We start from the raw sequence: 230,686 nt of genomic DNA on the forward strand, positions 1-230,686 counted from the left end.
ATCCCCCAACTGGACGCCTACGCCGCCGTCACCGCGGTCCTGGGCGACTCCGGGACGTCCTCCGGCGCCGAGCGTGCCGCGGATCCCGTGACGGTCCGCGACACCTCGGCCACCGACCGCGCGACCGGCCGCGCCACGCTCTTCGTCCTGATCGGCTCCGCCGGCGTCCTCGCCGCCCTCTGGGCCGGCTTCGCCCTCTCCCGGGCCCGCGCCCGGGGCTGGCGTCCGGCAGGAACGGGAGCGGCGGCGACGGGAACGGAATGAGCTGACGTACGGCAACGGCCCCCTCCCCCGGAAGTCCGGGTGAGGGGGCCGTTCCCGTGTTCGCTCAGTCCTGCTGCCCCTGGACCTCCTCGACCAGCGCCGTCTGCATCAGCCGCGGCTTGCGGCGGGCGATGTGGAGGGCACGGCCCGGCGGGAGGTTGAGGGGCTTGGCGTTGCCGAAGAGACGGCCCTCCGTGGGCGGGCAGGAGAGCAGGACGGCGGGGTTGTTGGCCTCGTCGAGGCGGCGGATGAGAGCGTCGCTCAGGCCGCGGCCCGCGCCCATGGCGCTGCGGGCGACGATGAGGTGCAGGCCCATCTCGAATCCGAGGGTCAGATTCTCGAAGAGCGGCTCGAAGGGGCTCTGGAAGGAGTTGCCGGAGACCATGTCGTAGTCGTCGACCAGGACGAAGAGACGCGGGCCGGTCCACCAGTCGCACCGGCGCATGCGGGACGGTGCGATGTCCGCTCCGGGGACGCGGGTCTTCATGGCGCGGGCCGCGCCCTCGATGGTGTCCTTCAGGTTGTCCAGCGAGATCACGTGCCCGAGGCGGTACTCCTCGGGGATCGCGTCCACCAGGGTGCGGCGGTAGTCCACCGCGATGATCTTCGCCTCCTCCGGGGCGTACCGGGCGGTGATCCCCTTGGTGATGCTGCGCAGCAGGTTGGTCTTGCCGCTCTCCGTGTCGCCGACCACGATCAGGTGCGGAGTCCGGCTGAAGTCGTGCCAGACCGGTTCCAGGGCGTCCTGGTCGATGCCGAGCGCGAGGCGCATGCCGCCGCCCTCGGTGGGTTCCGGCGCGGGGAGTTCCGCGAGCGGGAGCCGGTGCGGCAGCATCCGGACCTGAGGGGCGGGTGTGCCCTGCCAGTGCCGGGCGACCTCGGCGACCAGATGGGCGACGCCGTCGCCGAGGTCTTCGAGCGAACCGCTGCCGTCCAGCCGGGGGAGACCGGCGAGGAAGTGCATCTTGCTGTCGGCGGTGATGCCCCGGCCGCCGCTGCGCGGCACCGAACGCGCCTTGCGGGTGTCGATCTCGGAGTCCATCGGGTCACCCATCCGCAGTTCGAGGCGGGTGGCCGCCTGGTCACGGACCTGGGCGGACAGCTCCACCCACCGTGTGGTGGTGATGATGAGGTGGATGCCGTAGTTGAGGCCCCGGGCGGCGAGCTCGTTGAACTTCGGGATCAGGTCGTCGTAGTCCTGCCGGACCGTGGACCAGCCGTCGACCACCATGAACACGTCGCCGAAGGGCTCGTCGGGGAACTCCCCGGCGGCCCGGCGGCGCCGGTAGGACTGCATCGAGTCGAGGGTGTGGTCCACGAAGAACTGTTCGCGGCGGGCGAGCAGCGTCATCACCTCGGCGACGGCCCGGTGCACCCGCTCCGGGTTGAGCCGCGCCGCGACGCCGCCGACGTGCGGAAGGGCGGCGAGCTGCGAGAGGCCGCCGCCGCCGAAGTCGAGGCAGTAGAACTGGATCTCGGCCGGGGTGTGGGTGAGGGCGAGGGCGGCGATCAGGGTGCGGGCGAGGGTGGACTTGCCACTCTGCGAACCGCCCGCGACGGCGACGTGGCCACCGGCTCCGGAGAGGTCCACGACCAGGGGGTCGCGGCGCTGGTCGAAGGGCTTGTCCACGAGGCCCACCGGGACCCGCAGCCTGCCGGTGCCGGACCAGCCCGATGCGATGAGGCCGCGCTCCGGGTCGGGAGCGATACCGGGCAGCAGGGCGTCCAGCGGCGAAGGCTCGTCCAGCGGCGGCAGCCACACCTGGTGGGCGGCGGGGCCGGAGTCGCGCAGCCGGTCGAGGGCCACGTCGAGCAGGGCCTCCTCGTCGCCGGCCTCCTCGGGCTCCGGCTCGGGAGCGGGTTCCAGGGTGCGCGGAACCACCCATCCACTGGTCCACGGCACCACCTGGCTGGCCACCCGGGCGCGCACCACGGCGCCGGTACGGCGGCGGTAGGTGCCCGACGAGTAGGCGGCGCGGAACCGGGTCAGGGCCTCCACGCCGGACTTCAGGTAGCCGCTGCCGGGCTGGGCCGGCAGCTCGTAGGCGTCCGGGACGCCGAGCACGCCGCGGCTCTCCATGGCGGAGAAGGTGCGCAGGCCGATGCGGTACGAGAGGTGGCTCTCCAGCTGGTGCATACGGCCCTCGTCCAGGCGCTGCGAGGCGAGCAGCAGGTGCACCCCGAGGGAGCGGCCGAGCCGGCCGATCATCACGAACAGGTCCATGAACTCCCGGTGTGCGGACAGCAGCTCGCTGAACTCGTCGACCACCACGAACAGGCTGGGCAGCGGGGCGAGCTCCGCCCCGGCGGCACGGGCCCGCTCGTACTCCAGGGCGGAGGTGTAGTTGCCGGCGGAACGCAGCAGTTCCTGGCGGCGGATGAGTTCACCGTGCAGGGCGTCCTGCATACGTTCGACCAGGGCGACCTCGTCGGCGAGGTTGGTGATGACGGCCGAGGTGTGCGGGAGCTCCTCCAGGCCGAGGAAGGTGGCGCCGCCCTTGAAGTCGACCAGGATGAAGTTGAGGGTCTCGGAGGAGTTGGTCAGGGCGAGGCCGAGGACGAGGGTGCGCAGGAGCTCGCTCTTGCCGGAGCCGGTGGCGCCGATGAGCATGCCGTGCGGGCCCATGCCGCCCTGCGCGGACTCCTTGATGTCCAGGTCCACCGGCCGGCCGTCCACGCCGACGGCGATCGGCACCCGCAGCCGGGTGGAGCCGGTGTGCCGGTTGAAGAGGGTGTGCGGGTCGTGCCGGTGCAGGTCGGGGATGCCTAGCAGCGTGGTCAGCTCGACGTCGTTGTCCAGCGGCTGCGCGATGTCGGTGCCCAGACTCATCCGGCGGGAGGTGAGCAGCCGGGCCAGGGACTCCGCGCCGAGGGGCCCGAGCCGGTCCGGCCGGCCCAGCGGTACGGTGCGCTCCTTGCGGCTGCGGTCGGTGCGCACCAGGTTCACCCGGTCCGGCCCGACGGTCAGCCGCAGGGTGTTGCGGCCGGGCCGCCAGCGCAGCGCACCGGACACGTCGAGGGTCAGGGCGTTGCGGTAGCCGTGCCCCTCCCAGCGGTGGCCCTCGGGAACGGTGACGCCGTCCAGGACGACGATCGTGTACGGCTCGTCACGGCCGGGGCGGGCGTCCGGATCGAAGCCGGGGCGCTCGGCGAACTCCGCACCGAGCAGGTCGTCGAGCTCGGTGAGGTCGGAGGTGATCCGGCGGGCCTGGCCGGCGCCGTCCTCCTCGTGCGGGTCCAGCGAGTGCGGCAGCCACTTGACCCACTCCCAGTCGGGCCGCCGCTCGTCGCTGACGCAGAGGGCTATCCACAGCTCCTCGGGCGCGTGGAACACCGCGAGCTGCCCGATCACGGCACGCACCAGGGCGCGCACCGATTCGGTGCCGGGGCCCTCGACCGGATTCTCGCCGGCCTCCCCGGACTCGGCACCCTCCCCTTCGGATGCCTCCTCCGGGCGCAGCATGATCCGGGCCGAGGAGCGCAGGTACAGGCCGAGGGGCTGGTCGGGGATGGTGGAGTAGGCGCGGACGAAGCGGCGCAGGGCGTGCGCGCAGAGGGGCTCGAGGTCTTCCACCGGGCGGGTGGAGACCGGGTTCAGGGTGAGGGCGAGCTGCTGCTCGCCCACCGCGATGCGGACCTCGCCGAAGTCCTCGTCGGCCGGGCGGCGCTCCCACAGCCGTGAGGTGCGGGCCAGCGAGCGGAGCGACGAGGGCTCCGGGTGGCGCCAGGCGAGCGCCCGCTGCTGTTCCGTGATGGTGGAGCGCACCCGCTTGCGGGTCTGCGCCAGGTAGCGCAGGTAGTCGCGGCGTTCACCCTTCAGGCGCTGCTTGCGCTCGCTGGAGCGACGCATGAGCTGGCCCAGCAGCATGGCACCGGCGGAGAGCGCCATGACGCCCATCGCCAGGTACATGAAGACGCCGTTCCCGCCTCCGGGGCGCAGGAACATCAGCATCATCGACACCGACATCAGTGCCATCGGCAGGTAGGTCCAGATCGCCGAGGTGTCGGGCACCGCCTCGGCGAGGACCGGCGGCTCCTGGAGGGTCAATTGCCCCTCGGGCATCTCCGGCCCGCGCCTGCGGGCCGGGCGGCGAAAAAGCACGACACTCAAGGAACAGAACCTCCGGTTCACTGACGTTGCGGCCCGCGCCGAATTTCCGGCGCACCCGGTGGTGGGGAAAGGCCGCATCGCGCTCATTCTCCCGCGTCCCGCGTGATGCGGTGAACGCCGGATGAATGTTTCGAGCGGATAGCGGGCGACGGCCAACTTCCGTGCTGACCAACCACATACCGGATATATGGAGCCCGGTCCCGCAGCACGACCCGGTGGCCGTAGGCAGTAGTGTGCATTCACGGAACGCGGCCTGTCCACGCGGGAGGGGTGGCCGCCGGGCCGGCGGAGACAATTCCCCCGCCCGGCCCCCCGGTTCATGGCCGGGCGGACTTTCCGTACTGTTCGCACATCCCCTCTCGCGGGGGAAGTCTCCTGTCAAAGCCTCCACGGAAGACGAGAGTTCTGCTGATGACCGACAGTGCCGTGGCCGAATCGTGCCGCCTGACCGTACGTGCGCCGAGCGTCAGCGTCGATCTGGCCGTGCCCGCCGACGTACCGGTCGCCGACCTCCTGCCCACGCTGCTGCGCTATGTCGGCGAGGACGCGGAGGAAGCCGGCCTGGACCACGCCGGATGGGTGCTCCAGCGGCTCGGTGACGCCCCGCTCGACGAGGAGACCACCCTGGCCCGCGCGGGGCTGGCCGACGGTGCCGTGCTCTACCTGCGCCCGCACACCGAGGCGCTGCCCGAGGCGCGGCTCGACGACCTGGTCGACGGGATAGCCGAGACCGTGGGCCGGCGGCTGCACACGTGGTCCCCCGCGGCGGCCCGCGGTCTGCTGGTCGGCACCGCGGTGGCCACCGTGGTGACCGCCCTCGTGCTCGTCTTCTGGCCGGGTGTGACCACCGGCTCCGGCGGTTCCCGGGCGGCCCTGGCGGCCGTGGTCGGGCTGCTCCTGCTCGCGGGCGCGGGCTCCGCCAGCCGCGCGGTCGGCGACCGCGTCTCCGCGACCGCGCTCGGCCTGCTGGTCGCACCGTGCCTGGCGGTCGTCGGGTGGGTGCTGCCCGGCGGAGACCTGACCGGCCCCGACGCGGCCCAGGTCGTGGGCGCGCGACTCCTGGCAGCGGGCGCCGCGGGCGCGGGCGGCGCGATCCTCGCGCTCGCCGCCACCGCGGTCGGCGCTCCGGCCCTGCTGGCCACCGCGATGGTGTCGGTGGCCACCGCCATCACCGGAACCCTCATGGGGTACTCGGACCTGAGCGTGCCGGCCGCGGTCGCGGTCGTGGCCACGGTGATCGTCCTGGCAGCCGGTGCGGTGGCACCGTTCGCCTTCAAGCTCGCCGGAATGCGCATGCCGTCGCTGCCGTCCTCCGCGGCCCAGCTCCAGGAGGGCATCGACCCCTACGCGGGCGACGAGGTCGCCGCCCGCACCGAACTGGCCGGGCGCTGGGTCACCGCGCTGTTCGCCGCCACCGGCGCCATCGTCGCGGCAGCCCTGGTCGTCCTCGCCGAGAACGCGGACCTGCCCGAGGTGCTGACCGGGCTCGCTCTGAGCCTGCTGCTGCTCCTGCACAGCCGGGGCCTGGTGCACATCGGGCAGCGGCTGACCCTGGCGGTGCCTGGGGTCCTTGGACTGCTGCTGATGGCCCGTGCCTGGGCGATGGACAGCGACGCGGACGGCCGTGTGGTGGTCTTCGGGGTGCTGCTCGCCGCGGCGGCGGGACTCGTGACCGCCTCCTGGACGGTGCCCGGCCGCCGGGTGCTGCCGTACTGGGGCCGTGCGGCGGAGCTGCTGCACACCGCCCTCGCCGTCGCACTGCTGCCGCTCAGCCTGTGGGTGGCGGGTCTCTTCGGCTGGCTGCGCGGCCTGTTCGGCTGAGAGCAGCCGTACGCCGTTCCATGCACAACGAGTTGAGGAGAGGCAGTGCAGTCCAAGCGCGACCAGGTACAGGCCCACGGTTTCATGATGGGCAGGCTCAGCTCGGGCCTGCTGACGGCCGACCCGGACGCCCCGGAGAGCCCGCTGGGACGCACCACCCGAGGCGTGGTCTTCGGTGTGCTGGTGACCGTCCTGATCGGTGCGTGCGCGACCGTGTACGGGTTGCTCCGCCCCGGCGGCAACGACGGCTGGCGTGACGGGAGGCACCTGGTGGTCAACCGCGACACCGGTGCCCGGTATCTGTGGACCGGCACCGACGGCGTGCTGCACCCGGTACGCAACTACGCCTCGGCACGGCTGATCGGCGGCGCCGACCTCAAGACCGTGGACGTCGCCACCGGCTCGCTGCAGGACGTCCCCGTGGGGTCGCCGGCCGGCATCCCCGGCGCACCGGACTCCCTGCCCGGGGCCGGTCAGCTCGACGACGGTGCCTGGCACATGTGCGTCACCGGGCCGGAGGGGGCGGTGCCCAGCACGACCGGTGTCGTGGCGGGCACCGGAGTGGAGGAGCCGGGGGCCACCACCGTGGTCGTCGGGGCGAAGCTGGACTCCCGCGGCGTCGGCGGTGACCGGGGCGTGCTCGTGCGCGGCCCGGACCGTTCCGAATACCTCGTGTGGAGGGGCAGCAGGCTGGCGCTGGACCGCGCCTCCGACGCCCGCAACGCTCTCGGGTACGGCTCCGAGCAGCCGATGCCGGTCTCGGCGGCCTTCCTCGACGCACTGGCCCCCGGACCCGCCCTCGCACCACCCGAGGTCCCGGGGCGCGGCGGGGAGGGCCCGGTGCTCGGCGGTGAAGCCAGCACGATCGGTCAGCTGTTCACGGTCAGCGTGCCCGGTGGCGGCAGCACCTACCACCTGCTGCGCAAGGACGGCCTGGTGCCGGTGACCCGGCTCGGTGCCGCGCTGGTGCTGGGCGACCCGGCCACCCAGAAGGACGCCTACCAGGGGAAGTCGCCCGAGGCGCGTGCGGTCGGCGCCGACGCGCTGCGCACGCACCGGGCGGAGAAGGCGGACCCGGCAGGGTCCGCGGAACTGCCGGAGACGCCGCCGGTCCCGCAGTCGGTGCCGCGCGGTACCGCGCTCTGCGCGCAGGTGGACGGCGGCGACGGCGGCGCCCGGATCGGGTCGGTGCTCGTCCCGCTGACCGGGCTCGGCCCGGTAGCGGTGTCCGAGGGAACCGCCCGGCCCCTGACTCCGGCGTGCGTCCGGACGGACGCCACGGTGGTACGGCCCGGACACGGTGCCCTCGTCAGGGCCCTCAACGCGAGCGGCGCCGCGCACGCGGGGACCACGTATCTCGTGGCGGAGAACGGCGTGAAGTACCGGGTTTCGGCCAAGGACTCCCTGTCGGCGCTGGGTTATGCCGAGGGAGACATCGGCTCGGTCCCCGCGCCGCTGCTGGCGGCCCTCCCGACCGGCGCCGACCTGGACCCGGCCGCCGCCTCGGGCGCCGCGGAGCCCAAGGTCACGGCCCCGCAGTGCGGTTCCGGTGAGCGGTCGGGAGAGGCCGGCGAGAAGGCCGGGGAGAAGGGCGAGGGGAAGGAGAAGCCCGACGAGGAGGCCGACGGGGACACGGCGGACGGTGCGGCCACGGAGGGCGCGGCCGATACGGCCGGCTCCACCCTCTGATTCCGGCAAAAACCGCATACGGCGCCAAGCAAAGTGAAGACGGACCCGGGCGTGACTTTATGCTGAACTCTCGTAGCGCTGAGCTCGATTCAGCATGCATCGAGCGCGCCGGGAAAGCTCAGAATTAGCTCAAATCTTTTGGCTGACCGCCTTCGCGGGGCCCGGCCCACGGGCGTGCCCGTTTCATCGGAAACGGACCGCCCCGGTGACCGTTTTCGCTGGATGGCCGCCCGTTTGCTGACCGCATCGCGTCGTGGCGGGGAGCGGTGCCCCGTGGCTCCGGCCGACTGGGTGGGCAGCATTCATTTCGCGGAAACATTGGGACAACTCCATTGCTGCGCAGGGGTTCCGGTGAGCTGACCTATGCTCAAATCTTTCCTGCATACGTTGCGCCGGGCAGTGGATTCTCTTTAGCCTCAGCGGGCAACGGTGCGAGGAGACTCGCGTGATCGAAGGGAGCGTGACGTGGCGGACACTGGCGCAAGGAAAGCGGACTATGCCAAGGGCTTGGGAGGTGTCTCCTCCCTGGAGTCGGCCCGGGCCGCGGTCGAGAAGATCCAGAACAACGTGGCCGAGGTCGCGGCGCGTTCGGGCGTCGGCGGTGACGAGGGCCAGGCTCTGCTGAAGCTCTTCCGCAGCTGGAACTCCGAGGCGCAGAAGGTCGTCGTCCAGATCAGCAAGATGATCGACGCGCTCCAGGAGAACGTGACCTCGGCAGACCGCCTGGCGAAGGAGAACCAGGACCTGACCGAGGTGCTCAACAGCAAGACCAGTCAGGGCGTCTTCGAAGCGCTGCGCTGACCCACCCCCTGCGGCACCCCGGCCCCCTCAGGGGAGGCCGGAGTCCGTGAGCTTCCCGGGCCACGGCGCCCGGCCCCCCGAGAGGAGATGTCATGGCTGACGGCATCATCGATGTGCAGTACTCCACGGTCCGCAACGCGATCGAGGAGCTGAAGGGCCAGACCCAGCAGATCATCACCACCCTCAACAACCTCGAGGACGAGCTGAAGCCGCTCGTGCTGTCCTGGGAGGGTGACGACCAGGCGATGTACCGCGGCGTCCAGGCGGAGTGGGACCAGGCCACCAAGAACATGGCCCTGCTCCTCGGCGACAGCGGTGAGCTGGTCCAGAGCATCCACGACAACCACTCCCGTGACGAGCGCCGAAGCGCTGACAACTGGGGCAATGTGCGGGCTCGCTGAGGTCTTCCGTCCGGATCGTGCCGGGGCACCGCGCCCCCGGCACGATCCGAGCGGCAGTTCCCCCGGGCCGGCCGGACTCCTCTTCGTCCGGCCGGCCCGTGTTCCGTCCGGTACCGAGCGGCAGGAGGACGTCCCATGGCTGGTGAGAAGGCCGACGTCAAGCATTTCGACCTCAAGCAGATGGAGAACTTCCGGGACAACGAAGTGCAGCCGGTGTACACGAAGGCGAAGAAGCACCGGGAGGACGGCGACGCGCCCCACAGCCGGCCGCTGGGCGACCTCATCGACGGGCACACCAGCGCGGACAACCTCATCCAGGGTCAGCAACTCCTGCGCATCGGCAAGATGACCACCGAGACCCTGGTCTCCGGACCCAAGCTGATCGAGGGCGTCCGCACCGCGGCCGAGGCCATCGACAAGCTGCTGGGTGACCAGATGGAACTCTTCAAAGAGCTGAAGGAAGCGCTCACCGACACCATCGAAGAGGCCAACAAGACCAAGGACAAGAACCTCAACGCCATCGACGCGCAGACGCTGCTGCAGACCTTCGACGAGGTCGACACGCTGACCAGCGGATCCACGGAGACGACAGGTACCTGATCCTGTGCCGTGTGCGACGGCGGCGCCCCGGCCGCCCCGCACACACATGTGAGAGACACCCGGCCGCACGTCCACGGGAAGGGGCGGTGCGCCGGCGCGGACGACAACCGACCAGAAAGGGTGCCCGGTGCCCGATCAGTACGATCCCAACTCCGTCGCCAACGTCGACAAGTACGAGAAGGTCGGCGGAGCGTCGGCCGACACCTGGGCCGCCCTGGTCACCCACATCACCGGCTACCCGGTGCCGGACCGCGCCACCATCTTCGACAAGCTCCGCTCCGACCACGGCGGCAAGCTCTTCCGGATGGACATCAAGGAGCGCAGCCTCAGCCTGCTCGTCAAGGACTCCGGCTTCCTGCAGAACAAGGGCCAGGACTACGACATCTGGTTCTTCGACAGCGGCAAGAAGCGCTCCATCATGCAGGCCCGCATCGTCTTCGAGGGGCGGGTGAAGGCCGGTGAGGAGATCATCTTCGCCGGTACCGACTCCGACGACGTGAAGAACGTGGACGTCCGGGAAGGCAACGAGTTCACGGACTACAACAAAGACAAGATGAGCACCATCCCGCTCGCCCAGTACATGAACGGGCCGCGGGCGGCGCTCCTCGAGCTGCTGACGGGCGGCACGCAGAACGCACGCTTCAGCAACCTCGGTGTGGCCGAGGAAGCCGTGGTGGACCTGAACTCCTTCAACCAGACCGGCGACTCCTTCGACTTCGCGGCCAAGTTCTTCAAGGACCAGGCACCGGTGCTCAAGGACTGGGAGGACCGCTTCGGCCGGGAGGACGCCAGCTGGAAGGGTGAGGCTGCTGAGGTCTTCCGCAGCCTGCTGAAGAAGGTCCGCGAGAACTACGACGCCTATGTCGAGACCTTCAACTCCTCGGCCGGCACGGGGAACGAGACCGCGACGGGCAACACGGTGTACTCGCGCGCGCTGTCCCTGGGCCGCTCGTACCTCGTGGACGCAGCCAACACACTGCTGGCGGCATGGCTGGAGTGGGCCAAGTCCCCGTACTACGACCCGCACCGGGTGCTGCGCTACGTCCTGGACGACCTCGCCCAGTGGGTGGACACGGAGAACGTGGCCAAGACGGACATCAAGTCCTACACGAGCCGGTACATGACGACCGTCTCCCACAGCCCGCAGGGCGGCTTCTCCCAGGTGCACCCCGAGTACGGGGACCTCACCGACATCGCCAACTGGGCGAAGGTCGGCGACAAGGCGGTCGAGATCTGGAGCAAGGGCGTCGACGAACTCCTGGTCACCCCCGCCCGCGGGGTGCAGTCGACGCTGAACAACCACTTCCTGGACCTGGGCAAGGACTTCGCCGACAACGTACCCAAGCCGAAGTCGACCGGCACGGCCTCGGAGGAGTACGAGAAGAAGAAGCTCGAGGAGGAGAAGGAGGAGATCAAGCGGCAGAACGAGGAGAACAAGAAGTACCAGGACGAGCTGCGCGAGGAACAGAGAAAGCAGCGCGAAGAGGACAAGAAGTACCAGGACGAGCTGCGCGAGGAGCAGGAGCGGCAGCGCGAGGAAGACAAGAAGTACGCGGACGAGCTGCGCGAGGAACAGAACAAGCAGCGCGAAGAGGACAAGAAGTACCAGGACGAGCTGCGAGAGGAACAGCGGCGCGAACAGGAGGAGGCCAAGAACCTCCAGGACGAGCTGCGGAACGAGCAGAACCAGCAGCGCGACGAGGACAAGAAGTACGCGGACGAGCTGCGCGAGGAACAGCGACGGGAGCAGGAGGAGGCCAAGCGCGAGGCCGAGGAGCAGCAGAAGTCCATCGAGGAGAGCCTCGGCGGCATCAACGATCCCAACGCGCTCAACGAGCAGAACCTCAACGACCTGCTGAACATCCCGGTCACCGAGAGCAACGGCGACCTCGGCAACCTCAACAACCCGGGCGGCAACGGCGACCTGGACAACGTGATCACCGAGGAGCTCGGCAACCTCGGCGACGTGAACAACCAGCAGTCGTCCGCGGCATTCCCGCCCCCCGTCAGCCAGAACCTCGGCAACCTCGGCGGCCTGAACAACGGCCCGGGCGGCACGAAGAACGCCACCGACGCGGCCAACGAGGCGATCACCCAGGAGCTGGGCAACCTCGGTGGCCTGAACAGTGGCGAGCGGCCGAGCCTGGAGACCCCGACCGGGGGCAGTACGCAGCTCGGCGGCGGCGAGCTCACCACCGACTTCCCGGACGGCAGCAGCACGTCCTTCGACCCGGACAGCGGACTGCTCACCACCACGCACCCGGACGGCAGTGTCACGACGCAGGACCTGGGCGAGGGCATCCGCGTCACCAACCCGGACGGGTCGGTGACCTCGCTCGGCGACGACGGCAAGCTGACCACCACCTTCCCGGACGGCACCACCCAGGTCGTCGACCCGACGACCGGTCAGGCCGTCACCACCGACCCCGACGGCACCGTCACGACCGAGAACCTCGGCAACCTCGGCGGTCTCAACACGGGCAACGGCGGCCTCGGAGACCTCGGGGACCTCAACTCCCAGCTGCCCACCGACTCGATCGGTGACCTGGGCAACCTCGGTGACCTGAACAGTGGCGAGCGGCCGAGCCTGGAGACCCCGACCGGGGGCAGTACGCAGCTCGGCGGCGGCGAGCTCACCACCGACTTCCCGGACGGCAGCAGCACGTCCTTCGACCCGGACAGCGGACTGCTCACCACCACGAGCCCGGACGGCAGTGTCACGACGCAGGACCTGGGTGAAGGCATCCGCGTCACCAACCCGGACGGGTCGGTGACCTCGCTCGGCGACGACGGCAAGCTGACCACCACCTTCCCGGACGGTACGAAGCAGGTCGTCGACCCGGCGACCGGTCAGGCCGTCACCACCGACCCCGACGGCACCGTCACGACCGAGAACCTCGGCAACCTCGGCGATCTGAACACGGGCAACGGCGGTCTGGGCGACCTGGGCGACCTCTCGAGCCTGGACGGTCTGGAGACCCCGACGGGCGGGCAGACCGGGCTCGTCGACGGTGACTTCGCCACCATGTTCGCGGACGGTGGCTCGACCTCCTTCGATCCGGAGAGCGGGATGTTCACCAGTACCGCCGCGGACGGCTCCACCGTCGAGACAGACCTCACCCACGGGGCGAGGGTGAACAACCCCGACGGCTCCACGACGTTCCTGGACAACGGCAAGCTGACCACCACCTTCCCGGACGGCTCCACCCAGGTCATCGACCCGGACACCGGCGTCGCCACGGTCACCGACCCGCAGGGCAGGACCGAGACGGTGGACCTGAAGGACCTCAACCTGCCCGTCAGGACGGACAGCTCGGGCATCCTCGACGGGCTGGGCAGCCTCGGCGATCTCGGTGGCCTCGGCGGGGGTGGCGGCGGCGACGGCACCACCAGCCGCGACGTACCGTTCTCCGAGCTGGGCCTCGGCGGTGGCCAGGCGACCGCCGGTGCGTCCGGCGGCGGCATCCCGGGTGGCTCCGTGTCCCTGGACGGCATCGGCGCGAACGGAGTCGCCCCCCTCTCCGACAGTGTCACCGCGGGCGCGGGAAGCCCGCTCACCGCCGCCACGGGCGGCTCCGGGGGCACCCCCGGAGCGCCGGGAATGCCCGGCAGCCCCGGCATGCCGATGGGCGGCGGCATGGGCGGTATGGGCGGGGGCGGCGAGAAGGGGAACGGCGAGCGGGTGCGTTCCGTCCTGGTCGACGCGGCCGAGGAGAGCGAGCGCCGCAACCGTCGCCGGCGCAGCCCGTGGAACAGGCAGGAGGACAGCGACACCTTCCTGTCCCCGGCCTCCCGGGTGACGACCACCGGAGGCGACGCCCCCCAGGAGGAGGCGGATCAGAGCGGCAGGCCCGTCACGTCCGCCGACTACCTCGAGGAGGACGCGGACGTGTGGGGTACCGAGGAGGGCGGCACCCCGGCCGTCATCGGCCGGTGATCCGCGGCCGGTCGCGCCGCGCCGACGCGTGGAGACGCACACGACCCACCCCGGCTTCCGCAGCGGTGTCCACACCAGGCAAGATCATCGGAGTAGTCGACGGACCGGAGACCGTGACCGGACACACTGTCCGGACGCACGGGCGGCCGGATGTGCGGGAAGACCGACGGAGAAGGAGGGAGTGGGCGTGACGGAACCACTGGAGAAGCGCCTGGAGAAGGCCATGGTCGAACTGCAGGCGGCCCAGGAAGCGGTCGCGCGCACCGAGCGCGAGCTGCGGACCGCGTCGTTCACGGCGCTCTCCTCCGACCGCGCGGTCCGTGCCACCGCGGGCCCGCAGGGCGAGCTGAGCGGCATCGAGTTCCTGGAGAACAAGTACCGCGACATGTCTCCCCAGGAGCTGGCCGCCAGCGTCCTGGAGGCGGCCGGTGCGGCGCGCCTGAAGATGAACCGGCACGTGATGAAGGCGATGGCGCCCTTCACCGAGCCCAGCAGCAACGTTCCGGAGCTGAAGGGCTTCGAGATGGACTGGGAGCGCATCTTCGGCCCCGAGGTGCTGCGCGACGACGCCGAGGACACGGCACGCGGTGGCCAGGCCACTCCCGGCTGGCGGGACGCGATCGGCGAAGAGGGAGAGGACTGACGATGGGACAGCGGTACTACGTAGACCCGAATCGCATCGAGGCCCTGGCCAAGCAGCTGGAGGAGATCGGCACCCTGACCAGGAGCATGACCGAGGAGTTCCTCGACGAGCTGGCACCCACCGTGAGCTGGCCGGGCACGGAGGGCGAGTTCGCGGAGAAGGCCAAGCCGCAGGAGCAGAAGGAGCGGCAGACCACCAAGGACACCATGCTGTCCATCCGCGACGCGCTGGTGGGCATCACCGACGCCACGGTCGGGCAGGTCCGCATGATGAAGGACACCCGCGACCGCAACATCGAGAGCGTCGAGCAGGGCACCAACCGCATCAACACCGATGGACTCGACGGCCCGGGCGGGCATGGCCGCCGCTGACCTCCGCGCCGCAGGCCGCTCCCGCACCACGCCGGGAGCGGCCGCTCCGTCCTGCCCGCGCGGGCTCCGGGGCGGCACCCGATGAGCATCCAGGTCTCGCCCGAGGTCAACGCGATGATCTTCATCCTCACCGGGGAGAGGCTCATGGACGCCGACGAGGATCTCGCTTTCGAGAGCCGTCGGCCCTACTCCGGCCTGGGGCGAAAGCTGGACAGGCTGTCCTCGCTCATCGACAAGTCGGTCCACGACATCGGCGAGTCCATGCCGGACGACCTCGCCAAGTCGTACGGCAGGGCGATGGGCATGCTCATCGACGACGGCGGCAAGAACTACCTGCGCGACTTCGCCGAGCAGCTCGACAAGATCGCCGAAGGCCGGCGCAAGACCTCCATGGACATCATGGAGTCCAAGTGGCAGGTCATCGCCGAGATCATCCGGCTGCTCATCGAGATCGCCATCTACCTGGCGATGTCCTTCTTCACCGGTGGCGCCTCGGCCAGCCAGATCATGCTGGCCAAGATGCGCAGCCGGTTCTTCATCCTCACCACGCTCAGCCACCTGCTCCAGCGGCTGCATCTGGCACCCTCGCTGACCGAGGCGTTCGCCGAGGCGTTCACCACCTTCGCGGTGCGGCTGGCGATGATGAACTTCGCCCCGGACGGCCGCCGTCCCGACGGCATCGACTGGAGCGACATCGGCAAGGCCGCCGCGTTCGGCGCGGCGGCGGGGTTCCTCACCAGCGTCTTCGACCAGTTCGCGCGGAGCATCGTCAAGAGCTTCGACAACAACTTCCTGAAGAACGCCCCCGATCTCGACTTCAAGAACAACCCCAACCTCAAGAACAACCCGAACCTCGATCTCAACAACGGTCCCCAGCCCAAGCCGACCCCCGGACCGAATCCGAAGCCCGACCGCGACAACCTGCTCAACGACCGCCCCGACCCCACTCCGTACGGGAACGGGCCCAACCCCTCCAACAACCTGCCGGTCACGTTCCGGAACAACCCGCTCTCCTTCCGGAACAACACCGAGTTGTGGCGGAACAACCAGATCCTGCGCTTCAACGCCGACCGGCCCGGTGCGCTGGCCGGGCACTACGGGCTCAAGGGCGTCACCGACTTCCTCGCCGCCGGCTCCGGCGAGGCGCTCGCGGAGATCCTGATCAAGGGCGCGTTCGACGGTGACTGGTCCACCAGCTGGTCCACCTTCGTCGGGGCGGGCATCAGCAGCCAGGTCGAGGCCACGCTCAGCGACACCGCTGTGAACAGTGCCGCCGAACTGCGCCACGCCATCGACAAGCTGCGCCACCAGCCGCCCACCGTGTCCGGCGGCGCGGGCGCCGGTGACTCGGACGGCTCCTCGCGCTCCGGCGACGGTCCGGGGCGCGCCGACGGGCCCTCGGGCAGGGACACCACGGGCGGTGACGGCCCCGCGCTCTCCTCGCCCCCGCCGGTCGCGCAGACCGTCGGGCAGGGGAACGCCAGCGGCAGCCAGTCGGCCCCGCCCCACCTCTCCGAGAGCCCGCCGCCGTACCTCTCCGAGAACCCGCCGCCGTACACGAGCCTGGACCCGCCGCCGTACTCACCGGGCCCGCTGCCCGCGACCGCCGCCGAGAACGCGCTGTGGCAGCAGGTCCACCAGGGCTCTGGCGAGGTCCGTGAGCAGGCGCTGCGTGACCTTGCCGCCCTGCGCGGAGCCCAGCCGCCCGGCAGCGCCGAGATCGGTGTCCGCGACAGCCTGCACAGCAACCTGTCGCAGGTGCCCGAGGTCCGTGTGGTGCCCGCCGGGAACAGCCCCGCGACCCAGGTCGACACGGACGAGGTCCGCCGCGCCCTCGACGCCTTCGGCACCCAGGTCACGGTGGACGCCCCGATCGCGGTGGGCGCCGCCGGGACGGGGGGCGGCCCGGTCACGGTGGACGCCTCGAACACGGGGGGCAGTCCGGTCGCGGAGGGCGCCTCGAACACCGGGGGCAGCCCGGCCACGGGAGGCAGTCCGGCCACGGGGGGCAGTCCGGCCACGGGAGGCACGGGCACCTCCGGCAACAGCCACGCCTCGACCACGGGCAACCCCGCCGCCGGCCCCACCGGAAACGACGCCGATCCGGTGGTGGAAGACGGCCCGGACGCACCGGTGCAGGATGCGGTCGGTGGGCAGGGTGCCGCGCCCGTGACGACCCCCGAGAGCGGTGCCGCAGGTGGACCGGCCGACTCCGCTGCGGTGTCCCCGGAGAGCAACGTCCAGGGGGCTCCGGAGGGCACTGCCCAGGGTTCCCCGGAGAGCAACGCCGATGGCGCTCCGGAGAGCAACGTCCAGGGATCTCCGCAGAACAACGTCCAGGGATCTCCGGAGGAAGCGAGCGGGCAGGACGACCGTGCGACTGCGGTGCCGGGCCAGGGGAACGGTGCTCCCGTCGCCACGGGCGGCAGCTCTGCCACCTCCGCCGCGCCCGGCACGGGGAGCGGAGCCCGGCCGGGTGGCGTCCCCACCGCCGGAGGTGCCCAGGCGGCCCCCTCCAGCACCACCTCCCCCCAGGGCACCCGTGCCCCGGAGGGCTCGGCTCCGGTGGACGGCTCCTCCACCGTCACGGACGGCCCCGCGCAGACCACCCTCACTCCGGAGGCCGTGGACGCGTCCGGGACCGACGTCACCCCGGACTCGGGAGGCGGCGTCCGGGCCCCGGTCATCGACACCACCGTCGACATACCCACGGTCGACACCACCACTGCTCCGACCACCGGCCCCGTTACCGGTCCGGCCGTCGACACCGCCGCCGCTCCGCCGAAGGTGAGCACCACCGGTTCGTTCGCCGGCACGGACGACGGACGTGTTGTCGGCGGCCCGACCGATGTGAAGTCCGAGTCCGCGCCCTTCGGGAACCCCGAGTCCACCCCTGCGCAGCCCCTGACGATCGTGGTGTCGGAGCTGCCGCCGCCGGGGGAGGGGTCGCGCGAGGCGGCCGAGCTGCTGGACGGGGCCGGGACCGACCGGGCCGTGGTGCTCGGACCGGCGGTCACGCCGGACGGGGCAGGACGCCCGGTACGTGCCGCGGTCGAGCTGACCCGCGAGGGGCCGGGCGCCCCGGTCCAGGTCCGCCCGCTCACCGGACCGGCGCCCGCCGCGACGGCTGACGGCACCACCGGTACCACCACGGACACCGCGTTCCCCGGCGCGGACGTGCTGCTGCCGCTCGCGGACGCCCTCGGCCCGATGTCCCGGCCCGCCACGCAGAGCACCGCGACGGCCGACAGCGACCCGTTCACCACCTCCAAGGACACACCTCCGTCGGCGGCGCTCCCGGAGAAGCCGGCTCCCGTACGCAGCACTGGAGCCGGTCCGGACTCCACCGCAACCGCCGTATTCGCCCCGGACAAGCTCGCGACCCTGTCGCGCCCCTGGACCGAGACGGCCGCCGACGTGTACCTGGAGTCGGACAAGGGGGACAGGAGCGACGACGGGACCGGCGGGCAGGTCCCCGGCCCCGGCGCGGGACACGGCTCCGGAACCGGAGGCATCACTCCGCCCCCGCCCGCGCCGGACAGCTCTCCCACGACGCCGTCCGTGCCCCTTCCCACGCCGTCCGCCCGGATCGTCATACGCCCCGCCGACGGCGGTGCCACCGACGGCTCCCGGCGGCTGTGGGCCGAGCCTGTCGTCCTCACCCTGGACGGCCTCACGGTGCCCCTCAGCCAGGTGCGGCGCCTGGTGCCGGATGCGACGGTGCAGCCCCCGCCGGGCCGCGCCGTCCACACGCTGACCATCTCGCAGGACCCGGCGGAGGACGGTACGGCCCGTGAAGCGGGGCGTCGGGCGTTGATCGGTCTGGACACCTTCCGCGGCGTACGCACCGTGTCCACGCCCGGCTCACCCGCCCTGTCGCCGTCGGCGAAGCCGGTCGCTGGTACCGAAGGGACGCCCAGCACCACCCGCACGGTCTTCACCGGCCCGGCGGCCCCGCTCCCCGGCGCAGACACCGACCGTGGTGCCGACTACGTGGTGGCACACGCCACCGAGCGCACCGTCACGCTCGGCACCGACGACGCGGCGCGGCCCAGCGTGAAGGTCAGCGGTGTGCAGCTCGGCGAGATCCTCAAGTCATGGGCGGTGGAAGGCGATCAGGACCGTCCCCTGGTGCTGTACTCCTGCAAGACCGGACGGCAGCCGCAGATCGCGGGCCTGTCGGTCGCGCAGCATGTGGCGAACCGCACCGGGCGCCCGGTGTACGCGCCGACCACCGAGGTGGGAACGGCCCGCGACCGGGACGGCAACGTCCGCGCGGTGCTCACCGAGGGTGCGGACGGCCCGGGGCGGTGGCAGCTGTTCACCCCGGAGCCCAGTGGCGGGGACCTGGACCAGTCGGCGCGCGATGCCGGTCTGCACGCGGGTCCCGGCCCCGCCGACGTGTTCGCCCGCGCCCGCACCCTCCAGCAGATCCGCACGCTGCGCGGCGCTCTCGGCCCGGACGCGGAGCAGCGCCCGGAGAACCGGGAGCTGCTCGCCGGGCTCGCCCATGTGGACGGTCTGCGCTGGCTGAGCACGGACAGCGCAGCCCGGTACGGCGACGGCCGCATGACCCCGGACCTGCTGCGCCGGATGACCACCGACTGGCTCTCCGCCACCGGCGCCACGGCGGCCGACCCGTCCGTGGATCCCACCCCGGAGCAGTACACGGCGTTCCTGCGCGCGGCGGCCGCGCTGCGGGCCGGTGCCGGCCCCGACACCACGCTCGACGAACTGCTGCCCCCGCCGCCCCCCGTGCTGTCCCCGACCACCCCGGTCACTCGGGACGACGTGCGCGGACTCGCGTACGCGCCGGCGGCGGGCATCGCCTGGTCGTTGTCGAGTGCGCCGCTGCCGCTGTCCGAGCTGGCCCTCAGCCCCGAGGACACCGCCGAGCTGGCCCGCCGCCTGCACGACCCGGCGCCCACGACCACCGGACACGAGGTACAGCCGACGCCCGAGCCGCTCGGGGTCGGTGAGGTCGATTCGTACTCGGCGCGTCATACGTACGGGATGCGGGAGAAGTCTTTCAAGGAGTTCCGCGATCTGGCGTGGGACAGCAATACGGTCATTGATGTGCGTCCGACGAATCCGCTGGCTCCGAAGTGGATCGAGGCGGGGGCGGTGCCCAAGCCGCCGGAGATCAAGGCGAAGACGGTCAACGAGGTTGATGTCTTTCTGGGTGCTGATCCGGCGAACGTCGGGTTGGTCGGTTATTTCAAGCCGGTGCTCGTTGATGTGGACAGTGTTCCGGTGGGTGAGCGGGACAGGGTTCTGTCGCGTTTCAATCAGCGGTTGACGGAGTTTCACGAGCTGGCCGGGAAGATGGCCGGGTTCGAGGCGGACAATCGTTTTGTCGTCCGTGACGGTGTGGTGTTCGAGGTGGGTGAGGGCGGTGGGCGGCGTCCGCTCACCGGTGACAATGACGTGTTCGACATCACCACGCCTGACGGGACGCGGGTCGAGCCTTCGGCGCATGATGCGTTGATCAGCAGGATGCGGGCGAAGGACATGGCCGTGACGCACGGCGCGCACATGTTCTGGAATCCGCCGACGGCTTTCGACAAGTCGATTTTCGACAAGATCGTCGGTTCTCATCGGGGCCCCGACGGTGAGCCGTTGCTCCGCTTCCGTCGCGAGAGCAACAACGCCGAGCTCACCTGGACCGAGCCGCTCGGGGTCGGTGAGGTCGATTCGTACGCGGCGCGTCATACGTACGGGATGCGGGAGAAGTCTTTCAAGGAGTTCCGCGATCTGGCGTGGGACAGCAATACGGTCATTGATGTGCGTCCGACGAATCCGCTGGCTCCGAAGTGGATCGAGGCGGGGGCGTTGCCCAAGCCGCCGGAGATCAAGGCGAAGACGGTCAACGAGGTTGATGTCTTTCTGGGTGCTGATCCGGCGAACGTCGGGTTGGTCGGTTATTTCAAGCCGGTGCTTGCTGATGTGGACGGTATTCCGGTGGGTGAGCGGGACAGGGTTCTGTCGCGTTTCAATCAGCGGTTGACGGAGTTTCACGAGCTGGCCGGGAAGATGGCCGGGTTCGAGGCGGACAATCGTTTTGTCGTCCGTGACGGTGTGGTGTTCGAGGTGGGTGAGGGCGGTGGGCGGCGTCCGCTCACCGGTGACAATGACGTGTTCGACATCACCACGCCTGACGGGACGCGGGTCGAGCCTTCGGCGCATGATGCGTTGATCAGCAGGATGCGGGCGAAGGACATGGCCGTGACGCACGGCGCACACATGTTCTGGAATCCGCCGACGGCTTTCGACAAGTCGATTTTCGACAAGATCGTCGGTTCTCATCGGGGCCCCGACGGTGAGCCGTTGCTCCGTTTCCGTCGCGAGAGCAAGAACGCCCTGCTCACCTGGACCGGGCCGTCCGCACCACCTCCCGGCCTGCCCGCGACCGCGTTGGTCTCGCAGGAGGACGTGCGCGGACTCTCCTACGCGCCGTCCGCGGAAGTGGCCTGGTCGTTGTCGAGTGCGCCGCTGCCGCTGTCCGAGCTGGCCCTCAGCCCCGAGGACACCGCCGAACTGGCCCGCCGCAGGCCCGATCTGGTCCCGTCCGTGCAGAGCCGGCCGGAAAGCCTCGCCGAGAGCATGGTCCTGCTCAGCAAGGGCAAGGGCCCAGTGACGGTGCCCGACCCGACGGACCTCGTCCGGGCGGACGGTCTCACTTTCCGCCGGATAGCTGCCCGCGGCGACGGGAACTGCCTCTTCCGGGCGATTCTCGACAGCGCGCGCGGCCGGGACGTGCCGCCCGCCTGGGCCGCGCGGAACATCGCCGGGCTGCGCGGTCTGGTGCGGGACCGCGTCACCGGTACGGAGCTGGGGGCCGTCGCCGACACCGCCGTACCGGACCCGGTGTTCAGCGTGGTGGACGACCTGCGTATGCGCGCCCTGGCGGGCGTGGACAGCGTGGACAACGAGGAGGAACACCAGAGGATCACCGAGGAGTGGAACCGCGTCGCACGGGAGGTCGTCACCGAAGGCAATGCCGACCGGTGGCAGCAGATCATCGCCGACAGCGACTATCCGCAGCTCGCCCAGGTGGCGCCCACCCCCGCCGACGCCCGGCGGCTCGGCGGGCGCGGCCTGCTCGCCGCCGCCGCGGAACGCCCCGGTCTGTGGTCGTCCCCCTTCGCCGACCTGCTCCCGGACGTGCTGGCGCACACCCTCGACCTCGATCTGCGCCTCGTGCGACCCCACCCGCAGTCGGCGGACGCGCTCCTCGTCAACCAGTTGCATCCGGGCGGCACCAGCGGCACCCTGCACCTGGCCTACAACGGAACCGACCACTACGACGCACTGGTGCCCACCACGGAGCCGGTCCCGGACCCCACCACCGGGCCGCCGCCCGTCTCCCAGGACCCGGAGGAATCCGACCCCTTCGGGGAATGGCTGCGCGGCATGGGCGGCATCAGCGACGTGTACGGGCCCGATGCCGCCGACGAGACCCCCGACCGGGGTGACCCGGTACCGCTGGAGACCCAGCTCGAACGGCACCGCCCGGCACGGCTGCTGACCGGCCAGGACGCCCGCCCGCCCGGCCCCGTGCCACGCACGGTCACCTTCGAGGACGGCAGCCGGCTGCCCACCGTCCTGATCGACCCGGGCGCCGATCCGGACGACGGAGCGCCGGGCGGCCGGGCGGACCTGACCCCGCGGACCGGGCGGACCGGACTCTTCACGGGCCCCGGCCTCCTCACGCTGCGCTCGCCCGAGCAGGTGGCCCAGGAGATCATCGGCAAGCTGCCCAAGAAGCTGCGCGCCCAGTTCGACGAGGCGGAGCTGCTGCGCCTGCTGACCCATCAGCCCGCCGCCTTCACCGCCCCGCGCGGCGCCCGCCTCGTGGGCCGGGAGAAGTCCGGGGTCGGCCATGAGATGACGGTCGAGGCCGTCCCGTACCACCGCTGGGAGCGCTTCTCCGACGTCAACGGCGGTACCACCCGCCTGGACACCATGCGGCGTGGCCAGGCGGGTACCGGCGGTGGGCGCAGTGTCGGCTTCGGGCGCCGGATCGCCGCCGGGCTGAGCATGGGCCCACCGCTGAACTGGCTGTTGAAGATCGGGCTCTCGCTCGGCTGGACCCGCAGGACCGACTACACCCAGGGCACCCAGGCGTACAACCAGTCCGAGTACCGGGCCGTGGAGGGCTCGCACCTGCACCTGGACGACGTCTTCTACCGGGTACGCGTGGAGCGGGTCACCGAGGCGCCGAAGACCGACGGCCGGGGCACGGAGCCCGGCACACCCGCGCCGGGTCTCCGCTGGCAGCGCACGGCGGTGCACAACGACGAGTTCGCCATGCGGGACGGGCTGAGCTGGCGGCTGCCGTCCGACTTCACCCTGCCCTTCAAGGGGCCCCGGCGGGCGCCGCAGACGCTCACCTTCCCGGACGGGGTCGAGCCGCGGGCCACCGATGTCACCGGGCTGCACCTCCTGGACCCACCGGAGGACCTGGCACTCGCCCTCTCCGGCGCGCGGCCCGGCAGCTCGGCGCACCGCACCCTGGTCTCGTATGTCCGGCCGGGCCGGGTCCTGGCCCTGTTCGGGCGGCTCTCCGGTCCGGTCAGCGGGCCTGAACTGACCCGGGGCAGCGGCCAGCACCCGCTGGGGCACCTGGTCGTGGAGCGGTCGACCCCGCACCGGGCCACCCTGGTCACCGAGTCCGTCAAGGCGGAGATACGCGACCTCACCCAGACCACGTACCAGAACGAGCGGGGCCACGTCCGCGACACCCGCTTCGGCATCCAGGTCACCTCCGGGCCGAACTACACCGTCCCCGGCCTGGAGACGGACATACGCATCCAGGGCGGCCCCTTGGTCCGCGCGGACTTCAGTGCCGGACGGGGGCACTACCTCGGTACGGATGCCGCCCGCAAGACCACCGGCCGCGTTCGCAACCACCCGGTCGCGCTCTACCGGGTGGAGCGCACCCTGATGGTGCGCATGGCCGGCGAGCCGCGGTCCGCGGTCCGTCCGGTCCGCGTGGTGAGCCTGGACTGGATCTCGACCCAGGACGCGCGCCGGCTCGCCGGCTGGGACAGCCGCACCCCCGGACAGGCGGGTCCGAATCCGGACGCCGAACCGCCGGTGCCGTGGTACCTCACGCAGGAGGACCCGGTCCACCTGAGCGGCCAGGTCCGTGCCGAGGGCTTCCTCCCGGAACGCCCGCAGAACCCGGTCACGACCGGGAGCCAGGACCAGAGCCGGATCCAGCCCCTGCCTCAGCCCCAGGACCAGCCGAAGGACCAGAGCCGGGACCAGGTCCAGGACGGCGGGCCCGCCCTCCAGGGTCCCGCTCCCGGTCCCGCTCCCCAGGACCCCATGCGGGCCTTCGCGGACAGCGTCCTGGACACCCTCCACCACTCGTACCCGTCGTTGTTCGTCCCGCCGTTGATGCTGCGGCACCCCCGGCTGGCCAAGTTCTGGTACGGCGACGGGCGGATGCGGACCGCGCTGCACAACGACCGTCAGGTCCGCGAGGCGCTGAACCGGCCGAGCCTGGCCCAGAGCCTGGACGACCTGACCACCACCGGGGTGCCCGTCACCCTCACCGAGGACGGCAAGGTGCGCCGCGGCCACCACACCCTGATCCTCCGGGCACGGCTCACCGACCGCCGGTTCGAGACCACCATGAGCGAGCGTTCGCTGCGCAACGCGGTGATCGGTACCGAGATCTCAGGGCAGGGCCAGCAGGCGTCCAGCACCCTCTCCGCAGGTGTCGAGCTGGGCATCTCGCCGCGTGACCACGACAAGGTGCCCGAGGTCGGGCTGCCGCGCCGTGCCGGCAACGTGTCCGTCGGCGCGCGTTACGCGCTCACCGACCAGAAGGCCACCCGCAGCACGGTCGCGGTCGCCCACGACAACCTGACGTTCCAGAACGGCGCCGACCTCTACAGCTACCGGGTGGAGCTCGGCGCGACCTTCGAGGGCCACCGCCGCCCGCGCGGCTGGGCCCGGCTCGCCACGGTCGGCCTGCTCGGTGCGGGCATGTTCGTCAGCAAGGTCGAGGAACGCCCGCTGTTCGCCCGCGGGAGCGAGACGGTGGGCCGGGTGGAACTGGCCGTACCCGCGGCACACGGATCCGACCGGCACGCCCCCGCCGACCCGCCGCCCACCGGGCCGGCACCCGTACCTGCGCCCGCCACACAGCTGCTCACCGCGACCGTCGCGGACCAGCTCCTGGACGGCACGACGCCGTCGCCGAGGACGGGCCCGGCAGACCGGCTCCTCACCAAGAAGCTGCTGAGCTCCCCCCACGTGGTGCTCAGCACCGAGGGCGGCCGGGAGCGCCAGCAGCTCATGCAGGACACGGCGGACCGTGCCTCGGGTACCTCCTGGCACGTCAGCGCGCCCGGCGCCCCGGTACGCACCGCCATACGCCGTGCGATGGCGAACCTCGGTGTGGCCGGGCAACTCGGCCAGTACCTAGGCCCGTTCGGCTCCCGGGTCACCGGACTCAACGGCGCGGGGCCTCTCCGGACCCACTACCTGAAGGCCGCGATCCGCGGCGAACTGCAGAACCTGCGGGTCAAGAGCGACCCGAAGCCGGCCAGCTTCGAGGCCACCATCGGCAACGAGCACCGGATCGCCGGCAGCGCGAGCACCGTCTCGCGCAGCACTCTCGGTCTCCAGGGTGCCTACATGCCGCTCCAGCAGGCCCCGGGCGGGCAGGACCCGAACCAGCAGGCGGTCGTCGGCACCTACTCGAACGCCCTGCAGTACGCCTGGGGCAAGGGCCGCGGTGTCTCGCAGACCCTCACCCGGGGGCGCAACACCACCCTCACCTTCGCCGGGCGCATGTATCTCGTGGTCGCCGACGCCGCCGAGACGATCGCGGTGCGGGACCGCTGGACGGCCGCGATGGGCACGGTGGGCACCCGTGCCGGCACCCGGGTCAGCTCCGCGGCCGGGCGGCTCTCCGAAGGTCTCGGCCGCCGTCTCGCCCCGCGCGGGGCCGCCGCCTCACTGCAGCGGATCCGCGACGCGGTGATGTTCCACCTGCCCATGCAGGACGTCATCGAGGCCGGCCTCGCCCCGGACGGCCTGGCCACCACCACCCCGCGCAACCTCGGCGGAGGCTACCGTGTGCCCCCCTTCCTGCGAGGCCGCCGCTTCCCCACCCACCCCAGCGGCCAGCTCGACGCGAGCCCGGCAGTGCCCCAACTGATGGAGCGGATGCGGAAGATCGGGGTGCCCTCCCACGACCGGGAGCAGGTCCTCCAGCGGCTGTCCCCGGACTTCCTCCGCTCCCACGTGCACGAGCTGACGACCGGTGGGATGACTCTCCCGGTCCACTACCGCACCTGGCGCAGCCCGCACCGTCTGCCGGTCGGGGGCAGCCCCGGACAGGTCCTGTTCAAGCTGACCCCGATCACCACCACCGTGGAGCGGGTGCGCACCGGATTCGAGCTGGAGGACTACCGCAACACCGCCCGCGACGACTCCGGCACCGTCTCCCAGGACCGCGGCGCCGACCTGACGTTCAGCGCCGGCCAGCGCGCGGCGGACAGCGGTGTCCTGATCGCCAATCCCTCCCTCCAGGGCACTGCGGCGAAACTGCGTGCGAGCAACCGGACCGAGACCGCCGGCAGTACCGCGATGCCGAACATCGCCACCACCCAGACGCACGCCGAGATCGTCACCGGGTACACGCTGACCGTCACCATGACGGACGCGTCCGGCGACCCGCTCGCCCCCCGCGCCGTCACGCCGGTCGGCAGCCTCAACGAGATCCTCCCGACCAACCTGCTCACCCCGGACGGCGACGGCGCCGACCACGCGCTCACCGAGCAGGACGTGCCGGAACCCCGACGCGCGGTGCAGATGCTGACAGCCGACCAGGCCCGCCCGGAGGGCATCGCCGCCTGGCGTGCCTCCACTACCGGCGGTGCCAGCACCGGCACAGGTGCCCCGGACGTGCTGCCCTTCGACGACCGGATCGGCTCCGGCATCCTCGCCGTGGACATCCGCGGCGCGGCCAACGTGCAGGACGCCCTGACCCTCGCCACCGCGCGCGCCGACGGCCTCGGCGACGGTGACCTCGGCCAGCGGCACACGGGGACCACACTCGCCGCACGCGTACGCATGGCCCGCCACACCCCGCTCACCCGCCTCGGCACCGCCCCCGGCCAGGCCCAGCAGGAGGCCACCAGCCAGGTCGGCCTGACCTCCGGCTTCCTCGAGGCCCTCGGCGCGAACGGCTCACCGCTGCCGACGCAGGCCTCCGCCCGCCTCTTCGGACAGTTCCACACCGCCGACTCCCGCCTCTACGCGAAGATGCACCGCAACGGGGCCCGCCTGCTCGCCGTGGAGAACAAGCCGCGCATGGAGGCCATGCAGCGGTCGAAGACCTCCGACGCGTCGGAGGCGGGCATCACCGACAACGTCGAAGGGGCCGCGGGTACGGCGCCGCTGGCGGGCAACAGCAACGCCGGTATGACCAATCCGGGTGCCACGGTCCCGATCGCGGGCTCCAACGACGGCATCACGGCCAAGAGCACCGCCGACACCACTCTGGGAACCCACCTCAAGGTGGTCACCGACCGCAGCATGCTCTTCGCGCTTCCGGTGAGCTGGCTGTCGGTGGCCGAGGTGGACCACCGGCTCACCGACAGCCGTCCGCTGCGCGCGCTCGGCAACGCCGCACGCGGCCCGCGTGCCGTCGAGGCCGAGACCACCGCCCTCGTCTGGCTGCGCGAGGACATCGCCCGCGAGTACGGCCTCCTGGACGACTCCACCTTCCCCGCCGAGGCCGTCAAGGCCTGGGACGACCTCGCCAAGGCGGTGGGCGACCTCGCCAAGGCCGAGAGCGGCTACTACGACGCCCGCGCGCGTGCCCGGGAGACATGGCTCGACCTGAGCGCGGAGGAACAGGCCGCGCTCGGCGACGGCGACCCCGACCGGGCGAAGCCGCCGCAGGGGGACGCCGCCCCGTCCCCGTCCGTGGTCGCCTGGCAGGCCGCCCGTGACGAGGTCGACCGCTGGAAGCAGCGCACCGACGCCGCGGCCTCCGACCACCACCGGCTGCACCTCGCCGCTGCCCGCCTCACCGCCCACCACCAGGGTTCCGCCTCGGTCACGGTGCCGGACCGGCCGCAGGAGTACACGACGCCGGAATGGCGGTCCGAGGCGCCCGCGCCGTACACGATCAGCGACGGCACCCCCACTGCCCCGCGCACCCTCACCTCGCCGGACGGCGCCACGGTGCGCGAGGTGCACGACATGCCGCACGACGGTGCGTCGTTCTTCCACGCGCTGCTCGCCGCCGCCCAGGACCGGGGCCGGCTGTCCTACCTGCTCGGCACCGACCTCGCCGACCGCTTCATGGGTGACCCGGCCGACCCCGCGGTCACCGCCGAGGCCATCGACGCCGCCCGCGAACGCCTCGCCTGGGCGCTCGGGGAGGACAGCAACAAGGACCTGCTCGACGCCCTCGCCATGGATGCCGCGGACACCTTCACCCAGGACGAACTCGACGAGGCGGGAGTGAAGCTCAGTCCGGCCCAGCAGGCCGAGTTCGACGCGTTCGGCCGCCTCCCGCAGAACTTCTGGCCGGCCTCCGGGCAGCGGGTGGCACTCGCCCTGGTGGCCCTGTCCCGCCCGTTCGCGAGCGAGCCGCGGCCGGACGGCACACCGGTCCCGGACGGCGAACCGGCCCCGCCCGAGCGCCGCGCCGGCGACCACGGCGGCGCCGACCTGCTGCCCGCCCTCGCCGCGCGGGTCCTCGGTACCCCGCTCACCGTGGTGACCGGTGAGGGACGCGAGCAGCTCTTCCTCCCGCACGGCAGCGACCCGGCCGCCGTCGACCCCGTGGGCGATCCGGTCCTCTTCGCCGCCGACGGCTTCTTCCACGCCGCTCTTCCGCCCGGCACCCCGCCTCCGGTCGCCACCCCGCTGCCGGCCCCGGCCATCGCGGCCGCATCCGGCACGGACACCGGGACCTCCGGCGACACCACGCGCACGGCGCAGCAGCCGCCCGCGCACCGCAGTCACACCAACCCGCCCTGGATGCCGCCCACCGACAGCACCGGACCGCGCTACCGCCTCGACCGCGACGGTGTCCTCACCGCACCCGACCGCGCCACCTACACCCAGGGCACCCCCACTGGCCGAGGCAACGGCTTCTTCGGTGCGCTCTCCACGGTCCTGAACCAGGCCGCCGAGCAGCCCGGACTCGCCGGCGCCGAGGCCGCACGGCTGCGCATGCGCGCCGCAGCCACGCCCGCCCAGCTGATGCGCCTGAACGGACTTCCCGGCGACCCGTCCGAGCGCGGCTCCCTCTTCACGCCTCCGCCTCTCCGCCACCGCCCCGGCGCGCCCGCGCCGACCGCGGACGCCCGCGAAAGCCACCTGCGCCGCCACCTCACCGAGGCCCCGTGGGGGCCCGGGGCCGACCGTGCGGTGGCCGAGTGGGCAGCCGCCGCGACCGGTGCCACCGTCACCCTGATCGAGGAGAACGGCACCGCCCACACCTATCCCGGTCCGTCGGCCGACTCCGCCCACCTCCGGCTCCGCCGTCGCGGCGGCGACTTCGTCCCACTGACCCAGCGCACTCCGGCCCCCGAGGCGGTGGCGCCGCAGAGGCGGGACACTCCTCCGCCTCCGCCCGCGCCGGAGCAGGACGCGGCTGTGGTGCTTCCGCCTCCGCCCGCGCCGGAGCAGGACGCGGCCGTGGTGCTTCCGCCTCCGCCTGCTCCGGAGTTGGGCGTGGAGGACGCGGCTGTGGTGCTTCCGCCTCCGCCCGCGCCGGAGCAGGACGCGGCCGTGGTGCTTCCGCCTCCGCCTGCTCCGGAGTTGGATGTGGAGGACGCGGCCGCCGTACCGCTGCCCGCGTCCCCGACGGGCAGCGACCTCCCGGGGCTCGAGGGCGAGGAAGAGGCGTACGAACTCAGCACGCTGTCCGGTGCCGATGCCGAGGGGATCAAGGCGACGGACACGGCAGAGGCCGGACCGCTCCTCCTGCCGCCGTCCGCGCGATCCCGGCGCTCCGAGGCCGAGGCGCTGGCGCAGTTCCGCTTCACCGACGACACGAGCGACACCGACAGTGACGGCGAGAGTGAGGACGGCGCACCGGACACCGCACACGAGGCCTGGCTCGACCTCCTCTTCGGGCCCGCGGCCAGGCACGACTACTCGCACGAGACGCTCGTCGACACGGCTTCGTCGCTGCGGGACCTCGCGCGGGACCACGCGGATCCGTCGTTCGTGGCCACCGGCGTGCTCGACGAACTGCACGACCTGACCAGGCAGGTGCTGGGCCTCGGCCCGGACACCGAGGTGCACGCGCGGCACCTGCTGCTCCTCGGCTCCCTGGCCCTGAGCGCATCGCCCGACGAACTGGCCGACGCCCGCGCCCTCACGTCGTACCTGACGCGCCACGACGCGGCCCTGGGCCGGGGCACCCGGCTGGTGGCGGAGGACGGTACCGGGCGCAACTGGACCGGCACCGGGGGCCAGGCGCCGCCGCTGAACTCCTACGCGATGCAGAGCGAGGACGGCGGCCTGGTCACCTGGACCGCGCCCTGGTCGGATCCCTACGTCGTCCTCGCCCAGGAGAGCGCGGACTCCGTCCAGCTGGTCACGCCCCGGGGCAGGCTCACCCTGGACGACCCCGGTGAGTTCGCCCGGCTCCTCGCGCGGGACCCGGCGCGGCACCCGGGAGCCGATGTCGTCCTGGCCTTCCCCCATGACGACATCGCGTTCCTGGCGCGGCACGTCGCCGACCTGACCGGCTCCAGGGTCTGGTACTCGGAGCACGGCCCCCGCCCGTCCACGGACTGGCGTTCCGGCACCGACCACATCACCGTGGGGTCCGTCCCCGGCGGGCCCGGCACGGCGTGGACGTCCGTCGGGCCGCACCAGGACGACGACAGCGAAGGGGACGTCGCCGACATCGTCGACCTGTACGAGGACGGCTCCGAGCACGCCGAAGGGGCCGACGCACGCCGGCCCAAGCACCTGACCACGACGGACTACGGCGTCGTGGACCACCGCGGCGACGGTGTGCTCTTCCGGAAGCCCGGAGCGATCCGGGGCGCCTGGCAGACCCCGAGGATCCTGGAGGTCACGGAGGACGCCCCCGAACTCGCCATGTCCGTCCAGGACCACCGCGAGACGCCGGCCACCGAGCGGCCCGCCCTGCGGATCTCGTCGGACCGCACACTCGCGGTCGAGGACGGTGCGTACGGGCAGCAGGTCTTCGCGACGGCCGAGGCGGTCGCCCGCGCCTCCGCCGACCTGGCGCGTTCGGGCCTCGCCGTGCGGCTGCGGACCGACGAGGACCTGAGCATCCTCCTGCCCACCCCCGACGGGAACAGCAAGCAGCTGTTCCGTGTGACACCCGTCTTCCTGACCCGGTCGGGCCAGTCCACCGAGGAGGTCTGCAGGGACTTCGCCGACATGCTGGCCGACAACTCCCGCACGTCGCACATGGTCTTCCGCAACCCCCGCAGCGGCCTGGTGGTCACCGCACCGGTCAACGCCTCCGACGGGGTGGAGGTCACCGGGACGCACCACCTCGCCGACGCCCTGAGCCAGGTCGCGGACGGCGACGTGTCACCGGACACGGCGGATCCGGCGTGGGCGGCCTCCTTCGTCCGCCGGGACGACCGGCCCACCGGCGGCGACGACGGTCCGCTGCCCGGCCGCGCGTACGGCAGCGCGCTCAGCCTCGCCCAGCAGGTCGACCCGCGCCGTGACGTCCTGTCGGACGCCGCGAGCCGGATCGGCGTCAACGAGCACGCCTGGGCCGGTGTCGGCGAGGGCTACGTCGTCCAGTCCGTCGCGGCGGCCGGCGCCCAGGGGCAGCCGAGCCTGGAGCACAACTACGCCAAGCCGCAGACCGCCGCCAGCCGCGCGCACTTCGGCTACCACTTCGCCACCGTGGTCCTGGCCAGCGAGGACGGCAGCCACCAGATCTCCCTGGAGAACCACGCCCGGGCCTCGCAGCGCAACCAGCGGCACCGCAGGGCGGTCACGGCGAACCTGAGCGAGCACGGCCTGGACGATCTGCGGGAGATCGTGTCGCAACTGCGCGAGGAGATCGAGCGACGGCAGGGAACCGACACCGACGAGCACCTCACCGAGCTGCGCGGACACCTCGACCTCGCCCTGGCCCTGGTGAGGGCGAAGCAGGCCCAGGCGGAGATGCGCGCGGCCGCCCCCGGCTCACCCGAGCGCGCCGCGGCCGAGCGGACGCTGGAGGGCGCCACCCGCGCCGCCGCGTCCCGCGTCGGACAGCTCGAACGCGTCATTCAGGGCAAGCACCAGTGGTACATGCGGATGTACTCGCAGCGGCCGGGCGAATCGGCCCACGACACCAACGCGGAACTGCTGGACGACAAGCCCTCGGCCGAAGCCAATCCGCTCACCGCGGTCGTGCTCCGCGGCCAGCACGCCCCGCCGGCGTCCATCTCCTTCCCCAAGGGCGCCCAGCAGACGCCCGACAGTGCGACGCACTCCCTGCGGCACCTGGCCAAGGTGGTGGCCAGGACGGCGATGTGGAACGCCGGTAACGGGTTGCCGCTGCCGGACGTCAAGGTGACCGGCCTGCGCAGCGGGCGCCTGACCGGCCGGGACCTCGCGAAGACGCGGGCCGAGGCGGTCACGGCCTCGTTCCGGCAGGAGCTGGCCGACGCGCTCGCGGCGCTCCAGGACGGCACCCCGCAGCCGCACGTCACCGCCGACCTGGTGACGGTCGTGCCGGTCTCGGTACGCGGCCGACAGCCTTCCGACGGGGACACGGGCGCCTCCACCGTGACCATCACGGTCGACGACCACCGCGGTGGTCCGCGGCACATAGCCACCCGCGGCCGTCTGCGCGGCGGCTCACGCCACGGCGGTCTCGACCCGATGGCGGAGCAGTGGCCGATAGGAATGTCGATCACTGTCATGCGGCCCCGCTTCGGCGCTGTCGACCCGGCCTTCGTCGTGCCCGCCTCCGAGGCCCCCGCGACGGACCTCCCCACGCCGGCCGGGTCTGCGCCGGACGGGTCCGCGGACAGGGTGACTGCCGGGACCGGGAAGGGCAAGGCCCCGGACACAGCGACCGCGGACGACACGCCGCCGACCGCCGACCCGAGGCAGTGGTTCGCGTACACGCGTGCCGCCGAGTACCGCTCCGAGCCGTTGCGCTACGAGGTGGCCGACACCGGGCACATCAGGCTTCCCGACGGGGAGGAGATCCCGCCGACGGGCTGGACGCGGTACGGCCACGACTTCGTCCACGGGACGACGGGGGCGATCCTGCGGGGCGACAGCGGCTGGATCGGTCACGTGGCCAACCTGGACACCCTCTGGCCCGCCATGGCGGACCTGGACCCCGACACCGCGCCCTACCGGATCGTGGCGGACCCCTCCGCCCTGTACCTGGTGCCGGAATACGGCGACATGGCCCTGCGCATCCCGCTGCGGGAGTACGCCGGCTTCGCCGTGCCCGGCGACACGTCCCTCACCGCGACGCAGCCCACACCCGTGGCGCCCGCGGACGGCACCTCCGCCCCGGCCACCGGGCCCGCGCAGCCGCCCCGGGCCCGCCTCGACGACCGGCCGCGGTACGTCGTGCGATCGGCCTTCGACGTCCGGCGCTTCACCCACGGCGGCGAGAACGTCACCGACCTGACCGTGCGTCTCGCCGTCCGCGCGGGGGACGGGCAGGCCGACACCGACGCCGTCATGGCGCGGGTGATCGATGGCGTCGAGGAGTTCTACAACCGGCCGGGGCACCAACTGCCCAACGGCGACCGGCTGCACGTCACCGTCGAGCAGGCCGGACCGGACGAGAACCCCCACCTGACGGTCGACCTCGTCGACCGGGACCAGCAGATGAACCAGCGGGCGTGGTGGGCCGACGCCGATCCGGTGGAGTTCGCGCACGAACTGGCGCACCAGCTGTTCCTGCGGGACGAGACGCGCGACGCGAGCAACCCCGGCCGGCTCCACGCGCCGGGCAGCCTGCTCGGCCCGTTCCGCGACCAGGCGCCCGAAGGCCTCGCGCAGAGCGGCCTGCGCCCGCGCCACCTCCAGCTGTGGGCCGCGGTGACCGGGGACATCGAGCTGCACACCGCGCCCGACGGGTCGAGCTGGGCCGACGCACGGACGAACGCGCCCGCGGAGATCCGGGAGCAAGCCTGGGTCGACCCGGTGTCGCTCCCCGCCGCCTCCCCGCAGACCGGTCCGGACGGCGCGGTGCCGCCCCCGCTGCCTCCCGGTAACCCCCTGTCCACGCTGGCGGAGGCGTCCGACGAGTCGGAGCCGGAGTCCGAATCGGACTCCGACGACGAGGACGAGCGCCCGCTCTGGGCCGACTCCGGCTGGCTGAACATGCTGTTCGGCCCTCACCTGGGCAGCGTTCCGCGGCTCCGGCTCCGGGAGACCTCGGAGGCGCTGTACGACCTCGTCCGGGAGGAGGCCGGGGGACAGGAGACGTCGCAGGCGCTGCGCACCGGCCTGAACCGCGTCACCCGGCGGGTTCTCCACATGAGGAGCGGGCCGGGCGCCCCGGACTTCCTGCTCCTCGGCTCGCTGGCGCTCGACGCCTCTTCCGACGACCTCGCGAGCACCGACGACCTCGCCCTGTACTTCATCGAGCGTCAGATCGAGACCGGGCGGGGCGCCCTGGACGAGGGCACGCTGCTGCGCGACGACGAGGGTAGCGCCGTCGGGCGCGACTTCACCGGGCCGGGGCAGCCCACCCCCGAGCTGGAGTCCTACCCCGTGCGGGGCCGGGGCCGGGTCGTCCCGCGGCCGGCCCCGTGGCAGAACCCGTACCTGGTCGTGGCCCGGGCGGCCGGCCGCGCCGTCGAGATCTCCATGCCGGGGCGGACCTTCCTGGTGGACAGCGCCGAAGAGCTGGCCATGCTGATCTCGTACGACTCCGGGCGGCCCCGCGGGGCGGACATCGTCCTGGCGCTCCCACCGGCGTACGCCGCCACCGTCGCGACCCTCGTCGCCGGGACGACGGGCCGCCGCGTCTGGTACCCCGAGGCGCCGGTCACCGTGACCACGCACCCGACGACCGGGACCCGCCACCTCATGATGGACCTGGGCGACGGCGACACCGGTGCGGGCTGGGCCGCGTACGCCCCGCCGGCGGACGGCGGCCTGACCGGAGCCCGCGACCCCGGCAGCGCGGGCGACACCCACAGCCTGTCCGACCCGGACAGCGACGACGGCTCGTCCAGCGACGGGGACGCAGAGTTCGACCGCCTGGTCGAACAGGCCGTCCTGGAACGGCAGATCGAGGGACGCCGTCCCCGGCCCCTGACGACCCGCGACTACGGCGTGATCGACAAGCGCGGTACCGGTGTCCTGTTCACCCGGCCGCTCCCGCAGACCGTCGGGGACGTCCGGGCCGGTGACGGCACCGGGCCCGACACACCCGCACTGGCCCTGCCGTACCAGGGCCAGGAAGACATCCGCATGGCCGACCGGCCGCCGCTGCACATCTCCGAGGACCGCACGCTGGCCATGCTCGCGGCCGACGGCGACGGCACGGCCGGCCGCAGCCGGCAGGTGTACGCCACGCGCGCGGCGATCGAGCGCTCCTCCGCGCGGCTCACCCGGGCCGGGGCGGGAGTACGGCTGAGGACCGACGAGTCGGTGGGCGTGCTGCTGCCGAAGGAGGACGGTTCGTACGGCGAGCCCCTCTTCCGGGTGGAGCCGGAGTTCCTGACCGGATCCGGTGGTCCGGAGCACGCCTTCACGCGGGACTTCGCCCGGATGGTGGCCGGTGAGGCGGTCGCGCCCCTCTCCCACATCGCCTTCCGGGGCCCCACCGGCGACGTCGTGTCGACGGCACCGGTGAACGGGCAGCACGGACGGGAGGTCACCGGGACCCACCACCTGGCCCTGGCACTGACGGAGGTCGCCGAGGGCACCCGCTCCGCCCGCGACGTCACTCCCCGCTGGGCCGCCCGCCAGGCGGGCCGGGACAACCGCTTCGCCGGCGGTGTGGTGGGCGCCCCCACGCCGGGTGAGCGCTACGGCAGCGCCCTGAGCTACGAGCCGCAGGACAACCCGCTGCGCACCCCGCTGGGCACCGCCGCGCGGCGCATCGGCGTCAACGAGTACGCGTGGGCGGGGGTCGGCGAGGGATACCTGATCCAGTCGATCAGCACCACGAACGACAGCGGCGCCCAGTTGTTCACCCACAACCACGCCAAGCCCGGCGACCGGGTGGGCCCCCACGCCCCGTACCACTTCGCGCAGGTGGTGCTGGCCGCCGAGGACGGCACCCACCAGATCACGCTGGAGAACGAGACCCACTCCCGGACCGGGATCCCCGCCGCGGCCCTCGACGACGTCATCGACGAGAACCTCGACCGCTACGGCGAGGACGAGCTCCTGCGGCTGGCCGACGAGGCCGGGCAGCGCGCCACCGAGGCGCGGCGCAGCGGTGCCGGCGAGGCGGAGACCGCCCGCCTCGACGACTTCGCGCGGGCGGCCCGGGCCCTGGCCGACGTCCACCGGGCGGAGCAACTGCCGGGTTACTTCGACGAGGACCGTCCCGAGCACGCACTCGCGCTGCGGGAGGTGGCCGAGGCCCGCTCCCGCGCCAGGGAGCTGATCACGGCCGCCGCGCCGGTGCTCGAGAGCAAGGACCAGTGGTTCTTTCGGGCGTACAGCAAGCGGCCGGGGGAGTCGGCGCACGAGGCCAACGCGGCCCTGCTCTCGGACACCTCGCCCGCGGTGGCCAACCCGCTGACGACGGTGGTGCTGCACGGCCACACGCCGCGCATGCACCAGCGGACCGTCCGCTTCGAGGAGGGGAGGCGCGGCACCCCCGTCGACGCGGATGCCACGATCGACGGCCTGGCCCTCTCACTGGCACGCGCGGGGCTGTGGAACCGGGCCCACGGCCTGCCGATGCCGGCGGTGACCCTCACCGGGCACGGCAACCGCTCGCTGGCCAGCGGCCAGGAGCGGGCGGACGCCGTCGCCAAGGCGCTCGCGGCCAGGCTGGCCCAGGTCCTGGACACCTTCCAGGCCGGCCACGACGGGCCGCGCGTCGGCGTACGGGACTTCGCGCTCACCAAGGCCGCCAAGCGGGTGCGCAGCGCCACCGACCCGGCCCAGGGGCGCGTGGTGACGATCGACATCGACGACCGGCGCCTGGTCGCGCCGGGACAGTCGGGCACCGCCACGCCCGTCGGTGAACCGGCCCGGTCCGACGAGCCCGCGGTGACGCGGCCGACGGCGGACGAGGTGACGACGATCGACGAGCCGGCGGTCGCACCGCCCGCGACCGGCGGGCCGGTGACCACGCGGTCCGCGTCCCCCGAGCCCGCGACCACCACCCGGCGCGCCGGGTCCCGCTCGCCGGGACGTTCCGCGCAGCCGAGCCCCGAGCGCAGGAACAGCGACGCGCCCCCGTGGGTCATGGCGCGCATCCGCTACGCCGAGGAGTCCGTCGCCTTCGACAAGCGGCTGGGCGAGTACCTGGCGGAACACGAGGCGGTGACCGCCGAGTACCGCAAGATGGCGAGTGCCGCGTGGGCGGCGGCGCGCCAGAAGTACCCGCGCGCGCTGGCGACGTTCGGAGACACCAGCAAGTTCAAGGCGGGTGTCGTCGGCACGTCGCGTGAGGCGCTCCAGCGGGTCATCAGGAGCGGCAACCTGCGGGAGCTCGTGGCGTTCCTGTACGAGGGGATCTCCAAGGACCTCGTGCCGGAGATGCTCGGCGGCCCCGAGGAGCAGCACCCGGAGATCGCCGCGGAGCGGCCGAGCCGGCGGCAGCGGGAGGCCTACGCCGCGTACATGCGGAGCGCCATTGAGATCCAGGAGTCGGCCATGTCGCCCGCGGAGAAGCAGGCCGCGGTCAAGGCGCTGCCGCAGCCCGTGGCAGACCCGGCCCACCCGGACACCGCTCGTCCGCCGCTCAGCGAGGCGGAGCGCCGGTTCGCCCTGGACGAGGCCGGACTGACCTGGATGCCCGCGACGTCGGTGTACGACATCGCGATGGGCGCCGACTTCCAGGGGCTCTCCGAGGACTCCGGCGGTCTGGTGGCGACCGGCACCGCCGGATCCACGTACCGCTTCATGCTGCACGCCGCCCGCATGCGGGAGCAGTGGGGCCTCGACCTGGACCTCGGCCTGATCCGGGCCGGGATGCTTGCCATCTCGCTGACCGTGGGCCACCACACCGCCCACGAGGTGATGCGCGGTGCCCAACTGGCACTGAACGACGTGCCCGGCCACGACCCCGCCCTGGACTACGCGGACAACTGGGGCCGGTACTGGAACATCCACCCGTTCGACGAGCAGGACCTGCGGGAGAACGTCGCGCGGGACGGGCTCTTCCCCGACGAGCACGCCCAGGCCCTCCTCGACGAGCTGGAGCCGAAGCCGGGCACCGTGACGCGTCAGGACGGCCCCGGCTCCCGCACCGCTCTCCCGCACCGCCAGGGACGGGCCCCCCGCCCCATCCACACCAGGCCCGTCGCCACCGAGCCGAACCACCCGGCGCCCCAGATGCCGCATCCGCCCGCCACGCACCGGGGCACCGCCGCCACGCCCCCGGAGGCGTCGCCCCACGAGGCGGAGGACCACCGCACGGCCGTCCTGGACGCGCTGTACGGCCTGGGCGCCCTGACCAACGTCGACCGGGACCGGGCCGCCGCGGGGCTGGAACGACTGGACGGGCTGCGCGCGGCGGACCCGGAGCTGCGCGGCGGCTTCCTGGACCTGGACGCGCTGGTCCGCAGGGTGCTGCTGCTCGATCCCTCCGACACGGTGAACGCCGCGGCGCGTGGAGCCCTGGTGCGGCTGGTGACGGCCCCCCTCACCACGGGCGCCACCACTCTGGCCGCGCTGTCCGCCGCCTACCTCGCCCAACGCGGTGCGTTCCATGCGGACTTCCGGCTCACCGACGCCCAGGGCCGCCCGCGCGGCTGGAACTGGCTCGGCCGGCCCCTGCCCGCCGACTTCGATCCGGGCAGCACCGGCCGGGTCTCCCGCGCCCCTGACGGATCGACCCGCCACAGCGGGCTCGAGACCGCCCCGTGGCTTTCCACGCCCGGCCACCCCGACCCGTACCTCGTGCTGATGGGCGCCCGGTCCGACGGTGTCGTGGTGCGCGGGCTCGGCGGGTTCGCGCGTCCCGTACCGCCCGAGGTCCTCCACGAGCTGATGGCCCTCGACCGGAACCTGGCGGACCGCCCCGGGCCGCTGCTGCTCCACGTCGCCCGTCCCACCGCCGCGTCCCTGGACCTGCCGCGCGGCCTCGCCGACCGGCTCGGCCGAGAGGTGTGGGCCACCACCGGCCGGTCGGCGATCGGGCGCCTCCCCGAGGCCCCGGACCGCTCGGTGGTCCTGCTGCTGGACGAGGAGTCGCAGGCGCCCAGGGGCCAGTGGTTCGCCAACACGCCCGCCATGACGTCCACCCCGCCCGCAGACACGGGGGACGACCAGATCAGCGCCCTCTCCGTCGCCCACCACGGCAACCGGTCCACGGGCTACATCTCGATGGACCTCGCCGGGTCGGACGACGGCGGCTGGTCGCGGACGCTGACGCACAGCCGGCTCGGGAGGGTCACCTCCTACACGTTCCAGCGCACCTCCTACGACCCCAAGGGCCCGACCTCCCCCGTCCCCTGGGTCGAACTCAACCTGCCGGCACCGTACTTCCCCAACAACCACGGTCTGCCTGGCTCCGTCACCTGGCACACCCCGGAGGGGGAGCGGACCGACGACGGGCCGCAGTTCGCCCGCAGGCTCGCCCGCCGCCGCAGCCTGGCCTCGCTCGCCCCCGAGCACCCCGTGGCGCTGCTCGTCTGCTACGCGGCGGCCGCCCCCGGCATCGGAGAGATGCACGGGCTGCACATCGACGGTCCGCTGCCGTTCGTGCCGGACCCGCTCGCGGCCGTCGCGGTCGGCCAGCACACGGCCAACGAGACCGGCCGCACGGTGTTCGCGACCACCCTGATGAACGCCGCCGTCCAGTCACGGACCGACGACCAGGACACCTACCTCAGCCTGCACACCGACGCCCGGGGCCAGGCCCACCCGTGGGTGATGTTCCGGCCGGAGCCCGCCGGGGACGCGCTGGACCGGCGGGCCCGCGACGCCGGGCTGCACCAGGGTCCCGGGCCCGTCCCCGAGGCGGCACGCGAGCGGACCCTGAGGCTGGTCCGGGCACTGCGCCAGGCCTTCGGCCCCACGGTCGACGAGAGCCCGGAGTACCCGGTGCTGCTGCGTGGCATCGGCGCGCTCGACCTGATGCGCGAGGCCGATCCGAACCTGGACCGCGACGGTGCGCGCGCGTTCACCCTGGAGCTGTACGAGCAGCTCCTGACCGGCTTCCACACGGGCGGGCTCCCGCAGGGGCGGGCCCCGCAGTTCACGCCCGACGGCCACCGGGCCCTCCTGGCGGAGGCGGCCCGCCGGTGGGACGCGGGGCTGCGCGGTCCCCTCACCGACTGGATCGCGCTGCCGCACCTGGTCCACATGCTGTCGGACCTCGCCTCCACGCCGCACCGCGAGGACGTCGCCCGGCACGTCCTGGGGCTCGACGTCTCGGCCCAGGTGGGCGAGGCCGAGTGGTCGCGGCTGCTGTGGGCGTCGTACAAGGTCGCCATGGTGACCGGGCACGTGGATCCGGGCGCGTTCGCCGCCGCGGTGCTGCACCTGCCCGCCCCCGACCCGGCGCGGTTCGGGGAAGCGGTCGTCGTCGCACGGCGGGCGGCGGCCGTCGGCCGCGACCCGTGGCAGCTGAGCGAGGTGGCCGCACACCACCTGGAGCAGCAGGGCGCGCTGGAGTCCGACCGGCTCCTCACGGACGACGACGGCGAGGCGTGGGGCCGGGCGCTGGACGGCGTATCCCGGCCGCACGGCACGTTCGACCCGGGCGTCGTGACCCTGCTCGGATACGCGCCCGACGGCTCGCTCGCGCCCGTCGGCACCGAGCCCGCGCCCTGGACGGCCGACCCGCACCGCCCGAGGCCCTTCGTGTACGTCGCCGACGGTGACGCGAACGGGCTGTGGATGCAGGGAGCGGTGCCGCCCCAGGAGTTCGGCGAACTCGTCTTCCGTGACCCGGAGCTGCTCGCCGAGGACGGGTACGCCGAGGTCATCGCCGTGGTTCCGCACGGCCGGCCGGCGGGTGCGCAGCCGGCCGAGGGCAGTGTCCCGGGCGAGGGCGCCCGGAACTCGGCCCGGAACTGGTGGGCCACCCACAGCCCCACCACGCTCCATCACGACCCGGCGACCGGGACGTACACCGTCGCCCTGCTGCCGGGCCCGGACGGGCAGCCGGCCACCGCAGGCACCTGGGGACGGATCACGCCGTCCGGCGGAGACGGCTCCACCACCACGGGCACGGCGGTGGCGACCAACGCGCGGTCGCCCCGTACGGCCGTGGTCGCCGGAGCCGGCACGGACCTGGACGATGCCTGGGACGCGCACGCGCGGGCGCTGACCGCGCTCGGCGGAGCCGCCGCCGCGGCCGCGACGACGGAGCGGATCAGCGGCGACGAGACGGCGGTGGCGGACGCCTGGGCCGGGGTCGACGAGGCACGCCGCGCACTGGAGGACGCCGAGGCGCGGCTGTGGACCCTGGGTGTCGCTCCGGAAGACCTCGGCGCGGCACGGGAGGCCGGCCGCGACGACACCACCGACGCCGGTGACGCGGCCCCGGCCGTCCCGAGGGACGCCGGTGAACGCCGTTGGATCGCGGGGCAGCTGACCGAGGCCGACCTGCCGTCCACCCCGTCGCTGCCCACCGGGGAGGAGACCGTCGGTCCGCGGGAACTGGAGGCCGGGGGCATCACGCTCTCCGTGGGCCAGCGGACGGAGATGGCGCTCCGCGGCGACGACCGGCTGCCCGCGAGCGCGCTCGCGCCGCTGGACCTGGTCCGGGTGCGGATGGCGGGGCACGGCGCCTGGACGGCCACGGCGGACAGGGCCGCCGCGAACGCGTCGCGCCGGCTGTGGACGCGGGCGCACGCCGACTTCGCGGACGCGGCACCCGAGGGCACCACCGCCGCCGACACCACCCGCGCCTGGGACGCTGCCGTCTCCCTGGTGCTGCCGGCGGAGCCGCACGACGTCCTCGCCGACTCCCGGTACGCCGGTGACGGCTTCCGCGAAGCGGTGGGCCGGGTCGCCGGCCACCTCCTGGAGGCGGGGACCGGCACCGGGCCCGCCCCGGCGTCCGCCACGGAGCTCGCCGACACGCTCCGACTCGGCCTGGGCCTGCGGCAGCGCTGGACCGCGCCCCCCACGGACAGCGGGGAACCCGGGGAACCGGAACAGGTGCCGGTGGCGCAGTCGGGGGCCGACGCCGACATGCCCGACTTCGACATGTCGGTGCCGGCCGACCCCGGCCCGGACTCCATCGACTTCGGTGACTTCGACCTGTCGGCCTGGGACGGCCTCGACGTCGGCGACTTCGATTTCGACTTCGACTTCGACCTGCCAGGAACGGACCTCGCCGGCCCGACCGGTCCGGACGCGGCCGACGTCGACATGACCGATCCGGAGCCGACCGGCCCGGACATGACCGAGCTGGACACGGACGGCGGACAGCCGGTGTTCGTCGCGCCGACGGCCACCGCGGCGGCGGCCCGGCCGCTCGCCCCCCTGCCCCGGCTGAGCCTCGTGCCGTACGCCATGGGCGAGACGCGCCCCTCGGCCGACGCACAGGAGAGCGTCGGACGAGTGGCGTTCCAGGTCGCGAAGGCCGGTCTGCGCAACCTGCGCACGCGGGTACCGCTGCCGAGGATCGACATCGCCGGGTACGGCGCCGATGCCCGCGGGGCCGGCACCGCCCAGGAGCGGGAACAGGCCGCCCGGCAGACGGGCGACCGGCGTGCGCGGACCGCGCACGAGCTCTTCGTCCGGGAGCTCGACGACGCGCTGAGCGCCCTCCAGAAGAACCTGCCGGCCGGGCGCACCCGGCTGACCGCGAAGGACTTCAAGATCACTTCGCGCGGCCGGGCACGCGTGCCCGGCCAGGGCGTCACCGTGGGCTCGTCCGAGCCGGTGAGCCGCACGGATCTGGGCCGGCAGGCCACCATCGCCCTCACCTCGCCCGGGCACGCGGTGGCGGTCGACACCTTGGACGCGCTGCGCCGCGACGACCGCGCGCTGCGCGCCGGCGCGTTCGATGTGGACGCGGTCGCCCGGCGCATCCTCCACCTCGACCCCCACGTCCTCGTCGACCCGGAGATGCGCAGGGACCTGTACACCATGGTCGAGCGGGCGCTCGCGGCCGGGCGGGCCACCGGTCTGGCCGCACTCACGGCGTTCCACCTCGAGGAGGAGGGCGTGCTCGCGGCGGACCGCGCCCGGTACGTCGCCGTCGGCGGGAACCGGGTGCCGGGCCTGAACTGGTCCGGGCCCGACACCGTCGAGCTGGACACCATGCTCATCGAGAGCCTCACGCCCGATCAGGCGGGCGGCTTCGCCCCCACGGGCGGCTCGGACTTCGCCCCGTGGATGTGGGACGCCGTGAACCCGTACGCCGTCCTGGCCGACGGACGCCACGACATGGTGACGGCACGGCTGCCCGACGGGACGACCCGGGACCTCGACGTGGACGAGTTCGTCGAGCTGGTCGCGGCCGACCTGGCCCGGCAGGGCCTGCCGACCACGACCCCCATCGTCCTGGCGGTCCCCTTCGCCGGTGACCGCTACCTTGAACTGCCGAGGAAGCTCGCCGGGCGCACCGGTCACACCGTGTGGGTGCACAGCGGCCTGGCACGGCGCAACCCCGATCCGGCCGCGGTGAACACCATCGCCGTGATCCAGCGGGACGGGATGCCGCACGGCTCATGGATCCCGGTCCGGCCCGGCCTGGCACCCGACGCGGAGGACGGCGCCCCGGACTGGCACCGCGACGTGCTGACCCAGCCCATCGTGAGCGCGCTGACCGGGCAGCAGATCGGCCGCAGTCTGCACGAGCCCGGCGAGCTCACCGAGTCGTCGCGCGAGGACAACTTCGCCCGTCTCGACCAGATGAAGGTGTTCGTCCACTACAGCCCCGCCACCGGTGCGTATTCCGCCAAGCTTCCGCTGGCGGACCCCGGCCCGAAGGAGAAGGCGTACCACCTGGCCGGCCACGGTCTGCCGGGCCGGCTGATGCTGCCCCTGGCCGGCGGCGGGTCGAAGTCGGCCGACCGGCACGAGGCCGGCCAGTGGCTGCGGCGGCGCAAGAGCCTCTCGAGCCTGCCCGAGGACCACTGGATCGACATGGTGGTCTGCTACTCCTCGATTCCGCAGGACGGCGCCACGCAGGACCTCTCCCAGGTCAGCACCGCCGTCCCCGTCCCGTTCGCAGCCGATCCGCTGTCGGACGACGCCCTCTCCATGGGGCAGCACCTGGCGAACGAGACGCGGCGCACCGTGCGCATGTCGTACGCCGTGCAGGGCACGTTCACGTACCAGGGCGACCCCGTGCGGGTGCTGTTCACCGACGCGAGCGGACGCCAGTGGTGGTGGGAGACCAGCCGCCCGGAGCCCGACGAGGCCGAGCTGGACCGGCTGGCGGGGCTTGCCGGTCTCCCGGGCGAGCCGTCGCAGCGGAGCCGCACCGAACTGCTGCGCGTGGTGCGGGCCCTGCGGCTGGTCCTCGGCCACGACGTGGAGGACGCCGACGACTTCGCGACCCTCATCAGCGGGGCCGCCGCGGTCGTCGACATGTGGTACGCCGACCAGGGCCTCGGCCCGGCCGGACCGTTCTCCGTGGACCTGCTGCGCCGGGTGATCGCCGCCCACCCGGAGGCCGCGGCCGGGGTGGACCGGCAGTCCACCCGCCGTGTGCTGGCCGCGGCGGCACAGGCGCGGCAGCCCGGATCCGCCCTGCCCGTGACCGGCTTCGTGGACCTTCCGGTGCTGGACTCGGCCGCCAGGTGGCTCACGGACACGACGGCGGTGGACGCGACGGCCGTCGCCGCGCTGAAGCTCGCCGACACCGGTCAGGTGGGTGCGGCCGAGCGGGCGCGGATGTTCTGGGCGCGGGTCAAGGCCGAGGAGACGCTGCTCGCCGCCGGCCCGGACGCGGACGCGCTCACCACGAAGGTGCTGCACTTCGACCCCGCCGTCGACGTGGACGACGGGATGCGCGGCGCGGCCTTGACCCTCCTCACCCGCGGGTTCGCGGCCGGCCGGAACATGTCCGACCCGGACGTGGCGGCCGCGTACGACCTGGAGGCGCGCGGCGCCTTCGACGAGCCCTCGACGTTCACGATGATGGGTTCCCACACGGGCGAGGGCCGCGACTGGAAGGACGGCTCGGCGGCGTTCCCCGAGCTGGGCCGGTTCCGGGCGCCGAGCGGTCTCGCCGACGCACCGTGGGCCGGGCAGGACGTGTACGGGAAGGACAAGCCCGTCCCCTACCTGGTGCGGGCGTACGTGGACCTGCAGGACAACGACCACCTCGAGGTGGGCTTCGGCGGCGGGTCGTACCGGGTGCGGGCCGCCGAGTTCGCCGAACTGCTCGCCGCGGACCCCGATCTGCGACGCAAGGACCTGAACACCCCCGTCCTCCTGGTGCTCGAAGGGCTCGACGGGCCCGCGTCCGGCCTCGCGGACCTGATCGCCCAACGGCTGGGCCGGAGCGTGTGGTGGAGTCCGTTCCCGGCGGACCTGTCCGGGACGGACGACGCAGGCACCCCGGTGCCCACCCTCGTCGACTCCCTGATCACCCTGACCAGCCCGACGGCCGCCGACTGGCAGGAAGCACGGCCCGTCGCCCCGGCCGGTACCCAGGAGGGCCTGCGCCCCGTCGCACCGCCGCTGCCCGCCGGGCAGCTGCCCGGCACGGCGGGCCCGGCCGAGGACGGCGCGGTGGCCGGTGACCCCACGGCCGCGCGCGACCTGCCGACCGGAGCCGATGCGACGGTGGCCCCGCCCGCGAAGGCCCGCTCCTCGGCCGGAGACCCCATGCAGGGCGTGGAGATGACCTCGGCGCCGACGCTCACCCCGCCGGTGCGCACGGCCCCGGCCGCTCCGCCGCTGCCCGCCCTGCCGACGCGCAGCCTGGTGGCGTACGGGCACGGGGCGACGACCCCGTCGACGAACGGTGCGGACGGGCTGCGCAGGCTGGCGGCCCAGGTGGCCGCCACCGGGCTGCGCAACCGGAAGGCGGGTGCGTCGCTGCCGCGCGTGGCCGTCACCGGCTACGGCGCCGACGCGCGCCGGGGCGAGCCCACCGAGCAGGCCGCGACGGGGACGCGGCGCGCGCAGGCCGCGCGCAACCTGTTCCGGCGTCTGCTGGCCCGCGCGCTGGACGACCTCCAGCAGGACCGCCCCGTCGGCGAACCCAGGCTTGCCGTCGAGGACTTCACGGTCGGCGCACGGGGCGCGGCACGCGTCCCCGCCGACTGGGTGGGCACGGGCGCGCTCGACGGCGTGACCCGTGCCGAGCTGGGGCGGCAGGCCACGATCGGCATCTCCCAGCAGCCGGACGCTTCAGCGGTGCAGACGCTGGACTCCCTGCGCCGACACGACCCGTCACTGCGCGACCGCCCGCTGGACATCGACGCCCTCGCCCGCCGCATCCTGCACCTGGACTCCGGCGCGAGCGTCGGACAGGACCTGCGCGAGGAGCTGTTCGCCCTGGTGGAACGGTCCAGGGCGGCCGGAGCGGCGACGAGCCTCGCGGCGCTGGGAGCCTTCCACCTCACCGAGCTGGGCGTGAGGGCGCCGGGCCGCGCACGCCACTTCACCGTCGGGGGCGGCCGTGTACCCGGCCTCAACTGGGACGAGGACGCCGTCGCGGAGCTGGACACCGCCAACAGCGACGTACTGGAGGACAACCCGTCCGGCACGTACGACATCCTCGACACCGTGCGGACCCCCTGGGCGCCGGGCGTGACCCCGTACGTCGTGGCCGCCGACGGGCAGCACGACCGGGTGGAGGCCCGGCTGCCGGACGGCTCGACGCGCGACCTGGGCGTCGACGAGTTCGTGGAGCTGGTGGCGGCGGACGTGGCAGGGGAGGGGATCGCGCAGGGCACCCCGATCGTGCTGGCGATCCCCTTCGCCGGGGACCGCTACCTCGATCTGCCGCGCAAGCTCGCGGACCGCACCGGACTGACGGTGTGGGCGCACAGCGGCGATGTGACGCTCAGCTCGGCGCCCGGCGCGGCGAGCACCCTCGACACCGTCCGGCGCCCCGGCGTCCCGCAGGGCGACTGGATCGCGAGCGAGCCCGGCCTGGCGCCCGACCCCGACGACGACGCACCGGACTGGCACCGCGACGTGGTCACCCGTCCCCTCGTCAGCGCGCTCAGCGGGAAGCAGATCGGCCGTGCCTCGCACCACCCCGCCGAGTACGCGAAGCACTTCGAGGACGACGGCCGCCATCTCGACCGGATGACGACGTTCGTGCACCACTACCCGGCCACGAACGAGATCTCCCAGGAGCACGACCTGCCGCGCCCGGGCCCCGAGGACACCGCCTACCGCCTGGACATACACGGTGAACCCGGCCTCCTCCAGCTGGCGCTGCAGGACGGCACCGTCCGACTGGCCGACGAGCGGGAGGCCGGGGCGTGGCTCAAGCGCCGCAAGAGCCTGGCGAGCCTGCCCGCGGACCACTGGATCGACCTGGTGGTCTGCTGGAGCGGAGCTCCCAGGGGCAGCGCGGTACCGGCCCCCGACACCGTGGGCGACGCCTTCCCCGGCCCGTTCGTCCCCGACCCGCTGCGCGACGTGTCCATGGGGCAGCACCTGGCGAACAGCACGGGGCGCACCGTCCGCCTGGCGTACAGCTCGCAGGGAACGCGGTCGGCCAACGGCCGCTACACGCGCACCCTGTACGCCGACGCGCAGGGACGCCACCGGGCGTGGGACCTCTTCCGGCCGGAGCCCGCGGGCCCCGCACTGGACCGCCTGGCCGAGATCGCCGGATTCACCCCGCGCGACGGACACCCGACGGAGGCGAGCCGCGAGAGGACGCTGCGCCTGGTGCGGGCGCTGCGGCTCACGTTCGGCCACGAGGTGGACGCCGCGCCCGACTTCGGTGATCTGCTGCGCGGTGCCGCGGCGGTGGACCACATGTGGCGCAGCGACTCCGACTTCGACACGGCCGGTCCGTTCACGCTGGACCTGCTGCGCCGCGTCGTCGAGGCGCACCCCGGGGCGGCGTCCGGCGTGAACCACGAGAGCACCCGCCGCGTGCTGAAGGCCGCCGCCGAGCAGTGGACGATGTGGCCCGGGGACGTACTGGTCGGCTTCGTGGACCTGCCGGCCGTGGAGGCCGCCGCCCAGTGGATGCGGGACGGCGACCCCGTGGCCGAGGCCGCCGACGCCCTGGACATCGATCCCGACGCGGTCGGCGAGACCGAGCGGTCGCGCATCTTCTGGGCCCGGGGCAAGGCCGAGGAGACACTGCTCGCGCTCGGCGCGGACCAGGACGCGTTCATCGCACAGGTCCTCCACCTGCCCCCCGGCTCACGGACGGGCCACGCGGAGCGCGGGGACGCGACGGACCTGCTCACCCGCGCCTTCGCCGCGGGCCGCCAGGCGTCCGATCCGGACGTCGCGGCGGCGTACGACCTGGAGGAGTCCGGGGTGTTCACCACCACCGGACTGCGCACGGTCCAGGGCGGTGCCCGCGGGGGCCGCGACTTCACCGGTGGACAGCCGCCGTCGAGCGTGGACCTGGCACAGTTCCGCACGCCCGCCGCGTTGGTGGACGCGCCGTGGGAGCAGGGGCCGGGCGTGCCGGCCCCGTACCTGGTGCGGGTCGCCCCGGACGCGCACGACCCGGACCTCCTCCAGCTGTCCTACGACGGTGAGACGGCCGGCGTTCCCACCGGCGAGCTCCTGGACCTGCTCGCGAACGACCTCCCGCTGATGCGCAGGGACCTGACCACCCCCGTCGTCCTGGCGTTCTCGGGACCGCCCGCGGACGCCGGGGACGTCGCCCACCGGATCGCCCAGGGGCTGGGCCGCACCGTGTGGTGGACCGACTTCCCCGCGGACCTGTCCGGGGCCGGCGACTCCGGACAGCCGGTGCTGACCCTGCGCGACTCGGCCGTCGTCGGGAGCATGCAGGGGACCGACGTCTGGCACGACGCACGCCCGGTCCAGCACACCGCGCCCGGGGACGCGCCCCGCACGCTCCCCGCGCCGGTGCCCCGCTCCACCGGACGGGGAACCGTCACCCCGGACCCGGCCCCGGAACCCGTTACGGTCCCGGCCCCGGCCACGGATTCCGGGACGAGGGGCGCCCTCCCGTCGGGCACCCGGGCGGTACCGGCCGGACGGTCCGCCACTCCGGAGCCGGCCGCCCGCACGCTGCCGTCCGACCCGGACTGGGCCTTCGCCCCCGCTTCCGACACGGCGTCCGCCCCGGCCTCGCCCGTGTCCTCCTCGGGGACCTCCGATGCGCGGTCCATCAGCCCGCTTCCGTCCACCGGCGCCGTGGACGCCGCCTCGGACCCGCTGCTGTCCGGCGCCACGCTGATGACCGACGCCCACGGCGCCCCCCGCGGGCGCGACTGGACCGGCTCCGGGACGAGGAGCGTCGACGTCTCACGCATACAGCTCCACGAGCTGCGGGACGGAGAGCTGCACAGGGTCTCCGACGAGCCCGCCCCATGGGGTACCGAGGCGTACGTGGTGGCGACCGAGGGCGGCTGGGACGAGTCCCTGATCGCCGACGGCCGGGAGCTGGATCCGCAGGCGGCGGCCGCCCTCCTCGCGGCCGATCCCGTGCTGGCGTCCCTGCCGCGCGACGTCCCGGTGGTGCTGGTGAGCCCTTACGCGGGCTCCCAGTACGGGCAGTTGGCGCGAGCCGTGGCGGAGCGGCTGGGACGCAGGGTCTGGGCGCCCAGCGGCGACGGACGCCTCCTGGCCCCCGTGAGCGGGACCACGGCCGACGGGACGCCCGCCGCGGCGGGCGCGCACGTGCCGTCGCTCGTCGACGCGGATCCCGACGACGCGTACGGCGACTGGGTGCCGTTCGATCCGTCGCCGGACGGGACCGGCCCCGCGGTGGACCGCGAGTGGGTCACGGCGGACGGCATCCGGTTCCGGGACAGTGATGTGGAGACCCGCCCGCTGGTCGGCGCGGACCACCGCTTCGAGGGCCGCGAGTCGATGCCGGACGACGGGCGCAGGCGGCTGCGCGAGCGGCGGCTGCGGCTGTACCGCGGCATGCGGGAACGCGCGCACGTGCTCCGTCTCGGCGACGCCTACCACCAGGTCGACTCGGAGGAGACCACCCCGGACCCGGAGGCGTCGGTCCACACCTTCCACGCCCACGGCGTCCCCGGCGGGCTGAAGCTCGTGCACAAGGACGGCCGGGTGCTGCTGCTGGGCGCCGAGGACGGCGGACGCTACATCGGCGGGCTGCCGGAGCTGGTCGCGCGGGCGGCCGGGGACGAGCTGCACGTCGCGAGCTGCTACGGCGCCGTGGCGGGCGACCCGCTGCGCGAACAGTCCCTCATCAGGCCCGCGCCGCCGGTCGAGGACCCCCTGGAGGAGGTCGCGCTTGCGCAGCACGCCGCCAACCACAGTGGGCGCACCACCACCGCCGCCACCGGCAGGACCGGCTACAACGACACCGTGCGGCTGCTCGCGGCGACGCCCGACGGCACCCTGTCGCGCATGGAGACCTTCCTGCCCGAGCCGGTGAACCTGACGGCCGAGGTGACCGGACAGGCCGGGCTGCGGCCCCTCCCGCATGCCACGGGTGTCCCCGCCTGGGACGACGAGGGGCCGCGCGCCCTGAGGCTCGTACGGGCACTGCGCATGGTCTTCGGCAACGAGGCCGAGGCCGACCGCGGTGTGCCGGGCGGCCGGTACGAGCGGCTGCTGCGCGGGATCGGCGCACTGGAGACGCTGCGGGCGAACGACCCGGCGCTGAGCCCGCTCACCCCGCTGCGCATGGAGTTGTGGGAGCTCCTGGCGTCGTCGCCGGACGGGCCCGCCCCGGTACCGGCCGACTTCGAAGCCGTGCTCGACCGCGCCCTGGCGGCGGCGCCGGACGCCGCGCTCACCGCCGTATGGGACGCGCCCGCGCTGCGGGCCGCGCTGGACCGGCTCGCCTCGGGCGGCGACGGAGCCGCACGCGCCGTGCTCAGGATGCCCACCGGCCCGCTCACGCCGCGTGCCCGTGCCCGTGCCCTGTGGGCGATGACCGGTGCTTCGCGCCTGCTGGACGCCAAGTCCCCGTCAGAGCTGCGGGAGTTGGGGCGCGCCGTGCTTCACCTGCCCGCAGGGTCCCCCTGGGACGCGCCGGCGGAGACCCGGCTGCGCGAACTCACCGAACAGGCCGCCGCCGCAGGACGGGACATCGGCCGCCCCGGCGAACTGTCCGTGTTCCACCTGGAGACGCTGGGGGCGTTCGCCGGCGAGAGCCGTATCCGCACCCCCGACGGGACGCTCCAGGGCCGCAACTGGGGCTCCACACCGCTCCCCGGCGGGCTGGAGCCGTCACGCCTGAACGTGGTCGGGACCGGCCCCGGCGAGAACGCCACGACGCTCGAATTCGCCCCCTGGGCGCAGGAGGGCGCCACCGCCCCGTACTTCGTGCACGCGGAGACGAATGCCGCCGGCGCGGTGATCCTGCGGCTGCCGGAGGGCACCGTACAGATCACCGCGGAGGAGTTCTACGAGCTGCTGGAGGCCGACCCGGAGCTGCCGCTGATCGGCCGGCACCGCCCCCTGGCCCTGCTGGTGCCCGGGCTCGGGACCGGAAAGGGGCACGCGCAGCAGTACTTCGCGGTCAGGAACGACCGGACCGTGTGGAGCTACGGCGGCACGCTCGTGCTGTCCGAGGGCAGCGCCACGGAGCCGGGCCTCGTGACGGCCCTTCCGCAGCCGCGGCGCGAGGCGCAGCCGGGGACACCGGGGACCACGGCCCCGGGCCGGCAGCGGCCCGGCGTCTGGCGCCGCACCGTGCCGCGCCTCCCCTCCGCCGAACCGGCCGCCGACGCGGACACGTCGGACGCCGTGGGGACCGCCGAGTGGCACGCGGGTGCCGACGGTGAGCCGCCGGCGGCCCAGCCCCTGCCCTACTCGGCGGACGGGCAGTTCGACCTGCGGTTCGCGGAGACGCTGGAGGCCTTCCCGGTGGCCGACTCCACCGACCGGCACACGGTGTGGGGCTTCGGCCAGGACGATCCGGACTTCCACGTCTTCGCGGCCGAGATACCGGCACTGGGACTGCGGGGCGAGTACAGGTCCGAGGGCCCGTCCGCCGGCGGCGTCACCGACATGTCCGGACGGGTGTACACCGAGGGCCCGGCCTGGGACTGGTACATGCCCGGCCGCGGGCTCGTCGCCTCCTCCCGCCTGCTGACGGTGCCACACACCCCGGCCCCGGACGGCCCCCCGCCGGTGCCGGCCGGCTGGCCCGCCACCGGGCCGGTGAGCCCGACCCCGCCCGTCGACCCGGCCACCGTCGCCGCCGACCCGGCCGCACTGGCCGGCAGCACGCTCCCCGAGGCCCTGTGGCGCGACCACGACGCCCCGCTGTACCGCTTCAGCCCCGACGGGCCCGAGCGGGTCTTCCGCGAAGGGCTCAAGCCGTACGGCCCGGAGATGGTGCACCTCATCGACCACGTCTACGGCGGCAGCGCCCTGGTCCCGCACACCGTCTTCGCGAGCACGACCGCGAGCCGCACCTACGTGCGCGACAGCGCCCGCTCGAACCCGATGGGCGCCCCCGCCCTGTACCGCCGTTACCGCTGGCGCTACGACATCCAGGCACCCGGCGGCATCGACGTGAACGCCACCCTGGGCCTGGCCTCTCCCTTCCCCGACCAGGAGGAGGTGCTCTTCCCCGGAGGCATCGGCCGCGGCTTCATCCGCGGCGCGCAGCCGATGGAGTACGGCGTCCCGGTGGGGCCGTACGTCGCCAATCCGCACTTCGCACCGGTCGCTCCGGGCGCCGTCGTCGGCCGGACCTCCGTCGTGGACGCGGACTTCGCGGGCCCGGGAGAGCCGGCCGCCCAGGTGCTCGAATCGTTCCCCGCCCTGTCCCTGGACTCGGACGCCGACGACTCGGATGTGGACGACGATCCGAGGCCGTTGCTGTCGCGTGACGACGACTCGGATGTGGACGATGACCCGCGGCCGTTGCTGTCGCGTGACGACGAGTCCGACTCGGACGACGAACCGGCGCCGCGGCCGTCGCAGGGCCGGGAGCCGTCCACGGACCGCGAGGCCACCCCGGTGCCGGGGGGTGCCCGACGGGGCGCCGAGCCTGCGCAGACGCCGGAGTCCGAGGAGCGGACCGAGCAACTCGCCGCACCTCCCTGGGTCCTGGCACGCGTCCGCTACGCGCAGGAGGCCCTGTACTTCGAGCAGAGCCTCGCCGCGTACCTGGGCGAGAACGCCCGGGTCAACGACGAGTTCGGCAAGGTCGTGCGGGCGTTCTGGGCGATCGCACTGCACAACCGCACGGACTACCGGCAGTTCGGCAGCAGGAGCGGCGAGGACGCCGGATCCGTCGGGACCTCGTACGAGAAACTCGCGCGGGTGGTGGAGTCCGGCAACCTGCGTGAGCGGGTGACGTTCCTGTTCAACGGTGTGGCGAGGGACCTCGTCCCGTACCTCATGGGAGGCGTCGAGCCCCAGCACCCGGTGATCGGACTGGAGCGCCGCGACCGGCACCGGACCGAACAGCTCCGGCGGTACGAGCGGGAGCGGGCCGAACTCCTCGCGGCGGGTCTGGACCCCGAGGACGAGGAACAGGAGATGGAGGAGCTGGACGCGATGCTGCGGACACCGCTGCAGCCCCACGAGGTCTGGCCCGCGCTGAGCCCGGCCGAACGCCGTCTCGCGGTCCGGGACGGAGTCCTGCTCTGGTCGCCGGCCGGGCTGACGCACACGCTGCCGATGGCCGCCGACTTCCAAGCGCGTTCCGAGGACTCCGGTGGTCTGGTGCTGACCGGCACCTCGGGCAGCGCCTACCGCATCATGACGCACGTGGCCCGGCTCACCCGGCTCGCGGGCGTGCCCGTGGACCTCGGCCTGATCAGGACCGGACTGGTGAGCGTGCTGGTGGGCGTGGGCCACCACAGCTTCCACGAGGTGATGACCGGCGCCCAGCACGCCCTGGACGAGAGCGACCGCACTGCGGCCTCGGTCTATGAGAACAACTGGGGCCGGTACTGGGACGTCCACCCGCTGACCGAGGAGGAACTGCGGACCTTCGTCGCCCGGGAGGGACTCTTCCCGGACGAGCACGCACGGGCTCTGCTCGCCGCGTTGGAGGCCGCGAAGGCCGAGGGCGCCGGGCGTGCCGACGGAACGGGGGCGGGGGACGACGACCGCGCACCCCGGTGATGAGATGTCATCGTCGTCTTCCTCCGCGAGCCGGGCATCCGCCCGGCGTGAATGACAGGAGTGCCCCCTGTGCCGACCTCTGGCGGACAGCCGGAAGGCTCCGTCGCGCCGATACCCGCCACCGTCGCCCGGGGCATGCCGGACTTCCCCGTGCCGCCCGAGGACATCGTCGCGGCGGCCCGTACCGCGCCCGACCACTGGCTGTCGATGACCGACCGGCACTGGCTCGGCCAGACGGACGAGGAGCCCCCGCCGCCCTGGGCCGTACTCGGCCGCTGGCGCAGTGACGTGCACGGCGAGATCGTCGAATGGGAGACCAACCCGGACTACCGGCCCTCACCCGCGGCGCTCGGCTGGGCTCCGCCGGTCAGCGACGCCGACGCGGCCGTGCACCTGGCCGCCACCGGTTACGGCCCGGACGCGGACGTCACCGAGGCACTGGCGGAGGCCGGCCTCGTGGCCGTGTGCGTGGACGGGGGAGGGGAGCCGGCGTGGACGCGGGCACCGGGCGGCGCGCACGTGGTGCCCGTCTTCCCGGTGCCGCCGCAGGAAGCGGTGGACACCCTTCCCGCGCATGTGATGATGACGCTTCCCGACCTCCTGGACCGGCTCCCGCCCGGCCGGGACGTGATGTTCCTCAGCTCGTCCGCCCCCGCTGCCCTGCTCGTCCCGGTGGACGATCTGCGGGCGCGGTGGGAGGAGACGAGGGGCGAACCCGCCCCCGGCGCCCCGGCACCGGCCGTCGGGCTCCCCCGTACCTACCCGGATACCCCCAGCAAGCGAGGCCAAGATGAGTGAGTCCGGCGCCGGAACCCCTGCCGTCACCCCCATGGACCCCGCGCCACCCGAGGAGTTCGTCCGGGCCGCCAGGCTGGCACCCGACCACTGGCTCTACCTGTCCGATCCCGCCTGGCAGGGGGAGGGCCCGCCGCCGGAGTGGGCGGTGGTCGGCCAGTGGCGCTCCGACTCGGAGGGCGAGATCGTCGAGTGGGAGGACAACGAGGACTACAGGCCCTCACCCGAGGCGATGGGCTGGCCCGAGCCGGCCGACGACGTGGACCGTGCCATCCAGCTCGCCACCACCGGATACGGCCCGGTGGAGGACGTCACCGCCGCGCTGGCCAGGGCCGAGGTCGCGGTGCTGGTCACGGCGGGCGGCGAGCCGGTGAGCGCCTCCGCACCCGACGGCACGGCGGTGGTCCCCGTCTTCACCTCCCCTCGCCATCTCCAGGGCGTCGGGCGGCTGGGGTTCGAACAGCTGCCGGTGGTGGACCTGCTCGGCCGTATCCCCCCGGACCACAGCCTGTGTCTCAACAGCTCGGCCCCGGTCAGCATGGTGCTGACCACGGAAGGGCTCGCGGAGGTGCTGCAGGAGGCGGCGAAGGACGTGACGGCGGAGGACGCGTCGGGCGCGGGCGGGGTCTGAGAGGCCCGAGACCGGGAACGGGCCCGCGCCGCACCCTCGGATCCACTGGCGGACAGCCGACAGCGCGGTCGACTCCGCCGACTTCATCGCAGGGATCGAGATCGGCTTCGGCCAGAGCCTCGACAAACTCACGGCAGCCCTCGCCGCGGGCCCGCACGACACGGACAGTGCTGATACGAGGAGCGCGACATGACCGACTCGACCGGCCGCAGGGTGACCGCCAACCTGGCCCTCAGCCTCGACGGGCGTTACCACGGTCCCGCCGGGGCCCATGATTTCGGTGCGTTCGCCCCGTACGTGACCACCGAGGTGGCGCGAAACCACCTCACCCGTATCTGGGAGGGCGCCACGACGGCGCTGCTCGGCAGGGTCAACGCTGAGGGATTCCTGGGGTACTGGCCGTCGGTCGCCGCGGACGAGAACGCCGATCCGCGTGATCGTGGATATGCGAAGTGGCTGGTCCACACGGAGAAGGTGGTGTTCTCGACCACCTTGGCCGAGGCTCCGTGGGCACACGCCCGCGTGGTGAACGCCCCCGCCGCGGACGTCGTCGCCGACCTCAGGACCACGGGTGAGGGCGACATCCTCGTCAACAGCAGCGCCAGCGTCATCAAACCGCTCCTCGCGGCAGACCTGCTGGACAGGCTGTACCTCATGATCTGCCCCGAGATCGTCGGCGGCGGACAGCGGCTGTTCGACGACGGCCTGCCGCACTCGAAATGGAAGATCGTCCGTCAGGAGACCGGCGATCTCGGTGAGATGGCCGTGGTCTACGACCGACTGCGCTGATCCAACCGCTCGGTGCACCGAGCGGGCGGCGCGACCGGCGGTCCGGCGGGCTGAGGGGAGTGGCATCGCGACGCTCCTCCACCAGCCCGACTGGCCTCCGCCGCCGGCCACTCGGTCGGACAGCCCGCGACCGTCAATGGCCGTTGTCCCAGGGCCTCATGCATCTGCCTGCGGTGGTGCTCGGACTCTGCGGCTGGTGCCCGGGCCAGGTCGCCGGGGCGCCGCGTCGGTCACGCGGTACCCGTCCTGCCGACTGGCTGTTTTCAGTCACCCCTCTGTCATTTGGCTCAATCTGGTGCAATGCTGAGCTCGCGCGGGCCCGGACGCCCCCGAGACCGGGGACCCCGCACGGCCCCGCCTTCATGCTTCGGCAGGGGCGGGGCCCGCCGCTTTTCCGGCCATGGGCGGGCAGGGCCCACGAGTGGCCGTCGGTGCCGGCGTGCGGGGATGCGTATGCGGTCCCCGTGCACCTCTTCGGGGCGGTGGCGGCCGGGGCGCCTCCTCCGTGGAGCATCGCCCGCTGGGGCCTGTCCGGCGGACCATGCTGGAGGACATGGTGCCCGGTACAGCGCACCCGGGGCCCCACACCGAGCCGGCCGCAAGGCCCCCTCGACGCGACACGACCCACCGGGCCCGGTGGGCATCCCCCGGGCTTCACCGGGGGCCGGCCGGGGGGCCGAGGGGAGGACAGCTGGATGGGCGTGGGCCTCCGGTGGTGGTGGGATGGGAGAAACGGAAGGGGAAACACCATGCGCGTCCCTGTTTCACGCCGGGCTGTCCTGACCGTCGGCATGGCCTCGGCCCTGGTGGGCTTCACCGGGGGGCCGACGGCGGCGTCAGCACCCGCCTCCAGGGGCCCGGCCGCACCACCCGCAGCCGCCGCGACGAACGGCGATCTCCGCCGGCAGGTGAACGCGATCCTGGCCACCGGCGTCGCGGGAGTCGGCGCGGAGGTGGTGTCGCCGTACGGCCGGCGCCACGCGTTCGCCGGGACGCCGCGCGAAGGCCGGTTCCGGATGGGGAGCCTCACCAAGACGTTCACGGCGGTGGTCGCACTCCAGCTTGCCGACCTGAAACTGGATACCCCCGTACGGTACTGGCTGCCGGAGGTTGCGCGGGACATCACCGTGCGCGACCTGCTGCGCCACACCAGCCGTCTGCTCGACCCCGAGATCCCGGCGCTGACCAGCGCAGAGGGCTACCGGGCGGAGCGGCTGCGGAGTTACACGCCGGAGGAGCTGGCAGGAGCGGCGTTGCGGCTCGGGAGGGCACCCGAGAAGTGGTCGTACGCCAACACCAACTACCTGCTCACCGCGATGATCATCGAGCGGATCACCGGCCGGAGCTGGGCCGTGGAGATCACCGACCGGATCATCCGCCCCTTGGGCCTCGAGGCCACCAGCGCCCCCGACGAGTCACCGTTCGTCCCCGGCCCACACGCGCGCGGCTGGGCATCGTTCGGCACCGAGACACCGCTCGACGTCACGCTTCTCAACCCCAGCATGGCTGTTGGCTCCGGTGCCCTCATCAGCAGTGTCCGCGACCTCAGCGTCTTCTACGCCGCGCTGCTCGGCGGGGAGCTGCTTCCCCCGCCGCGGCTCGCCGAGATGACCGCCACCGTCCCAGCGTCCGGGATCGGCATCGAGGGTGCGCGGTACGGCCTCGGCCTCGCTGAACTGCCGCTCCCCGGCGGCGGCAGCTTCTTCTCCCACTTCGGCGAACTGCTCGGCTACCACGCGTGGGCCGGTGTCACGGCGGACGGCTCGCGCACGGCGGTCGTGTACGTCACCGGGGATGTCACCGGGGCGACCATGGGCGCGATGTCCGCACTCATCGAGGGCGGCGTCGGCGGCACGCGCTGAGCCCTGATGGGGGCACGGTCGCCCCCATCAGGGCCCCTCCCGGGCGGTGCAGCTGCTGAACTTGATCAGGTGATGTCGGGCTGTTCGCCGGATGGCGTGCGGGTGGCTCCAGGAGTCCTGGGCGAGAGAGTGAACCGTCTTCCAGCTCCCGAAGCAGGGAGGCGGGTCCCGCCAGGGAAGGCCGGTCCGTTGACGGGAGAGAATGCCGTTGATCACTCGACGGTGACACTGCCGGCGCCCGCCCCGCCCGTGATCCGTCGGCACGTGCGGCTCCAGCCGAGCCCACTCCTCATCCGAAAGATCTCCCCACCCCATGTCCCGCGGAACGGGTTCCCCGAAGGGGCGTCGCACGACCCATCGGACAGCCCCTGGGCCGGATGGCCACCAGGGCACTGGGCCGCAGCGTCCCCGGAGTACACGCAGGTGGCGAGCTCTCCCCGGGTCGGGCGGAGGGACGGCAGGGCCATCGGTCCTCGGCAACCGGCAGCAGGACGCGAAGGGTTGTCGGGTCGAAGCAATCATTCCGCATGCCGCACGAGCCTTGTCAGCCCGACGGAAGCGGCTCTATTGTCGCGGACAGAAAGCGCTTTCCCCGTTCTTGAGCCCCGCTCCGGCGGGTGCGGCCGCCGCCGCGCCTGCCGCAGCTTCCGCATGGGCCGATGTCGGTCTCGTGCGGGTTGCGCTCCGGAAGCCGACCGCCATGACCGAAGGGTGCACGCCGTGCCGAAGACGCAGTGCGCCACCCGCCGGGGCTTTCAGGGCGACGGCCTGCAGTGTCCGGCGGCCGCTCGCGCCGCCGGCTCCGGTGCCGGTCGTCGTCCGAGGCATCGCGGTCCGGCGGAAAGTGGGAGCGCGACCACGGACGGCGCGCCGGGACACGCAGGCCGGGTCACGACGGGACGGCAGGCTCGGTCGCGCCCGGGAGCAACGCCGTAACCGGCCGACCGGCCCGGCTCGGTGCAGCTCGGCGGACGCCCGGATTCGCCGTATTGGAATGACATGTACATGGCATTCATTTCTGCTCGACATTCGCAACGAACAGGGAGAAATGAGCATGAGGAAACCAGTCGCGCTGCGACTCTGTGCGGCACTGGCCACGACGGCCCTGGCGGCCGCGACCGGTGTGCTGGTGTCGATGCCCTCGGCCTCGGCGGCAGTGACCGGTAGTGCCACCGGTTACGCGACCCAGAACGGCGGGACCACCGGCGGCGCCGGCGGGCAGACGGTGCGGGCCACCACGGGGACCGCGATCCACGCGGCCCTGTGCGGCCGGGCCAGCAGCAGTACCCCGATCACCATCGAGGTCGAGGGCACCATCAACCACGGCAACACCACCAAGGTGTCGGGCAGCAGTTGCAACACCGCTGCGGGCGTGATCGAGCTCAAGCAGATCAGCAACGTCACGCTCGTCGGTGTCGGCAGCGGTGCCGTATTCGACCAACTGGGCATCCACATCCGCGAGTCCAGCAACATCATCATCCAGAACGTGACCGTCCGGAACGTCAAGAAGTCCGGCTCGCCCACGTCCAACGGCGGTGACGCCATCGGCATGGAGAGCGACGTCCGCAACGTCTGGGTCGACCACACCACACTCGAAGCGTCGGGCGGCGAGTCGGAGGGCTACGACGGCCTCTTCGACATGAAGGACAACACCCAGTACGTGACGCTGTCCTACAGCACCCTGCGCAACTCCGGTCGCGGTGGCCTCGTCGGGTCGAGCGAGACCGAGCTTTCGAACGGCTTCATCACGTACCACCACAACCTGTACGAGAACATCGACTCCCGCGCACCCCTGCTGCGTGGCGGCATAGCGCACATCTACAACAACCACTACGTGAAGCTCAACGAGTCCGGGATCAACTCCCGTGCCGGGGCGCGCGCGAAGGTGGACAACAACTACTTCAAGGACTCCAAGGACGTCCTGGGCACCTTCTACACCGACGCGGCCGGCTACTGGCAGGTCAGTGGCAACACGTTCGACAACGTGACCTGGTCCAGCCGCAGCAGCGAGAACAACCCCGCCGGGCCCAACCCGCAGTCCAACACGACCGTCAGCATCCCGTACTCCTTCAGCCTGGACGCGGCGGCCTGCGTGCCGGACGTCGTGGCCCAGACGGCAGGTGCCAACAAGGGCCTGAAGGTGTCGAACGGCAACTGCACGCCGCAGAATCCGACCCCGACCCCGACCCCGACTCCGACCACGCCCACTCCGGGTCCCACCACGCCGACGCCGGACCCGACCCAGCCCAGCGGGACCAACCTCAGCCTCGGTGCCGGCGCCGACGGTTCGAGCAAGGCCGCCGGGACGAGCTACGGCAACGTGCGGGACGGCAACCTGAGCACCCACTGGTCGCCGGCCGGCTCGACGGGTTCCGTCTCGGTCAAGTGGTCCTCCGCCACCGCCGTGTCCAGCGTCAACATCCGTGAGGCAACGGGTTCCGTGGGCGCCATCGGATCCTGGAGGGTCCTCAACGGCGACAACGGCACGGTCCTGAAGTCCGGCAGCGGTGCGGGAGTCATCGCGGTTCCCAAGACCTCGCTGAGCAAGATCACGTTCGAGATCACCAGCTCGACCGGCACTCCGAAGATCGCCGAGTTCGAGACGTACGCCGGCTAGCGGTCCGGTCCCGGCGTCAGGCCGGGACCGGCACCGATCGAATGCGCCGACCCGGAAGCAGTGCGCGTGGCGACGACACCGCCACCTGCTTCTGACGGCGGGCCGGTGAGGGGCCGTCGTTCGCGACGGCCCCTCACCGGCTCTGCGTGCGCCGACTACGCGCCCGGAGCCTTGCGCCAGGTCTCCGGCTGCCAGATCGCGGAGCGCTGGAGCGACTGCGGGCAGTGCTTGAAGACCTCGTCTATCTCGATCAGGATCGCGAGGTCCGGGAGGCGGCCCTTCACCGTCATCGCGTCGAAGAACGGTGCGGCCGTGAGGATGCGTGCCCGGCCGTTGAGCCGGAGGACTTCCTTGCTGCCGGGGATCAGGTGCAGCAGGCCGACGTGCGGGTTCTCCAGGATGTTCAGGAGGCTGTCGCCCCGGCGATTGCCCTGACGTTCGGGCAGGGCGATCGTCGACCCGTCCACGACATGGACGAAACCGGGTGCGCCACCGCGCGGCGACGCGTCGCAGTCGCCCGCGCTGTTCGAGGTGGACAGGATGCAGAACGGGGAGTCCGCCAGTACGGCGAGGTCCTCGGCGTCGAGCTCCTGCCTGACCTTCTCGATGACGATCGGGTGCGGAGTGCCGAGCAGCTCGCGGAGTTCCGTGCCGGAGCCGAGCTCGACGTAACCCTCGCGGGTGACGGGAGCCGTGGCGAGGGCGGGCGAGGGGCCGTGCGACATGCGTACTCCGAGGTCGAGGGAGGGCGAAAGGCCCGCTGGGGGACCGGTCCCGGGCCGGACGGGCCCGAACGGGGCCGGGGCCGGATCCGGTCCGCGTCTGGTTCCAGTGGCTGTTTCTGTGATATTAGGGTCACCTTACTTGAAGCTTTGACGACGTCGCCGCGGGGGTCTCGACGGGTGACGGGCGCGCGCAAGATATTGACATGTCCTGGACTAGTCAGGATCCTGAGGGGGACTGCTTCCATCGATGTAAATCCCTATCGCCGTCATTCCCCCGCCGGCTCGGCATCGCAGCGGAGGCCAACCATGGGACGGGACCATGAAGTTCTCTCGCCTGCTTTCCGGCGCCGCCGCCGTCGCGCTGTCCGGCATCCTCGCTGCCGTCATGTCCCTGTCGTCCGCCGAGCCGGCTCAGGCGGAACAGACCATCCGGGCCGCGGACCCGAGTGTGATCCGGGTGGGCAGCACCTATGTGTCGGTGCAGTCGACCGGTGGGGGCATCGCTGTGCGGAAGGCGTCGTCGACGGCCGCCCTGGCGTCGGCGCCCGCCCGGCAGGTGTGGTCGGACGCCGCCGGCCGCGGTGAGGTCTGGGCTCCGGAGATCGTGACGGACGGCGGCCGCTACTACATCTACTTCACGGCCGGCCGCGGCTCGGCCCATCGCATGTACGTCATCAGCTCGGCCGCCGCGGACAGCGGATACACCGGCGAGACCCGGCTGGCACTGCCGGACGACAAGTGGGCCATCGACGGGACACTGTTCACCTTCAACGGGCAGCGCTGGTTCGTCTGGTCCGGCTGGGCCGGCGACACCAACGTCGAGCAGAACCTCTACATCGCCCGGATGAGCAGCCCCACCACGCCCACCGGTGCGCGGCACGTGATCTCGCAACCGCGGGAGAGCTGGGAGCGGGTGGTCGGCAACCCGTTCATCAACGAGAGTCCCGAGGCGGTCAAGGACCCCAACGGCCGGCTGCACATCGTGTACTCCGCCAACGGCAGCTGGAGCGACCAGTACTGCCTGGCCGACCTGCGGCTGCGGGCCGGCGGCGACCCGACGTACGTCTGGGACTGGTACAAGTCGAACGGCTGCCTGTTCGGCTCCCACCGCGCGACCATGATGTCGGGCTGGGACCCGACGCTGTACGTCAACGGTCCCGGCCACCACAGCTTCGTGCTGCTGAACGGTGACATCAACACCAGCCCGCCCGCGGGCCCGAGGTTCCCCCTGATGTTCCACGCGGTCCCGAAGGGCACGCCGTACGCGTGGGAGAACCGCTACTGGTACACCGGGACGTTCGCCTGGTGGGGCAACACCACCTACAGCCGCGCCAACGTCCCCGGCCCGACCGCCGACACCGGCTGGAGCCTCAAGTTCTTCGAGTAGGGACGGCGGGAGCGGTGCGGTGTTCCCCCGCACCGGAGCAGGCCGCGGCAGGCTGCCCGGCACCCGGTCCGGGCAGCCCCGCACTTCCGTGGGAGTCGTCGCGACGACCGTGGACGGGTGGCCCGCGAGCCGCACGGGCAAGGACGGCCAGGCCCGTGCGGGGCCATGGCCGGGGATGACGGGACGCATCCGTCCGGCCCGATATTCGGCTGCGTCGGTCCGCGGGATGCTCCCATACTGAGCGGGCTCGATCTTCCGCGTCCCGAAGGAACACCTCCGCGTGCAGGCTGCCGTCACGGTCACCCCCGCCCAGATCCCCGACCTGCTGCTCGGGCTCGCCACCGTGCGGCCCGTCTTCCTCTGGGGAGCGCCCGGCATCGGCAAGTCGTCGCTCGTACGCGGCTTCGCGGAGTCGCTGGGCCTGGAGTGCGTCAGTCTCCTCGGGACGCAGCTGGCACCGGAGGACCTGATCGGCGTGCCGCAGATCCGCGACGGGCGGTCCGTCTTCTGCCCGCCGGAGAGCATCGCGCGCGACGAACCGTACTGCCTCTTCCTCGACGAGCTGAACGCCGCCACCCCCGATGTCCAGAAGGCCTTCTACTCGCTGATCCTGGACCGGCGGATCGGCTCGTACGAGCTCCCCGCCGGCTCGATCGTCATCGGGGCCGGCAACCGCGCCACGGACAACGCGCTGGCGAGGCCCATCGCGTCCGCGCTGGTCAACCGGCTGACCCACGTGCACCTCCGGGCGTCGGCCGCGGACTGGCTGGTGTGGGCGGGGGAGAACGGCATGCACCCCTGGGTGACTGACTACGTCACCGACCGCCCGGACCACCTGTGGTCGCAGCCGCCGAAGACCGAGGAACCGTTCTCCACGCCCCGTTCCTGGCACATGCTGTCCGACGCCCTGCACTCGTTCGGGCTGGGCATCGACGAGGACACGCTGAAGGTGATCGTGCACGGCACACTGACCCCCGCACACGCCGTCTCCTTCTGCGGGTACGCGAAGATCGTGCGCCACACCTTCGGCATCGAGGCGATCCTCAAGGGCGAGGCCTCCTGGCCGGGCCGGATCGAGGACCGTGACCTCCTCTACTACCTGGCCGAAGCGTTCCGCGGCCGGCTGGTGAAGGAACTGCCGCGGCAGAAGGAGCACGTCTCCGAGTCGATGCGGCAGACCTCCTACCGGGCCAAGTCGCTGCTCGTGCGGCTCGCCGAGATCTCGGTCGAGGTCGCGCAGACCGTCATCGCGGACGACGCCGAAGGCCGGCCCGTCCTGCCCGCGTGGTTCCTCGTCGAGGCGGCCCGTGACATGCCCCGGCTGGTCGAGGCCCGGCGGTGACCGCCACGTCCCGTCGAGGCGGGAAGAACAGGGACGACGAGACCGACCGGGCCACCGAAGCGTTCGCGGCAGGCCTCGCGCTCCTCAACCGGAACCCGGCCTTCGCCGCCGTCCCGCTGTCCTGCTGCCGCAAGACCCGGTGCGCGCTCACCCCGGCCGGGGGACTGGCCGTCGTCACCTCCGGCGGCTTCGTCCACGCACACCCCACGAAGCGGGCGGAGCCTGCCGAGTGGGCGTGGGTCCTCGCCCACTGCGTGCTGCATCTGGGCTTCGGCCATCTGCCCGCCTCGGCGGACGACCCGCGCGTACAGCCCGACCGGTACGAGGTCGCGGCCCGGTGCACGGTCGTCAACCGCTTCCTGCTCACCTTCCCGGTGAGCCGTCCCCCCGACGACCTGCCGGCCGCGTACCCGGCGGGCGACGAGGAGCAGCTCGCCGCCCGCTGGCGGCGCGACGGCATCCCCGCCGCCTACGAACGGTGCGGGACCGCAGGAAGCCACCCGGACCAGATCCTCACGACGTGGAACACGTGGAACACCGCCGTTCCCGACTGGGAGAACGCCTTCGCCCGAGCTCTGACCCGCAGCGTCTCCACCGCCATGGACACGGCGGGCGGGCGCATCGACCGGGAGACCGGAGCGCGCACGCCGCAGCAGCCCTGGGACCGCGCCCTGAACTGGTTCGTCTCCTCCTACCCGCTGCTCGGCGGGCTCGCCGCGGGGCTCACCGTCGTGGCCGACGCGGAACTGGCCCGGGCCCAGGGCATCGCGATCGCCGCCGTGAGCTCCGCCGCGGGCGAGATCTACGTCAATCCGCTGTGCGCGTTCACCGACGAGGAATGGCGCTTCGTCCTCGCCCACGAGATGCTGCACGCCGCCCTCCGCCACGGCGAACGCCGAGGTGGCCGTGACCCGTTCCTCTTCAACGTCGCGGCCGACTACGTCGTCAACGACTGGCTCGTGCAGATGCGCGTCGGCGACATGCCCGAGGGTCTGCTGTACGACCCGGAGCTGCGGGGACTGTCGGCGGAGGAGGTGTACGACCGGATCACGGGCGACCTGCGCCGACGGCGGAGGCTCGCCACGCTGCGGGGGAAGGGCGTCGGAGACATCCTCGGAGAGCCGCTCGCGCACGCCGGCGCCCGCCCGTACACCGACCTCGACGACTTCTACCGGCGTGGCCTGGTCCAGGGCTTCGATCTGCACCAGTACGGCGAGCGCGGGCTGCTGCCCGCGGGCCTCGTCGAGGAGATCCGGGCGCTGGCCCATCCGCCCGTGCCGTGGGACGCGCGACTGGCCCGCTGGTTCGACGAGTACGTACCCCGGCCGGAGCCGGTGCGTTCCTACGCCCGCAGCGCCCGGCGGCAGGCGTCGACGCCGGACATCCCGCGCGCGGGCCGGTACTACCCGCCGGAGGAGACGGCCCGTTGCACGTTCGGAGTCGTACTCGACACCTCGGGCTCGATGAGCGGCATCCTGCTCGGCAAGGCCCTCGGCGCCATCGCCTCGTACGCGGAGGCACGTGACGTACCGGCGGCCCGTGTGGTGTTCTGCGACGCGGCGGCGTACGACGCGGGATATCTGCCGCCTGCCGAGATCGCCGGGCGGGTACGGGTGCGCGGCCGAGGCGGCACCGAACTGCAGCCGGGCATCGATCTGTTGCGGAGGGCGGAGGACTTCCCCCCGGCGGCCCCGGTCCTCGTCATCACCGACGGCTGGTGCGACACCCTGCGGATCCGTCGCGAGCACGCGTTCCTGATCCCGCAGGGTGCCTCGCTGCCGTTCACCCCACGCGGCCCGGTGTTCCGGCTGGGCTGAGGACGCGGGTGTCCCGGGCAGCCGCCCGGGGCCCTGCGGCCCGCCGGGCTACGGCTTGCGTCCCACCGCCACGTAGCCCGCGCTGATGATGTCCTCCTGGCCGGGGATCGGGTCACCGAGTTCGGGATGCCATGCCTCGGCCGCCACGATGCCGGGCTCGACCACGTCCAGCCCCTCGAAGAACGCGGCGAACTGGGCGCGGTTGCGGGGCGCCAGCGTCAGCGTGTTCTTCCTGTACATCTCGTCCACCTTGCGGGCCTCCTCCGGGTGGAAGTCGGCGGTGAGGTGGGATATCACCACATGACTGCCCGGCGCCAGCACACCGGTGAGCCGGTCCACCAGCTCGTAGGCGCCGTCCTCGTCGCTCACGAAGTGCAGCAGCGAGATCAGCGACAGCGCCACCGGCTTGCCGAAGTCCAGGGTCCTGCTGGCGTGTTCGAGGATCGCGTCCACGTCGCGGGCGTCGGCCTGCACGTAGTCGATGGCGCCCTCCGGAGTGCCGCTCAGCAGCGCTTCGGCGTGGGCCAGCACGATCGGGTCGTTGTCGCAGTAGACGACGCGGGTCGTGGGTTCCGCCTTCTGGGCCACCTGGTGCAGGTTGGGTTCGGTGGGTATCCCCGTCCCGATGTCGAGGAACTGCCGGACGCCCTGGCCGGCCAGCCAGCGGGTGGCACGGTGCATGAAGGCACGGTTCACCTTCGCCATCACCGGGACACCTGGTTCGACGGCGAGCATCTGGCGGCCCATCGCCTCGTCCACCGGGTAGTTGTCCTTGCCGCCGAGGAACCAGTCGTACATCCGGGCGGGATGGGGTTTGCTGGTGTCGATGTGCAGCGCGGCGGCGTCGTTGCCCGGTCGGGACATGGCGAACTCCAGGGTGCGTGAAGACGGAGTGGATGATCGGCTCGCCCCAAGAATAGGCAACGCGGGTTCTGTGGAGCACGTGTTCGTCCGTGCGGCCCGGACCGGATGGGTCGAAAGCGCGTCGTCGGCACGGTTCCCCTCCTGATCCGTACGCCGACCCGCTCACGAGGTCACCGGGATATCCGCACGCGAGGGGTCTCCTGCGGGCAGCGGGCAGCGGGCAGGTCCTCGGACTCGCGGGCGCCCTCCGGTCAGTCCGCGGAGGCCCGAGCCGTGCGGCCCGCGGAATCAGGACGGAGGACGGTTCGCGTTCACTTTCCGCCCCGGAAGCCCTCGCTCCGGCAAGGCGGCCGGGCGTACCGCCCCGAAACCTTCACAGTGTCTCCATGGTGTCACGGGGGTCCAATACGGCCCTAAGTGCGCGGTAGGTATAAGGAATTACCCAAACTCGCAATGATAAGATCATCCGACTTCCAGTTGGGCTGACGGTGTGGGGGGCACCCCTGAGGGGTGCATTCCGTAGTTCCACTTTTGGAGTGGCCTTCCCGGCCGTGTCCGCACCGTGGTACTTCCAGCCCCGGTCTGTGCGGCATGCCGAGCGGGTACCAAGACGTATCCATAGCCATGGCACTTGAAGTGAGTCTCATGACATTTCCCAACGGCCCCACGACTTGGGCACTGGCTGCCGTAGCGCTGGTCGCACTCGTCGCTGTGGGCGCCGTCCTGCGGGCTCGCAAGACCAATATCGGGCTGCGCAGACAGAACGCCCAACTGCTGCGGGAGCGCGAGACGCTGCTGCAGCACCGGGAACAGCTCCAGGCGGTGAACGCCGACCTTTCCCGTCGCCATGACGCCGAGCTGTCCGAGGTCCGTAAGGACGCCGAGGAGGAGACGAAGACAGTCCTCAAAGCCGCGGTACGCACCCTGCAGGGTCTCGCGGACGAACAGCAGCTGGTCATCGAGAAGGCGCAGACCAAGTACGGCGACGATCCCCGGATCCTCGCCGACCTGATGGCCATCGACCACACGAACAGCCAGTTCGGGCGGCGGGCGCAGGGCATCGCGGTGCTCTGCGGCGGCTGGCTCGGACGACGGGAGACCGTCGCCTCGGCCTACGACGTGGCCCGCAGCGCCCAGGGCCGTATCCGGCAGTTCGACCGGGTGCGGATCAACGGGCAGGTGAACTTCTCCGTGGTCAGCCGGGCGGTGGAGCCCGTCGCGGTGGTACTGGCCGAGCTGCTGGCCAACGCGACCAATTACTCCGCGCCCGGTACCCCGGTCGAGATCAACATCCAGGCGGTCCCGAGAGGCGTCTGCATCATCGTGGACGACGCCGGCCTCGGCATGGCGCAGGAGGAGAAGGACCGCGCTGCGGCACTGCTCGCTCCGCAGGCCGCGATCAGCGTCTCCAGCCTCGGCATCCCCCCGCAGTTCGGGTTCGCCGTCTCCGGTCTGCTGGCCGCCCGTTACGGATTCAAGGTCTCGGTCGACTCGGTATCCCCCTATGGAGGCGTGCGCGCAGTGGTTCTCCTGCCCGATGAGCTGCTGAGCGGTGATGTGCCCCCGCCCCCCGTCGCCCGAGAGGCGTACCGGGAGGAGGCGCCGGTGCCCCCGCTGCAGGAGGCCCCCGCGCCGGCCCCCACCCCGCTGTTCCCCTCCGCCGTACCGCACGCAGCCGCACGGCCGGTCAGCCAGGCCACCACCGCGGGCGGCCTCCCCAAGCGCCGCCGTCAGAGCCCCGTCTCCGTGGTGCCCCCGGCCGGCTCCGAGCCCGAGCCGGTGTCCGGCAACGAGGCCACGGCGTCCCGACTGGGTGCGTTCCAGCGCGGAACCCGGTCCGGGCGTGACATGACGACCATGGAAGGACCTGAGAACCTGTGAACCCCGATCTGTCCTGGGTGCTCAACGACGTACTTCAGGTACCCGGCGCCCAGCACGCGATCCTCGTCTCCGCCGACGGTCTGCTGCTCGCCAGTTCCGACGAGATCGGCAGGGACGACGCGGAGACCGTCGCCGCGGCGATGAGCTCGATGCAGTCGCTGAGCCGGGCCGTCGCCCCGTTCGTCGGACGGCAGTCGCCCGGCAGATGGCGGCAGACGCTCCTCGAGTACGAGGGCGGCTGGATCTTCCTCATCGCGGCGGGCAGCGGCGCCTACCTCGCGGCCGCAGCCGTGGCGGACGTGGACATGGAGGCGATGTCCTTCCGCATGCAGCAGCTGGTCAGCGCACTGGGGAAGGCGATGTCCACACCCCCGCGCCAGAGTGCGGGAAGCGGCACGTGACGTCGCCGGGCGAGGAACAGCAGGTCAGCAGCGGTTTCGTCCGGTCCTATGTCATCACCGGCGGACGCGGGCTGCCGGAAGCGGACGAGCTGACCCTCGTCACGCTGGTCACCATCGCTCCGGACCGGGAGCCGTACCGGAATCCGAGCCCCGAGATCCAGGCGATCTGGGACCTCTGCTCCGGCGGCTACCTGTCGGTCGCCGAGGTGGCGGGCCGCCTGGAACTCCCGGTCGGCGTGGTGCGCCTCCTGCTGAAGGACCTGACGGACCAGGGGCATTTACTGCGCCGTAAGGTGCCGCCCCCCGCTCAGCTCGTTGACAAGAAGATCCTCGAGGAGGTGTTGCATGGACTCCAGGCCCGCTTCGGCTGAGAACATCTATGTGTCGGACGCGGTACAGCGCGCGGTGAAGATCCTGGTGATCGGGCACTTCGCCGTGGGCAAGACGACGATCATCGGCACTCTCTCCGAGATCAAGCCGCTGCGCACCGAGGAACGGATGACGCAGGCCGCCGCCGACATCGACGACCTGAGAGGCGCTCCGGGCAAGGAGACCACCACGGTCGCCCTCGACTTCGGCCGTCTGACACTCAGCGACGAGCTGGTGCTGTACCTCTTCGGTACACCCGGCCAGCAGCGCTTCGTCGAGCTGTGGGAGGACATGGCGCGCGGCTCGCTCGGCGCCCTGCTCCTCGTCGACCCCGCCCGGCTCGCCGACACGTTCCCGGTCATCGACCTGGTCGAGAAGTACGGGCTGGAGTACGCCGTCGCGGTCAACAGCTTCGACCCCCACACCCGGCACGAGGAGGAGGAGCTGCGTGAGGCCCTCGACCTGCTGCCGGACACCCCGGTCGTGTACTGCGACGCCCGGGACCGGGACTCGTCCGCGAGGACGCTGATCACGCTGGTCCGGCATCTCCTCGCCCGGGCGGCCTGACACCGTTCCCTTCCGCCGTCCACCGCCGTGCCCGTCACGGCCCGCGCATCTTGCAGAGGAAGCACACATGGACTCTCGTCCGAGAGCCACTGACGACAACCCGCCCCCCGAGTGCCCGATGCACCGGGGGCGGCAGACCTCCCTGTACGGGGAGGATTTCGCGGCGGACCCGCAGCGCGTCTACGACGCGTTCCGGGCGCACGGCCCCGTGGCGCCGATCGAGCTGGCGCCCGGTGTCGAGGCGAACCTGGTCGTGGAGCACGAAGCGGCTCTGCGCGTGCTGCAGAACCCGGCCCTCTTCGCCCGCGACTCCCGGCGCTGGAACGCACTGCAGGAGGGCAGGATCGCGCTCGACAGCCCGGTGCTGCCGATGATGGCCTACCGGCCCAACTGCCTGTTCACCGACGGCACCGAGCACCTGCGTCTGCGCAAGGCGGTCACGGAGAGCCTCGGCCGCCTCAACGCGAGCCGGCTGAGCCGGGACGTCGAGCGCATCGCCGACTACCTCATCGACCAGTTCATCGAACGCGGCAGCGCCGACCTGCTCAACGACTACGCCAAGCTCCTGCCGCTGCTGCTCTTCAACCAGCTCTTCGGGTGCCCCAGCGACATCGGCGACCGGCTGACCCGCAACATGTCGGCGATCTTCGACGGCGAGGACGTGCTGCGGGCCAACGCCGAGCTGACGGCCTGCCTGATGGAGCTCGTCGCGCTGAAGCGGCGCGTGCCCGGCGAGGACATCACGTCCTGGCTCATCCAGCACCCGGCGGGCCTGCGGGACGAGGAGCTCAAGGACCAGCTGGTCATGCTGATGGGCGCGGGCGTCGAGCCGGAGCGCAACCTCATCGGCAACGCGCTGCTCCTCATGCTGTCCGGTGACACCCCCGGGTCGGACCGGGCCGGCACCGGGATGCTCGTCGAGGACGCGCTCAACGAGGTGCTCTGGGACAACGCGCCCATCGCCAACTACGCGACGCACTTCCCGGTGCGGGACGTCGATCTGGGCGGGACGATCCTCCAGGCGGGCACTCCCGTACTGATCAGCTTCGCCGCGGCGAACAGCGACCCCGCGCTCACCGACGCGCGTCGGACCCTGAGCAAGGGCGCCCACCTCGCCTGGGGGGCCGGCCCCCACGTCTGCCCGGCGAAGTCCCCGGCGCAGCTGATCGCCCTGACCGCGATCGAGAAGATCCTCAACGTCCTGCCGGACGTGACGCTCGCTCGTCCCGCGGCGGAAGCGGAATGGCGCCCGGGTCCGTTCCACCGGGCCCTGGTCTCCCTGCCGGTCCGGTTCACGCCTGGCGCCGTGCGGCACACCACCACGAACGGACAGGCCCAGTCCGCTTCGCTGACGGTCGACCATGTCGGTCCCGCGCCGACGTACCGCGAGGCCTCGGAGCCCCAGAAGAAGACCAAGGGCTGGTGGAGCTCCTTCCTGGACGTCTTCCGGGTGTGAGTCCCTGTTGCCACCGCGTCACGTGCTTCACGCAATCACCACGTGTCGCGGTGGCAACAACGGCCCCGACTGTGACATGGGTAACACCCATTGATGCATGGTGCTGATAAGTGGAGGGGAGAGTCCTGGCGGTAACCAAGCGTCAAGGCAAGGATCTCTGCGTGAGCACCGTCCGCGAAACCGCCAGACCCCCCGTTGATCGCCGCACCCTTGTCCCACTCCTCCGACGCCTGAACTCCCCCGGCGGCCAGGCCGATCCCTATCCTCTCCTCGGAGAGCTGAGATCCATGGGAGACGTCGTACCCGCCCCCTGGGGCGGCGCGTACTTCGTCACCGGATTCGATGCGTGCAACCACGTCCTCCGCGGCCGCGAATGGCTCGCGCCGGACTTCGCCTGGCAGGAGCGGCAGGCGCACAGCGAACGCTGGGAGGCGCCCGCCACCCAGGAGATGACGAAGACCCTCTCGCGCCTCAACGCCCCCGAGCACACCTGCCAGCGGCGCAGCCTGGGCAACCTCTTCGACCGCGCGACCATCGAGCGGATGACCCCGAACGTCGACCGGGAAGTCACCCGCCTCCTCGACACCCTGGCGGAGCAACTGCGCTCCGGAGGAGCCGATTTCGCGCAGACGGTCAGTGAACAGCTGCCGATCGGCACCATCGGCTCGTGGCTGTCCCTTCCCTCCGAGGACTACCCACACCTTCTGGAGATCACCCACAACCAGGTGTACGCGCAGGAGCTGCTGCCCACCAGGAGCCAGCTCGCCGTCTCCGCGGGGGCGACGAAACAGCTGCGGACGTACTTCACCGAGCTGATCAGGCAACGGCGCGCGGCTCCCGGGGACGACGTGCTGAGCGGCTGGATACGCACCTGGGACGAGCTCGAACCCGACCGTGACGCGGCGGACGAGGCGCTCTACCGGCTGACCATGTTCATCACGATCGCCTCACTGGAGACCACCGCGACGCTGCTCTCGTCCGCGGTGTGGCACCTGCTCGACGAACCGAGCCGGTGGACATGGCTGAGGGAGAACCCCGAACACGTCGAGGCGGCCATCGACGAGGCCCTTCGGTACGATCCGCCCATCCACATCAACACGCGTGTCGCCGCCGCCGATACGGTGCTGGCAGGGGTCCCGGTGGCGAAGGACAGCATGGTGCACGTGATGTACGGTGCCGCCAACCACGATCCACGCCGTAACCCGGATCCCCACATCTTCGACCTGCTCCGTGCCGGCAGCCACCTCAGCTTCGGAGGCGGTGCGCACTACTGTCTGGGCGCCTCCCTCGCCCGACTGGAGACCCGCTCCATGCTCACCCAGCTCCTGAGCCGTTTCCCCACGCTGCGCGTGGTTTCGCCCCCGGTGTTCGCCTCCCGCATGGTCTTCAGGCGAGTCACCTCGCTGGGCGTGGCGATATGAAGCTCTCGATGCCCGGCTTCCTCCAGTCCCAGGGTCCGTCCGCCGGCCCGGTGAGCAGCCTGCGCGAGGGACCGGTCCTGCGCGTGCAACTGAACGACCCCGAGAGCGGGAACGTCGTCAGCGGCGCGATGCTGGACGCTCTGCTGGACGTCCTGGCCGTGCCGGACCCCGAGGTGCGCGTGCTCGTCCTGAGCGCCGCCGGGGAGGACTTCTGCCTCGGAGGGGACCGCGCCGAGTTCGCCGACTGGCTGGACGACGACCCCACGGGCCGTGGCATCCGCATCGCCGGCGACAAGGCGCGCCGGGTCTGCGAGGCCCTCTCCACGAGCCGGGCGGTGACCATCGCCGCCGTGCACGGCAAGGTCATCGGCGCGGGGCTCGCTCTCGCGCTCTCCTGCGACCTCCGGGTCGGTGCCGATACCGCGAGCTTCAGACTGCCGGAGCTGGCCCTCGGGCTGCCCACCGCCTGGGGCGGGGTGCTTCCCCGGCTGATCCACGAGGTGGGTGCGGCTCGCACCCGCGAACTCATCCTCACGGGACGGGCCTTCGACGCGGCGGAGGCGTACGGATTGTCCGTTCTGCAGCGCGTGGTGCCCCGGGACGCGCTCGACGAGGCGGTCACCGCGTGGACCAAGCCCATAGTCCGCCGCCCCGAAGCCGCCCTGCGGGTGACCAAGGCCGTGCTCAACTCCTACTCGGCGCCGACCCGGCTGGGCGACCCGTCCCTGCTCGACGCCGAGCTGCTGGCCTCCGTCGCCGCCGCGACCAGGCGGCAACGCGGCACGGGCGGCACGGAGCCCGTCCCGATCCGGTAGGGACGCGCCCGCAGCGAGGGTGCCACCGCCCGTCCCGGGGGACGGCAGGGAGGGCAGGCGGCTGTCGAGCACCCCGCCTCCGTGCGCGCGGAGCGTCCGGAGCCGGCTTGCGGCCGGGGACGGGGGACGGCAGGGTTCGGAGGCGTGGCCACTCTGCTGATCGTCCATCACACTCCCTCGCCCAACTGCCAGGCGCTCTTCGAGGCCGTCGTCTCCGGCGCGACGACGGACGGGATCGAGGGCGTCCAGGTCGTACGGCGTGCGGCGCTCGCCGCCACGGCGTCCGACGTGCTGGCCGCCGACGGCTACGTCCTCGGCACTCCGGCCAACCTCGGCTACCTGTCCGGTGCGATGAAGCACTTCTTCGACCAGGTGTACTACCCCTGCCTGGACGCGACGCAGGGCAGGCCCTTCGGCTCCTACGTGCACGGCGGCAACGACGTCACCGGAGCGGTACGGGCCATGGACTCGATCACGAAGGGCCTGGGATGGCGCCGCGCGGCGGACGCCGTGACGGTGACGGGGGAGCCCGGCAAGGCCGCCATCGAGGCGTGCTGGGAGCTGGGCGCGACGATCGCCGCCGGGCTGATGGACTGACGACCGCCGCCGTGCCCGTGGGCCGGCCCGCCCGTCAGAGGTTGCCGGGCTCGGCCACCAGGTCCGCGTCGCGCATACCCGGCAGGAGATAGCCCTCGCCGTCGTCCCACGGGACGTCCAGGTCGTCCATGTGCACCCGCCACTCGGCCCCCGCGACGGCACGGCGCAGCTCCGTCAGGGAGTCCAGCACATGGGCGATCACGGGCAGCAGACGGCCCGGTTCGAACGGCATCTTGGTGGAGCCCGCGAGGACCTCACCGCTCTCGCCGTCGGACCGGTCGTACAGGTACAGGCCCTCCTCCTCGTCGTACGGGAAGGAAGCCGCGCAGGCGGTGACGATGCGCGAGACCGCAGCCGTCTCGGACGCGGTCAGCGGTTCCGCGCGAAGGGCGGTGTAGTAGAGGGAGACGCTCATGCCGTGAGCGTAGGACAAGGGTCCGACAGTGCCGGTTCACCGCGTTCCGCGTGGGCCGCGGGGCGGTCCCGTGCCGGTCCGGGGCGCGGCGCCGACGGGGAGGGTCAGGTGCGGTCGATGTGCACGCTGGTCGACTTCACACGGGCCGTCGCCTGCATGCCGACCTCGAGGCCCAGCTCCTCCACCGCCTCCCGGGTCAGGAGCGAGACGAGCCGGTGCGGGCCCGCCTGGATCTCGACCTGGGCCGCGACATCGCCCAGTTTCACGGCGGTGACGATGCCCGGGAACGCGTTGCGCGCGGAGGTGTACGAGACCTCCTCCTCGCCGGTGCCCGCCTGGGCCACCTCGACGGAGAACGCGGCCAGGTCGCGCCCGTCGACCAGCCGGCGTCCGCCCTCGTCGCGATGGGTGGCGACCCGGCCGGCGTCGGCCCAGCGGCGGGCGGTGTCGGGGCTGACGCCGAGGAGTCGAGCCGCCTGCCCGATCGTGTAGGACTGCATGTGCCACACCCTAGGCGCCGAGGGTCCGGCCCCGCGGATCGGCCGCCCGTCGGCCGCACGAGTGGTCCTGGCACGGGTCCGTCCGGCGGGACCCCGCCTGGCCCGGTCGTACGGAGCGGCCGTACGCCTGCTCCCGGACCCCACCGCGCTGCGCGTCCCGGGCCGGCCGGTGTGATGTTCGCAGCCCGCCGTTCGCTGGGCCTGTGGGAGGAACGGGTCCTCCCACAGGACAGGCGGGGAGTCGCAGATGTGGGGACGGAGCGTGAGCGTCCGGAGCCCGGCGCACGGACGCGCGTTACGAGGCGTACGCGTGCGGGGGGCCGGCCGGTGACCGGATGGCCCATCGAGGCGCTGGAGCGCCTGCTGCCGACGACGTACGGCATCGACGAGCAGGTCGACTGGGCCGTGGCCGAGGCACGGTGGGGCGCCTGTTTCCCCGCCGACTACAAGGCCTTCATGAGTGCCTACGGGGAGGGGTCCGTGGACGACGTGATCGTCGTGCACCGGCCGATGCCCGCGGACACGCCGGACGGGTGCCACGCCGCGGATGCCATGGCCGACGGGACCGGTGCCGTCCGCGAGGTGTGGCGCGTGGAGGCCGACGAGATATGGGCCGATCCGGCGGGACCCGACATGGTGCTCGACCCCGGCGCGCTGCTCGCCTGGGGTACGACCACCGAGGCGGACATCCTGTGCTGGCTGACGACGGACGAGGACCCCGACCGCTGGCCCGTGGTGGTCTGCGGCCGTCACACCGTGCCGACGTTCGCGCTGTACCGGTTCGGTATGGCCGAGTTCCTCCGCAGGCTGCTGGCCGGCTGCTTCGATTCCGTACCCCTCAGCGTGGAGGGGGTGATGGCCCGTCGGTCGCACGCCTTCGTGAGCCGGGCCGTTCAGCGGGCCCGCCGCCGCGCGGGCCTCGACCCCTGGACCGGGGAACCGCAGGGCAGCTGAGCGGGCGGCGCGGAGTGTTCGGTGCGGTGGGCGGTCCCGGGGGCCGTCGCGGCGTACGGGGGCGGGGTGCGGGTCCTGGGGACCCGGTAGGGGCGGCTTCCCCCAGCAGGGCCCGGTGAGGTTCGTACCGGGCCGGGCAGGGCCGGTGGGGTGCGCGCAGGGTCAGTGCTGCGTCCAGGTGAGCTTGTCACCGCCCACCTACCGCACCGCGTCGGGGTCGTCGAGGTCGTGGACCGTGATGCCGGCGGCCTGCGCGGCGTACAGCACGTCCGTCATCGAGGTCACCCTGCCGACCATCTCCCCGTCGGCCTCCAGGATCCGGAAGGGCGGATCGCCGGGCTGTACGGGCAGAACGGTGAGCCTCGGATGTGTGGGGCCGGGGTGCGCCCTGTCGGTCATGCGCTGATCGGTTCCACGCGTGCTCCTCCGGTACGCCCGGAACCCTCCGCGTGAGCCGTATGCCCGGTTTAGGATGCTATATGCAATTCATCCAGTAATTCATATAGGGCTATTTCGTGCGACCCGTGGAGCTTCGGAAGGGTGCAAATCACCCTTTTCGGTCTTGGTGACCAGGGTCACCCCACCGCCTCCCGGACGCATCGACATGTCGACCGGTTCCCTTGTGCGCCAACAAGGTTGGCACCCCGGCTGTGGGCTTGCTTACATGAATTCACTTGGATCGATCTTGCAAGTGAATTGTGATCACCAATTCCGGGCTTGTTCCTTTCGCTATTTCTCGCCTACGGTCACCCTCACTCCGGATGGAACGCCGAATCCTGCCGCCGTCCGGGAACCCGACCACATCTCGTACGGCAGGAGCGGGGGACCCAGGTAAGCGCCGATCCGGTATCCGGAGCGGCTCGGGGTGAAGTCGCATTCGTATGCGACCGGGCATCTCCAGCCCGAACCCGACAGCTCACTTCGCAGGCGGCGGAGAGGAAATCACCATGCCCGAAATGGGTAAGCACCTTCGTTTCAGGACCAGTTCGCTGACCCGCGGCATCATCGCCGTGAGCACGGGTGGAGCCGCTCTGGCCCTTCCCGTGATCGGCGCGACCGGAGCCTTCGCGGCGCCGGCGCAGCCGGTCGCCGTCGAAAAGGCGGCCACGTCGACTGCCGTGTCCGGCAAGGCGATTGCCGCACAGAAGTCGACGCCCGTCACCTATTCCGTGATCATTGGCGATTCCCTTTCCAAGATCGCGCGTGAGCATTCCGTCGACGGCGGCTGGAAGGCGCTGTACGACGACAACCGAAAGGCCGTCGGCGCAAACCCCGACCTCATTCACGCCGGTCTGAAGCTGACGATCGGCGCGAAGGCGGCGGACAAGGCCGGAACGGCGGACAAGGCCGAATCCAAGGCGTCCGGCTCCGCCGACCGTGCGGAGCAGAGCGCCGACCGTGCCGACCGCTCGGACCGTACGGACACCGCGCTCGCCGCGCAGGGCGCACCCGCGGCAGCGCCTGCCGCCGCTCCCGCCGCCGAGCCGGCCGCGTACACCGACGACCTCGACGGCTGGATCAAGGAGTCGCTGGCGGTCATGGCCGAACACGGCATCCCCGGCAGCTACGACGGGATCCACCGCAACATCATGCGTGAGTCCTCGGGCAACCCGATGGCCATCAACAACTGGGACTCGAACGCCGCCGCCGGCATCCCGTCCAAGGGCCTGCTGCAGGTCATCGACCCGACCTTCCAGGCCTACCACGTGCCCGGCACGTCGACGGACAGCTACGACCCGGTCGCCAACATCACGGCCGCGTGCAACTACGCCGCCGACCGGTACGGCTCGATCGACAACGTGTTCGGCGCCTACTGAGGCCTGACCGTGTGACAGCAGTGCACGGCCGACGGGTGGTGCGGGTTCGCGAGAGCCCGCACCACCCGTCTTTCCGTGCGGGGCCGCGCCCCGGAGCGGTGGTGTCCAGGCGCCGACGTGCGGCACGAGCGTGCCGCGGGTGCGGTCCGACCCGCTGCGGCGACGGGCATCCGCCGCCTTCTCCGGAGGGAAGACCTCCACGACCTCCACCGTCATGGGCCCACGTGCGGATGCCGGCGTTCACGCCCGGGCCGTTGGCCGGGACCGCCCTCGCCGTCCTCGGCGAGGCCCGCTCCGCCGGACGGCGGACCAGCCCCCGCGATCGGGTGGATGACCGGCCGCGCGCCGGGTGCCCGCGCCGGTCGGCCCCGGCGCGAAGCCGCCGCGTACCGGTGACTTCCGCGGCCGTTGCGCCCCGTCGGACCCCTGGCGACTGGTCACGTACAGGTTCGTCGACCATACTGCCCGCCGTGGAGCAGCGTATAGATTCCAACACGAAACCCGAGTTCGCCGCGGGCACGGACCCGGCGTACATCCCCGGCCTGACGGCCCCTGCCCCCGCGCGGACGGAGGGGGAAGCGGAGAAGGCGCCGGAAGGGCCCGAGGCGCCCGGTGCGTCCGGTGCGTCCGCCGAGGACGAAGCGACGGCTGTCGCCGAAGGGGCCGAGACGGCGGACGCGTCCCCGGACGCCGTGCGGGACGCCACCCCGGAGGCGAGTGAGGACGCTGACGAGGGGGGCGGCGCCCCGGCCGAGGGGCCCGTCTTCGCCGTCAGCGACCGGCGCGGATCCATCACGGTGGACCGGGACGGCGTCCGGTTCACGCTGGACGACCAGGAGGCTGAGTTCGACTGGGCCGAGATCGGCGCGGTCGAGGTCAAGACCGCCCGCTTCGGGCGCCGGTTCACCGTCACGGTGCACGTGTCGAGCCGTCGGTGGTTCAACGCCGAGGTCGAGGCGGAGTCCCGGAGCAGCCTCAAGGAGTGGACGGCGGAGCTCGACGCGGCGCTGGACGCCTACTTCGAAGAGAACTGATCACGGTACGGCCCGTGGAAGCGGCGTGCCGGGCGGGCGAACCGCCCGGCACGCCGTCCGCCGTGCCGTGGATCAGCCCGCCGCGGCCCCGTCGAGCACCACCGACCGGGTGAGGTGACGGGGAAGGTCCGGGTCGAGGCCGCGGGCCGCCGCGCGGGCCACGGCCAGCCGCTGCACCCGGACCAGTTCGGCCAGCGGGTCCAGGCCGCTCTCCACCCAGCGGGCACCGGTCGCCCGTACCTGCTCCGCGAGGCCCTCCGGTGCGGGGCCGAACATCCAGGTCGCCGTCCCGGCCGTGGCGATGCTGATGGGCCCGTGGCGGTACTCCATCGCCGGATACGACTCCGTCCAGGACAGGGACGCCTCCTTCATCTTGAGCGCCGCCTCGTTGGCGAGCCCGACCGTCCATCCCTGGCCCAGGAAGCTGAACTGGGAGCACTCCAGCAGCCCTTCGGGCAGCGGATCCGCCAGCGCCGCCTCCGCGTCCCGTACGACGTCCTCGGTGTGCAGTCCGAGGTGGGCGCGGAACAGGGTGAGCGCGGTGGTGGCGAACCGGGTCTGGACGACGGACCGTTCGTCCGCGAAGTCCAGCACGACCACCTCGTCGGCGGCCGTCATCACCGCGGTCCGCGGGTCCGCCGTCACCGCGACCGTGCGGGTGGTGCCGCGCAGCCGGGTCAGCAGGTCGAGCACCTCGGTCGTGGTTCCCGAGCGGGTCAGGGCCACGACGCGGTCGTACGAGCGGCCGAGAGGGAACTCGGACGCGGCGAAGGCGTCGGACTCCCCCTGCCCGGAGTCCTCGCGCAGCGAGGCGTAGGCCTGTGCCATGTAGTACGACGTGCCGCAGCCGACGACGGCGACGCGCTCACCGGTGGCGGGCAGGACCGCCGCCCGGTCCGCCGCGACCTCCTCGGCACGCCGCCAGCACTCGGGCTGGCCGGCTGTCTCGGTTTCGACATGGGACATGTCCGCACTCCGCTTCCGCTGCTGTTCGCACTGGGATGGCTGGATGGAATCGTTGCCTGTCTGCTCAATTTTGCATATTACATGGCCCAATCGAGCAAGAACAAGCAAAGGAGGCGTGATTCGAGCGGTAACGCGACAGCTGTTTTCAGCCATGCTCGGTGGGTAGTCGGCGCGATGAGGTTCCGCCGTTCCTGTGTGGGTATCTGCGCCGTTGTTCGGTATCCATGGGCGATATCACCGAAATGCTCAGAATTTCTCGCCCGTGTCCGCACCCCCGTAACCCCGGACGGTCACCCTCATGGGGTGATCATTCGAGCCGAAGGGCGATTTTGCGTCAACGGGTCCACGAGTTGGCTGACTTCGAACGCGCGGCCGGATCGAGGTCGGCATAATCACCCCATGTCGATCACGGGTGGGGACATCGTCGACCTCGGCACGGGTCTGTACGCCTGGCTGCCGCCCAGGCGGGGCTGGGGGCTGGCCAACTGCGGACTCCTGGTGTCGCCGCGCGGCGCGCTCTGGATCGACGCCCCGTACGACCCGGTGATGGCCGGGCAGTTCCTGGCGGAGAGCGAGAAGCGACTGCCCACCGGGGTGAGCGTCGACCGGGTGATCGTCACCCATGCCAACGGGGACCACTTCTGGGGTGCCGGGGTGCTCCCGGGCGCGGAGATCATCGCGACCCGGGACGCCGAGGAGCACATCCACTACGAGCCCACCCCGCAGCAGCAGCACGCCCTCGTGGCAGGGAGCGATCCGGCCACCCCCCTCGGCGCGTACCTGGGCCGTCACTTCGGGGTCTTCGACTGGTCCACCACCGAGCCGGTGCTGCCGGACACCTACGTCACGGGAGAGCTCGAACTGACCCTGGGGGACTGTGCGGTCCAGGTGTCGGCCCTGCCGCCCGCGCACACCACGGGCGACCTCATCGTGTACCTGCCGACGCAGCGCACGGTGTTCAGCGGAGACGTCGTCTTCTCCTCCACCCCGCAGCAGCCGGGGGACCACCCGGTGCACTGGGCCGGCCCTCTGAGCAATGTGATCGACGCCTGCGAGCGGGTACTGGCCACCGGCGCCGAGGTGATCGTGCCCGGCCACGGGCCGGTGCTCGACCCGGCCGGGGTGCGGGAGCACATCCGCTACCTCGCGTACGTGCGCGAGCGCGCCCACACCTTCCACGCGGCGGGCGTGCCCGCGTTCGAGGCGGCGCGCCGGGTGATCCGGGAGGGGCGGTACCCCGCACTCGGGCTGCCGGAACGGCTGGTGGTCACCATCGGGAGCGAGTACCGGCACCTCGACGGCTCGGCGCTCCCCGGAGTCCTGCAGGTGATGTCCGAGGTCGCGGCGCTGGCGCAGGAGACCGAGGCGTCGCGCACGAGCGGCGGACCGGAGTGACGCCGGCCCGGAGCGAAAGACGGATACCCCGCCGCCCCGCGGCGTGTTCACCGTGCCCTACAACAGAGACGCGGTGACGCCGTGCTGGGATGGATCGTCGCACTGGTCGCCTTCGTGGCGGCGATATGGGCCACCGTGCAGACGGACCGGGCCCGCAAGGACGCCTACGGCGCGGCGGCCCGCGCCGAACTGACCGACCGGCAGCTGAAGGCCGCCGAGGCCCGCACCCTGGCGCTCACCGAGGAGATACGCCAGCTCGGCCAGAAGCGGATCCCCGCGGCGGCCACCGCCCTCTCCCACCGGACCGCACCCGTGCCCGGACTGCGGGAGGCGGCCGGCATCGAGGGCGACGCCGCCCGTCTGCTGACCGAGGCCGTACAGGCCGCGGGCACCGCCGTCCTGGAGGAGCGCCGACGGGTCGACGCGGCGGCCCGGTCGGCCATGCGCGGCACCTCCGCCAAGATCCAGTCGCTGCTCAACCAGTCACAGCACCTGCTGCACGAGCTCCAGCACGAGTACGACGACCCGCGGATCCTGCAGCTCGACTTCCGCAACGAACTGGCCCTGCGCCGCACGCAGGCCACCGCCGTGCTCTGTGACGCCTGGCCCGGCCTCGCCCGGCAGAACTCCTCGCTCGTCGAGGTGGTGCTCGGCGCCCAGTCCCGGGTCGCGGGGTACGAGCGGATCAAGGTCGCCAACCACCTGCGCCAGGAGCGGCTCGCCCTGGCCGCCCGGGCCGCCGAGCCCTTCGCGATCGCGCTCGCCGAACTGCTGGCCAACGCGACGGCGTACTCGCACCCCGACACCGAAGTGCCCGTGACCGTCCAGCAGACCGCGGGCCGCGGCGCCCTGGTCCTGGTCGACGACGCCGGGATCGGCATGGACGACGACGCCCTGAAGCGGGCCCGTGCGCTGCTGGCCGGACCCGACGAGGTGCTGCTCACCGAGCTGGGGGACCCGCCGCAGACCGGGTTCGCCGTGGTGGGCCGGCTCGTCGCACGGTACGGCTTCAGCTGCCACATCGAGTCGTCCCCGTACGGCGGCATGCGCGCGATGCTGCGCATCCCCGCCCATCTGCTGACCGTGATGGACGACGACCGCACCCTGTCCGTGCTCGCGCCGAAGCCCATGCACGCGCGCACCGGGGTGCCGGCCGCTGCCGGGGCGGGCGCGAAGGTCCCGGGGGACGACGCGACAGTGATTCCCACGCCCGGCCGGGCCGCCGACCCCGACCCCGCCGGGGCCGGGACGGGCAGCCCCGCCGCGCCCGCGGCCGAGCTGCCCAGCCGGCGCCGCAGGACACGCAGGGCACCCGCCGCCCCGGCCGCCTCACGCGAGGAGGCCGAGGAGCTCGTGGCCCGCACCCCCGAACAGGCCGGAAACTCCTGGGCGGCACTCCAGGAAGGCACCCTCAGCGGCAGGAAGGCACCGGGCGGGGACGCGCCCGGCGGAGGCGTCCCGACGCCCCCGGCAGCCTCATCGGACGACCAAGGAGACGAGACGTGAGCACCACCCCCACCACCGGTGACCTCGCCTGGGTGCTGACCCCGCTGCTGGAACTCCCCGGCGTGCAGCACGCCGTGGTGGCCACCGGAGACGGGCTCGTCGAGGGCGCCTCTCCCGGGCTGGACCGCGCGTCCGCGGAGCGCGTCGCCGCGATGACGGCCACGCTGCACGCGTCGGCCCGCGCCTTCACCACCGCGTTCACCGACGCCGAGTCGCCCCGCCTGGCCCAGACGGTCGTGGAGTCGGAACTGGGCTTCGCCATCGTCGTACCCGCGGGCAGGAACACCACCCTGGCCCTGTTCGCGGCTCCCGACGCGCACCTGGGGAACATCGCGTACCAGATGCAGGTGCAGGTCACCGCGCTGACGCGGGCCATGCACGCCCCCACCCGCCAACCGGACGCTGCCTCGCGGCCATGACCCCCGGCCCAGGGCGCCGCCTGATTCCCGCGTACCTCGTCACCGGTGGCCGCTCCACGCCCACCGGTCCCGCGCTCGACCGGCTCGCCGTCCTCATCCGTACGGATGCGGCACTCCCGCCGGACACCGGTTCGGAGCACCGCCGGCTGTGTGAGCTCCTGGAGCCGGGAGCCCTCACCGTCGTCGAGTGCGCCGCGCATCTGGACCTGCCGGTCAGCGCGACCGTCTTCCTGGTCACGGACCTCGTGGCCGCAGGTCGTCTGCACGCTCGACCACCGATCCCCAGTGCCGGTGAGCTCGACCGGTCGCTCGTCGAGAGGCTGCTCGTTGGACTCCGTTCCCTCCACTGACCGGGGCGGCATCGGCTACCTGCCGAGTGCCGCCGAGACCCTGATGAAACTCGTCGTCACGGGTCCCTTCGGCGTGGGCAAGACGACCCTGATCCGTACCCTGTCGGAGATTCCGACCCTGCACACGGAAGAGGTGATGACGCAGTCCAGTACGGGACTCGACGACACCGCCGGCCTTCCGGAGAAGAGCACGACCACGGTCGCCATCGACTTCGGCCGGCTGACCGTCCAGGACGACCTGGTGCTGTACATGTTCGGCACCCCCGGGCAGGAACGCTTCTTCCCGCTCTGGGAGGACATCGCACGAGGTGCGCTCGGCGCCCTCGTCATGGTCGACACCCGCCGTCTCGAGGACTCCTTCGCCGTCATGGACATGGTCGAGGAGCAGGGGCTGCCGTACGCCGTCGCCGTCAACCGCTTCCCCGACGCCCCCGCACACACGGACGAGGTGCTGCGCAAGCACCTCGACCTCGACCCACGGACCCCGCTGGTGCAGTGCGACGCCCGCGAGCGACGCGGCAGCATCGATGCCCTGATCGCCCTCGCCGAGCACGCCCTGACCCGCCTGCCCCCGTCCCAGGAACCGTCATGAGCCTGTCCGCGCCCTCGCCCCACGAGCCGCTCGCCCTGTACGGCCCTGACTTCGCCGCCGACCCGCACGGCCACTACCGCCGGCTGCGGGCCCAGGGGCCGGTGGCCCGGGTCCGCATCGCCCCGGGGACCGACGCCATGCTCGTCACGGACTACCAGGCGGCCGTCGACCTGCTGCGCGACACCGACACCTTCACCAAGGACCCGCGTGCATGGCAGGAAGGGGTGCCCGCCGACTCACCGGTCCTGCCGGTGCTCGGCTACCGGCCCACCGCGATGTTCACCGACGGCGCCGTCCACGCCCGCTACCGCGACGCCATCAACGACACCCTCGGCCTGATCGAACCGCACCTGCTGCGGGCCGAGGTCTCCCGGGTCGCCCAGCAGCTCATCGGGGAGTTCTCGGCCACCGGAACCGGCGATCTCATCGCCCAGTACGCACGCCGGCTCCCCCTGCACGTCTTCACGGCGTCCTTCGGGGTGGCACCCCGGGACCGCCGGCGGATCGTCCTGGGCGTCGCGGGCATGATGGACTCGGCCGCGGGCGCGGCAGACGCGTACGCCGACCTGGTCGGCGTCGTGGCCGACCTCGTCGCTGACCGGCGGGCCAGGCCGGGCCGCGACCTCACCACCTACCTGCTCGGACACCCTGCGGGCCTCGACGACGACGAGGCAGTGCGCCAGATCACACTCATCATGAGCGCGGGTCACGACCCGACGACGAATCTCATCGGCAACGCACTGCTGCGCATGCTCGGTGACGCCCGGCACGGGGTCTCCCTGCACGGCGGAGCGACGACCGCGCAGGACGCGATCGCCGACGTGCTCTGGCGGGACCCGCCGATCGCCAACCTGGGGGCGCACTACCCGCGGCACGACACGGAGTTCCACGGGGTTCCGCTGCGGGCAGGGCAGTTGGTCCTGGTCTCCTTCGCCGCCGCCAACACGCAGTCGCCCCCCGCCGGTTCGGACGCCGCCGCGCGTTCGGGCGACGGCGCCCATCTCGCCTGGTCCACCGGCCCGCACCGGTGCCCGGCGAAGCAGCCCGCCCTGCTGATGGCGATCACCGCGATCGAGCAGATAACCAGCCAACTCTGCGACCTGGAACTCGCCGTCGACGCCGCTGAACTGATCTGGCGTCCGGGCCCCTTCCACCGCGCTCCGGCCCATCTTCCGGTCCGTTTCACCCCGCTCGACACGCTCCCCGAACAGGACATCCGTCGCGCTTCGGAGGGCGCCGATCACGTTCCGGCCCGTGTCGGTGGTACGCCGAACGGGTGAGGGACGAGACAATTGCGGCATGGACAGCGAGCGCAGCCGGCGCACAGCCAACCGGCATACGGACGGGGTGGTTCTGTGAGCAGGTACGACAGGTACGACAGGTACGACGCCACCGACGAACAGTGGGAGGGGCTCGCCCAGGTCGTACCCCTGAGGGGGCGCAACGAATGGCCGTCCCGGGTCGACCACCGTGCGGTCCCCGCGGAGGAGACCGCCGAGCAGCGGCGCATGGTCGTCCTGCGGGTCCAGGTCTTCGCGGACGCCCGCGAGGTGGCCGAGTACCTGGTGGCCCAGATCCCGGTACTGCTCGACCTGACCGGGGCCGAGAACGACGTGGCCAAGAGGATCCTGGACTTCAGCAGCGGCGTGGTCTTCGGGCTCGGCAGCGGGATGCACAGGGTCGACCGCAACGTCTTCCTGCTCGCTCCGGTGGGCATGGAGGTCGAGGGGGTCACGGCGGCGGGCGTACCTCAATCGTAGGAAGGTTGAACGGGCGGAACGGTTCGCCGGTCGCGGGCGTGCGTACGGTCCGCTCATGACTGTGATCTCCACGGGGAGTTCCACGCCCACGTCGTCGTACGGTCGTGCGGCCGGCCCCGGCCGCCCCGCACGGCCCGCCCGCCCCGCCGTCAGCGAACTCCGGCTCGCCGCCTTCGCCTCGCACCGCCGCGCCGTCATCCCGCTCGGTCCGCTCACCCTGCTCGCAGGGAGCAGTGGCACCGGCAAGTCGACGGCCCTGCGGGCGTACGAGGCGCTGGCGCGGCTGGCCGCGGGAGACCCGCTGGAGGACGTGTTCCCCGATCCGTCGGCCTGGGTGCCGGAACGGGCCGGCGCGGATGCGCAGGGCCGGCGGGGCTTCCGGCTCGGCTGCACCGTGCAGGGGCCGGCGGGTCCGGTGAGGCTGGACCTGGCCGTCCAGGCGGAGCCCACCCTCCGCGTCGTCGGTGAGCGCCTGTCGGACGGCGGCGAGACCCTGCTGAGCACGGCGCTGCGGGATCCGGGCCGGTCGGCCGTCCAGGCGGCCTGGTACACCGCCGGGGCGGTCCCGGTGACGCGGGCCCCGTTCCCCGACGACCGGCTCGGCACCGCGCTGCTGCCGCTGCGGGTCGCGGGCACGACGGACGGGGAGCTGCGGGTGCTGGCCGCCGCCGAGCAGGTGGTGGTGGCGCTCCGGTCGGCCTTCGTCTGCGATCCGCAGCCGCGGAGGATGCGGGCGACGGTGCCGGTCGGTGAGGGGCGGCTGACGTCCAGCTGCGACAACCTCGCCGAGGTGCTGTACCGCACCCGCAGCCAGTGCGCACAGCGGCACGCACGGCTGGTCGCCAGCGCGCACACGGGGTGCGCGGGGGAGGTGACCGGACTGACCGCCGAACTGCTGGGGGACGGTACGGTACAGGCCCGGACGGAGCGCGGGCCCGGGTACAGCACACCCCTGGGGCGCCTCGGTGACGGTGAGCTCCGGTATCTGGCCTTCGCCCTGGTCCTGCAGGCCGGCCCCCACGTCCTCGTGGTGGACCCGGCGGCCGAGGTGCCCTCGGCCATGCAGTCCCTCACGCTGCTGGCCGACGGGCTCGACCGGAGTCTGGACACACGGCAGACGGGGGAGCTGCTCGCCCTGGCCGCGTCGATCTGCGCGGCCGGTCACATGCGGCTGCTGGCGACCGTCACGGAGGCGACCGCGGAAGCGGCCCGAGGGGCCGGGGGCGTGACAGTGGTAGACCTGGCACCGTGACGGAATTCGATGTGGCGGGACTGCAGCGACGGCTGGCCGACTTCGCGGCGGCGCGGGACTGGGAGCGCTACCACACCCCCAAGAACCTCGCGGCCGCGCTGAGCGTGGAGGCGTCCGAACTCCTGGAGATCTTCCAGTGGCTGACGCCGGAACAGTCGGCACGGGTGATGGAGGACCCCGGGACGGCGCACCGCGTCGCGGACGAGGCCGCGGACGTCCTGGCCTATCTCCTGCAGTTCTGCGAGGTGTTGGGCGTCGACGTGCTGGCCGCACTGGATGCCAAGATCGAGCGGAACGAGACGCGGTTTCCGGTGCCCGACCGCCCAGATTCACCGAATCGTCACTCTTCGGAGTGATCGACTTATTCACAATCGACTTCCTGTCCACAGATTTCCGATTTCCTCTGGCTTTACGGTGGGGCTCACCTCACTGTGGGTAATGGAAGAGGTGAGCGGGTTTCGCTCGCACGGTCTCGGCGACGGGGGAATCGCATGGAAGCGGAGCGACTGATCGAGGCGGGCCGGCAGGCGCTGGCGTCGAGCCGGGGGGCGCCGGCCGTCATGGCGGAGGCCTGGCAGGCGCAGGCTCTCGCCCGCGCGGTGGGCGGGCAGCTCCTGCGCTGCGGGCCGGCCGAGCTGAGGACCGAGGCGCGCGGCCTCGGGGACATCGGCGGGCCCGGTGCCGCGGTGCTCTACCACCCGCTGGTGCCGGCGGGGAGCGTGCGGGCGTCCCAGCTCTCCGAAGTGGCGGTGGTGCCCCAGGCGTTGGAGGCGCTCGGCCGGCTGCTGGGTGATGTGGGGATCGCACTCGTCGGCGTTGCCTGCGACACCGAGGAGGAACAGCTCTACTGGCAGTGCATCGAGGCGATAGACGCCGTGGACGAGTCGGTGGACCGGGTGCACGGCATGCTGAGACGGCTGGCGGAGCAGGAGCGCGAGCGGGCCCTCGAGCAGGAGCGCGACGGCCCCTACGGGGTGATCCGCGGACCTGCGGGCTTCGTGTCCGGTCCGTCATGAGCGGACGGGCCGGCGGATCCGAAGGTGCAGGATGGAGGCATGGATCTTCGAATCTTCACCGAGCCCCAGCAAGGGGCGAGCTACGACACCCTGCTCACCGTCGCCAAGGCCACCGAGGACCTCGGCTTCGACGCCTTCTACCGGTCGGACCACTATCTGCGCATGGGCGCCGGGGACGGGCTGCCCGGCCCGACCGACGCGTGGATCACCCTGGCGGGACTCGCCCGCGAGACCAAGCGGATCCGGCTCGGCACGCTCATGACCGCGGGCACCTTCCGGCTGCCCGGTGTGCTGGCCATCCAGGTGGCCCAGGTCGACCAGATGTCCGGCGGCCGGGTCGAGCTGGGCCTGGGCGCCGGCTGGTTCGAGGAGGAGCACAAGGCGTACGGCATTCCGTTCCCGAAGGAGAAGTTCGGCCGGCTGGAGGAGCAGCTGGCGATCGTCACCGGCCTCTGGGGCACCGAGACCGGCAAGACCTTCAGCTACGAGGGCACGTACTACCAGCTCACCGACTCGCCCGCACTGCCCAAGCCGGCCCAGGCCAAGGTCCCGGTCCTGATCGGCGGACACGGCGCGGTGCGCACCCCGCGACTGGCCGCCCAGTACGCGGACGAGTTCAACATCCCCTTCGCGTCGATCGAGGACAGCGAGAAGCAGTTCGGCCGGGTCCAGGATGCGGCGAAGGCGGCCGGACGGGCGCCGGACGACCTGGTGTACTCCAACGCCCTGGTGGTCTGCGTCGGCCGGACCGACGCGGAGGTCGCGCGTCGGGCGTCCGCCATCGGCCGGGACGTCGAGGACCTGAAGGCGAACGGGCTGGCGGGCTCGCCCGGCGAGGTCGTCGACAAGATCGGCCGGTACGCCGCCATCGGCTCGTCCCGGATCTACCTCCAGGTCCTGGACCTGCACGACCTGGAACACCTGGAGCTCATCTCGGCGCAGGTCCAGTCGCAGTTGAGCTGAGCCGTGCGGGCCCAGCAGAGTGGAGGGGCCGAGCCGTTCCGGGCCCGGCCGTGACGGAGACAGGAGCAGCTGTGCATTCCCTTCGAACCCCCGGCGTTCCGCCCGGTCGTCTTCTCGGCGACGCGCTTGCCGAAGGGACCGTGGTGCTGGACGGTGGTCTTTCCAACCAGCTCAGGGCCCAAGGATGCGATCTGTCCGACGCCCTGTGGTCGGCCCGGCTCCTGGCCGACGCGCCGGAGCAGATCGAGGCCGCTCACGCGGCGTATGTGCGGGCGGGTGCGCAGGTGCTCATCACTGCCAGCTATCAGGCGACGTTCGAGGGCTTCGGGCGGCGCGGCATCGGGCGGGACCGGGCCGCGGAGCTGATCGCCGGCAGCGTGGGGTCGGCCCGTCGGGCCGGCGCGGTGGCCGGCCGGGAGGTCTGGGTCGCCGCCTCGGTCGGGCCGTACGGGGCGATGCTCGCGGACGGCAGCGAATACCGCGGCCGCTACGGGCTGACCGGCCGGGAGCTGGAGCGCTTCCACCGGCCCAGGGTGGAGGCCCTGGCCTCGGCGGATCCCGATGTGCTCGCCCTGGAGACGGTGCCCGACATCGACGAGGCCGAGGCGCTGTTGCGGGTGGTCGCGGAGTTCAGGGTGCCCGTCTGGCTCTCGTACACGGTGGCGGGGGACCGGACCCGGGCGGGACAGCCGCTGGAGGAGGCGTTCGCCGTGGCAGCGGGTATCGACCAGGTCGTGGCCGTCGGGGTCAACTGCTGCGATCCCGCCGACGCGGACCGTGCGGTGGAGGTGGCGGCGGCCGCGACGGGGAAGCCCGTCGTCGTCTATCCGAACAGCGGCGAGGAGTGGGACGCGGCCGGGCGGCGGTGGACCGGGGAAGGCGCCTTCGACCCCGGGCGGGTGCGGGACTGGCAGCGGGCCGGTGCCCGGCTGGTCGGGGGATGCTGCCGGGTCGGCCCGTCCGAGATCGCCGAACTGGCCTCGCTGCAGGGGCGGACCGGGCCATGAAAATGCCTGGTGGGAGGTGGAGCACGGGACCATACTCGGACGGGTGTTCCTGACTATCAGCACGACCGGCACCCCTGAGCGCCCCGCCACCGATCTGGGCTTCCTGCTGCACAAGCATCCCGAGAAGGCGCAGACGTTCTCCACAGCGCACGGCACCGCGCACGTCTTCTACCCCGAGGCGTCCGCGGACCGCTGCACGGCCGCGCTGCTGCTGGAGGTGGATCCGGTGGCCCTGGTGCGGCGAGGCAAGGGAAAGGGCAGGGGCGGCGCCCCCGACGCGGCGCTCGCGCAGTACGTCAACGACCGGCCCTACGCGGCTTCGTCCCTGCTCTCGGTCGCGATGACGACGGTGTTCAAGTCGGCGCTGAACGGGGTCTGCCGGGCCATGCCCGAGCGGGCGCAGGAACCGCTGCCGCTGCGTATCGAGGTGCCCGTCCTGCCCGCACGCGGCGGCGCGGAGCTGGTCCGCAAGCTCTTCGGGCCGCTCGGCTGGACACGGGTGGACGCCGTGGCCGTACCTCTGGACGAGCAGTTCCCCGAGTGGGGCGACTCGCGCTACGTACGGCTCGTGCTGGAGGGGGAGCTGAGGCTCGCCGACGCGCTGCGCCAGCTGTATGTGCTGCTGCCGGTGCTCGACGACGCCAAGCACTACTGGGTGGCGCCCGACGAGGTCGACAAGCTGCTCCGCGCCGGGGAGGGCTGGCTGGCCGACCATCCCGAGCAGAGGCTGATCACCAGCCGTTACCTCTCCCGCCGTTGGGGGCTGACCCGGCTGGCGATGGAGCGGCTGGAGCTGGTGCGGCTGGCCGAGTCGGACGACCTGGAGGTGGAGAGCGTCGACAACGCGGTCGACGAGACCACCGACACCGAGGAGAAGCCGGTCCCGCTCGCCGAGCAGCGCCGTGCGGCGATCCTGGAGGCACTGCGCGCCGCCGGCGCAAGCCGGGTGCTGGACCTGGGCTGCGGACAGGGCCAGTTGGTGCAGGCACTGCTGAAGGACGTCCGCTTCACCGAGATCGTCGGCGTCGACGTGTCGATGCGGGCCCTCACCCTCGCCTCGCGACGGCTGAAGCTGGACCGGATGGGCGAGCGGCAGGCCGGCCGGGTCACCCTCCGGCAGGGCGCCCTCACCTACACGGACAAGAAGCTGAAGGGGTACGACGCCGCGGTGCTGAGCGAGGTGATCGAGCACCTCGACCTGCCACGGCTCCCGGCCCTGGAGTACGCGGTGTTCGGCTCGGCACGGCCGCAGACCGTGCTCGTGACCACGCCGAACGTCGAGTACAACGTCCGCTGGGAGACGCTCCCGGCCGGGCACGTGCGGCACGGCGACCACCGTTTCGAGTGGACCAGGGCGGAATTCGGGGACTGGGCGGAGCACGTGGCCGGGCGACACGGCTACACGGTGACGTTCGTGCCCGTGGGGCCGGACGACCCCGAGGTGGGGCCGCCCACACAGATGGCCGTGTTCACGATGACCACGGCGGACACACACCCCGGCCGGGCCGGCGACACGACGAAGGAGACGAAGGCCGCATGACCAGTACCTCTCGCACCCTGCCGGTGACCGACCTGTCCCTCGTGGTGCTCATCGGCGCCAGCGGATCCGGCAAGTCCACCTTCGCCCGCAAGCACTTCAAGCCCACCGAGATCGTCTCCTCGGACTTCTGCCGCGGTCTCGTCGCCGACGACGAGAACGACCAGAGTGCCAGCCGTGACGCCTTCGACGTCCTGCACTACATCGCGGGCAAGAGGCTCGCCGCCGGACGGCTCACCGTCGTCGACGCCACCAACGTGCAGGCGGAGAGCCGCAAGCAGCTCGTGCAGCTGGCCCGCGAGCACGACGTACTGCCCATCGCCATCGTGCTGGACCTCCCGGAGGAGGTCTGCCTCGCGCGCAACGCCGTACGCCCCGACCGCGCGGACATGCCCCGGCACGTCGTCCAGCGCCACCGCCGCGAGCTCCGGCGCTCGCTGCGCGGTCTGGAGCGCGAGGGATTCCGCAAGGTGCACGTCCTGCGGACCGAGGAGGAGGCGGGCAGCGCCGAAGTCGTCCTGGAGCGCCGCTACAACGACCTCCGGCACCTCACCGGCCCCTTCGACATCATCGGCGACATCCACGGCTGCAGCTCCGAGCTGGAGTCCCTGCTCGGCGAGCTCGGCTACGCCGACGGCGCGCACCCCGACGGGCGCACCGCGGTCTTCGTCGGCGACCTCGTCGACCGCGGTCCCGACAGCCCCGGCGTGCTGCGTCGCGTGATGTCCATGGTGGCCGCGGGCAACGCCCTGTGCGTCCCCGGCAACCACGAGAACAAGCTCGGCCGATATCTCAAGGGGAGACAGGTACAGGTCAGGTACGGCCTCGCCGAGACCATCGAGCAGCTGGAGCGGGTGGACGCCGAGGACCCGGAGTTCCGCGAGCGGGTGAAGGAGTTCATCGACGGGCTGGTCAGCCACTACGTCCTGGACGGGGGCAAGCTGGTCGTCTGCCACGCCGGTCTGCCCGAGAAGTACCACGGGCGCACGTCCGGCCGGGTCCGTTCGCACGCGCTGTACGGGGACACCACCGGCGAGACCGACGAGTTCGGGCTGCCCGTGCGCTACCCGTGGGCGGAGGACTACCGCGGCCGTGCGGCCGTGGTGTACGGCCACACCCCGGTACCCACCACCTCCTGGGTCAACAACACCCTCTGCCTGGACACCGGAGCGGTCTTCGGCGGCCGGATGACCGCGCTGCGCTGGCCCGAGCGCGAGATCGTCGACGTACCGGCCGAAAAGGTCTGGTACGACCCGGTGAAGCCGCTGACCACCGAGGCGCCCGGCGGCCGGGAGGGACGTCCGCTCGACCTCGCCGACGTGCAGGGCCGCCGGATCGTCGAGACCCGGCAGATGGGCCGCATCGCGGTGCGTGAGGAGAACGCGGCGGCCGCGCTCGAGGTCATGAGCCGCTTCGCCGTGGACCCGCGACTGCTGGCCTACCTCCCGCCGACCATGGCCCCGACCTCCACCTCCCACGAGGACGGCTTCCTGGAGCACCCGGCCGAGGCCTTCGCCCAGTACCGGGCGGACGGTGTCACCAAGGTCGTGTGCGAGGAGAAGCACATGGGCTCGCGTGCGGTCGCCCTGGTCTGCCGCGACGCGGAAACGGCCCGCGAGCGCTTCGGGGCCGACGGTCCCACCGGCGCCCTTCACACCCGCACCGGGAGGCCCTTCCTGGACGACACGGCGCTGACCGAGGTGATCCTCGGCAGGCTGCGCACGGCCGTCACCGCCGCGGGCCTCTGGGAGGAGTGGGACACCGACTGGGTGCTGCTGGACGCCGAGCTGATGCCCTGGTCGCTGAAGGCGGCCGGGCTGCTGCGCTCGCAGTACGCGGCGGTGGGTGCCGCATCGGGTGCGGTGCTGCCCGCGGCCGGTGCGGCCCTGGCCGCGGCGGAGGCCCGTGGTGTGGACGTCGGTGCCCTCGCCGGCCGTCAGCGGGAGCGGGCTGCGGACGCTGCCGCGTTCACCGAGGCGTACCGCCGCTACTGCTGGAGCACCGAGGGGCTCGACGGGGTCCGGCTCGCGCCGTTCCAGATCCTCGCGGTGCAGGGGCGTTCGCTCGCCCCCGTACCGCACGACGAGCAGCTGGCCTGGCTGGACCGCCTCGTGGAGCACGACCCGACCGGGCTGCTCCAGGTCACCCGGCGCCTCGTCGTCGACACCGGCGACGAGGACTCCGTGCGGGCCGGTGTCGACTGGTGGCTGGAGATGACCGGGCGCGGCGGCGAGGGCATGGTCGTCAAACCGCTCGGCGCCCTGGTCCGGGACGCGAAGGGCAGGCTCGTCCAGCCGGGCGTCAAGGTGCGCGGCCGTGAGTACCTGCGGATCATCTACGGCCCCGAGTACACCCGGCCGGACCATCTGGAGCGCCTGCGTTCGCGCTTCCTCGGCCACAAGCGGTCGCTGGCCCTGCGGGAGTACGCCCTCGGACTGGAGGCGCTCGACCGGCTGGCCGACGGGGAGCCGCTGTGGCGGATCCACGAGGCGGTCTTCGCGGTGCTCGCCCTGGAGTCGGAGCCGGTCGACCCCCGGCTCTAGCCGGCGGCTCTCTCGTTCGGATCGGGCCGGGCTCGCCTGCCACGGGTCCGGCCCGACCGGCCGGCCCGATCGGACCCGACCCGACCCGCCGGGCTCGACCCGATCCGGCCCGATCCGAACGAATGACACCGGTTCCCGGCCCCGTCCGGGAACCGGTGGGCGGTTCGCAGGGTGAACGGTGCTCCACGCGGTGAGGATGGATACATGGGATTCCATGTCGATTCCGAGGCCGGGCGGCTGCGCCGCGTCATCCTGCACCGCCCCGATCTGGAGCTGAAGCGGCTCACCCCCAGCAACAAGGACGCGCTCCTGTTCGACGACGTGCTGTGGGTGCGCCGGGCCAGGGAGGAGCACGACGGCTTCGCCGATGTGCTCCGCGACCGGGGTGTGGAGGTCCATCTCTTCGGTGACCTGCTCCGGGAGTCGCTCGACATCCCGGTGGCCCGGCGGCTGGTCCTCGACCGGGTCTTCGACGAGAAGGAGTACGGACCGCTCGCCACGGAGCATCTGCGCGCCGCCTTCGAGGAACTGCCCGCCGCCGAGCTGACCGAGGCGCTGGTCGGAGGGATGACCAAGCGGGAGTTCCTGGAGCGGCACGCGGAGCCGACCTCCGTCCGCTTCCACGTCATGGATCTGGACGACTTCCTCCTCAACCCGCTGCCCAACCACCTCTTCACGCGGGACACCTCGGCGTGGATCTACGACGGGGTGTCGATCAACGCGATGCGCTGGCCGGCCCGGCAGCGCGAGACCGTGCACTTCGAGGCGATCTACCGGCACCACCCGCTGTTCACCGGTCCGGAGGCGGGCGCCTTCCACCACTGGTCGGAAGGGCAGCACGACTATCCGTCCACCATCGAGGGCGGCGACGTCCTCGTGATCGGACGGGGCGCCGTCCTGATCGGGATGAGCGAACGCACCACCCCGCAGGCGGTGGAGATGCTGGCCAGGGGTCTCTTCGACGCCGGCTCGGCTCGGACGATCGTGGCGCTCGACATGCCCAAGCGCCGTGCGTTCATGCACCTCGACACGGTCATGACGATGATCGACGGCGACACGTTCACGCAGTACGCCGGACTCGGGATGCTCCGTTCCTACACGATCGAGCCGGGCAGCGGTCCCCGCGAGCTGAAGGTCACCGACCATCCGCCCGAGCACATGCGCCGGGCCGTCGCCGCGGCACTCGGACTGGACGCGATCCGGGTCCTCACCGCCACCCAGGACGTCCACGCCGCCGAGCGCGAGCAGTGGGACGACGGCTGCAACGTGCTGGCCGTGGAACCGGGCGTCGTGGTCGCCTACGAGCGCAATGCCACCACCAACACCCATCTGCGCAGGCAGGGGATCGAGGTCATAGAGATCCGCGGCAGCGAACTGGGCCGGGGCCGGGGCGGTCCGCGCTGCATGAGCTGTCCCGTGGTGCGCGATCCGGTGTGAACCCGCTCGGCGACGCACCGGTGGCAGCCGCGCGTCGCCCACACCAGGGGCCTGTATAGCAATGCAGTGCCTCGTATAGACTTCCAGGGTCAATGTATGCATGCCCGCAGCCCGACCCAGGAGCAGTCACCATGGCCATAGACCTCGCAGGCCGCCACTTCCTCAAGGAGCTGGACTTCACGGCCGAGGAGTTCCGCGGCCTGATCGCCCTGGCCGCCGAGCTCAAGGCTGCGAAGAAGGCGGGCCGGGAGGTGCGGCGGCTGACCGGCAAGAACATCGCGCTGATCTTCGAGAAGACCTCGACCCGGACCCGTTGCGCCTTCGAGGTGGCCGCCGCCGACCAGGGTGCGTCCACGACGTATCTGGATCCCTCCGGCTCCCAGATGGGACACAAGGAGTCGGTGAAGGACACGGCGCGGGTGCTCGGCCGGATGTACGACGGCATCGAGTACAGGGGGGACAGCCAGCAGGCCGTCGAGGAGCTGGCCGCGTACGGCGGGGTCCCCGTCTTCAACGGCCTCACCGACGACTGGCACCCCACCCAGATGCTCGCCGACGTCCTCACCATGACCGAGCACAGCGAGAAGCCGCTGGAGGAGATCGCCTTCGCCTACCTCGGTGACGCCCGGTTCAACATGGGCAACTCCTACCTGATCACGGGCGCCCTGCTCGGCATGGACGTCCGGATCGTCGCGCCCACGGCCTACTGGCCGGCTCCGGAGATCGTGGACCGCGCCCGCGGGCTCGCCGAGTCGAGCGGTGCGCGCATCACCCTCACCGAGGACATCGCCGAGGGCGTCCTGGGGGCCGACTTCGTCGCCACCGACGTCTGGGTTTCCATGGGGGAGCCCAAGGAGGTGTGGGACGAGCGCATCACCGCCCTCGCGGGCTACGCCGTGACCATGGACGTCCTGCGCGCCACCGGCAACGACGCCGTGAAGTTCCTGCACTGCCTCCCCGCCTTCCACGACCTCGGCACGAAGGTGGGCCTCGACATCTACGCGCGGCACGGGCTGACGGCGCTGGAGGTCACGGACGAGGTCTTCGAGTCCTCGCACGCGGTGGTCTTCGACGAGGCGGAGAACCGCATGCACACCATCAAGGCCGTCCTCGTGGCGACCATGGCCGGTCCGGGGCAGGACGTATGACCATGCGCCCTACAGGCTGACCATGCGTGTGGGTGGCTACGATGGTGGCACTCGGTGGGGTTCGGGCTCGCACGCTCGAACCCCATTTCCGTGCCCGCGGACCCTCTGCCCGCGCAGGCCGGCCCCTCCCGCCCACAAGCCCTCACCCCCACAAACAGGCCCCCACAAGCAGGCCCCCACAAGCAGGCCCCCACAAGCAGGCCCCGACCTGCGAGCCCCTCCCGCACGCAAGCCCATTCACGAGCCCCTCCCATCCGCGAGCCCCCGCGTCGAGGCCCCCGCGACACGACCCCCACCCCGTGGACCCCCACGGGAGAGCCCTCACACGGCCGAGCCCCCCACAGGCTCCCCGCACGCGCCACCAGAGAAGAGAACGTCCCCCCATGAGCCCCGCCCCCCACACCCCGACGAGCCCTTCGCGCGCGACCCGGGCTCGCATCAAGAGCCCCGATCTGCTGGTCGCCGAGTCCGGCGCCGACCTGGAAGGGCACGGCCTGCGGCGCACCATGGGGCTGTTCCAGCTGGTCTGCTTCGGCGTCGGCGCGATCGTCGGCACCGGCATCTTCGTCGGCCTGTCCGACAGCGTCGCCGAGGCCGGGCCCGCCGTGGTGCTCTCCTTCGTCCTGGCCGCGATCACCTGCATCTTCACCGCCTTCTCCTTCGCCGAGCTGGGGGGCGCCATTCCGGTGTCGGGCAGCTCGTACTCCTTCGCCTACGCCACGCTGGGCGAGCGCGTCGCGTTCCTCGTGGGCTGGTGCCTGCTGCTGGAGTACGGCGTGTCGGTCTCCGCGGTCGCGGTCGGCTGGAGCCAGTACGTCAACGAGCTGCTGAACAGCGTCGTCGGCTGGGAGCTGCCCGCGGCGGTCTCGTCCGGGCCCGCCGACGGAGGTGTGATCAACCTCCCCGCCGTCGTCGTGATCATGATGGCCGCCACCCTGCTGGTGCGCGGGATCAGGGAGAGCGCGGGAGCCACGGCGGCCATGGCCGTGCTCAAGATCGGTATCCTCGTCGCGTTCTGCGCGATCGCCTTCACGGCGTTCGAGGACGGCAACCTCTCTCCGTTCGCCTCCCACGGCATGGCCGGGGTCACCGCCGGTGCGTCGGTGGCGTTCTTCTCGTACATCGGCTTCGACGCCATCACCACCGCGGGCGAGGAGGTCAGGAACCCCCGGCGGAACATCCCCCTCGCGATCATGATCTGCATCGGCATCGTCACGCTGCTCTACTGTGCGGTCGCCCTCGGGGCCATCGGCGCGCTGGGTGCGGACGCCGTGTCCGACAAGCCGGCCGCGCTCTCGCTGGTCGTCAACCAGGTCACCGGCTCGACCGTGGGCGGCGGGATCGTCGCCTTCGGCGCGGTCGTGGCGATCGCGTCCGTGGTGCTCGCGGTGATGTACGGCCAGACCCGGATCCTGATGTCGATGTCCCGCGACGGCCTGATTCCGCGGGTCTTCGAGCGCGTCTCGCCGCGGACCCGCACCCCCGTGGCCAACACCTGGATCGTGGCCGCCCTCTTCGCGCTTCCCGCCGCGTTCGCGTCTCTCGACGTCGTCGTGAACCTGACGACCATCGGGACCCTCGCGGTCATGGCGGTCGTGAACATCGCGGTGATCGCGCTGCGGCGCCGCAACCCGGAGCTGAAGCGTTCCTTCCGGGTGCCGCTCTACCCTCTCAGTCCGGTGCTGGGCGTCGCGTTCTGCCTGTATCTGATGTACGGGACCGGCTGGACGACCTGGGTGCAGTTCGTGGTCTTCCTGACCGCCGGTGCGCTCGTCTACGCCGGTTACGGCCGCGGCAGGTCGCGGCTGGTCAGCTCCGCGGGGACGGGCCCGGCTGCTCCGGGATCGACGGCAGGGTGAACCACACGGCCTTGCCGCGCTCCGTGGTGCGGTGACCGCACGCGGAGCTGAGGGTGCGGATCAGGAGGAGACCGCGGCCGTGCTCCTGCCAGGGGTCCGTCTCGCTGCCGGGGCCGGGGCGGGACAGATCGCCGGGCGGGTCCGGGTCGTGGTCGTGGACCTCCACCTGGCAGCCGGCCGCCATCAGCTCCACCACCAGCTCGATCGGCCCGGAGCCGTCCGTGTGCTCCACGGCGTTCGCGACCAGTTCGGCGGTGAGCAGCTCGGCCGTGTCGCTGTCCGCCGGCGCCTCGATGTCCGCCAGCGCCGTCCGGACGAGGGCGCGGGCGATCGGCACCGCGGCCGTGGAGTGCGGCAGGGCGATGCGCCAGGAGGCGGGTGCGGGCGGGGGAGTGGGGGCGTCGGGCGGCACGGGCGGGTTTCCGTTCGGGAGCGGGACTTCCTGTACGTGACTGCTGTTCCGGGGCCCCAGGTTCCCGGCCTGTTGTTCCAGACCGGTGTTCCGGGACCGCGATAACGGGGGGACGGCTGCGTCAGAAGTTCCGTATCAGTACTTCCTGCGTTCAACCATACGAAGAGCGGCGCCGGAGACATAGAGGCGACCGACCGGCGCAAAGGGGACCTTCGCCACATCGGCCCCGCCGATCGCTTATCGCGCTCTCATGACGGAAGTCACGTATGAGTGATAACTTCGAAGCGGATCAGTAGCAGCCCGACGGCTGGAGGGGACCCTTCCATGAGCCCGTTCACCGGCTCCGCCCCGCGCGCGGAGCGCTGGGAGCACCTGCGCCTCACGCTGGACGACGGGGTGGCGACCGTCACCCTCGCCCGCCCCGACAAGCTCAACGCACTCACCTTCGGCGCCTACGCCGACCTGCGCGACCTCTTGGCGGAGCTGTCCCGCGAAGGCCGCGTGCGCGCGCTCGTGCTCGCCGGTGAAGGCCGTGGATTCTGCTCCGGCGGTGACGTCGACGAGATCATCGGCGCCACGCTCGCGATGGACGCCGCGCAGCTCCTGGACTTCAACCGGATGACCGGCCTGGTCGTCCGGGCGCTGCGGGAGTGCCCCTTCCCCGTCGTCGCCGCCGTGCACGGGGTCGCCGCGGGGGCCGGAGCCGTGCTCGCCCTCGCCGCGGACTTCCGCGTCGCGGATCCGTCCGCCCGTTTCGCCTTCCTCTTCACCCGGGTCGGCCTCTCCGGCGGCGACATGGGGGCCGCCTATCTGCTGCCCCGTGTCGTCGGCTTCGGCCACGCCACCCGGCTCCTGATGCTCGGCGAACCCGTCCGCGCCCCCGAGGCGGAACGCATCGGGCTGATCAGCGAGCTCGTCGACGAGGGCCGGGCCGACGCGCAGGCCGCGGCGCTCGCCCGCCGGCTGGCCGACGGCCCCGCCCTCGCCCTCGCCCGGACGAAGGCGCTGCTCACCGCCGAGCTCGACATGCCGCTGGCCGCCTCCGTGGAGATGGACGCCGCCACCCAGGCCCACCTGATGACCGGCGAGGACTACGCCGAGTTCCACGCCGCCTTCACCGAGAAGCGGCCGCCGAAGTGGCAAGGCCGGTAGCGCGGTGTCTCCTTCGGGGCCGGGACCGGACACCGGGCGGATCGCGGTCATAGGCGGCGGGCCCGGCGGGCTCTACGCCGCGGCCCTCCTGAAGCGGCTCGACCCCCGCCGCGAGGTCACCGTCTGGGAGCGCAACGCACCCGAGGACACGTTCGGCTTCGGGGTGGTCCTCTCCGACGAGACGCTGGGCGGCATCGAGCACGCCGACCCCGTCGTGTACCGGGCGCTGCGGGACGAGTTCGTCCGCTGGGACACCATCGACGTCGTCCACCGGGGCGCCGTCCACACCTCGGGCGGCCACGGCTTCGCGGCCCTGGGACGGCGCCGGCTGCTGCAGATCCTGCACGAGCGCTGCGAGTCCCTCGGCGTACGTCTCCGCTTCCGGACCGCGGCCCCGCCCGCCGCCGAGCTCGCCGCCCGCCACGACCTGGTGATCGCCGCCGACGGGGTGCACAGCGCCACCCGCGAGGCCCACGCCGCCGCATTCGGCCCCCGGATCACCACCCACCGCAACCGCTACATCTGGCTCGCCGCGGACTTCGCCCTCGACGCCTTCCGCTTCGAGACCGCCGAGACGGGGCACGGCGTGATGCAGCTGCACGCCTACCCCTTCTCCCGCCCGTCGCCCGGACCCCGCACCCCGTCGACGCGCTCGGGCGCGCCGGACGGGTGCGGAGCCTCCACCGTCATCGTCGAGATGCGCGAAGAGGTCTGGCGGGCGGCCGGACTCGACACCTGCGACACCGCCGGGTCGGCCGAGCACTGCGCCGAGGTCTTCGCGGACGCCCTCGGCGGCCGGCCGCTGCGCTCCAACAACTCCTCCTGGCTCACCTTCGCCACCGTCACCAACTCCCGCTGGTCGGACGGGAACACGGTCCTCATCGGCGACGCCGCCCACACCGCCCACTTCTCCATCGGGTCCGGCACCAAGCTCGCCGTCGAGGACGCCCTCGCGCTGGCCGCCTGCATCGAGGAACAGCCCGGCCTGCCCGCCGCGCTCGCCGCGTACGAGGCGGAGCGCCGCCCGGTCGTCCTGTCCACCCAGCGCGCCGCGGCGGCGAGCCTGCGCTGGTTCGAGGAACTCCCGCAGTACGTCGACCAGCCGCCCCGGCGGTTCGCGTTCAACCTCCTCACCCGCAGCCGCCGCGTCACCCACGGCAACCTCCGGCTTCGCGACCCGGGCTTCACCGGTGCCGTCGAGCGGGATTTCGGATGCCCGCCGGGCACGCCGCCGATGTTCACCCCGCTGCGGCTGCGCGGCCTCGAACTGCGCAACCGCGTCGTCGTCTCCCCCATGGACATGTACTCCGCCGCCGACGGGATGCCCGGCGACTTCCACCTCGTCCACCTCGGGGCCCGGGCACTCGGGGGTGCCGGTCTCACCATGACCGAGATGGTGTGCGTGAGCCCCACAGGCCGCATCACCCCCGGCTGCACCGGACTGTGGACCGACGGGCAGGAGGCGGCCTGGACCAGGATCACGCGCTTCGTCCACGACTCCGCTCCCGGCGCCGCGATCGGCGTCCAGCTCGGGCACTCCGGTCGCAAGGGCTCCACGAAACTGATGTGGGACGGCATCGACCAGCCGCTGGACGAGGGCAACTGGCCCGTGGGCGCCGCCTCCCCGATCCCGTACGCGCCGGGCGTCAGCCAGATCCCGTACGCCCTGGACCGGACCGGGCTCGACACCGTCCGCGCCCAGTTCACCGACGCCGCCCGGCGGGCCGCCCGCTGCGGATTCGACCTCCTCGAACTGCACTGCGCGCACGGCTACCTGCTCTCCGGCTTCCTCTCCCCGCTCACCAACCGGCGCACCGACGCCTACGGCGGGCCGCTGGAGAACCGCCTCCGCTTCCCCCTCGAAGTGTTCGACGCGGTCCGCGAGGTGTGGCCCGAGGACCGGCCGATGACCGTCCGGATCTCCGCCACCGACTGGGCCGAGGGCGGCACGAGCGCCGAGGACGCCGTCGGCGTCGCCCGTGCCTTCGCCGGACACGGCGCCGACGCCATCGACGTCTCCACCGGCCAGGTCGTCCCCGACGAACGGCCCGAGTACGGCCGCTCCTACCAGACCCCGTACGCCGACCGGATCCGCAACGCCCTGGACGTCCCGGTCATCGCGGTCGGCGCCATCTCCTCCTGGGACGACGTCAACTCGCTGCTCCTCGCGGGCCGCGCCGACCTCTGCGCCCTGGCGCGCCCGCACCTGTACGACCCGCACTGGACCCTGCACGCGGCCGCCGAACAGGGCTACGAGGGTCCGGGTGCGCCCTGGCCCCTCCCGTACCGCGCGGGCAGCCGCACCCCTCCGACGGGCCGCACCGACGCACCCCGGCCCCGGCTCACCCTGGGCTGAGCGTCAGGCACTCGTGGCAGCGACAGGGCGTGGGGTGGGGGAGGCCCTCCCAGCGGGCGAGGCGTTCCCCGGCCGCCTGCCGCTCGAACCGGGCGGCCCGTTCCGCGGTGTGCTCCCGGCCGTCCCAGCCCCGGCCGGCGTCGTTCTCGGCATCACGCCGGAGAATCGCGGGGCTGCGGACCAACTCGGCCCGGAAGGTGTGCAGGTGCCGTGTCGCCAGATCGAGTGTGATGTACGTGCCGGTGCGGCGCCCTCGCCCGATGGCCGTCAGCACGTCCGCGCCACCGGGGCGGTGGCCGATCACGTACACCTTCGAGCCGCCACGACAGGACTTCGTCCCCGGACGCAGCTCCTGACCACCCTCCCCGTACCGCCGCCAGCGCACCACGTTCGCCGCTATCAGCCACCGCGGCTCCGGCGCCTCTTCCCCGTTCACACCGCCACCACGCCGGCCGGCGACCGGTCAGGGTCGGCCCAGGGGCCGCGCTGGCACGCACCGTCGCCCGTCGGATGCGCGAGGCCCGTGCGCGACAGCACCTCCCGCCGAGCCACCCGCGCCGCCCCCGTCGCCTCCCCGTCCGTCCCGCGCCCTCGGTCCGGCATCCCCTCGCCGCGGGCGGGCCGCCCGCCCTGCCGCAGGGACGCCGGGACCGTGAGGCGCGGGGTGCCCGCGGAGGGCCGGACGGCCGGCGGCGCCCCGGCCGTGTCCGGGAAGACATCGACGTCATCGGTGGAGGTCCAGGTCATGCCTCATCGTGCCTGGTCGGCGGACCGGCGGTCACCCGTGTTCCATCAGGTGGTCCCCGTGCGGACGAACGGCGCCCCGGCGTCCCGCAGCCGGGCGTGCAGCAGACCGAACACCTCCGCCGAACGGGCTCCCGGCCAGTCCTTCGGCAGCAGTTCCTCGGGCAGGCCGGGGTCCGCGTACGGCAGCCGCCGCCAGGAGTCCAGCGCCGGCAGGTAGTGCCGGTACGCCTCCTCCGGATCCGGAGGTGTCCCCGCGGGCCGCTCCTCCCAGGACCGCAGCACGGGCTCCTGCCGCTCCAGGAAGTCCAGATGGAGCCGGGCGACCGCGTCCAGGTCCCACCAGCGCGCCACGGACTCCCTCGTCGCGGCGAAGCCGAGGTGCTCCCCGCGGAACAGCTCGACGTACGGGGCGAGTTCCAGCCGCTCCAGGGTGTGACGGGTCTCCTCGTACAGCCCGGCGGGAGCGATCCACACCCCGGGCGCCGCCGTGCCGAAGCCGAGGCGGCCGAGCCGTGAGCGCAGCAGGTGCCGCTTGTGGCGTTCGGCCTCCGGCACGGAGAAGACGGCGAGCACCCAGCCCTCCCGGAGCCGGGGCGCCGGATGCCGGTAGATCCGCCGGTCGCCGTCGTCCAGGAGCTGACGGGCGTCGGGCGACAGCGCGTACCCGGCCGCCCCGTCGGCCGTCCGGGCGGGGACGAGCAGCCCGCGGCGCTTGAGCCGGGAGACGGAGGAGCGCACGGACGGGGCGTCGACACCGACGGTGTGCAACAGCCGGATCAGCTCGGACACCGCCAGCGGGGCGTTCCCGGGGGAACGCCCGTACGCGCCGTAGAGGGTGACGATCAGGGAACGGGGGGTGTGCTCGGCCACGCGGTCACTCTAGAGCGCCCGTGCCGCGCAGCCGGAAGCGCTGCAGCTTTCCGGTCGCGGTCCTGGGGAGCGCGGGCAGGAACACGAAGTCGCGCGGGCACTTGTGCGGAGCGAGCTGGGACTTCATGTGACCGCGCAGGGCGTCGGCGGACCGCTCCGCACCCGGGCGCAGCACCACGTACGCCGCTACGATCTGGCCGCGCAGCTCGTCCTGCCTGCCCACCACCGCCGCCTCCACCACCTCGGGGTGGCGCAGGAGCGCCTCCTCGACCTCGGGGCCCGCGATGTTGTACCCGGACGAGATGATCATGTCGTCGGCGCGGGCGACATAGCGGAAGTACCCGTCGGCCTCCCGGACGTACGTGTCGCCGGTGATGTTCCACCCGTGGCGCACATAGGCGCGCTGGCGGTCGTCGGCGAGGTACCGGCAGCCGACCGGACCGCGCACCGCCAGCAGGCCGGGCTCGCCGTCGGGCAGCTCCCGGCCGTCGTCGTCCACCACCCGCGCCCGCCAGCCGGGTACGGGCACGCCGGTGGTGCCCGGGCGGACGGCCTCGTCGGACGCGGAGATGAAGATGTGCAGCAGCTCGGTGGCACCGATGCCGTTGATGATGCGCAGACCCGTCCGCTCGTACCAGGAGTGCCAGGTCGCGGCCGGCAGGTTCTCCCCGGCCGAGACGCAGCGCCGCAGTGCGGACAGGTCGTGGCCGTCGAGCGCGTCGAGCATCAGGCGGTACGCGGTCGGCGCGGTGAACAGCACCGACACCCGGTGGGCCGCGAGTGCGGGCAGCAGCTGCCCCGGGCCGGCCTGTTCCAGCAGCAGCGCCGAGGCGCCGGCCCGCAGCGGGAAGATCACCAGCCCGCCGAGTCCGAACGTGAAGCCGAGCGGCGGGCTCCCCGCGAACACGTCGTCCGGGCCCGGCCGCAGGACGTGGCGGGCGAAGGTGTCCGCGACGGCCAGCACGTCGCGGTGGACGTGCATACAGCCCTTGGGCCGCCCGGTGGTGCCCGAGGTGAACGCGATGAGCGCGACATCGTCGGCGGCGGTGTCCACCGCCCGGTAGGCCCCCGGCCGGGCCGCCATGAGCGTTGTCAGGTCGTCGGGCGAGTCGCCGCCGTACGAGGTGATCCGCAGCCCGGGTACCCGCGCCTCCACCAGGTCGTCGACCGACCTGACGTCGCACAGCGCGTGGCCGACCCGGGCGAGCGAGCAGACCGTGGCGAGCTCCGCCGGGCGCTGCTGGGCCAGGACGGTCACGGCGACCGCGCCCGCCTTCATCACCGCGAGCCAGCAGGCGGCGAGCCAGGGGGTGGTGGGCCCGCGCAGCAGCACCCGGTTGCCGGGGACGACACCCAGGTCGGCGGTCAGTACACGGGCGATCCGGTCCACCCGGTCCCGCAGCTCCCCGTAGCTCCAGACGGCGCCGTCCGCGGTGCGGAACGCGGGACGGTCGGGGCCGAAGTGGTCGGCGGTCCGGTCGAGGAGCTCGTGTCCGCAGTTCAGACGGGCCGGGTACCGCAGCTCGGGCAGGTCGAAGACCAGCTCGGGCCACTGGCCGGCGGGCGGGAGGTGGTCGCGCGCGAACGTGTCGGTGTGCGCACTCGCGGTATCCGACGGCTTCATGAAGCATCGCCCCCTAGTCGCCCTTGGAGCGTATCGTTTGGGTGACGGTAGTCAACGGTCCGCGATAAGTCCGCGACGAGTCAGCGACACGGCGCGGCAGGAGAGGCGCCGGTATGACGGCATTCTCGCTCGAACCCGGGCAGACCGCCTGGGGTGACGAGCTGTACGACCTCGCCCGGGCGCACCTGCGCCCGCTCGCAGAGAAGGGGGACCCCGGCCGGGTCAACCGCCCGCTGCTCGCCGCGCTCGGCGAGCGGGGACTGCTGGACCGGATGCTGCGCTCCGGTGCACTGGACCTCTGCCTGCTGCGTGAATCGCTGGCGCGCGGCTGTACCGAGGCCGAGACGGCTCTCGCCCTGCAGGGCCTGGGCACGTACCCCGTCGTCCAGGCGGGCACCCCGGCCCAGCGCGGGCGCTGGCTCCCCGAGGTGCGCGCGGGCCGCGCCGTCGCCGCGTTCGCGCTGAGCGAGCCGGGCGCCGGATCCGACGCGGCGTCCCTCGCGCTCGCCGCCCGGCGCACCTCGGACGGCTGGCGGCTGACCGGTGAGAAGTGCTGGATCTCCAACGCCCCGGAGGCCGACTTCTACACCGTCTTCGCCCGCACCACCGAAGGCGCCGGAGCCCGCGGCGTCACCGCGTTCCTCGTCCCCGCCGACCGTCCGGGGCTCAGCGGCACGCCCCTGGACATGCTCTCCCCGCACCCCATCGGCGCCCTGGACTTCGACGGCGTACCCGTCACCGCCGAGGACGTGCTCGGGGAGCCGGACCGGGGGTTCCGGGTCGCCATGGACACCCTGAACCTCTTCCGGCCCAGTGTCGGCGCGTTCGCCGTCGGCATGGCGCGCGCCGCGCTCGACGCCACCCTGGAGCACACGGCGCACCGCACCGCGTTCGGCGGCCCGCTCAAGGACCTGCAGGCCGTCTCCCACCAGGTCGCCGAGATGGCCACGCGCACCGAGGCCGCCCGGCTCCTGGTGTACGCCGCCGCGGCGGCCCACGACGCGGGTGAGCCCGGCGTACCCCGGCGCGCCGCCATGGCCAAGCTGTACGCCACCGAGACCGCGCAGTACGTCGTCGACGCTGCGGTGCAACTGCACGGCGCACGCGCCCTGCGCCGCGGTCATCTGCTCGAGCACCTCTACCGGGAGGTCCGCGCGCCCCGGATCTACGAGGGCGCCACCGAGGTGCAGCGCACCATCATCGCCAAGGAGCTGTACGCGACCCAGGAGACGCACGCATGAACCCCCTCACCCGGATCAACCCCACCGAGCTCGCCCCGCCCACGGGCTTCTCGCACGCCGTGGCGGCCACCGGCGGCCGGCTGGTCTTCCTGGCCGGCCAGACCGCCCTGGACGGGGACGGCAAGGTCGTCGGCGCCACCCTGCCCGAGCAGTTCGAGACGGCGCTGGGCAACCTGCTCACCGCCCTGCGGGCGGCGGGCGGATCCCCGGCGGCCCTGGCCAGGGTCACCGTGTACGCCACCGATGTGGCCGACTACCGCTCCCACGCTCCCGAACTGGGCAGGATCTGGCATCGGCTCGCGGGGCGCGAGTACCCGGCGATGGCGGTGATCGGGGCGGTCAGGCTCTGGGACGAGCAGGCCCTGGTCGAGCTGGACGGCATCGCGGTGCTGGACTGAGCCCCCCGGGCCGGGGGGACGTTCCGGCACCGCGGGTGCCCGTCACGGAGCTCGGCCACCTCGACGGTGTGGCCGCTCCGGGCGAGCGCGACGGCGAGGGCCGGTCCGCCGGTACCGCCGCCCGGTACCAGTACACGCAGGGGTGTTGCCGTCCCAGGTCGTCCCAGGGGGCGTCACACCCGCTGCCGGTACCGAAGGCGTCGAAATCCCTGCGCACGGGCGCGGTGAGCTGCGGCCGACCGTGCGACGACGGCCCGGCCGTTCCCCCGAGTAGCGGCGCACCTGCTCCGGGGTGAGCCTGGAGTGGCAGGCATCCATCCCCCGCGCAGGGAGGGAGAGCGGTGACAGGCGAACCGCCCCCGCGCCCCGCGACCGTGTCGCACGAGGGTGACGGCATCACCGTGGGCTACGACGCGCACCCCTGCCCGCACGCGGCGGAACGCCTCCACGGGATGCCCGACGTCTTCCAGGAGGGCCGCGGCCCGTGGATCACGCCCCGGCGCACCCCGGCCGGCGACGTGGCCGACGCCGTCCACCGCCGCCCGAGCGGGGCGCCGCGCTGCCACCGCACCGACGGCATGCCCGACGAGGTCCCCGATGTGCCCACCCACGTCTGTCCGCACGGTGACGCCGTCGTCCAGGTGCGCGGGGACCCGTAGGCGGCCGCACGGGGGTCCCGGGCAGGAGACCCGGATGAGGGTGTGTGGTTGCGGGCATACGGGGCATGCGCCGTTCTGTGATCACAGTGGAGCGTGCGCCCGCCACGTCCGGGCGGGCTGGACAGCGATGCCCGGGCGTCCTTCGGGCCCGGACCGGCGGGAAACAGTGGCCGGGGGGCCGCGCGGCGCGCCGGACGGGTGAACGGGGCCGGGCGATATATCTGTATTCGGTGCCCTATGCCCCGGACGCCTCCTCGTGATCGCACTCATCGTCTGCCACTTCGTCCTGGCGGCCTGCGCGCGTCCGCTGGTGCGGCGGCTCGGCAGGCGCGCCTTCGTCGTGCTCGCGCTGCCCCCCGCGGCCGCCACCGCATGGGCGGCGACCGAGTGGAGCACCGCGGCGGCCGGCCGGGCGGTCACCTGGACGTGGGAGTGGATCCCGGCCTACGACGTCTCCCTGGGCCTGCGCCTGGACGCGCTCGCCGAACTGATGGTGCTGCTCGCGGCCGGGGTCGGCACGCTCGTCCTGCTGTACTGCGCCTCCTACTTCACGGACGACTCCCCGCAACTGGCCTCGTTCGCCGGAAACCTGCTGGCCTTCGCGGGGGCGATGCTCGCCCTGGTCCTCGCGGACGACCTCATCACCCTCTACGTGTTCTGGGAACTGACCACGGTCTTCTCCTACCTCCTGATCGGCCACGGCAGCGAACGCAAACAGAACCGCCGCTCCGCCCTCCAGGCCCTCGTCGTCACCACGCTCGGCGGACTCGCCATGCTGGTCGGCTTCCTGATCCTCGGCCAGGCGGCCGGCACCTACCAGATCTCCGCGATCGTCGCGAACCCCCCGGAAGCGACCCTCGCGGTGTCCGTGGCCGTCGTCCTGGTCCTGTGCGGGGCGCTGTCGAAATCCGCGATCTGGCCGTTCAGCCTCTGGCTGCCGAACGCCATGGCCGCGCCCACCCCCGTCAGCGCCTATCTGCACGCCGCGGCCATGGTCAAGGCCGGTGTCTACCTGGTGGCGCGGCTCGCCCCCGCCTTCGCCGACGTGCCCGTCTGGCGGCCCGTCGTCCTCGTCCTCGGCGCCGCGACGATGCTGCTCGGAGGATGGCGCGCACTGCGCCTCAACGACCTGAAGCTCGTCCTCGCCTACGGCACGGTCAGCCAGCTCGGCTTCCTGATCGTCCTCGCCGGGGCCGGCACCCGGGACGCCGCACTCGCCGCCGCCGCGATGATCCTCGGCCACGCACTGTTCAAGGCCGCGCTGTTCCTCGTCATCGGCATCGTCGACCACGCGACCGGCACCCGCGATCTGCGCAGACTCTCCGGCGTCGGCCGCGCGCTGCCCCACGTCACCACGGTCGCCGTGCTCGCCGCCGCTTCCATGGCCGCACTGCCGCCGCTCCTCGGCTTCGCCGCCAAGGAGGCCGCGTTCCACGCGCTGCAGCACGGCGACACCTCGGACCGCTGGGTGCTGGCCGTCACCGTCGTCGGATCCGTGCTCACCGTCGCGTACACCCTCCGTTTCGTATGGGGCGCGTTCTTCCGCAAGCCGGGCGTCGCGGACACCTCCGTACGCCGGGTGAGCGCCGCCTTCCTGGCCCCGCCCGCGCTGCTCGCCGTGGCCGGACTGGTCCTCGGCCCCGGAGTCGCGTGGACGGACCGGCTGTTCGCCGCGTACGCCGACACCTTCCCCGCGCCCGCCCACCCCTACCACCTGGCGCTCTGGCACGGCTTCGGAACGGCCCTGCTCCTGTCCGTCCTCGCCTGGGCGGGCGGCGCCCTGCTCTTCGCGGGGCGGACGACCGTCACCCGGGTCTCCCGCCGGATCGCCTGGCCCACCGCCGACAGCGTCTTCGGCCACCTCCTGCTCGGCCTCGAACGCTTCGCCCTGCAGGTCACCGGATTCGTCCAGCGCGGCTCCCTGTCCGTGTACCTGGCCACCACCCTGCTGGTGATGCTGGCCGGACAGCTGGCGGTGCTGATCACCGACCGCCCCTGGGAGGGAGCGGTCGCCCCCCGGGTGTGGGACACCCCGCTCCAGGGTGCCGTGGCCGTGCTGACCTGTGCGGCGGCCCTGCTCTGCCTGACCGTCAGCCGCCGGATGAAGGCCGTCGTCCTGGCCGGGCTCACCGGGTACGGGGCCGCGCTGCTCTTCGTCGTCCAGGGCGCGCCCGACCTGGCGCTCACCCAGTTCTGCGTCGAGACCGTGTCGATGATCGTGTTCGTCCTGGTGCTGCGCCGGATGCCCGTGCACTTCCAGGAGTCGGTCAGCTCCTGGCGGCGTGCGGTGCGCGTACCCGTGGCGCTCGGCGCCGCGGCGACCCTCGGCGTGGTCGTGTGGGTCTCGGGCGCCGCGCGCACCGCGGAACCGGCGGGCGCCGCGATGGTCGAGGAGGTCGCCCACCACGGGCTCAAGGACGTGGTGGCCACCATCCTCGTCGACCTGCGCGCCTGGGACACGATGGGGGAGTCGGCCGTGCTCGCCGCCGCGGCCATCGGCGTGACCAGCCTCATCTATCTGCACCGCCGCAGCGAAGGGCCCATGACCCGGGAGGAACTGCACGGCGCCACCGCCTGGACGCTGACGGGCCGCCGGCTGACCGGGCTGCCGCAGGGGGACGACACCGCCCCCGAACGTGACTGGCTGGCCGCCGGCTCGACCCTCGCGCCCGAACACCGTTCCGTGGTCTTCGAGGTGGTGGGCCGCCTGGTCTTCCACCCCATCCTGGTGCTCTCCCTCTATCTGCTGTTCTGCGCGGAGAACATGCCGGGCGGCGGCTTCGTCGGCGGACTCGTCGCGGGACTCGCCTTCATCACCCGCTACCTGGCCGGCGGACGCTTCGAGCTCGCCGAGGCGGCACCGCTGCAGCCCGGCCTCTTCACCGGCCTCGGCCTCTTCCTGTCCACCGGGGTCGCCCTCCTCGGCCTCCTGGAGGGCACGGTGCTCCACGCGTGGACGTACAAGGGCCACCTCCCCCTCTTCGGCGACTACCACCTGGCGACGCCGGTCGTCTTCGACTTCGGGGTGTACCTGCTGGTCCTCGGCGTGGTCCTGGACATCGTCCGGGCGCTGGGAGCCAAGGTCGACCGGCAGATCGAACGGGCGGCGGGCGCACTCGCCCCCGCGCCCGGCACCGGAGCGGGGGGTACGGCCCGATGACCGTCAGCGTCTCGCTCCTCGCCACCGCCGTGGTCCTCTGCGCGGTCGGCGGCATCCTCATGCTCACCCGGCCGCTCACGCGCATCCTGCTCGGCGTGGTCATCGCCGGCAACGGCATCAACCTGCTGGTCCTCTCCTCGACCGGATCCGCGGGAGCGGCGCCCCTGCTCTACGGCGTACCGCTGCGGCGGGTCACCGACCCGCTGCCGCAGGCCATCGCGCTGACCGCCCTCGTCATCACCCTCGCCACCACGGCCTTCCTGCTGGCCATGGCCTACCGCAGTCACCAGCTGACCGGCACCGACGAGGTCCATGACGACCTGGAGGACAGGCGCATCGTGCTCCGGACCGAGGTACGGGGGGAGTGGGCCGAACTGCGCGAGGAGTACCGGGCGGAGCCCGGCCGTACGCCGGACGAACGGACCCGCTACCGCGAGGAGCGCCACCGCCTGCGCGCCCGGCTGCGCGCCGACCGCGCACTCCAGGCCCGCGGCCGGGACGCGAACGGCGACCTGTGGCACGACGTGCTGGGAGCCGACCCGGAGGACTACCCGGGCGGTGCCACCACACCCGGCGCCACCGGAACACATGGCCAGGACCCCGACCGAGGAGCCGCCGGATGAACGCGCTCGTTCCGCTGCCGGTGCTGCTGCCGCTCTGCGCCACCGGCCTGAGCCTCGCCTTCGGCACCCGGCTCGCCCGCTTCCAGCGCATCATCAGCGTCGCCGTGCTCACCGCCGTGCTCGGGCTCTCCGTCACCCTCATGATCGCGTCCGACCGCGAGGGCCCGCTGTCCGTGCACCTCGGCGACTTCGCCCCGCCGCTCGGAATCACCCTGGTCGCCGACCGGCTGTCCGGCCTCATGCTGACCGTGTCCTCGGCCGTCACCCTCGCCGTGCTGGTCTACTCGCTCGGCCAGGGCATGGCCGACCGGGACAAGGAGACACCCGTCGCGGTGTTCCACCCCGCCTACCTCATCCTGGTGGCCGGGGTGTCGTGCACCTTCCTCGCGGGCGACCTCGTGAACCTCTACGTCGGTTTCGAGATCATGCTGGTCGCCAGCTTCGTCCTGCTCACGCTCGGCGGCACCGGCCCCCGGATCCGGGCCGGCTCCACCTACGTGATCATCTCGCTGCTCTCCTCCATGCTGTTCCTGACGGCCATCGCCATGACGTACGCCGCCACCGGCACCGCCAACTTCGCCCAGCTCGCAGTCCGGCTGCCCGACCTCCCGATCGGCGTCCAGACCCTGATCCAGGCGATGCTCCTCACGGTCTTCGCCATCAAGGCCGCCGTCTTCCCCCTGGCCGCCTGGCTCCCCGACTCCTATCCGACCGCGCCCGCGCCCGTCACCGCCGTCTTCGCCGGCCTGCTGACGAAGGTCGGCATCTACTGCATGCTGCGCACCGAGACCCTGCTCTTCCCCGGCAACCGGCTCGGTGACCTGCTGATGGCCGCCGCGCTCGCCTCGATGGTCGTCGGCATCCTCGGCGCGGTCGCGCAGACCGACCTGAAACGGCTGCTGTCCTTCACCCTCATCAGCCACATCGGCTACATGGTCTTCGGCATCGGCCTCGCCACCCGGGACGCGTACGGCGGCGCGATCTTCTACGTCGCCCACCACATCACCGTCCAGACCACGCTCTTCCTCGTCGCCGGACTCATGGAGCGCCGGGGAGGCACCAACGAGCTCACCCGCCTCGGCGGACTGGCCAGGAGCGCCCCGCTGCTCGCGGTCCTCTTCTTCGTCCCCGCGATGAACCTCGCGGGGATCCCCCCGCTGTCCGGCTTCATCGGGAAACTCGGCCTCATGCGGGCCGGTGTCGCCGACGGCGGGGTCTGGGCCTGGATCCTGGTCACGGGAGCGACCGTGACCAGCCTGCTGACGCTGTACGTCATGGCCAAGGTCTGGAATCTGGCCTTCTGGCGCGCCGAACCACCGGACCTGGCGGCCTTCGGCACGGTCCTGGAGTCCGCGGACGAGACAGAGGACGACACCGACCTGGGTCCCGACCGCATCCCCGGCACCGGCGACGAGGGGGTGACCGGTGCGCCCGGGCCGGCCGGACAGGTCGTCGCGGCGACCCTGCACGGGCAGTCCGTCACCACCACGACCCGGCCGCCCCGTGCGATGACCGCGGCCACCGCGGGCGCCGTCGCGTTCGGCCTCGCCTTCACCGTGCTGGCCGGACCACTGGCCGCGTACACCGACCGTTCGGCCGCCGAGCTCATCGCGCGGACCCCCTACGTCGAGGAGGTGCTCGGCCGGTGAAGCGCTTCGTCACCCTGTCCTACCGCGACCCCGACCTGCCACCCTTCAGCTGCGCGTTCCCCGGCCGCCGGGGCCGCGTGCTGGACCTGCCGCTGATCGCCTGGCTCACCCTGATCTGGGTGCTGCTGTGGTCCACCCTGACCTGGGCCAACGTCGTCACCGGGGTGGTCGTCGCCGTGGCCGTCTGCCTGGCCTTCCCGCTGCCGAAGGTCGACCTCGGGCTGCGGCTCCACCCGTGGGGCATCCTCGTCCTCGCCGGATACCTGCTCTACGACATGTACACCTCGGGCGTGCAGGTCACCCGGCAGATCTTCGCCGGACGCCCGCACCGGCCCGCCGTCATCGGCGTACCGCTGCGCTGCCGCAGCGACCTGATGCTCGCCGCCACCGCCGTCGCCGTGTCCAACGTGCCCGGCGGATCCGTCATCGAGGTGCGCCGAGCCACCGGCACGCTCTTCCTGCACGTACTCGACGCGGACCGGCCGGAGGCGCTGGAGGCCGCCCGGCGCTCCGTCTGGCGGCTGGAGGCCCTGACGGTACGGGCGTTCGGGACCCGGGACGAGATCGACCGGGTGTCCGCGCCGCCGCCCCCGACCGAACCGCCCGGCGAAGGGGAGGCGCGGTCATGAGCGGACCCGAGACCGTCGACCGTGTGCTGCTGACCGCCGCCGTGGTGGTCCTCGTCGTCGCGGGGATGCTGCTGCTCGTCCGCATCTGGCGCGGCCCGTCCATGCTGGACCGGGCGATCGCCCTCGATGTCTGCGCCGCCCTGATCATCGCGGGTCTCGGCGCGAGGTCGGCGGCGGCCCTGGACTCGTTCTACTTCCCGATCATGCTGGTCCTGGCCTTCCTCGGCTTCACCGGATCGGTGGGCATCGCCCGCTTCATCGCCGTACGCGACCGGCCGCCGGCCCATCGGCGACCCGCCGGGAAGGAGGGCAAGGGATGAACGTCCTGCTGCAGATCATGGACACGGCCGGTGCCGCCCTGGTGTTCGTCGGGGCGGTGATCTGCCTGCTCGGCGCGATCGGCATGCTGCGGCTCCCCGACGTCCTGTCGCGCAGCCACGCCGCGACCAAGCCGCAGACCCTCGGCCTGCTGCTGGTGCTGGCCGGGGTCGCGCTGCGCCTGCGCGGCGGAATGGACCTGGCCACGCTGGCCCTCATCGGCTTCTTCCAGCTGCTGACCAGCCCGGTGGCGTCCCACCTGGTGGCACGGTCGGCCTACCGGACCGGCCAGGTCGGGCACAGCGAACTGCTCTTCGACGACCTCGACGAACAGCTCACCGTGGCCGAGGAGGAGCCGGAGCCCGGGCCCGGCCCGAAGCCGGGCCCGGAGCGGGACTGAGTCCGTTCAGGCGCCCGGCAGCCGGTCCAGGAAGCCGCTGACCGAGCTGATCCGGCCGTCCCCGGCCAGAGTGATCACATCGAACCCGGCCACCGGGGCCGAGCCGTCGGCCCGGGAGACCAGGTCCCAGGTGAACCGGACCAGGTCGTGGTGCGCGTCGGGCGTCCCGGAGGGTACGAAGTCGAAGCCGGGGAACTGTTCCCGCGCCCCGCCGATCACCGCGGCCAGGCCGTCGTGCCCCCGTACCCCGGCCAGCGGGTCCGTGTAGGTGGCGTCCTCGGTGAAGGCGACCGCCACCGCCTTCGCCCGCTCCTCGGCGGTGTCCGCGTTCCAGGCGGCGAAGTAGCGCTGGACGGCGTCCTCGTGAACGGTCATGGCCGGTTCCTTCCAGGGTGTCCGTGTCCCGCCGCCGCGGTGGTCCGCGGCGACGGGAACAGCCTGTCCCGGCGACCGCGGCGCGTCGATTACCTGCCAGGTCATGCGGCCGGACGTCCGCCACCGCCCTCGCCCCTCCCCGTATGTCTGCCATGATGCAGCGGACAGTTCGGCCGGGCGCTGGGGGGCGTATGGAAAGCACGGGTACGGTGCTGCGCGCATTGCGCGGTGCGCAGAAGTCGTCCAAGGGCGTCTCGCTCTACTCGCGGTACGTGAACAGGCCGGCCGGACGCCTGCTGGCGGCAGTCGCCCACCGGGCCGGTCTGGCGCCCAACCAGGTCACCCTGATCAGCGCGGCCTTCACCTTCGCCGCCCTCGCCGCCGTGGCGCTCGTGGAGCCGTCCTGGTGGCTGGGGGGCGCCGTGTACGCCGGTCTGGCCATCGGCTTCGCCTTCGACTCGGCGGACGGGCAGCTCGCCCGGCTCACGGGGCGGGGCGGCCCGGACGGTGAGTGGCTGGACCATGTCGTGGACTGCGCCAAGATGATCCTCGTCCACACGGCCGTACTGATCTCCTTCTACCGCTTCGGCGAACTCCCCTCCGAGGGATGGCTGTTGCTGCCCCTGGGATTCCTGTTCACCGCCGTGCTCACCTTCTGCGCGGGCCTCCTGCGGGAACAGCTCGGCAAGGCTGCGGCCCGGACCGCGCCGGCGTCCGGTGGCGCCACGGCCCCGGTGTCCCGGATACGGGCCGTGGCGCTGCTGCCCGCGGACTACGGGGTGTTCTGCCTGGTCTTCGCGCTGCTCGGCGCACCCGCCGCCTTCCGGGCCGGGTACGCCCTGCTCGCCGCGGTGCACGCCCTGTTCCTCGTGGCCTTCCTGGCCAAGTGGTTCAGGGAGCTGAAAGCGCTCCGGGCCGGCTGACGAGCACGTCCAGCGCCCGGCGCAGCTGGGTGCTGGACGTGTGCACCGTGTACGGGAAGTAGACGACCTCCACTCCCACCTCGGCGAAGTCGCGCTCCAGCCGTTTCCCCCTCTCGGTGCCCCGCCAGTCGTCGCCCTTGAAGATGACGTCGAAGCGCACCTGCTGCCATGTCTCGACCTTGTCCGGCACGGTCTCCACGAACGCGGCGTCCACGAAGCGCACGCTGCGGACGATCTCCAGGCGCTCGGTCAGCGGAATCACCGGCTTGTGGCCCTTCGCGAGCGAGGCCATCTCGTCGGAGACGATCCCGGCCACCAGGTAGTCGCACTGGCTGCGGGCATGCCGCAGGATGTTCAGGTGGCCGACGTGGAACAGGTCGTACACCCCCGGTGCGTATCCGACCCTGTGCTGCACCATCCGTTCTCTCCCCCCACGGTGGAACTGGTCCAACGACCTTACTGTGAAGAACACTTGTGCAACGCGTGAACGGATAAGCTCAAGGGGAGGCTGTTCCGGGGGGAAGGCGATCGTCCGATGTCCGCTGTTGAGCGTCACCGACTGTTCGAGAACCGCAGAGTTCTCGTCGTCTCCACCAACTACGCCCCCGAGCTGACGGGCATCGGCCCGTACGCCACCCAGCTCGCCGAGCACTGGGCGGCGTCGGGTGTCCGGACCCAGGTCCTGACCGGAATGCCGCACTACCCCGCCTGGCGCGTCGACGAGGAGTACCGGGGCGTGTGGCGCAGGCACGAGGTCCGGGAGGGTGTGAGCGTGCACCGGCGGCGCCACTACGTGCCGCCCCGGCAGAGCGCCCTGCGCAGGGCCGCCTTCGAGGCGTCGGTGCTCGCCCACGGGATGCTGGCCCCGCCACCGGGGCGCCCCGACGCGGTGGTCTCCCAGATGCCGAGCCTCGCCGGCGGCGTCATCGCCGCCCGCGTCGCCCGCCGCCACCGCGTCCCCCACATACCCGTCGTCCAGGACCTGATGGGGGCCGCCGCAGCGCAGAGCGGCATCCGCGGCGGGGACAGGGCGGCGGCGGTCGCCGCGGCGGCCGAGCGGTACGCCCTGCGGGGCGCCGCCCTCGTCGGCGTCATCCACGAGAGCTTCGTGCCGGGAGTCACCGCCCTGGGCGTGGACCCCGGGCGCATCCGGCTGGTCCCCAACTGGACTCATGTGCAACGCCCTTCGGGCGACCGGACCGCCACCCGGGCCCGGCTCGGGTGGCGCGAGGGCACGCCCGTGCTGCTCCACTCCGGGAACATGGGCCTCAAACAAGGGCTCGACGTGCTGGTCGGGCTGGCCCGGCTGGCACCGGACATCCGGGTGGTGCTGATGGGCGACGGCAACCAGCGCGCCGGGCTGCGCGAGCTCGCAGCGGGACTGCCCAACATCGACTTCCTGCCGCCCGCCGGCGCCGACGAGTTCACCGATGTGCTCGCCGCGGCCGATGTGCTCGCGGTGACCCAGCGGGCCTCCGTGCTCGACATGAGCGTGCCGTCCAAGCTCACCTCGTACTTCGTCTCGGGCCGCCCCGTCGTCGCCTCGGTGGCCGACGAGGGCGGCACCGCCGACGAGGTGCGCCGCTCCGGTGCCGGGGTCCTCGTCGCCCCCGAGGACCCGGCCGCGCTCCTCGCCGCCGTACGGAAGCTCGCCGACGACCCGGAGGCGGCGGACGCCCTGGGTGCGCAGGGGCCCCGGTACGTCGCACACCACCTGAGCCGGGAGGCGGGCCTCGCCCGGTTCGACGCCCTGCTCACCGAGGTCCTCGGGGACGCACAAGGGAGAGCAGGCCGATGACGCATCCGATCCGCACCGTGGAGGACCAGGACGAACCGGCCCTGCTGCGGGACCAGTTCCGCCAGCTCCTGCGCTACCGCGCGCTCCTCGCCGGGGGCGTCGTCGTCGGCCTGCTGGGCGGCGGCTTCCTGGCCCTGAGCGGCGAGGACACCTACACCGCCACCGGCGAGGTACAGGTCCGCTCCGCGACCGCCGACCCCTTCGCCACCGGTGCGTCGGCGGACAAGGGCATCAACATCGGGTCCGAGCGGCAGACCGCCGTCAGCGACACCGTGGGCACCCTGGCCGCCCGCTCCCTGACCGCGAAGGGCGACCGGGTCGGCGCGCGCAAGCTGCTCGCCGGCCTCCAGGTCACCAACCCGCCCAACACCCTGACCCTGCGCTTCTCCTACACCGCCGGCACCCCCGCCCTGGCGAAGGACCGGGCCGGGGCCCTCGCCAACGCCTACCTCCAGATCCGCAGGCAGCGCACCGAGGGCAGCATCGAGAACATGGCCGAGGGCTACCGCGCCCAGCTCAAACCCCTGGTGGAGCAGCGGGACCAGCTGGAGGAGCAGACGGGCGGGACCACCGCGGAGGACACGGACAGCGCCCGCGCCAACCTCGTCGTCGCCATCTCCGAACTCAACCGGAAGATCGTGGAGCTGAAGGCGCTCGACACCACCCCCGGCTATCTGAACAAGAAGCCCGTCGAGCCCACCGCGCCCACCGGCGCGGGCCTGCCGCTGCTGCTGGGACTCGGCGGAGTGGTGGGACTGGCCCTCGGGCTGCTGCTGTCCTGGGTGCGGCTCGTCTTCGACCCGGCCGTACGCTCCACCCGCGAGCTCGTCCGCTCACTCGGTGCCCCGCTGCTCGGCACGCTGCCCCGGGAGCGCGGATCCGCGCGGGAGTTCCTCGCCATCGGACGGAGCGGCAGCCGGCTCGCCGAGGAGTACCGTGCGGTCGCCTTCCGGCTCGCGTACGACCCGGCGTTCGCCCGCAGCCGCAGGCTGCTCGTCACCGCGCCGCGCGGCGACAACGCCGCCGCGGCCGCCGCGGCCGCCAATCTGGCCGCCGCCTTCGCCGAGATGGGCCGCGAGGTCCTGCTCGTCGAGGCCGACCTGCGGACACCTTCGCTGGCCTCCGAGCTGGGTACGGCGGCGAAGGACGCCCGGCCCCGCTGGGCCACCACCGAGGACGAGGACGGCAGCTGGCCGTCGGGCAGCCGCTCCACGGTCGACGTACCGGGTTCCGGCGCCTTCACCCTGATCGCCGGCCGCCCCGTCGACAACGTGCCCCGTGCGCTGACCTCGGCGCCCGTCGGCCGGATCGTCGCCGAGGGCGACCGGCCGGGAACCGTCGTCATCGTGCTGGCCCCGCCCGTCCTGTCGTACGCGGACGCCGTGGCCCTGGTCGACCGGGTGGAGGGGGTCGTGATCGTCTGCGACCCGCGCGAGGTGCACCGCAGCGACCTGGAACGCATCCGCGAGATCATCGGCGCGTCCGGCGGTTCGGTCCTCGGAGCCCTCCTGCAGCCGGGCCGCAGCCGGCTCGCGTTCAAGGAGGGTCGCCGGGCGCACCGGAAGTCCGGGGGCAGGCGGCGCGGCGGCCCGGGACCGGGGGCGCCCGCCGCCACCGACGGCTCCGGATCCGATGCCGCCTCCCCGGCCGACGGCACGGACGGTCCGGAGACCACCGGCGACCCCACCGAGACACTCGGACTGCGCTTCCCGTTCGGCACCCCCGCCGGGCGCCGGTGAGGGCACGTACCGCGATCGTCTGCTCGGTCGCCGACCAGGGCGTCGCCGCGCTGACCAACATCCTTGTGCTGGTGGCGGCGGCCCGGCTCTCCACCGTGTCCGACTTCGCGCGCTTCTCGGCCGTCTACCTCGTCTTCACCGTGCTGCTCGGCATCTCCGGCGCGTACACCGGGCAGCCGCTGGTACTGCGGCGCGGCGGGGACGCGGAGACCGCTGGGGCGTGCAGGTCGGCCGTCCTGTTCACCCTGCTGGCCGCCACGGCCGCGGGCCTCCCGCTCGCCGCCGTGTGCCTGCTCCTGCCGGGTGACACGGCCCGTGCCCTGATGATGCTGGGCCTCGTGCTGCCCGTGGTCCTCGGCCAGGACGCCATGCGCTACGCCTTCTCCACACTCCGGCTGCCGCACGCCGCGCTCGCGGGCGACACCCTGCGGCTGGCCTGCGTCGTGGGCGCGCTCGCCGTGCAGCCCCACGGGACGGAGGCGGCCCGGCTCGTCCTCGTCTGGGGGCTGTCCGCGCTGCCCGCCCTGCTCCTGTCCGGCTTCCTGCTGCACCGCCCGGCGGCCGGAACACCGCTGCGCATGCGGGCCCTGCTGCGGCGCGGGCACCTCGGCCGCCGCTTCGTGGTGGAGTTCGGCGTGGGCAACGCCACCAGCCAGCTGTCCGTGCTGGGGCTGGGCGCCGTCGGCAACCCCCTGGTGGTCGGCGCCCTGCGGGGGGCGACCACGCTCTTCGGACCCCTCAACGTGCTCTACACCTCCGCCACCGGCTTCGGCCCCCCGCTCCTCGGCCGGCTCGACGGCGAACGCCGCCAGGTGCGCGCCACCGCCGTCCTCGCCGCCGTGCTGGCCGCGACCGCCGCGGCCTGGGCCACCGTGCTTGCGCTGCTGCCCGACGCGGCGGGCCGGCAGCTGCTCGGCGACACCTGGCCGACGGCGGCGGCGCTGCTGCCCGCGACCGGCAGCCAGTACGCGGCGATGGCCGTCGGCACCTGCGGGCTGCTGGCCCTGCGGATGCTGGACCCCCGCACGACCCTGTCCGTCCAGGTGGTCTTCTCGCTCCTCGCCGTCGTCCTCCTGGCCGGCGGTTACGCGCTCGCCGGTGTGCCGGGGGCCGCCTGGGGCCTGTGCCTCGGCTCCGTCTGCAAGGCCGTCGCCACCTGGACCCGGGTGGCCCGGCTGCGCCGCCGGAAGGACGCGCGGCCGGACCCGGTCACCGCGGACGCGGCCGGTTCCGTCTGAAGCTCGTCACCAGCAGCAGGCACAGCGCGGCGATGGCCAGCTTTCCCGCGGACTGCAGCAGCGGGCCGCGCAGCAGGATGAAGGTGTAGCCGGCGATCAGCGGCGCGGCGACGGCCAGCACACTGCCCGGCCCGTCCCGGAGCACCGCGAGCGCGTACCGCCGGTCGGTGCGGGCCGCCCCGTAGCCGATCAGCGCGAGGCCGCCGACCATGCCCGCCGGGCCGAAGTCCACCCAGAACTCGGTCCACAGCGGAGCCGAGAGGTTGGTCATGTTCATACCCATCCACTGGCCCACCCGGACGCCGGTGTCCTCCGGCTTCCCGCTCCACACCGCTCGCGGCACGAAGAACAGTCCGGTGCCGGCGAGTTGCCGGCCGTAGGTGTGGCCCCTGGTGTCGACCCAGGAGATGGTGTTCGCGAACATCACCGTCTGGTCGTAGTCCTTGGTGGCCAGCGGCTCGAAGGCGGACGCGGACTGCACCGGCCGGTACCCCTCGTCGTCGTACCGGAAGCGGTCCGCGTACGGGAACAGCACCAGTGCCCCCACCACGCCCATGGCCAGCACCGAGCGGTACATCGCCGAGCTGCTCGGGAACGCGGTGAACAGGAGCGAGACGAGGACCGTCAGGAACCAGTAACGGGCGTTGGAGATCGGGTTGTTGACGACCAGATTGAGGGCCATGAGCGCCGTCCAGACCAGGACGGCCGAGGGGGAGCGCCGCGCCCGGTGCGAGGTCACCAGGCGCCGGGTGTAGAAGAGCAGGGCCAGCAGCGCGGGCACCGTGCCGAAGCCCTTCAGAAAGGCCGATCCCACGTTCGACTCGGTGGCCGCCACCCCGCTGACCGCGACCGACGCGCTGATCTCCTGCCGGCTCGAGAAGAAGATGGCGGGCCCGCCCAGCTTCACCACGTAGTACCCGCTCGCCGCGAACGCCAGCAGCACCAGCAGCCGCAGCCTGATCCGGTGCGCGGTCGCGGGGCCCTTCCCGTCCGCGGTGCCCGGCCGGCGGGTCAGCGGTCGGCGGGACGCCAGCAGCGCCCCGAGGTCGAACGCGGCGCAGCCCACCAGGATCAGCGAGACCGCGGTCACCAGGTCCGACCGGGGCCCGACCACCGGGGTCGGCGTCTGCCCGATGACGGCCTGCGCGAACGGCGCGACCCCCATCGCGATGTACACGAACATCCAGAACACGCCCTGCAGCAGCCGCCGCCGCGTGGACAGGATCATCGTGGCGAGCCGGGCCCCCGCATAACAGGTCAGGACCAGCTGCAGCCAGTACGCGTTGTCGCGGACGCCCGAACCGGGCTGGGCGGCGATCACCGCGGGCAGGAAGCAGACCAGGCCCAGGATGAGCGGCACCGACAGCGCCCGGGACAGCATCGTCCACGCCATGGGTTTCGCCGGGGGCAGCAGCACCGGTGGGCGGGGGCCGGCCCCCGGGTCCGGTACGGACGCAGCCGCGGGTGCCTCGTGCACGGACGTCATGGCCCCCCGATCGCCCGACCTCATGGTCGATGAACACTCTAACGAATCAACCCACTTGGGGTGATGTGATGACTAGTCTGTGAACGGTCGGCCTAGGTTGAGGGGAACCCTGGTGAAGGTCCTGCACATCGTCACACTGCACACTCCGGACCACGCGTTCGGAGGTCCGACGAGGGTCGCGCTCAACCTGTCGAAGGTGCAGCGCGCCCACGGCGACGACGCCCGCATCATGGCGCTCGGTGACGGCTTCGGCGGCGTACTGCCCCGCGAGGTCGAAGGAGTGCCCGTGCACCTCTTCCAGGCCCGCCACCTGCTCCCGGTGTTCGAGGTCAGCGGCATCACCTCGGGCGCCCTGCTGCGCACCGCGCGCCGCATGATGCGGGGTGCCGACCTCGTCCACGTCCACCTGATGCGCGACCTGGTGACCCTGCCCGCCGCGCTGATGGCCCTGGCCACCCGTACGCCCCTGGTCGTCCAGACGCACGGCATGGTCGACCCGACCGAGAAGCGGGTCGCCCAGCTGACCGACCTGCTGGGCGTCCGCACCGTGCTGCGCCGCGCCGACGCCGTCCTGCACCTGACGGAGACGGAACGCGTGGACGTGAACGCCGTCGCCGCACCGGTCGCCCTCACCAACACCGTACGGCTGGTCAACGGTGTCCGTCCGCAGGAACGCAAGCCCGCCCGTGAGCCGGGCCGGCCGCCGACGGTCCTCTTCCTCGCCCGGATCCAGGAGCGCAAGCGCCCGGAGGACTTCGTCGGCGCGATGCCGGCCGTCCTGGCGAAGTACCCCGACGCGCGGTTCGTGCTGGCGGGCCCGGACACCGGTGCCCTGCCCGGTACCCTCGCGCTGGCCCGCCGTCTCGGTGTGCTGGACTCGCTGGACCACGTGGGGCCCCTCGGTCACGAGGAGGTGCTGGCCGCCGGGCGGCGGGCCGACGTGTACGTCCTCCCGTCGATCGAGGAGCCGCTCGGTGTCTCGGTCCTGGAGGCGATGTCCGTCGGCACCCCCGCCGTCATCACCCGCACCTGCGGTCTCGGCCCCGACGTGGCCGCGGCCGGTGCGGGCCGGGTGATCGACAGCCGGGTCGGGGAGGACGCCGCCAACGCGGAGAAGGTCGCCCGGGCCGTGCTGGAACTCCTGGAACCGGAGGCCGGCGAGCAGGCGGGCAGGGCCGCGTGGGACCTGGTCAACAAGCACTTCACCATCGAGGCCGTCACCCGCACCCTCCGGCAGACCTACGAGGACGTGGTCCGCCGGAGGGGGTGACGGTTCAGCCGGTCCTGCCCTCGCGGGACTTGAGGGCGATCTGCCAGCGGTAGAAGCTCATCGCCAGCGCGAAGTCCAGGCCGGCCCGGCCGTCCAGGAAGCCCCGCCGGTAGACGTACATGTAGGCGAACGACACCAGCGGCTTGAACGGCGCCTTGTGGAAGAGCTGCCCCTGACGGGACTTCACCTTCCGCACCTGCTCCTTGACCTCGGGGTGGTGCTCCAGCCACGCCTCCCAGTCCGAATAGCGGTTGTGCCGCTCGAACCAGGCGGTGACGGGGTCCAGGTCCTGGTGCTCGATGGGGTTCTTCAGGGAGCCGGCCGTGGCCGCCACCGGCTGGTAGTGCCCCTCCACCTCACCGATCCCGGGCGCGGCGAGGTCGCCGACCTCCGGGTAGTGGCAGCGGGTGCGGTCGGTCAGCGACCGCTTGCGGATCGTGTAACCGTGCCGCAGCCGCTTGCCCGAGAACCAGTAGCCCAGCGGGATGTCGTACGCGGCCGGCCGGGCGCCGGCCGGGTCTGCGAAGACCTGGCGGAGCTCGGCCAGCAGCCCCGGGCCGAGCCGCTCGTCGCCGTCCAGCAGCAGGATCCAGTCCAGGTCCGTGCGGACGTTCTCCAGGCACCACTGCTTCTTGCGCGGATGGCCCCCGTCCCAGGTGTACGTGACCACCTCGGCCCCGCACTCCTCGGCGATCTTCACCGTGTCGTCCGTGCTGTGGGAGTCCACCACGACGACCGCCTCGAAGTGGCCGAGCACCGACTTCACCGCCTCGGCGATGTTCAGGCCCTCGTTCTTCGTGGGGATCGCCACGGCGATGGGGAGCTTGCTCAACTTGTCTCTCCTTCGGGCAGCCAGGCGTAGCAGCCTGTGGAGGTGAACGTGCGGGCGGCCTCCGGGACCGTGAGCTCCACCCGCTCGCCGGTGGCGGAGGATCCCGACCCCAGCGCCTTACCCTTCGCTCCCGTCACCTGCCAGCTGCAGTCCTTGGTGGGGGAGGGCGCGTGGTAGCGGCCCGGCCGGAGCCTCGCACCGGTGTGCGTACCGTCGGCGTAGCCCAGCGCTGCCTCGTCCACCAGGTCCTGGTACCGGGGGCAGAGGTGGGTCACGGCCGGTTTCGCGTCGGCGACCTCTCCGGTGAGGACCGCCCCCACGGCGATGTCCCGGTCGGCCCTGACCAGATAGCGGAGCCGGTCGCACGTCTCCTGGCCGGTCTGGAGCACGGCGGCCGGGTCCATCCCCTTCGGGACGCGGTCGGTCAGGTACTCCTTCTGCTTCTCGGTGAAGGAGCCCGTGGCCGGGGTGATCCCCGAGGCGGGCTCCTTCGGCGGGGCGCTCGTCGTCCCGGTGTCCGGGCCGGACGGGCCGGAGGAGCCGGACGGCTCGGCCGCCGGCCCGGCGACGGCGGGCGCGGAGACGGCCGCGGCGGACGGTGTGCCGTCCGCGGCGGCCTCCTTGCCCCCGTCGGCGGACGAGCCGCAGGCGGCCAGCGCCGCCGTCGCGAGTGCGACGACGGCGCAGGCCAGGAACGGATGCCTCATCAGCCCGTCCTCAGGGCGTAGTGCGCGCTGATCTGGGAAGAGGTCAGCGCGGTCGGGTAGACGGCGGTCTCGTCGATCTGCCCCGCGAAGAAGTTGCTGGTCGGACGGTTGGCCCAGTTGGTCAGGTTGTCCCCGCCGACCCGCCAGTAGCCGGGGTAGTTCTCGTTGGCGGTGTAGAGGAAGTTGGAGGCGCGCAGCTGTCCGTCGACGTACAGCGCGATACCGCCGGTGCCCTGGGTGGCGACGACGTGGTGCCAGTTGCCGTCGTTGTAGGCGCCCGACGTGGTGATGGTGCGACGGCCGCCGCTGTAGACCCCGAAGACCAGTCGGCCGTCGTTGGCCATGTACACGTGCTTGTCGAAGCGGGTGCTGTTCTGCATGGTCAGGTTCCCGAACCCGATGATCTTGCCGCCCCGGTTGGTGGTGGTCTTGATCCAGGTCTCCACGGAGAACCGGGTGGGCTGCGGGTGCTGCCGGTTGCTGTAGGCGTACTCGGCGGCTCCGTCGAAGCCGATCGCGGTCGAGTCCCCCGCGACGGCGGCCGGGGTCTGCTGGTAGGCGGGCGCGTTGCGCAGGAAACCGTTGTTCAGCCCGCCCGTGGTGTCGGACGCGAAGGTCGAGGTGCCCTCGTCGTAGCGCCAGTAGAGCGAGGCGCCGTCGGACAGCACCCTGGCCGGGTAGCGCTCCGTGGCCCCCGCGACGGTCGCCGACTGGGCGGCCGACTTGGCACTGGTGTTGGTCCCGTCGCTCACGCTGATGCGGTACGAGTGGGTCTCGCCCACCGCCACATCGGTGTCGGTCCACTTCAGCTGGGGCCGGTCCCAGAAGAGGGAGTACCCGGTGGTGGTGTGGACGGGGGTGCTCGCCCCGTCCTTGTAGATCCGGTAGGTCAGCTCCCCGTCGTCCGTGTCGAAGCTGGTCTGCCAGTTGACGTCGATCCGCCCCGGGGCGACCGTGGAGAGGCTGACGTTGGGCACCCACGGGGCCCCCGTGTCCGGGCCGTCGGCGAACCGGGTCAGGCCCTGTTGCCCGGAGCCGTTGACGGTGGTGAACTCGCCGCCGACCCAGAGGTAGTGCCGGCCTCCCTTGTCGGTCTGGGCCATCACCCGGGGGCCGACGGGTTCGCCGATGCCGTCGTTCGTGTCCGGGAACCAGGGCAGCAGCGTCGGGTCGTCGACGGACTGGGCCAGCAGGTGCTTGCGCGGCTGGTCCGGGAACCCGCCCATGCTGGAGCAGTCATGGGCGTGGCTCCCGCTGTACAGCACGCCCGAGTGGACCAGGACGGCCTGGGTGGCTCCCAGGCAGGTGTCCCGCCAGCGCTGCTGGTAGTCGTCGAGGTCGATGGCGATGCGGCCGTCGAAGACCCCGCCGCCGGTGCCCTCGTTGGCGGTGTACAGGCCGGTCGCGTCGGTCGTGAGGTCCTGCACGGTGGAGGTGTTGGGGATGAAGCCGGGGTAGCTCCTGGTCAGCGCCCCCGTGGTGGCGTCGACCACGGCCAGCGCGTGCGAGGTGGTGCCGTTGACGGTGAAGAAGTCGCCGCCGAGCGCCACGTGCTGCCCGTCGGGCGTCACCTGCACCGCCCGGGCGACCTCGTCGGCGTTGGCCGTCCAGGGGAGCAGACCGGCGCCCGCCGCGGTGACGGCGGCGAACTTGTTCCTGGTCTGACCGCCCACACTGTTGAAGTCACCGCCCAGGTAGACGGTGTCCGCGGTGGCGTCCAGGGCCCGTACCGTGGCCGAGACGGAGATCTTGAAGTCCTGGCGGGGGGTGCAGGTCGCCGTGTCGATGGCCGCGACATTGCTGACGCCCTCCCCGTTCACCGCCCCGAACTGTCCGCCCGCGTACAGCGTCCCTCCGTCGGGCGACAGCACCAGGGCCCGGACGGTGGCCGTCCCCGAGGCCATGGTGAACGACAGGCTGCATCCCGTCGGGGCGCCGGTCGCCGCGTCGAACGCGGCGAAGTTCACGGCAGGCTGCTCGGACGTGCCGGCCGCCGCCTCCGGCGGCCGGACGGTGGAGAAGGTGCCGCCTGCGTACACGACGCCGTTGTCCGCGGCGGCCAACGACCAGACGATGCCGTTGGTCTGCCAGGTGGTGAGGTCGTCCGCGGTGATCGACACCGGAGAGGTCAGCGCAGCCGCCGGGGAGGCCCCGGCGGCGGTCGCGGTCAGGGCTCCGGCGAACAGGCAGAGCGCGGCGGAGGCGGCCCGCACACGGCCGCGTCCCCCGAGTCTCCGCCCCGTACTTCCGTTCATCATTCAGCTCCGAAGGTGAGAACGAGCTGCGGCCGGTAGGCCGCGGTTGCCTCGCTCGACCAGATGCGGAGACTGTCCGTCCCGCTGCTGGTCAGGGCGAGTGGGAAGAGGGAGCCCAGGGCCCCCTCCAGAGCGGACGCGTCCAGGTCCACCGAGTGGTCGGTGGAGGCCCGGGACGCGCCGGTGATGGTCCCCAGCGCGGACGCGGCAAGCGTCGGCCGGGTGTTGTAGGTGACCGCCGATTCGGTCCACGCGCCGGTGACCGGCACGATGCTGTGGCTCTCGGCCGAGCCCGCCGTCGGGTCCGACGACGTCCGGAAGGCGAACCGGGCGCCCTTGAGCACCTGGCCCGCGGGTGCCTCGGGCAGGGCGAAGCGCAGGTAGCTCTGATACGCCGTGGTGCCGCGCGAGGCGAGCTGACCGTCGTTGTAGTTGGTGTTCGGCGCGACGCCGTTGACGTACGCGTCCTCGGACGGGGTGAGGGTCACGGTGCTGTCGCCGGGGCCCGCCGGGGTGTCCGCCAGGCCGTGGTGCGCGGCCACCTGCGCGGCGGTCAGCGCCGAGGGGTAGACGGCCGTCTCGTCGACCTGCCCGGCGAAGTAGGTGCTGGCGGGCAGATTGGGCCAGGCATTGCTCATCGCGTCACCGCCGACCCGCCAGTACCCGTTGTACGAGCGGTTGCCGGTGGCCGGATTCGTGCCGGCGGCGGCCCCGTCCACGTACAGCACCATGCCGGACGGTCCCTGGGTGGCGACGACGTGGTGCCAGTCGCCGTCGTTGTAGGTGTCCGTCGTGGTGACGGTGGGACGGGCGCTGCTGCTGCCGGTCTGGACGCCGAACGTGAGCCGGCCGTTCGACGTCAGGTAGACCAGCTTGTCGGAGACGGAGCTCGTGTGGCCGCGCGCGGTGCCGATGTTGTTGCCGAATCCGACGATCCGTCCGCCGGCCGTCGACGTCGTGCGGAACCACGTCTCGACCGAGTAGGGCGTGGGCGAGGTGTAGTGGTGCAGCCGGTCGCTGTACACGTACTCGTCGGTGCCGTTGAGGGAGAGCGCCGCCGAGCCGGCCACGGCGGACGGGGTGGCGCGGTACGAGGGCGCGTTGGCGTACACCCCGCCGTTCCCGCTGTCCGAGGCGTCCGCGGCGAAGGCGCCGCCCGACTCGTCGTAGCGCCAGTACAGGTCCGCCCCGTCGGCGAGCACCTTCTCCTGGTACGGGGAGGCCGAGGAAGCGGCGGTCACGGACGCGGTCGCGGAGAGCCCGCTGGTGTTCGTGCCGTCGCTCGCCGTGATCCGGTACGTGTACGTCCGGCCCGCCACCACGTTCCTGTCGGTGAAGGTGAGCTGCGGCCTGCTGAAGAACAGCGAGGAGCCGGTCGTGGTGTGGACGGGGGCCGAGCCGCCGTCGCGGTAGACCCGGTAGGTCAGCAGGCTGTCGTCCAGGTCCAGGCTGCTGCGCCAGCCGACCCGCACCTCACCGGCCCTCGGCGCGGACGCGCTCACCACCGGTGCGGCGGGCGCACCCGTGTCCGGGGTGTCGGCGAACCGGGTCAGCGCCTGCTGGGCGACACCGTTCACCGTGGTGAACTCGCCGCCCACCCACAGGAAGTCACGGCCGCTGCGCGAGGACACGGTCAGGGCCCGCGGCCCGACCGGCTCGCCGATGCCGTCGTTGGTGTCCGGGAGCCAGCCCAGCAGCGCCGGATCGTCGACGGACTGGGCGGTCAGGTGCTTGCGCACCTGGTTGGGGAAGCCGCCCATGGAGGAGCAGTCGTGGACGTGGCTGCCCGCGTACAGGACACCGCGGTGGACCCGCAGGGCCTGGGTGGCGCCCTGGCAGGTGTCCCGCCAGCGCTGGTCGAAGTCGTCCAGCCCCATGGCGAGCCGGCCGTCGAAGGACGCGCCCCCGGCGCCCTCGCCCGCGACGTACCAGCCGTCCGAGGCGGTGTCCGTGACGATGTCCTTGACCACCGCGGACGACGGGATGAAGTTGCCGGTGTAGGCGCGGGTCAGCGCGCCCGTGGACGCGCTGGTGACCGCGAGCGCGTGCGAGGCGGAGCCGCCGACGGTGAAGAAGTCACCGCCGATCAGCACGTTCGCCCCGTCCGGGGTCACCTTCAGCGTGCGTCCGGGATCGTCCGCGTCCGGGTTCCAGCCGGTCAGGGCGCCGGTGGGGGTGACCGCACCGAAGAAATTCCGGTTCTGGCCGTTGACCGACCGGAAGTCGCCGCCCGCGTAGACCGTGCCGTTCCCGGCGACGTCCAGGGCGCGCACGGTCGCGCCGAAGTCCGGCGAGAAGCCGGGACGCAGCCGGCAGGTGGCGGTGTCCATCGCGACGAGGCCGTTGGCGGCCGTTCCGTTGACGGCGTTGAAGTAACCGCCCGCGTACAGCGTGGACCGGTCGGGGGACACGGCGAGCGCGCGCACGGTGGCCGTGCCGCTGCTCCGGGTGAAGGAGAGCGAACAGCCGGTGGGCGCCCCGGTGGCCGCGTCGAACGCGGCGAAGTTCACCGCGGGCGTCGTGTTGCTTCCCGCGGGGGAGCCGGCCGGCCGGACGGTCGAGAAGGTTCCGCCCGCGTAGACCACACCGTTCGCCTCGGCGAGCGACCAGACGATGCCGTTGGTCTGGTAGGTGGAGAGGTGGTCGGCGGTGAAGCCGACCGGAGGGGTGAGTGCGGCGGCCGGGGGAGCGGCGACGGCGCTCAGCGCGCCCGCCGCGAGGCCGAGGACCGCGGCGAACACGCCACCCGTACGTCTGAGACGTCCGGGTCCCCTCATCGGTCCGTCCGTACGACAGCTCCGGTGAGCTGGTCGGCCAGCAGCCGGACGTCCGCGTCGACCATGATCCGGGCCAGCTCCCGCGACTTCACGTCGGGCTTCCAGCCGAGCAGCTCCTCCGCCTTGGAGGCGTCACCGATCAGTGCGTCGACCTCGCTGGGACGCTCGTACTTCGGGTCGTAGCGGACGTGCTCCGTCCAGTCCAGGCCCGCGTGCTCGAAGGCGTACTCGAGGAACTGCCGGACGCTGACCCCCTCGCCGGTGGCCACCACGTAGTCGTCGGGGGTGTCGCACTGGAGCATCCGCCACATCGCCTCCACGTACTCGGGGGCGTACCCCCAGTCCCGTACGGCGTCCAGGTTCCCCAGGTGCAGGCGGTCCTGGAGTCCCGCCTTGATCCGGGCCACGCCGCGGGTGATCTTGCGGGTCACGAACGTCTCCCCGCGCCGCGGCGACTCGTGGTTGAACAGGATCCCGTTGACGGCGAACATGCCGTACGCCTCACGGTAGTTGACCGTCGCCCAGTACGAGTAGACCTTGGCCACGCTGTACGGGCTGCGCGGATGGAACGGCGTTCTCTCGTTCTGCGGAGGCGGGTTGGCACCGAACATCTCGGAGGACGAGGCCTGGTAGACCCGGGTCTCGATGCCGCTGGCGCGGACCGCCTCCAGAAGCCTGATGGTGCCGAGACCGGTGACGTCGCCGGTGTAGAGGGGTGCGTCGAAGGAGACCCGGACGTGCGACTGCGCACCCAGGTTGTAGACCTCGTCGGGGCGTGTGTCACGCAGCAGGTTCACGAGCGCCACGCCGTCGGAGAGGTCGGCGTGGTGGAGCACGAAGGAACGATTCGCTTCCTCCGGCCCCTGGTAGATGTGGTCGATGCGCTCCGTGTTGAAGCTCGACGAGCGGCGTATCAGTCCGTGGACCGTGTACCCCTTCTCGAGCAGCAGCTCCGCCAGGTACGAACCGTCCTGACCCGTCACGCCCGTGATGAACGCGGTTTTTGCCATGACTCCCCCCTTCTGTGTTCGCCCGATGGGCGGTTGGTTCACCGAAATATCTTGATCTGAGCGCATTGCGGCAAAAGGTCACCTACGTGCGGTACTGCTGGCACAATCCGAGCCATGACGACTGATCTCCCCGGCACTTCCCAGGAATCCGTCCGCCCCCTCCTGCGTCCCGGTGCCCGCATATTCGTCGCGGGCCACCGCGGTCTCGTCGGCTCGGCGCTGGTGCGCCGCTTCACCGCCGACGGGCACGAGGTGATCACCCGCGGCCGCCAGGACCTCGATCTGTGCGACGCGGCGGCGACCGGGGCGTTCCTGCGGGACGCCCGCCCGGACGCCGTGGTCGTGGCCGCCGCCAAGGTGGGCGGGATCATGGCCAACAGCACCTACCCGGTGCAGTTCCTGGAGGAGAACCTGCGCATCCAGCTCAGCCTGATCTCGGGTGCGCACGCCGCCGGGACCGAGCGGCTGCTCTTCCTCGGCTCGTCCTGCATCTATCCCAAGCACGCCCCGCAGCCGATCCGCGAGGACTCGCTGCTCACCGGCCCCCTGGAACCCACGAACGAGGCCTACGCGCTGGCCAAGATCGCCGGGATCGTGCAGATCCAGTCGTACCGCCGGCAGTACGGTGCCTCGTACATCAGCGCCATGCCCACCAATCTCTACGGCCCCGGGGACAACTTCGACCTGGAGTCCTCGCACGTGCTGCCCGCCCTCATCCGCCGCTTCCACGAGGCGAAGCGGGACGGGGCGCCCGAGGTCACCCTGTGGGGGTCCGGGAGCCCGCGCCGCGAATTCCTGCACGTCGACGACCTCGCCACCGCGTGCGCACGCCTGCTGGAGGCCTACGACGGGGACGAGCCGGTCAATATCGGCTGCGGCGACGACCTCACCATCAGGGAACTCGCCGAGACCGTAAGCGAGGTGACGGAGTATCAGGGCCGCATCGCCTGGGACACCTCGAAGCCCGACGGCACCCCGCGCAAGCTCCTCGACGTGTCCCGCCTCTCCTCCCTCGGCTTCAAGCCGCAGATCCCCCTGCGGGACGGCATCGCCCGCACGTACGCCTGGTGGCTGGGCCGGTCGGCCCCGCGCGGCTGACCGGCCGGCCCGGTGGCCGCGGTCCCCCTGGACTCCCCGCACGCGTTCCCCCGCCGCCTCAGTACGCCCCGCGGCCGTCGGTGACGGCGCGCACCGTACGGGCCAGGAGTCCCATGTCCGTGGCCACCGACCAGTTGTCGACGTACCAGAGGTCCAGCGAGACCGTCTCCTGCCAGGAGAGGTCGGAGCGACCGCTGACCTGCCACAGACCGGTCAGCCCCGGCCGGACCACCAGGCGCCGCAGCTCCCGTTCGTCGTAGCGCGAGACCTCCTCGGGCAGCGGAGGACGCGGACCTACCAGGGACATGTCACCCCGTAGCACGTTGAGGAGCTGCGGGAGTTCGTCGACGGAGGTGCGGCGCAGCGCGTGGCCGATCCGGGTCACGCGTGGATCGCGACGCATCTTGAACATCGGTCCCTCGCTCTCGTTCGCCGACGAGAGCTGTTCCCTACGTGCTTCCGCGTCGGCCACCATGGTGCGGAACTTCCACATGGTGAAGGGCCTGTTGTGGCGCCCGTGGCGGGTCTGCCGGTGGAAGACGGGACCCGGAGAGGTGAGCCGTACCGCCAGCGCGACGCCGAAGAACAGCGGTGCGAGCACCAGGAGTCCGAGAGCCGCGCCGCCCCGGTCCACGAAGGCCTTGACCGCCGCCTGCGGGCCGCGCCGCAGTGGCGGGGCGACATGCAGCAGGGTCAGTCCGGCGGCGGAGGCCGGGCGCACCCGGTCCGCGGCGATCCCCGACAGCCCCGAGAGCACGCAGAGCGCGATCCCGCTGTCGTGCAGGCCCCACGACAGCCGGCGGAGCCGGTCGTCGTCCAACTGCGGGCCGGGCGCGACGAGCACCAGGTCCGCATCGTGGGTGAAGGCCCCTCCGAGCACCGTGGACACGTCGTCGTCGGCCCGCTCGGGAGCGAGCCGCCCCGGCACGGGTGTCTCGAAGCTCGGTGCCCCCGGGCCCACCGGAACCGCCGCGACCACCGCATACGGGTGGTCCGCACGGGAGTTCAGCAGCCCCACCGTGCGGTCGAGGCCCGCGGCCCCGCCGACCACCAGCACCCGCCGGGCCGTCCGCCGCCGGGCGGACAGCCACCGGGCCGCCCCCGCGGCGAGCGCCGCCACGACAAGGCCGGGCACCAGGGCGGTGACGGTGGTCGCCGGGTCGTAGGACCCGCCCGTCACGGCCAGGAGCACGACGAGCAGTCCGACGAGCACCAGCCAGTCGCCGAGGGCGTTCCCCCGGACCCGGCCGGCGTCGCGCGCCGTCGCGTACCGGTCGCGCGCCGCTCGCACGCCCGCCCACGCCAGCGCGGCCACCGTGGCGGCGATCAGTGGTCTCGGCTGATCGCCGGCGCGGAGCACCAGCCAGGCGGGAACTCCCAGGCCCAGCAGGTCCGTCAGGGCCAGGAGCGGCAGGTGCCGCCCCGGCTTCCACTTCGTCCTCGGCCGGTCCGCGCGGTCACGCGGGACGGCCGGGGCCCTCCACAACTCCTCCGGAGTCGCCGTACGGTTTCGGGCCGCAGCGGTACGCGGTCGCGGTGCGCCCGCGAACCCAACGGACCCGGATATATCCGATTCAGGTATTTCGACATGCCCCATGAACCCCCCAGTCACAGTTGCATCCCCGCAAACGGGGCGCATCCGTCGATCCCAGGGATGACGGATGCGCCCTCGCTCGGTGCACGATATCCACACACGTGCCATTTCGCTGGAGTTCTCGTGAAGTTCAGACAGGCCGGATCGCCGGGCTCGTGCAGCATTCCGCATGTGATCTCGGAGCCTGTGCGCAGTTGTTCGAATCTGATGGTTTCGGGCAAGCGCTTCCACCGGGTGCTCCCGGGACCCGCACCCCGCCGGGGTCTTCCTATGCGCCTCGCGGACGGCCTATGCGCATGACCCTCCCAGGCATGGCCCCGCCCCGAGGGCGGCGGTTCAACTGGTCCCCGAAAACCCGGAACCGGTCGATTGCCACATCACCCACACGGGAGGCGCCCGATGACAACACCTCTGGCCGACTACGCGCAGTTCGCCGGGAAGCGGATCGCGATCGTCGAGCACATGCAGAACCATCCGTTCGTCCTGGGTCTGCGGCAGGCGCAGGAACACGGTCTGGAGGTGTGGCTGCTGACCGGCGACCGGTCCTGGTACACCCACGGCCACGACTGGGACAGCCACCCCCTCGCCCGGGTGGACCGGGTGATCGACGTCGACACCACCGACCTCGAAGCGGTGCTGTCCGTGGTCACCGGTGAGGACGGGAACTCCCTGGTCGACGGGCTGACCTCGTTCTCGGACTACCACACCGAGCTCGCCGCGCACGCGGCACGGCGCCTCGGCCTGCCCGGCCCCGACCCGGCCGCCGTACGGACCGCCAACATCAAGGACCAGCTGCGGATCGCGCTGGGCGACGAGCCGTTCAACATTCCGCACGTGCTGGTGAGCCACAAGGCCCAGCTCGACGAGGCGGCCCGCCGCCTCGGCTTCCCGATGATCGCCAAACCCCCGGCCGAGGCGATCAGTTACGGGGTCCGCAGGGTCGACGACATGGAGCAGCTCACCGAGGCGTGGGAGGAGCTCTCCGCCGTGCGGCACAGCCTGCGCGGCCAGCCCAGGAGCGGGGACGTCCTCCTGGAGCAGTACGTCGAAGGGGTCGAGGTCAGCGTCGAGACGATGACGGTCGACGGGTACACCCACGTCTTCGGTGTCACGTCCAAGGACCTCTTCGGGGACCCCGCCTACATCGAGTGCGGGCACACCTTCCCCGTGCCGCTGGAGGACGAGGAGCGCGACGAGCTCTACTCCGTGGTCCGCGGCACCCTGGAGATGATCGGCTACCGGCACGGCCCCTGCCACACCGAGGTCCGCCGCACCGAGTCCGGCTGGCGGATCATCGAGGCCAACCCGCGCACCCCGTCGAGCTGCATGACCATGCTCGTCACCGACGTCACGGGCCGCAGCCCCATCCTGGACGCCTGGCTGCTCACCATCGGGGTGACCCCGGCGATCGAGCCCGTGGTGCACTCCGGGGGCGCCGCCGTGCGCATGATCTACCCGACCCGGCGTGGCGTGCTCACCCGGATCGACGGACTGGAAGCGGCGGCGGCGGTGGAGAACGTGCAGGTGCTGCTGCACGTCGAGAAGGGCGACGCGCTGCTCCAGCGGATGGACAACTCCTCCTGTGTCGGATTCACGTACTGCAACGGCCCCGACCGGCTGACCGCGCAGGCGCTGGCCGACAAGGCAGCGGCGCTGCTCGACTTCGTCGTCGAGGAAGAGCTCCGGTGAGCCCGGACACGGCACCCGGCCCCCTACCCGACGCGGAGCCCGCCGCGACGTCGGGCGCGGCAGCCGGCGCGACGCCCGGCGTCCGGCCGGTCGCGGACGCGGCCGGTCTGGAGGCGGCGGGCTGGAACGGGCTCCTCGGCGTCGAGGACTTCTTCCAGACACCCCGCTGGCTCACCGTCCAGGAGCGCAACTCCGGTACCACGATGGACTTCCTGGTCCGTGACCGCGGCGGCGCCCCCGTCGCCGGCCTCGTGACCGCCTGGGCCGACACCTCGGTGGCCTGGCTGCTCGCACGGCCCGACGCCATGCTGAAGCGGGCCGTGGAGCAGGAGGTACCCGAGGCGCGGGAGCTGCTGCACGATCTCGCGGACGGCGACCCGGCCACCCTGCTGCCGTCCCTGGTCTGCGGCGGCCGCCACCTGGGACGCACCCGGACGCTCGCCACCCCCGACGCCACGGAAGCCGATGTGGAGGCCCTGCTGGAAGGGGCCGAGGGGCTCGCCGCGGAGCGGGGGGCGGCCTCCGTGTGCTTCCCGCACGTGGACCTGCGCGACACCGGACTCGTGGCCCTGCTGGAGAGCCGCGGGTACCGCCACCACACCTCCGACCACTACGCCTGGCTGGACATCCCGCCCGGCGGGTACGACGAGTTCGTCGAGGAGATGAGCGCCCACCGGCGCCGCCGCGTCCGCCTGGAACGCCGGGCGCTGGACGAGGCGGGCGTCGAGGTGCACGTCGAACCGCTCACCCGGGCCCTCGCGCCCCGGCTCGGTGAGCTCGACGCCAACCTGCTGCTCAAGTACGGCAATCCGGCCAGTGCCGAGGGCTCCGCCGGAATGATCGGCCGCATCGCCGACGTGATGGGCGACGACGTCCTGGTCTCCGTCGCCCGGCAGCACGGAAGCATCATCGGCTTCGGCATGGTGCTCCGGTCGAAGGCGCGCGGCGACGAGCAGTGGTTCGGTCACCGGGCCGGATTCGACTACGAGGCCCAGGGCAAGCTGCCGCTCTACTACGACGTCCTCTACTACCGGGTGCTCGACGCCGCCGCCAAGGAGGGCGCCACCGTCCTGCACGCCGGTATCGGCAGCATCAAGGCCAAACTGGCCCGCGGCTGCCGGTCCAGTGAACAGCGCTCGTACCTGCTGCGGCTGCCCCGTACCGGCGCCCCCGCCGGCCCACGCGGCGCACGAGAACGGGAGACCCCCACACGATGAGTGCCGGTACCGACCCCGCCCCGACGCACGGCGCACCCGCCCCGGCCCCCGGAGACGCGCACGACCCGGGGCCCGGCGGCTGGAACGCGGCCGTCGGGGCGATGGTGAACCCCTCGGAGCAGCGCGGCGGAACCCTGCGCCTGGTCTCCTCCGCCGACGTCGACTCGCTGGACCCCGCCCGGACCTACTACGTCTGGGTGTGGCTGCTCCAGCGGATGCTCAACCGCACCCTGATGGCGTATCCGACCGAGCCGGGCACGGCGGGCCTCACGCCCGTCCCCGACCTGGCCGAGGGCCCCGGGGTGCCCGGCGACGGCAACCGCACCTGGACCTACCGGCTCCGCGAGGGCCTCCGCTTCGACGACGGCACCCCGGTGACCTCCGCCGACGTGCGGTACGCCGTCCAGCGGATCTTCGCCCAGGACGTGCTCCCCGGCGGGCCGACCTATCTGGTGCCGCTGCTCGACGACCCGGCACGCCCGTACGCCGGGCCCTACCGGGACGGCGACCCCGAGGCGCTGCCCGCCGTGCTGACCCCGGACGACCGCACGATCGTCTTCCGGCTGCGCACACCCTTCTCCGACTTCGACCACCTGATGGCCCAGCCGTGCGTCGCCCCCGTGCCCCGGCACGCCGACACCGGCGCCCGCTACGGTGACGCCCCGCGCTCCACCGGCCCCTACCGGGTCGCGGACCACCGTCCCGGCTCGCACCTCCACCTGGAACGCAACCCGCACTGGGACCGGGCCACCGACCCCGTGCGGCCCGCGCTGCCGGACCGGGTCGAGCTGACCATCGGGCTCGGCCTCGACGAGATGGACGAACGGCTGACCGCCGGTGAGTTCGACATCAACCTCGAAGGACGGGGTCTCCAGCACGCGGCCCAGGACCGCCTCGCCGGCGACCCGGTGCTCCGCTCCCGCACCGACAACCCCAAGACGAGCTTCCTGCACTTCGTCTCGCTCCAGCCGCACGTCCCGCCGTTCGACAACCCCCACGTGCGGCGCGCGGTGCACTACGCGGCCGACAAGATCCTCCTCCAGGAGGCGCGCGGCGGACCGGTCACCGGCGGCGACCTGACCACCGCGCTCTTCCCGCCGCGCCTCGCCGCGCACCAGGCGCTGGACCGTTATCCGACCGGCCCGGACCTGCGCGGCGACCTCGACGCGGCACACGCCGAACTGGCCGCCGCCGGACTGCCGGACGGCTTCGACGCGGTCATCGGCACCCAGCGCGGCAAGTTCCGCCTGGTCGCCGACGCCGTCGTCGAGTCGGTCGCCCGGGTCGGTATCCGGCTCACCGTCAAGGAACTCGACGTGGCCACCTACTTCAGCCAGGGGGCGGGCTCGCCCGAGACGATCCGCAAGCACGGCCTGGGCCTGATCGTCACCGACTGGGGCGCCGACTTCCCCACCGAGTACGGCTTCCTCGCCCCGCTGGTGGACGGCCGGCTGATCCGGCCCGGCGGCGGCAACTGGAACATCGCCGAGCTCGACGACCCGGAGGTCAACGCCCTGATCGACGAGAGTCTGCACACCGAGGACCCGGCCGCACGCGCCGAGCTGTGGCGCGACGTGGAGCGCCGGGTGATGGACCACGCGGTCATCCTGCCGCTGGTCCACGACAAGACCCTCCACTACCGAAGCCCGCGGGTCACCAACGTCTACGTCCACCCGGCCTTCGGGCTGTACGACGTGCAGGCGATGGGGGTCGCGGGGACACGCACCGACCGGGAGACCGACACCGTATGAATGACATCGCCCACGAGCTCCGCTTCGTCCCGTTAACCGCGGACGACGCGCCCGTGCTCGCCGCCTGGCTCAGGCTGACCACCGAGTCCGCCGACGACGTCCCGCTGTCCGCCGCACCGCCCTGCGCGGCGGACCTGGCCGGTTCGGTGCGCTTCGCGCCGCCCGGCACCGCCCTGGTGGGCGAGGCCGCCTACCGGGACGGGGAGCTGATCGGCGCGACACGCCTCGTGCTGCCCGACGGGGCGCCCGTCGCCGTCGTCGACCAGCTGCTGGTCGATCCGGCGCTCCGCCGGCAGGGCGTGGGCAGGGCCCTGGCCGTGCGGGCCCGGGAGCTCGCGGCCGCCCACGGCCGCACCGCCCTGGTCGCCGACCTCGTGCAGGCACTGCCGGGGGGACCGGACCGGGACGGGGGGCCGGCGGCGTTCGCCGCGGCCGTGGGCGGCGCGCCCGCGGCCGGTCCGGAGGGCATCCACCAGTGGCTCGACCTGGACCGGCACGACCCACTGGCCGGCGGGGTGCCCGAAGTCCCGGCGGGCTACCGGCTGGTGACCTGGGGCACCATCACCCCGGACCGGTTCGCCGTCGCCGTCTCGGAGCTGGGCCAGACGCTCGGCAGCAGCGATCCGCAGAGCTGGGACACGAGCCCGGAGGCGATCCGCACCAGCCACGTCCGCCGCTACGAACGCATGCGGGTCGGCCGGGGACGCCGGGCCTACCACGCGGGCGTCGTCCACGAGGAGACCGGCGAGCTGGCCGGCTTCACCAGCGTCTCGAAGACCACCGGCAATCCGGAGCACGCGCTCCAGGGCATGACCGTCGTGGGCCGGGACCACCGGGGGCACCGCCTGGGACGGCTGCTGAAGCTCGCCAACCTCGCCCACGTGCGCGAGTACGAGCCGTCGGTGCGGCTGATCGAGACGGCCAACGCCGACGACAACCACCCGATGATCGCCCTCAACGAGGCCATGGGCTTCGTACCTCAGGAGCGCTTGGTCTCCTGGGAGGCACCCGTCTCCTGAGACGTGCCCGGCTCCCGGGAGCCGGCCGCCGGCTGCGGCCCCTCGCCCTCCGTCACGGGGCGGGGGGCCGCAGCCGTACCCGGGGAGCGGTCGCGCAGGAAGCCCGGCAGCCAGCCCGTGCCGATCAGGACACCGCCGACGACCGCGACCCCGCCGGCCACCGCCCAGCCGGTCGGCCGCTCGTCCAGCGCCAGCCAGGCGCCCGCCATGCCCACCACCGGCACCAGCATCGAGAACGGTGCCACCACCCCGGCCGGATAGCGCTTCAGCAGCGCCGTCCAGATCCCCGAGCCGACGACGCTGCCCAGCACCGCGATGTAGACGAGCGCAGCGAGGCTGGGCCAGCCCTCCGCGCTGAACGAGGTCCCCAGCGCGCGCCAGCCCGTGCCCGGCCCCTCCATCACCGCGGACAGGGCGAGCAGCGGAAGCGGCGGGACCACCGCCATCCACAGGGCGAAGCGCAGCGGGAACTCCGGCCTGGCCTGCCTGCTGGACAGATTGCCGCACGCCCAGCCCAGCGCCGCCAGTACGGTCAGGACGACCGGCAGCAGCGGCGCGGTCCGCGCCCGGTCCACGGCGATCACCGCCATGCCCAGCACCGCGAGCCCGATCCCGGCCATCTGCCGCCCGGAGACCCGCTCCTTCAGCAGCAGCGCCCCCAGCAGCACCGTGAACGGCGCCGCGGCCTGCACCACCACGGAGGCCAGCCCCGACGGCATGCCCCGGTCGATCGCCAGGAACAGCAGCCCGAACTGCACCGTACCGAAACCCAGTCCGTACCCCAGGAGCCAGCGCAGCGGCACTCCGGGGCGCGGGACGAAGAGGACCACCGGCACCGCGAGGACGAGGTAGCGCAGGGCCGCGAGGAAGAACGGCGGGAAGTGGTCGAGCCCGACCCGCACGGCGAGGAAGTTCAGCCCCCACAGCACGGCCACCAGCACGGCCAGGAGTTTGTCGCGGGCGGTCACCGCTGCGGACCGGCGAGCAGTCCGGACTCGATGACCCGTCCGCCCATGCCCCGGAGGAACTGGCCGTCGCCGATGAGCTTCTGGTCGTCGGCGGCCTGCTGGAGCACCAGGACGTACCGGACGCCCTCGGGGTCCTCCAGCAGCCAGCAGAACATCATCACCCCGGGGCAGGAACCGCCCTTGAACACCGCCCTGGGCCAGCGGGCGGCGTCGATCGGAACACCGGGGTAGGCGGTGAGGATCGACTCGACGGCCCCGCTCGTGTCCGCGGCCCCGTCGTCCGCGAGTGCCAGCAGGACCCGCATCACGTCGTACGCGCTCATGTGCCAGTCCAGGCCCAGCCGGTGCACGGTGGGTCCGAGGTCCGAGCCCCGGACGGTCATCGGACCCGCGATCGCCTCCACGAGGCGCCGGCGTCCCGCCTCGTCCGCTGCGGACCACTCCTCGCGCAGTTCCGGCGCACCCCAGCCGAGCTCGAAGACCTCGTGGCTGGTCAGGAAGGGCCGCAGCAGCGACGGGTCGCTGTGCCCGGCCGCCTCCACGGCGCGCTCCACCGCGTCCCGGCCCACCAGGTCCTGGATCAGGTCGGCCGCCGTGTTGTCGCTCATCGCGATCATCTTGTACGCGGTCTCGCGGACCGGGACCCGGGTGCCGTCGGGCAGCTCCTGCATGTCCCCGGTGGGCAGACTGCGCAGCTCGGGCGTGACGGTCACCTCGTCGTCCCAGCGGACGGTGCCCGCGGCGACGGCGGCCACCAGGGCGCGCATCAGATACAGCTTGTACGAGGACCCGTTGGGCATCGGCCGGTCCGCGTCCTTCGCGTACAGGGTCTCGACCGTCCCCCGCTCCACCCGTGCGGCCAGTGCGGACCAGGTGACGCCCGGCTGCTCCAGCGCCCCGGCCAGTGACGCCCAGTCGTGGACCTCGGGCGTCACGACCTCGGGCCCGAGGTGGAGGACCCGGATGAGCCCGGAGGAGTCCAGGGTGAGGGACAGGGTGGAGCGGACGCCGGTGGGTCCGGCCAGCGTCACCCACGACTTGTGGGCGACCGGCTGGTAGTCGACGACGGTGAACGGCCCGTTCTCGCGCCACTGTTCGAGGGTGGCGACGAAGCCCCGCGGGTGGCGGGCGAGGAACACGGGCACGAAGTGCCCGGTCGGATCCTCGTCCGGGAGGCCGGGGGCGGTGAGCAGCCCCGCCGCCCACCGGGTCCGGACGCCGAGGGGGGTGTCGTCCCCGGCGAGTGCCGCCGCGGCCCCCGTCCGGGGGGCGCGGGCGGACGCGGCGGAACCGGGCAGATCGATCATCATCGCTCCTTGTCGGCCGTTCCCGACCGCTGATCAGTTCTCGGTGACAGTGATGGCGGCGCAGGGACAGAGCTCGGCGCAGAGCCGGACCGTCTCGTGCAGTGCGGACGGGGGTTCGGCCAGCAGCAGGACCACCGTGCCGCTGTCCGGGTCCTGGTCGAAGACCTCGGGGGCGGTCGCCGCGCACCGGCCCATCGCGCAGCAGGCGTCGGTGTCGACGGCCACGCGCAGCCCGGCGCTCACCAGGTCACCGGCAGCGCGCCGAGCCCGTAACTGGACACCTCGTGCCGGAAGTCCAGCTCGTCGAACGGGACCGCGAGCCGGGCGCCGGGCATCCACCGCAGCACCGCGGAGAGCATCTCCTCGATCTCGACCTTGGCGAGCCACTGGCCCAGGCACTGGTGGATGCCGTGGCCGAACGCCAGATGGCGGCGGGCGTCCCGGTGCGGGTCGAGGGTGTCGGGCGAGGCGAACACCGCCTCGTCGCGGTTGCCCGCGGAGAGCGACACCACGACGCCCTCGCCGGCCCGGATCGTGACGTCGTCCAGCTCCACGTCCTCCAGCGCGGCGCGGGCCAGCCCGTTCTGCACGATGGAGTGGAACCGCAGGAGCTCCTCCACGGCCTTGGGCAGCAGCTCTCCGCCGTCGGCCAGGGAGGCGGCCAGCGAGTCGGCCAGCCCCTGGTCGGTCACCAGGCTCAGCAGGCTGAGGCTCGCCTGGCTCGTCGTCGTGCCGTGCCCGGCGACCAGCAGCAGCCGGCACATCGGGACCAGTTCCTCCACGGTCAGATTCCCCGGGCGCACCTGGTCCAGGACCAGCCGGCTCACCAGGTCGTCGCCCGGTTCGCGCATCCGCTCCTCGACCACGTCGCGCAGCAGCCCGTCCAGTTCGTCGCGGGCCGCCGCGACCTGGGCGGGAGCGTATCCGCGGTCGATGAGGACGGCGGCCCGGTTCTCGATCAGCTCACGGCTCTCGGCCGATACCCCGAACAGCAGGGCGATCACCCGGGACGGCACGGGAATCGTCAGGCCGCGGACCAGGTCCACCGGGCGTTCCCGGGCCACCAGATCGGCCATGATCCCGTCCAGCGACTCCCGCAGCACGGGGCGCATCGCCTCGGCCCTGCCGTGCAGGAACTCCCGGGTGAGCATGGACCGCAGCCGGGAGTGGTCGGGGTCGTCCATGCGGATGAAGGAGGCGGTGTGCGGCTGGTCCCGCACCAGGACGGACGTACGCGTCATCATCGGGAAGCCGGGGGCGCTGGTCACCGCGGTGAACCTGCGGTCGGCGAGCACCGCGCGGACGTGCGGGTGGGCGGTCACCAGCCATACCTGGCTGCCGTCCCACATGGTGATCCGGCTCGCGGCCCGGCCCGATCTCAGCTTGGCGAGCTGCGGCGGCGGATCGACCGGGGAGACGCGCTCCATCGGATAGGACGGCGGTGCCGCCCCTTCACGGATCGCTGCGTCGTACGTCATTGTGTCCCACCTATCACTGCACGGGCGTGCCGACGTGAAGTAGCGGTCACAATCTGCCCTGCCCGGCCGGGCTCGTCCGGTTCCGGCGAACGGTCGCGCATAACCGGTCCGGGACGCACATAACCAGAGGCCCCGGCAGCGATTCACCCGGCGCCGACACGGCTGGTACGGTCGCCCCGCCGCACCGTCGGACGTTTCCAGCCACCGGACCACCCATCCGGGTCCGACCACTCCAACCGCCAAGAGAACGGGGCACGATGACATCGTCGCTGCAGGGGAAAGTCGCGCTCGTCACGGGAGCCAGCTCAGGAATCGGCGAGGCCACCGCACGGGCCCTGGCCGGTGCCGGAGCCGCTGTCGCACTCGCCGCCCGCCGCACCGAACGGCTGCACGCACTGCGTGACGAACTGGAGGCGGCCGGCGCCCGCGTGCACGTCCTGCCGCTGGACGTCACCGACGAACAGGCCGTCGCCGACGCCGTACGGTCCACCGTCGACGCGCTCGGCAGGATCGACATCCTGGTGAACAACGCCGGGCTGATGCTGCTCGGACCGGTCGAGGGGGCCGACACCACCGACTGGACCCGGATGATGGACACCAACGTCATGGGCCTGATGTACATGACGCACGCGGCCCTTCCGCACCTGCTGGAGAACGCCGGCACGGTCGTGCAGATCTCGTCGATCGCCGCCCGTGTCGTCGGCCGCGGCAGCGCCGTGTACAACGCCAGCAAGTTCGCCGTGAACGGCTTCAGCGAGGGGCTGCGCCAGGAGGTCACCGAGCGGGGCGTCCGCGTGGTGGTCATCGAGCCCGGCACCGTCGAGACCGAACTGCGCGACCACATCACCCACGCCCCGTCCAAGGCCGCGATCACCGAACGGGTGGCGAAGATCCGGCAGTTGCAGGGCGAGGACATCGCCGCCGCGGTCCTCTACGCGGTCACGGCGCCCGCGCACGCGACGGTCAACGAGATCTTCATCCGTCCCACCGACCAGGCCTGACACCCCCGGCACCGCACACGCACGGCGGGTCCCGCGTTCGCGGGGCCCGCCGTGCTGCTGTCCGCGGCCCCCGCCCACCGCGTGAGGAGAGAGAGGAGAGAACGCCTGCCTAACGTGAGCCGGAACAGGCCGTCACAGGTGAAGAAGAGGCGTCATTCTCCGGTTCCAACCGATAAGGAAACCGTCAGTGTCTTCTGCGATGCGATTGACTTCTGTTCCCGACCGGTTGACCCAGCTGCCGTTCGCGCGGCCGGATCTCCTGCTGCTGGACGCGGTCGGACAGTACGGAGACCTCGCCGAAGCCGCCCGCCGGGCAGGGATGAGACCGGGCGCCGCCGAGCGGCAGCTCGACCGGCTGGACCGGGCCACCGGTCTGCGGCTGACGCTGCGCGGCCACCACACCGCGCGGCTGACTTCGGCGGGCTCCCGGATGCTGGTCGCCGGACGCCGGTTCTTCCGGCAGGTCGACCAGGCCGTCCAGACCGACATCTACGGGCGGGGCACGGAGGCCCTGAACGCCCCGAGGATCCTGAACATCGCCTCCGCCGAACCCCTCATGGAGGACCTCGTCGAGGATGCCGCGGACGGTCTGGGCATCCTCCTCTCGGTCAGCCACGACGCACCGCACCAGGTGCTCCAGCAGCTCTCCGGCTATCGCGTCGACGCCGCGCACACCTGGAGCCTCGACTCCCTGCGCCACTCGGTCGACCGCACCGTCCGCTCGTACGACGTCCTGGACGACCCGCTCTGGGTGACCCTGCCCGTCGGCCACCCGCTGGCCGCCCGGGAGACGGTCTCGCTCGCCGATCTGCGGGACGAGAGCTGGGTCTCCGAGATCGGCCCGAACGCCGAGGTCCTGGTGACCCGCGTGTACCAGGGCGCGGGGCTCACCCCGCCCGCCCGCATCCAGGTCACCGGGGCGTCCGTGGCCCGGGGGATGCTGCGGCGCGGCGACGCGGTCGGGCTCGGCTCCCCGGCGTGCCCCGCCGTCTTCGCGCCCTCGCTGGTACGCCGGTCCGTCGTCGAACGCCCGCGCCGCACCGCCGGGCTGCTGGTCGACCCGTCCGTCGTCCCCCACGCCCTGGGCGGGCAGCTGGCCGCCCTGCTCACCGGGCGCTATCTGAGCAGGTTCGCCGAGCACCACGGGGACATGCTGCGCGATCCGTGGTGGGCCGACTGGTTCCGCCGGCAGACCGCCGAGTGCGAGGCGCGCACCGACGCGGCCGCCCGCAGCAGCGAGACGCCGCCCGCGCTGCCCGCCGAGTCGGCCGAGGTCGACGTCGAGGACCTCCACCTGCTGCGGGCGGTGGCCGAGCACGGCAGCATCAACCGGGCCGCGGCCGTGCTGTCCATCAGCCAGTCGGCCCTCACCCGCCGCATCCACCGGCTCGAACTCCGGCTCGGCGCACGGCTGCTGCTGCGCAGCTCGCGGGGGACCGACCTGACCGGGCCCACACGGCAGTTCCTGACCCGGCTGGCCGGCTTCGAGGCCGAGCTGTACGAGGCGGGCGTCGCCTGCTGGAGCGTCAGCCGGCCGGGAGCACTCGTGGGCGAGGCGGACGACAGCGGCCCGCACCGCGTGTACCGCGGACTGCGGGCCGGGACCGGGCGGGCCCGGCGGGGGGCCGAGCCGGGCCTCGGCACCGCACGCCCCACCGTCGCCGGCCGGGGCTGAGCGGCGCCGGGTGCGGCCGGGGACCTGCGGTCCCCGGCCGGCCGGTGCGCGTCAGCGCGCGCCGAGCGCCACGTAGTCGTACATCCCGAAAGATCCGGTGACCTGCACGTTGCGGGCGTCCGGGTGCCGGTACAGCAGGGACCGCGGGTACAGGTACGGGACGATCACCGCGTGGTCCATGGTCAGCCGGTCGATCCGGTGCCAGATGGCCGCCCGCTCGGCCGGGTCGCCGCTGACGGCGCCCTGGTCGAGCAGCGCGTTGATCTCCGGATCGTCCAGCTCGCCCATGTTCTGGTTGCCGCGCTCCTTGATCGCCCGGCCGTCCACGATCTGCTGGAAGAAGCCGTATCCGTCGGGGAAGTCGGCACCCCAGCCGAACATGATGATCCCGATGCCGTTCTCGCGCAGGTACTCAGGGCTGCCGCCGTACCGGTCGAAGTAGTCGCCCGACGGGAAGTCCAGCACCTCGGCCTCGATGCCGACCCTGGCCAGCCCCGCGGCCAGCGCCTCGGCCGCCCGGTACTCCTTGAGCCGGTCCTTGCGGGCCGCGATCTTCGTGACGAAGCCGTCCGGCATCCCCGCCAGCACCAGCTCGGCGCGGGCCGCCTCGAGGTCCCCGGTGCCGGCGTCACCGACCGGGTAGCGGTCGAAGGGCGCGTACCCGTCGATCGTGGGCGGCAGGATGGTGGTGGCGATGTCACCGCCGACCGGGCCGCCGTACGCCGCCTGCATGGCCGCCTTGTCCGTGGCGAACTGCACCGCCCGGCGGCAGTGCACGTTGTCGAACGGCGTGATGCGGCTCGACAGGCAGTAGATCCAGGTGAAACCCGTCAGCGGGTTGTCGGCGTTGGCCCGCAGCTCGGGGTCGGCCAGGATCCGCTCCTGCGCGGCCGGCTGGACACCGAAGCCCGCGAGGTCGATGTGGGCCTCGCCGGAGATCAGCATCCGGTCCACCTCGTGCGGCTCCACACCGAGGTGGACCTCGATGCGCCGGGCACGCTGCTTGCGCACCGGGTCGGTCTCCGGGTCCCAGTGGGGATTGTGCTCCAGCACGGCGAGCCTGCCGCGCTCGTAGGAGACCACGCGGTACGGACCGGTGGCCACGGGGCCGAGCCGGTAGCCGATCCCGGTGTCCCGGTCCTTGGGGACCGGGGTGGTGCTCGGCATCGTGGCCAGCAGGTCCATGCCCGCGAACGGCTCGGTCAGCCGGAAGACCAGCGTGCGCTCGTCGGGGGTCTCCAGGGTGACGGGACCGTCGGCCTCCGGCTCGCGCCACGGGCCGCCGTACTCGGTGCCCAGCAGGTGGCGGAAGTACGTCGGGCCGACGCCCAGCACGTCCGTCCCGTAGTTGCTCCGGGCTATCGCGTACTTGACGTCCGCCGAGGTGACCGGAGTGCCGTCCTCGAACAGCAGGCCCGGACGCAGCCGGTAGGTCCAGGTACGCCCGCCGTCGGACGACTCGCCGAGCGACTCGGCCAGGTCCGGCACCAGCCGCTGCCCGGCCTTGCCGGGGGCGGTGTCGAAGGTGACCAGGGTCCGGCCGATCAGGCGGAGGAAGTTCCAGGTGTACGCGTAGTACGTGTTGCCGGGGTCGAGCGAGTCGAAGTCGTCGGTGCGCACGAGGCGCAGGGTGCCGCCCAGGGCGTCGGTCGGCGCGACCACGCCGTCGACGGCGGCGTCGAAGCCGGTGTTCGTGGGGTCCGACTGTTCGGTCTCCATGTACCTGCAGCCCTTCTCGCGGTGATTTCAGCGCCATTCTGCGGTCGGGGCGGGTGCCGTGGAGGAGGCCGGCGGCCGGGCGCATAGCGGACCGCCGGTCGGTATAGCGACGGGAGATCCGGCGGAGAGGCGGGGGAGAGGCAGGACCGCTTGGCTCGCGTTCCCCCCACGCGCGAAAGAGCGTGAACGGACGAGAGGCACAGACGTGCTCAGAAGAAAGAGATGGCAGGTTCCTGTCATCATCGCCGCGGCCACGGCGCTGCTGTCGGGCTACCCGGCGGTGTCGATGGCCAAGAGCCCGACACCCCCGCCGGGCGCGGCGCAGGGATGGTCCGCCGAGGGCGGGCCCGGTGCGAAGGCGTCCGGTCCGGCGGAGCGTCCGGCGGCCGTCCCCGCCGCCGAGCGCAAGGAACTCCTGGGCGGCTCCTACCGCACGTCCGACGACCGGGCCTGGACCACGTCGGGCGACGGCACCGGCTTCCACGTCATGGTCGCCGAGGCCGAGGACGGCTACCGGTGGAAGACCGCGGCGACGCTCTCCGAGCCGGGCTTCGACACCGACACCTGGATCGGCAACGTCTGTGTGACGGCGTCCGGCAAGCGGGCCGCGGTCACGTACGCGCCGCGCACCTTCACCAACGAGCCCGAGCTGATGACCCGCGGTGCCTTCACCGCGATCGTCGACCTGACCACGGGCGCGGTCACCAAACTCGCCGTCCGGTCGAGCCTCAGCTACTTCTCGCCCGGCTGCGGCACCACCGAGAAGGCCGTCTTCTCGCAGTTCTCCGACGACGCGTCCGCGCGCAACGAGACCCGCCTCATCGGTGTCGACGCCGCGACCCACCGGGCCGGCAAGCCGCTGAAGCTGCCCGGCCAGGTCACCTCGGCCGTCCCCGTCGGCAGCGGATACGCCGCCGCGCAGGGCTCCCGCCTGGTCCAGGTCGCCCCCGCGGGCACGGTCCGCGTAGCAGCCCGCACCTCGGCGGTCCCCTTCCAGCTCACGGCCGCCGAGGACGGATCGGTCGTCTTCATCGACCGGCCGGCCGCCGGGCCCGACGGCAAGGCCGACGCCTCCGCGCGTGCGGAGGTCAGGCGGGCCCCCGCCGCGCTCCTCCGCGGCACGGGGAAGCCCGCCGCGACCCAGCGCCTGGCGACCGGCGCCCTCACCGACTTCGACCTCTCCCGGTCCGCCCGCACCGGCACGGTGTACGTCACCGGCACGGCCGAGGCGACCGGCACGCTGCCCGCGTCGGTGCGCATGCCGTCCGGCGTCGCCAAGGACGCGGTCCTCTCCACCCGCGGCAGGGCGGCCGTCACCAGCGCCTGGGCCGACGGCAAGGACTCCCGCATCTCCCCGCAGGAAGCCGCAGCCGCCCGCACCGCACGGACCGAGGTCCGCATCCTGGGCACCGGCAGGACCGTGGTCCTGGACGCCCGTCCCGGCACCCCCGTCGGCACGCCGGCGAAGACGGAAGCGGGCAGGGCGACCTCCCCGGCCCTCACCGGCGGCTCCCCGTCCGGCGCCTCCACCCGGGCCGCCGCCGCGTCCCCGACCAACCCGGTCGAGGACGAGCGCTACTGCTCCGTGCCCCGGGGCGACGTGCGCAAGCAGGCCTTCCAGCCCACCCCGCGTCAGGTCGAGTGGGCGGTGGACCAGGCGGTCGTCGGCAAGCTCAACAGCCATGTCTCCCGCCCCGCCAACTGGAAGAACACCGGGATGTCGGCCTACCAGCCGCAGTCCCTCTTCCCGCTCAAGACGCTGGCGGGCGACCCCAACGGGACCCCCGACGCCGCCGACGGGTACCACATCCCCGCGCAGGTCATGCTGGGCATCACCGCCCAGGAGTCCAACATGTGGCAGGCGACCAGGTTCGCCGTACCCGGCGTCACGGCGAACACCCTGATCGGCAACTACTACGGAATCAGCCACGGTTCCGACGGCCAGACCCCGGACCCCTGGGCCATCGACTGGGCGGACTCCGACTGCGGATACGGCATCGTCCAGGTGACCGACGGGATGCGCAAGGCCGGCCGTGAGAAGCCGGGTGAGACTTCGCTGTCCGTGCAGAAGCAGGAGGCGATCGCGCTCGACTACACGGCCAACATCGCCGCCGGTGTGAACATCCTCGTCGACAAGTGGAACCAGACGCACAGTGCCGGCATGACCGTGAACGACGGTGGGCCCGGTTACATCGAGAACTGGTTCTTCGCGCTCTGGGCGTACAACTCGGGCTTCTACCCGCAGTCCAGCGCCGGCTCGCACGGCGGCCACTGGGGGGTCGGCTACACCAACAACCCGGCCAACGCCCTGTGGAAGGCCAACCGCACCCCGTTCCTGGAGAGCGCGGCCGGCAGCGACGACTACTCGCACGCGGCGCACCCGCAGGACTGGCCGTACCAGGAGAAGGTGATCGGCTGGGCAGCCCGGCCGATCTCGGCGATGTTCGCCCCCGGCGACTTCCAGCCCGGCTACCGCGCCGCCTGGTGGACCGCCGTGGACCAGCGGACGCGCGCCAAGCCGCCCGTCGGCCAGTTCTGCGACGCCTCCAACAACTGCGACCCGAGCAAGATCAAGGAGGGTGACACCTCCACCAACGGGGCCTGCCAGCTGAACAACCCGGCCGACGAGTTCTACCTGCACTGCTGGTGGAACAAGAAGACCACCTGGAAGAGCTGCGCGGGCGGCGCCTGCGGATACGCGCTGCACCGCTTCGACGCGACCTATCCGGAACAGCCCGACGGCAACGCGTACCCGCCGCGGTGCGCGAGCGGACTGCCCTCGGGCACACACGTGATCGACGACGTGGCCTCGGGGGTCACCCCGACGGGCTCCCCGGGACGCAGCTGCGGAGCGACCACGTCCCCGGGGACCTTCGGATTCACCTTCACGGCCGACGGGGCGAACTATCCCGGCAAGATCGACACCCATCAGATCGGGGCCGGGTACGGCAACCACTTCTGGTTCTCGCACACCAGGAACCAGGCGACCACCGAGGGCACCCGGATGCGCACGACCGGCACCTGGACCCTCACCAACGGCATGACCGGCTGGTCCCGGGTCTGGGTCCACATCCCGGACCACGGCGCGCACACCCGGCAGGCCTCGTACACCATCGGCGGGACGAACAGCACCAGCCCGGTCCGGGTGCATCCGCAGCGGGTGCTGTCGAACAAGTGGGTCTCCCTGGGAGTCTTCCAGTTCACCAGCACGCCGAAGGTGTCGCTCTCCACGCACGCGGCCGACGGCAACGGCTCCGAGGACGTGGCCTGGGACGCCGTGGGCTTCCAGCCGTTGTCGGCGAAGCCCAAGGACATGGTCGTCGCGCTGGGCGACTCGTACTCCTCGGGCGAGGGCGCATCGGCGGCCGGCGGGGTCGACTACGCGCGGGAGACCAACTACCGCGACCCCAGCAACCCCTCGGCCCGCAACTCCTGCCACCGGTCCAGCAAGACGTGGTCCCGGCAGGCCACCATTCCCGGCCGGTCGGCCTCGATCGGGTCCATGGACGACAGCCGGTCGGCCGCCATGGACTACCACATGGTCGCCTGCTCGGGCGCCCGCACCTACAACATCGCGACCGTCCCGCAGAACGGTGAACTGCCGCAGCTGTCCCAGGGATACCTGGACCAGAACACCACCCTGGTCACCATGTCCATCGGCGGCAACGACGCGCGCTTCGCCTACATCATCCAGAAGTGCATCTTCGGCGGCATCGGCTGGCCCGAGCTGTGCCAGAACCAGACGTTCGAGGACAACGACTCCCGGGTCGACGACGAGGCGTACCAGGGTCTGGACGTCGGGGTGGCGGCCGAACGCCTCGCCAAGGAACGGGTCCGGCCCGCCATCGTCGACGCACTGAAGAAGATCAAGGCGAAGGCCCCCAACGCCAAGATCGTCCTGATGGGGTACCCGCCGCTCCTCGAGCGTTCCGGGAGCTGCATCCCGGGCATCGGCACCGAGGAGGCCCCCTGGCTGAACGGCATGGCGGCCACCCTGGCCACCGAGATGCAGGGCGCGGCGAACGACGCCAAGGCGGCGGGCGTGAACGTCTGGTACTCCAACCCCGCACAGAACTTCGCGGGCAAGGCCGTCTGCGGTGACCCGGAACAGGTCCACGGCATCGTGCTCGACCTGGTCGAGAGCGACGAACCGGCCATCGACTGGCCGATCCTGCAACTCGGCGCGTCCGCACAGTCCTTCCACCCGAAGATCGGTGGAGCTCGACTGTACGCGGACTCGCTGCAGCGCACCATGCAGGGCATGGGTCTCTGACGGAGGCCCTCACGGGCCGCCCAGCACGTCAGGGACGAAGCAGAGGGCCCTCCCCGCCGGGGAGGGCCCTCCGTACGAAGGGGTGCGATGACGAAGGTCTCCCGCCGTGCCGACGCCGGCACGGCCGCGGTGCTGTTCCTGCTGGACGTGGTCCTCGTCGTGGTCCTGGTCCTCGGGGTGGCCGTCTCCGGCGGCCTGACCGGCTCCCCGGACCGGGCGGCGGTGGCGCACGAGGCGTCCAGGGCCGCCCTGGTCTGTCTGGGGGCCCTGCTGCTCTCCGGTCCGCCGGCCCTCGCCGTACGGGCCTGGATCGCCGTGGGCGTCCAGGTCGTGGTGCTGGGCGCGGCCGCCGCGGCGTTCGCGGCAGCGGGCGGCGGATAGACGGACGGACACCAGGGCGGGGGGACGCCCGGAGGTCGGACGGCTGGGCGCACGCCGGAGGTCGGACCGCCGGGCGGATGCCTGGGGTCGGACCTCCGGCCGGACGGTCACCCGGATGACCGGTACCGTGCCCGGACGGGGCGGATCCGTGCGGACGCCCGGACGAGGACGGACGGGCGCGTATGCGCCGACGGTGTGGCCGGCACGGAAGGGCGCAACCGCCGAAGGCACCCGGCGCGGAAAGAGCGCGGGTGCTTCCGGCACGTGTGCCGTCGGGCGACAACGTTTCCCTCGAAACGTTTCCTCAGTACCGGGACATCGCCGGTGAGGCCGTGAGCATTTCGGCGTCCTGGCGCAGGATCGCCCTTTCCAGCATCGTCAGCCTGGGGCCCGGGTCGATTCCGAGTTCGTCGGTGAGGGTATTGCGCGCGCGGCGGAATACCGCGAGGGCGTCCGCCTGCCGGCCGGAGAGGTACAGCGCCAGCATCAGATGGGCGTAAAGCTCTTCCCGCAGTGGATGGAGCGCGATCAGATCGGTCAGTTCCCCGATCGCCTCCTCGTACTGTCCGAGCGATATCTCCAGTGAAATGCGCTGCTGCAATGCCGCGACCCGTTCCTCTTCGAGGCGGGCGGCACGGGACTGCAAATCACTGCTCGAAATGGTCGCGAGAGCCGGGCCCCGCCAGAGTGCGAGCGCTTCTCTGAGCCGCTCCAGCGCATCCTCCGGCAAGTTGTTGCGGAGCAGCCGCTTCGCCGTTACGACGGAGCTGCGGAACGCGTTGCTGTCGATCTCGCAGTATTCCGCGTCGAGTTGGTAACCGGAAGCGGTCGACTGGACGATCTCCTGCGGCGCGCCGACGGATGCCAGTGCCCTGCGGATCATCCAGACACTGGTCTGTAGCTGGCCGGGTGCTGTTCTCGGTGGCCGGTCCCCCCAGAGGTGACCGATGAGCTGCGAGGTGGGGACGGCCCGTCCCGGAACAAGTGCGAGAGCTGTCAGAACCCTGAGCTGTCGCTGCCCGGCCAGGGGAACCGGCCGGCCGTTGAATACCATGGAGACAGGTCCGAGTATGCGGACCTGGACGCTGGCCAAAGGGGTTCTCCCGTACTGCCTGTCCACGAACGTATTCCCCCAATTCCGAAATTCTGAGCTCCGCTGCGGTGGTCTGAGGATGCGCTGAACAGAAAGAACTTCGGTGATCAACAACTGTCGGTACTACACGCGTAGCGAGTGCCGTTCTGTCGAGTCAGGACAGTAATCAGCGTGTCCCCCCTCGTCAACGCGTCCTGGATCGGTGCGGCCGGAAACCGACTCATGGCGGTGGGGGGAATGGTCGGTACCAGGCCTTTGGTGCAGGTATACGGAGGGTAAAGACCGACACGAGTCACCGGCTGTCGATGGCGCGGAGTGACTGCCCGTTCGGCAGGCGCTCCGGTGGCCGATACCGCATGGGGCCTGGATCGTTGCAAGGGGTGCGGAGTGTGTGCTTCCGACGGGGCCGGAGTGCGAGCGGTGCGGGGACCTGGATCATTACGGAGCGCGCTGACTCGGAATCGGACGCGCCGGAGTATTGGTCTAGTCCAGTGTTGGCGAAAATTGACTGATGGTCGGCGGAATCACGTTTCCGTTCGGGCGGCCGAAAAGCGATGTCCTGCTTGAGCCATGCCGACGAGGGGGCTGGCGGCGCTCATGTGTCCGCTTCGCCGGTGATGTCCAGTACCTCGAGGTGGCGGGGGGTCAGGACCCTGCAGCCGCCCGGTGCGGCTTGGCGGGCGGCGGCCCGCCCCAGCGCCGACACGGCCTCGGGGGAGGCCGTGCGGAAGACGCCGGAGTCGCCCAGCGGAGTCACCATGTCGTCGTGATGGCCGGGTACCAGCAGCGGCGGCGCGCCCAGCACGGACAGGAGCCGGTCCGGGTAGCCGTGGACGGCGGCGTGCCCGCTCATCCCGATCACCGCCACATCGGGCCGCGCGCCCGTCAGTTCGCGCTCCGCGAAGTTGCTCGTGCCGGTCAGCAGGACCGTCGGGCCGCCCTCCACGGCCACCTGGAACGCCAGGGTCCGGCCCTCCACCAGGTCGCCGAGCGTCCGGGGGCGCGTGGGGGCGGAGTCCCGGTGGCCCGGGGCGAAGGACGTGTAGTCCTCCTGCCGGCTGTGCAGGCTGCGGAACACCTCCACGCTGTACCCGTCGAACTGCAGGTGGTCGCCGCCGTACACCGGGATGACGTCGTTCATCCGCTTCGCGGGGGTCCCCATCGCGGACAGCAGGTGCCGCGAGGTGGTGTCGCAGAGGGTCCGGATGCGCCGGTCGCGCCACCCGGGCCGGGCCAGCAGCTGGGGCACGTCGGCGATGTGGTCGAAATGCCCGTGGCTGACCAGGATCAGCTCCGGCGCCCCGGCGAGCCCGTCCTCGGCCACCCGTTCGACGGCCGCCGGGTCCAGCCGCAGGGGCAGGGCGCCGTCGAGCGCCCCGCCCCCGTCCGCGTACGGCATCCGGCTCAGATACGGGTCGAACAGGATGCTGCGCCCGGCGAAGGAGAGCTCCCAGCCGGACACCCCCAGCCACCGCAGGCCGAGCGCGGTCCTCGTGGGCACGGCGCGGGCGCGCGCCCCGATCAGCAGCCCCGCCGCACCGGCGCCGAGCGCCCCCCTCAGTACCGACCTTCGCAACTGACCCATGCGCCACCTCGTTCACGTTGTGCTGATCGCCGGTCACCCTACGGAGTGATCGCGGTGCGGTGACGCATTTGAGTCAGTGGCGGGGCCGGGGCGCGGGGGCGGCCGGGATCAGGTCGTGTACTCCGAGTTCAGCCGGACGTACCCCTCCGTCAGGTCGCAGCCGTAGACCGTGAACTCACCGTCGCCGATGCCCAGGCCGATACCGATGACGACCTCCTGCCCGCGCATGTGGTCGGCGACCGACGCCCGCAGCTCGGCGTCGCCGGGGCCCCCGGCGTGCTGCGGATAGACCTCGGTCGAACCGAAGCGGACAGTGACGTTCTCCTGGAGGATGTCGGTGTCGTCGGTGCACTTGCCGATCGCCATCGTCACCCGCCCCCAGTTCGGGTCGCTGCCGTGCACGGCCGTCTTGACCAGCGGGGAGTTGACCACGGTCTTGCCGACGCGCTTGGCCTGCGCGGTGTCGCGCGCCCCGCTGACCTGCACCTCGATGAGCTTGCTCGCGCCCTCGCCGTCACTGGCGATGTTCTTCACCAGGGCCAGCGCCACCTCGTACAGCGCCTCCTCGAACTCCGCCGGATCGACCGGGCCGGCCAGCCCGTTGGCGAAGAGCGCAGCCGTGTCGCTGGTGGAGGTGTCCGTGTCGATGGACACCGCGTTGAACGTGCGGTCCATGACGCTCCGGAAGATCCGGTCCTGCTCCGCCTGCTCCAGGCGGGCGTCCGTGGCGAAGAACGTCAGCAGGGTGGCCATGTCGGGTTCCAGCATGCCCACGCCCTTGGCGATGCCCACCAGGGTCGCCGCACCGCACCGCACCCTGACCTCCTTGGGCCGGGTGTCCGTGGTCATGATCGCCCGGGCCGCCCGGTCGAACCCGCCGTCGGGGAACGGCCACGAAAGCGTCTTGATGTGATCGCGGATCTGCTCCATCGGGTACTGCAGGCCGATCACTCCGGTGGAGGCGATCAGCAGCTCGTCCTCGGCGAGCCCCGTCGCCGCGGCCACCGAGTCCCGCACCTCGCGTGCGTTGCGGTCACCCTCGGGGCCCGTGGCCACGTTCGCGTTGCGCGCCACGACGACGACGCCGCGTGCCCGGCCGTCGGCGACGGCCGACCGGCTGAGCACCACACTGGGCCCGGAGAACCGTGACTTGGTGAACACCGCGCTGACCTGTGCCGGGACGGTCGAGGCCAGCACCGTGAAGTCGTCGCGCCCGTCGTCGGACATCCCGACCGGAGCGGTGTGCACCACGAAGCCCTCGGGGTCCCGGGTGGTCGGTTCAGTCATGATCGCCTTCTTTCATATGCGTACTCTCGTATGTCTATTCAGGCACCACGCGGGGGCGGTCCGCAAGCGCCGAACAGGCTCCGGTGCTGCCTTGAACCCCTGTACAGCGCGGTCGGATAGGCGGTGGAGAGGCAGTGGAGAGAAGTCACCGGCACGGTGACGGCAATCCGCTTCCCCGTCGAGATCCTGGAGACGACGCCGCATGTCCCGTGTATCGACCAAGCCCAGCAACAACCCGACGGCCGCACACGCACTGCTCAAGCGCCTGCACGAGCACGGTGTGGAGACGGTGTTCGGTGTCGTCGGCCGTGAAGCCGCCTCCATCCTCTTCGACGAGGCGCCGGGAATCGACTTCGTCCTCACCCGGCACGAGTTCACCGCCGGTGTCGCCGCCGACGTCCTGGCCCGCATCACCGGCCGGCCGCAGGCCTGCTGGGCCACGCTCGGCCCCGGCATGACCAACCTGGCCACGGGTGTGGCGACGTCGATCCTGGACCGCTCGCCGGTCATCGCCCTCGCGGCGCAGTCGGAGTCGCACGACATCTTCCCGAACGACACGCACCAGTGCCTCGACTCGGTCGCCGTCATGCGCCCCATGACCAAGTACGCGGTCGAGCTCCAGCGCCCCGACGAGATCACCGACCTGGTGGACTCCGCGGTCGCCGCGGCCATGACCGAGCCGGTCGGCCCGAGCTTCATCTCCATCCCCGTCGACCTGCTGGGCACCGACGTCGACTCGACGGTGACCCACCCGGCGGCACGGACCCCCTCGAAGCCGGTCGGCGCCGTCCAGGACGGCTGGGAGAAGACGGCCGACGAGGCCGCCGCCCTGGTCGCGGGCGCCGAGCACCCGGTGTTCGTCGTCGGCGCCGCCGCCATCCGCTCCGGAGCGGTCCCGGCGATCCGCGCCCTGGCCGAGCGCCTGGACGTCCCCGTCATCACCACGTACATCGCCAAGGGCGTCCTGCCGCACGGCCACCCGCTCAACTACGGCGCGGTGACCGGCTACATGGACGGCATCCTGTCCTTCCCGGCGCTGGAGACCCTGTTCGGTCCGGCGGACGTCATCGTGACCCTCGGCTACGACTACGCCGAGGACCTGCGGCCCTCGATGTGGAGCCGCGGCGACGAGAAGAAGACCGTCCGGGTCTCCCCGACGGTGAACCCCATCCCCCGGGTCTACCGTCCCGACCTCGACGTGGTCACCGACGTGCTGGCCTTCGTCGAGCACCTCGACAAGGGGACCGCGGACACCCCGAAGAAGACCCCGCACGACATCACCCCGCTCCGCGAGCGCATCACCGAGTTCCTCGCCGACCCCGAGGAGTACGCGGACGGCATGCGGGTCCACCAGGTCATGGACTCCATGAACACGGTGATGGAGGAGACCGCGGAGGCCGGTGAGGGCACCATCGTCTCCGACATCGGCTTCTTCCGGCACTACGGGGTGCTCTTCGCCCGTGCCGACCAGCCCTTCGGCTTCCTCACCTCGGCCGGCTGCTCCAGCTTCGGCTACGGCATCCCCGCGGCGATCGGCGCCCAGATGGCCCGCCCCGGCCAGCCCACCTTCCTCATCGCGGGCGACGGCGGCTTCCACTCCAACAGCGCCGACCTGGAGACCATCGCCCGGCTGAACCTGCCGATCGTCACCGTCGTCGTCAACAACGACACCAACGGTCTGATCGAGCTCTACCAGAACCTCGGCCACCAGCGTTCGCACGACCCGGCCGTGAAGTTCACCGGGGTCGACTTCACCGAGCTCGCGCGGGCCAACGGCGTCGAGGCGGTCAAGGCGGCCACCCGCGAGGACCTCCTCGCGGCGCTGCGCAAGGGAGCCGGGCTCGGCCGCCCGTTCCTGATCGAGGTGCCGGTGAACTACGACTTCACCTCGGGCGGCTTCGGGGCCCTGAGCATCTGATCATGGATCAGACACTTCCCGCGGCGACGGGGTTCCTGGTCTCCGCCCATCCGGGCGGAGGCCAGGGCCTCGCGCCCGTCTTCGCGACCCAAGGGTCCCACGCCCCCGTGGCGCAGGCCCTCCGCTCCCAGACCCTCGACGCCGTACTCGTGCACTCCGGTGCGCCCGAGCGGGCCGTCGCCCGCTCCGGGGACATGGCGCTCGTGCTGGCCGGCGAGCTCTACAACCGGGAGGAGCTCGTCTCCGTCCTCCCGCCCGGTGCCGGGGACGGCGGCGACGCGCACCTGCTCCTCGCACTCCTGAAGGTCTACGACCTGCACGCCTTCCGGCTGCTCAACGGCCGCTTCGCGGCGGTCGTGGCCACCGGTGACCGGGTCCTCGCCGCCACCGACCACGCCGGCTCCGTACCCCTGTACATCCTGCCGGCGCCCGGCCGGGTCCTCGCCGCCACGGAGATCAAGTCGCTCGTACCGGAGGCGGCCCGGACCCCTCCGTCGGGCCGGCCCGTCCCCGAGGCGCGCCGGGTGCGGCGGGTGCCCGGGGTCCACCAGGTGCCCGCGGGGGCGGTGCTGGACCTCGACGTCCGCACCGGAGCCGCCGTGCGCACCCGCACCTGGACACCGCCGGTCTCCCGGCGCGTCATGGCCGAGTCCGACGCGACCACCGCCGTCCGCGAGACGCTGGAGCGGGCCGTCCGGGCCCGGACCGCTGGCACGGCTCCGCTGGTGGTGCTCTCCGGAGGAATCGATTCTTCGGGGGTCGCCGCGCTGGCCGCGGCGCACACCGAAGGCCCGCTGGACACCCTGTCCATGGGCACCGACACCTCGGACGAGTTCGCCGAGGCGGGCGTGGTCGCCACCCACCTGGGCTCCCGCCACCGGGAGATCACCATTCCCACGGCGGACCTGCTCGGCCAGCTCCCGCACGCGGTGTGGGCGTCCGAGTCCGTCGACCCGGACATCATCGAGTACCTGCTGCCGCTGACCGCCCTGTACCGGGCGCTCGACGGCCCGGCCCGGCGCATCCTCACCGGCTACGGGGCGGACATCCCGCTCGCCGGCATGCACCGGGAGGACCGGCTGCCCCAGCTGGACACGGCGGTGGCGCTCGACATGGCCACCTTCGACGGGCTCAACGAGATGACCCCGGTGCTGTCCGGGATCCGGGGGCACTGGTCCACCCACCCCTACTGGGACCGGGACGTGCTCGACCTGCTGGTCGGGCTGGAGGCCGGACTCAAGCGGCGCTACGGCCGCGACAAGTGGGTCCTGCGCGAGGCCATGTCCGGACTCCTCCCCGAGGAGACGGTCAACCGGCCCAAGCTCGGCGTGCACGAGGGATCGGGGACCACGTCGTCCTTCAGCCTCCTGCTGATGGACGCGGGCATTCCCGAAGCCGACGTCCACCGGGCCAAACGGCTGGTCGTCCAGGAGATCTTCGACCGGGTCGTCGTCGAGGGGCTGCCGCCGGCCGAGGTGGCGACCGCCGACGCGGTGCGGCAGGTGGCCGACCGGCTGAAGGAGTCCGAGTGAACGGGCAGACCACCGCCCCCCTTACCCCTACCGGCCGAGAGGAGTGACAGCGCCGTGGAACGCGTCGACACCACGATCTCGCCCCGCTACGCGCAGATCCCGACCTTCATGCGTCTACCCCACGACCCACGCCCCCGCGGGCGCGACGTCGTCGTCATCGGCGCCCCCTACGACGGGGGGACCAGCTACCGTCCGGGGGCACGCTTCGGCCCCCGGGCGATCCGCAACGAGTCCGGCCTGATCCACGGGGTCGGCATCGACCGGGGTCCCGGCACCTTCGAACTCATCGACTGTGTGGACGGCGGGGACATCGACCTCACCCCGTTCAACATGCACATCGCCATGGAGACCGCGCACCGGCATCTGCGCGACCTCCTCAAGGAGAACGCCGCCTTCCTGATGCTCGGCGGCGACCACTCGCTCACCCTGGCCGCCCTGCGGTCCGTGGCCGAGCAGCACGGCCCCGTCGCCGTGGTCCACCTCGACGCGCACTCCGACACCAACCCCGCCTTCTACGGCGGGGAGTTCCACCACGGGACGCCCTTCCGGCACGCCATCGACGAAGGGCTCATCGACCCGCAGCGCACCGTGCAGATCGGGATCCGGGGCCACAACCCCCAGCCCGACTCGCTGGACTTCGCCCGCGGGAAGGGCGTGCGCATCGTCACCGCCGACGAGTTCGTGGAGACCGGCACCGCCGGGATCCACGCGCTGGTCAAGGAGCTCATCGGCGACCGGCCCGTCTACGTGTCGGTCGACATCGACGTCGCCGACCCCGCCTTCGCCCCGGGCACGGGAACCCCCGCGCCCGGCGGGCTGTCCTCCCGCGAAGTCCTGGCCCTGCTGCGCTGCGTCGGCGAGCTGCGGCCGGTCGGCTTCGACGTCATGGAGGTCTCGCCCCCGTACGACCACGCCGGGATCACCTCCGTCCTGGCGACCGAGATCGGCGCGGAACTGCTGTTCCAGTACGCCCGCGCCCACACCAAAGGAAGGAACCTCGCGTGACCGTCATCGACTGCACTGCACTCCGCGACGAACTTCTGGACCTCGTCACCAGGCTGCCCACGATTCCCCGCCAGGACCTGCGAGGCTTCCTGGACGCCGCCCTGGACGCCGCCGGCGACCTGCCGCCGTCCCTCGCCGAGGCCCTGGACTCCTTCAACGAAAGGGGTAACGAGGACGGCTACCTGCTGCTGCGCGGGCTGCCCGTGGAAGCCGCCGAGGACCTGCCGCGCACACCGGAGTCCACCCCGGCGCCGGTGGACCGCCCCCTCCTCACCATGGAGGCGATGCTCGGCATCGTCGGACGCAGGCTCGGTCTGCACACCGGGTACGCGGAGCTGCGCAGCGGCACCGTCTACCACGACGTGTACCCGTCGCCCGGTGCGCACCACCTCTCCTCGGAGACCTCCGAGACCCTGCTGGAGTTCCACACGGAGATGGCCTACCACAGCCTCCAGCCCAACTACGTCATGCTCGCCTGCTCCCGGGCCGACCACGAGCGCCGGGCCGCCACCCTCGTCGGGTCGGTGCGCAAGGCGCTGCCCCTGGTGCCCGAGGGGTTCCGCGAGCACCTCTTCGACCGCAAGATGCCGTGCTGCGTCGATGTCGCCTTCCGCGGCGGTGTCGAGGACCCGGGGGCGATAGCCCAGGTCAAGCCCCTGTACGGCAACGCGGAGGACCCGCTCCTCGGATACGACCGTGAGCTCCTCGCCCCCGAGGACCCCCGGGACGTCGAAGCCGTGGCGGCGCTCTCCAAGGCGCTGGACGAGGCGACCGAGGCGGTGCACCTGATCCCGGGAGACGTCCTGATCGTCGACAACTTCCGCACCACGCACGCCCGTACGCCGTTCACCCCGCGCTGGGACGGGGAGGACCGGTGGCTGCACCGGGTCTACATCCGCACCGACCGCTACGGGCAGCTGTCCGGCGGGGAGCACGCGGGTGACGTGATCTCCTTCACGCCGCGCGCCTGACCGGAGCGGCCCGCCCGGGCGGGCCGCACAGCGCCGGCCCGTGGCACACCGCTCCGGCGGTGTGCCACGGGCCGGCTCCGCCATGTCCTTCCCCCTCTCCGCCCGCTCTCGGCTCGCTCTCCGCACACTCTCTGTGGTAGCCCGACGCCGGGGAGCAGCGGTTAGCGTGTCGGAAGGTGACCGGAGACGGTCCGGTCGCGGGAGAGACGTCTGCGCCAGACGAGGAGACAACCCAGAGTGTCCGACCCCACGCTGCAACGCATGGCACGTCATGACCACCGCAGTTCCCGCCGCCGGGGCAGAGGACCGGTGCTGGGCGTGGCCGCGGCCGTCGTCCTGGCCGGGGGCGCCGGGTGGTGGGGCTACCAGGCGTGGTCCGACGACGGTCCGGACAAGGATCCGGAGATCGTGGCCGCCACGGCGCAGCTGCAGAAGTTCCTCGACGCCTGGGCCGCGGGCAAGTCCGCGGACGCCGGCGCGCTGTCCGACTCGCCGGAGAACGCGGAGTCCCTGCTCACCTCGGTGATGACCAACCTCAAGCCGACGAAGACGGTGCTCGCGGCGGGGGAGGGCAAGAAGAACGACAAGGGCGACGTCGCCGTCCCCTATACCGCGAAGCTCAGCATTCCCGCGGTCGGTGTCTTCCGCTACGACTCCGAGGCCACGGTCGTCCGCAAGGCGGATGCCTGGACCGTCGTGTTCGACTCGCCGACGATCCACCCCCGGCTGAAGCCCGGGCAGACGCTCGCGCTGAAGGCGGTGGCCGAGCGGGCCGCCGTCCTGGACACCAACGGCGACGACCTGCAGGCCGCCTCGCTGCGTGGTTCCGTCGACGAGCAGGGCAAGGGCGCCTTCGGTCTGGAGGCCCGCTACGACAAGCAACTGCGCGGCGGCACCGGTGCCACCAGCGAGATCGTGGTCGCCGACCGGCAGTCGGGCCAGGCGCAGGCGTCCCTCACCAGGAGCACGGCGAAGCCCGGCAAGCCGGTGAGGACCACCATCGACCCGAAGGTGCAGACCGCGGCCGCGGAGGCCCTGGACGGCCTGAAGGTGAACGCGGCACTCGTCGCCGTCGCACCCTCCACCGGCAACATCCTGGCTGTCTCCAACCGGCCCGCGGGCGGGCTGAACCGCGCCCTGGCCGGGAAGTACCCGCCGGGCTCGACCTTCAAGGTCGTCACGGCTGCCGCGCTGCTGAAGGCGGGCCTGAAGCCCACCGACGTGGTGAAGTGTCCCAAGTTCGCCCATGTCGACGGACAGAAGTTCGAGAACCAGAACCAGTTCACCCTGCCGGCCGGCTCGACCTTCAGGGACTCCTTCGCCAAGTCCTGCAACACCATGTTCGTGGAGAACCGCGGCAAGGTCGGCGGGTCGGCCCTGCACGACGCGGCGGAGGCCTTCGGCATCGGCGGCGTCTGGGACGTCGGCTACACGACGTACGACGGCTCGGTCCCGGTGAACACCTCGGACAACGACCTCGCGGCGTCGACGATCGGCCAGGCCCGGGTGCAGGCGTCCCCGATGGTGATGGCCTCCATCGCGGCGACGGTGAAGGAGGGGACCTTCAAGCAGCCGGTGCTGGTCCCCGAGGCGGTCAAGAAGAAGCACGAGGCGGCGGCGCGGCTCGACCCGGCGGTCGTCGGCTCGCTGCGGGAGATGATGCGGGCGACGGTGACGTACGGGGCGGGGCAGGCCCTGACAGGGCTGCCGGGGGAACCGCACGCCAAGACCGGTACGGCCGAATTCGGCGAGGAGAAGCCGCCGCGCACCCACGCCTGGATGATCGGCTACCAGGGCGACAGTGATCTCGCGTGGTGCGTGATGCTGGAGGACGGCGGCTCCGGTGGTGCCGACGCGGGCCCCGTCGCCGCGAAGTTCCTCAAGAGCCTCGGAGGCGCGGGCGCGAACTGACGCGCCGAGCGTCCCCGGCCCCGCCCCCCGGCCCCGTCCCCCGTCCCCCGTCCCCCGTCCCTCGCACGGGGGACGGGGTCGTTCTTGTGTGCGGGTGGGTGACGTACTGTCCGGCCCGCACTGTTTATCCGTATGCTCCTGACCGGCTTGTCCGTCCGTATCAGGAGGTTTCATGCCATCTCGCGCGATGTACTGCTACACCTGTGGCTCCGACGAGGAGCACCGGTCCCTCACCGTCACCGAGAAGGACTGGCTGAAGAACCGCACGGGCCGCAGGGGCGTCGAGGAGTTCTTCATGTGCAAGGCGCCGGAGTGCCGCAATCTGCGTACCGGCTTCAACAAGCACCCCTTCGACCCCGTCATCCGCGTCCCGCTGCCCGACTGACCGCGGGGATGCGGTGCCCACGGGCCGGCCCCGCCCCCGTGTCTCAGGGGGTGGGGCCCCCGGTCGGCAGATAGCCCTGCTGCACCGCGTGGACACCCGCCTGGAAGCGGCTGCGGGCGTCGAGGTGGCCCATGAGGCCGGTGGCGATGCGGCGGGCCGTGCGCGGGGAGACGCCGAGACGTTTGGCGATGGCCTCGTCCGTGTAACCCCGCGCCAGCAGCCTCAGGGCCTCGTCCTGCTGACGGGTCAGCGAGCACGCCTCGTGCTTCTCGGCCGGGCCGAGCGGCTGGGCGCGCCCCCACACGCTCTCGAACAGCGCCTCCAGGGCGGTGATGAGCCCCCGGCCCGACACGACGAGCGCGCCCAGCGAGGAGTCCTGGTCGTCCAGGGCCACCAGGGCGAGCCGGTGATCGGTGATGATCATGCGCGTGCTGAGGGAGGGGGCGGTGCGTGTCTCTCCGCCGATCGACGACAGCCACTTGACGTGCGCCACCGTGGGGGCGTGATTGCGGATGCTGTCGAGGTAGACCGTACGCATCCGGACGCCGCGGGCCAGCAGGCGCTGGTTGAGCGGCCGGGAGGCGCGCATGTTCTCCTCGGTCTGCGCCCCGCCCGTGGCGAAGGTCAGGATCTCGTCCTCCACCTCGTCGTGCAGCCGGGCCAGATAGTCCCGGACGTGGTCCACGCCGTCCAGGTGGACCACCGGGGACTCGCCGGGCACGGGATGGGCGGGGGTGAACTCGCTGAGCAGCTCGGCGACCGCCGCCTCGCCCTCCTCCATCCGCTGCCTGCGGGCGGCGAGCTCGGCCCGCTGCCGGGCCAGCAGCAGCTCCAGGCCCAGCCGGGGATTGACCACGTGCATCCGCTGCGGGTCCCCGTCCGCCGCCGGGCGGACCAGCGACAGGCCGCGCAGCAGGCCGACGGCCCTGTCGAGCTGATCCGTGGTCAGCCCCAGCCGTGCGCGGTGCTCCTCCGGGGTCGCCAGGGGGCTGCCGAGCATCGCCCGGTACACCGTCTCCGTCAGCGGGTCCAGACCCAACCGGTCGAGCATCGTCCCCCCTCGTCACGACACAGGCGCCTGCTCCGGTCCCACTGCTCGACGCGGGCAGCGCTCGTCGTCCCTCCGATGACGCCTGGGGTGTTCCGTCGGATCGTGCCGGGCTGACGTGTCCCGGCACCGCGCCTCGCCGCGTTGCCGGCGGTCGCACGGCGCGGATCCCGACCCTCCGATCCGGCCCCGCCCGAACGAAAGACCCCAGTGAAGATCATGGCACGCGCGGGCCGCTTCGGACATGGGGCCGAAGCGGCCCGCGCCGGGCATCGCGGGGAATCCGTACGGCGGCTGTACAGGGTCTGTACGGAAAGCGGACGGATTCCGGGCAGGACGCGGACCGGATTCGGGCAGGATCCCGACGGGCCTCTGGACGGAAAGGGCCATGGCCCCATCGGTCCACCGGTCTTGCCTTCACCGTGTCGTCACTTCCGTACAAAACTCACCATGCTGTCCACCGGTCCCCACAGATGGTTGGAAGGGCTCCTCACATGATTCATGTCCACCGTGCCTCCTGTCTGGCCTTCGGTGCCCTGGTGCTGGCCGGCGCCGCTCTCGGCGCCTTCGCCGTGCCCGCCCAGGCCGCGGAGGTCCGCGTCTCTGCCACCCACACCACCCCCTGCCCGCCGCAGCCCCCGGCCCGCCCCGAGATGCCGAGACCCGGCCACGACCCCCACGACTTCGGCTGGCAGTAGGCACGGCACCCGTGCGGCTCGACCCGGACGTGGAGAACCCCAGGGAGGAAGGGCGGACGACGGTGCGATTCCAACTGCTCGGGCCCTTGAGCATCACCGACGGACGGGACGTGGTCGTGCTCCCGCCGTCCAAACCGACCGCTCTGCTGGCCGCGCTGCTCATCCGCCCGGGCTCGGTGGTCTCCACCGATCATCTGCGCGGTGTGGTGTGGGGCGAGGATCAGCCCGCTACGGCGAAGGCGGCGCTCCAGAGCTGTGTCCTGCGCCTGCGCCGGATCTTCGCCAAGTACGGAATCGAGGACCAGGCCGTCACGGCGGTCGCCGGCGGCTACCGCGTCCGGGCGGACGCCGGGACGCTCGATCTGCTGCACTTCCGTCAGCTCGTCGACCGCGCGGCCGGGTCGGGGGAGGAGCCCGAGCTGTACACGCTGCGGGCCGCCCTCGCACTGTGGCAGGGGCCGCTGCTCGCCAACGTCCCCTCCGACCTGCTCCACCGCGACGAGGTGCCGAGGCTCGCGGAGGAGCGGCTGAGGGTGCTGGAGAGGGTCGGCGACATCGAGCTGGAGCACGGGCGCTGCCGCGAGATACTCGTCGATCTTTGGGAGGTTACGCGCGTATACCCCGCCCATGAGCGCTTTTCCGAGCAACTGATGCTGGCCCTGTACCGGACGGGCCGGCAGACCGAGGCCCTCGCGGAGTACCGCAGGGTCAAGGGCCGTCTCCGGGAGGAACTGGGCGTCGACCCCCGGGCGGACCTGCAGCGGCTGGAGCTGGCGATCCTGCGCGGTGACGACCTCGGGACCCTCGACACCGGGCGTGCCCCGGTCTCCCTCGCGCCGCCCGCCCTCCCGGAGCCCCGGGACGCCTCCCCGGAGGGCGGAACCACGGGCGGGGAGCGGCGGCCGGCCGCCGCTCCGCCGGCCCCCGGCGCACCCCTGCCCGCCGTACCCTGCTTCACCGGGCGGGAAGCCGAAGTGGACGCGCTGGTAACACTGCTGACGCGACGTCAGGAGTGCGGGACGTCGGTCGTGGTGCTCTCCGGGGCTCCCGGCATCGGCAAGACGGCCCTGGCCCTGCACGCGGCGCACCTGGCCGGCGGGCACTATCCCGAGGGCTGCCTGCTGCTGCCACTGACCCGCCCCGACGGCACCGCGCTCCCGGCGGAGGAGGCGGCCGAGGAACTGCGCCGTGCCCGGCCCGCCCGGCCGGGCGAGGGACGCGGCCGCCTCCTCGTCCTCGACGACGTCGTCCACCCCGACCAGGTGCGTCCGCTGCTGACCGCCAACACGGGCGGCGCGGCGATCGTGACGAGCCGGATGGGGCTGGCCGCACTCGTCGCCACGCACGGCGGTGCCGTGTTCCGGCTGGGCGCCCTCGAACCCGAGGAGTCCCACGCGCTGCTGACCGCCGTCCTGGGCGGTGAACGCGTCGGTGCCGAGCCCTCGGCGGCCCGGCGACTGGCCTCCCTGTGCGGCCACTTCCCGCTCGCCCTGAGGATCGCCGCCGCCCGCCTGCTCACCAGGCCCCGGCTGCGGATCGCCGACTGCGCCGACTGGCTGCGGCACGATCTGCCCGCCCGGCTGACGCTGGCCGACGACCCCCGCATGTCCGTGCCCCTCCTGCTGGACGGGGCGCTGCACCGGCTGCCCCCTCCGCTGGCCGACGCCCACCTCCGGCTGGGGGCGACGGCCCACCTCCCCCTGACCCCCGGGCGGGCCGCCGACGTCCTCGGCATGCCGGAGGAGACGGCGGAGGCGGTGATGGAACAGCTCCTCGACGCGGGCCTGCTGGAGGAGGGCCCGCCCGGAGCGTTCCGGATGCACGAACTCCTGCGGGCGCACGCCCGCCGGGCCGCGCCCCGGACCGCGCATCAGCCCACCGTGCTCCGCCCGCCCCGCCGCGAGGAGAGCCGGCAGCCGGCCGACCGGCCGCCGGCCGCCCTGCGCTGACGGCCCGCACGCCGTCCCGCGCCCCGCACCACCTCGCCCAGCCCCTGTACGGGCCCAGACCCCGGGCCGCCCCGTCCGACCCCAGACCAAGAGGTGTGACGCACGCATGGCCACGACACCGTACGCAGAGACCGCCGGAACCAGACCCCGGGTCCGCCGCGACGTCCTGTTCACCCAGACACCCGACGGCGTGATCTTCCACAACGCCGACGGCGGCTTCCAGCTCACCTCCCCGTCCGCCTACCGCTTCGCCACCCTGCTCGTCCCGCACCTGGACGGCAGCAGCTCCGTCGACGAGATCTGCCAGGGGTTCGGGGAACGCCAGAAGGCCATGGTGGGCGAACTCGTGAAAGCGCTCTACGCGCGTGGTTTCGCCCGGCCGGTCCCGGCGCCGGACGAGGCCGACGGCGCCCTCGTGACCGTGCCGGCCGTCGCCTCCCGCTTCGCGCAGCAGATCGCGTACGTGGACCACTACGCCGACGCCGCCGAGGCCCGCTTCGCACGCTTCCGCGCCACCCGGGTCGCCGTCCTCGGCGACGGCCCCGTCGCCCGCTGGTGCGTGCTGTCCCTGATACGCAACGGCTGCGCGGCCGTCGCCTTCGACGCCGCCCTCGCGGACGGCTCCGCAGGCGTGACGTCCCAGCAGTTCGAGGCGATCCACCAGGAGGCGGCGGAGCTCGCGGAGCACGACTGCCCCGTCGAGACGACCCTGCTCCCGGCACGGCAGGCCGGCTCGCCACCGCCCGGCTGGGCGGCGTACGAGGGCTACGACGTCGTCGTGGCCGCGTCCGGCCCCGACGTCCCCCGGACCGTGCTGGCGCTGCTGCGCGAGGGGGTTCCGCAGGGCCGCACGCTGCTCCCCGCCTGGACGTTCGGCCGCAGGGCCGTGGTCGGGCCCGTGATGACCCCGGACGCGGCGGGCTGCTGGTCCTGCGCCGCTCTGCGGCTGGGCGGTGCGGGGGACAGCGAGCCGAGCGCCGCCGCGGACCTGTGGAGCGGTCTGGCCCTGGGCACCGGCACCTCCGGCGAGCAGCCCGCGGGCCCGCTCGCCGCGATGCTCGGCAACCTGCTCGGCTACGAGGTGTTCCGCCTGGTCACCGGTGCGCTGCCGGCCGAGACCCGGGGACAGGTGCTGATCCAGGACATGGCGTCCTTCGACGTCGCCTCGGAACCGCTGCTGCCCCACCCGCGCTGCCCGTTCTGTGCCGGCCGGACCCTCGCGGGCGGCCCGGAACCCGTCGACCTGGCGTCCGCCCCGGCCCGTCCGGCGTTCCTGCCGACGGTCGCCACCGCCCCCGACGACGAAGCGGCCGAGGGCCCCCTGGCCGAGCTGGAGCGCCGCTCGGCGCTGGTCCGCCCGCACACCGGAGTCTTCACCCGGTACGCGGACGAACCGCTGACGCAGACACCCCTGAAGGTGGGGTCCGTCGTGCTCGGCCTCGGCCCCGGAGTCACCCGGACCGTCACCGCCTTCGACGTCCACCACACCGCCGGCGCCCGGCTGCGCGCACTGAACGCCGCCGCCGTCCTCTACGCCGAACACGTGGTGCCCGCGGCCCCGGCGGCGGACGCACCCGCCGGGGCGCTGCCCGGGGGCGGCCCCGCCGTGCTGACGATCGCGTCGGGCACCGGCGGTGACGGGACCACCGCATGGGTGCCGGCCACCTCGCTCGTGACGAAGGAACAGGTACGGGTGCCCGCCGGGGCCGTACGCCCGTTCGGCCCGGACAACCGTGACCGCCGGTTCGAGCCGACCCGCGCCGGTGCGGGCGCGGGCGCGGACCTGCCGGAGGCCGCCGCGGCGGGCCTCCTGTCGGCACTCGCCCACGACGCCCTCCGACGGGCCGTCAGGGGCGCCGGGGACACAGCGGTGATCCCGCCCCCGGCCCTCGGCGAGGACCCCGAGGTGACCTTCCTGCTGCGGTCCGCGGGCCATCTCGGCATCACCGTCGACCTGTTGGACCTCGGGGAGCGTGCGCACTCCGGCGCCTGTGTCGTCCTCGCCCGGACCGGCGGGGACGGGACGCCCGCACGCTGGGCCGTGGGCGCCGCCCTGGACCTCGGGGCCGCCGCCGTCGACGCCCTGCGCGACCTGCTCGGTCAGGTGCAGCTGGCCGCCGAGGGCCTGGGCGCGCCCGACACCGGCGACCCGCTGCTGCGTGACCTCGACGCCGCCCTGGTCCCGGTCACCGCGACCGCCGCAGCCGCGTCCGGGGAGCCCACGGACTGGACCCGGATCCTGGAGCGCCTCGCGGACGGCGGACGGGACGCGCTCGTCGTGCCGACGCACGCGGCGGACCTGCCCACCGCCGGCATCCACACCGTCCGCGTCCTGCTCACGGTGGCCACCGATGCACGCTGAGACCGTGGCCCGCCCCGGACGGGCGGATCCGCCCCGGGAGGCGGCCGCGCGGGCGGAGTCCGCCCGCCGGTTCGCCGGTGCCCTGCGGGAAGCCCTGGAAGAGGTCCGCACCGGACCGGCCCCCGCCCCGGCGGTGGGCGCCCTGGGTGTCAGGGACGCGTACACCGCTCCCGCTGCATCCCGGGAGTACGTACCGGTACGCCTCTACGGGCGTCAGGTGCTGGTCGGGCCGTGGCCCGCGGCCGGACGGGACGCGGGATGCGGGACCTGCCTGGAGCGGCGGTGGCAGGGGGTGCGCTCCGTGCCCCTGCGCGAAGGACTCGAACTCGGCTCCGGCACCCGGTCGGTGGCCCCCTGGCCGTACGCCACCCCGTTCGCCGCCACCGCCGTGGCCGCGCTGATGGCCGCCGTCGCCGAGGAGGCCGCACGGCCGGACGCCGACGGCGCCCCCTACCCCGAGGTGCACCTGCTGGACCTGGACGCCATGACCGTACGCCGTCACCCGCTGGTGCCCGACCCGGAGTGCCCCGCCTGCGGTGCGCCCGGGCCGGACACGGCCGAGGGCGCCGCGCTCACCCTGCGGCCCGCGCCCAAGTACCGGCCGGGCGCCTTCCGGGTCCGCCGGGTCGAGGACTACCGGCTGCCCGTGGACGCCTTCGCCAACCCGCACTGGGGGGCGCTCGGACCGTCCGTCATCTGCGACGTCGCGTCGACCACGACCTCCGCGACCGTCGGCTGCTTCTCGACCCGCTCCGGCGCCTACCTGCGCGAGACCTTCTGGGGCGGCCACGCGGACAGTTACGCGCACAGCCTGCGCATCGGCGTCCTGGAAGGACTGGAGCGCTACGCGGGAATGCGCGCCCGCGGCCGGACCACCGGTCTCGTCGCCTCCCTGGACGACCTCGGGCCGGACGCCGTCGACCCCCGCCTGACCGGCCTCTACTCCGAGGACTTCTACCGGGCCAACCCCCGGGTGCGGCCCTTCACCCCCGACCGGGAGATCCCCTGGGTGTGGGGCTGGTCGCTGCGCGACGCCCGGCCGCGCCCGGTCCCCGAGATCCTCGCCTACTACCACGCACCCGGCCTGGAGAACCGGTTCGTGCAGGAGAGCTCCAACGGCTGCGCCTCGGGCGGCAGCCCGGAGGAGGCCGTCTACTTCGGGCTGATGGAGGTCGTCGAACGGGACGCTTTCCTGCTCGCCTGGTACGGGCAGGTGCCGCTGACCGAGATCGACCCGGCGACCAGCGCCCGCCCCGGCACCCGGCACATGGTGGACCGGCTCGCCATGTACGGCTACCGGGCCCGCTTCTTCGACACCCGCGTCAGCTTCCCCGTCCCCGTGGTCACCGCCGTCGCCGAACGCCTCGACGGAGGCATCGGCCGCATGTGCTTCGGGGCGGGCGCCGGACTCGACCCCGAGTCGGCCCTGGACTCGGCCCTCTGCGAGATCGCCACCGACTCCGTCAACCTCGTCGGCCGGACCCGGCGCGACGAGACCCGGCTGCGCGCCCTGGCGCAGGACTTCGACCAGGTCACGAGCCTCCACGACCACCCGCTCGTCTACGGCGTCCCGGAGATGGGCGCGCACGCCGACTTCCTGCTGCGGCAGCCCGACCCGCGCCCGGCCGTGGATGTCGCGGGCCTGCGGTGGCCGGACGCGACGGGCGCCGCCGTCAGTCCCGACCTGCGGGAGGACCTGCTGCGCGCGGTGGGAGCCGTCACCGCCGCCGGGTTCGACGTGGTGGTCGTCGACCAGACCCTGCCCGAACAGCGCGTCCTCGGTCTGCACACCGTGAAGGTGCTGGTGCCCGGCCTGGTCCCGATCGACTTCGGCTGGTCCCGGCAGCGTGCCCGGCACATGCCCCGCACACGCACCGCACTGCGCGAGGCCGGACTGCGCGGCACCGACCTGACCGCGGACGGGCTCAACCCGGCCCCGCACCCGTTCCCGTGACGGACGTCCGTACCGACCGCCCATCCGAAAGGGGAGACCCCATGGGGTACGCCCACGAGTACGCGCACTCCGTCATGCACCGCGGCCGGATCCCGATGGAGCCCGCCGACTTCGTCCCGGACTGGGCCGACGGCCCCCGCAGGGGCAAGTTCTACCCGGGAGCGGAGACCTACCCGCTGCCGGACGGCGACGGCCTCCCGGGCGCCCCGGTCGGCAGGGGCCTGCTCCCGGCCGCCGGGAGCGAGGCGGACGGACAGCCGGGCGACCGCCCGGCGGGATTCACCCTGCCGCTGCTGTCCGGGATGCTCAAGGACTCCTATGGTCTGACCGGCCGCCGCCTGGGCGTCCAGGCCAACAGCGACCTGTCCGGGCTGCCCTTCTACACCCACGCCAACTGGTCCCGGGGCACGGCCGGGGGCGGCGGGCTCTATCCCGTCAGCATCTACTGGGCCTGCGGCCCGTCCGGGCCGCTCACCCCGGGCATCCACTACTACGACGTCCACCGGCACGCCGTGCAGCGGCTGCTGGCCGGTGACGTCTCGGGCCGCGTGCGCGAGGCGCTGGGACCGGACGCGCCGGCCGAGGCGCTGGACACCGACCAGTACCTGGTCCTGGGCGTCAAGTACTGGCAGAACGCGTTCAAGTACAACAGCTTCTCGTACCACGTGGTCTCCACGGACCTCGGCACCGTCCTGCAGACCTGGCGGATCTGGGCCGGTGCCCGCGGGCTGCGGACGGCGCCGGTGCTCTGGTTCGACGAGCCCCGGCTGAACGGCCTGCTCGGCGTGGCCGGTGAGGAGGAGGGTGTCTTCGCCGTCGTCCCGCTGCACTGGGACCCGGCCGCGCGCCGGACGTCCCCGGCCGGGCGTGACGCGCCGTCCCCGGCCGCCCCCGCCCCGGGGTCCGGCCGCGCGCACCGTCCTGCCGTCCGGCACCGGGACGTCGAGCGCTCCCGCACCGTGCTGGAGTTCCCGACCGTGCGCGCCATGCACGCCGCGACCGTGGAACGCGCCGCCGACCGGCCCGCACCCGGCGCCCTCGCCGCCGCCGCGGCCCGCCCGGCACCCGCCGGAGGGACCCGCGCCGCACTGCCCCCACCCGCCTTCCCGGAGATGCCGGTACGCCGGGCGCTGCGCGGGCGGCGCAGCAGCTTCGGCCGCTTCGACGCGGCCCGGCCGGTCACCCCCGCGCAGCTCTCGGCAGTCCTGGCGGCCTGCGCGGCGACGTCCCTGGGCGGCGACGCCGACCCGGCGGGCACCGTGCGGCTGACCACCCTCTACGCCTTCGTCAACCACGTGGAGGGCATCGAGCCGGGCGCGTACGCCCACGACCCGGACACGGGCGACCTGCGGCTCGTCGAAGCGGGCCCGCAGGGGGCGTTCCTCCAGGAGAACTACTTCCTGGCCAACTACAACCTGGAGCAGGCGGGCGTCGTCCTCGTGCCGGCCGTCCGCACCACCGCCGTCCTCGACGCGGTGGGGGACCGGGGCTACCGGCTGGCCGTCGGCACCGCGGGCGCCGTCGCGCAGACCTTCTACGTCGCTGCCGCCGCGCTCGGCCTGGGCGCGGGGGTGGCCCTGGGCTTCGACAACATCTCGTTCGTCGAGAAGCTCGGTCTGGGGGACGGTGACGAGGCCCCCCTGCTGATCATGCCGCTCGGCCACGAGCGCCCCGGGCCTGCCGACTTCCACCACGAGATCGCCTGACGGGGGAGACTTCCGATGACACTCACGACGTCCGACACACCGGTCCCGCCCGGTTCCGAAGCGCCCTGCGAGCTCCCGGCCGCCGCCGTGGAGTGGCAGCCGGGCCGCCGCTTCGTGCTCCGTGCCGCCGGGCTGCCCGTGGAGAGCGTGCACGGCCTGCGCTGTCCGGGCACCCGCCGCTGGGCCGACGAGGTCCTGGACGGGGAGGAGCGCCTGCGTAGGGGCGGCGCCGCCCTCAGCGATCTGCTGCACGGCCTGGTCCGGGCCGCCGACGCCGTCGGCCCCGACGCCCGGCGGGCGCTGCTGGCGCTGCGCCGCCGGGTGTTCAACAACCGGCTTCCCGCCGACCCCGGTGCGGCCGTCCGCCTGGTGACCGGCCTCGACGCGGAGGCCGGTGCCCGGACCGCCGCGTGGCTGCGCGACCGTGCCGGCCTCACGGAGCTGCGCGACAGCGGTGCCGCGCTGCTCACCGCCGAACTGCGCACCGCCCGGAGCGAACTGCGCACGCTCCTGGCCGGGGAACGCCTCCGACCGGGGCTGCTGCTGGCCTCGCCGACGCTCGACAGCCGGCTCGACGCCTATCTGCGCGACACCGGTGACGAGCCGGCTAAACGGATGCGGAAGATGGAGCGTTCCGCGCTCGCCTACCTCTACCGGACGGCCTGCAAGACCAGCCCGTTCAGCACCTTCACGGCCGTCGCCCTCGGCACCTTCGACGGCGACCCGGCGGACGACCGGAGCGCCCTGCGCACGGGTGAGGACTGGACGAGCCACGTCCGCCTCAACGTCGTCGCCCTCGGCCGGCTGGCCGACCTGATCCTCGCGGACCCCGTACGCCGCCAGGACCTGCCCGTCGTGCTCTCCCCCGGCTGGGGCCGCGACGACGACCGGATCCGCTACGTCCGGCAGTGGGTGACGGCGGGCGACGACAGCGCCGCCGTCACCTTCGACTCGGTGCGCGACCGGCTCTTCTACCTCCGCAGCAGCGGCACCCTGGAACGGCTCCTCGGCTTCTTCGACGGCCGCACGGACCTCCGTCACCGCGACCTGGTCGACTGGCTGCGGGCCGAGCACGGCGCCGAACGCACCGAGTGCGAACGCTACGCCGCGGCCCTGCTCCAGCTCGGCATGGTGCAGGTGCCCTGCCTGCGCACCGACGTGCACACCCCGGATCCGCTGCACTCCTTCCAGGAGGCCCTGCGGGGCCTGGGCGCGCCCTGGGCGGACCGGGTGGCGGCGGGCCTGGACGGCCCGGCCGCCTGCCTGGCGGCGTACCCGGCCGCCGGGGTCGACGAGCGGCGGACCCTGCTGCGCACCCTGCGCGAGCAACTCCTGGACACACAGCGGGAGCTGGGCGCGGCGGATCCCGGGCTCCCGCAGACCCTGCTGTACGAGGACGTCAGCGCGGGGGACGGCCTGGTCTGCGGCCCCGGCGTGCTGACCGGGGCGACGGGGCGGGCGCTGCGGGCGGTCGAGGGGGTGCTGCCGATGTTCGACATGACACTGCCCCAGCGCATCACCCTGAGGGGCTTCTTCGTGGCCCGGTACGGGCGCGGCGGCCGGTGCGACGACCTGCTCGGCCTCGTCCACGACTTCCACGAGGACCTCTTCGACCAGTACGTCTCCTTCACCTCCAAGCGCGCCGCCTTCGCCGAGGACGGCACGTACGTGCCGGAGGAGAACTGGCTCGGGCAGCCCGCGCTCAGGACACTGGACGACGCCCGCCGCCGGTTCGTCACCGGTATGCGGAAGCTGTGGGCCGAGGCGGACGGAACCGGGGAGATCAGGCTGCCCGAGGAACTGCTCGCATCGGTCGCCGGCGAACTCGCCCCGCTGACGGCCGACTTCACCCCGCAGAGCCACCACATCCAGCTGTCCCGCCCCGCCCCGGACCGACCCGGTGAGTCCCTGGTCGTCCTCAACCGCTCGTACGGGGGAGTGGCGTTCCCCTTCAGCCGCTTCACCCATGTGTACGACGGCCCCGGCGACGCGGGTGACCCCGGGCTCTCCGGCCGGCTGCGCGCGGAGCTCCGCGCCCGGCAGCCGCGAGGGGCGGTGTTCGCCGAGCTGACCGGCGGACCTGTCACCAGCAATCTCAACCTGCACGGACGACTGACGGACCATCAGATCGTGTGCCCCGGCGAGACCGGCACGGTCCCCGAGGCCGACCGGATCCACCTCGACGACCTGTACCTGGAACACGACGAGGAGGCCGACCGCCTCGTCCTGCGCTCCCGCAGGCTGGAGTGCGAGGTCGTCCCCGTCTACCTCGGCTATCTCGTGCCCGTGGCCCTGCCGGAGATCCCGCGCACCCTGCTGCTCCTCTCGCCGAGCACCATGGCCCCCTCGAACGTCTGGGGCGGTGTCCCCGAGAGCGAGCCCGTGGACGGCGTGACGCGCCGGCCGCGGGTGCGCCACGGGGATGTCGTGATCAGCCGCCGCAGCTGGACGGCGGAGGCGTCGGCGCTCCCGGTGCGCCGTCCCGGGACGGGCGAGGAGGAGTGGTACCTGGACTGGCAGCGCTGGCGCCGTACCCACCGGCTCCCCGACCAGGTCTTCGCCACCGTGACCCGCGACGGCCGGGCGGCCCTCGGGGCCAAGCCCGCCTACGTGGACTTCGGCAGCCACCTGTCCCTGACGGCGTTCGACGCCGTGGTGGAGCGCGAGCCCGGCACCCGGGTGGTCCTGCGCGAGATGCTCCCGGCCGAGGACGGGCTGCACCTGACCTCGGAGCGGGGCAGCCATGTGGCCGAGCTGGCCGTCGAGACCTTCACCTTCCGCACCAGCACCGAGGACGGCCCGACATGCCGGAACTGACATCGCCCCGCCCCGCCCGCCCGGCCCCCGGCACGGCGGACGGGGAGTGGATCGCCCTGCACGTCTTCTACGCCGCCAGCCCCCGGCCGATGCTGGTCGACTGCGTGCGCCCACTGGTGGACCGGCTCACGGAGGAGGGACTGCTGGCCGGCCACTTCTTCATCAACTACTGGCTGGAGGGCCCGCACGTCCGGCTCCGGCTGCGGCCCGCGAGCGCCGCCGCCGCACCCGAGGTCCGCCGCAGGGCCGAGGAGGCCCTCGGAGCGTTCCTGCGCACCCGCCCCGCGCTGTACGAGGTCGACTCCGGCTTCCTCAAGGACTTCTACAACGCCCTGTTCGACATCGAGTTCCCCGGGGAGGACCGGGGCAGGTACATGGGCGAGGACGGCCGGATGAACCTGCGGCCGAACAACTCCTTCTCGTACGAGGCCTACGCCCCCGAGTACGCCAAGTACGGCGGGCCCGCCGGGGTCGAGCTCGCCGAATGGCACTTCCGGCACTCCAGCGAGCTGGTCATGGACGCCTTCCGCACCATGAACCTGCACCTGCGCACCGTGCTGCTCGGCACCTCCGCCCAGCTGATGATGGTGATGGCGAGCTGCTTCCTGCCCGAGAAGGACCGCCTCGCCGCCTACCTGGACGGCTACTACGAGTTCTGGCACCGGGCCTTTCCCGGCACCGGGTTCATCGGCTCGCAGGAGTACGAGCGCAACTACGCCGAGATGGCGCCCGCGCTGGGCCGCCGGTTCGCCGAGATCCACGCCGCGGTCTCGGGCGGCGAGCCGGGGAGGCTGCCCGTGTTCCTGCGCGGCTGGGCCGCCCACTGCCTGGAGCTGCGTGCGCGGGTGGCGGACCTGGCCACCCGCGGCGAGCTCGCCTTTCCCGCGTGGGAGGGGCCCGCCCGGGAGGACACCGGCCAGGAGCGCGCCGAGCAGGGGGACGCCGTCCCGCTGGAAACGCTCACCCATGTGCCCGCGGTCCTGCCGCGGCTGCTGTCCCCGTACATGCACATGACCAACAACCGGCTGCACGTGACGATCCGCGACGAGGCCTACCTGTCCTTCGTGCTCGGCCAGGTGCTGCGCGAGCAGCCCATGAGCGGGACGGGAGCGGCGGGTGCGGACGGGCCGGGGGACACGGACGGGTCCGGCGACATCGAGGCACACGCATGACCGCCGCCCCCGACCGGTCCGCGACTCCCGGCCGGTCCACAACCCCCGACCGGTCCGCCGCCCCCGACCGCCCCGTCGCCCCGGCGGCAGGCGCCCACTCAGCGGCCCGCGCCTACCGGCCCGCACTGCGCGAAGGCGTGATGCTCAGCCCGCCCCTGCTGCGCGGCCCCCGCACCGTGCACCTGGTCAAACATCCTTACAGCGGCGCCGCGTTCGAGGTCGGGATCAAGGAGCACTTCGTCATCGCCCGGCTCGACGGGACGCGGAACCTCGACGACATCGGCCCCGCGTACGCCACCCGCTTCGGTCGCCGCCTCGCGGAGGACAACTGGAACCGGCTCCTCGGACTCCTCGGCGTGCGGGGCCTGCTGTCCGGAGCCCCCGACCCGCCACCCGCCCCACCCGCCCCGCCCCGCACCGGCACCCTCTGGCGGGGCACCCGGCGGATGGTCGCCGACGCCGACGCGACCACCGCCCGGCTGCACCGGCTCCTGCGGCCCCTGCTCCACCCCGCCGTACAACTGCCCCTGCTGGCGGCCGTCCTGGCCATGCTGGTGGTCCTCGGCCTCCGGGCCGGAGAACTCCTCGACGGAACAGCCGAGTTGATCCGCAGCCCGCTCGCCCTGGCGGCGGTGGCCCTGCTGCTGTGGTTCAGCATCACCCTCCACGAGCTCGCCCACGGCGTCGCGGCCCAGCACTACGGTGGCCATGTCGCCGAGATCGGACTGCGCTGGAGGTTCCCGGCCGCGATGCTCTACTGCACGGTCGACAACTACCTGTTCCTGCCCGGCAGGCGGGCCAAGCTGGTGATCGCCGGGGCGGGCGCCTACGTCAACCTGCTGCTCCTGCTGCCCTTCGCCCTCTGGTGGCTGCTCCTCCCGGGGCACGACCCCGCCCGGCCGCCGCTGGCCGGTCTGCTGCTGCTCGGCGGCGTCCAGGGACTCAGCAACCTCGTCCCCCTCCCGCCCCTGGACGGCTACCGGATGCTCGGCCACGCCCTGGGCGTCGCCCACCTCGCCCCCGAATCCCGCGCCTACCTGCTGCTGCGCCGGGGCAGGGGCGGGGCCGGGGCCACCGCCGCCTACCCCCGCCGGGCCCGCCGCCTCTACACGGCGTACGGGATCGGATCGGCGGCCCTGCTCCTCCTCGCCGCGGCCGGTACCTGCACGGCGGTCCTCCTGCTGCTGCTCCGGTGAACCGGCCGCACCCCGTCCCCGCCGACCCCCGACCCGAAGGACCCACGCACCACATGAGTGAGGTACAGGCCATGCGAGCCACACCCCCCGAAGGCACCACCCCGTCCGCCGCCGTCCAAGTGGTGGGGGTCTCCAAGCGGTACGGAGACCGGCAGGCGGTGGACGACGTGTCCCTGGAGATCCGCCGCGGGGAGTTCTTCGGCCTCCTCGGCCCCAACGGCGCGGGCAAGTCCACCCTGGTCGAGATCATGGAAGGACTGCGCCGGGCCGACTCGGGCTCCGTCGCCCTCTTCGGCGAGTCCCCCTGGCCGCGCAACACCACGCTGCTGCCCCGCCTCGGTGTACAGACCCAGTCCTCGGCGTTCTTCGTGCGGCAGACCGCGCACGAACACCTGCGCACGGTCGCGGCACTCTTCGGCGTCTCCCGGACGGCAGTCGACGCGACCCTCGACTCCGTGGGACTGACCGAGCACCGCGACATACAGGTGGAGAGCCTCTCCGGCGGTCAGCGCCAGCGCCTGGCCATCGCCTCCGCGCTCGTCCACGGCCCCGAGCTGATCTTCCTGGACGAGCCGACCGCCGCCCTCGACCCGCAGGCCCGCCGCGCACTGTGGGAGGTGCTGCGCGGGCTCAAGGCCGAGGGCCGCACCATCGTCTACACCACGCACCACCTCGACGAGGCGGAAGCACTGTGCGACCGCATCGCCATCCTCGTGGACGGCTCGATCGCCGTGACCGACTCCCCGCACAACCTCGTCGACGCCTCCGAGGCACCCAGCCGGCTGATGCTGCCGCTGGGCAGACTCGACGAACAGCAGGCGGCGGCCATACCCGGCGTCGACCGCGTCACCGTCCAGGGCGGCTCCCTCGTCCTGGAGACACGGACGTCCGGACGGGTGCTCAGCGCCGTCGACCGCCTCACCGGACTGGACGGCGTACAGACCCGCTCCGCCAGCCTGGAGGACGTCTACCTCGACCTCACCGCCCGGCTCGCCCGGGCCCGGCAGACCCCCGGCGGCCACGCCGAGACAACGGAGCAGCAGGCATGAGCGCGTACACCGCACTGACCGCGGCGGGCTACCGCGCCCAGGTCCGCGACCGGACGACCCTCTTCTTCACCTTCGCCTTCCCGCTCCTCTTCCTCGTCGTCTTCGGCCTTATCTTCCGCGGCCAGGACGTCGAGCAGAGCGGCCTGTCCTACATCTCCTACACGGCGGCCGGCGTCCTGTCCTGGGGGGTGGCGAACGCCGCCGTGTTCGGCATCGCGTTCACCCTCATGCAGTGGCGGACCGACGACATCCTGCGGCTGATACGGATGTCCCCGGCTCCGCTGTCCGCCGTCATCGGCTCCCGCTACGCCCTCGCCCTCGTCGTCGGCCTCGTCCAGTCGCTGCTGTTCGTCGGAGTGGCGATGCTGCCGCTGTTCGGCCTGGAGCCCGCGTCCGGCTGGCCCCTCCTGATCCCGGTGATGACCCTGGGCATCACGACGTTCCTGCTGCTCGGCGTGATCATCGGCTCCTTCGCCAACACCCCCGAGTCCGTCGCGGCCGTCGCGAACTTCCTGATGCTCCCCATGGCCTTCCTGTCCGGATCCTTCTTCCCGATGGACGCCATGCCCTCCTGGCTGCAGAAGGTCTCCCTGGTCATGCCGCTGCGCTACCTCAACGACGCCGTGTCCCACGCGCTGACCGGCCGCGGCGACTCCTCCGACGTCGTGATCGGCTGCGCGGGCCTCGCCGTCTTCGCCCTCGTCCTCGGCGCCGTGGCGATCAGGACCTTCCGCTGGACGAAGGCCTCATGACCACCGCCACGCGGCAGCAGCCGCCCCCGCCGGCCCCACCGCTGCCGCACCCGATGCACCGCGCGCGGGCGGTCCTGCACTCCGCCCTCGCCGACCGCCTGGGCCCCGGCACCCTCCACGTCGTCCCGATCGGCGCCACCGACGCCACCGCCCACCTCGGCGACCGGGGCGCGCCCGACCCCTGGGCCGCCGACCGCCCCGGTGCGCGCGTCCACCTCACCGCCTCCGCCGTACTCGTCGGCCCCTGGGGCGGCGACGGCACGGCACCCGCCTGCGGACGCTGCCTGGCGATGCGCTGGCAGCGGCTCCGCAGCCGCAGCGAACGCGACGCCCTGGAGACCGGCGGCCCGGACGGCCCCCGGCCCGTGGGGGAGTGGCCGCTGCTCACCGACCACACCCACGACGCCGTCGCCGCGCTGTACGCGGCGGTCCTGGGCAGCCCCGACGCCGTACCACCCGCGGCCAAGGGCGCCGACCGGGCCCTGCCCCAGGTGTCGCGCCTCGACCTGAAGACCCTGCGCATACGGACCTTCCCCCTCCTGGCCGACCCGCTCTGCCCCGACTGCGCGCCGCGCCCCGGCACGGCGGAAGCGACCCCGCACGCCCTCGTCCCGCGGCCCAAGCCGGACCCGGACACCTACCGGCTGCGCCCCGCCTCCGCCTACCCGATCCCGGAGGAGGCCCTGGCCAACCCGGTGTGCGGCGCCCTCGGCGGCGGTACGTGGATCGACGTCACCTCCCCGACCACCGCCCCGGTCGCCGGCAGCGTCTTCGTGCGCGGTTACGCCGGGCTCAACGACGTCACCTGGAGCGGCCAGGAGAACGCCTTCTCCACCAGCCGCACCCTGGCCTTCCTCGAAGGCCTCGAACGCTACGCCGGAACCCACCGCCGCGGCCGGACGACCCCGGTCACCGGCTCGTGGAACGAGCTCGCGGCCCACGCCGTCGACCCCGCCGTCTGCGGCTTCTACGACCCCCGCACCTACCGCGACGACCCGCTGGTCGACCCCTTCGACCCCGACCGGCCCATCCCCTGGGAGCGGGGCTGGTCGCTGCGCGACGAACGCCCCGTACTCGTGCCCTCCCGCCTCGTCTACTACAGCGCCGGGCTGGCCGCGGACAACTTCGTCTTCGAGTGCTCCAACGGCTGTGCCATCGGCGGCAGTCTGGAGGAGGCGGTGCTGGGCGGACTCCTCGAACTCGTCGAGCGCGACGCCTTCCTCAACGCCTGGTACGGCGCGGCCCGCCTCACCAGGATCGACCTGGACACCGTGGGCGGCCGTACCGCCGCGGCCATGGCGGAACGGGCCGCGCTCCAGGGCTACGACGTCCATGTCCTCGACAACCGCATCGACCTGGCCGTGCCCGTGGTCACCGCCGTGGCCGTCCGCCGCGACGGCGGCCCCGGCATGCTCTCCTTCGCGGCGGCCGCCTCCCTCGACCCGCTCGCCGCCGTCGAGGGCGCACTGTCCGAGGTGCTCACCTACATCCCGCACCTGTCCCGCCAGACCATCGAACGCCGGGGCGAACTCGAAGCCATGGCCGACGACTTCCACCGGGTCAGGCACCTCAAGGACCACGCCCAGCTCTACGGCCTGCCGCGGATGGCCGAGCACGCCCGAAGCCACCTCGAACCGACGGCCGTCCGCTCCTTCGGCGAGGTCTACCGCGACTGGCAGGACGACGGGCGCCCGCGCACCGGAGATCTGCTCGACGACGTCCTGGCCGTCCGCGACGAGCTGACCGGGGCCGGCCACGACGTGATCGTCGTCGACCAGACCACCCCGGAACAGGAACGCATGGGGCTGCGCACGGTCAGCACCCTGGTGCCGGGGCTCCTGCCGATCGACTTCGGCTGGAACCGGCAGCGTGCCCTGCTGATGCCGCGGCTGCGCACCGCGCTGCGGCGCGGCGGCCACCGCGCGACGGATCTGACCGACGCCGAGATCCGCCGGGTCCCGCACCCGTTCCCCTGAGCACCGCGAACGCCCGGTACCCGTCGGGAGACGGGTACCGGGCGCGAGGGACCGCTGCTGACGCCGGATCAGGCGGAGCAGGAGGTGGTGCTGGTGGTGGAGCTGCACGTCGAGGTCGAGCTGGTGCTGGTGGAACCGGCGAGCACGACCTCGCTGGCGTCCGAGTAGTCGGAGATCTCGAAGGTCTCGGCCTCGAGCTCGAGGATCTCGTCGGCGAGGGTGCTCAGGTCCTTGTTCATGCGGTCTCCTCCGTTGGTGCCGTCGTCTCCGGCGGCCGCCTGCTGGGGTGTACGCCACTCATTCCACCGGGTGCCGCTGACCGTTCGGCACGCCTCGCGCACGCACATCGCTGGCACCCGACGCCAGCGCCCCGACAGCACCCCCTAACTCCCCTCCACAGGAGCCCTCATGGCCTCGCCCGCCCTCCCGCCCCACCCCGTCCTGAGCAGGGCGGGAGAGGTCCTGCGCCCCGCCCTCACCCTCTACCTGGACGTGCACCGCCACCCCGAGCCGTCCGGCCGGGAGAGCCGTACCGCCGCTCTGCTCGCCGAACGGCTCGCCGCCTCCGGCTGCGACGTGACCCGCGACGTGGGCGGCCACGGCGTGGTCGGCGTCCTGCGCAACGGCGAGGGCCCCCACGTGTACCTGCGCGCCGAACTCGACGCCCTGCCGATGGACGAGCGCACCGGCCTCGCCTACGCCAGCGCCAACGGCTCCATGCACGCCTGCGGCCACGACCTCCATCTCGCGGCGGCGGCCGGCACGGTGGACCTCCTCTCCCGTACCGCCGACCGGTGGCGGGGCACCGCCGTGGTCGTCGGACAGCCCGCCGAGGAGACCCTGACCGGGGCCCGGGCCATGCTGGCGGACGGCCTGTACGAGCGGTTCGGCAGGCCGGACGTGGTCCTCGCCCAGCACGCGGCCCCGCTCCCGTCCGGAATGATCGCGCACGGCACCGGCCACGGCCCGGTGGCGGCCGCGAGCGTCGCGCTGACCGCCGTCCTGCACGGCCGCGGCGGCCACGCAGCCACCCCGCACCTGACCGTCGACCCCGTGGTGACGGCGGCGGCCGTCGTCACCCGCCTCCAGACCGTGGTCGCCCGCGAGACCGCACCCGGTGACCGGCTCACCCTGACCGTCGGCACGCTGCGCGCGGGCACCGCGGTCAACGTGGTGCCGGACACGGCCGAGCTGGGCATCGGCATCCGTGCGGCCGACGACGCGGCACTGGACCGCGCCCTCGCGGCGGTGGAGCGGATCGTACGGGCCGAGTGCGCCGCCTCCGCCTGCCCCCGCGACCCGGAGCTGACGGTGCTCTCCCGCTCGCCCGCCCTGTGGTGCCACCCCGAAGCGACCCGGACCGTCCGCGCCGCCCACACCGCCCTGTACGGCCCCGAACGGGTCGGTGACTGGCCACCGTCGATGGCGGCCGAGGACTTCCCGCTCTTCGGCGACGCGGGGGCGGGGATCCACGCCGAAGCGGGCATCCCGCTCGTCTACTGGATGATCGGGGTCATGGGCCCGAAGCAGTGGGCCGAGGCGGCGGCCGGCCTCCCCCCGAACCACTCGCCCCACTTCGCCCCGGACATCCGTACCGCACTCCCGCCCGCGATCACCGCCCTGACCGCCGCCGCCCTCACCCGCCTCGGCGGAACCGCCGAGGCGGAGGCGATGGCGCCCGAGGGCGGGTGAGGGCGGTCCCGTCGCCCAGCCGGCAGCGGTGCCGCGATCCGGCTCCACGCCACGGACGTCCAGGCCATCCACGATGCTCTCGCCGCCGACGGCCACACGATCGTCTCCGCGCCGATCGACGGCCCCTTCGGCCGGACATTCACCTTCGCCGACCCCGACGGGTACCAGGTCACTCTCCACGACCGCGCCTGACGGGCCACGCGCCAACCGTCGAACGCTGCTTTACTCGGCCGGGGAGATTCGGCGGCGCGGCCGACGAAGCCGGACGGACCGAGGAGAAGGCGCACCCATGGATATCGAAGCCCTCCGCCACGACACCCCTGGGACCGTCGGGCGGGTGCACCTCAACAACGCCGGGGCAGGCCTGATGTCCCGGCAGACGCTGCACGCGGTGACCGCGCACCTGGAGCTCGAGGCGGCCATCGGCGCTTACGAGGCGGCGGACCGGGAGCAGGAGCGGATCGACGCGACGTACGGGCACATCGCGGAGCTGGTCGGCGGGCGGGCCGACGAGGTGGCGCTCTTCGACAACTCCACCCACGCCTGGCACGCCGCGTTCCACTCCCTCGCCCTCCGCCCCGGCGACCGCATCCTGACGGGACGCGCCGAGTACGGCAGCAACGTCCTGGCCTACCTCCAGATCGCCCGGCGCACCGGCGCCGAGGTCGTCGTGGTCCCGGACGACGCCTCGGGCCGGCTGGACACCACCGCACTGGCCGCCCTCATCGACGAGCGCACCGCCCTGGTCGGCGTCAGCCACGTCCCCACGAGCGGGGGCCTCATCAACCCGGTCGCCGAGATCGGCCGGATCACCCGGGCCGCCGGCGTGCCCTTCCTCCTGGACGCCACCCAGTCCGTCGGCCAGTTCCCCGTCGACGTACGCGAGATCGGCTGCGACATGCTCACCGCCACCGGCCGCAAATTCCTGCGCGGGCCGCGGGGGACCGGGTTCCTGTGGGTCCGCAACGACATGCTGGACCGCCTCGAACCGTTCGTCGTGGAGATCGAGTCCGCGAACTGGGACGGCGGACGCGGCTTCACCTGGCAGCCGGGAGCACGGCGTTTCGCCACCTGGGAGATGGCGTACTCCAACGTCCTGGGGCTCGACTCGGCCGTGCGCCAGGCCCTCGACCTCGGCATGGACCGGATCGGCGAGCGCGCCCTCGCACTCGGCGACCACCTGCGCAGTCAACTGGACGCCCTGCCCGGTGTCACCACGCACGACCAGGGGACCGAGAGGTGCGCCATCGTGACGGCGAAGGTCGACGGCGTCCCGACCGCGGACCTCGCCGCCGCGTTGGTCCGGCGGCACGTCAACGTGAGCGCGACCGTCGCCGCGCACACGCAGTTCGACTCGGAGGTCCGCGACGTGCACCCGCTGGTACGGCTCTCCCCGCACTACTACAACACCGAGGCGGAGCTCGACCGCGCCGTCGAGGTCATCGCGGCACTCGCCCGCTGAGACCCGGCGGAGCCACTCAGACGCGCGAGTCCGCCGCCAGCACGGTGAAGGCGGACCACGCGCCGGGGGAGACCGCGAAGGGAGGCTTGCGCGTGTCCTTCGAGTCGCGGACGAGCACGGCTTCGGCGCCGATGGCGACCTCGACGCAGTTGTCACCGCCGGTACCGCTGTAGCTGCTCCTGAACCAGGCGAGTCCAGAGGTGGTCATAGCGCTCCTCGCAGTTGCTCAAGCAGGCAGACGGACGCCTCGGAGCTGAGGGCCTGCGATCGCATCTTGCCATAGCGCTGAAGCATCGAACTGACCTGCCGACCCTGCGTGGTGAGCGCACTCGTGTCGTGGCTCTCGGTGTACCCGATCCACTGGTGTGCGGGGGTCTCGCCCAGGTACATCGAGCCGTCCAGCCCGGCGTGGGCCGTCTGTCGCAACGGCATGAGCTGAATCTCCACGTTGCGTAGGCGTCCCATCGCCAGCATGTAGTCGATGAGGGACCGGGTGACGTCCGGGCCGCCCGTTTCCCTCTGCAGCAGGGCCTGTTCGACGATGAACCCGAAGGCGGTGTTCCCCTTGTCGGTGAGGAGTCGCTGACGTTCCATCCGTGCGGCTACCTGGGTTTCGAGTTGCTCGTCCGTCAAAGGCGGCAGACGACTGCTGAACACGGCGCGGATGTACGGCTCCGGCTGCAACAGACCTGGCACCACGCGGCATTCATATGCGTAGAGCGTGATCGCCTCCTCCTCGATCGCGGCCCACTGGAGGAACCAGGACGCCAGCCCCGCCTTCCGCGTCAGGCTCCCCGCCGCCGCCACCAGCACCCGGGCCGCCGTCGCTCCCAGCACCTCTTCCGAGCGGTCCAGCAGATCCCGCGGAGGGAACCGCTTGCCCTGCTCGATCTTGGCGATGTACGCCACCGAATACCGCACCAGCGGAGCGAACTGCTCCTGGGTGAGACGGGCTTCGTCGCGCAGGGCCTTGAGCACGGCCCCGAACGTCCTGAGACTGTCCGACAACTCCGGCTCACCGCATGGTCCGCCGCCCCCACCGGTGTCCGTCGCCATCGCAGCCGCCTCTCCCTGTGCCGTACCCGTTCCGTGCCGTGTGCGTCGTCCGCGCTGCGCCACGACCCGACCGGACCATGGTCACGTACGGTGACGTACCGGGTCCAGTGCGTGCACCAGTACAAGACGTTCTGTATGGGTGCCGTGCCTGCCGCCGGGCCCTTCGCCCCCCGCAGGGTGAGTCGCATGTCTCGTATCCCGCAGTCGACCGGCGCCCCGGTGCGCACCTTCGAGCAGCGCTTCTCCGCCACCCGGCGCGGAGCACGCCTCGCGCGCCTGCTGGCGGCGCTCCAGCTCGATGACTGGGGGCACCCCCGGGGTGCGGCCGTCCACGACGCCGTCACCCTCGTGGTGGCCGAGCTCGCCGCGAACGCGGTGCTGCACGGGCGCGTACCCGGCCGGGACTTCGCCCTTCTTCTGGCACGCGACGACGCCCGGGGCGTGATCCGGATCGAGGTGTCCGACACCCACCCCGCCCGGCCGGTCGGCGTCGTGCCGGCCCTCGGCGGGGACCACGGTCACGGACTGGTCCTCGTCGAGGCGCTCACCGTCGGCTGGGGTGTCCGCGAGCGCGTCGGCCCGGGCAAGACGGTCTGGGCGGAGTGCCGGGCGCGTGAGCGGAGGCAGTCACGGGCCTCCGCTCACACAGGGGTCTGATCCCGTCGGCTCGTGAGGACGACGAGCTGCCGGGTCGCGCGGGTCATCGCGACATAGCGGTCGACCGCCCCTTCGACGCCCGAGCCGAACCTCTCCGGGTCCACGAGCACGACGAGGTCGAACTCGAGCCCCTTCGACAGCCCAGGGGTGAGCGACCGGACGCGGGGCGTCGGCCGGAACGCGGGGTCGCCGATGACGCAGGCGATCCCGTCGTCGTGCGTGGCGAGCCAGGCGTCGAGGACCTGGCGCAGATCCGACGCCGGCCCGTGGACCACGGGTACTCCGCTGCTGCGGACGGAGGCGGGCACGTTGGCGTCCGGGAGCACGGCCCGGATGACCGGCTCGGCCTCGGCCATGATCTCCTGCGGCGTCCGGTAGTTGATGCTCAGGGACGTCAGCCTGATCCGGTCCAGCCCGACCCGTTCCAGCCGCTCCTGCCACGACTCCGTGAACCCGTGCCTGGCCTGGGCGCGGTCCCCGACGACGGTGAAGCTCCGGGACGGGCACCGGAGCAGCAGCATCTGCCACTCCGCGTCGGTCAGCTCCTGAGCCTCGTCCACGACGATGTGGGCGAACGGTCCGGCGAGCAGGTCCGGTTCGCCACCGGCCGGTGCGCTCGCCTCGATCAGGGTGTCCTGAAGGTCCCGTCCGCGCAGCATCCCCACCGCGCCCTCGCTCTCGTCGATCACGGTGTTCTGGAGCAGGCTGTCGATGGCGTCGGCCCTGCGCGCGCGTTCCGCGGCGACGGCCGCCTCGTTGCGGCGCCTGCGTCGCGATGCCTCGGGGTCGCCCACCCGCTGCCGTGCCGCGTCCAGGATCGGCAGATCGGACACCGTCCATGCCTGGGCGTCCTCGCGCTGCAGGCGCCGGACGTCGTCGGGACCGAGCCAGGGGGCGCACTTGCGCAGGTAGGCGGGCACCGACCACAGGTCTCCGACGAGGTCGGCCGCTTCGAGCAGCGGCCACGCGCGGTCGAAGGCCGTGAGCAGCTCGCTGTTCCGCCGGAGCGACCTGCGGATCAGGTCGGCCGGGCCGTCGCCGTCGTACTTGTCCATCAGGAGCGTGAGCAGCTCCTCCCAGACCTGGTCACGTGCCTCGTTGTGCGGAGTGCCGGGGCCCGCCGAATCGAACGCCACAGCCCAGTCGTCGGCGCTCAGCCGGAGGTCGGACCACTGGGTCGTGACCGTCATCCCCTCGGCGGGCGGCTGCTCGTAGAACCCGACGGCCGCCTCGACCGCCCCGACCAGGTCCGCGGACGACTTGAGACGTGCCACGTCCGGATCGGTCTCCGCCGCTGCCGACGCCCCCTCGGCGACGAGGTCCCGCAGGGTGCAGGTCTGTACGCCCTCCTCGCCGAGGCTGGGGAGGACATCGGCGACATAGCCCAGGTAGGGCTGGTGCGGACCGACGACCAGGACGCCGCCCCGGCGATGGCCGAGGCGCGGGTCGGAGTAGAGGAGGTAGGCCGAGCGGTGCAGGGCGACGACGGTCTTGCCCGTACCCGGACCGCCGTCGACGACGAGCGCGCCCCGGGAGCCGGCCCGGATGATGGCGTCCTGGTCGGCCTGGATGGTGCCGAGTACGTCCCGCATCCGCGGCGAGCGGTGGCCGCCGAGGCTCGCGATGAAGGCGGACTGGTCGTCGAGCGCGGCATGGCCCGCGAAGCCGTCCGAGGTGAACACCTCGTCCCAGTAGTCGCCGATCCGGCCGCGGGTCCAGCGGTATCTGCGACGGCTCGCCAGCCCCATCGGGTTGCCGTGGGTGGCCCCGAAGAACGGCTCGGCGGCGGGGGAGCGCCAGTCGAGCAGCAGCCGGCGGCCCGTGCTGTCCGTGAGGCCGAGCCGTCCGACGTACACGGGGTCGGGGTCGTCCGTGCCGACCATGTGCCCGAGGCACAGGTCCAGGCCGAAGCGGCGCAGTGCACGCAGCCGGGTGGTCAGGCGGTGGACCTCCATGTCCCGGTCCATCGCCTGCCGGCCGATGCCGCCGGGCGCCCTGCGCTCGGCGTCGAGACGATCGGTCAGTTCGGCGATCGACTGATCCAGGCACTCCGCGATGGCCGCGAAGTGCTGCTCGTCGGCGGCGATCAGCGTCGGGTCGGCCTTCGGGGCGAGGCGGTCGGGAAGGTCGAACGCGCTGGTGGTCAGGGGGCTCACGTCGTTGGCTCCGATCTGGGTCGCTCGACACCGTTGCGCGCGGCAAGGCGTGGGGACCGGCGTAACGAATCAGGTGGCCCGGCAGGCGACGCCCGCCCGGGTCCGGGTTCTCGTGTTCGGGCGCCCGGCCGGACGTTCCGGCAGGTGCGCGGGGAAGCCGGTGGCCTCGCTCAGCCGACCGCGTTGAACAGCGGCTTCTCGGCCACCGCCGCCCCGTCGGTGCGGATCGCACCGGCCACGGCGGTGGCCCGTGCGCGGACACCGGGGGTCGGAGCGGCCCCGAGGGCGGCCGGCAGGGAGGCGGTGGCCGGAACCGGGCCGTCGTGCGCCGTGCCGATGCCCGGACCGGCCACCCGGCCCGCCCCGTACGGCTGGTCAGCCGGCTGGGGCACCACCACCAGGGGCACACCGACACCGGCCGGCCGCTGCGCGGACTCCTCGTCCGGCGGCGCGCACACCCGTACCTCGGCGCCGAGTGCCCGAAGCCGCACGGCGAGCGCCACCAGTGGCTCGACGTCACCCCGCGACCCGTATGCAGACAGAAGCGCACGCATCTTTCGGATCCCCCATTTCGGCACAGCTTCCGGCCCAGGGCGACGATTCTGCGGCACGAAGGGGGCCTTGCCGCAAGGCCCCCCATGCGCTATACGTTGAGAGTGGAAAGGAGTGGGTACTCCTCTTTTCCCTCCTCCCTCCCCTCCCGCCCCCGGGCTGACCACCCGCCGCTCCCCGGGTCCTCGGGGCCGGCCCGTGGCCCACCACTGAGAGACCATCTCATTTGGCGAGTCTGCGGTAGCAGATGAAGGTGCAGGCGATGCTGGTGAAGGCCAGGAAATGGTCGCCGCCGGCGGAGCAGGTGGGCACGACAGCGGCGCGTCCGGGTTCCGGCCGCGCCGCTGTCGAGCTGTGGTCAGCCTTCGGGGAGCCCCCGGGTCAGTGGAGCTTGTTGACGGCGGTCTTCGTGGTGGTGCGGAAGGCGGTCAGCGGGGCGTCCTCGAGGTCGCCCATCTGGCCCCAGCGGACGAGGGTGACGGTGCGGCCGTCGCGGCCGACGGAGAACAGGTGGATGTCGGAGATGCCGATCTGCGGGTCGGCGGTGTCCAGGCTGTAGACCCAGGCGCCCTCCTCGACGGCGAGCTTGCCGTGGGAGGCGCTGACGGCCTGCAGGCCCGGGTTCTGCTGCTCCAGCAGGGGGCCGCAGCCGGCGAGGGCCCCGCGGAGGGTGTCGACCAGCTTCACGGCGTCGGCCTCGGTACGGGCGACGGTGGTGACTTGGACGCCGTTGGTGTCGAGCTCGGTGCTGAACTCGCGGTAGCGGGTGTTCTGCGCCGGGATCTTGTACGGGGCGCAGAGGACGCCGCCGTTCTCCGGGACGCCGGTGAAGACCTGGGTGGCGGTCCACGGCGTCGACGACGGCGGCATCTGGGAGGCGGCGAGGAAGGCGGGCTGGGCAGCGGCCTGCGCCGGGGCTGTGGCGAGGGCCGCGAGGCCCAGTGCGGCAGCGGCTGCGGTGGCGAGTGCGGTGCGGAGCTTGTTCATGGCGGTGGATCCCCCGTCGGGTCGTTCGTTCGGTCAGTGCTCAACCAGCGTGGGGCCGGCGCCCGCCGGCTGCAACGATCACGCGCCCACCAGCCGTCCCGGAACCATTCCACCCCCGCTGACGTGCAAGGACCTGAAGGATGGGACGCAGGGTCGAGGGGGATGGAATGCCGAAGGACGCCGCCGTCGAGGAGTTCGCGGGGCTCGTGCGCGCGCTGAAGGCGCGGGACGGGAGGAGTTACGAGGCGCTGGGCCGGCGGCTGAGCGTCAGCGCGTCCACCCTCCACCGCTACTGCTCGGGCGCGACCGTCCCGGAGGAGTTCGCCGTGGTCGACCGCCTCGCCCTGCTGTGCGGGGCGGACGAAAAGGAACGGCGGGCCCTGGAGGCGGCCTGGACGGAGGCGGACCGCGCCCGCCGCCGAGCGGCCTCGCCCGCGCCCATGCCTGTGCCAGCCGCGCCGGAATCGAACCCGGAACCGTCCGCGCCGGAACCGGGCCCCGGCCCCGCCCCGGACGGATCCGCGCCGGACCCGTCCGCCGCGGATCCGTCCGCGCCGGAGGCGCCCCGCGCCCGCCCCCGTCGTGGCGCCCCCGCTCCCCTCCTCGTCGCCGCCGCCGTCGCCCTCGTCGTGCTCGCCCTCGCCGCCGCCCTGCTCGGCCACCCCACCCGTACGGCTTCCGCCCCCGCTCCCGCTTCCACCGCTCCGGGGCGGACCGCGGCCCCCCTCCCCTTCACCTGGAGCATCGGTTCCCAGCTCTGGGAGGGCGGCTGCGGGCACACCTACCTCGTGAACCGGGCCCCCCGCGCGGTCGCCCCGCCGCCGGTCGCGGCCGACTCCGGTGCGTGGGCCGGGACGCACGGTGCCGTGCACGGCGGGGAGGCGCTGGTGCGGATCACGGTCCAGGGCCGGTCGCCGTCCGACGCCGTCGTCCTCCATGCCCTGCACGTGCGCGTGGTCGACCGCGCCGCGCCGCTGCCGTGGAACGCGTACCGGATGGACAACGGCTGTGGCGGCGCCGTCACCCCGCGCCACTTCACCGTGGACCTCGACCGGCCGCGCCCGCTCGCGAGGCCCGTCGACGGCCTTGACGCCTCCGGCGCCGAGGTCCGGAAGATCCCGGCCGTCTCCTTCCCGTACAAGGTCACCTCCTCCGACCCCGAGGAGCTGCTGGTCTCCGCGCGGACAGCGGGCTGCGACTGCCGCTGGTACCTGGAGCTGGAGTGGAGCGCCGGGGGCCGTACGGGGACGGTGCGGATCACGGACGGCGGGAAGCCGTTCCGCACGAGCGGGACCAGGGGGAGGCCGGCATACGTGCACGACTCCGCCGAAGGGCGCTGGATCACAGACTCGGACTCTGGACAGACCGGGTGACCGATGAGTAACTTCGAACGGGAAGGCCGTTGCCAAGGGCACCGACCTGGAGAACTACGCAAGCACCGACGCGCTGTCGAAGTTCCGTTCGGATCTGGCCCACATGAAGGAACAGCGCACCGTGATCCGGGGCGAGCTCGGACACGACGCGAAGGTGACCTCGCTCGACGCGGTCGCGAAGCTGCCGACCGCGACGATTGAGGACTGCGTCGACCTGTCGAAGTGGCAGACCATCGACACCCGCACGAACAAGGTCCTTCCCCTCCCGATGAACCAGCCGCGCCGCTACGTCGCGACGGCGACGGCGGAGAAGTGGCCGAACGGCTGGATGGTGACGGACTGCGTACCGGACCGGGCACGCACGTGCCGAGCGAAACCGTCACCGGCCGGCTCGTGCGGAAGGCCGTTGCTCCCGAGGACGAGCTGCTCCAGCTCGTCAGGCCGACCGCAGCTCGAACCAGTCGAACGCGGCGCTGCCGTGGGTGGCGTACATACCGATGACGCGGCCGGTGAAGCCCCCGGCGACCTCCGTGGTGAGGTAGCGGCCGTCCAGTTCGGCGAGGAGCTCGAATGCGCCGTCGGCCGTCTCGTATCCCAGGCGCAGGGTGTCGGGTGCGCCGACGCGCAGGCCGGGCGGGGCCGCGGGCTCCGGGGGCGTGCCGCGGACCGTGACCGTGGGCGGCAGGACATCGGTGGTGCCGATGTCGATCCGCAGGGTCACCGGGCCGGCGGGCACGCTCCGTTCGGCGACGGTCTGGCACAGCGGGCCGATCCGGGCCACGGCACGGACCACGCCGTCGGCCCGCTCCACCTGGTAGTGGTGGGCGTCGTCGAGCCGCACCGCGAGTCCGGCCCGGCCGCCCTCCCCGACGTCTGCCGACGTGCGTGCGCTGCAGTCGGGATCGCGCTGGCGCCGTCCCACGAAGAGCGAACCGGGCTGGTCGAGGCTGTCCTTGACGGCGTGCAGCACCAGGTGGTCCGGCCGCTCGTCCAGGCGGACGGCACCGGGGTCCTGCCGTCTGGCCGTCACCCAGCAGGGTGCGAGCGTGCCGGAGTCGAAGTCGTCCCGGTCCGGTTCCTGCGGCCAGGGGTGGGGCGTCAGCGCCGGAGCGGGTGCGCGCAGTTCCAGCGGGCCCGGCAGCGGCCACTCGTCCTCCCAGCGCACGGGCGCCAGGAACGTCTCCCGGCCCATGCCGTGGAACTTCGGTGTGTCCCCGCGGGGCCGGGTGCCGAGCAGCACCATCCACCACGTGCCGTCGTGCGCCTGCACCAGGTCGCCGTGGCCGGTGTTCTGCACGGGGTGGCCGGTACTCCGGTGGGACAGCACGGGGTTGTCGGGGTGCGGTTCGAACGGCCCCGGCAGGGTGCGGGACCGGGCCACCGACATGGCGTGCCCGCGCTCCGTGCCGCCTTCCGACAGCAGCAGGTACCACCAGTCGCCGACCCGGTACAGGTGCGGCCCCTCGGGATACTGCAGCCCGCTTCCCGACCACATCGCCACGGGCTCGCCCAGCAGTTCGCCCGTCTTCGGCTCGATCCGCACTCCGCGGATCCCGCCGGAGGAGAACACGCACCAGCAGGTGCCGTCCTCGTCCCACGCCAGGTCGGGGTCGATGCCCGGGATGCCGACGGGCACCGGGTCCGACCACGGCCCCGCTGGGTCCTCCGCGGTCACGAGGACGGTGTCCGCCCCGCCGACGACGGTCGTGATCATCCAGAACAGGCCGTCGTGGTACCGGAGCGTGGGCGCGTACACACCGTCCGAGGATGAGGCGGAGGTGGGCAGGTCCAGCTGCGAGGGCCGGTCCAGCGCGTGCCCGATCAGCTTCCAGTGCACCAGGTCGCGGCTGTGCCACAGCGGCACTCCGGGGACGTACTCGAAGCTGGACGTCGCCACGTAGTAGTCGTCGCCGGCGCGGCAGATGCTCGGGTCCGGGCTGAAGCCGGGTATCACGGGATTGTCGAAGAACGTCATGTCCGTCCTCAGGGATGTGACCGGCCGCGGGGGCCGGCGACGGCCGCTGCCCAGGGGCGGAAACCGGCCGTCCGGGCTTGATCGTTGAAGCGCTTCGAAACTTCCAGGCGCGCGTAGGGATGTCAACGGTTTGGGCAGAAGTCGGCATGCGGTACCTTCACCGGCCCCAGAGGTCGCATCGATGGCCCGCCCCCAGTCGAAGCGCTTCGACGTCGCTGCGCTTCCCTCGCCGCTGGACGCGGTCGCGCCTCACCGGTCCACGCTCCGCGGCGGCGCTCGCCGATCGGGGCGGGGTTCCGGCGGACGGCACGCATCGCCGGGCCCCGGCGGACCGCCCTCCGGAGGGGTGACGGAGGATGGGCGGATCCCCTTCCGGATTCATGACAGCTGGAGTACGTGTGGCCGCCCACGCCCCTTCCCCGTTCTTCCGCCGCAGGCGCGTGGTGGCCCGAGTGGCGACGAGCCTGGCCCCGGCCCTCGTGGCAGGTGTGCTGGTGGGCTGTTCCACGGCGGGCGAGGCGTCCGGAGAGTCCGCGCCCCGGCAGCGGCCGGAGTCCACCGATGTGCTCCGGCCGGAGGCCGGGATGCCCTTCGACTACCAGATCGGCGAGGGCTACACGCCGCCCGACGGGGTGCGGGCGGTGTCCCGCGACCGCGAGGACGAGCCGGTCCCCGGCCTGTACAACGTCTGTTATGTCAACGCCTTCCAGACGCAGCCCGGTGCGCTGAAGTGGTGGCAGGACACCCACCCCGCCCTCCTGCTGCGGGACGGGGACGGGGAGCTGATCATCGACGAGGGCTGGGACGAAGTCCTCCTGGACACGTCGACGGCCGCCCTGCGCACCGAGCTCGCGGAGATCGTCGGCGACTGGATCGACGGCTGTGCGGAGAGCGGCTTCCAGGCGGTGGAGCCGGACAACCTCGATTCCTTCGAACGCTCCCGGGGCAGGCTGACGGCCGAGCACAATGCCGCGTTCGCCACCACACTGGCCGACCGGGCACACGATGACGGACTGGCCATCGGGCAGAAGAACACCACCGACCTGCTCGACCGGCACGAGGCGATCGGCTTCGATTTCGCGGTGGCGGAGGAGTGCGCGCAGTTCGACGAGTGCGACGCGTACGCCGACGCCTACGACGACCGTGTCTTCGCGGTCGAGTACGAGGGCGAGGGCGACGTGGGCTTCGACGAGAGCTGTTCCACCTGGGGCGACAGGATCTCCCTCGTGCTGCGGGACCTCGCAGTGCTCCCCGCGGGCGAGAAGGGCCACGTCTTCCGGACGTGCTGAGCTCCGGGAGCCGGACGCCCGGGGTTCCTCCTGCTGTCAGTGGGCCCGCGTACGGTCTGCCCATGGTTGATCAGAGGCTCACCGTGGCACCGATGGACGACTTCGCGACCTGGGAGCCGGTGCTGCGGCTCCTGCTGGCCGAACAGCCGCAGACGCACGGTGCCCGGCCCCGCCGGGTGGCGGGACGTATCGGTCGGGGCGGTTGGAGTCTCGCTCTGACGCGACGGGTGCCGCCGCCCGGCCGAGCCGCTCAGATGGAGGACGTGCAGGAGGAGTTCGACGCGGTGGAACGGGTGCAGAGCGCGCTCGCGGACGCCGGGGTCGACGACGTCTCGTTCACGGCACGGATCCAGCCGGACGGGAGGACCGAGTTGCGCCTGCTGGGGCCCAGTTTTGCCGTGGAACCGGGCATCGGCACCCCGCACCCGGGGGCGCTCATCCTGGTCGACGGTGCCCTGCCCGAGCCCTGGCGCCGCCTCCCCGAGCCGGTACGCGGGGCGGCGCGCGCTCCCTCGGCGGACCTGGAGGTGCTGGAGCGGACGCTGCGGGAGCGGTTGCCGCACGCCGTCGGCGCCACGGAGGAGGAGATCGCCGCCGCCGAGGCACGCCTCGGCGTCGCGCTGCCCGACGAGCTCAAGGCGCTCTACCGGGTGACGCGGGCACGCTGGGAGGATCTGGGCGAAGACCACGAGGCAGCGGAACGCCAGTGCGTCGCGGTCGGCTGCGAGCTCTTCGACCTCGACAGCCTGTACATCGCCGACGCGTCGTCCCGCCACTGTCGCTGGGAGTTCGCGGCAATGGAAGCGGTCGACACCCCGCCCGACGCCAGGGTGCAAGGCCTCGTCGGCTCACCCGGCTGGATCGCCTTCGGTGACAACGGCGGCGGAGACCGGTTGGCCGTCGATCTGACACCCGGCCCCCGCGGGCACACGGGACAGGTCATCATGCTCTCCCACGAGGAGAGCGTCGGCGCGGAACTCATCGCCGACTCCCTGACCGACATGGTGCTGGGCCGGCCCTGCGCGGAGCGCGGCGGACCGCGGGGGCAGCGGCCGCCCCTCGTGGCCCGGGTCAACATCGCGAGTCTGAAGAGCGTCCGGGCCGCTGCCCACGACGGCCTGGAAGTCCTGTCCATCGGGGTCTGGGACGGTCCGCCGTTCAGCCTCGCCCCCGTGACCGGGCTGCCCCGCCTGCGCACCCTCACCGCCTACCCCGGCACGCTGGCCGACCCCCTGGAGATCACGCAGCTCACCGGACTGGAGTTCCTGCAGCTCGGCCCGGAGGAGTGGCGGGTCCTCCTGGACGCCGGAGCCGTACCGCGCAGCCTGTCGGCCGCAGCCGTCGTGGTGCACGGCGACCGGGACCCCTTGCCCGTCGTGGCACTCGTGAACGAGATCCTGGCCCTCTGGGACCGGCCCCGGATCATCCAGACCGTTCTCGAAGGCCACCTCGCACCTCCGGTGTAGCCGGCGGGGCGGGCGAAGCGTCGCACCGGACGCACCCGCACCGGCCCCCGACGACCGGTCGCGGGCGCCCGTTCGGCCCCGGACCGGGCCCCGGCGTGCGGCCGGAAGGCGTCCGCGACGGACAGCAGGTGAGGCAACCGCTACCGCACCTCGTCGTCCGGCACCGGTGCCGCGAGGCCCACGTGGGCCGCCAGGAACGCCAGGCACTCGGCCTGCAGCGCCACCACGCGGGAGGCGGCCCTGTCGCCGTGGCCCACGCCGCGCTCCAGGCGCAGCAGGACCGGTCCGGGGCCGGACGAGGCGTGCTGCAGGGCGGCGCACATCTTCCGGGCGTGCAGCGGGTCCGTCCTGGTGTCGCCGTCCGAGGCGGTCAGCAGCACCGCCGGGTACGCGGTGCCCGGGGTGACGCGGTGATAGGGGGAGTAGCCGAGGAGCGTCCGCAGCCGTGCGGGATCCCGTGCGCTGCCGTACTCGGGCACCCAGCTGGGTCCGAGTCCGGAGAGTTCGTAGCGGACCATGTCCAGGAGCGGGGACATGCACACGACGGCGGCGTACTTCTCAGGGTGCTGGGTGAGGGCCGCGCCGACCAGCAGTCCGCCGTTGGACCCGCCCATGATCGCGATCCGGCCGTCGGCCCACCCCGCCGAGACCAGATGGTCGGTGGCGGCGTCGAAGTCGTCGAAGGTGTTCTGCTTGTGCTCCCCGCTCCCGGCCCGGTGCCATTGTTCGCCCTCCTCACCGCCGCCGCGCAGCCCCGCCCAGGCGAACACCCCGCCCGCCCTGACCCAGGCCAGCACCTGGGCCCGGTAACGGGGCGACATCGTTCCGCCGAAGCCGCCGTACCCGGTGAGCAGCGTCGGGCGCGGGACATCCGGACGCCCCGTCGGGGAGATGACGAACATCCGCACCGTCGTGCCGTCCCCGGACGGGAAGTCGACCTGGCGGGTGACCGCTCCCCCCACCGTCCCGGCGTCCTGCGCACCGGGCTCCCAGGGCGTCACCCGGCACGTCCGCGCGTCGAAGTGCAGCACACGCGGCGGCGTGACGAAGTCGGTGTACGTGAACCACGCGTCGTGACTGCCGTGCGGCCCGGCCGAGAAGTCGCCGACCGCGCCCGTGCCGGGCAGCGGGACCGTGGCCAGCTGCCGGCCGTCGACCAGGTCGTGCACGGTCACCTCCGCCACCGTGCGGCGGGTCCAGGCGGCCAGGCCGAGGGGGTGCGGGAGCTCGGGGCCGGACAGGGCGACCAGATGGGTCAGGATCGCGTCGGGCCGTTCGGCGATCACCTCGCGCCAGGCACCGGGGCCCAGGTGGAGGTCGGCCGGCCGGCACGCGACGACGTGACCGCGCGGGGCACCGCGGTCGGTGCGCAGCCACACCGGGTCGTCCGGGCCGGTGCCGGGCACCGCGCACAGCCGGGTGACGGCCTCCCTGCCCTCCTGCACCGGGCGCAGCAACGGGCGGTCGAGGGGGGCCGCGGACAGGTCGGCCAGGTAGAGGTCGGTGCCGCGGCCGGTGCCGAGCGTGGCCGTGACACCGAGCCAGCGGCCGTCCGCGGTCACGGACACGCTGTAGAACTGGGTCCGGTCCCGGCCCTCGCCGAAGACCAGGGCGTCCGTGTCCGGCGCGGACCCGACCCGGTGCAGGTAGACGCGGCGGTGGTAGCGCCCCTCGCCGGGGTTCAGCCGCGGGTCCAGCTGCCTGACGTAGTAGAACGCCCCGCCCCCGGGCAGCCAGCCGATCGACGACTTCCGCATCCGGTCCACCGGCCCGTCGACGACCGTCCCGGTGGCCACGTCGATCACCCGGAGCAGCGAGTCCTCCGTGCCCCCCAGGGACACCTGGAAGGCCAGCAGGTCACCCTCCAGGGACGGTTGCCAGGCGTCGAGCACGGTGCGTCCGGACGGGTCGAGCGCGCTCGGGTCCAGCAGCACCCGCTCGGTGCCCTCCTCGCCCTCCTTCACCATCAGCACGGGATGTTCCCGGCCGCCGTCCTGCCGCAGCCGGAACACCCTGTCGCCGCGGACCTTGGGCGTCATCGCCGGTGCGATGTCGGCGAGCGCCGCCACTTCCGCCCGCCACCGCTCCAGACCCGGCAGAGCCGTCCGCCGCGCCTCGTAGAGGGCGTCCTGTTCCTCACCCCAGCGGCGTGCCTGTGTGGCCTCGGCGTCCTCGAGCCAGCGGTACGGATCGGGTACGGGCAGTCCGTGGATCTCCTCGACGAGGTCCTGCCGGACGGCGTCGGGGTACCGGTGCCGTGCCGGTCGGATGACGGAGGTCACTGGGCTCTCCCACGGGGTAGGGCGGGCTGCGGCCCGCTCGGTGCGGTGGCCGGCTCGGCGCCGGGTTCCTCGGGTGTCTCCGTACGGGGGAGGGCGGTCCAGGCGTAGACGCCGGACAGGACGACGATCAGTCCCGACATGGCGAAGATCGTGTCGACGGGGCCGAACCGCATCCCGGCCACCGAGCCACCGACGTCCCGCAGCACGGAGCTGGCGAGCCAGCCGGACAGGACGGCGGAGAGCATCGACGCCAGCTGTGTCACCGGATAGAACACCGAGACCACACGGCCCCGGTACTCGGCGGGCGCGGCGCCGAGCAGCAGCGGTGCCATCGCCGTGTTCAGCATCGTGAGCGGAACGGTGAAGACGAAGAGCATGACGACACCTCCGACGAGACCGGTCTGCCGGGAGTAGACGACCAGCAGGAGACCGCTCACCAGCAGGCCCGCCCAGGTGGTCCGGCGCGCCCCGATCCACTGCACCACACGCCCGGCGCACAGCGCGCCGGTGATGCCGCCCAGCCCCATGGCCGTACCGATGTAGCCGTAGAGGTGGGTGGGCATCTGGAGGTTGTCGGTCGCGAAGAAGACGTTGAGGGTGCTCAGGGCACCGGTCCCGAACTGGCCGATGACCGCGAGCACGATCAGCGCGACCAGGAACTTGCTGCGCCGGAAGAAGCGGAGGCCGGCCGTGAACTCCCCCAGCAGGCTGGCGGGCTGCCCGGCCTTCTTGCTGTCGGCCTGCTCGGGTGCGGCCTCGGGGCGGCCCGCCCCGATGGAGCGGATCACGACGTACGACACCGCGTACGACAGCGCGTTGAGGAGCAGCGCCCACTGGAGGCCGGCCGTGAAGAGCAGGGGGGCGGCGAGGGGAGGCCCGATGATCCAGGCCGTCTGGCCGGTGGCCTGGGCGATGCCGGCCGCCCGGGCGCGGTCGGCCTCCCCGGTCACCAGGTCGGCGATGACCGCGAAGCGCGCCGGTGTGAAGAACTGGGCGGACGCGTTGAGCAGCAGCACGGTCGCGTAGACGAGGGCCAGCCAGACCCCGATGGGAAGGGCGTGCATCGGCAGGAAGGACACGGCCGTCAGTACGGCGACCAGCGCGCCGCGGACCACCTCGGTGCGGAGCATCGTGCGGCGCTTGTCCCAGCGGTCGACGAACACACCCGCGAGCGGGCCGACGAACAGGACGGCGGCGCCCGTCGCCAGCAGGACCCCGCTGACCGCCATCGGCGCCCAGGTCTCGTCCTTCGCCAGCACGGTGGCCACCCACAGCACCAGGGTGGTGCTGAAGACGGCGTCCCCGATGGACGAGACCGCCTGCCCGAACCAGAGCCGGGTGTAGTCGCGGTTGATGAGTACCAGACGAGGTGTCATGACGGCCTTCCCGACGAGACGATCAGGGCCATCAGGGCGGTCACCAGGGTCGTGTGGTAGGCCCTGCGGAAGAACTCCCCGGCCGTATCCGATTCCCCGGCCCTGAGCGCGGCCGACCGGCCGGGTATCGAGCCGTCGGACAGCTGGGCCTTCGCCAGGCACTCCAAGGCCGCCACTCCCGAGGGTGTGCGCAGCGGATCGGTCCCCAGGATGAACTGGGTGAGGACGAGCTCCGCGGCCAGGTCCCACCGGTCGTGCGCGACGCTGTGGTCCAGCATGCGGCGGACGAGGTCCCCTGCGCGCGCCCCGGCTTCGTCCGTCAGACCGGGGTCGGTCCGGCCGAAGTCGCCGAGATAGAAGGCGGTGTGCGTCAGCGCGTACGCCTGCGGGGTCGTGAGCGGCCCCTCGTCGTCGGGCGCCGGAGGGTGGTCCGCGACGAGCGGGCTGAGCGGGACGAGCGCGGCGTACGGCTCGATGGTGTGGCGGACACCGGCCTTGTCCGCGTAGTGGCGGATCTCGATGCGCTGGTAGGCGGACTTCCCGCGCGGCGACAGGAAACCGGGGTCCACGCGTGCGAGCGCGGCCGACCGGCACGAGGTGCCGTCGGCCCCGTCGGGTGCGAGTGCCGCGCAGATCAGCCCGTACGTGGCGGCGTGCCCGGGGTGGGCGTCGAAGAGCTCCGGGAAGTCCGGACGCCGCGAGAGCGTGCGGACGAGGGCCGTCGCCCCGGCCGTCCGCCCGGGGCCGCCGTCCAGGCGCGACGCGCAGTGGCACAGCAGCGCCAGTTCCAGTGCGGCCTTCGCCTTCGTGTGCGTCGCCGACGGGGCGCTCGACGAGTACGGGTCGAAGTGGTCCAGGCTCCCGCCCAGCCAGTCGAGCGCGCCGTCGGAGAGCTGGTCGAGAGTGGAGGGCATGGCTACAGGCGCCCCGTCTCGTCCAGATGGTCGAGCAGTGCCGTGTCGACGCTGTCACGGAACTCCGCGAGGGACCGCGCGTCCTCGTCGTAGCGGTAGAGGTCCTCGCAGGCGATCCAGCGGTCGTCGGCCTTCGCGCCGGACACGTATCCGTCGGCGACCGTGCCGACCTCCCAGTCGGACTTGCCGGCGGTCTCCCAGCAGCTGGACAGGGTGCCGTCCGCGCTCACCACCGCGCCGTAGCGTCCGCCGGTGTGACCGCAGGTGGTGCAGGGCCGGTGGGAGCCCGGGCGGGTGACGGTGAAGCCGAGGTCGAGCGCCCGGCGCTGCCAGCGGATGAAGGCCGCCGAAAGCTCGCCGGTGTGCAGGTCGTTGGCGTATCCGATGCCGACGTCGCCGACCCGGGCGAAGTACAGGGTGCACCGGGCGGGGTCGAGCGCGTCCGAGAGGCGGCCGATCAGGTCGTCGATCCCGCGGATGTTCTCCTGGGAGACGTTGACCCGCAGGGTCCACCGTATCGGCGCGGCCTCGGAGGCCCGGACGATGTTGCGGACGATCGTGTCGAAGGTCCCGCTGCCGTCCGCCCTGCCGATCCGGATCCGGTCGTGGTCGGAGCGGTCGCCGTCGAACGTGACCTGGACGGAGTCGAGGCCGAGGTCGGCGAGCTGCCCTGCCAGCCGCGGGGTGAGCAGCGTGGCGTTGGAGATCATCCAGGCCGACGACTGCCCGATGTCCGCGGCCCGCTCCAGCAGTTCCAGGCAGCCGCGCGGGTTGAGCAGCGGCTCTCCGCCGAAGAGGAGGATGCGCAGCTTCTCCAGACCGACGGCGGCCATCTGCCGTTCGGTGAACGCGAGGACCGAGGTGATCGTCTGCGAGGTGAGGCGGGTCTGGGCGATCCGGGGCGGGCGGCCGCCGCCCGCCGGGTCCTGGGCGGTGTTCTGGAAGCAGTATCCGCAGCCCAGGTTGCAGTGGGTGCTGGTGAGGACGGTCAGCGCGTAGGCGCGGGCCGGCCTGGTGGTGAACATGCCGCGCTCGCGCAGCCAGAGTTCCGTCTCGGGCAGCAGCGCACCGTCCGCGGTGACGTGCCGGCCGCCGAGGCGGACGATCCCGCCCGGGCCGAGGAACCACCAGTTCCGCTTGCCTCGCAGCAGGCGCTCGCCCCCGACACGGGTGGCTTGGTCCAGGCTCATCGCGTACCTCCTGCTGCTGCTGAGGCGCCCGCTGCCGGGAGCCACGTGGACCGGCCGCCGGTGACGATCAGCATCGCCAGCGCCGTACCGAGGGTCGCCTGGTAGGCACGACGGAAGAACGTCACGGGTGTCGCGTTCGCCGCGGCCTGTTCGGTGACGGACTTCCCGGGTATCGCACCGTCGGACGACAGTGCCCGTGCCAGCAGCCGGATGCCGGCCGCCCCCGAGGACGTGCTCAGCGGATCCACGCCGAGGCAGTGCTGCGCGAGCACGAGCTTCGCGACGAGGTCCCATGCGCCCTGTCGCACGCAGTGCTCCGTGAGCCGGTCCACCACGTGGACCGCCCGCTCCAGGTCGCCCCCGGTCAGGCCGGGGTCCCGGAGGCCGAAATCGCTGAGGTAGAAGACGGTGTGCGTGACCTCGCAGACGTCCGGCTCCGCGACCCGCCGTGCGGCGGCCCGGGCCAGGAGGCTGGACGTGTACAGCTCCGGGTACGACGCCAACCGGTGCCCGGCGCCCGCGAGATCGGCGTAGAACCTGGTCTCCAGGTGGAGGTACGGCGACTTCCTGCGAGGCGACAGGAAGCCGTCGGCCTCCAGCCGGGCCAGCGCGACGCGGTGCGCGTCGGTCGCTGTGCCGGCCGGTGCCAGTGCCGCGTACATCAGCTGGAACTGACGCGCGTACCTGGGGTCGCCGGTGAGGAGACGGGGGAAGTCCGAGCGCAGCCAGGTGTGTTCCACCACCGTGGCCGGCCCCACGAGGGAGGGGTCCGTGGGCGCGAGCCTGCTCCAGTAGCGGCAGAGCAGCGCGAGCTGCAGCAGCGCCTTCACGTGCGGGGTCGCCGGGAGCTCGGCGTGGGCGGCCGGGGAGCCGAGGTAGTCCGCGTGACGCCCCACCCACTGCCGGGTGTCCGCGGACAGACGTTCCGCGGTCTCGTCAAGGCCGGCTGATCGCGTACCCATGGTCCTCCTCCTTCTTCGGTGTGGCGGAGGCCTGGGCCGTCCGCTCGACGATGTCGGCCGCGCGGGCCGCGCTCTCCATCGCGGCCAGCCGGCCGCCGAGGACACGGGCACGGGCCCGCAGACCCTGGTCCTCCCACGCCGACTCCAGCAGCGCCGACGGCCTCGCGGCCGGGGTGTCCGGCATGCGCGCGGCCACGCCCGCCCGCAGGCAGGCACCCGCCAGAAGCGGCTGCTCGGCGCCGTTGGGCGAGACCGCGAGGGCCCGGCCACGCAACAGCGCCGCCAGGACCGGGGCGGAGGTGCAGTTGGTCAGCACCAGCCCCGCCATGTCGATGAACGGACCCATCCACGGCTTCCGCACGAGGAGGACGTCGGCGTCCGGTGCGGGCCGCGGGTCCGTGGACCGGCCCTGCTCGACCACGGCCTGGTACCGGCCGCCGGTGAAAGCGGCGTTGAGCCGGGGCCAGAGGCTGCCGCCCCCGAAGAAGCGGCCCAGGTGTACGTACACGACGGGTTTGCCGGTCCGGTCCAGCTGTTCCCGGACCGCCTCGACCTCGCCCGGGTCGGGCGTCGGTTCCCAGGCCAGCGGCCCCACGTGGCTCACGCGCTCCGGGAGTTCGGCGTCCGGGTACTCCAGTGCCGGGTCACCGCGGAGCAGGAGCGCGTCACCGAGCAGCGGGCCGGCCTCCCAGCGGGAGGCGCGCGCGGTCAGGCCGGCCTGCTCCCGCAGCTCGGTGTACAGCCGCAGCCCCTCGCTGGTCCGGCTCGCCCGGGTCCTGCCCAGCTGCGGCTCACCCTCACCACCGGACCGGTAGTCCCACAGGTGGACCGAGAGCCCGACCACCACCACGGGGATGTCCAGCACTTCGGCGGCGAGCAGGGCCCCGTTGCACAGGACGGAGGTGACCAGTAGATCGGCCCCCGCCTCCCGGGCGGCGCGCAAGGTCGCCTCGTACTGTGCCCGACCGGTCGTCCCCCACCGGGCGGCCGAGAAGGCCCGACGGCCGCCGTAGTCCTCGGCTGTCATGAAGGGCAGTCGGGCCCCGGCGACGACGGGCGCGGCGGTGGCCCGGCCCAGCACACCGACGTGGTGGCCGCGGCGCCGCAGTTCGTGCCCGGCCGCGATCACCGGGTAGAGGTAGCCGCCGTCGCTGAGCGGACAGAGCAGGATCTTCACGACGCCTCCCGGCCGGGGCGGCGGCGGTCAGGTGCCGTGCGGCCCGGACGTCCGGTGAGGAGGCCGGAGTGCTCGGGAAGTTCAGGAAGTCCGGGGAGTTCGCCCACGCGGTCCTGCCGGACCGGGCGGGGGTGCCGGCGCTGTGCCGGAGGACGGGCGACGGAAGTCATGCGGCGCTCTCTCATGGCATGGCCGACGGGGACGGGCTCCGGTGCGGTGGCTCCCGACGGGCGCGGCCCCAGTACGTGCGGCGGCCCTCGGCGGGTGCGCGAACAGGCGCGGGCTGCCCGGTTCCCGGCCCGGGGCCGAGAGCCGAGTAGCCCGCGCAGTGCTCAGGAGAGAGCGCTGCTGCCGTTGACGATGCAGCCTGCCTCGAGCTCCTCGTCCTCGCTGTGCGCGACGACCTCGGCCTCGATGTCGTCCTGCTGCTCCGGGTTCGTGTTCTCGGGCATGCTGTCCTCCTTGTTGAACGGCGTCCGCTGCGCCGGCTGAGACAGAACGTATGAGCCGCCGGTATGGGAACGCCTGGTCGCAGGTTCGGCGCCGGTATACGGCCCGCGGCAGCCGGTCCGGGCAGGGCCGGAACCGCCTGCCGCCTGCCCTCCGCGCACGGCGTCCGCCCTCGGCGCGCCCAGGCACCTGCGCCGATGAGGGCGCGGGTCGCCCTCGGCGCGCCCCGGGGACCGTCCGCCGAGCGGGATTGTCAGTGGCGGCTGCCAGACTCCGTAGGCATGAGCGGGCAGGTGTGTTTGAGAGATGTGGGTCCGGCGGACCTGGAGGTGTTCTTCGCGCAGGAACACGATCCGGAAGCCCTGCGGCGGTCGAGTTGGCGGCCCCGGGAGCACGAGGCGTTCATGAAGCACTGGACGACGAAGGTCCTGGGGGACCCCTCCGTCCGCGTCCAGGCCGTCACCGCCGACGGGGAGCTCGCGGGCAATCTGGTGGCCTGGTGGCAAGGGGACCGGCGCTTCCTCGGGTACTGGCTCGGCCGGGAGTTCTGGGGCCGGGGCGTCGGCACCCGGGCGCTGACGCTCTTCCTGGAGCAGGAGACGGCCCGGCCGCTGCACGCCGACCCCTTCGGGGAGAACACCGGCTCGGTACGGCTGCTGGAGAAGCACGGATTCCGGCGCACCGGGACGGTCCTGCACGGCGAGGCGGAGCACATCATGCTGGTGCTCGGCGAGGAGGGCTGACGGCTCCCGGGTCGCGAGGGCGCGCCTCGGCGGCACGTGTGGAGGCGGCTTACGACGGGTGTATCTCCGAAAGTAGTGGCCGGTCCGCACCGGGCCGGTCCCACTCGGTCGCGCGTGCTCGGTCGGCGTGCTTTCCTCGGCGAGCACCGAGTTCTCGGACCCACGCCGTCTGACCAGCGGTCCTGCGCACGACGAAGGGGCCTGCCGGGTTCGCGGATTCCCGCGCGGAGCTTCCCCGTGCCGGCTCGGGATGCGCCCGACGTGTGCGTGTCGTTGCGGAAACGTTGGATCCACGCGCCCGTCACTGCGGCGAGGTGTCACGGTGGAGCGGCGCACCGGCGGCAACCACGTCCGGACACACCGCAGATGAGGCGCCGACTTCTTCGGGATGGGGCACCGTGCCGGCACCTCCGCGCCGGGCCGCCGCGTCGGGCATCCCGCACCGGACGGAACGAACAGGCCTTCGCCGCGCACGCGCAGCGGCGGCCCGGCCGGAGGTTCCCGGCCGGGCCGCCGCTCATTCTGCGTTGCGCGCACGTCCACGTCTGCGCCTCACAGCGCTCTCCCGAAGGTTTCTCCGGCTCTGCCACCCGGTCAGCGCGCCTCCACCGGCCTCGCGTGTGCGAAACCCCTGTGGTGCCAGACCAGGCCGCCCGCCGGGCGTCCCAGGCAGTCGGAGGCGGCCACCCGGCCCACCAGGATCGTGTGGTCCCCCGCCTCGATCACGTCGTGCCGTGCGCAGGTCAACCGGAGTGCGCTGTCCGCCAGTTGCGGTGCGTGGTGGGAGGTCGGGCCGGTGGCCAGCGGGACGTTCTCGAAGCGCTGGTCGGTGGGGCCCGCGAACTTCCGCGCCAGGACCTCGTTCTCCGGTCCGAGCAGATGGACGGTGAACGCGGTCGCGCCGGTCAGCACGTCGTGGGTGCGCGAGCCCCGGTCCAGGCAGACCAGGATCAGCGGCGGGTCCAGCGAGAGGGAGGACACCGCGCTCGCCGTCAGGCCCCGCGGGGTTCCCGTGTCGTCGTAGCAGGTCACGACGGTGACGGGGGCGGCCAGGGAGGCCATCGCCGCACGGAACTCGTCCGCCGGGATGTTGCAGGACATGACCGTGCCGGACTCCTCGGGGTCCAGGACGGAGGCTGCCGCCGTACGCGGCGCCGCGGACGCGGTCAGCAGGCTCGTGGCGCTCATCGGGATGCCCCTTCCAGTTCCAGTTCGAGGTCCCGCACTGTCGGCAGGGCCGGCGCGGAGTGATCCATGGCGGCCCGGTCCGGACCGGGCAGCCATCGGCCGCGCGGCGCCCCCACCGTTCCCCGTGTCAGGTCCCAGGCGACCTGGCCGCCCGTGACCACCGTGGTGAAGCGCCCGGTGAACATCCAGCCCTCGTACGCCGACCAGCCGCACAGCGACTCCACGTGCGACGCCGAGAGCTGCCAGCGCGCAGCCGGGTCGAGGAGCGCGATGTCCGCGTCGGCGCCGACCGTCAGCCGGCCCTTGCCCGCCAGCCCGAACAGTTCCGCGGGGCCCCGGCCCATCAGCCGCGCCAGATGGGCGGCGGCCGTGTCGGCGTCGATTCCGCGGGCGAGCATGCCCGTCCACACGGAGACGGCGAGCTCCTGGACGCCCGGCAGACCGGGCGGGGCCTCGGCCGGCGGGCGGTTCTTCTCCTCGACCGTGTGCGGGGCGTGGTCGCTGCCGACGGTCGTGGCCTCCCCGCTGAGCACCGCCTGCCAGAGCCGTTCCCGGTCGCGTGGGGCGCGGATCGCCGGGGAGAGCCGGGTGCGCGGGCCGCGCCTGGCCGTGTCGTGGTCGGTGAACGACAGGTGGTGCCCGGTGACCTCGAAGCTGATCGGCAGCCCCTCGGCCGCCGCCGCGGCCAGCAGATCGGTCTCCTCCGCCGACGACACGTGCAGCACGTGCACCTTGGTGCCGTGGGTCCGGGCCAGATGGACGACCTTGGCGACGGCGACGATCGCTCCGGAGCGCGGGCGGTGCGGCTCGTAGGCGTCGTACGAGTGGGGATCCCCGCCGCGGGAGTCCAGCAGGTCGAAGACGTGCTGGTCCTCGGCGTGCAGGACCAGGCGTACGTTGCCCCGCGCGGCGGCCGCGAAGGCCGCCTCCAGCTGGTGCGCCTCGCGGAAGACCACGGGCGCGGTGTGGTGCCCGGCCATGAACGCCTTCGCCGAGGTTGCCACCGCCGGGTCCAGGTCGGCGAGGACCTCCGGGTGGTCGGGGTCGGCCCCCATGTGGAAGCGGTGGTCGACGTAGGAGCGGCCGGCGATCAGGGCGGCCTTGGCCCGCAGGGTGGCCGTGTCGAGGGACGGCGGACGAGTGTTGGGCATGTCCATGACTGTGGTGACGCCGCCCGCGAGGGCGGCCCGGCTCCCGGTCTCCCAGGTCTCCTTGTGCTCGAGACCGGGAGTGCGGAAGTGCACGTGCGAGTCGATGAGCCCCGGCAGGACGTACCGGCCGCGGGCGTCCAGGCGCGGACCGGAGGGGAGCGGGTCGCCGGGGGCGAGGAGGGCGGCGACGCGGCCGTCGCGGATGACGACCGTACCGTCGCGCACTCCCTCGGGGGTGACGAGGCGGCCGCCTTCCACCACCAGGTCGGCCTCGGCCGTGTGCGGGAGACCGGAGGACGGGGATATGAGGGACGAGAGGTCGGAGTTCATCGATTCCACGGCAGACTCACCAATTCCTTGCAGAGGTCGTTGGTCGGTCCCATCAGGGCGACGGCACGGGCGTCGCGCCCGAACCGGTTGATCGGGTGCGTCTCGACGTATCCCGCCGAGCCGAGGAACTGGGCCACGTCCGCCACCACCCGCTCGGCCGCCGCGGAGGCGGCCAGCTTGGAGTGCAGGGTGGTCAGTCCCGGATCGGCCGCGGTGCGGCGGCCGGCGCGTTCCACCACCGCGCGGGCGGACTCGACCTGGGTGGCCAGGTCGACGAGGCGGTGGCGTACCGCCTGGTGGGCGTAGAGCCCCCGGCGTGCGGCGTGTGCGTGCGCGGCGTCGAGAGCCGCCTGGGCGACCCCGACGGCGACCGCGCCGAGCGTGGCCCCACTGTCCCGGACCCGGGCGATGATGGACGCGGCGACACCCGTGGCGCCGAGCCGCGCGGAGTCGGGGACACGGCATTCCCGCACCGACACGAAGCCCGTGGCGGACCCGCGCATACCGGTCAGCCGGAGCGACGTGTCCGGCAGCAGACCGGGATGGTCGCCGGGGATCAGGAAGAAGGTCTGCCCGGCGGCCCCGTACCCGGTGTCCTGCGAGGAGGAGGCCGATGCGGGCGACCCGGCCCGCGGTTCCTGTGACTCCGGCGGTTCCTGCGACTGGGCCAGGACGAGGTAGACGTCCGCGAGTCCGGCGCTGGTGGTGAAGGACTTCGCCCCGTCGAGCAGCCAGCCCCCGTCGGGGGTGCGGTGGGCCACGGTCGACAGGTTCTTCTTGTCCGCGCCCGCCCCGCTCTCCGACCACGCGGAGGCGGCCAGCCACTGGCCGCCGGCCAGCTTGGGCAGCACCTCGCGGTGCTGGGCGGGGGTGCCGTTCTCGACGATCCGGCTGGTGACGGCGCAGTGCTGGAAGAGCATGATCGCGGCGGACGCGTTCACCGCGGCGACCTGCTCGACACAGGTGTTGAGGGCCACCGCGTCGGCTCCCGCACCCCCGTGGGACCTGGGGACGACGAGGGCCAGCAGCCCGCTGTCGCGCAGCACGGCGACGGCCTCGCGGTCCGGCTCCCCGCTGCGGTCGGCCGCCTCGGCACAGGCGGACAGCCGGCTCAGCACGTCGGACGAAGGGACGAGAGGGGCGGGAGGGACGGAGCGGACGCGGCTGGCACCGGGGGAGCCGGATGTCGTGTACGAACCGACGGCGTACGCATCGGGCAGTGTCCGCGGCGGAGTGCTCCCGCGCACGGCGGTCAGGCTGTCAGCGGAACCCATGAGGTCTCCTCGGATGCGTGGTCGGACGTGGCGAGTACGGAGGGGCGGGAGCCGGCGGCCGGCCCGGCCGCCGCGGAGGCGGACCGGAGGCGCGGCAGCAGCCCCCGGTACTCGACCTGCTTCTCGGCGACCGACACCCAGGCGAGCCTGCGCTCCCCGTCGTCGCCGAGCGTCGAGCGGGCGGCGACCCGCACGCACCCGCCGGGGGTGCGTACCGGAAGCAGCGCGTCGGGTTCCTGCGCCGCCCGGTCGGCCAGCGACCAGGGAACCGTGCCCTCGATGCCGGCGGCGGCACCCAGGCAGATCGCGCCGGTCAGTGCGACCGTGGGGTGCCAGGACGGCACGGACACGGCCCGGACGAACAGTCCGCCACCCTCCTGCGGCAGCAGGGCGGCGATCTTCGGGAAGGCCCCGAAGGTGTCCCAGCCCTGCGACTCGCAGACCGCCACCCGCAGCCGGGTCATGGCGGTGAACAGCCGCGGATCGTCGGCGAACAGTGCGTCGGGGCCGCTCACCCCGAGGTGGGAGGCGTCGACGAAGGCGTACGGGTTGCCCATCGACACCAGCGAGACGGGCACGGTCCGGCCCTCGAAGGGGACGTGGGTCACCGGCTCGCCCGTCATGAGCAGCTCGGGCAGCCGGAGGGGCGGCGAGCACAGGAAGTGGGCGGTGAACCGGGTGCCGCCGTCGGAGGTCTCCTCCGTCTCGCAGACCACGTTGTCGCCGTTGTTCAGCACGTTGACCCGGACCCGGCAGCCCGGCACCAGCGGCTGGATCATGCCGGTGCGGGCGGCCGCCTCCACGGCGGCCAGGATGGAGTGGCCGCAGGAGCCGCGCAGGTCGAAGCTGTCGTTGCTCTGCGGCAGGGACTGGACGAACCGGTAGTCGAGGTCGAAGAGCGGGTGCCGGGACGGCCGGACGATGGCGTTCTTCAGGACGTCGCCGGCCCCCTGCACGGACAGGTCGGCCCGCAGGTCGGCCAGTGCGCGCAGGAGCTCGGGCTCGGACTCGGGGAAGGTGCGGCCGTCGAGGACGACGGTGGGGCACGGGGCGCCGTGCGCCCTGGCGAGTGAGACGCTCATCAGAGGGCCACCGCCAGCTCCGGAGTGCGCACCGAGGCCGCGCCGGACGAGCCGAAGAACTCGGTGCGCCACATCTGGTGCGACATCAGTGCCCACAGGGCCAGCGACGCCTGGTCGGACGGCTGGGCCGCCTGCTCGGCGAACAGGGCGTCCACCGCCTCGTACCGCATCCGTCCGTCGGCACGCAGCGTCTGCGGCGACAGGATGTCGCGGGCCATCGCCCACATCCGCTGGCCCGGAGCCAGCATCGCCGTGATCGGGAGGGTGAACGGCTGCTTGGGGCGGTTCAGGACACTGTCCGGCAGCAGCCCGTCGGCGGCCCGGTACAGGGCGCGCTTGACGCCCGTGCCGGGGATGGTGCGGTGCCGGTCGGGCAGCGTCGCCGCGTACCGCACGACGGCGGGCTGGCAGAACGGCAGCCTGGCCTCCACCGAGCTGGCCATCGACAGGTGGTCGACCCGGCGCAGGTGGTAGGCGGGCAGCCGGTAGCGCTGCTCGATGCGGCAGATCCGCTGGAGGCGGCTGCCCGTGCCGTGCGTGAGGATCTCGGTGAGGCCCGGCGGCATGGCGGCAGCGCCGTGGGCGTGGACGGAGGCGGCGTAGTCGCCGGTGTAGAGGTGGTCCCGCAGGGACCGCGGCACGGCGGCCAGGTGGTCGAGGTAGGCGCCGGCCCAGTCGGCGCCCTCGGGGGCGGCGAGGGCCTGCGTCATACGGGCGTACCCGCCGAAGAGCTCGTCGGCCGCGTCACCGGTGAGGGCGACCTTGAAACCGGCGTCGCGGACCGCCCGGAAGAGCGAGAAGGTGCTGAGGGTGATCGGATCGGCGTTGGGCTGACCGAGGTGCCGTACGACGTCGCCCATCAGGTCGGGGAAGGTGGCCGGGTCGATCTCCACCTGGTGGTGGACGGTACCGGTGTGCCGGGAGACCTCGTCCGCGAAGACCCGCTCGTCACCGGGCCAGTTGCCCGTGTAGGCGATGTTGAAGGTGTGCAGCGCTCCGGACGCGCCGCGGTCCCGGAGGGCCTGGGCGGCGAGCGCCGTGACCAGGCTGGAGTCGAGACCGCCGGAGGTGATGGCGGCGACCGGGGCGTCGGCGATGAGCAGCCGGGACACCTCGCGGGAGAGGATGTCGCGCAGTTCCTTGCCGGCCTGGGCGAGGCTGCGGTCCTCGGGGACCGGCGGCGCGGACTCGTACCCCATCCGCCGGGTGGTGAGGTGCAGACCCTCCTCGCGGGTGACGACCGCGGTGGCGGCCGGCGGCAGCACGTCGATGCCCTGGAACATGGTGCGCTGGCCGAAGGGCGTCTTGGCCGACAGGTAGGTGTGCAGGCCGAGTTCGTCCTCGTAGGGGCGTACGTCGGTGAAGCCGAGCAGGGCCGGCAGCTCCGAGGCGAAGTGGAAGCGGCCGCTGCGCTCCTCCCAGTGGTAGTACAGGGGCTTCATGCCGGACGCGTCGGTGGCGACCACCAGGCGCGGGGCGCCCCGCAGGTCCATGACGGCGACGGAGAACATCCCGTCGAGCTGCTCGGCGAACCGGTCGCCGTACGTCAGGTACAGCGCGGGCAGGATCGAGCCGTCGCAGCGGTCCTCGAAGTGGAAGCCCTGCCGGATGAGCTCGGTGCGCAGCCGGTCGTGGTTGTACAGCTCACCGTTGAAGACGACGGTGATGTCGCCGAGGCGGTACGGCTGGGCGCCGCCCTCGGGGTCCATGATCGACAGCCGGTTGTTGCCCAGGGCCCAGCCGGAGTGCTGGGCGAAGGACTGTGCGTCGGGCCCGCCGTGGTGCTGGCGGGCGGCGACGTCGCGCATTTCCTGGGCGGTGGTACGGGCGTTGAAGGATCCGTGTATACGGCACATGGCTCAGATCACCTGACGTCGGAGGAGAGACCGGCGGCGGAGTAGAGCGCCGGGTCGTACGGGCTGGGACCGCCGCAGGTCACGAAGCGCCGGGCCTCGGGACCGGTGTGCGGGTTGCGTGCGCCGTGCAGGACACCGGGGGCGGCGTACAGGACGTCCCCGGCGGCGACATCGATCCAGCGGTCGCGCAGATACATCTGGCCGATGCCCTCGAAGGCGAAGAACGCCTCGTCGCTGTCGGGGTGCAGGTGGACGTTGAAGGTCTGGCCCGGCTGCTGGATGCCGCAGTGCAGGCAGAGCTGGCTGCTGCCGTTGCCGGGCCAGAAGACGAAGTTCATGGTGGCGCGGTCGGTGTCGGGGGCGATCTGACCGGTACCGCCGAAGCCGCGCAGCTGGGTGGTCTCGTCCCAGAGGCTGGAGAAGGGCTCGGGGTCCGTGCCGGGGTGGCGTCCGGAGGCGAGGGGGGTGCGCCAGATGTAGACGGTGAGGCCCTCCGCGTCCGCGGTGAGCGCCAGTGCCTGCCCGGTGGGCGCGTACACCGCGTCGGCCCGGCCGACCCGGCGGGTGCGCGAGCCGACCGCCGCGGTGCCCCGGCCGGCAAAGACGACGGCGGTGTTCTCCTCCTCGGCGCTCGCCTCGGGGCTGAAGGACTCGCCCGCCGCGACGCGCACGACGTGCAGGGTGACGTGTGTGGCGCCCGCGGCGGGGCTCACCGGGGTGGCGAGTGTGGTCCGCCGGCCGGGCAGGGGAGCGAAGTCGAAGTCGTCGGCGGCGATGATGCGGGCGTCCCCGAGCGGGGTCGCGGTGAGGGTTCCCGAGGTGGAAGTGCGCATGATGCGGTGGGCTCCTTGGAGGTGGGGGAGGGGACCGAGCGGGTGGTGGTGCTTCCCTTCGTCCTGTGACTCCAGGTTCGCGCCGGCCGATCCCACTGCCCTCCCGCTCCGCTACCGGTGCGGGGGACATGACCGGGAAGCATCCCGGATCGCCGGACCCATGGGCGGGAATCCCAAGTCCCGTACAGGAAAAGCGAGTTGATGGCATGGAAGCGCACCGAGCCGGGGCCGGCGCAGGCACCCGCAAAGGGTGTCCGCGCCGGCCCCGGCTCGGTGTGGTGCGCTGTGCGGCCCCTGATGCGGGCAGCTGCTTACGGGCAGGCCTTCTCCGGTACACGGGCGGGAGCGGCGGGCGCGGCGGGCGCGGCCGGCACCGGCGGCACCGCGGGCACCGGCGGCGCGGGCTCCCTGCGCTTGGACAGGGCGGAGATGCGGCCCTCCGCCAGTGCGAGCGCGGCGATGACGACGATGCCGCCCACCGGCACGTTCCAGGTCAGCGGCTCCCCGAGGGCCAGCACACCGACAGCCACGGAGAACACCGGCACGAGGTAGTTCACGCCGGACGCCGTCGTCGGGCCGGCGTCCGCGATCAGCCGGTTGAGCAGGGCGAACGCGATGCCGGTGGAGGCGGCGCCGAGCACCAGCAGTGCGAGCAGCGGCTTGGCGGTGAGGTCACCGTGCAGCGTCCAGCCGGTCATGAAGGTGGTGACGACCACGGTGATGACGGCGGCGGAGCCGAGCTGGGCGGCGGTCACGGAGAGGGCCGGCAGCTTGTGGGGACCGATGAAGCGGCGTACGTACACGAAGCTGACGGCATAGCTGGCCGCGGCGCCGACACAGGCGAGCTGACCGCCGAGCGTGCCGAACCCGTCGGTGTTCCACGGCCCGACGACCACGATCAGCCCGAGGAACCCGCCGAACAGACCGACGACCTTGCGGCTCGTCGGCTTCTCCTCGGAGAGCGCCAGGGCGGCGACACCCATCGTGATGAGGGGAGTCGCGCCCTGGATGACTCCGGCGGTGGTCGCGGTCGTGTGCTGCTCGCCGATGGCGAAGAGGGTGAAGGGGATGACGTTGCCGAAGACGGAGGCGACGGCGATGTGCCCCCAGATCTTTCGGGAGGGCAGGGACAGCCGCTTCAGGGCCAGGATGGCGAAGACGACCAGGGCGCCGACGATCAGGCGGCCCGAGGCGAGCTGGAGGGGTGCGAAGGCCTCGAGCGACATCTTGATGAAGGCGAAGCTGCAGCCCCACAGGGCTGCCAGCAGGCCGAAGCGGCCCCAGTTGGTGAGGTTCATGACGTGTTCTCCTGAGAGTGAGGCGGGGAGGTGAGCGGTGTCGGGTCGTCAGTGGTGGGTGTGCGGGGTCTGGTGCGGCTGATGTGCGTGCCCGTCCCCGTGGGGGTGCGGGTGGTCGTGCCCTGCCCCGTGCACATGCGGGTGGTCGTGGTCCGTGTCGGGAGCCTCGACCTCCCACTGGTCGTACTTCTCCATCAGGGCGACCATCTCCTCGCGGGACGGGCGGTTGCCGTCGGCGAGGAGATCGGCCAGGCCCTGGAAGTAGCCCTCGCGGTGTTCCGCCGGAGTGAAGATGATCAGCATCTCGACGAGCGAGTCGCTCTCGTTCCGGAAGCCGTGCACGGCGTTCTCCGGTACGTGCAGGAAGTCCCCGGCCCTGGCGGTGCGCCAGCCGGTGCCGTCGTGCAGGCGCACTTCGCCCGTCAGTACGTAGAAGGACTCGGATATGCGCGAGTGGTAGTGCGGGTCGGCGCCACCGGCACCCGGCAGCATCGAGTGGTGGAACAGACCGAAGCGTCCGCCGGTGGTTTCCGCCAAGGCGATGAAGCGGGTCGTCGTCGCCACACCGATCTCCGCCTTCACGGCGTCGGCGTACGCCCGGAACATGGCGTGGCTCATGCTCAGGCCTCCCACATGCTGAGGTAGCGCTCACCGGTGTCGGGCAGGAGCGTCACCACGACACCGCCGGTGAACTCGGGCCTGCGCGCCACCCGCTCGGCGGCGTGCGCCGCCGCGCCGGATGAGACACCGGTGAACAGGCCCTGACTGCGGGCGAGCCTGCGCGCGGTGTCGAGCGCGTCCTCGTCCGAGACGGTGAGCACCTCGTCGATCAGCGCGACGTCCGTGGTGTCGGCGACGAATCCGCCGTTGAGGCCCGGGATGCGGTGCTGGCCCGCGTACCCCTGCGAGAGCAGCGGCGACTTCTCCGGCTCGACGGCTATCACCCGCACGTCCGGGTCCTGCTCCTTGAGGTGGCGGGCGACACCGGTGAGGGTGCCGCCGGTGCCGACCGTGCACACGAAGGCGGAGATGCGCCGGCCGGTGGCGGCGACGGCCGAGTGGATCTCGGGGCCCGTGGTCTCGTAGTGGGCCCGGACGTTGTCCTGGTTCTCGTGCTGGCACGGGAACCAGGAACCGGCCGTGGCGGCGTGCAGCCGCTCCGCCTCGGCGATCGCCCCCGGGTAGCCCAGCGCGCTCGGCGTCTGGACGATCTCCGCTCCGAAGGCGCGCAGCAGCTTGACCCGTTCCACGGTGGCGTTGTCCGGGAGCACGATCACACAGCGGTAGCCGCGGGAGGCGGCGAAGGCGGCCAGCGATATGCCGGTGTTGCCGGAGGTGGCCTCGATGACCGTGCCGCCCGGCCGAAGGTCGCCGCGGTCCTCGGCGGCGCGCAGCATGTAGAGCGCTGCCCGGTCCTTGCTGGAGGACATCGGATTGGCGGACTCCAGCTTGGCCAGCACGCGAGCACCCGGAGCCACGTCGCGCAGGCGCAGCTCCAGCAGCGGGGTGGAGCCCACGAGGTCCTCGATGCGGGAGGCGACGGCGGGGCGGACGGGGGCGATGTGGGCCAGGGGGGCCTGTGCGGTGGTCGTCACGGTTCTCATCTCTCGCAATCGGGGGATTCGGATTCGGTGAGCAGGGGGAGTACGGGGGGCCTCGGACTCACCAGGAGCCCGAAGAGGCGATGACGGTGAAGACGTCCTCCATCAACTCCGGCCGGCGGCCCGGCTCCTTGATGACGGCGGTGGGCGCGAGCACGCGGGCACCACCGGGGACGTCCTTGTTGACGAGGGCCTGGGCGCCGATGACCGCGCGGTCGCCCACGGTCACCGGTCCGAGGACGGTGGAGTTGGCACCGAGGATGACTCCACTGCCGACGACGGGGTGGCGGCGGTCGCCCTCGGGCCGCTTGTTGTCGCTCCACCAGCCGACCGCACCCAGGGTGACCTGGTGGTACATCGTCACGTCGTCGCCGACGACGGCGGTCTCGCCGATCACCACCCCGGCGCCGTGGTCGATGAAGACCCGGCGCCCCAGCACCGCACCCGGGTGGATCTCGACGGCCGTCACCCGGCGCGCCCACCGGGCGAGCAGCCGGGCCGGGATCCGCAGACCGCGGCCGTGCAGGCGGTGGGCCACCCGGTGCGCCCACAGCGCGGTGAGCGCCGGGTGGAGCACCGCCTCCTTCGCACCCCGTACGGACGGGTCACGTGCGACGACGACGTGCAGGTCCTCGCGGAGGGCGGACAGGAGACGGGGGGTGGCGGAGGCAGGAGTGGCGGCGGGGGCGCCCGCCGTCGCGGCGCTGCCCGTTGGGGCGGTGCCGGCGGTGGGGGCGGTGCCGGCGGTGGGGGCGGTGCCGGACGTGGGGGCGGTGCCGGACGTGTGGCCGGGGGCCGGATTCGGCTCCGGATTCGACTCCGGTTTGGGCTCCGGTTTCGTCGGACTGAGCAGGCTCATCGTGGCTCCAGTGGCGGGGTGGGCCTCTTGACTGGACCAGAGCCTGCCGGGCCGCCTTCCCGGTGGAGTCCCGGCCCGTTCCCGCCCGGTGAGACCCCGGGCGGCATCGAGGGAAGCGGGCGGGAACGGGCCGGGAAACAGACGGGAACGGGCACCCCCAGACTCGCTGGAGCAGCCCCGCCGCACACCGGTTCTCCGGTGCGTCGGCCTGCGCTGCACCCGCTGCACCACACATCGGATCGACCGACCTGAACAGAGGAGCTCCCCGTGCCCGTGATTTCCGTGGACTGGTGGAAAGGGAACGACCGTGCACAACGCCAGGAGCTGGTCAGCGAGCTGACCGCCTGCGTGTCCCGCATAGCGGGGTGTCCCGAGGAGGCCGTCACCGTCATCGTGCGGGACGTGGATCCCGATCACTGGGGGAAGGGCGGCGTGCTCGCCGACGAGATCCTGTCCGGTGCCGCCCCCGCCGCGCCCTCTCCGCAGGACACCGGGGGACAGCCATGACGGCACCCGCCGCACCCGGTCACTCCGATCCGCGGCACCTCCTCCTCGTCTCAGCGCCGCCCCGGCTCGTGGCCGAGGCGACGGAGGCCGGCTTCCACGTCACCCTCACCGACACGACCGTCTTCCCGGACGACGACGCGCTCCGCGAGCACCTCGTGCGGACCGCCAGGAACCATCGGGTGAGCGGGCTGATCGCCTGCGGTGAGGCGAGCACCCTGCCCGCCGTACTGGAGACGGCCGAACAGCTCGGGCTCTCCCCGAACCCGGCCGCCGCGGCACGGCTGCTCGCCGACCCCTCACAGATCCGGGGGCTGCTGACGCGCAGTGGCCCCCAGTGGGAGGCGGTCGCGCTGCCCACCGCGACGAGGGACGCGCCGCCGTACGACATCGAGTACGGCGTGGAGACGCTGACGGCGGAAGGCATGCACAGGGTCACCGGCATCGTCGAACTCCGCTTCACGGGACCGGGCCCGGCTTCGGCCGGGCCCGGTCCCGGGCCGGGGGCTCTCGACGCGGCGCGGCGGGGCGCCCCGCTCCACACCTTCCCCGCGCCGCTCTCACGACAGGAAGAGGCGGAGATCCGTGCTCTGGCCACCGGCCTGCTCGACCTCGCCGGGTACGAATTCGGGTACGCGTACACCCGCATCGCGCACACCGAACAGGGCCCCCGCATCATCAACTCCCTCACACGGCAGGCCAAGTGGCCCACCTCCCGGCTCATCGAGCTGACCACAGGACTGGTGCCGGAGCGCGAGCTGGTGCGTGCGCTGTCGGGGAAGCCCCTGGAGGCACCGGTGCTGGTCGGATGCGCCGCGGCCGTCCCGCTGCCCGATCCGCATGACGTCCCCGACAGCATCACGGCACTCCCGGGCGTACGGGAGGTGCGGGACGAGCACGCTCTGCTCACCGCCCTCACGCCGGCAGAGCTCGCCGTCCGGACGGCTGCCGTCCTCGACTGTCTGGCCTGACGCCGTGTCTTCCCACCCCGTGCAGGGCCCGCCGAGTGACACGGCGGGCCCTTCACGCATCTGTGGCCCCAATGGCCCCTCCTGACGCACTTCCCGCCTCCTGAGCGGCGCTTCCCCCTCCGTTCCCGTCGGGCCGACAAGGGCCGGTAGCGGATGCGGAACAGGCCGGGAGCGTGTCCCGCGAAAGTCGTTCCTGTCAGAAGGAAAGCCCAGGCAGGACCACTCCAGAAGGCGGGAATCACATGCGGAACACGGTGTTCACGATCGCGGGAATCGTTACGACGGCCGTTCTCACACTGGGGGCCGGCAACGCCGCCGCCGCGGCGGCCACGACGGACGGAACCGCGCGTGTCCTCGTGGCCGCCGCTCACCTCTTGACTGACGGGGGCGAGGGCCCGAACGTTGCGCCGACGTCGGGTGAGGGTCCGAACGTCGTGTTCGCTTCGGGTGAGGGCCCGAACGTTGCGCCGACGTCGGGTGAGGGTCCGAACGTCGTGTTCGCTTCGGGTGAGGGCCCGAACGTTGCGCCGACGTCGGGTGAGGGTCCGAACATCGTTCCCGCTTCGGGTGAGGGCCCGAACGTTGCGCCGACGTCGGGTGAGGGTCCGAACATCGTTCCCGCTTCGGGTGAGGGCCCGAACGTTGCGCCGACGTCGGGTGAGGGTCCGAACATCGTTCCCGCTTCGGGTGAGGGCCCGAACGTTGCGCCGACGTCGGGTGAGGGTCCGAACATCGTTCCCGCTTCGGGTGAGGGCCCGAACTTCGCGCCCACCTCGGGTGAGGGTCCGAACATCGTTCCCGCCTCGGGTGAGGGCCCGAACGTTGCGCCGACGTCGGGCGAAGGCCCGAACTTCGCGCCCACCTCGGGCGAGGGCCCCAACGTCGTCCCCGTCTCCGGCGAGGGCCCCAACGAGGAGCCCACCTCCGGCGAGGGCCCCAACCTGGCTGCGGTCTGATCCCGGCCCCTGCGCCTCGGCGCAGACGCGTTCTTCACAGCCCTGTCATACGGATGCCCCGCTCCCCACCGAGGGAGCGGGGCATCCGCGTACCCGCGTACGCATGGTCGACAGCCGTACCGGATACCAGAACGCCTGAACACCCCGATGGGGGGCGGCTGTTCGGGGCCGGGCGCTCGTCAGTCCGTTCGCCCGGCCGCCGGTATTCCCATCGTGTCGTACGCCGCTTCAGCCGTCGCCAAGTGGGTCCGGGCCGCTTCGTGGTCACCGAGGCGTTCCATGGCGTGGGCCATGCCGGCCAGGGCGCGCGCCTCCTCGACGCGGTAGTCCACGCCGGAGGCCGCGCGGTGGGCCTGTTGGTGGAGCTCGAGGGCGAGGGTGAACCGGCCCCTGCGTGCGTGCAGCCGGCCGACGATGTTGCCGACGGCCGCCTCGCGCATCGGTGCGCCGCTCAGGTCGCCGAGCTGGAGCGCCGCCTCCGCCCATTCGGTGGCCTGGGTGCTCTCGCCGAGCCGGTCGGCGGTCTCGGCGGACAGGGCGAGCAGCAGGGACATGTCGGCGGGCGACATGACGTCCACCGCCAGCTTGCGGGCCCGGCGCAGCAGATCGGCGGCCTCGTCGACCGCGTCCAGGCCGAGCCGTGCGACCGCCAGATCGGTCAGGCCCTCGACTTCCTTGTCGACCGCCCCGATACTGCGGGACAGCGCGACGGCACGGTCGGCGGCCTCCACGGCCTCGGGGAAGCGACCCCACTCGGCGTACAGCTTGCTGAGGTTGGCGAGGGACTCGGCCTCCGCGCGTTCGGCGCCGAGCTCCCGTTTGATCGCGATGGAGTGTTCCAGCCGGGGAAGCGCTTCGCCGTACCGGCCCAGGGCGCCGAGCAGGAGGCCGAGGACACCCGTGTCCTTGGCCTCGCCACGGCGGTCGGCGAGGCTGACCGCCAGACCGAACGCCTCCTCCGCCATCTCGATGCCCTCCTCGAAGCGGCCCAGCTTCCAGCAGGCGACGGCCAGGTTGGACAGGCTGAGCCGCAGCAGCGCCGGATCGCCGAGTCTGCGGGAAGCGGTCACGGCCGTGCGGCACAGTTCCCGGAACTCCTCCAGGCGCCCGCGAAGGTCGAGTGGGAAGACAACGTTGGCGGCGAGCAGCCCGACATGGCTGTCCAGTTCCCAGCGGTACGCGAGGGAGACGGCCGCCAGCAGCGAGTCCTGCTCGCGCTCCAGCCAGTCCCTCGCCTGATCGGAGGTGTTCAGCGGGGGGAGCTCGGCGGTCGACCGGTGTTCGGGGCGGTGTATCCGGGCCCGCCCGGGGAAGAGGAGGTCGCAGGCCGCGTCGGTGGCCCCCAGCGCGAAGTCGAGGAGACGGCGCACGGCAAGGGCCGCCTCCTCGTTGCCCGCGTCCCCGTCCCCGTCGCCTGTCTCCGGCCCGGCCCGGCCACCGACGCGCGAGAGGTTCTGGGCGAAGCTGCGGACGAGGTCGTGGAAGGCGTACCGGCCGGTTTCGTGCTGTTGCAGCAGGTGCATGTCGAGGAGGTACTCCAGTACGTCCTCCGCGTCCCGTGCCCTCTTGTCGAGCAGGGCTCCGGCGGCGTACACCTCGATCTCCGCCCCCGGGTGCTGGCCGAGCAGCCGGAACGCCTCCCGGGTCTCGGCCGACAGGCCCTCGTACGAGAGCCGCAGGGTCACCTCGACGCTGCGCTCGCCCGAGTTGAGCTCGGCCAGCCGGTGGGCGTCGTCGCGGAGCCGGTCGACGAGGTAGCGGACGGTCCAGCGGGGGCGCTTGCGCAGCCGGGCCGCGGCGATGCGCAGGGCGAGTGGCAGATGGCCGCAGAGCTCGGCGAGCTGCGCGACGGCCTCGGGCTCGGCGCGGGCACGCGAGCTGCCGAGGACGCCCTCGACGAGGGCGACACTGTCGTGCGGGGGCATGACACCGAGGGAGACGGTGTGTGCGGCGTCCAGGTCCGCGAGCAGCGCGCGGCTGGTGACCAGGACGAGGGTCTGGGTCGGGGACGCCAGGAGGGGTCTGATCTGGGACTCGTCCACGGCGTTGTCGAGCAGCAGGATCATCCGCCGGGAGCTCATGGTGCGCCGCCACAGGGCGATGCGGCCCTCCGCGTCGTCGGGGATGCGTTCGCCGGGTGCGCCGAGCATGCGCAGCAGAGCCTCGGCGGCGGCCCCGGCGGTGAGCGGCTGCTCACTCGGGGTGAACCCGCGCAGATCGATGTGGAGCTGGGCGTCCGGATAGCGCTCGGTGAGCTGGTGGGCAGCCCGTACGGCGAGCGAGGTCTTGCCGCTGCCGCCCATGCCGTCGATGGCGACGATGAGCGGTCCGGTGCCGGGCGCCTCCTCGACGAACCCGAGCAGCTGGCTGACCTCCTCCTCACGGCCGGTGAAGTCGCCCAGGTCGTAGGGGAGCGTGGAGGGTGACCCCTCCGGGGTGAACGGAGCGGGGCCGGCGGCCTGGGCCGGAGCGGCGAGCTCGGGGCTGTTGCGCAGGATGGCGTGGTGCAGGTCGGTGAGGGCGTCGCCGGGACCGATACCGAGCTCGTCGACGAGGTACTCGCGTACCTTCGCGAACTCCTCCAGTGCCTCGGCCTGCCGCCCGGACCGGAACAGAGCGAGCATGAGCTGCCCGCGCAGGGTCTCGCGGAGCGGATTGGCCTCGATGAACTCCCGTAATTCGCCAATCAGTTCGCCGTTCTCGCCTGCGGCCAGCCGCAAGTCGAAGAGCTGCTCGACAGCGGTCAGCCGCCGCTCCTCCAGGGCTGCGGAGGCGGCGCAGAGCACGGAGCCGCCGCTGCCGGACAGGAGAGGGCCCCGCCACAGGTCGAGTGCCTCCCGCAGTGCGGTGGCGGCATACGCATTTTGTCCGGCGGCGGTCGCCTCCCTGGCTTGTTTCAACCCTTCGGTGAACCGGCTGAGGTCCACCTGCTCGGGGGTGGTCAGCGCCCGGTACCCCGGCCCCTCGGTGACGATCAGATTGCGTCCACCGGGGATGCGCTGCCGCAACTCGGCCACCGCCTTGCGCACTTGGTGGGCGGCGGTGGCGGGTGCGTTCTCGTCCCAGGCGGCTTCCACCAGTCGGTGGACGGGGAGCACGCGTTGGGGTTCCAAAAGCAGGGTGACCAGTACTTTTTCGTGTACGGGACCACCCACCCGGACCCGGTCCGGCCCGTCCCAACATTCGAACGAGCCCAGAATCCGGAAGCGGATCGCATGCACCCCTGTGTCCTCGCCCATGAAAACGTGTCCCTCCAGCGGCCCCTTAGCAGCTGCTGCTGCCACCCCCACGAACACCGACGTCACCAGTAGTGCCGGTCCGAATGCACAATCACATCAGGGCCCTCCGGTGGGCGGCAAGACGGCCCTCCGCGACATGGGCACGCATTCATGCCGGTTAACAAAACTGATAAGCCCGGTACGCATTCGCCGGTCTATGCGGAAGCCGACCACGAGGGGCGGCCACCGTGGACCCCGGGCCCGGCGGTGAGGGTTGCCGTCCGGCACCCGTGCGGAGCCGCCGTCCACCGGGGCCCCGGCGGAGTTCTCATGCACCGCGGGCGCCACCGTGCCCGGTACGAGTCCCGCGGGGTCCGGGCAGCGATCCCCGCCACGCCCGTACTCCGCCGTCACCCCGTCCAACACCCCCGGGTGGCATCATGGTTACGTTCGGGGAGTCGTGTACGGCGCGAGTCACGGGGGACACACGATGGGTACGGGGGACGGGGTCGTCGCCGGAGGACTGGCCGAGACCATCGACGCGCTGAGGGCCGAGCTGACGACGGCGATGGCGCGGGGCGACGGTCAGCCGATCAGATTCGAGCTGGGCCCGGTGAACATCGAGTTGGAGCTCGCCATCACCCGTGAGGCCTCCGGCGACGGAGGGCTCCGGTTCGGAGTCGTGTCCTTCGGGGCGGCCGGAAGAGCGACCGACGCGAAGACGCACCGGCTCGCGCTCACGCTGAACCCGGTCGCCGCGCACGGGGACGGCCCGGTGCGGATCGGTGCGAGCGTCGACGGCGAGCCCGGCTGAGGGTGAGCCGTCATGCCACTGACCGCTCAGCGTGTCGCAGAGGTGTTCGACCCCCGGGCCCGCGTGGTGGGGTCGGGGTGGTTCATCACACCGCAACTCGTCCTCACGGTGTGGCATGCCGTGGAGGGCAGCGCCCGCGAGGGTGAGCCCGCGCCCGGCGTGCCACCGCCACGCCGGCCGCTCTCGCAGGCGACGCTGGCGGAGCTGGCCCGTGACCGGGCGGGATGCCGGGTGCGGGCGCTGGCCGACGCTCGCGCGGGCCGGCCGTTCCTGGACGCGGTGACCGTCTGGTGGCGACCCGACTGCGACGTGGCGCTCCTGCTGGTCACCGGCGACCTGCCGCATCCCGCGCCGCCGGCAGGGTGGGCGCCGACGTACTGGTCCGAGCCCGACTCGGCCGACCCCGTCGACGTCATGGCCGTCGGGTTCCCCGCTCACGACGTCGTAGCCGCCCGGCGCGAGTCCCGGCAGTTCACCGGGGTCGTCCATCCGCTGTCCGGAGTGCGGTCGGGGCAGTGGGTCGTCACGACGGGCGCGCTGGCGCGGCCCACCCCCGGCAGCGGGTGGGCCGGGATGTCCGGCGCGGCCCTGTTCGCCGGGGACCGCCTGGTGGGCCTCGTCACCGCGGACGCGAGCGGCGGGTCCGCCTCGGTCGCCGAGCTGCGGGCCGTACCCGCCCGGGCGTTCGCGGACGACCCAGAGCTGAAGGCGTGGATCCGGTGGGCGGGCGGTGCGGGCACGTGGGAGTACGGCAGGCCCGAGCGGCCGGAGCCGGGCGGGACCAGCCCGCCGCAAACCCCGCCGTCACGGCAGCCCCGCGGTGGAGCCGCGTCCTGGACGTCACCGCCCGCCCTGCTGGCGGCCACGGCGGCAGCCGCCGGCGCGGCCCTCCCGCTGGGGCCGGCGCCGGCGGCAGCGGTGGCCGGCGTCGGCACCGTCGCCTCCTCCGTACGCGCATGGCGCCTGCGCCGCCGCCGCCCGCTGCTGCCACCCCTGCTGCTCGCCGCCGCGCCCCCGGCCGACGTCACACACGACCGCGGCGGCCTCACCTACCGGGTCGCCGAACCCGGCGATCTGGCCCGTGTCTACACCCGGCAGTACCTCGACGCGACCGCCGACCGGGACCGGGACACGGAGGCCCCGTCCGGCCCCGTGCGCGTGACCGGACAGACCGTCACCGTGGAGCGACTCCTCACCGACCCCGCCGTCCGGCACGTCGTCGTCACCGGCCAGCCCGGCGTCGGCAAGTCCAGCCTGCTGGAGTACGTGGAAGCCACCGCCTGGCGGTGGTGGTGTGCCGCGACCCGCACCGAGGCGCCGGAGACGGCGCCCTTCGGGCCGCTGCTCCCGCTGCGGATCGCCGCGCGGGAACTGGTCGGCAGCGACTCGGTGGCCGCCGCGGTACGGCCCGGGGCTCGGGCGCTGCTGGAAGCCGGACCCCCCGTGCCGGGAGCACAGGTGCTGCTGCTGGTCGACGCACTGGACGAGGTGACCCGGCCGGAGGACTGGCGGCAGGTGATGGAGATCCTGCTCACCACCGCCCGGGAGGGCGCGAACGGGCCCGGCATGGAGTGCCGTCTGCTGCTGTCCACCCGCGGCCTGCACGACAGCACCTGGCGAAGTCTGGCGAGCGTCGGGGGCGTCGAGTTCCGTCTGCAGCCCTTCTCCGACGAGCAGCTCCACCGGTTCGTCATGGCGCACCAGACGGGCGGCGCCGAGCGGCTGGCCGACCCCCGGGTCCATGAGCGGGCCTCGGCGCGGGCCGCGGAGTTCCTCGCGTACGTGCGGGGGAACAGCATGCTGGACCTCGTCCGGCTGCCCCTCCTGGCGCAGCTGGCGGTCGGCCAGTACTTCGACCCGGGCGGGGAGCCGCACCTGCGGGGCCGGCGCGTCGATCTGTACGCGCATGCCGTGGCCGAGTTCCTCGGCCGCTTCCCGCAGCGTCAGGGACCCTACGAACCACTGCTGAGGGACCGTGTCGAGGAGTCGCTCGGCCGGCTGCGCGATCGCTACGCCCGTGACGCCCCGGGCCACGCCGCCGTCACCACCGCCCTGCGCGGATTCCTCGGCGAGGTGGCCGACACCCATCTCCTGCACGGCACGCCGATCACCCGCGCCGCCGCGGAGCTGCTGACCGGCCCGGAGGACGACGACCCGTACACGGGACGGACGGTGGCCGCACTGCTCGACGCCACCGGACTCGTCATCGACGTCCGGACGGCGTATCCCCGGTTCCTGCACCGGACCTTCGCCGAGTATCTCGCCGCGGATCGGCTCCGGGACCGCTACGGCACCGATCCCGCCGCCTGGGGCGACGCCCTCGCCGATCCCGGCACGCGTGTCGCCGCGCTCTTCGCCTTCGACCGCCACCCGGCCGCGCTGCAGGGCGAACTGACCCGCCGGCTGTCCGCCGATCCCCGGCGGGTGGAGCAGGCCGCGTGGCTGCTCGCGGAGGGCATGTGCGACGACGAGAGCCGCGACCGGATCCTGGAGATGCTCTGGCAGCACCCGGACGAGCGGGATTCCGGTGCGGACCCGGTCGTCCACGACTGGCAGCAGACCCACACCGCGCTCGCCCACCTTCCCGGGCAACGACGCCGGCTGCACGCCATGGCGGCCGATCCGGACGCCGTGCCCGTCGACCGGGTCAGTGCGGCGGCCGCGCTGGCCGGCAACGACCCGCGCGGCACCGAACTGCTCCGCGGGTTCGTCCACGACGCCTCGTTCCCCCTCCGACTGCGCATCGGCGCGGCGTGGCACCTGGCGCGTGTGGACCGGCAGGCCGGCGCGGAGACGCTCGCCCGGTTCGCGGACGACACCACGTCCCGCTACTGCGCCCAGGCCGCGGCCCGGTTGGCGGACCACGACACCCACGCGGGTACGACGCGGCTGCGCGCCCTGGTGGCGAACCCCTACTGCCCACACCTGGCCAGGGCCGAGGCGGCCGTCGCGCTGCGCGACCACGACCGGGCCGCCGGAACCGACTGGCTGCGCCGGATCGCCGCCGACGGGGGCTTCTTCGCGGACTGCCGTGTGTTCGCGGCCGACTCCCTCGGCGCGGTCCCCGACGTCGACTTCCCGGAGCGCACCGAGGCGGCGCTGCTCCTGGAACGCATCGCCCGGGACGAACGCGTCGACGCCGGCTACCGGGTGGAGGCGGCACACCGGCTCGCACGGTACGAGACCCCCACCGGCGTCGCCCTGCTGCGTGACTTCGCCGGTGGTGTGGTGCGCGGCCGCTACAGCGGTGACGCCGCGATGCTCCTCGCGCAGCACGACCGTGCGGAGGGAGTGCGGGCTCTGGGAGTCATCGCCCGCGCCCCCGGCCAGGACCCCCGCCACCGGCTGCGGGCGGCCTCCGAACTCGCCCACTACGAGCCGTCCGAAGGGGAAGCACTGCTGACGGCGCTGGCCGGGGAACCCGACTGGGACGACGGGCCACGGCTCCGGGCCGCCGTGCTGCTCGCCCGGTGCGACCGGCAGGCCGGTGTGTCCTTGCTGCGCGCGCGCATCGCCGCGTCGGCCGGCGACGCCCGCGTGGCGGCCGCGCGCGCACTGGCGGAGGTGGACCGGGAGGAAGGGCTGCGGGCGCTGCGGGAGCTGGTGGATTCGCCGGACGCCGGACGCTCCGAGAAGGTCCACGCGGCCAACGCCGTGGGCGACTTCGATCCGGAGCTGAAGCAGGCGATGCTGCGCCGGCTCGGCGTGGACATCAGGCCCGGTGGATGGTTCTCGGTGTGAAGGGCCCCGGTGTGAAGGGCCCCGGTGTGAAGGGCCCCGGTGTGAAGCGTCCCGGTGTGCACGGTGCGCGTGCCGAAGGGCCCGGTGTGCCGGGGCGGGGAAGCGCACTCGTACGCAGTCCAGTGACATATCGCTCGGCCGAGGGAGACGATGCAGGATGATCCCACGTATCAGCGGCGGCTCGGATCCGGTCGGTCAGGCCCGGAGACTGGCACGCAAGGGCGACTGGCGCACCCTGTGGTGGCTCATCCTGTCCCTCCCCCTGCCCCAGGCGGTGGGCGCGGCGGCGTACCTCAAGCTCCGTCGGTGGAATTCGCCGTCCGAGGCCGACGCCCGGCTGGCCGCCCTGCTCACCGGCATCGGCACGAAGGAGGCGGCCCGGCTCGGTGCGGAGCTGTTCGACCGGACCAGTGTGCGTCTGCACACCTCGCTGGGGGTGGTGAACCCGGCGGGCTTCTGCCTCCGGCACCCGGTCGTGGCACTCGACCTGCGGGGCCGCGACCTGCACACGTCCCGTCTCGTCACCGCCGACCGGACCGGAGTGCGGTCGACTCTGTACGAGGGGCCCGCACAGCACTGGTCGATGTGCGCGCTCGACGGCGAGACCGTCATCGCCCGGAGGGAGTTCGACACCGGAGGCCACCGCGGCGACACGGAGATCGTCGAGTACACCCCCGGCCGTGAGGCCGTTCTCGCCTCGGGGGGCGGGCTGCTGGACGCGGTGGTGAAGCCGACCGCGACGGGGTGGGTGGTCGGGACCAAAATGGCCGGGGTCGCCCTGGCGGTCGCCGACGGCCAACAGGAACAGCTGGACCTGCGGGACTTCGGCATGCACAGTGCGGCCCTGTTCGCCGTCGACGCCACCGGGACCAGAATCGCCTTCGCGAGTGAGAACCGGCTGCTCGTCACCGACAGCAGGCTGCAGCCGCAGCACGAACTCGTGCTGGACACCACCCTGCGGAAACAACGGTTCAACGCGATCACCTTCGTCGGGGACACCATCGTCACCGCGGGCTGGGAGGAGGGCCTGTACCGGTGGCAGATCATCGGCGACCGCATCCGGGGCCTGCACTCCGGATTCGGCACCGCACCGCGTACGATGTTCCGGCTCCACCCGGTGGCCCCGTGGAACCTGCTGGTGGCGGAGGGCGGCAACGTCAACTACCACTACGACTCCACCACGCTCGAACGCTCCTCGGCCCCCGATTTCCTGGTGCCCTCGGGCCCCGACTCCGAGGGTGACGACCTCCGCGGCTCGCGCGCCGTCGGCAAGTTCCTCGCCGCGCCCTACGGCAGACTCGCCGTGTACGAAGGGTCGCTGGCGAGCCGCATGCGCTCGACGGACGACTTCTACTCCACGGTCGTGCAGGACCTGGAGCATCCGCTCCACATCCTGGTGAAGCCCGTACTCTCCCTCGACAGCACCGATGCCGACCGGGTCCGACCGCACCTCGCCCCGCCGGGCGGCGCGGCAGAGATGTACCCCCTGACCGCCACCGAGCGGGCGGTGCTGGAGGCAGCGGTGGAGATGTGCGCGTGGGCGCCCCAGGTGACCGGCCGCTGACCTGTGCCGCGTCCGCGCCGCAAGGTGGCTTCCTCCGCAGGTCCGCGTACTTCCCGGTGGTCCGCTCCGGTCCCCGCAGGCGTCCGCGGAGGGGGCCGCCTCCGTGGCGGACGCTTGCGGGGAGCAGAGCCGCGGGGGTTACGGGAGAGGGGTGCCTCCGGTGGCGTTGAGGACCTCGGCGGTGATGTAGCTCGCCTGCGGCGAGGCGAGGAAGACGTAACAGGGGGCCATCTCCGCGGGCTGGGCGGGGCGGCCCAGGGGGGACTGCTTACCGAATTCGGCGGTGTCGGGCAGTGTCGCGGGAATCAGGGGTGTCCACACCGGGCCGGGCGCCACCGCGTTGACGCGGATACCGTCCTGCGCCACCATCTGCGCGAGCCCCTGGGTGAAGGTCACGATCGCCCCCTTCGTCATGGCGTAGTCCAGCAGGTGCGGGCTGGGCTTGTACGCCTGGACCGAAGCGGAGTTGATGATGCTTCCGCCCTTGGGCATGTGGGGGAGTGCCAACTTCGACAGCCAGAACATGCCGTAGAGATTCGTGCGGACCACCCGGTCGAACTGTTCCGTGGAGATGGCGCCGATCCCGTCGGGCTGGGACATCTGGTAGGCGGCGTTGTTGACGAGGATGTCGATGTGTCCGAACTCGGCGACCGCTCGGTCGACGAGGCCGGCGCACTGCCGTTCTTCGCGCACATCGCACTCGACCGCCACGGCCCGTCGCCCCGCGTCCTCGATCAGCCGTACGGTCTCGCGCGCGTCCTCCTCCTCCGATTCCAGGTGGCTGAACAACACGTCGGCGCCCTC

156 protein-coding genes, 2 pseudogenes and 1 riboswitch (2 of these 159 cut by a window edge) are annotated in these 230,686 nt (G+C 72.6%); of the genes and pseudogenes, 102 read left to right on the forward strand and 56 right to left on the reverse strand.

Features of this window, described 5'->3' with window-relative positions:
- A protein-coding gene (locus tag OG927_RS25105) for a S8 family serine peptidase (RefSeq protein WP_056789264.1) crosses the window boundary here: on the forward strand, window positions 1–264 show its 3' end. 990 nt of this gene lie to the left of the window's left edge; the window shows 264 of its 1,254 coding nt (coding positions 991–1,254); the start codon falls outside the window, past its left edge; its stop codon occupies window positions 262–264.
- Between the two features lie 64 nt (window positions 265–328).
- Here OG927_RS25105 and eccCa read toward each other — a convergent pair whose 3' ends face one another.
- Window positions 329–4,375, reverse strand: a complete 4,047-nt coding sequence (eccCa, locus tag OG927_RS25110; RefSeq protein WP_242413225.1) for a type VII secretion protein EccCa — start codon at window positions 4,373–4,375, stop codon at window positions 329–331.
- 411 nt (window positions 4,376–4,786) lie between these two features.
- Here eccCa and eccD point away from each other — a divergent pair, with 411 nt between their 5' ends.
- From eccD to OG927_RS25180, 14 genes and pseudogenes are all read left to right on the forward strand, one after another.
- Window positions 4,787–6,196, forward strand: coding sequence for a type VII secretion integral membrane protein EccD (gene eccD / locus OG927_RS25115; protein WP_330320811.1), 1,410 nt, complete (start codon window positions 4,787–4,789; stop codon window positions 6,194–6,196).
- A gap of 45 nt (window positions 6,197–6,241) precedes the next feature.
- Complete coding sequence (gene eccB, locus OG927_RS25120; RefSeq protein ID WP_209469577.1) at window positions 6,242–7,885, forward strand: type VII secretion protein EccB; 1,644 nt, start codon at window positions 6,242–6,244, stop codon at window positions 7,883–7,885.
- 465 nt (window positions 7,886–8,350) lie between these two features.
- Window positions 8,351–8,686 (forward strand): hypothetical protein, encoded by a 336-nt coding sequence (locus OG927_RS25125; RefSeq protein ID WP_056789274.1) that lies wholly within the window; start codon window positions 8,351–8,353, stop codon window positions 8,684–8,686.
- A gap of 92 nt (window positions 8,687–8,778) precedes the next feature.
- A complete protein-coding gene (locus tag OG927_RS25130) occupies window positions 8,779–9,087 on the forward strand; it encodes a WXG100 family type VII secretion target (protein ID WP_056789278.1) in 309 nt (102 codons plus the stop codon).
- Between the two features lie 135 nt (window positions 9,088–9,222).
- Window positions 9,223–9,687 (forward strand): type VII secretion system-associated protein, encoded by a 465-nt coding sequence (locus tag OG927_RS25135; RefSeq protein ID WP_056789281.1) that lies wholly within the window; start codon window positions 9,223–9,225, stop codon window positions 9,685–9,687.
- A 127-nt stretch (window positions 9,688–9,814) separates the two neighbouring features.
- Complete coding sequence (locus tag OG927_RS25140; RefSeq protein WP_330320812.1) at window positions 9,815–13,624, forward strand: AAWKG family protein; 3,810 nt, start codon at window positions 9,815–9,817, stop codon at window positions 13,622–13,624.
- A 187-nt stretch (window positions 13,625–13,811) separates the two neighbouring features.
- Window positions 13,812–14,267: a YbaB/EbfC family nucleoid-associated protein gene (locus OG927_RS25145; RefSeq protein ID WP_056789284.1), complete on the forward strand. Its 456-nt coding sequence runs from the start codon at window positions 13,812–13,814 to the stop codon at window positions 14,265–14,267.
- A 2-nt stretch (window positions 14,268–14,269) separates the two neighbouring features.
- Window positions 14,270–14,638, forward strand: a complete 369-nt coding sequence (locus tag OG927_RS25150; protein WP_056789287.1) for a hypothetical protein — start codon at window positions 14,270–14,272, stop codon at window positions 14,636–14,638.
- A gap of 81 nt (window positions 14,639–14,719) precedes the next feature.
- Complete coding sequence (locus tag OG927_RS25155) at window positions 14,720–53,893, forward strand: lonely Cys domain-containing protein (protein ID WP_330320813.1); 39,174 nt, start codon at window positions 14,720–14,722, stop codon at window positions 53,891–53,893.
- A 69-nt stretch (window positions 53,894–53,962) separates the two neighbouring features.
- Window positions 53,963–54,691: a type VII secretion system-associated protein gene (locus tag OG927_RS25160; RefSeq protein ID WP_330320814.1), complete on the forward strand. Its 729-nt coding sequence runs from the start codon at window positions 53,963–53,965 to the stop codon at window positions 54,689–54,691.
- Window positions 54,684–55,319, forward strand: coding sequence for a type VII secretion system-associated protein (locus OG927_RS25165; RefSeq protein WP_056789298.1), 636 nt, complete (start codon window positions 54,684–54,686; stop codon window positions 55,317–55,319). The genes OG927_RS25160 and OG927_RS25165 overlap by 8 nt, the downstream gene beginning before the upstream one ends.
- Window positions 55,320–55,359: 40 nt before the next feature.
- A pseudogene (locus tag OG927_RS25170) lies at window positions 55,360–55,512 on the forward strand (metalloregulator ArsR/SmtB family transcription factor); the annotation flags it as partial.
- Complete coding sequence (locus tag OG927_RS25175; RefSeq protein WP_209469574.1) at window positions 55,509–56,108, forward strand: dihydrofolate reductase family protein; 600 nt, start codon at window positions 55,509–55,511, stop codon at window positions 56,106–56,108. The pseudogene OG927_RS25170 and the gene OG927_RS25175, both read left to right, overlap by 4 nt.
- A gap of 749 nt (window positions 56,109–56,857) precedes the next feature.
- Window positions 56,858–57,970 (forward strand): serine hydrolase domain-containing protein, encoded by a 1,113-nt coding sequence (locus OG927_RS25180; RefSeq protein ID WP_056789304.1) that lies wholly within the window; start codon window positions 56,858–56,860, stop codon window positions 57,968–57,970.
- Window positions 57,971–57,997: 27 nt separating this feature from the next.
- On the opposite strand, the gene OG927_RS25185 is transcribed toward OG927_RS25180, so the two are convergent.
- Window positions 57,998–58,285 (reverse strand): transposase, encoded by a 288-nt coding sequence (locus OG927_RS25185; protein ID WP_330321353.1) that lies wholly within the window; start codon window positions 58,283–58,285, stop codon window positions 57,998–58,000.
- A 739-nt stretch (window positions 58,286–59,024) separates the two neighbouring features.
- On the opposite strand from OG927_RS25185, the gene OG927_RS25190 reads away from it, so the two are divergent.
- Window positions 59,025–60,587, forward strand: coding sequence for a pectate lyase family protein (locus OG927_RS25190; protein WP_330320815.1), 1,563 nt, complete (start codon window positions 59,025–59,027; stop codon window positions 60,585–60,587).
- 155 nt (window positions 60,588–60,742) lie between these two features.
- Here OG927_RS25190 and OG927_RS25195 read toward each other — a convergent pair whose 3' ends face one another.
- Window positions 60,743–61,312, reverse strand: coding sequence for an MSMEG_1061 family FMN-dependent PPOX-type flavoprotein (locus tag OG927_RS25195; protein WP_056789312.1), 570 nt, complete (start codon window positions 61,310–61,312; stop codon window positions 60,743–60,745).
- Window positions 61,313–61,631: 319 nt separating this feature from the next.
- Between OG927_RS25195 and OG927_RS25200 the strand changes: the two genes are divergently transcribed.
- From OG927_RS25200 to OG927_RS25210, 3 genes are all read left to right on the forward strand, one after another.
- Window positions 61,632–62,699, forward strand: a complete 1,068-nt coding sequence (locus tag OG927_RS25200; RefSeq protein WP_330320816.1) for a glycoside hydrolase family 43 protein — start codon at window positions 61,632–61,634, stop codon at window positions 62,697–62,699.
- Window positions 62,700–62,979: 280 nt separating this feature from the next.
- On the forward strand, window positions 62,980–64,041 hold the full coding sequence (locus OG927_RS25205; protein ID WP_330320817.1) for an ATP-binding protein: 1,062 nt from the start codon (window positions 62,980–62,982) through the stop codon (window positions 64,039–64,041).
- Window positions 64,038–65,858, forward strand: coding sequence for a vWA domain-containing protein (locus tag OG927_RS25210; protein WP_330320818.1), 1,821 nt, complete (start codon window positions 64,038–64,040; stop codon window positions 65,856–65,858). Before OG927_RS25205 ends, OG927_RS25210 begins: the two co-directional genes overlap by 4 nt.
- A gap of 48 nt (window positions 65,859–65,906) precedes the next feature.
- On the opposite strand, the gene OG927_RS25215 is transcribed toward OG927_RS25210, so the two are convergent.
- Window positions 65,907–66,722 (reverse strand): SAM-dependent methyltransferase, encoded by an 816-nt coding sequence (locus OG927_RS25215; RefSeq protein ID WP_056789324.1) that lies wholly within the window; start codon window positions 66,720–66,722, stop codon window positions 65,907–65,909.
- 645 nt (window positions 66,723–67,367) lie between these two features.
- On the opposite strand from OG927_RS25215, the gene OG927_RS25220 reads away from it, so the two are divergent.
- The 8 genes from OG927_RS25220 (at window position 67,368) to OG927_RS25255 (ending at window position 74,229) form a co-directional block, all read left to right on the forward strand.
- A complete protein-coding gene (locus tag OG927_RS25220) occupies window positions 67,368–68,603 on the forward strand; it encodes an ATP-binding protein (RefSeq protein ID WP_056789327.1) in 1,236 nt (411 codons plus the stop codon).
- On the forward strand, window positions 68,600–69,004 hold the full coding sequence (locus OG927_RS25225) for a roadblock/LC7 domain-containing protein (RefSeq protein ID WP_056789331.1): 405 nt from the start codon (window positions 68,600–68,602) through the stop codon (window positions 69,002–69,004). The genes OG927_RS25220 and OG927_RS25225 overlap by 4 nt, the downstream gene beginning before the upstream one ends.
- A complete protein-coding gene (locus OG927_RS25230; protein WP_056789334.1) occupies window positions 69,001–69,375 on the forward strand; it encodes a DUF742 domain-containing protein in 375 nt (124 codons plus the stop codon). Before OG927_RS25225 ends, OG927_RS25230 begins: the two co-directional genes overlap by 4 nt.
- A complete protein-coding gene (locus OG927_RS25235) occupies window positions 69,350–69,940 on the forward strand; it encodes a GTP-binding protein (protein ID WP_056789337.1) in 591 nt (196 codons plus the stop codon). Before OG927_RS25230 ends, OG927_RS25235 begins: the two co-directional genes overlap by 26 nt.
- 67 nt (window positions 69,941–70,007) lie before the next feature.
- On the forward strand, window positions 70,008–71,396 hold the full coding sequence (locus tag OG927_RS25240) for a cytochrome P450 (protein WP_209469570.1): 1,389 nt from the start codon (window positions 70,008–70,010) through the stop codon (window positions 71,394–71,396).
- Window positions 71,397–71,683: 287 nt separating this feature from the next.
- Window positions 71,684–72,817, forward strand: a complete 1,134-nt coding sequence (locus OG927_RS25245; protein WP_330320819.1) for a cytochrome P450 — start codon at window positions 71,684–71,686, stop codon at window positions 72,815–72,817.
- Window positions 72,814–73,632, forward strand: coding sequence for an enoyl-CoA hydratase/isomerase family protein (locus tag OG927_RS25250; protein WP_330320820.1), 819 nt, complete (start codon window positions 72,814–72,816; stop codon window positions 73,630–73,632). Before OG927_RS25245 ends, OG927_RS25250 begins: the two co-directional genes overlap by 4 nt.
- A 144-nt stretch (window positions 73,633–73,776) precedes the next feature.
- Window positions 73,777–74,229: a flavodoxin family protein gene (locus OG927_RS25255; RefSeq protein ID WP_124280944.1), complete on the forward strand. Its 453-nt coding sequence runs from the start codon at window positions 73,777–73,779 to the stop codon at window positions 74,227–74,229.
- A gap of 34 nt (window positions 74,230–74,263) precedes the next feature.
- On the opposite strand, the gene OG927_RS25260 is transcribed toward OG927_RS25255, so the two are convergent.
- Together OG927_RS25260 and OG927_RS25265 are read right to left on the reverse strand one after the other, a co-directional pair.
- Window positions 74,264–74,644, reverse strand: coding sequence for a hypothetical protein (locus OG927_RS25260; RefSeq protein ID WP_330320821.1), 381 nt, complete (start codon window positions 74,642–74,644; stop codon window positions 74,264–74,266).
- Window positions 74,645–74,748: 104 nt separating this feature from the next.
- Window positions 74,749–75,144 (reverse strand): TOBE domain-containing protein, encoded by a 396-nt coding sequence (locus tag OG927_RS25265; RefSeq protein WP_056789349.1) that lies wholly within the window; start codon window positions 75,142–75,144, stop codon window positions 74,749–74,751.
- Window positions 75,145–75,471: 327 nt separating this feature from the next.
- Between OG927_RS25265 and OG927_RS25270 the strand changes: the two genes are divergently transcribed.
- Window positions 75,472–76,098: an SMI1/KNR4 family protein gene (locus OG927_RS25270; protein ID WP_209469567.1), complete on the forward strand. Its 627-nt coding sequence runs from the start codon at window positions 75,472–75,474 to the stop codon at window positions 76,096–76,098.
- Between the two features lie 198 nt (window positions 76,099–76,296).
- Here the strand turns inward: OG927_RS25270 and OG927_RS25275 are convergent, their stop codons facing one another.
- Window positions 76,297–76,497, reverse strand: coding sequence for a hypothetical protein (locus OG927_RS25275; RefSeq protein WP_330320822.1), 201 nt, complete (start codon window positions 76,495–76,497; stop codon window positions 76,297–76,299).
- A 358-nt stretch (window positions 76,498–76,855) separates the two neighbouring features.
- Window positions 76,856–77,043, forward strand: a riboswitch (cyclic di-AMP (ydaO/yuaA leader).
- Window positions 77,044–77,045: 2 nt separating this feature from the next.
- On the opposite strand from OG927_RS25275, the gene OG927_RS25280 reads away from it, so the two are divergent.
- Both OG927_RS25280 and OG927_RS25285 read left to right on the forward strand, forming a co-directional pair.
- The gene (locus OG927_RS25280) at window positions 77,046–77,915 is read left to right on the forward strand and encodes a transglycosylase SLT domain-containing protein (protein WP_056789361.1); all 870 of its coding nucleotides are present in this window, start codon (window positions 77,046–77,048) and stop codon (window positions 77,913–77,915) included.
- A 470-nt stretch (window positions 77,916–78,385) separates the two neighbouring features.
- Window positions 78,386–78,949 carry a hypothetical protein gene (locus tag OG927_RS25285; RefSeq protein WP_319105671.1) on the forward strand — a complete coding sequence of 188 codons (564 nt, stop codon included), beginning with the start codon at window positions 78,386–78,388 and terminating at the stop codon, window positions 78,947–78,949.
- Between the two features lie 72 nt (window positions 78,950–79,021).
- Here the strand turns inward: OG927_RS25285 and OG927_RS25290 are convergent, their stop codons facing one another.
- Window positions 79,022–79,915 (reverse strand): SIS domain-containing protein, encoded by an 894-nt coding sequence (locus tag OG927_RS25290; protein ID WP_124280939.1) that lies wholly within the window; start codon window positions 79,913–79,915, stop codon window positions 79,022–79,024.
- Window positions 79,916–80,314: 399 nt separating this feature from the next.
- On the opposite strand from OG927_RS25290, the gene OG927_RS25295 reads away from it, so the two are divergent.
- The 17 genes from OG927_RS25295 to OG927_RS25375 all read left to right on the forward strand — a co-directional run bounded on the left by OG927_RS25295 (window position 80,315) and on the right by OG927_RS25375 (window position 98,699).
- On the forward strand, window positions 80,315–81,310 hold the full coding sequence (locus OG927_RS25295; RefSeq protein ID WP_330320823.1) for an MBL fold metallo-hydrolase: 996 nt from the start codon (window positions 80,315–80,317) through the stop codon (window positions 81,308–81,310).
- An 81-nt stretch (window positions 81,311–81,391) separates the two neighbouring features.
- On the forward strand, window positions 81,392–82,816 hold the full coding sequence (locus tag OG927_RS25300) for an ATP-binding protein (protein ID WP_330320824.1): 1,425 nt from the start codon (window positions 81,392–81,394) through the stop codon (window positions 82,814–82,816).
- Window positions 82,813–83,235 carry a roadblock/LC7 domain-containing protein gene (locus OG927_RS25305; RefSeq protein WP_056789382.1) on the forward strand — a complete coding sequence of 141 codons (423 nt, stop codon included), beginning with the start codon at window positions 82,813–82,815 and terminating at the stop codon, window positions 83,233–83,235. The genes OG927_RS25300 and OG927_RS25305 overlap by 4 nt, the downstream gene beginning before the upstream one ends.
- Window positions 83,232–83,585 (forward strand): DUF742 domain-containing protein, encoded by a 354-nt coding sequence (locus tag OG927_RS25310; protein ID WP_056789385.1) that lies wholly within the window; start codon window positions 83,232–83,234, stop codon window positions 83,583–83,585. The genes OG927_RS25305 and OG927_RS25310 overlap by 4 nt, the downstream gene beginning before the upstream one ends.
- Complete coding sequence (locus tag OG927_RS25315) at window positions 83,563–84,177, forward strand: GTP-binding protein (protein WP_056789388.1); 615 nt, start codon at window positions 83,563–83,565, stop codon at window positions 84,175–84,177. Before OG927_RS25310 ends, OG927_RS25315 begins: the two co-directional genes overlap by 23 nt.
- Window positions 84,174–85,457, forward strand: coding sequence for a cytochrome P450 (locus OG927_RS25320; RefSeq protein WP_209469559.1), 1,284 nt, complete (start codon window positions 84,174–84,176; stop codon window positions 85,455–85,457). The genes OG927_RS25315 and OG927_RS25320 overlap by 4 nt, the downstream gene beginning before the upstream one ends.
- Window positions 85,458–85,532: 75 nt before the next feature.
- Entirely contained in the window at window positions 85,533–85,937 is a 405-nt protein-coding gene (locus OG927_RS25325) for a cell division protein SepF (protein ID WP_056789393.1), read from the forward strand.
- Window positions 85,938–85,992: 55 nt separating this feature from the next.
- Complete coding sequence (locus OG927_RS25330) at window positions 85,993–87,189, forward strand: AAA family ATPase (protein WP_209469558.1); 1,197 nt, start codon at window positions 85,993–85,995, stop codon at window positions 87,187–87,189.
- Entirely contained in the window at window positions 87,186–87,545 is a 360-nt protein-coding gene (locus OG927_RS25335; protein WP_056789398.1) for a nucleotide pyrophosphohydrolase, read from the forward strand. The genes OG927_RS25330 and OG927_RS25335 overlap by 4 nt, the downstream gene beginning before the upstream one ends.
- 135 nt (window positions 87,546–87,680) lie before the next feature.
- Window positions 87,681–88,205 (forward strand): DUF6099 family protein, encoded by a 525-nt coding sequence (locus OG927_RS25340; RefSeq protein WP_056789400.1) that lies wholly within the window; start codon window positions 87,681–87,683, stop codon window positions 88,203–88,205.
- Window positions 88,206–88,244: 39 nt separating this feature from the next.
- Window positions 88,245–89,168, forward strand: coding sequence for an LLM class F420-dependent oxidoreductase (locus tag OG927_RS25345; RefSeq protein ID WP_056789402.1), 924 nt, complete (start codon window positions 88,245–88,247; stop codon window positions 89,166–89,168).
- Between the two features lie 71 nt (window positions 89,169–89,239).
- Window positions 89,240–90,175: a homocysteine S-methyltransferase gene (gene mmuM, locus OG927_RS25350; protein ID WP_209469556.1), complete on the forward strand. Its 936-nt coding sequence runs from the start codon at window positions 89,240–89,242 to the stop codon at window positions 90,173–90,175.
- Window positions 90,176–90,218: 43 nt separating this feature from the next.
- Window positions 90,219–91,715, forward strand: a complete 1,497-nt coding sequence (locus tag OG927_RS25355; protein WP_330320825.1) for a 3' terminal RNA ribose 2'-O-methyltransferase Hen1 — start codon at window positions 90,219–90,221, stop codon at window positions 91,713–91,715.
- Window positions 91,712–94,255, forward strand: coding sequence for a polynucleotide kinase-phosphatase (locus OG927_RS25360; protein WP_330320826.1), 2,544 nt, complete (start codon window positions 91,712–91,714; stop codon window positions 94,253–94,255). Before OG927_RS25355 ends, OG927_RS25360 begins: the two co-directional genes overlap by 4 nt.
- 204 nt (window positions 94,256–94,459) lie before the next feature.
- The gene (locus tag OG927_RS25365) at window positions 94,460–95,692 is read left to right on the forward strand and encodes an arginine deiminase (protein ID WP_330320827.1); all 1,233 of its coding nucleotides are present in this window, start codon (window positions 94,460–94,462) and stop codon (window positions 95,690–95,692) included.
- A 131-nt stretch (window positions 95,693–95,823) separates the two neighbouring features.
- Window positions 95,824–96,840, forward strand: a complete 1,017-nt coding sequence (gene argF, locus OG927_RS25370; protein ID WP_056789415.1) for an ornithine carbamoyltransferase — start codon at window positions 95,824–95,826, stop codon at window positions 96,838–96,840.
- Window positions 96,841–97,223: 383 nt separating this feature from the next.
- Window positions 97,224–98,699 (forward strand): amino acid permease, encoded by a 1,476-nt coding sequence (locus OG927_RS25375; protein ID WP_209469553.1) that lies wholly within the window; start codon window positions 97,224–97,226, stop codon window positions 98,697–98,699.
- Here the strand turns inward: OG927_RS25375 and OG927_RS25380 are convergent.
- Window positions 98,650–99,111, reverse strand: coding sequence for an ATP-binding protein (locus OG927_RS25380; RefSeq protein ID WP_056789422.1), 462 nt, complete (start codon window positions 99,109–99,111; stop codon window positions 98,650–98,652). The genes OG927_RS25375 and OG927_RS25380 overlap by 50 nt on opposite strands.
- Window positions 99,112–99,435: 324 nt before the next feature.
- Between OG927_RS25380 and OG927_RS25385 the strand changes: the two genes are divergently transcribed.
- Both OG927_RS25385 and OG927_RS25390 read left to right on the forward strand, forming a co-directional pair.
- Window positions 99,436–100,263 carry an enoyl-CoA hydratase family protein gene (locus OG927_RS25385; protein ID WP_056789425.1) on the forward strand — a complete coding sequence of 276 codons (828 nt, stop codon included), beginning with the start codon at window positions 99,436–99,438 and terminating at the stop codon, window positions 100,261–100,263.
- 4 nt (window positions 100,264–100,267) lie between these two features.
- Complete coding sequence (locus OG927_RS25390) at window positions 100,268–102,619, forward strand: bifunctional salicylyl-CoA 5-hydroxylase/oxidoreductase (RefSeq protein ID WP_330320828.1); 2,352 nt, start codon at window positions 100,268–100,270, stop codon at window positions 102,617–102,619.
- Here OG927_RS25390 and OG927_RS25395 read toward each other — a convergent pair.
- The 4 genes from OG927_RS25395 to OG927_RS25410 are packed head-to-tail and all read right to left on the reverse strand — an operon-like array spanning window position 102,606 to window position 105,860.
- Window positions 102,606–103,055 (reverse strand): hypothetical protein, encoded by a 450-nt coding sequence (locus OG927_RS25395; protein ID WP_056789433.1) that lies wholly within the window; start codon window positions 103,053–103,055, stop codon window positions 102,606–102,608. The two genes, OG927_RS25390 and OG927_RS25395, sit on opposite strands and share 14 nt — an antisense overlap.
- Complete coding sequence (locus OG927_RS25400) at window positions 103,052–103,366, reverse strand: hypothetical protein (RefSeq protein ID WP_330320829.1); 315 nt, start codon at window positions 103,364–103,366, stop codon at window positions 103,052–103,054. The genes OG927_RS25395 and OG927_RS25400 overlap by 4 nt, the downstream gene beginning before the upstream one ends.
- A gap of 45 nt (window positions 103,367–103,411) precedes the next feature.
- Complete coding sequence (locus OG927_RS25405; RefSeq protein WP_330320830.1) at window positions 103,412–104,236, reverse strand: PaaX family transcriptional regulator; 825 nt, start codon at window positions 104,234–104,236, stop codon at window positions 103,412–103,414.
- Window positions 104,237–104,240: 4 nt separating this feature from the next.
- On the reverse strand, window positions 104,241–105,860 hold the full coding sequence (locus OG927_RS25410; protein WP_124280927.1) for an AMP-binding protein: 1,620 nt from the start codon (window positions 105,858–105,860) through the stop codon (window positions 104,241–104,243).
- Window positions 105,861–105,973: 113 nt separating this feature from the next.
- Between OG927_RS25410 and OG927_RS25415 the strand changes: the two genes are divergently transcribed.
- The 9 genes from OG927_RS25415 (at window position 105,974) to mnhG (ending at window position 114,937) form a co-directional block, all read left to right on the forward strand.
- Window positions 105,974–107,101, forward strand: a complete 1,128-nt coding sequence (locus OG927_RS25415; RefSeq protein WP_124280926.1) for an acyl-CoA dehydrogenase family protein — start codon at window positions 105,974–105,976, stop codon at window positions 107,099–107,101.
- Complete coding sequence (locus OG927_RS25420) at window positions 107,098–107,499, forward strand: RidA family protein (RefSeq protein WP_056789450.1); 402 nt, start codon at window positions 107,098–107,100, stop codon at window positions 107,497–107,499. Before OG927_RS25415 ends, OG927_RS25420 begins: the two co-directional genes overlap by 4 nt.
- Window positions 107,500–107,840: 341 nt before the next feature.
- On the forward strand, window positions 107,841–108,158 hold the full coding sequence (locus tag OG927_RS25425) for a (4Fe-4S)-binding protein (protein WP_241191729.1): 318 nt from the start codon (window positions 107,841–107,843) through the stop codon (window positions 108,156–108,158).
- 256 nt (window positions 108,159–108,414) lie between these two features.
- Complete coding sequence (locus OG927_RS25430) at window positions 108,415–111,318, forward strand: Na+/H+ antiporter subunit A (RefSeq protein WP_330320831.1); 2,904 nt, start codon at window positions 108,415–108,417, stop codon at window positions 111,316–111,318.
- Window positions 111,315–111,941: a Na(+)/H(+) antiporter subunit C gene (locus OG927_RS25435; protein WP_056789458.1), complete on the forward strand. Its 627-nt coding sequence runs from the start codon at window positions 111,315–111,317 to the stop codon at window positions 111,939–111,941. The genes OG927_RS25430 and OG927_RS25435 overlap by 4 nt, the downstream gene beginning before the upstream one ends.
- Window positions 111,938–113,590, forward strand: a complete 1,653-nt coding sequence (locus OG927_RS25440; RefSeq protein WP_124280925.1) for a Na+/H+ antiporter subunit D — start codon at window positions 111,938–111,940, stop codon at window positions 113,588–113,590. The genes OG927_RS25435 and OG927_RS25440 overlap by 4 nt, the downstream gene beginning before the upstream one ends.
- Window positions 113,587–114,219: a Na+/H+ antiporter subunit E gene (locus tag OG927_RS25445; protein ID WP_056789464.1), complete on the forward strand. Its 633-nt coding sequence runs from the start codon at window positions 113,587–113,589 to the stop codon at window positions 114,217–114,219. Before OG927_RS25440 ends, OG927_RS25445 begins: the two co-directional genes overlap by 4 nt.
- A complete protein-coding gene (locus tag OG927_RS25450) occupies window positions 114,216–114,539 on the forward strand; it encodes a monovalent cation/H+ antiporter complex subunit F (protein ID WP_056789467.1) in 324 nt (107 codons plus the stop codon). The genes OG927_RS25445 and OG927_RS25450 overlap by 4 nt, the downstream gene beginning before the upstream one ends.
- Window positions 114,536–114,937: a monovalent cation/H(+) antiporter subunit G gene (gene mnhG, locus OG927_RS25455; RefSeq protein WP_124280924.1), complete on the forward strand. Its 402-nt coding sequence runs from the start codon at window positions 114,536–114,538 to the stop codon at window positions 114,935–114,937. Before OG927_RS25450 ends, mnhG begins: the two co-directional genes overlap by 4 nt.
- A 6-nt stretch (window positions 114,938–114,943) precedes the next feature.
- Here mnhG and OG927_RS25460 read toward each other — a convergent pair whose 3' ends face one another.
- Window positions 114,944–115,312 carry a nuclear transport factor 2 family protein gene (locus OG927_RS25460; RefSeq protein WP_056789473.1) on the reverse strand — a complete coding sequence of 123 codons (369 nt, stop codon included), beginning with the start codon at window positions 115,310–115,312 and terminating at the stop codon, window positions 114,944–114,946.
- 191 nt (window positions 115,313–115,503) lie between these two features.
- Between OG927_RS25460 and OG927_RS25465 the strand changes: the two genes are divergently transcribed.
- A complete protein-coding gene (locus OG927_RS25465; protein ID WP_319100430.1) occupies window positions 115,504–116,235 on the forward strand; it encodes a CDP-alcohol phosphatidyltransferase family protein in 732 nt (243 codons plus the stop codon).
- Here OG927_RS25465 and OG927_RS25470 read toward each other — a convergent pair.
- The gene (locus OG927_RS25470; RefSeq protein ID WP_056789481.1) at window positions 116,204–116,653 is read right to left on the reverse strand and encodes an adenylyltransferase/cytidyltransferase family protein; all 450 of its coding nucleotides are present in this window, start codon (window positions 116,651–116,653) and stop codon (window positions 116,204–116,206) included. The two genes, OG927_RS25465 and OG927_RS25470, sit on opposite strands and share 32 nt — an antisense overlap.
- Before the next feature lie 117 nt (window positions 116,654–116,770).
- Here OG927_RS25470 and OG927_RS25475 point away from each other — a divergent pair, with 117 nt between their 5' ends.
- From OG927_RS25475 to OG927_RS25485, 3 genes are read left to right on the forward strand one after another with little or no spacing between them, the layout of a single operon-like run.
- Window positions 116,771–118,033, forward strand: coding sequence for a glycosyltransferase (locus OG927_RS25475; protein ID WP_124280922.1), 1,263 nt, complete (start codon window positions 116,771–116,773; stop codon window positions 118,031–118,033).
- A complete protein-coding gene (locus tag OG927_RS25480) occupies window positions 118,030–119,772 on the forward strand; it encodes a hypothetical protein (RefSeq protein ID WP_056789487.1) in 1,743 nt (580 codons plus the stop codon). The genes OG927_RS25475 and OG927_RS25480 overlap by 4 nt, the downstream gene beginning before the upstream one ends.
- Window positions 119,769–121,010, forward strand: coding sequence for an MATE family efflux transporter (locus OG927_RS25485; protein WP_124280921.1), 1,242 nt, complete (start codon window positions 119,769–119,771; stop codon window positions 121,008–121,010). The genes OG927_RS25480 and OG927_RS25485 overlap by 4 nt, the downstream gene beginning before the upstream one ends.
- Here OG927_RS25485 and OG927_RS25490 read toward each other — a convergent pair.
- Window positions 120,982–122,496 (reverse strand): hypothetical protein, encoded by a 1,515-nt coding sequence (locus tag OG927_RS25490; protein WP_371612962.1) that lies wholly within the window; start codon window positions 122,494–122,496, stop codon window positions 120,982–120,984. The genes OG927_RS25485 and OG927_RS25490 overlap by 29 nt on opposite strands.
- Window positions 122,497–122,608: 112 nt before the next feature.
- Here OG927_RS25490 and OG927_RS25495 point away from each other — a divergent pair, with 112 nt between their 5' ends.
- On the forward strand, window positions 122,609–123,766 hold the full coding sequence (locus OG927_RS25495) for a glycosyltransferase (protein ID WP_330320832.1): 1,158 nt from the start codon (window positions 122,609–122,611) through the stop codon (window positions 123,764–123,766).
- A 4-nt stretch (window positions 123,767–123,770) separates the two neighbouring features.
- On the opposite strand, the gene OG927_RS25500 is transcribed toward OG927_RS25495, so the two are convergent.
- The 5 genes from OG927_RS25500 to gmd are packed head-to-tail and all read right to left on the reverse strand — an operon-like array spanning window position 123,771 to window position 131,347.
- Window positions 123,771–124,598 carry a glycosyltransferase family 2 protein gene (locus tag OG927_RS25500; RefSeq protein ID WP_056789504.1) on the reverse strand — a complete coding sequence of 276 codons (828 nt, stop codon included), beginning with the start codon at window positions 124,596–124,598 and terminating at the stop codon, window positions 123,771–123,773.
- A complete protein-coding gene (locus tag OG927_RS25505) occupies window positions 124,595–125,305 on the reverse strand; it encodes a hypothetical protein (RefSeq protein WP_330320833.1) in 711 nt (236 codons plus the stop codon). Before OG927_RS25505 ends, OG927_RS25500 begins: the two co-directional genes overlap by 4 nt.
- Window positions 125,305–127,563 (reverse strand): LamG domain-containing protein, encoded by a 2,259-nt coding sequence (locus OG927_RS25510; protein WP_209469545.1) that lies wholly within the window; start codon window positions 127,561–127,563, stop codon window positions 125,305–125,307. The genes OG927_RS25505 and OG927_RS25510 overlap by 1 nt, the downstream gene beginning before the upstream one ends.
- Entirely contained in the window at window positions 127,560–130,337 is a 2,778-nt protein-coding gene (locus tag OG927_RS25515; RefSeq protein WP_330320834.1) for a DNRLRE domain-containing protein, read from the reverse strand. Before OG927_RS25515 ends, OG927_RS25510 begins: the two co-directional genes overlap by 4 nt.
- Entirely contained in the window at window positions 130,334–131,347 is a 1,014-nt protein-coding gene (gmd, locus tag OG927_RS25520; RefSeq protein WP_056789517.1) for a GDP-mannose 4,6-dehydratase, read from the reverse strand. Before gmd ends, OG927_RS25515 begins: the two co-directional genes overlap by 4 nt.
- 114 nt (window positions 131,348–131,461) lie before the next feature.
- Here gmd and OG927_RS25525 point away from each other — a divergent pair, with 114 nt between their 5' ends.
- Complete coding sequence (locus OG927_RS25525; protein ID WP_056789520.1) at window positions 131,462–132,445, forward strand: GDP-L-fucose synthase family protein; 984 nt, start codon at window positions 131,462–131,464, stop codon at window positions 132,443–132,445.
- A 58-nt stretch (window positions 132,446–132,503) separates the two neighbouring features.
- Here OG927_RS25525 and OG927_RS25530 read toward each other — a convergent pair whose 3' ends face one another.
- Entirely contained in the window at window positions 132,504–134,042 is a 1,539-nt protein-coding gene (locus OG927_RS25530) for a sugar transferase (RefSeq protein WP_056789524.1), read from the reverse strand.
- Window positions 134,043–134,438: 396 nt separating this feature from the next.
- On the opposite strand from OG927_RS25530, the gene OG927_RS25535 reads away from it, so the two are divergent.
- The 4 genes from OG927_RS25535 to OG927_RS25550 are packed head-to-tail and all read left to right on the forward strand — an operon-like array spanning window position 134,439 to window position 139,715.
- Window positions 134,439–135,728: an ATP-grasp domain-containing protein gene (locus tag OG927_RS25535; protein WP_056789527.1), complete on the forward strand. Its 1,290-nt coding sequence runs from the start codon at window positions 134,439–134,441 to the stop codon at window positions 135,726–135,728.
- On the forward strand, window positions 135,725–136,945 hold the full coding sequence (locus OG927_RS25540) for a peptidogalycan biosysnthesis protein (protein WP_319100447.1): 1,221 nt from the start codon (window positions 135,725–135,727) through the stop codon (window positions 136,943–136,945). The genes OG927_RS25535 and OG927_RS25540 overlap by 4 nt, the downstream gene beginning before the upstream one ends.
- Complete coding sequence (locus OG927_RS25545) at window positions 136,942–138,696, forward strand: ABC transporter substrate-binding protein (RefSeq protein ID WP_056789535.1); 1,755 nt, start codon at window positions 136,942–136,944, stop codon at window positions 138,694–138,696. Before OG927_RS25540 ends, OG927_RS25545 begins: the two co-directional genes overlap by 4 nt.
- On the forward strand, window positions 138,693–139,715 hold the full coding sequence (locus tag OG927_RS25550; RefSeq protein ID WP_330320835.1) for a GNAT family N-acetyltransferase: 1,023 nt from the start codon (window positions 138,693–138,695) through the stop codon (window positions 139,713–139,715). The genes OG927_RS25545 and OG927_RS25550 overlap by 4 nt, the downstream gene beginning before the upstream one ends.
- Here the strand turns inward: OG927_RS25550 and OG927_RS25555 are convergent.
- The 4 genes from OG927_RS25555 to OG927_RS25570 are packed head-to-tail and all read right to left on the reverse strand — an operon-like array spanning window position 139,676 to window position 143,468.
- A complete protein-coding gene (locus tag OG927_RS25555; RefSeq protein WP_330320836.1) occupies window positions 139,676–140,683 on the reverse strand; it encodes an EamA family transporter in 1,008 nt (335 codons plus the stop codon). The two genes, OG927_RS25550 and OG927_RS25555, sit on opposite strands and share 40 nt — an antisense overlap.
- Window positions 140,680–141,990, reverse strand: a complete 1,311-nt coding sequence (locus tag OG927_RS25560) for a serine hydrolase (RefSeq protein ID WP_330320837.1) — start codon at window positions 141,988–141,990, stop codon at window positions 140,680–140,682. Before OG927_RS25560 ends, OG927_RS25555 begins: the two co-directional genes overlap by 4 nt.
- A 33-nt stretch (window positions 141,991–142,023) precedes the next feature.
- Window positions 142,024–142,233: a ferredoxin gene (locus OG927_RS25565; protein ID WP_079099494.1), complete on the reverse strand. Its 210-nt coding sequence runs from the start codon at window positions 142,231–142,233 to the stop codon at window positions 142,024–142,026.
- Window positions 142,230–143,468: a cytochrome P450 gene (locus tag OG927_RS25570; protein ID WP_330320838.1), complete on the reverse strand. Its 1,239-nt coding sequence runs from the start codon at window positions 143,466–143,468 to the stop codon at window positions 142,230–142,232. Before OG927_RS25570 ends, OG927_RS25565 begins: the two co-directional genes overlap by 4 nt.
- Window positions 143,469–143,725: 257 nt before the next feature.
- Between OG927_RS25570 and OG927_RS25575 the strand changes: the two genes are divergently transcribed.
- Both OG927_RS25575 and OG927_RS25580 read left to right on the forward strand, forming a co-directional pair.
- Window positions 143,726–144,469, forward strand: coding sequence for an SDR family NAD(P)-dependent oxidoreductase (locus OG927_RS25575; RefSeq protein WP_124280910.1), 744 nt, complete (start codon window positions 143,726–143,728; stop codon window positions 144,467–144,469).
- Window positions 144,470–144,668: 199 nt separating this feature from the next.
- Window positions 144,669–146,144 carry a LysR family transcriptional regulator gene (locus OG927_RS25580; protein WP_242413156.1) on the forward strand — a complete coding sequence of 492 codons (1,476 nt, stop codon included), beginning with the start codon at window positions 144,669–144,671 and terminating at the stop codon, window positions 146,142–146,144.
- A gap of 51 nt (window positions 146,145–146,195) precedes the next feature.
- Here the strand turns inward: OG927_RS25580 and OG927_RS25585 are convergent, their stop codons facing one another.
- Complete coding sequence (locus OG927_RS25585; RefSeq protein ID WP_056789561.1) at window positions 146,196–147,863, reverse strand: ABC transporter substrate-binding protein; 1,668 nt, start codon at window positions 147,861–147,863, stop codon at window positions 146,196–146,198.
- A 286-nt stretch (window positions 147,864–148,149) separates the two neighbouring features.
- Between OG927_RS25585 and OG927_RS25590 the strand changes: the two genes are divergently transcribed.
- Both OG927_RS25590 and OG927_RS25595 read left to right on the forward strand, forming a co-directional pair.
- Entirely contained in the window at window positions 148,150–152,136 is a 3,987-nt protein-coding gene (locus OG927_RS25590) for a golvesin C-terminal-like domain-containing protein (RefSeq protein WP_124281636.1), read from the forward strand.
- An 87-nt stretch (window positions 152,137–152,223) separates the two neighbouring features.
- A complete protein-coding gene (locus OG927_RS25595; protein WP_056789568.1) occupies window positions 152,224–152,517 on the forward strand; it encodes a hypothetical protein in 294 nt (97 codons plus the stop codon).
- A gap of 304 nt (window positions 152,518–152,821) precedes the next feature.
- Here the strand turns inward: OG927_RS25595 and OG927_RS25600 are convergent, their stop codons facing one another.
- The 3 genes from OG927_RS25600 to argJ form a co-directional block, all read right to left on the reverse strand.
- Complete coding sequence (locus OG927_RS25600; protein WP_056789817.1) at window positions 152,822–153,571, reverse strand: AfsR/SARP family transcriptional regulator; 750 nt, start codon at window positions 153,569–153,571, stop codon at window positions 152,822–152,824.
- 634 nt (window positions 153,572–154,205) lie between these two features.
- A complete protein-coding gene (locus tag OG927_RS25605) occupies window positions 154,206–155,195 on the reverse strand; it encodes an MBL fold metallo-hydrolase (RefSeq protein ID WP_330320839.1) in 990 nt (329 codons plus the stop codon).
- Between the two features lie 108 nt (window positions 155,196–155,303).
- Window positions 155,304–156,482, reverse strand: a complete 1,179-nt coding sequence (gene argJ / locus OG927_RS25610; RefSeq protein ID WP_124280907.1) for a bifunctional glutamate N-acetyltransferase/amino-acid acetyltransferase ArgJ — start codon at window positions 156,480–156,482, stop codon at window positions 155,304–155,306.
- A 202-nt stretch (window positions 156,483–156,684) separates the two neighbouring features.
- Here argJ and OG927_RS25615 point away from each other — a divergent pair, with 202 nt between their 5' ends.
- From OG927_RS25615 to OG927_RS25640, 6 genes are all read left to right on the forward strand, one after another.
- Window positions 156,685–158,400 (forward strand): thiamine pyrophosphate-binding protein, encoded by a 1,716-nt coding sequence (locus tag OG927_RS25615; protein WP_056789578.1) that lies wholly within the window; start codon window positions 156,685–156,687, stop codon window positions 158,398–158,400.
- Window positions 158,401–158,402: 2 nt separating this feature from the next.
- Window positions 158,403–159,932, forward strand: coding sequence for an asparagine synthase-related protein (locus tag OG927_RS25620; protein ID WP_056789582.1), 1,530 nt, complete (start codon window positions 158,403–158,405; stop codon window positions 159,930–159,932).
- A 54-nt stretch (window positions 159,933–159,986) separates the two neighbouring features.
- Window positions 159,987–160,937 carry an agmatinase gene (gene speB, locus OG927_RS25625; protein WP_124280905.1) on the forward strand — a complete coding sequence of 317 codons (951 nt, stop codon included), beginning with the start codon at window positions 159,987–159,989 and terminating at the stop codon, window positions 160,935–160,937.
- Window positions 160,934–161,908: a clavaminate synthase Cs1 gene (gene cs1 / locus OG927_RS25630; protein WP_056789590.1), complete on the forward strand. Its 975-nt coding sequence runs from the start codon at window positions 160,934–160,936 to the stop codon at window positions 161,906–161,908. The genes speB and cs1 overlap by 4 nt, the downstream gene beginning before the upstream one ends.
- 261 nt (window positions 161,909–162,169) lie before the next feature.
- Entirely contained in the window at window positions 162,170–163,819 is a 1,650-nt protein-coding gene (locus OG927_RS25635) for a penicillin-binding transpeptidase domain-containing protein (RefSeq protein ID WP_164494112.1), read from the forward strand.
- A gap of 172 nt (window positions 163,820–163,991) precedes the next feature.
- A complete protein-coding gene (locus tag OG927_RS25640; RefSeq protein WP_056789593.1) occupies window positions 163,992–164,204 on the forward strand; it encodes a hypothetical protein in 213 nt (70 codons plus the stop codon).
- Window positions 164,205–164,247: 43 nt separating this feature from the next.
- Here OG927_RS25640 and OG927_RS25645 read toward each other — a convergent pair whose 3' ends face one another.
- Entirely contained in the window at window positions 164,248–165,255 is a 1,008-nt protein-coding gene (locus OG927_RS25645) for a helix-turn-helix domain-containing protein (RefSeq protein ID WP_056789596.1), read from the reverse strand.
- Between the two features lie 491 nt (window positions 165,256–165,746).
- Here OG927_RS25645 and OG927_RS25650 point away from each other — a divergent pair, with 491 nt between their 5' ends.
- The 11 genes from OG927_RS25650 (at window position 165,747) to OG927_RS25700 (ending at window position 182,883) form a co-directional block, all read left to right on the forward strand.
- Entirely contained in the window at window positions 165,747–165,950 is a 204-nt protein-coding gene (locus OG927_RS25650; RefSeq protein WP_056789599.1) for a hypothetical protein, read from the forward strand.
- Window positions 165,951–166,012: 62 nt separating this feature from the next.
- Window positions 166,013–167,899, forward strand: a complete 1,887-nt coding sequence (locus OG927_RS25655; protein WP_330321354.1) for an AfsR/SARP family transcriptional regulator — start codon at window positions 166,013–166,015, stop codon at window positions 167,897–167,899.
- Between the two features lie 106 nt (window positions 167,900–168,005).
- The gene (locus OG927_RS25660) at window positions 168,006–170,261 is read left to right on the forward strand and encodes a TOMM precursor leader peptide-binding protein (RefSeq protein ID WP_056789823.1); all 2,256 of its coding nucleotides are present in this window, start codon (window positions 168,006–168,008) and stop codon (window positions 170,259–170,261) included.
- Window positions 170,251–172,215, forward strand: a complete 1,965-nt coding sequence (locus OG927_RS25665) for a TOMM precursor leader peptide-binding protein (RefSeq protein ID WP_330320840.1) — start codon at window positions 170,251–170,253, stop codon at window positions 172,213–172,215. Before OG927_RS25660 ends, OG927_RS25665 begins: the two co-directional genes overlap by 11 nt.
- 41 nt (window positions 172,216–172,256) lie before the next feature.
- Entirely contained in the window at window positions 172,257–173,921 is a 1,665-nt protein-coding gene (locus OG927_RS25670; protein ID WP_330320841.1) for a nitroreductase family protein, read from the forward strand.
- 15 nt (window positions 173,922–173,936) lie between these two features.
- Window positions 173,937–176,738, forward strand: coding sequence for a lantibiotic dehydratase (locus OG927_RS25675; RefSeq protein ID WP_330320842.1), 2,802 nt, complete (start codon window positions 173,937–173,939; stop codon window positions 176,736–176,738).
- Window positions 176,726–177,910 carry a lantibiotic dehydratase C-terminal domain-containing protein gene (locus OG927_RS25680; protein ID WP_330320843.1) on the forward strand — a complete coding sequence of 395 codons (1,185 nt, stop codon included), beginning with the start codon at window positions 176,726–176,728 and terminating at the stop codon, window positions 177,908–177,910. Before OG927_RS25675 ends, OG927_RS25680 begins: the two co-directional genes overlap by 13 nt.
- A gap of 140 nt (window positions 177,911–178,050) precedes the next feature.
- Complete coding sequence (locus tag OG927_RS25685) at window positions 178,051–179,106, forward strand: M50 family metallopeptidase (RefSeq protein WP_330321355.1); 1,056 nt, start codon at window positions 178,051–178,053, stop codon at window positions 179,104–179,106.
- A gap of 53 nt (window positions 179,107–179,159) precedes the next feature.
- Window positions 179,160–180,155, forward strand: a complete 996-nt coding sequence (locus OG927_RS25690) for an ABC transporter ATP-binding protein (protein WP_330320844.1) — start codon at window positions 179,160–179,162, stop codon at window positions 180,153–180,155.
- Window positions 180,152–180,907 (forward strand): ABC transporter permease, encoded by a 756-nt coding sequence (locus OG927_RS25695; protein WP_056789625.1) that lies wholly within the window; start codon window positions 180,152–180,154, stop codon window positions 180,905–180,907. Before OG927_RS25690 ends, OG927_RS25695 begins: the two co-directional genes overlap by 4 nt.
- Window positions 180,904–182,883 (forward strand): TOMM precursor leader peptide-binding protein, encoded by a 1,980-nt coding sequence (locus tag OG927_RS25700; protein WP_242413157.1) that lies wholly within the window; start codon window positions 180,904–180,906, stop codon window positions 182,881–182,883. The genes OG927_RS25695 and OG927_RS25700 overlap by 4 nt, the downstream gene beginning before the upstream one ends.
- A 68-nt stretch (window positions 182,884–182,951) precedes the next feature.
- Here OG927_RS25700 and OG927_RS25705 read toward each other — a convergent pair whose 3' ends face one another.
- Window positions 182,952–183,122, reverse strand: coding sequence for a thiazolylpeptide-type bacteriocin (locus OG927_RS25705; protein WP_030757923.1), 171 nt, complete (start codon window positions 183,120–183,122; stop codon window positions 182,952–182,954).
- Window positions 183,123–183,291: 169 nt separating this feature from the next.
- On the opposite strand from OG927_RS25705, the gene OG927_RS25710 reads away from it, so the two are divergent.
- From OG927_RS25710 to OG927_RS25720, 3 genes and pseudogenes are all read left to right on the forward strand, one after another.
- The gene (locus OG927_RS25710; protein ID WP_330320845.1) at window positions 183,292–184,575 is read left to right on the forward strand and encodes an amidohydrolase; all 1,284 of its coding nucleotides are present in this window, start codon (window positions 183,292–183,294) and stop codon (window positions 184,573–184,575) included.
- A 21-nt stretch (window positions 184,576–184,596) separates the two neighbouring features.
- Window positions 184,597–184,767 (forward strand): annotated as a pseudogene (locus tag OG927_RS25715) (VOC family protein); the annotation flags it as partial.
- A gap of 97 nt (window positions 184,768–184,864) precedes the next feature.
- Complete coding sequence (locus OG927_RS25720) at window positions 184,865–186,037, forward strand: aminotransferase class V-fold PLP-dependent enzyme (RefSeq protein WP_330320846.1); 1,173 nt, start codon at window positions 184,865–184,867, stop codon at window positions 186,035–186,037.
- Between the two features lie 16 nt (window positions 186,038–186,053).
- Here the strand turns inward: OG927_RS25720 and OG927_RS25725 are convergent, their stop codons facing one another.
- Complete coding sequence (locus tag OG927_RS25725) at window positions 186,054–186,245, reverse strand: DUF397 domain-containing protein (protein ID WP_330320847.1); 192 nt, start codon at window positions 186,243–186,245, stop codon at window positions 186,054–186,056.
- Window positions 186,242–187,093 carry a helix-turn-helix domain-containing protein gene (locus OG927_RS25730; RefSeq protein WP_330320848.1) on the reverse strand — a complete coding sequence of 284 codons (852 nt, stop codon included), beginning with the start codon at window positions 187,091–187,093 and terminating at the stop codon, window positions 186,242–186,244. Before OG927_RS25730 ends, OG927_RS25725 begins: the two co-directional genes overlap by 4 nt.
- Before the next feature lie 186 nt (window positions 187,094–187,279).
- Between OG927_RS25730 and OG927_RS25735 the strand changes: the two genes are divergently transcribed.
- Window positions 187,280–187,750 (forward strand): ATP-binding protein, encoded by a 471-nt coding sequence (locus OG927_RS25735; protein WP_330320849.1) that lies wholly within the window; start codon window positions 187,280–187,282, stop codon window positions 187,748–187,750.
- On the opposite strand, the gene helR is transcribed toward OG927_RS25735, so the two are convergent.
- The 3 genes from helR to OG927_RS25750 all read right to left on the reverse strand — a co-directional run bounded on the left by helR (window position 187,735) and on the right by OG927_RS25750 (window position 191,445).
- Window positions 187,735–189,906 (reverse strand): RNA polymerase recycling motor ATPase HelR, encoded by a 2,172-nt coding sequence (gene helR, locus OG927_RS25740; protein ID WP_330320850.1) that lies wholly within the window; start codon window positions 189,904–189,906, stop codon window positions 187,735–187,737. The two genes, OG927_RS25735 and helR, sit on opposite strands and share 16 nt — an antisense overlap.
- A 170-nt stretch (window positions 189,907–190,076) precedes the next feature.
- Window positions 190,077–190,460: a glycosyltransferase gene (locus OG927_RS36025; protein WP_408058097.1), complete on the reverse strand. Its 384-nt coding sequence runs from the start codon at window positions 190,458–190,460 to the stop codon at window positions 190,077–190,079.
- 379 nt (window positions 190,461–190,839) lie between these two features.
- Complete coding sequence (locus OG927_RS25750; protein ID WP_056789649.1) at window positions 190,840–191,445, reverse strand: hypothetical protein; 606 nt, start codon at window positions 191,443–191,445, stop codon at window positions 190,840–190,842.
- A 140-nt stretch (window positions 191,446–191,585) separates the two neighbouring features.
- Here OG927_RS25750 and OG927_RS25755 point away from each other — a divergent pair, with 140 nt between their 5' ends.
- Complete coding sequence (locus tag OG927_RS25755) at window positions 191,586–192,818, forward strand: helix-turn-helix domain-containing protein (RefSeq protein WP_408058098.1); 1,233 nt, start codon at window positions 191,586–191,588, stop codon at window positions 192,816–192,818.
- Between the two features lie 436 nt (window positions 192,819–193,254).
- Here the strand turns inward: OG927_RS25755 and OG927_RS25760 are convergent, their stop codons facing one another.
- Complete coding sequence (locus tag OG927_RS25760) at window positions 193,255–194,793, reverse strand: glycoside hydrolase family 43 protein (RefSeq protein ID WP_056789657.1); 1,539 nt, start codon at window positions 194,791–194,793, stop codon at window positions 193,255–193,257.
- Window positions 194,794–195,191: 398 nt separating this feature from the next.
- On the opposite strand from OG927_RS25760, the gene OG927_RS25765 reads away from it, so the two are divergent.
- Entirely contained in the window at window positions 195,192–196,082 is an 891-nt protein-coding gene (locus tag OG927_RS25765; protein WP_371613399.1) for an endo alpha-1,4 polygalactosaminidase, read from the forward strand.
- 62 nt (window positions 196,083–196,144) lie between these two features.
- Window positions 196,145–197,548, forward strand: a complete 1,404-nt coding sequence (locus OG927_RS25770; RefSeq protein WP_330320851.1) for an SMI1/KNR4 family protein — start codon at window positions 196,145–196,147, stop codon at window positions 197,546–197,548.
- A 140-nt stretch (window positions 197,549–197,688) separates the two neighbouring features.
- On the opposite strand, the gene OG927_RS25775 is transcribed toward OG927_RS25770, so the two are convergent.
- Genes OG927_RS25775 through OG927_RS25800 form a run of 6 tightly spaced genes read right to left on the reverse strand, consistent with a single transcriptional unit; the run spans window position 197,689 to window position 205,449 of the window.
- Window positions 197,689–199,830: a prolyl oligopeptidase family serine peptidase gene (locus OG927_RS25775; RefSeq protein WP_330320852.1), complete on the reverse strand. Its 2,142-nt coding sequence runs from the start codon at window positions 199,828–199,830 to the stop codon at window positions 197,689–197,691.
- Entirely contained in the window at window positions 199,827–201,206 is a 1,380-nt protein-coding gene (locus OG927_RS25780) for an MFS transporter (protein WP_056789666.1), read from the reverse strand. The genes OG927_RS25775 and OG927_RS25780 overlap by 4 nt, the downstream gene beginning before the upstream one ends.
- Entirely contained in the window at window positions 201,203–202,120 is a 918-nt protein-coding gene (locus OG927_RS25785) for a DUF6895 family protein (RefSeq protein WP_330320853.1), read from the reverse strand. The genes OG927_RS25780 and OG927_RS25785 overlap by 4 nt, the downstream gene beginning before the upstream one ends.
- Before the next feature lie 2 nt (window positions 202,121–202,122).
- Entirely contained in the window at window positions 202,123–203,310 is a 1,188-nt protein-coding gene (locus OG927_RS25790; RefSeq protein ID WP_330320854.1) for a radical SAM protein, read from the reverse strand.
- Window positions 203,307–204,272, reverse strand: coding sequence for a DUF6895 family protein (locus tag OG927_RS25795; protein WP_330320855.1), 966 nt, complete (start codon window positions 204,270–204,272; stop codon window positions 203,307–203,309). The genes OG927_RS25790 and OG927_RS25795 overlap by 4 nt, the downstream gene beginning before the upstream one ends.
- Entirely contained in the window at window positions 204,247–205,449 is a 1,203-nt protein-coding gene (locus tag OG927_RS25800) for a glycosyltransferase (protein ID WP_330320856.1), read from the reverse strand. Before OG927_RS25800 ends, OG927_RS25795 begins: the two co-directional genes overlap by 26 nt.
- A gap of 731 nt (window positions 205,450–206,180) precedes the next feature.
- Between OG927_RS25800 and OG927_RS25805 the strand changes: the two genes are divergently transcribed.
- Window positions 206,181–206,642 carry a GNAT family N-acetyltransferase gene (locus OG927_RS25805; RefSeq protein WP_079099497.1) on the forward strand — a complete coding sequence of 154 codons (462 nt, stop codon included), beginning with the start codon at window positions 206,181–206,183 and terminating at the stop codon, window positions 206,640–206,642.
- Window positions 206,643–207,236: 594 nt separating this feature from the next.
- Here the strand turns inward: OG927_RS25805 and OG927_RS25810 are convergent.
- The 10 genes from OG927_RS25810 to epsC all read right to left on the reverse strand — a co-directional run bounded on the left by OG927_RS25810 (window position 207,237) and on the right by epsC (window position 217,904).
- Window positions 207,237–207,830, reverse strand: coding sequence for a flavin reductase family protein (locus OG927_RS25810; RefSeq protein WP_330320857.1), 594 nt, complete (start codon window positions 207,828–207,830; stop codon window positions 207,237–207,239).
- Window positions 207,827–209,311, reverse strand: a complete 1,485-nt coding sequence (locus tag OG927_RS25815; protein WP_330320858.1) for a dihydroorotase — start codon at window positions 209,309–209,311, stop codon at window positions 207,827–207,829. The genes OG927_RS25810 and OG927_RS25815 overlap by 4 nt, the downstream gene beginning before the upstream one ends.
- Window positions 209,308–210,585, reverse strand: a complete 1,278-nt coding sequence (locus OG927_RS25820; protein WP_056789690.1) for an acyl-CoA dehydrogenase family protein — start codon at window positions 210,583–210,585, stop codon at window positions 209,308–209,310. The genes OG927_RS25815 and OG927_RS25820 overlap by 4 nt, the downstream gene beginning before the upstream one ends.
- On the reverse strand, window positions 210,564–211,667 hold the full coding sequence (locus tag OG927_RS25825; protein ID WP_056789693.1) for a PrpF domain-containing protein: 1,104 nt from the start codon (window positions 211,665–211,667) through the stop codon (window positions 210,564–210,566). The genes OG927_RS25820 and OG927_RS25825 overlap by 22 nt, the downstream gene beginning before the upstream one ends.
- Window positions 211,667–213,523: an asparagine synthase (glutamine-hydrolyzing) gene (gene asnB / locus OG927_RS25830; protein ID WP_056789696.1), complete on the reverse strand. Its 1,857-nt coding sequence runs from the start codon at window positions 213,521–213,523 to the stop codon at window positions 211,667–211,669. Before asnB ends, OG927_RS25825 begins: the two co-directional genes overlap by 1 nt.
- 8 nt (window positions 213,524–213,531) lie before the next feature.
- Window positions 213,532–214,356, reverse strand: a complete 825-nt coding sequence (locus tag OG927_RS25835; protein ID WP_241191724.1) for a cupin domain-containing protein — start codon at window positions 214,354–214,356, stop codon at window positions 213,532–213,534.
- A gap of 311 nt (window positions 214,357–214,667) precedes the next feature.
- Window positions 214,668–215,654 carry a DMT family transporter gene (locus OG927_RS25840; RefSeq protein ID WP_330320859.1) on the reverse strand — a complete coding sequence of 329 codons (987 nt, stop codon included), beginning with the start codon at window positions 215,652–215,654 and terminating at the stop codon, window positions 214,668–214,670.
- 48 nt (window positions 215,655–215,702) lie between these two features.
- Window positions 215,703–216,272 carry a cupin domain-containing protein gene (locus OG927_RS25845; RefSeq protein WP_241191722.1) on the reverse strand — a complete coding sequence of 190 codons (570 nt, stop codon included), beginning with the start codon at window positions 216,270–216,272 and terminating at the stop codon, window positions 215,703–215,705.
- A 2-nt stretch (window positions 216,273–216,274) separates the two neighbouring features.
- Window positions 216,275–217,258 (reverse strand): PLP-dependent cysteine synthase family protein, encoded by a 984-nt coding sequence (locus tag OG927_RS25850; protein ID WP_056789706.1) that lies wholly within the window; start codon window positions 217,256–217,258, stop codon window positions 216,275–216,277.
- Window positions 217,259–217,316: 58 nt separating this feature from the next.
- Window positions 217,317–217,904, reverse strand: coding sequence for a serine O-acetyltransferase EpsC (gene epsC / locus OG927_RS25855; RefSeq protein ID WP_124281631.1), 588 nt, complete (start codon window positions 217,902–217,904; stop codon window positions 217,317–217,319).
- Window positions 217,905–218,381: 477 nt separating this feature from the next.
- Between epsC and OG927_RS25860 the strand changes: the two genes are divergently transcribed.
- Window positions 218,382–218,621 (forward strand): tautomerase family protein, encoded by a 240-nt coding sequence (locus tag OG927_RS25860; protein ID WP_056789709.1) that lies wholly within the window; start codon window positions 218,382–218,384, stop codon window positions 218,619–218,621.
- A complete protein-coding gene (locus OG927_RS25865; RefSeq protein ID WP_330320860.1) occupies window positions 218,618–219,589 on the forward strand; it encodes a hypothetical protein in 972 nt (323 codons plus the stop codon). Before OG927_RS25860 ends, OG927_RS25865 begins: the two co-directional genes overlap by 4 nt.
- Window positions 219,590–220,724: 1,135 nt before the next feature.
- On the opposite strand, the gene OG927_RS25870 is transcribed toward OG927_RS25865, so the two are convergent.
- Window positions 220,725–223,784 carry an AfsR/SARP family transcriptional regulator gene (locus OG927_RS25870; RefSeq protein WP_056789715.1) on the reverse strand — a complete coding sequence of 1,020 codons (3,060 nt, stop codon included), beginning with the start codon at window positions 223,782–223,784 and terminating at the stop codon, window positions 220,725–220,727.
- Window positions 223,785–224,253: 469 nt separating this feature from the next.
- Between OG927_RS25870 and OG927_RS25875 the strand changes: the two genes are divergently transcribed.
- The 3 genes from OG927_RS25875 to OG927_RS25885 all read left to right on the forward strand — a co-directional run bounded on the left by OG927_RS25875 (window position 224,254) and on the right by OG927_RS25885 (window position 229,882).
- Window positions 224,254–224,577, forward strand: a complete 324-nt coding sequence (locus OG927_RS25875; protein WP_330320861.1) for a trypco2 family protein — start codon at window positions 224,254–224,256, stop codon at window positions 224,575–224,577.
- Window positions 224,578–224,589: 12 nt separating this feature from the next.
- A complete protein-coding gene (locus tag OG927_RS25880) occupies window positions 224,590–228,318 on the forward strand; it encodes a hypothetical protein (protein ID WP_330320862.1) in 3,729 nt (1,242 codons plus the stop codon).
- 157 nt (window positions 228,319–228,475) lie between these two features.
- The gene (locus tag OG927_RS25885; protein WP_319104440.1) at window positions 228,476–229,882 is read left to right on the forward strand and encodes a hypothetical protein; all 1,407 of its coding nucleotides are present in this window, start codon (window positions 228,476–228,478) and stop codon (window positions 229,880–229,882) included.
- A 138-nt stretch (window positions 229,883–230,020) separates the two neighbouring features.
- Here the strand turns inward: OG927_RS25885 and OG927_RS25890 are convergent, their stop codons facing one another.
- On the reverse strand, window positions 230,021–230,686 hold the 3' portion of the coding sequence (locus OG927_RS25890) for an SDR family oxidoreductase (RefSeq protein ID WP_330320863.1). The gene runs 225 nt beyond the window's last position; only the last 666 of its 891 coding nucleotides appear in the window; the start codon falls outside the window, past its right edge; its stop codon occupies window positions 230,021–230,023.

It is taken from the genome of Streptomyces clavifer, assembly GCF_036345975.1.
Classification (GTDB): Bacteria; Actinomycetota; Actinomycetes; order Streptomycetales; family Streptomycetaceae; genus Streptomyces; species Streptomyces clavifer.

What these genes read in the sequence shown, in the direction of transcription:
- OG927_RS25575 (WP_124280910.1), top strand. Translation starts at nt 143,726, where the DNA reads ATGACATCGTCGCTGCAGGGGAAAGTCGCGCTCGTCACGGGAGCCAGC.
- OG927_RS25465 (WP_319100430.1), top strand. Translation starts at nt 115,504, where the DNA reads ATGGAAAGCACGGGTACGGTGCTGCGCGCATTGCGCGGTGCGCAGAAG.
- OG927_RS25685 (WP_330321355.1), top strand. Translation starts at nt 178,051, where the DNA reads ATGCTCAGCCCGCCCCTGCTGCGCGGCCCCCGCACCGTGCACCTGGTC.
- OG927_RS25660 (WP_056789823.1), top strand. Translation starts at nt 168,006, where the DNA reads ATGGCCACGACACCGTACGCAGAGACCGCCGGAACCAGACCCCGGGTC.
- OG927_RS25710 (WP_330320845.1), top strand. Translation starts at nt 183,292, where the DNA reads ATGGCCTCGCCCGCCCTCCCGCCCCACCCCGTCCTGAGCAGGGCGGGA.
- OG927_RS25320 (WP_209469559.1), top strand. Translation starts at nt 84,174, where the DNA reads ATGAGCCTGTCCGCGCCCTCGCCCCACGAGCCGCTCGCCCTGTACGGC.
- OG927_RS25755 (WP_408058098.1), top strand. Translation starts at nt 191,586, where the DNA reads ATGGGACGCAGGGTCGAGGGGGATGGAATGCCGAAGGACGCCGCCGTC.
- OG927_RS25825 (WP_056789693.1), bottom strand. Translation starts at nt 211,667, where the DNA reads ATGAGCGTCTCACTCGCCAGGGCGCACGGCGCCCCGTGCCCCACCGTC.
- OG927_RS25280 (WP_056789361.1), top strand. Translation starts at nt 77,046, where the DNA reads ATGCCCGAAATGGGTAAGCACCTTCGTTTCAGGACCAGTTCGCTGACC.
- OG927_RS25795 (WP_330320855.1), bottom strand. Translation starts at nt 204,272, where the DNA reads ATGGGTACGCGATCAGCCGGCCTTGACGAGACCGCGGAACGTCTGTCC.
- OG927_RS25670 (WP_330320841.1), top strand. Translation starts at nt 172,257, where the DNA reads ATGGGGTACGCCCACGAGTACGCGCACTCCGTCATGCACCGCGGCCGG.
- OG927_RS25345 (WP_056789402.1), top strand. Translation starts at nt 88,245, where the DNA reads ATGGATCTTCGAATCTTCACCGAGCCCCAGCAAGGGGCGAGCTACGAC.
- OG927_RS25650 (WP_056789599.1), top strand. Translation starts at nt 165,747, where the DNA reads ATGATTCATGTCCACCGTGCCTCCTGTCTGGCCTTCGGTGCCCTGGTG.
- OG927_RS25835 (WP_241191724.1), bottom strand. Translation starts at nt 214,356, where the DNA reads ATGCGCACTTCCACCTCGGGAACCCTCACCGCGACCCCGCTCGGGGAC.
- OG927_RS25785 (WP_330320853.1), bottom strand. Translation starts at nt 202,120, where the DNA reads ATGCCCTCCACTCTCGACCAGCTCTCCGACGGCGCGCTCGACTGGCTG.
- OG927_RS25690 (WP_330320844.1), top strand. Translation starts at nt 179,160, where the DNA reads ATGAGTGAGGTACAGGCCATGCGAGCCACACCCCCCGAAGGCACCACC.
- OG927_RS25875 (WP_330320861.1), top strand. Translation starts at nt 224,254, where the DNA reads ATGGGTACGGGGGACGGGGTCGTCGCCGGAGGACTGGCCGAGACCATC.
- OG927_RS25595 (WP_056789568.1), top strand. Translation starts at nt 152,224, where the DNA reads ATGACGAAGGTCTCCCGCCGTGCCGACGCCGGCACGGCCGCGGTGCTG.
- OG927_RS25200 (WP_330320816.1), top strand. Translation starts at nt 61,632, where the DNA reads ATGAAGTTCTCTCGCCTGCTTTCCGGCGCCGCCGCCGTCGCGCTGTCC.
- OG927_RS25665 (WP_330320840.1), top strand. Translation starts at nt 170,251, where the DNA reads ATGCACGCTGAGACCGTGGCCCGCCCCGGACGGGCGGATCCGCCCCGG.
- OG927_RS25590 (WP_124281636.1), top strand. Translation starts at nt 148,150, where the DNA reads ATGGCCAAGAGCCCGACACCCCCGCCGGGCGCGGCGCAGGGATGGTCC.
- OG927_RS25560 (WP_330320837.1), bottom strand. Translation starts at nt 141,990, where the DNA reads ATGATCGATCTGCCCGGTTCCGCCGCGTCCGCCCGCGCCCCCCGGACG.
- OG927_RS25680 (WP_330320843.1), top strand. Translation starts at nt 176,726, where the DNA reads ATGCCGGAACTGACATCGCCCCGCCCCGCCCGCCCGGCCCCCGGCACG.
- OG927_RS25490 (WP_371612962.1), bottom strand. Translation starts at nt 122,496, where the DNA reads ATGACGTCCGTGCACGAGGCACCCGCGGCTGCGTCCGTACCGGACCCG.
- OG927_RS25340 (WP_056789400.1), top strand. Translation starts at nt 87,681, where the DNA reads ATGGAAGCGGAGCGACTGATCGAGGCGGGCCGGCAGGCGCTGGCGTCG.
- OG927_RS25840 (WP_330320859.1), bottom strand. Translation starts at nt 215,654, where the DNA reads ATGAACCTCACCAACTGGGGCCGCTTCGGCCTGCTGGCAGCCCTGTGG.
- OG927_RS25675 (WP_330320842.1), top strand. Translation starts at nt 173,937, where the DNA reads ATGACACTCACGACGTCCGACACACCGGTCCCGCCCGGTTCCGAAGCG.
- OG927_RS25250 (WP_330320820.1), top strand. Translation starts at nt 72,814, where the DNA reads ATGAAGCTCTCGATGCCCGGCTTCCTCCAGTCCCAGGGTCCGTCCGCC.
- mnhG (WP_124280924.1), top strand. Translation starts at nt 114,536, where the DNA reads ATGAACGTCCTGCTGCAGATCATGGACACGGCCGGTGCCGCCCTGGTG.
- OG927_RS25810 (WP_330320857.1), bottom strand. Translation starts at nt 207,830, where the DNA reads ATGAGCGCCACGAGCCTGCTGACCGCGTCCGCGGCGCCGCGTACGGCG.
- OG927_RS25235 (WP_056789337.1), top strand. Translation starts at nt 69,350, where the DNA reads ATGGACTCCAGGCCCGCTTCGGCTGAGAACATCTATGTGTCGGACGCG.
- OG927_RS25615 (WP_056789578.1), top strand. Translation starts at nt 156,685, where the DNA reads ATGTCCCGTGTATCGACCAAGCCCAGCAACAACCCGACGGCCGCACAC.
- OG927_RS25275 (WP_330320822.1), bottom strand. Translation starts at nt 76,497, where the DNA reads ATGACCGACAGGGCGCACCCCGGCCCCACACATCCGAGGCTCACCGTT.
- OG927_RS25265 (WP_056789349.1), bottom strand. Translation starts at nt 75,144, where the DNA reads ATGCAGTCCTACACGATCGGGCAGGCGGCTCGACTCCTCGGCGTCAGC.
- OG927_RS25730 (WP_330320848.1), bottom strand. Translation starts at nt 187,093, where the DNA reads ATGGCGACGGACACCGGTGGGGGCGGCGGACCATGCGGTGAGCCGGAG.
- OG927_RS25245 (WP_330320819.1), top strand. Translation starts at nt 71,684, where the DNA reads ATGGGAGACGTCGTACCCGCCCCCTGGGGCGGCGCGTACTTCGTCACC.
- OG927_RS25135 (WP_056789281.1), top strand. Translation starts at nt 9,223, where the DNA reads ATGGCTGGTGAGAAGGCCGACGTCAAGCATTTCGACCTCAAGCAGATG.
- OG927_RS25720 (WP_330320846.1), top strand. Translation starts at nt 184,865, where the DNA reads ATGGATATCGAAGCCCTCCGCCACGACACCCCTGGGACCGTCGGGCGG.
- OG927_RS25260 (WP_330320821.1), bottom strand. Translation starts at nt 74,644, where the DNA reads ATGAGCGTCTCCCTCTACTACACCGCCCTTCGCGCGGAACCGCTGACC.
- OG927_RS25440 (WP_124280925.1), top strand. Translation starts at nt 111,938, where the DNA reads ATGAACGCGCTCGTTCCGCTGCCGGTGCTGCTGCCGCTCTGCGCCACC.
- OG927_RS25645 (WP_056789596.1), bottom strand. Translation starts at nt 165,255, where the DNA reads ATGCTCGACCGGTTGGGTCTGGACCCGCTGACGGAGACGGTGTACCGG.
- OG927_RS25375 (WP_209469553.1), top strand. Translation starts at nt 97,224, where the DNA reads ATGAGCCCCGCCCCCCACACCCCGACGAGCCCTTCGCGCGCGACCCGG.
- OG927_RS25410 (WP_124280927.1), bottom strand. Translation starts at nt 105,860, where the DNA reads ATGAAGCCGTCGGATACCGCGAGTGCGCACACCGACACGTTCGCGCGC.
- OG927_RS25600 (WP_056789817.1), bottom strand. Translation starts at nt 153,571, where the DNA reads ATGGTATTCAACGGCCGGCCGGTTCCCCTGGCCGGGCAGCGACAGCTC.
- OG927_RS25220 (WP_056789327.1), top strand. Translation starts at nt 67,368, where the DNA reads ATGACATTTCCCAACGGCCCCACGACTTGGGCACTGGCTGCCGTAGCG.
- OG927_RS25585 (WP_056789561.1), bottom strand. Translation starts at nt 147,863, where the DNA reads ATGGAGACCGAACAGTCGGACCCCACGAACACCGGCTTCGACGCCGCC.
- OG927_RS25605 (WP_330320839.1), bottom strand. Translation starts at nt 155,195, where the DNA reads ATGGGTCAGTTGCGAAGGTCGGTACTGAGGGGGGCGCTCGGCGCCGGT.
- argF (WP_056789415.1), top strand. Translation starts at nt 95,824, where the DNA reads ATGGCCATAGACCTCGCAGGCCGCCACTTCCTCAAGGAGCTGGACTTC.
- OG927_RS25750 (WP_056789649.1), bottom strand. Translation starts at nt 191,445, where the DNA reads ATGAACAAGCTCCGCACCGCACTCGCCACCGCAGCCGCTGCCGCACTG.
- eccD (WP_330320811.1), top strand. Translation starts at nt 4,787, where the DNA reads ATGACCGACAGTGCCGTGGCCGAATCGTGCCGCCTGACCGTACGTGCG.
- OG927_RS25385 (WP_056789425.1), top strand. Translation starts at nt 99,436, where the DNA reads ATGAGCCCGTTCACCGGCTCCGCCCCGCGCGCGGAGCGCTGGGAGCAC.
- OG927_RS25360 (WP_330320826.1), top strand. Translation starts at nt 91,712, where the DNA reads ATGACCAGTACCTCTCGCACCCTGCCGGTGACCGACCTGTCCCTCGTG.
- OG927_RS25865 (WP_330320860.1), top strand. Translation starts at nt 218,618, where the DNA reads ATGACGGCACCCGCCGCACCCGGTCACTCCGATCCGCGGCACCTCCTC.
- OG927_RS25550 (WP_330320835.1), top strand. Translation starts at nt 138,693, where the DNA reads ATGAATGACATCGCCCACGAGCTCCGCTTCGTCCCGTTAACCGCGGAC.
- OG927_RS25290 (WP_124280939.1), bottom strand. Translation starts at nt 79,915, where the DNA reads ATGTCCCATGTCGAAACCGAGACAGCCGGCCAGCCCGAGTGCTGGCGG.
- asnB (WP_056789696.1), bottom strand. Translation starts at nt 213,523, where the DNA reads ATGTGCCGTATACACGGATCCTTCAACGCCCGTACCACCGCCCAGGAA.
- OG927_RS25530 (WP_056789524.1), bottom strand. Translation starts at nt 134,042, where the DNA reads ATGGGGCATGTCGAAATACCTGAATCGGATATATCCGGGTCCGTTGGG.
- OG927_RS25365 (WP_330320827.1), top strand. Translation starts at nt 94,460, where the DNA reads ATGGGATTCCATGTCGATTCCGAGGCCGGGCGGCTGCGCCGCGTCATC.
- OG927_RS25850 (WP_056789706.1), bottom strand. Translation starts at nt 217,258, where the DNA reads ATGAGAACCGTGACGACCACCGCACAGGCCCCCCTGGCCCACATCGCC.
- OG927_RS25510 (WP_209469545.1), bottom strand. Translation starts at nt 127,563, where the DNA reads ATGATGAACGGAAGTACGGGGCGGAGACTCGGGGGACGCGGCCGTGTG.
- OG927_RS25330 (WP_209469558.1), top strand. Translation starts at nt 85,993, where the DNA reads ATGACTGTGATCTCCACGGGGAGTTCCACGCCCACGTCGTCGTACGGT.
- OG927_RS25820 (WP_056789690.1), bottom strand. Translation starts at nt 210,585, where the DNA reads ATGGGTTCCGCTGACAGCCTGACCGCCGTGCGCGGGAGCACTCCGCCG.
- OG927_RS25525 (WP_056789520.1), top strand. Translation starts at nt 131,462, where the DNA reads ATGACGACTGATCTCCCCGGCACTTCCCAGGAATCCGTCCGCCCCCTC.
- OG927_RS25415 (WP_124280926.1), top strand. Translation starts at nt 105,974, where the DNA reads ATGACGGCATTCTCGCTCGAACCCGGGCAGACCGCCTGGGGTGACGAG.
- OG927_RS25190 (WP_330320815.1), top strand. Translation starts at nt 59,025, where the DNA reads ATGAGGAAACCAGTCGCGCTGCGACTCTGTGCGGCACTGGCCACGACG.
- OG927_RS25640 (WP_056789593.1), top strand. Translation starts at nt 163,992, where the DNA reads ATGCCATCTCGCGCGATGTACTGCTACACCTGTGGCTCCGACGAGGAG.
- OG927_RS25620 (WP_056789582.1), top strand. Translation starts at nt 158,403, where the DNA reads ATGGATCAGACACTTCCCGCGGCGACGGGGTTCCTGGTCTCCGCCCAT.
- OG927_RS25480 (WP_056789487.1), top strand. Translation starts at nt 118,030, where the DNA reads ATGACGCATCCGATCCGCACCGTGGAGGACCAGGACGAACCGGCCCTG.
- OG927_RS25545 (WP_056789535.1), top strand. Translation starts at nt 136,942, where the DNA reads ATGAGTGCCGGTACCGACCCCGCCCCGACGCACGGCGCACCCGCCCCG.
- OG927_RS25150 (WP_056789287.1), top strand. Translation starts at nt 14,270, where the DNA reads ATGGGACAGCGGTACTACGTAGACCCGAATCGCATCGAGGCCCTGGCC.
- OG927_RS25815 (WP_330320858.1), bottom strand. Translation starts at nt 209,311, where the DNA reads ATGAACTCCGACCTCTCGTCCCTCATATCCCCGTCCTCCGGTCTCCCG.
- OG927_RS25420 (WP_056789450.1), top strand. Translation starts at nt 107,098, where the DNA reads ATGAACCCCCTCACCCGGATCAACCCCACCGAGCTCGCCCCGCCCACG.
- OG927_RS25240 (WP_209469570.1), top strand. Translation starts at nt 70,008, where the DNA reads ATGGACTCTCGTCCGAGAGCCACTGACGACAACCCGCCCCCCGAGTGC.
- gmd (WP_056789517.1), bottom strand. Translation starts at nt 131,347, where the DNA reads ATGGCAAAAACCGCGTTCATCACGGGCGTGACGGGTCAGGACGGTTCG.
- OG927_RS25770 (WP_330320851.1), top strand. Translation starts at nt 196,145, where the DNA reads ATGGTTGATCAGAGGCTCACCGTGGCACCGATGGACGACTTCGCGACC.
- OG927_RS25790 (WP_330320854.1), bottom strand. Translation starts at nt 203,310, where the DNA reads ATGAGCCTGGACCAAGCCACCCGTGTCGGGGGCGAGCGCCTGCTGCGA.
- OG927_RS25470 (WP_056789481.1), bottom strand. Translation starts at nt 116,653, where the DNA reads ATGGTGCAGCACAGGGTCGGATACGCACCGGGGGTGTACGACCTGTTC.
- OG927_RS25705 (WP_030757923.1), bottom strand. Translation starts at nt 183,122, where the DNA reads ATGAACAAGGACCTGAGCACCCTCGCCGACGAGATCCTCGAGCTCGAG.
- OG927_RS25845 (WP_241191722.1), bottom strand. Translation starts at nt 216,272, where the DNA reads ATGAGCCACGCCATGTTCCGGGCGTACGCCGACGCCGTGAAGGCGGAG.
- OG927_RS25155 (WP_330320813.1), top strand. Translation starts at nt 14,720, where the DNA reads ATGAGCATCCAGGTCTCGCCCGAGGTCAACGCGATGATCTTCATCCTC.
- OG927_RS25310 (WP_056789385.1), top strand. Translation starts at nt 83,232, where the DNA reads ATGACCCCCGGCCCAGGGCGCCGCCTGATTCCCGCGTACCTCGTCACC.
- argJ (WP_124280907.1), bottom strand. Translation starts at nt 156,482, where the DNA reads ATGACTGAACCGACCACCCGGGACCCCGAGGGCTTCGTGGTGCACACC.
- OG927_RS25570 (WP_330320838.1), bottom strand. Translation starts at nt 143,468, where the DNA reads ATGACGTACGACGCAGCGATCCGTGAAGGGGCGGCACCGCCGTCCTAT.
- OG927_RS25175 (WP_209469574.1), top strand. Translation starts at nt 55,509, where the DNA reads ATGACCGACTCGACCGGCCGCAGGGTGACCGCCAACCTGGCCCTCAGC.
- OG927_RS25475 (WP_124280922.1), top strand. Translation starts at nt 116,771, where the DNA reads ATGTCCGCTGTTGAGCGTCACCGACTGTTCGAGAACCGCAGAGTTCTC.
- OG927_RS25880 (WP_330320862.1), top strand. Translation starts at nt 224,590, where the DNA reads ATGCCACTGACCGCTCAGCGTGTCGCAGAGGTGTTCGACCCCCGGGCC.
- OG927_RS25450 (WP_056789467.1), top strand. Translation starts at nt 114,216, where the DNA reads ATGAGCGGACCCGAGACCGTCGACCGTGTGCTGCTGACCGCCGCCGTG.
- OG927_RS25635 (WP_164494112.1), top strand. Translation starts at nt 162,170, where the DNA reads ATGGCACGTCATGACCACCGCAGTTCCCGCCGCCGGGGCAGAGGACCG.
- OG927_RS36025 (WP_408058097.1), bottom strand. Translation starts at nt 190,460, where the DNA reads ATGCGTGCGCTTCTGTCTGCATACGGGTCGCGGGGTGACGTCGAGCCA.
- OG927_RS25580 (WP_242413156.1), top strand. Translation starts at nt 144,669, where the DNA reads ATGCGATTGACTTCTGTTCCCGACCGGTTGACCCAGCTGCCGTTCGCG.
- OG927_RS25460 (WP_056789473.1), bottom strand. Translation starts at nt 115,312, where the DNA reads ATGACCGTTCACGAGGACGCCGTCCAGCGCTACTTCGCCGCCTGGAAC.
- OG927_RS25130 (WP_056789278.1), top strand. Translation starts at nt 8,779, where the DNA reads ATGGCTGACGGCATCATCGATGTGCAGTACTCCACGGTCCGCAACGCG.
- OG927_RS25700 (WP_242413157.1), top strand. Translation starts at nt 180,904, where the DNA reads ATGACCACCGCCACGCGGCAGCAGCCGCCCCCGCCGGCCCCACCGCTG.
- OG927_RS25180 (WP_056789304.1), top strand. Translation starts at nt 56,858, where the DNA reads ATGCGCGTCCCTGTTTCACGCCGGGCTGTCCTGACCGTCGGCATGGCC.
- OG927_RS25760 (WP_056789657.1), bottom strand. Translation starts at nt 194,793, where the DNA reads ATGACGTTCTTCGACAATCCCGTGATACCCGGCTTCAGCCCGGACCCG.
- OG927_RS25505 (WP_330320833.1), bottom strand. Translation starts at nt 125,305, where the DNA reads ATGAGGCATCCGTTCCTGGCCTGCGCCGTCGTCGCACTCGCGACGGCG.
- OG927_RS25725 (WP_330320847.1), bottom strand. Translation starts at nt 186,245, where the DNA reads ATGACCACCTCTGGACTCGCCTGGTTCAGGAGCAGCTACAGCGGTACC.
- OG927_RS25780 (WP_056789666.1), bottom strand. Translation starts at nt 201,206, where the DNA reads ATGACACCTCGTCTGGTACTCATCAACCGCGACTACACCCGGCTCTGG.
- OG927_RS25885 (WP_319104440.1), top strand. Translation starts at nt 228,476, where the DNA reads ATGATCCCACGTATCAGCGGCGGCTCGGATCCGGTCGGTCAGGCCCGG.
- OG927_RS25400 (WP_330320829.1), bottom strand. Translation starts at nt 103,366, where the DNA reads ATGACCTGGACCTCCACCGATGACGTCGATGTCTTCCCGGACACGGCC.
- OG927_RS25805 (WP_079099497.1), top strand. Translation starts at nt 206,181, where the DNA reads ATGAGCGGGCAGGTGTGTTTGAGAGATGTGGGTCCGGCGGACCTGGAG.
- OG927_RS25185 (WP_330321353.1), bottom strand. Translation starts at nt 58,285, where the DNA reads ATGGGGTGGGGAGATCTTTCGGATGAGGAGTGGGCTCGGCTGGAGCCG.
- OG927_RS25535 (WP_056789527.1), top strand. Translation starts at nt 134,439, where the DNA reads ATGACAACACCTCTGGCCGACTACGCGCAGTTCGCCGGGAAGCGGATC.
- OG927_RS25735 (WP_330320849.1), top strand. Translation starts at nt 187,280, where the DNA reads ATGTCTCGTATCCCGCAGTCGACCGGCGCCCCGGTGCGCACCTTCGAG.
- OG927_RS25165 (WP_056789298.1), top strand. Translation starts at nt 54,684, where the DNA reads ATGAGTGAGTCCGGCGCCGGAACCCCTGCCGTCACCCCCATGGACCCC.
- OG927_RS25295 (WP_330320823.1), top strand. Translation starts at nt 80,315, where the DNA reads ATGTCGATCACGGGTGGGGACATCGTCGACCTCGGCACGGGTCTGTAC.
- OG927_RS25215 (WP_056789324.1), bottom strand. Translation starts at nt 66,722, where the DNA reads ATGTCCCGACCGGGCAACGACGCCGCCGCGCTGCACATCGACACCAGC.
- OG927_RS25870 (WP_056789715.1), bottom strand. Translation starts at nt 223,784, where the DNA reads ATGGGCGAGGACACAGGGGTGCATGCGATCCGCTTCCGGATTCTGGGC.
- OG927_RS25515 (WP_330320834.1), bottom strand. Translation starts at nt 130,337, where the DNA reads ATGAGGGGACCCGGACGTCTCAGACGTACGGGTGGCGTGTTCGCCGCG.
- OG927_RS25435 (WP_056789458.1), top strand. Translation starts at nt 111,315, where the DNA reads ATGACCGTCAGCGTCTCGCTCCTCGCCACCGCCGTGGTCCTCTGCGCG.
- OG927_RS25195 (WP_056789312.1), bottom strand. Translation starts at nt 61,312, where the DNA reads ATGTCGCACGGCCCCTCGCCCGCCCTCGCCACGGCTCCCGTCACCCGC.
- OG927_RS25695 (WP_056789625.1), top strand. Translation starts at nt 180,152, where the DNA reads ATGAGCGCGTACACCGCACTGACCGCGGCGGGCTACCGCGCCCAGGTC.